This window comes from Streptomyces sp. NPDC085932 (genome assembly GCF_044540525.1).
GTDB classification, from domain to species: Bacteria; Actinomycetota; Actinomycetes; order Streptomycetales; family Streptomycetaceae; genus Streptomyces; species Streptomyces levis.
This window is the reverse complement of sequence record NZ_JBITSJ010000006.1, coordinates 74,344-302,326: the sequence shown is the minus strand read 5'-3', so window position 1 is coordinate 302,326 and position 227,983 is coordinate 74,344. Positions and strand designations below refer to the sequence as shown.

Below are 227,983 nucleotides of genomic sequence, written 5' to 3'. Positions count from 1 at the left end.
GCCCACCACCGCGGTCCGTCCGCCGCTCCGGCACCGGAACGGCCCGCCTACACCGAGCCGGCCTGGCGCTCCGAAGCCCCCGCCCCCTACACCGTCAGCGCCGCCACCGACTCCACGCCGCGCACCCTCACCTCACCGGACGGGGCCACCGTGCGCGAGGTGCACGACGTGCCGCACGACGGCGCCTCGTTCTTCCACGCCCTGCTCGCCGTCGCGGCGGACCGGGGCCGGCTGGCCCACCTGCTCGGGACCGACCTCGCCGACCGGTTCACCGCCGCCCCCGGCAACCCCACGATCACCGCCGAAGCCGTCGGCGCCGCACGCGACCGCCTCGCCTGGGCACTGGGCGAGGACAGCAATCAGGACCTGCTCGACTCGCTCGCCCTGGACGCCGCCGACACCTTCTCCCAGGACGAGATCGACGCGGCGGGAATCCATTTCACCCCCGCCCAGCAGGCCGAGTTCGACGCCTTCGGGCGTCTCCCGCAGACCTTCTGGCCCACTCCCGGCCAGCGCGTCGCCCTGGCCGCCCTCGCCCTGTCCCGCCCGTTCGCGAGCGAACCACGCCAGGACACCGGAGCCCACCCGACGGACGGCGAGCAGACCCCGCCCGCCCGCCGCGCCGGTGACCACGGCGGCGCCGACCTGCTGCCCGCCCTCGCCGCCCGCGTCCTGGGCACACCCCTCACCGTCGTCACCGGCGAAGGGCGCAGCCAGCTCTTCCTCCCGCACGGCGCAGACCCGGCCACCGTACGAGCGGCCACCGACCCCGTCCTCTTCGCCGCCGGCGACTTCTTCCACGCCGCCCTGCCCCCGGGCACACCGCCCCCGGTCACCACCCCACTGCCGACCCTCGTCCTCACCACTCCCCTTACGGACAACCCGGCCCCGCGCCCCACCCCGCACCGCAGCCACGCCACACCGCCGTGGATGCCGCCGGCCCAGACCTCCGGCCCGCGCTACCGCCTCGACCGCGACGGCGTCCTCACCGCACCCGACGGCGCCACCTACACCCAGGGCCCGCACACCGGCCGTGGCAACGGCTTCTTCGGCGCGCTCTCCACCGCCCTGCGCCAAGCCGCCGAGCAGCCCGGGCTGCACCGCCGCGAGGCCGCACGCCTGCGCACCCGGGCCGGCGTCACGCCCACCCAGCTGATGCGCCTCAACGGCTTGCCCGGCGACCCTGCCGAACGCGCCACGCTCTTCACGCCCCCGCCCCTGCGGACCAGGCCCGGTGCCCCCGCACCGAGCCCCGAGGCCCTCGAAGGGCACCTGCGCCGTCACCTGTCCGAAGCGCCGTGGAGTCCCGAGGCCGACCGTGCGCTGGCACGCTGGGCCGCCGCCGCGACCGGCACCACCGTCACCCTGATCGAGGAGAACGGCACCGCCCACACCTACGCCGGTCCGTCCTCCGACAGCCCCCACTTGCGGCTGCGACGCCGCGGCGGCGACATCGTCCCCCTCGTGCCACGCACCCCGGCGCCCGTGCCGACAACTCAGCAGGAGGAGGAAGAGGCGAGCGACCTGAGCACGCTGTCCGGCGCCGAGACGGCCACACCGTCCACAGCAACGGAGCCGGTGCTGCGACCTTTCAAGCTGGGCCGGTTCGAGTTCACCAACCTCAACCAGACCGACCGCTACCTCGACAAGGCCGTCCGCATCGCCGAACTCCTCGACGAGCACACCACGATCAGGAACTACATCGGCGACCGCACCGTCCGCATCACCTTGCACGTGCGGACGACAGAGACCCCCGCCGACGTCATCGACCGCGGCGACAACGGCGTCGACATCAACCTGGCGAGCTACTACTTCGAAAAGTACGACACCGGCTACATCATGGGCATGCTCGCCCACGAGATCGGCCTGCACCCCCTGGCCTCCCGGGACGCGAACATCGCCGAGCAGGAAGAGGCCTACCAGGGCATGCCCCTGACCGTGCCGGGCCTCACCGACCTCAACCCACCCCGCGTGATGAACAGCGCCTCGGCGGGCCAACGCGACCACATCATGGCCGCCTACCCGCCCACTATCCGCCACCGCCTCTACCGCAACATCATCATCGAAATGGCCCACGTCCTCGCCCAACGCGCCCGCGTCGGCGTACCCGGAGCCAAGAACCAAGACGTCACCGACCTGTTCGACACCTACCTGATGGACCTCGCCTCCATCGCCGTCACCAGCGACTACCGGCTCAACGCCGTCAAGGAACCCAACTACACCGCCCGCGTCTACAACGCCTACAAAGACCAACTACGCGACGCCCTCGGCGACAACACCACACTCAAAAACCTCCTCCCGTCCAACAAGACACTCTTCGGCGTCGCCCGCAACTTCACCCAACTCGCCACCGCCATCGCCACCAACAACCGCGGCGACAGCATCCAACAACCCACCCCACCGACCCCCGCCACCACCACAACCGACGAGGCACGCCCCCGACTACCGCAAACCGGGATCGGGACCGGGACCGAAAGCGGTACGCCGAAGGCCACACCGTCGCCGTCACGGGGGTCGCACGACCCTCGTCCCCGCTTCGTCGTCCGCTCGGGTTTCGACGCACGCCGCTTCACCCACGCCGGTCGCCCCGTCACCGACCTCACCGTCCGCGTCGCCCTGCGCGGCACCCACGACCAGGCGACCCACGTCTTCCAGCAACTACGTGACGGCGTGGAGGAGTTCCTCAACACCCCCGCCTACCAGCTGCCCAACGGCGACCGCCTGCACGTGACCGTCGAACACGTCGACCCCAGCGACGCCAACGCCGAACCCCCACACCTGACCGTCGACCTCACCGGCCGAGACAAGGCCATGGACCAGGTCACCTGGTGGACCGACGCAGCCCCCGTACAACTCGTACACGAACTCACCCACCAACTCGGCCTGCGCGACGAATACCGCGACACCGACACCCCCCACCGCCCCCACATCCTGGGCAGCCTCCTCGGCGACCTCAACGAAGCCCCCGAAGACCCCTCCCTCGCACCCGCCGGCCTACGCGACCGCCACCTGGCCCTCCTCGCAGCCCTCATCGGCGACGTCCCCCAAACGCCCAGCGACGACAAGACCGACCAGAGCTGGAGCGCCGCACGGAACACCGCCATTTGTGAACCCCGCGAGTCCGTATGGGTCGACCCCGTCTCCCTGCCGCAGACCGTCGACAGCACGGCGGTCACGGGTGTCCCGGTCCACATGCCGCAGAGCACGGACACCGCGCCCGACACATCCACCGCGGCCCCGATGCCCTTCAAGCTGGGCCGGTTCGAGTTCACCAACCTCAACCAGACGGACCGCTACCTCGACAAGGCGGTACGGATCGCCGAACTCCTCGACGAGCACACCACCATCAAGAACTACATCGGCGACCGCAACGTCCGCATCACCCTGCACATGCGGACGACAGAGACCCCCGCCGACGTCATCGACCGCGGCGACAACGGCATCGACATCAACCTCGCCAGCTACTACTTCGAGAAATACGACACCGGCTACATCATGGGCATGCTCGCCCACGAAATCGGCCTGCACCCCCTGGCCTCCGGCAACACCAGGATCGCCGAGGAGGAAGACCTCTACCGCGGCATGCCCCTGCTGGTCCCCGGCCTGGAAACCCTCAAGAACCCCCGCTTCATGAACACCGAGGGCGCCGGCCAGGAAGACCACATCATGGCCGCCTTCCCCCACACCATCCGCCACGGCATCTACCGCGACATCGTGGCCGAAATGGCCGAGGTGCTCGAACGCCGCGCAAGGGTGGGCGTGCCCGGAGCGAAGAACCAGGACGTCACGGATCTGATCGACACCTATCTGATGGACCTGGCCTCCATCGCGGTGACGAACGACCACCGTGCCAAGGCGATCCTCGACCCCAGCTATACGGCGAGGGTCTACAACGCCTACAAGACGCAGTTCGCCGAGCGTCTCTCCCCGGACAGTCCCGTGCGCGCGCTGCTGCCCGGCGACAAGGGACGCTTCGGCGTCCTCGGCGACTTCGCCCAACTCGCCACCAGCGTCGGCACCAACAACCACGGCGACAGCATCCAACAACGCACCCCTGCGGCACCGACCGCCACAGGTTCGGCGCAACCCCGGCTGCCCCAGAGTGCGACCGACGTCCGCCCGCGGATGCCGCAGAGCAGCGCCCCGCCCCCCGCCACCGCGCAGCCGGAGCTGCGTCCGTTCAAGCTGGGCCGGTTCGAGTTCACCAACCTCAACCAGACGGACCGCTACCTCGACAAGGCAGTCCGCATCGCCGAACTCCTCGACGAGCACACCACGATCAGGAACTACATCGGCGACCGCACGGTCCGCATCACCTTGCACGTGCGGACGACGGAGACCCCGGCGGACGTCATCGACCGCGGCGACAACGGCGTCGACATCAACCTGGCGAGCTATTACTTCGAGAAGTACGACACCGGCTACATCATGGGCATGCTCGCCCACGAGATCGGCCTCCACCCCCTGGCCTCCCGGGACGCGAACATCGCGGAACAGGAAGAGGCCTACCAGGGCATGCCCCTGACCGTGCCGGGCCTCACCGACCTCAACCCACCCCGCGTCATGAACACCGCCTCGGCAGGCCAACGCGACCACATCATGGCCGCCTACCCGCCCACCATCCGCCACCGCCTCTACCGCAACATCATCATCGAAATGGCCCACGTCCTCGCCCAACGCGCCCGCGTCGGCGTACCCGGAGCCAAGAACCAAGACGTCACGGATCTGATCGACACCTATTTGATGGACCTCGCCTCCATCGCGGTGACGAACGACCACCGCGCCAAGGCGATCCTCGACCCCAGCTATACGGCGAGGGTCTACAACGCCTACAAGGAGCAATTCGCCGCGCAACTGCCGGCAGACAGCCCCGTGCGTGCCCTGCTGCCCGGCGACAAGGGACGCTTCGGCGTCCTCGGCGACTTCGCCCAGCTCGCCCGCAGCGTCGGCGCCAACAACCGCGGCGACAGCATCCAGCAGCCCACCTCGGCCACCCCTTCGGCACCGACCACCAGCACGCCCGGCGAAGCGCGCCCCCGGCTGCCCCAGAGTACGACCGACGTCCGCCCGCGGATGCAGCAGAGCAGCGCCCCGCCGCCCGCCACCGCAGGTCCGGTGTTGCGTCCGTTCAAGCTGGGCCGGTTCGAGTTCACCAACCTCAACCAGACCGACCGCTACCTCGACAAGGCCGTCCGCATCGCCGAACTCCTCGACGAGCACACCACCATCAAGAACTACATCGGCGACCGCAACGTCCGCATCACCCTGCACATGCGGACGACAGAGACCCCCGCCGACGTCATCGACCGCGGCGACAACGGCATCGACATCAACCTCGCCAGCTACTACTTCGAGAAATACGACACCGGCTACATCATGGGCATGCTCGCCCACGAAATCGGCCTGCACCCCCTGGCCTCCGGCAACACCAGGATCGCCGAGGAGGAGGACCTCTACCGCGGCATGCCCCTGCTGGTCCCCGGCCTGGAAACCCTCAAGAACCCCCGCTTCATGAACACCGAGGGCGCCGGCCAGGAAGACCACATCATGGCCGCCTTCCCCCACACCATCCGCCACGGCATCTACCGCGACATCGTGGCCGAAATGGCCCACGTCCTCGCCCGACGCGCACACGCCGGCGCACCCGGGGCCAAGAGCCAAGACGTCACGGATCTGATCGACACCTACCTGATGGACCTCGCCTCCATCGCCGTCACCAACGACCACCGCGCCAAGGCGATCCTCGACCCCAGCTACACGGCGAAGGCCTACAACGCCTACAAGGAGCAATTCGCTGCACAGTTGCCGGCCGACAGTCCCGTGCGCGCGCTGCTGCCCGGCGACAAGGGACGCTTCGGCGTCCTCGGCGACTTCGCCCAACTCGCCACCAGCGTCGGCACCAACAACCACGGCGACAGCATCCAGCAGCCCAGCCCGGCCACCCCTCCGGCACCGACCACCAGCGACGCGGCACAACCCCGGCTCCCTGGGAGCGACAGCGGCACGACGACGGTCTCACCGGAGCCGGCGGTGTCGCCGTCACGGGGGTCGCGCGACCCTCGTCCCCGCTTCGTCGTCCGCTCGGGTTTCGACGCACGCCGCTTCACGCACGCCGGTCGCCCCGTCACCGACCTCACCGTCCGCGTCGCGCTGCGCGGCACCCACGACCAGGCGACCCACGTCTTCCAGCAACTACGTGACGGCGTGGAGGAGTTCCTCAACACCCCCGCCTACCAGCTGCCCAACGGCGACCGCCTGCACGTGACCGTCGAACACGTCGACCCCAGCGACGCCAACGCCGAACCCCCACACCTGACCGTCGACCTCACCGGCCGAGACAAGGCCATGGACCAGGTCACCTGGTGGACCGACGCAGCCCCCGTACAACTCGTACACGAACTCACCCACCAACTCGGCCTGCGCGACGAATACCGCGACACCGACACCCCCCACCGCCCCCACATCCTGGGCAGCCTCCTCGGCAACCTCAACGAAGCCCCCGAAGACCCCTCCCTCGCACCCGCCGGCCTACGCGACCGCCACCTCGCCCTCCTCGCAGCCCTCATCGGCGACGTCCCCCAAACGCCCAACCACGACAAGACCCACCAGAGCTGGAGCGCCGCACGAAACACCGCCATCCGTGAACCCCGCGAGTCCGTATGGGTCGACCCCGTCTCCCTGCCGCAGACCGTCGACAGCACGGCGATCACGGGTGTCCCGGTCCACATGCCGCAGAGCACGGACACCGAGCCCGACACATCCACCGCGGCCCCGATGCCCTTCAAGCTGGGCCGGTTCGAGTTCACCAACCTCAACCAGACGGACCGCTACCTCGACAAGGCGGTACGGATCGCCGAACTCCTCGACGAGCACGCCACGATCAGGAACTACATCGGCGACCGCACGGTCCGCATCACCTTGCGCCTACGCACCACGGAGACCCCCGCCGACGTCATCGACCGCGGCCACAACGGCGTCGACATCAACCTCGCCAGCTACTACTTCGAAAAGTACGACACCGGCTACATCATGGGCATGCTCGCCCACGAAATCGGCCTGCACCCCCTGGCCTCCCGGGACGCGAACATCGCGGAACAGGAAGAGGCCTACCAGGGCATGCCCCTGACCGTGCCGGGCCTCACCGACCTCAACCCACCCCGCGTGATGAACAGCGCCTCGGCGGGCCAACGCGACCACATCATGGCCGCCTACCCGCCCACCATCCGCCACCGCCTCTACCGCAACATCATCATCGAAATGGCCCACGTCCTCGCCCAACGCGCCCGCGTCGGCGTACCCGGAGCCAAGAACCAAGACGTGACCGACCTGTTCGACACGTACCTGATGGACCTCGCCTCCATCGCCGTCACCAGCGACTACCGGCTCAACGCCGTCAAGGAACCCAACTACACCGCCCGCGTCTACAACACCTACAAAGACCAACTACGCGACACACTCGGCGACAACACCACACTCAAAAACCTCCTCCCGTCCAACAAGACACTCTTCGGCGTCGCCCGCAACTTCACCCAACTCGCCACCGCCATCGCCACCAACAACCGCGGCGACAGCATCCAACAACCCACCCCACCGACCCCCGCCACCACCACAACCGACGAGGCACGCCCCCGACTACCGCAAACCGGGATCGGGACCGACAGCACAGCGGCCACGGCTGTCGCGCCTCGCATGCCGCAGTCGAGCAACACCACGCCGACGGCGGCGGAGCCGGTCCTCGCCCCGTTCAAGTCGGGGAACTCCGAGTTCACCAACCTCAAGCACACCAACGAGAAGTACCGCGACAAGGCGATCCGCATCATCGAACTGCTGCGCAGGCACGACACGATCCGTGACTACGTGGGCGATCGGACCGTCCGTATCACCTTGCACGTGCGGACGACGGAGACCCCGGCGGACGTCGTCGACCGCGGCGATGACGGCGTGGACATCAATCTCGCCAGCTACTACTTCGAGAAGTACGACACCGGCTACATCATGGGCATGCTCGCCCACGAGATCGGCCTCCACCCCCTCGCGAGCCGGAACACGAAGATCCCCGAGGAGGAGGACCTCTACCGCGGTATGCCCCTGCTGGTCCCCGGCCTGGACACCCTCAAGGAACCCCGCTTCATGAACACCGAGGGTGCCGGACAGGAAGACCACATCATGGCCGCCTTCCCGCACACCATCCGCCACGGCATCTACCGGGACATCGTCCTGACCATGGCCGGCGTCCTCGCCGAGGACGCCCGCAACGGTGAGGAGGGCGCCAAGGCCAAGGACGTCACCGACCTCGTCGACACCTACCTGATGGACCTGGCCACCATCGCGGTGACCAACGACCGTCGCAAGGACGCGGCCTGGGAACCCCGTTACACGGCCCGGGTGTACAACGCGTACAAGGAGCAGTTCGCCGCGCTGCTGCCGGCCGACAGCCCGGTCCGTGGCCTGCTGCCGGCGAACAAGAGCTGGTACAACGTCACCAACAACTTCCTCGGCCTCGGAGCCAGCTTCGCCTTCAACAACCAGGGCGACAGCATCCAGACCGCCCCGCCGCGACAAGTCGGTGACTCCGGCGAGGCCCGCCCCCGCCTCGCTCCCGCGAGTGACGCCCCGGCGCCGTCGCACGGCTCACCCGGCGCTTCGCACCCTGCCAGGGCACGGGACCGGCGTCCGCGGTTCGTCGTCCGTTCGGGCTTCGACGCACGCCGGTTCACCTACGATGGCGAACCCGTCACCGACCTGACGGTCCGCGTGGCCCTGCGCGGCACGGACGATGAGGCCGCCCGCGTCTTCGCGGCGCTCCAGGCGGGTGTGCAGGAGTTCCTGAACGCTCCAGGGCACCTCCTCCCCGGCGGCGACCGTCTCCACGTCACCGTCGAGCGCGTCGGCCCCGCCGCGGCCGGATCCGACGCCACCGGCAAGGCTCCGCACCTGACCGTGGACCTGGTCGGCCGGGACCGGCCCATGGACCAGACGACCTGGTGGGCGGACGCGGACCCCGTCCACCTGGTGCACGAACTCACCCACCAGCTCGGCCTGCGCGACGAGTACCGCGACGGCGACGCCCCGCACCGCCCCCATGTCCTCGGCAGTCTGCTGGGCGACCTGAACGAGGCGCCCGAGGACTCCTTCCTGGCGCCCGCCGGCCTGCGCGGCCGTCATCTGCACCTGCTGCAGGCATTGATCGGCGAGGTGGAGCCCCGGCCCGGCCACGGCGAGCAGGACGCGGAGCTCACCTGGGCGGAGGCCCGCGGAGGGACCACCCCGGTCCCGCGCTCCGCCGTCTGGGTCGACCCCGTCTCCCTGCCCACCGCGGACAACGCCGCGGAAGACGCCACGGAAGACCCCACGAACGGCACCCCGGGCACGGAGGTGCCCGCCCGGATGCCGCAGAGCGCCGGCCCCGCGCCCGCTGCCTCACAGCCGGCCTTCACTCCCTTCCGGTCGGGGAACTACGAGTTCACCAACCTCAAGCACACCGAGGAGAGGTACCGCGACAAGGCCGTCCGGGTCATCGAGTTGCTCCAGGAGCACCCGACCATCCGGGCCTACGTCGGTTCCCGGCCCGTCCGCATCACCCTCCACGTCCGCACGACCGAGACTCCCGCCGACGTGCGTGACCTGGGTGACCAGGGCGTGCAGATCAACCTGGCCAGCTACTACTTCGAGAAGTACGACACCGGCTACCTCATGGGCATGCTCGCCCACGAGATCGGCCTGCACCCCCTCGCCTCCCGCAACGGCAACATCCCCGACGAGGAGTCGATGTTCCAGGACATCCCGTTGCCCGTGCCGGGTCTGGCGGATCTGGCCACGCCCCGCACGATGAGCACCCGGGGCGCCGGGCAGGCCGACCACATCATGGCCGCCTTCCCCAGCAGCACACGGCACGGTATCTACCGGAACATCGTCGTGGAGATGGCCGAGACCCTCGCCCGGCAGGCGCAGGCGGGAGAGGAGGGCGCGAAGGCTTCGGACGTCACCGACCTGTTCGACTGCTACCTCATGGACCTGGCGTCCATCGCGATCACCAACGACTACCGGATGAACGCCGCGAAGGAACCCAACTACACGGCTCGCGTGTACAACGCCTACAAGGAGATGCTGGAGGCCCGCCTCGGCGACAAGCCCGCTCTGAAGGCCCTGCTGCCGACGGACAAGAGCCTCTTCGGCGTGATCAACGACTTCCGGCGCATCGGCACCTACATCGCCCTCAACAACCGCGGGGACAGCATCCAGCGGACCGATCCGAACTGAGCCAGGTGAAGGTGTCCCGTCGACGGGAGACAATGCCGACCATGACGAGCATGACGACTTGAAGAGCACCTGCCGGACGGGCGCACTGGCGCAAGGTCGGGAGCTGGGAAACGGTCTGCGACGGCGACCGCCGGTTCTGTGCCACCTGCCGTGCGCCCGTCCGCTCGTACCAGTACCGCTTCCATCCGCGCGAGTCCCCGATGTTCGAGCGGTGCGTCGGGCTCGCCTGGTGTTCGGGATGCCGCATCTACTCCGGGAACATGGTGCATGTCCCGCGGACGCGGGTTCTCGTGGACGCACTGGCTTCCCTTCCCCGTGAGGAACGGGAGCGGCTGGGCCGTTCCGAGACACGGCTGATCGAGTTCCTGGACCGTCAGGCCCGCAACCGAGGAGCTCGCACACCGCACCAGATCATGTACATGAACATTGTGCACGTGGGTGTACTGGGCTCCGTCTCTGTGTCAGGCTCCCTGCTCGAAGGCGTCCTGTGTGTGATCGGGAGGTTCGCGAGATGGAAGGCACCGAGTCCGGCAACACCCCCGGAATCAGCAGACGTGCGTTGCTCGGCAGTGCCACGGCCGTGGTCGCCGGCACCGTCGCGGGAGGCGGGCCCGCGTCCGCCGCTCCCGGCGCACCCGGGCATGTACCCGAGCTGTGGCACGAGTTCACGCGCGATCCGTACCGGCACCCGCAGATCCCGTTCGTCGGACGGGCGGGCTTCGGCGGCGGATCGCCGCGGCTGCCCCGCCGCCCGGTCGTCGCCGACGTCCGCGACTTCGGCGCCGTCGCGGACGGCCGCACGGACTGCGCCCCGGCCATCAACCGCGCCATCGCCGCCGCCGGACGGGCCGGTGGCGGCACGGTCGTCATCCCGCCCGGCACCTTCCGCATCGACGACCTGATCCGCCTCGGCCATTCCCACGTCGTCCTGCGTGGCGCCGGCAGCGGGCGCACGACGCTCCACGCCACGAAGAACCTCACCGAACTCATCGGCCCGTACGGCTCCCGCTACGGCGGCGACAAGTCCTCCTGGTCCTGGGCGGGCGGGCTCATCTGGCTGGCCCCCGAGGCCCGCTTCGCTTCCCTGACTTCCGCGATCAGGGCGCAGGCGTGGCCGTTCGAGGGCTGGACCGGGAACCGCCGGGACGAGTGGCGCGCGCTCACCGCCGTGGAACCCGCGCGCAGGGGCGACTGGACGGTGACGGTGGCCGACCCGGCCGCTCTGCGCCCCGGCGCGCTGGTGCTGCTCCGCCTCTCCGACGACCCCGGGCACACCCTGCTGAAGCACATGGCGGGCGACGGTCCCGGCCCCGATGCCTACACGTGGAGCGACAAGAGCAAGCTGCTGTCGTACGTCCCCTACGAGTGGCCCGTTCGGGTCACCCGGGTCAGGGGGCGGCGCGTGACCCTGGAGCGTCCCCTCCCGCTCGACGTGCGCCCCGAGTGGGAACCGCGGCTGACCACGCACGTCCCGGAGTTGACGGGCGCGGGTGTCGAGGGGCTGACCCTGGAGGTGGTGGAGACCCCGCAGCGGCCCCATCTGCTCGACCTGGGGTACAACGGCGTCGTGCTGCAGTGCGCCTACGACTGCTGGGTGGACGATGTGACGGTCCGGCACACCGACAACGGCTTCGGTCTGGTCGCCGCGTCCGCCTGCACCCTGCGCCGCACCCGTGTCACGGGGCGGGGCGCCCACCACCCGTACTTCTGCCGCGAGGGCTCGCACGACAACCTCATCGAGGACTTCACCGTCGAGGACCGCACCGCACCTGCTCCCGCCGGGACCCAACTGCACGGCATCAACGTCGAGGGTCTGTCCTCCTACAACGTCTGGTCGCGCGGGGACATGCGGATGGGGACGTTCGACAGCCACCGCGGCATGCCCTTCGCCAACGTCCGCACCGACATCACGGTGCACAACAACGGCCGCCACGGCGGGGACGCCAGCGCCGGTCCCCTCTTCGGCGCCCGGTTCACCCACTGGAACATCCGCGTCACCAACGGGCGCGCGGGTCTGATGAAGATCGACGGCCTGGCCCCGTTCTCCGCGACCGTCGGCATCAACGAGGTCCGGGAGTTCGACCAGGTCGATGTGCCCGACTTCGCCGGTGACCTGCGCAGTCGTCTGGAGCTGTACGGCACGACCGACGTGGTGCGTCCGCGCAACCTGTACGAGGCTCAGCGCGACCTGCGCCCTCGCCGGTGAGCACCGTGCCCTGATCGGCCCGCGGATGCGTGAAGGCGGGTGGGAGGGCCGGGCCCGGAAGGGCCCGGCCCCTGGCATCAGGCTGTGTTCAGCGTCCACTTCTGGTTCGCCCCGCCGGTGCACGTCCAGATCTGGGCGGGTGTGCCGTCAGCGGAGTTGTTGCCCGTGATGTCCAGGCACTTGTCCGCTCCCGAGTTGACGACGTCGTGGGTGGCGGAGTTGTACGACCACTGCTGCGCCGAGGTGCCGTTGCAGGTGTAGAGCTGCACCCTGGCCCCGTCGGCCGTCGAGCCCCCATTGACGTCGAGGCACTTGCCGAGGGCGCGGACCGTCCCGTCCGTGCCGACCGTCCAGCGCTGGGCCGTCGAGCCGTTGCACCCGTACAGCTGCACCGCCGTGCCGTCGGCGGTACTGCCGCCGGCGACGTCCAGGCACTTCCCGGCCAGGCCGACCAGGCTGCCCGTGCCGCCGCCCGGGTTGCCCGACGGCGTACCGGACCAGGTGAACGTGGCGGTCGTGCGGGCGGGCAGCGTGTAGTGGAACGACTGGCCGCCCCAGTCGACGCGGACGGAGCGGGCCGAGGCGCTGCCGTTGTGGGCGATCAGGGCCTTGGAGCCGTCCGGGTTGCGCCAGGCGACGTTGGGCACGGTGGTGGAGGCGGTGGAGGCGATGCGGTACGCGCCGGGCCTGACGAACTTGGTCAGGTGGCCGGTGGTGTAGTACTCGACGGTGTAGTCCACCTGCCCGGCGCGCGGGCCGCCCTCCTGGACGGTGATCAGACCGGTGCAGGTGCCGCAACCGCCGTTGTGCGGGCCCATGTTCTGGTTCAGGGCCAGGCTCCACTTGACCAGGCTGCCGCTCCAGTTGCGGGCGTAGTTGACGATGTCCGCCAGGTCCTCGTTGTGCTGGTTGCCGATCCAGGTGCCGCCGGAGTGCTCGGTGCTGAACTGCCGTACGTTCGGGTACTGGTCGTGCACCTGGCTGCCCACGGCCGGGTCCCCGGCGTAGCCGTGCCAGGCGATCCCGCCGAAGAGGGGGTCGTTGCGCACGCCGGCGTCGGCCAGGATGGGGGCCCCGATGGTGGGGTAGTCCCCGTAGTTCCAGTCGTGCACGAGGACCTTGGTGTCGATGCCGGCCGCGCGGAAGGCCGGGTACACGTGGTTCTTCGTGAACTCGATCAGCCCGGAGGCGTTCCAGCTCATGCCCGGGTAGTTCATGGCGGTGGGGTTGCTCGCCTGGCAGCAGTTCGGCTCGTTCTGCACCGAGAGGTAGTCGATGTCGACACCGGCCGCCTGGTAGCTCTGGATGTACTTCACCAGGTACTGGGCGTACATGGGGTAGTACTCCCACTTCAGCCAGCCCATCTGGTCCATGCGGCCGTTGTCCTTCATCCAGCCCGGCGCGCTCCACGGCACGCCCTTGACGCGCAGCGCGGGGTTGAGCTGCTTGGCCTGGACGGTCAGCAGACGGACGTTGGTGTCGTAGCCGTTGGCGCCGAAGTCGTTGAGGTCGCAGCACGTGTCGTCGAGGGAGACGTGGCCGGGCCGGGACAGGTCCGAGGCTCCGATGGGGTTGCGGACAAAGGAGAGGCCGATGCCGTCCGTGGGGGAGAACAGGCGGCGCATCACGGTGTCGCGGGTCGAGGCGCTGATCGCGCCACCGCGCAGCAGGTGGGCGGTGGTGTCCGTGATGGAGGCGCCACCGCCTTCGAACTGCTGGTAGGTGGTGGACTCGTTGACGTTGATCGTCTGGTCGGCGCTGCCGCCCGAGGAGCCGAAGGTCACGGGGGTCTGCTGCGCGAGTCCGCGGGTGACGTTGCGGCCCGCCGAGTCCGACGTCGTGGTGAGCCAGACGTCGACGCGCTCCCCCGCCGCCGCAGCCGGTGAGGTCAGGCCGGGGCCGGTGATCAGTGCCAGCGCCAGGAGCAGGACGGCTGTGGCGGCGCCGGGCCGTCGCCGGGCCGGGGGTGTTCCGCGCAGGAGCGGGAGTCTGAGGAGCCGGGTCATGACGGACCTCTCTGTGGGGGGTGCTCACCTTCACGCCTTGAAGGCGCGGGCGAGGGACGAGTCCAGCGATCGACTTCGCCCAAGTGCCTTAACTTAAGGCCTGATTAAACTGACGCGACATGAACCCGTCAATAAAACGCACCAAAGAACGGGTCAGAAGCCGACCGTGGACTGACGGACGACGACCGAGGTGGGCAGCGCGACGGACGAACCGGACAACCCCTCCCCCGTCAGCTGCGCGAGGAGCATCCGCGCGGCCGTCTCCCCCATCTTCCGCATGGGCTGATGGACCGTCGTGAGGGCAGGGTGCGTCAGGCCGGCCATCGGGATGTCGTCGAAGCCGATCACGGCCACGTCCTCCGGTACGCGCAGACCGGCCGCGCGCAGGGCGGCCAGCGCGCCGATGGCAGCCAGGTCGTTGTGGGCGAAGACGGCGTCGAACGTGCGGCCTTCGCCGAGCAGCCGGCGCACGGCCGCTCCGCCGCCGGCCTCGGTGAAGTCGCTCTCGACCACGAGCGCGGGATCCAGCGGGTGGCCGTCTTCGGCGTACACACCGCCGAAGCCGTCGAGTCGGTCACGGACACAACCGAAGCGCAGCGGCCCCGCGACGACGAGCGGCCGGTGCCGCTCCAGGGACAGCAGATGACGCGCGGCCGCGGCGCCTCCCTCGCGATTCGCCGCGGTGACGTGCGGGAATTCGGGATGCCGGCCGCGATCGTCGATCAGCACGACGGGAAGTCCCTTGCGGTGCAGCGCCGCCAGCATGGCGAGGGTGTCCTCGGGCTCCACGGCGACCAGACCGTCGAAGGCGCGGGCGGAGACCTGGCTGGTGAACCGTGCGACCGAGTCGGTGCCTCGATTGCAGGTGAAGAGCAGCAGCCCGAACCCGGCCTCCTCCACGGTGTCGACGACTCCCTGCAGCACCTCCCCCATCCAGGGCCAGGTCAGCGAGGGCACGAGCATGCCGACCGTACGGCTGCTCCCGCGGGCCAGGCCCACCGCGCCCGAGCTGGGCACGTAGCCCAGCCGCTCGATGACCTCACGGACATGGGCGCGCGTGGCGTGGTCCACCTCGCCGCGGGTGTTGAGGACGCGCGAGACGGTCGTCTTGCTCACGCCCGCGATCCGAGCCACGTCCGCGATGGTGACCCGCATGGCATCCCTTCCCCGGCGGCCGGTTCCGACGGCAACACCCTATGCGGCGTGGACGAATGGGGCCCTGCGCTCAGCCCGACGCGCGCCACCCTCGGCGCGAGGGCGCCACAGGGTCCCGGCGTCAACCGTTGAAGGGGTCCGGGCTTCGGTATGTACCGATCACTACGAGAAGTATTGACGCCGACATGACAGTGCCGTTCACTCTCGCCAAGCCCGGAACCGGTTCCGGAACCGATTCCGGGAGACAGCCCCCACCACTTCCCCAGGAGGAGTGCTGTGCCGACCCCTTCCCCCCGTCCGCCCACGGGCCGTCAGCGCAGGCGACGTGCCTGGCCGACCGCGCTGGCGGCACTGGCCCTGTTACTCGCCACGCTGTACAGCGGCGCCGGTGCGCCCCGGACGGATGCGAGCTCCACCGAGTTCGACGCCGCGCCGCAAGCCGCTCAGGTGATCCGCGTGGCGGAGTTCCTCGCCGAGTGCCCCTACAGCCACCGGCTCCCCGACGATCCGATCGTCTTCCCCGGCCTGCCCGGGGCCTCCCACATGCACAGCTTCTTCGGCAGCCGGGTGACCAACGCGCACACCGACGTCACCGACCTGCTCGGCTCGTCCTCGACCTGCGCTCCGGCAGTGGACACGTCCTCGTACTGGGTGCCCACGCTCTACCGCGACGGCCAGCCCGTGGAACCCACCGGCACGACCTTCTACTACCTGGGCGAGGGGGTGCGCGACGACGTCATCCAGCGCATCCGCCCGTTCCCGCAGGGCCTGCGCATCGTGGCCGGCAACGCCAAGTCGACCGGCGTCAACGACCCGACGTCGATCGCCCGTTGGTCCTGCCTGCACCATGGGGAGGTCAACCCCTCCAAGGACTTCGTGACCTGCCCGGCCGGATCGATGCTGGAGTCCTACCTGGACTTCCCGCAGTGCTGGGACGGCAGGAACCTGGACTCCGCGGACCACAAGAGCCACATGTCCTACCCGGTCAACGGCGCCTGCCCGGCCAGCCATCCGGTGCCGGTGCCGAAACTCCGCCAGGTCCTGCGCTACCCCGTCTCGGGGAGCACCCAGGGGCTGCGACTGGCTTCCGGGCCCGGCTACACGATGCACGGTGACTTCTTCAACGCCTGGCCCGAGAACGAACTCGCCCGCCGGGTCACCACCTGCATCAACGCCATCGTCAAGTGCGGCGCGGACGGCAACCCTTCCTGATCCGGCCGATGACCCACCGACCACCCCGGCACGGCGAGCGAACCGAGGAGCAGCGATGACCGACCCCTCGCGCGGCGGTACGAGGAAGATCGCCGTCGCTGCTCTGCTCTGCGCGCTGGCCGTGTCGGGGTGCGCCACCTCGCCTCCTTCCGCCCACCCGGCCGAGCCGCGCCGCCCGGTCGGCGCGGCCTCACCCGGCACACCGAACGCCACGGAGGTCGGCTGGATCCAGCTGACGATCGCGATGGACGACCAGGCCCGACGGATCCTGGAGCTGGCACCCCAGCGGAGCGGCAGTGCACGCATGAAGGACTGGGCGGCAGAGACCGCGGCACGGCACCGCGCCCGACTGGCCGTCCTGCGCACCCTGCTGGCCGGCAAGGGCATACCCGACGACAACCCGCATGAAGGGCATGACATGCCCGGCATGGTCGACGCCCAGGAGATGCGGGCTTTGCAGCACGCCCGGGGGCCGCGCTTCGACCGCCTGCTGCGGTCCGCGCTGATCGAACACCTCGACCAGTCGCGGCAACTGGCGGCCGCCGTGCGGAAGACCGACGCCGGCGCCGACGTGAAGGAGGTCGCCCTCGCCACGGACACGTCCGCAGCAAAGGCCCGCCGGCAACTGCCCCCCGCCTGAGGTGACGACGCTCCACTCGGGCCGGCCGGTGTGTCAGTTGCCGGGGAACGTGACCCCGGTCAGCTCCTCGGAGAGGGCCCAGAGACGCCGCTGTGTGGCGAGGTCGTACGACGCGGCGCTCGACCTGACGACGGTGGGGTACCCCTTGCTCTGCTGGAATCCGCGAGGGCCGTAGTACTGCCCGCCCTGGGCGGCGGGGTCGGTGGCCGCCCGCAGGACGGGCAGGGCTCCCATGGCGGGCGATTGCAGGAGCAGCGGGCGGATCATGGCGAACGCCGCCCGGGTGAGCGCGGACGAGTGCGCCATGGCGCTCTTGGACCCGCCGGTGTCGGCACCGCCGGGATGGGCGGCGAGGGCGAGAGGACCGGCTGCGGGAAGTCTGCGCTGGAGTTCGTAGGTGAACATCAGGTTGGCGAGCTTGGAGTGCCCGTAGGCAGCGGTCCGGTTGTACGGGCGTCTGCTCCAGTCGAGGTCGTCGAGGTCCATCGGGCCGCCCATCCGGTGGCCGGCGCTGCTGACGGTGACGATGCGGGAGTCGGCCGTCGCGGGGACGAGGTCGAGCAGGAGCCCGGTCAGGGCGAAGTGCCCCAGGTGATTGGTGGCGAACTGGAGCTCGAACCCGTCCGGGGTCCTGCTGTACGGGGTGTACATCACGCCCGCGTTGTTGATCAGCAGGTCGATGCGGCTCCAGGTGTTGCGCACGTCCTCCGCGGCGCTGCGGACGGAGGCCAGTGAGGACAGGTCGAGGCGCTGCACGTGCAGGTCCGCCCCCGGGACGGCGGCCCCGATCTCCTCGGCGGCGCGCTTGCCCCTGTCCGCGTCGCGTACGGCGAGGACGACGGTCGCACCGCGGCTTGCGAGTGCTTTGGCGGTCTCGAAGCCGATGCCCGTGTTGGCGCCGGTGACGAGGGCGGTGCGGCCTTGCTGGTCGGGGATGTCCTGGGCCGTCCAGCGCGTGGTCGTCGACTGGGTCATGGGTGCTCCGTGTGTTCAGAGGAGGGCCGGGGGGCCGGGGCCTGAGGTGTGAGCTGCGTTGCGGTCGGACCGGACCGCTCGCTGGTTAATCTCATTCACCATCTGGTTAATAGTGTTAACCTTGGAGGTGTGACAGTCAAACGACGCCCCACCGGCACCCATCACGGAGATCTGCGCAACGCGCTGGAACAGGCCGCACTCGCCCTGGTCCGGGAGCGGGGTCCGCACGGCTTCACCCTCGCCGAGGCGTGCCGGCGAGCCGGGGTGAGCGTGTCCGCGCCGTACAAGCACTTCGCCGACCGCGACGCGCTGCTCGCGTCACTGGCCCTGAAGGGCTACCAGGAGCAGCGGCGCCGCTACCGTGCCGCTCTCTCCTCCAGCACCGACCCGGTGGAGCAGCTGGCCGCGTTCGCCACCGCCTACGTGCGCTTCGCGGCCGAAGAGCGCGCGCTCTTCGACATCACCTTCCTCGCCGGGCTCGACACCGAGCGCCACCCCGAGCTGGCCGCGGCGGGGACCGCCCTCCACGACGATCTGATGCCGGTCACCAGGCTCGTCGCCGACGATCCCGACGACGCCTTCGACCTGCTGGTCCAAATCGCCGCAGCGGCCCACGGACTGGCCCTGTTCCAGCAGCGGGGCATGCTCCCCGCCCCTTGGAGCACCCCGCGGTCCGTCGCCGACCAGGCCGCGCGGGCGGCACGCGCGATCGCCGGCCGGCACGCCCGCCCGAGGCCGGCCTGAGCCGCTGTCGCGAGGACGGCCGCGCGGTCCACCGCTCGGGAACGTGTGGACGCGCCGCCCCTGACCCGCCCGCTAGGCGGCCAGCGTCTTGTCCTTCGCCGAGGCGCCCGCCCGGTCGGCCCGGTACTGCTCCAGCAGTGCGTCGGCTGCCGCCAGTGCCTGCTCCGCCGTACGGGATCCGGTCATCACACAGAGCGTGTACGTGGCGTCTTCCAGCGCCCGGCTGGTGCGGCCGGTGGGACGCACATCGTGCTCGATGCGAGCAGAAGCGAATCGGGACAGCGCGGCCCGCAGCTGCCCTTCAGCCGGAACGATCATGGTGACGCCTCTCCCCTCAGAGCCCTTCCCCCCGGCGACTGAGCGCACAACGAGGACCTGGCTGCACTGCGGTCATGTGACACCTCGGCTGCCCCCGGGCACCCCGAGCCACTTTCTTGTAACCCGCATCCGGCCGTTCATGCCGGACAAGCCGCGCCGTGTCCTTCGCCCCTCACCGAGGTCACTGCGGCGGGGCGCCCAAGGGGTGGGCGGCCAGGGCACGGGCCGTGCCGTACAAGTTCGCCGCCATGGCCCGGCCGGTCCTGTGGGCCCAGTCGTGTCCCCGCTGATCGTCGAGGTAGTCCGGCCCGGGGCCGGGACCGAGGTGCCAGTACGTCCACGACTGTCCCGGGATCGTGTAGCCGATGTCGCACAGGGCGCCGTTGATCTCACTGATCACGTGGTGCGCGCCGTCCTCGTTCCCGGTGACGACGACGCCCGCGACGCGGTTGTAGGCGACGGGACGCCCGTCGTCGTCCGTCTCGGAGAGCATCGCGTCCATCCGTTCCAGCACGCGCTGGGCCACGGACGACGGCCGGCCCAGCCAGGTCGGAGACGCGATGATCAGGATCTGCGCCTGCAACAGCCTGGCGTGGACGGCGGGCCAGTCGTCGCCCTCGGCCACCGCTTCGCTGACGACGCCCGGGTGCACGTCGAGATCGACGGCGCGCAGGTGCTCCACCTCCACACCGCCGTGCTCCGCCAGCCACTCACCGACCACCTGGGCGAGGGCCGCGGTGTTGGACGGCTCAGGGGACTTCTTGAGGGTGCAGTTGATCACCAATGCCTTCATGGGAAAGGCCTACCCCGCTGTGCTCCGACCGCCGTGACGTGCACCCGCTCAGACGATCCTGGCGCCCTATTGCGGCGACCCGGTCAGCCGGTGGAACCCCACGTGCTCTGCGTCAGGCCGACCGGGTTGCCGGCCGGGACGATTCCGGAGTCCAGGACCCGCCGGGCGAGCGGTTCGAGCAGGCGGGCGAGACGGGTGGTGCCGTCGGCGCCCAGCGTCCGCCACGGCACGGCCGCCGCGGCGTCCGTGTCCGCCTCCATCGCCTCGTGCGCGGCCGCTCCGGCTCCGGTGAGGCGCCCCTCCTCGTCGACCCAGCCGCGCCCGCGCAACTCCGCCCGCGCCGCACGCCATTGCCCGACGTCCCACTGACGGATGTGCCGCTGGAACTCCGCGTCGGTCTCCCCCGTCGCGCTCTTGAGGACCAGCGCCTCGACCGGCCCCAGACGGCGGCCCACCAGCACGGCGACATGCCCGTCGCCGCGGTGCTCCCGCAAGGTGGTCAGGGCCTGCCACAGCCTGACGTGGGGCTGGGCCGGGCGCGGCAGGGCCTGGTTGGCCGCGCCGAGCACCCGGCCGGCGGTGTCCGCGGCCTGGGCGGCCTCCCAGGCGAGGTCGGCGGCCTCGGCCAGTTCGGCCGAGGCGATGACGTCGGCACCGAAGAGGCCGGTCATCGCGGCGTCCACGGCCCGCTCGCGCGCCTCGATCACCTGCTGCGGGGAAGCGAGAGCCCAGGCGTCCGGCAGCGCCCTCGCCACCCGGTCGGGGTGGAAGACGTAGAAGCAGCCGGCGACGACGGAGGCGGGGGCCGGGCCGAGGGGCGCCGCACGTTGGGCGAAGTAGCCCATCCAGTAGCCCCGCAGCCCCAGACCGTCGAGGGCCTCGCGCACCTCGGCGCTGAAATACACCAGTTGGTGGACCGGTTCGAACCTCTCCCACATCACCCGTGCGACGCTGTCGCTCATCTCCGGCCCTCCCGGCTCGTCCTGCTCCGCTGCGGCGAACACCACGAGGCAGCATCCATCATGACAGCGGTCATAACAACCCTCGGGTCAACCGCGACGACGGGATCGGACCAGGGAGGCGGCCGGGCGTCGGGGAGGCGGCCGGGCGTCGGGGAGGCGGCCGGGCGTCGGGGAGGCGGCCGGGCGTCGGGGGCTCAGCCGTTCAGGATGCCGCCGACCTCGGTGACGGGCACCGTGTCCGCCGCTCGCGGAACCGTCACACGGACCGGCTCACGGATGTCCGACAGGCCCATGGTCAGCGTCGAGCGCGTACCGGACACTTCACCTGCGTGCGTCTGCACCGGCCACCCCCTGCTGTCGATCCAGGCGTCGGCGAAGACCGGGAGATCGCTGCCCAGGGCGTCACGGCCCTGGTCCGTCTTCGTGCGCACGTCCGGCACCATGCGCAGGGTGAAGGTGCGGTGGTCGAGGATGCCACGATGGCGCACGGCCCGCACCCCCGGACGTTCTCCTCGCCCTCCCGGGACACCTCACGCATCGCGGCGACCTGCTCCAGGAGGTGCTCGGGGTGGTTGAGCGGGAAGTCGAAGCCGCCGGTGACGGTCAGCCCCTAGCCTTCCCCTCGCCCTCCAGCTCGATGTCCTGGCGGAACGCGGCGCGACCCTTGCGGAGCGCTGCGACGGTGCCGTGTCCAGCGGGGACGGACGAACCAGACGGGAGGCCAGTCGGAGCTCGGCGTGCTCAGGCCGCGCACGGGCCACTCGCCGGAACGGCCGGTGTCATCGTGGCGCCGTCCGCCCTGCCGGGCGGCTCCGTCGCTCCACGAAGTGGGATCACGCACCGTCCCGGCCCGACCGGGAACCGCGGTAGGCGGCGCGGCGGGTCGCGGCCAGGGCAGTGCCCGGGACGAACGCACGCACGCTGTGGTGATAGATGTCGAAGTCCAGGGTGTCCTCCTGCCCGACCGGCAGGACGGTCGTCACCGTCAGAACCCCGAACCGCCGCCAGGCCCGCTCGCCGGTCTCGGCGCACAGGTCGTAGACGAGCGGCCCGTCGGCCAGCGCGGCGGCCATGCTCCGCGGGTCACCGGGTACCGGCGCCTGCCGGGTCCGGCGAGGAAACGCCGCCAGCAGACAGGACCGGCCGGCCACCCGGTACGGCAGCAGGCTGGAGTACGGGCCGCGCAGCGCGTCGGCGCGGGGAAGCGGAACGTGCCGACCGGCCCGGCCGCGGCCACTGCTGGTCATGAGCAGGTCGAGGGTGCGGTCCGGGCCGTCGACGTCCGGTACCCGCACGGCCAGGCCCAGCCCGTCGGGCAGCCGCCGGGGCAGACCGCCGGCACGCGAGAGGCGGACCGTGGCGTCGAGCCGGCGGGGCGTGTCCAGCCACGGCACGTCCCACGATCCGCCGCCGTCGTCCACCACCTCCAGTTCCCCGCCGCAGGTCAGCCCCTGCGGGTGCAGGGCCGGAGCCCGGCGCAGCCGGGCCAGTGCACGGAAGCCTGCCTCGACCAGCGCGACCGGCCGGGAGGGAGGCGACGGCTGCGTGGCGGCCGTACGGACGGTGTCGCCGGACACGTCGGGCGTGGTCACGATCCCGGCCCCCCGCTCTCGCGCTCGTCTGCTTCAACCCCTACCTCGGCCTCGGCATCACCGTCAGAGAAGGTGCTGGGAGTGCCCTGGCGGCCCTTGGGGGAAAGGTGCTCCTCGGAACTCGTGGGCACGCGGTGCAGCAACCCGTCCTCCGCCTCGCCGTACTGGCCGGTCCGCTCCAGCGGCGGCGAGTAGGCGTGGATGGTGACCGTGGGGCCTGCATCCGGCTCGCGGCGCATGCGGTGGATGAACGTCTCGTCGAAGCGGAAACCCTCGCCCGCCGGCACCCGGGTCCCCACCGGCCGTTCCCCGAGCCGCAGATGCTCGTGCCGGATCGCTCCGCGCGCCACGTGCACGGCGCCGGCCGAGCGGTCGTGGTCGTGGTAGCCGGTGTCGTGGTCGTCCGCCATCCACTCCAGGACCCAGACGCCCAGATGCTCGTCGAGGAAGAGCTCGGCGTAGCCGCGGCCGTCGGTGCGGTGTTCCAGCAGATCGGTCCACAGCCCCTCCGCACCGGCAACGGCCGCGGCGAGCTCCTGAAGCTCCCCACCGGTGAGCGTCCGCTCGGGCGGGACGAAGGGCAGCGGCGCGCTCATCGGCCGCGCCTTCCGAACCTCGGGCCGCCGCCGGCGGAGGGGGCGGGGGCGCGACGCAGCCAGACCGCGATCCACCCCGCCTCCATCGCGGCGTCCAGGAGGTAGGTCGGCCGGAGCCGTCCCTTGGGAACGTAGACCAGGTCGACGGCCAGCAGTGTGGCAGCGGTGACCAGACCGGTGCGGCGGGCGTGTTTCGGGCCCTCGGGGTCCGCGACGGCGGCCAGCTGCATCAGGCCGGCACCCGCCAGGAGGCCGCCCGTCGTCTTCTGCAACCAGTCGTCGGCCTTCGGCCCGAAGACCCATTCGAAGCTGCGCAGGTGCAGCAGCGGCCACAGCCCGCCCACGAGATTGAACGCACCGTGCGCGACGGCCGTCGTGGCCGCGGGCACGGGAGGAGAGTTCCTGCCCACGGGCACCTCCCTTCATGGAGTCGCCCGAGTACCCTCGACCGCCGTCTCCATCCCGTCGGCATCGCCGTCGCCGCGGCTGCGGTGGCCCTCAGCCGTCGTCCCGCCCGGCCTGGCCCGTCCGCCTGGTTCGCCGTGTCGCGGTGAGGGCGCCCAGCACCATGCCCGCCGCCACGATCGCCAGTCCGCGCAGCCACACCTGGGCCTCGATCTGTGTGGCGAGCACGACGCACGAGGCGATGCCCAGCACCGGCAGGGCGGTCGGGGCCCGGAAGTGGTCGGTCTCGCCCTGGTCCCGGCGCAGTACCAGCACCGCCGTGTTGACCATGAGGAAGACGACCAGCAGAAGCAGGACCAGGGTGGACGCCAGGGTCGCGACGCTGCCGGTGAGTGCGAGGAACATCGCCAGCAGCGTGGTGACCGCGATCGCGGCCCACGGCGTACGGCGGCCCGGCAGCACCTTGGTCAGCGCGGCGGGCAGCAGCCCGTCCTTCGCCATGCCGTAGGCCAGGCGGGAGGACATGATGCCGGTGAGCAGGGCGCCGTTGGCCACGGCGACGAGCGCGATGGCGCTGAACAGCCGGGGCGGTACGCCGCCCGCCGCCTCGACGACCTCCAGCAGGGGTCCGCTCGATCCGGCCAGCCGCTCGGTCGGGACAGCGGCGGAGGCGGCCAGGCCCACCAGCACGTACACGGCCCCGGCGGTGGCGAGGGCGCCGAACAGGGCGCGTGGGTAGGAGCGCCGCGGGTCGCGGGTCTCCTCGGCGACGTTCACCGAGGTCTCGAACCCGACGAAGGAGTAGTACGCCAGGACGGAGCCGCTCAGCACGGCCGCGGCCGCGCCCTTCTCCGGCGTGCCCAGTTGCGTGAGGCGCCCTGCGTCGCCGTCGCCGCGCAGCAGCAGCCATGCGCCGAGGACGACGATGACGGCCAGTCCGCCCACCTCGACGACGGTGGCGACGACGTTGGCGCGGGTCGACTCCTTGATGCCTCGCGCGTTGACCAGGGCGAGCAGGGCCAGGAACAGCACGGCCACGAGCCCCACGGGCAGGGTCACGAAGGCCGACAGGTAGTCGCCTCCGAAGCCGCGGGCGAGCGCGGCGACGGAGACGATGCCCGCGGCCAGCATGCAGAAGCCCGCGACGAAGCCGGCGAAGGGACCGAAGGCGCGTGTCGCGTAGTGGCTGGCCCCGCCCGCCCGCGGATACTTCGTCGCCAGCTCGGCGTAGGAGGCCGCGGTCAGCAGCGCCAGCAGCAGCGCGACGATCAGCGGCACCCACACCGCTCCGCCGGCGTCGGCCGCGACCTGCCCGACCAGGACGTACACCCCGGCGCCGAGTACGTCTCCCAAAATGAAGAAGTACAGCAGCGGGGTCGTCAGCGCACGCTTGAGCGCCGTCCCCTCCGGTGCCCCTCGCCCCGCCCCGGCCTCCGCCACCGCTCTGTTTCCGCTGTTTCTCGCCATACCGCCTCGTGTCCCCCGTACCGGAGGATGCACGCTCGGCCATCGCCCCGGCCCACTCGGCGGAGCTCCGGGCTCACGGACAGCTGGACGCGGTCTGGATCATGATCCCGGTCACCGTGAAGTTCGAGTTGAAGATCGCGGTCGTGTTGGGGTTGACGCACAGGGCCCCTGTCTGGCCCGTCGGGTTGTAGGTGTAGCGGAGGTAGACCCGGTCGTCGTTGCGCGTGTTGTGGACGTAGTCGGCGCCTCGGCTGTTCGGCCCGAGGTTCTGGTAGCTGCTGGTGACGTCCTGGTAGGCGGCCGTGGGCGCGCCGTTGTTCCACTGGGTGACGGTCGGATAGAAGCAGACACGGGGGTAGCCGCAGCCGTTGTAGCTGTCCGCGGCGGCGCCGGGCGCGGTGGCGATCGCGGCGGCGGCCAGGGCGGCCGAGGCCATGCCCAGGGCGGCGACTCTTCTGGAGGTATGCATGGCCGCGATGCTTCCGGGGGAACGGCGGTGCCAGTAGTGCCCTTCCGGGCAGGCCGCGACGGTCGCCCGGGGCCAGGTCCGGTATGGCCGATTCCGCCGCCGCCTCTCCCCGGTCCCCCGTGGAGTCGCGTCGTCCGTGCCCCAGCCGCGTCGTCCGTGCTCTCGAACGTCCAGCGGCCACGGCGTCCCCGCTCCTCCCTCGAATGTCCGGAACGCCGACGGCCCGTGCGGCGCACGGGGAGACAGTGACACCGCATGGACAGAAGCGACGTGCCTGTGTGGCCGGTTCCGGCGGGAGAGCCGTGACCTTCACGGCCGGTATAGACCCTTCCATGATCACGAGCTAGGCTCTGCCGCGCACCGCCCGAGAGCGCTCTCAAGCACTGCTGTTCCTCCCCCACCCTGCTGGAACAACGAAGGGTCATTCCCTTGAGACGCATCACACTCCTGCGCACCGGACTGTCCGCCGCCCTCCTGCTCGGCACCTGGGCGACCGCCGGCGCCCTGCCGGCCTCCGCCGCCGACGCTCCCGCCGCCTCGCCGCAGGCACCGGCCTCCCCCGAACTCCTGGCGGCGATGCAGCGCGACCTGGGGCTCACCCGGGACCAGGCGGAGACCCGCCTGGCCGCGGAGAAGACCGCGACTGCCGTCGAGCCCAAGGCACGCGGCGCCGCCGGGTCGGCGTACGCCGGCTCCTGGTTCGACGCCGAGCGCGGCCGGCTCACCGTCGCCGTCACGAGCGCCGCACGCGCCGAGGCCGTGCGCGCGACCGGCGCGAGCGTGCGCGTCGTGCGCCACAGCGCGGCGCAGCTGGACGCGGCGAAGAAGCGCCTCGACTCGCTCTCCGCGCCCGACGGCGTCGGCAGCTGGCACGTGGACGCGAAAGCCAACACCGTCGTCGTGAACGTCGTCGCCGCGCAGCGGGACGACAACGATGTCCGGGCCTTCCTCGCCCGAGCCCGTGAGGCCGGACCGGTGACGGTGCGGCAGACCCCGGCCGCACCGCGCACGTTCGCCGCCGGCACCGTGGGCGGCGACCCCTACTACACGGGCAACGTCCGCTGCTCCATAGGCTTCTCCGTGCACGGCGGCTTCGTCACCGCCGGGCACTGCGGCTCGCCCGGTTCGGCCGTCTACGGCTGGGACCGGTCCTACGTCGGCAACTTCCAGGGCTCGTCCTTCCCGGACAACGACTACGCCTGGGTGAACGTCGGCAGCGGCTGGTGGACCGTACCGGTCGTGCTCGGCTGGGGCACCGTCCCGGACCAGCTCGTGCGCGGCTCGGCCGAGGCCCCCGTCGGTGCCTCCGTCTGCCGCTCCGGCTCCACCACGCGCTGGCACTGCGGCACCGTGCTGGCGAAGAACGAGACGGTGAACTACAGCCAGGGCGCCGTCCACCAGATGACCAAGACGAGCGTCTGCGCCGAACCCGGTGACTCCGGCGGCTCCTTCATCAGCGGCGACCAGGCGCAGGGCGTCACCTCCGGCGGCTGGGGCAACTGCAGCACCGGGGGCCAGACCTGGCACCAGCCCGTCAACGAGATCCTCAACCGCTACGGGCTGAGGCTGCACACCGCCTGACCACGCGGCAACACCACCGAGCGGACCTCGTCCACGCCTGAGCCGACGGGGTCCGCTCCCCTTCCGTCCGGGCGCCGCCCAGCAGGCCGAACACGTGCGCTACCTTTGCCTCTCCTTGACCGCGATCACTCACGATCCCTCACACCACGGAGTCGGCAATCCCATGAGCGACATCGTCAACGGACTCGGACGGGCCACCGCTTACGGCGGCCTGGGTCTGGTCCTGCTCGTCCTCGGCATCGTCCTGGTCGACGTACTGACGCCCGGAAAGCTCGGCCGACAGATCTGGGAACAGCGCAACCGCAACGCCGCGATGGTGCTCAGCTCCGCGCTGCTCGGCATCGGGGGCATCGTGTTCACGTCCATCTGGACGACGTACGAGGACTTCGGCAAGGGGCTGGTCTCGACCGCGGCGTTCGGCCTGCTCGGTCTGGTGATGATGGCCGTGGCGTTCCTGGTGGTGGACCTGATCACGCCGGGCCGTCTGGGCGCGACGCTGGTCGAGACGGAACCCCACCCCGCGGTGTGGGTCACCGCCTCCTGCAACCTCGCCGTCTCCGCCATCGTCTCGGCGTCCATCGCCTGAAGGCGGTTCGCGTGCAGGGCCGTCGGAGCCCCGACGGCCTACTCGCCTTGCTCCCTGAGCCAACCGGCCAGGCCGTGGGCCGTGTTGTCGGGGGAGTCGAATCGCGGCATGTCGTCCGCGACGGTCTCCGCGCCGCGGCGGAACATGGCCTGTTCGTACTCGGTGAGCGCCGTCTCGGTGTCGTCCGGGTACGCGGCCAGGGCCTGGCCGAGTTCGGCGCCGTCGAACATCGCCAGGTTGGCGCCCTCGCCGTTGGGAGCCGCGAGGTGGGCGGCGTCGCCGAGCAGGGTGACTCCCGGTACGCGGTCCCAGCGGTGTCCGGCGGGCAGTGCGTGGAGGGACCTCAGAACCGGTGCCACATCGCTTTGGGTGATCAGCGCGGTGAGTTCCGGCGCCCAGCCGTCGAACTCCCGGGCGATGCGTGCGGTGGCCGTGGCGGTGTCGGAGAAGTCGATCGCGGAGAACCACTCCCGCGGCTCGGCCAGTCCCACGTAGGCGTGCAGCGTGTCGTCCTTCTCCCGGTGGGCGAAGATCTCCCTGCCCGGCGACGGGACGATCAGCATGCCGCCGCCGACCGCTCGGGCGGCGGCCCGGTGCCGGGAGTCGGCGTCGAAGAGGCAGGTCTCGACGACCGACTTGCCGATGTACCCGGGTGTGGCGGCGGACAGCAGCGGCCGGACCCGGGACCAGGCACCGTCCGCGCCGACGAGCAGGCCGGTGACGACCGTGCCGCCGTCGGCGAACGTCATCTCGTGGCGTCCTTCGCCGAGGGCGCGGATGCCGGTGACCTTGTGCCCCCATCGCACGGTCCCGGCCGGGAGTGAGTCGAGCAGGACCCGTCGGAGGTCGCCGCGCTGCACTTCGGGGCGTCCGCCGGTGCCGTCGTCGGCCTGGTCGAGCAGGACGGTCCCGTCCCGGTCGAGCACGCGGAGCGCCTGGCGGCCCTCCAGGACGATCGCGCGGAACTCGTCCGTCAGTCCGGCCGCCTTGAGCGCGAGCTGCCCGCTGTGTTCGTGGATGTCGAGCAGTCCGCCCTGCGCGCGGGCCGAGGGAGAGGACTCGGCCTCGTAGACCGTGACCGGGATGTGGTGGAGGTGCAGGACGCGGGCGAGGGTGAGTCCGCCGAGTCCGGCACCGATGATCGTGACGTGGGTGTGCATGGTGGCTCCTCGGGGCTGGGGCCGTCCGGTGAGGTCCGGCCGTCGTGTCCCCGAAGGTGTCAGCACCTGCCGACAAGCAACCGACATCCGTCCGACAGGTCCCGCCGGAGTGCCGACAGCCCCCGACAGAGCGCCGACAACGACGGCCACCGGCCCCCGGTCCGAGGGGACCGGGGCCCGGTGGAGCCGGGGTACGGCGTCAGCAGGAGCGGACGGACCGGACGGGGCTCCCGTGGCTGCGCGTGCCGCTCTGGGCCGGATCGCTCAAGGGCTCAGTGGACGACGGGTGACCCCGCGCGCGAGGTCGCCAGGGCCTGCCATTGGCTGGGGGTCATGCCGTAGGCCTGCCGGAAGGTGCGGCTGAAGTGGGCCGGGCTGCTGAATCCCCAGTGGTTCGCGACCGCCGCCACGGTGACGCCGCGGCTCCGGTCCCGGCTCAGTTCGCGCCTGCACGAGTCCAGCCTGCGCTGCCGCACCCACCGGCCCACCGTCGTGCCGTCGTTCTGGAAGAGCTTGTGCAGATAGCGGACCGAGATGTGGTGGGCGCGCGCGATCGATCCCGGCGACAGGTCCGGCTCCGTCAGCCGCCGGTCGATGTAGGCCCGGATCCGGGACAGCATCTCGTGGCCGGCCCGTTCCGCGCGGGACACCTCCTGTGCGCTCTCCGCCTCCAGGAGTTCCATGACGAGGACGGCGACGAGATCCAGGGCGCTGCGGGTGAGCCGGTCGCCGATCAGCGCCCTCGGGGACCGCGCCTCGGCGGCGAGCGCGGAGAGGAAGTCCGACACCAGCGCGCCCGGGTGTCCGCGGCCCGGCACCGTCGCCCCCAGGACCCGGTCCAGGTCCGACGACGGCACTCCGAGGTGACGGCGGGCTATGCGGAAGACCGTCATCCGGCAGTCGTCGTCGAACTGCGGGACGTCACGCGGGGCCGGATCACAGAAGACGAGGTCCTTCGGCTCCAGGACGACCTTGTCGCCCTCCCGGGTGGTGACCGCCGACGTCCGGACGATCATTCCCAGGTGGAGGAACTCCTCGTGCCCCTCGTCCGGTACGGCGGGGACGATCGAGATGCCCCCGTACGGCAGGGTCGGCAGGTTCATCAGGGCTTCTCCACAGCGGCACGGACGGTGGGACGCCCCCAGCCTGGCAAGCGCTTCCTCGGCGGGCATCAGTAAGTTGACGGTCCCTTTTCCGCGGCGCGAGGGCGGGCGGCTCCCTCCCCTCGTCCCGGGCGCGGAAGCCCGGCTCAGGACCGGCCGGCCAGAGCGTCCGCGAGGAAGTGCCCGCCCTGCCGGAGCGCGGCCTGCGTGGGCGGGCTGTTGCGCAAGGGGGCCAGGGACACGAAGTCGTGCACGGTGCCCAGGTAGCGCACGGCGGTCACCGGTACGCCCGCCTCGTACAGCAGGCGGGCGTACTGCTCGCCCTCGTCCCGTACGACGTCCGCCTCCGCCGACACGACGAGGGCGGGCGGCAGCCCGGCGAGGTCCTCGGGGGTGGCCCGCAGCGGCGCGGCCGTCGGCTCGGCCAGCTCGCGTTCGTCGTCGGTGTACTGCCGCCAGTACCACTCGACGGCCGGCCGGGTCAGGAGGTAGCCGAACTCGAACTGCTCCGCCGACGCGCTGTCACAGTCGGGGTCGGTCAGCGGGTAGTAGAGCAGCTGCGCGCGGATGCGCGGGCCGCCGCGCTGTTTGGCCAGCATGGTGAGCGCCGTGGCGAGGGTCGCCCCGGCGCAGTCCCCGGCCACCGCCAGTCTGCGGACGTCCAGGTCCAGTTCGCCCGCCTGCCCGGTCAGCCAGGTCAGCACCGCGTACGACTCCTCCAGCGCGACCGGGTAGCGGGCTTCCGGTGTGCGGGTGTACTCGGGCACCACGAACACGGCGCCGCTGAGGGTGGCGAGCTCACGGATCATCGGGGCGTGGGTGCGGGCGTCGCCGAGCATCCACCGGCCGCCGTGCAGGTACACGACCACGGGCAGGGGCCCGGCGGTCCGCGCCGGCCGGAACAGCCAGAACCCGACGAGACCGGAGGGGCCCACGGGCGCCACGGCGAACTCGGCGTCCACGGCGAAGTCGTCGAGAGCCAGGCCCTGCATCTCCAGCAGTGCCTGGCGCCCGTCGGACGGGCCGAGCTGGTGCAGGTACGGCGGCGCGGCCGAGGCGTCGACGAGCCGCTGGACGAGCGGGTCGAGGACGACGGCGGGGGGCTCGTGCCCGCCGTCGTCCGCGGGGGGTTCGGGGTTCACACGGCTCCCTGCGCGGTCACGGGTGGTCGCTCCATGGCCTCACGCCGAGGGGCCACGGCGTGCGCCGCATCGTCGTGCGAGGCCGCGGCGTGCGAGGTCGCGCCGCGGAAGTGCCGCCACCCTACTGCTCCCCGTGGCGGTCTCACAGGTCCTCGAACAGGGCGCGGAGCTGGTTGCGGCTGCTGACGCCCAGCTTCGGATACACGTTGTAGAGGTGGGAGCTGACCGTGCGGGGAGACAGCAACAGCTGCTCGGCTATCTCCCGGTTGCGCAGCCCTCGCGCCGCGAGCCGGACGATCTCCCGCTGCTGCGCGGTCAGTTCGGCCAGCGGGTCGGCCCGGTCCCGGGCCGGGGCGGAGGCGGTGGTGACGCCGCTGGCCCGCAGCTCCACCCGAGCCTCGTCCGCGAGGCCGGCCGCGCCGAGCCGGGTGAACGACTCCAGCGCCGGGACGAGGAGCGCGCGGGCGTCCAGCGGGCGTCGTCTTCGGCGCAGCCACTGCGCGTAGTGCAGCCTGGCCTGCGCCCGGGCCGGGGGCCACTGGTCGCCCACGGGGTTCACCGTGGCCAGCCGGAAGTGGTGCTCGGTGTCCTTGGGCGGACCGGTCAGCGCGGCGGCGTGGTGCAGCAGGAGGGTCATGCGCGTCGTGGGCCGGGGCCCCACGGCGGCGCGCACGGCCGTGACGACGGGCGCGGCCTCGCGCTCCCGGCCGGTCCGCTGGGCGGCCGCGGCGAGGTCCGCGATCGAGCGGGGGGACAGGAAGTAGTGCAGCGGGGTGCCGTCCTCGGCGTAGAGCGACCGGAAGTGCCGGAAGGCGCCGTCGAAGTCACCGGCCGCCGCGGCGGCGGTGCCCGCGGCGCGCAGAAGGCGGGCGTGGGTGGCGCGGTTCTCCTCCAGGCCGACGGCCGTCCAGGCGGAGTCGGCCGGACTGCCGGCGTTCTCACCGCGCAGGGCCCGCAGCGTCGTCCGCAGGGCCTCGACGTCGCTCTGCAGGTGCGCCCACTTGTGCACGGCCGCCAACGCGGCGGACCTGTCGAGGTGTTCGTCGGCCTCCGCCCACCGGCCGGTGTCGATCAGCGCCGCGCCCACCGCCGCGAGGGAGGGCGCGGCCGAGCCCATGGCGCCGAAGGCGCTGAGCATGGCGTATCCCTGCCGGTGCGCCTCGACGCACAGGTCGGACTCGTCGGCGTACCAGGCGACTCCGCCCAGCCCCAGCAGCCGTGTCATCTCGGCGATGTCGGCGGCCGGCTCGCGCACGGCCGGTTCCTGCCGGATGCGCCGCAACAACTCGGGGGCCCGGGTGGGGTCGGCGCCCGCCAGGGAGGCGGCCCGCACCGCGTCGGAGCTGTCGCTGGTCGCCAGCTCGGCGTAGGGCGTTTCGTGGTCGCCCGTCCGCGTGCCTTCCAGCGCGGCCGTGACCGGGTCCCTGATCTCGGGCAGGCCCGACTGGTAGCCGATCGCCGCGAGGATGCTGGTCAGTGCGACCACGGTCATGCCGTTCGCGGGCGGATCGGGCTCCAGCGCCCTCCTCACCACCCGGAACGCCTGGCGCTGGTGCCCGAACAGGGACAGCCCCATGCCGGCGCCGCAGGCCGCCATGCCCAGCAGGTCGCGGTCCTCGGTGAGGGCGGTGATCTGGTCGTACAGCTCGGACACCCACAGGGGGTCGCCGACGTTCTGGGCGGCCCGGAGGGCCTTGGTGTACCGGCGCGCCCGGTCGGCGGGCGCCGGACTGCACTCGGCGGCGCGTTGCAGTGCCTGGCCCGCGGCGTAGAAGCCGCCGCGCCGCTCGGCGAGTTCGGCGGTGTCCTCCAGGGCCGTCGCCACGGACTCGTCCTGGCCGACGCACGCCGCCGCCAGGTGCCAGGCGCGGCGGGCCGGGTCGGCGGTGAGGGCGGCCGCCAGGTCCCGGTGCGCCTGTTGCCGTACGTGGGCCGGTGCCGCGTGATAGGCGCCCGTGCGGACCAACGGGTGCCGGAAGTGCACCTGTCCGTCCATGACGGCCACGAGGCCGATCTCCTCGGCCGGGGCCCACGCCGACAGTGCGGAGCCGGCACCGGCGGCCGTCATGACGGTGGCGAGGTCCTCGCCCTGCGAGGCCGCGGCGTACAGGATCAGCCGCTGTGCCGTCTCCGGCAGGGCGCGCAGCCGGGCGGCGTACAGCTCCTGGATGCGCTCGGTGCGCGGCAGACCGCCGCCGGGCAGCACGCCCGCGCCGCCCGTTCCGGCGGCGCGGCACAGTTCGATGATGGCCAGCGGGTTCCCGCCGGCCTGTCGCAGCAGTTCGATGCGGATCCGGCCGGTGGGCGCGTGCGGCTGGGCGTCCATCAGCTCGGCGGCGGCCTGTTCGGTCAGCGGCCCCAGCAGCACGGCGGGCAGGTCCGCCGGCAGTCCGGCGGGAGCGGTGCATCCGCGTGCGGTCATCAGGACGGTCACGTCGTGCGCGGTCAGGCGGCGCATCACGAAAGCGAGCACGTCGAGGGAGTCGCGGTCCATGTGCTGGACGTCGTCGAGGGTCAGCAGCACGCGGTGCCGGCCCGAGACGCCGCCCAGCAGGGTCAGCACGGCCGTGCGCAGCAGCATGGAGTCGGGCGGGCCCTCGTCGACGGCGATGCCGAACGCCGTCTCCAGCGCCGTGCGCAGGTGGCCGGGGAGCGCGGCCGTATCGCCGAGGACGGGGAGCAGCAACTGGTGCAGGGACGCGAAGGAGTGCCTTGACTCGGCCTCGATGCCCTGGGACGCCAGGACGAGCACGCCGCTGTCCCGTGCGTGATCGGCGGCGGCCGCCAGCAGCCGCGACTTGCCCGTGCCCGCTTCGCCGAGCAGAAGCAGGATCCGCTGCTCGGTGCCTCGCGCGTCGACGAGGTCGAGGACGTGGGCGATTTCGGCCTGCCGGCCCAGGAGCGCGGGGCCGGGAACGGGCCGAGGCGGGGTGCTGCTGCCGCGTCCCGTCACGGGACCCGCCGGTCCGGCCGACGGCTCCGTGTCCGTTCCCGCCGGGACGTCCGCGACGTCCACCGTGCCACGCGCCGCTGCACCCGGCGCCTCCCCCCGTTTGCCACTTCTCTCAACCACCTCCCCATCATCGTCACAACCCACCGCCCGCGCATCACACGGACCGGCTGATGGGCCGCGGCCCTCGTGTGCTATGAAGCGCTCGTTTCGCGTCGCCACGGGTTCCTCCCCTCAGGCACGCCGCAGACCGGAACGGCCGGCCGTCGATGGTGAGGCTGTTGACGCGTCCTGGGGCGTCGTACGGGGGTTGAGCGCCCGTGCGCCCCGTCGGCGCCCTCCCCCGACGGGACCGGGCGGCGCACGGTCGCATCCATGGGGGACGCCGAGGAAGCGTGCGCGGGTCGCGGGGACGGCACGGACTGCCCGAACGGGGAGGTGCTCGACGTGGCGGCGGACGGTCCCCGGTGCGAGGAGTGCCGGCATCACTGGGAACTGGACGAGACGGAGCCGGGGCGCAGGGCGGTGCAGGACGAGGAGCCGACGCGGCCGCTGGCTTCTCCGGACGAGGCCGACCACGACGGCGCGGCCCGGGAAGGGCTCCTTCGAGGACTCATGGCGTCGGAGGCGGGGTGGCGGAACGGAGCGGACCGGCCCCCGCTCGGTGCGTGACGCTCAGGGCGGCGGTGAGGCTGTCCGCGAGGGCGGTGTCGTCGTCGTGGGTGCCGGCCCACGCGAGGTGGCCGTCGGGGCGGACGAGGGCGGCACGCACACCGGCCCAGTCCTTCGGCGACCGGTCCGGCGTGCAGGTGCGCGCGTACAGTCCGGGGCGGGCGAGCGCGCCGAGGCGTCCGCCGGGCGTGAAGTCCAGCAGCAGGTGCCTGTCGACGCGCAGCAGGGCGAACAGGCTGGTACCGCCCAGGGCGAGGTCGGGGGCGCGGGTCCCGACGAGCGGATGTGCGTGAGGGTCGTCCGGCGGGTAGTGGACGGCAAGTGAGCTGACCTGGGCGGCCAGGCGATCGTTGAGGTCGGGCGACGTGGTGATCAGGCGGGCGAGCAGGCCGCGCAGGCTCAGGCCCTCCGGGGTGAAGGCGGTCATCAGGGCGACCTGGGCGCGGCTGGTCTCGGTGAGGTCGGCGCCTACCGGGTGGCGTTCGGCGTGGTAGGTGTCCAACAGGGTTTCAGGGGCGCGTCCGTTGAGGGTGGCGGCGAGCTTCCAGCCCAGGTTGGCGGCGTCCTGGATGCCGACGTTCATGCCGACGCCGCCGGCGGGGAAGTGCTGGTGCGCCGCGTCGCCGGCGAGGAGGACGCGGCCCTGGCGGTACCGCGTGGCCAGGCGGGTGGCGTTGCCGTAGCGGGAGAGCCAGAGCGGGTCGCGCATGCCGAAGTCGGTGCCGGCCAGGGTGATGACGTTCTCGCGCAGTTCCTCCCATGTCGGCTCGCCGGGCCAGGTGGAGGTCAGGTCGCGGGGGGCGATGCCGACCAGGCGGTGGAAGCCGCCGGGCAGGGGCACGGCCATGAGGGCGCCCTCCGGGGCGAAACGGCTGTAGCCGGGGGCGGGGGGCCGGTCGAGACGGACGTCGGCGAGCCAGCCGAACACGGTGGAAGGGGTGCCGGGGAAATCGATGCCGGCCGCGGTGCGGACGGTACTGCGGGTGCCGTCGCATCCGACCAGGTAGGCCGCCCGGAGGGTGCGGGGTCCGTGCGGGCCGGTGAGGTGCACGGCGACGTGGCCGGCTCCTTCGGTGAAGCCGGTGACCGTCCGTCCGCGCAGGATGTCCGCGCCCAGGTCGCGAGCCTGCTGCTCCAGCAGCGCCTCGGTGCGTTCCTGGGGCAGCGCCAGTGTGTGCGGGAACGGGCTCGGCAGACGGCGGAAGTCCAGCCGCGACTCCAGTGCTCCGAAATGCCCTCCGGGCAGCGGTATGCCCTCCCGGACGAACGGCTCGTGGACGCCACGGGAGGCGAACGTCTCGATCGTGCGCGGGTGCACGGTCAGGGCGCGGGACCGCGTGTCGCGTTCGGTGCGGGCCTCGACGACGGCGACGGCGATGCCGGCGCGGCGCAGTTCACCTGCCAGCCAGAGGCCGGCCGGTCCCGCACCGGCGACGACGACCTGGTGGTCCATGGGCTTCCCCTCTCCTCATCCTTGGTCAGCGACCAAGAGCGAGTCGCAGTAAACTAGGTCAGTGACCAAGAAGCAAGCCGAGGAAGAAGCCGAAGGCCGGCTCGGCCGCGCGGCCGTGATCGAAGCAGCACTCCAGGTCCTGGAGGAGCGTGGCCTGGACGGGTTGTCGACCCGGGCGGTGGCCGATCGTCTGGGCGTCCGCATGAACACCGTCCTGTGGCATGTGAAGACCAAGGCACGGATGCTGGAGCTGATGGCCGACGCCGTCCTGGCCGGCATCCGCTACGACGACCTGCCCGCGGAACCGGGCTCGCGCGCACGGGAGTTGGCCGGGCGCTACCGGCGGGCACTGCTCGCCCACCGCGACGGTGCCGCCCTGGTGACCGGCACCCATCCCGCCGAACCCCACACGCTCCGCTTCGCCGACCGCCTGGTCGACGCCCTCCTCCGGTGCGGGGCGGACGAGCAACGAGCGGCGTGGACGGCGTGGACGATCAGCTACTTCACCCTGGGCCTCACCCAGGAGGAACAGTCGGCTCCCGCACCGGGCGACGAGCGCCTCGCCCGGGCCGTGACCGCCGGCACGCATCCGGCGCTGTTCAGCTCCTTGACCCACCTGGGGCCGGAGTCCTTCGAGGAACGCTTCGCCTTCGGACTCGACGCGATCCTGTCCCGCGCACCCCGGTAGCGGCGCCGACTGCCGCGTTCGCCGCCTACTTGGCGTGCGCCGCCTTCTTGCCCGCCTGCTTCCTCCGTGCCTCACCCGGCGGCTGGGCGGGGGCCTTCGCCCTGCCCTTGCCCGCCACCTCGGCCTTGGCCTTGCCCTCCGGCCGCGCCGGCCCGGGGGAAGCGGAGTCGGGACGGCCGACGGGCTCGGCGCGGGTCGGGGCGGCGGTGTCGCCGGGCTGCCGGGTGGGCTCCGAAGCGCCGCGCGGGGGCCGGGCCTGCGACTGGGAGGGCGTGCGCCCGTCGCGAGCCGGGGTGTCCTGCGAGGGCGTGGCGGAGTCGGCCGGATCAGGGGCGGTCGGGGCCGTGTCCGGTGCGGCTCCGTCCGCGGTGTCGTGGCGTGAGGAGCCGCCGGTGGCCAGGACGCCGGCGGCGACGAGCGCGGCCAGTGCGGCTGCCGCCCCCTGCACGCGGAGGCGGCCCCGCAAGGGGGCGACGCGGGACGCCTGCCGCGGAACGGCCGGCGAGGTGCTCGGCACCCAGGGCACCACCCCCCGGGCGGGCGAGGCGCTCCGGTGTGTGGAGTCGGTGCGGCCGGAGGCGGCAGGGGGCACGACGCTGAGCACCGGCCGGGTGCCGGACGCGGCGGGGACCGCCGTGTCCGTGCCGGCGAGCCGGGTCAGAGCCTGGACGCAGTCGTGCGCCATGGGGCGGTCGTGTTCGTCCAGACCGGTCATGTCGCGCAGGAGGGCGGCGAAGCCGTCGGGCAGGAAGTCCGGGAGGGCCGGCGGGCGGTGCAGCCGCGCGATGGCCGACTCCAGCGGGCCGCCCTCGTACTCGAGTCGGCCGGTGACGCTTTCGAGGAGGACCAGGCCGAGGGCGTAGATGTCCGCGGGCCGGCCCACGGGACGGCCCAGCACCTGCTCGGGAGAGAGATAGGCCGCCGTGCCGGTGAGGGTGCCGGTGGCGGTGCGGGTGGTCGCGTCCAGCAGCCGGGAGATGCCGAAGTCCGTCAGATGGGGGTGACCGGAGGCGTCCAGGATGATGTTGGACGGTTTGACGTCCCGGTGGACGATCCCCGCCTCGTGGGCGTGCGCCAGGGCATCGGCCAGGGCCGCGCCGAGCGCGGCCGCGGCTTCCCACGACAGAGGGGCCTCGGCGAGGCGGGACTTCAGGGTGGGTCCGTCGATCAGCTGCATGACCAGGAAGGCGTCGCCACCGTGGTGTCCGGCGTCGAACGCGGTCACCAGTCCCGGGTGCTGCAGGCGGGCCAGGATGACCGTCTCGCTGCGGAAGGCGTCCTCCGTGTCGAAACCGGTGCCGGCGCGGAAGACCTTCACCGCGACCGGCCGCCGCAACCGCAGGTCGAGGCCGCGGTACACGTCGGCCGCGCCTCCGGAACCGATGAGCGCGTCCAGCCGGTAGCGGCCCGCCAGAATCCGGGCGCAGCCCCTGAAGGCCCGGACGTCCCCCACCTCGCGCAGTCCCACCTCGAACTCCCCACTCCGCACACTCGCACCGCTCGTCCGCCCGCCGACGACGGGCCGCCGCACGCAGGTACCCACCCAGCCGCTCCTTGCACCCCCGGAGAGTGGCGCGTGCACATGACAGCCATCCCCGCCTCTTGCCCAGCATGCTGAACGTGCGCTACTCCTTTGAATAGTTAGGAACGTTTCCTTCCTTCCAGGGAGAAGCGGTCGGCTCCCTGTGCCGCGACCGCGCGATCCCCCCACCTCGATGGAGTGAGTCTGACCATGAGTTGGCTACGCTCGTCCCCTCCCGCCCTGCGCCGCGCCGGCACGGCGGGCGCCGTGACCCTGGCACTGGCCCTGGCCGCCGCCCTTCCGGCCACGGCCGCCGCCCCGCACGACACGGCGACCACCCCCGCGCCCCGGGCCGCCACCGTGCACGAAGCGGAGTCCGCCACCGTCTCGCGCGGGGCGGTGGAGTCCAACCACGCCGGCTTCACCGGCGGGGGCTTCGTTAACTACGAGAACGTGCAGGGCAGTTACGTGCAGTGGAGCGTCAACGCACCACAGGCCGGCCCCGCCGCACTCACCCTGCGCTTCGCCAACGGCACCACCACCGACCGCCCCCTCGACATCATGGTGAACGGCGCGGTGGTCTCGGCAGGCAGGGCCTTCCAGGGCACGGGCGCGTGGACCACCTGGCGCACCACCACGCTCACCGTGAACCTCAAAGCCGGGGCGAACACCATCAGGGCGACCGCGACCACCTCCGGCGGCGGACCGAACGTCGACCACATCTCCCTGGACACCTCCGGCGGCCAGGTCGGCGACACGCCCGCCGCCGTCAACGGGCAGCTGCGGGTGTGCGGAACCAAGCTGTGCAACCAGTACGGCAAGGCGGTGCAGCTGCGGGGCATGAGCAGCCACGGCACCCAGTGGTACAGCCAGTGCCTGAGCAGCGGATCGCTCGACGCCCTGGCCAAGGACTGGAACGCCGATGTCCTGCGCGTGTCCACCTACGTGCAGGAGGGCGGTTACGAGACGGACCCCCGGCGCTTCACCGATCTGGTGCACAGCCTGATCGAGCAGGCCACCGCGCGCGGCCTCTACGTCATCGTCGACTGGCACCAGCTCACCCCGGGCGACCCCCACCACAACCTGTCCCGCGCCAGGACCTTCTTCACCGAGATCGCACAGCGCCACGGGAACAAGACCAACCTGCTGTACGAGATCGCCAACGAGCCCAACGGTGTGAGCTGGTCGCGGATCAAGTCCTACGCGGAGCAGCTGATCCCCGTCATCCGGCAGCAGGACCCGGAGACCCCGGTCCTGGTCGGCACCCGCGCCTGGTCCTCGCTCGGCGTCTCCGACGGCAGCAACGAGAACGAGATCACCGCGAGCCCCGTGAACGCCACCAACATCGCGTACACGTTCCACTTCTACGCGTCCTCGCACCGCGACGAGTACCTCGCCACCCTGTCGCGCGCCGCCGACAAACTGCCCGTGTTCGTCACCGAGTTCGGCACGCAGAACTCCGCCGGTGAAGGTGCGAACGACTTCACCATGGCCAAGCGCTACCTCGACCTGATGGCGGCGAAGAAGATCAGCTGGGTCAACTGGAACTTCTCCGACGACGAGCGCTCCGGCGCCGTGTTCAAGCCCGGCACGTGCAACGCCAACGGTCCATGGACCGGCACGGCTCAGCTGAAGCAGGCCGGAGTGTGGATCAGGGACCAGATCCGCACCCCCGACGACTTCCCGACCAGCTGACCCTTCTCCACCCGGCCCCGCCCGTCGCGCCAGGACGGGCGGGGCGCACGGTCGCCGTCGTCGCCGACAGCCCGGGCAGGGGCTGTCGGCTTCGCCGCGCGAAGCCCCGGTGAGGGGCTGTCGGCTTCGCCGCGCAGAGGCCCGGCCAGGTCAGGGGCTGTCGCCCCGCCAGTCCAGGTGGCGGTCGTCCGCCGTCCGGAGCGCGTATCGCGCGCGGCCGCCCGGGCCGTGGGCCCCTATCTCCGTACGCAGGGCCACTCCCTCGCGCAGCTCTCGCTCGGGCCGGTCCGTGACGTCCAGCAGCAGTCCGTCCAGCGGGCCGCCGACCAGTTCTGCGTAGACACGGTCCGGCCGGGGCCCGGCATCGTCGTGGTCGGCGCCGTACACCCGGCCCCGCATGATCTCCGCCCAGTCCATGCCCGTCAGCATCGCACCCACCACTGACAACGCCACCTCCGCCGAAGATCCGCATACCGCTTCTTACTGGGGGGTAGGCTCAGCCGGGACCCTTGTTATACATTCCGTCTAACAAGGACGTGCGCGGCGACGCCACCGCACGCCGCCCCTTGGCCCCGTCACGCCCGGCGGCACACCCCGGCCCCCGCGCGCGGACGGAGGATCCCTCCGGCTGCGGGACGCTGCCGGAACCCCGCGATCGCATGCGCCACGACGGAGACGGTCCGTCACTCGAGACTGAGGAGTTGGGAGCATGGCAAGCAGCACCGCCCGGCCGCGAGTCGAGCACGGCACTCAGGCCGGTGAAGTCGCCGGCCGGCTGCTCGATTCGGCCGCGACACTCTCCTACGACCCCATGACGGAAGTCGACTGGGAGACACCGCTGGACAAGGACTTCCACGGCGCCAGCCCGGAATGGAGCACCCTGTACGGGACCTCGTACTGGAACGAGCTCAGCGAAGCCCAGCGCAAGGAGCTGACCCGGCAGGAAGCCGCCTCCGTGGCCAGCACCGGCATCTGGTTCGAGATGATCCTGCAGCAGCTGATCCTCCGGGACGTCTACGCCAAGGACCCGACCGACGAGACCGTCCAGTGGGCCCTCACCGAGATCGCGGACGAGTGCCGGCACTCGATCATGTTCGCCCGCGGCGCCAGGAAGCTCCAGGCGCCGGCCTACCGCCCTCCCCGCGTGGCGATCGAACTGGGCCGCGCCTTCAAGACCTTGGCGTTCGGGGAGGCCGCGTACGCGGCGATCCTCGTCGCCGAGGAGGTCCTCGACGTCATGCAGCGCGACTGGATGCGGGACGAGCGGGTCGTGCCGTTCGTCAGGACCATCAACAACATCCATGTGGTCGAGGAGTCCCGCCACATGAAGTTCGCCCGCGAGGAGACGCGGCGGCACGTGGCGAAGGCGGGGCCGGTCCGCCGGCACATCCACGCGTTCGTCATCGCCGTCGCCGCGTACGTCATCGTGACGAGCATGGTGAACAAGTCCGTGTACGCCAACGCCGGACTGGACGCCGAGCGGGCCATCGCCGAGGCCCGCGCCAACGAACACCACAAGGCCATGATGCGCTCCAGCTGCGCCGGCCTGATGGAGTTCCTGGCCTCAGCCGGGCTGCTGACCAAACCGGCCCTGGCGTTCTACCAGCGTGCCCACCTGATCTGACCGGCCCGCCGGCAGCGCTGTTCGAACAGAGCGGACCCCATGACCTACGCCATCACCCAGACCTGTTGTGCCGACGCCACCTGTGTCGCCGTCTGCCCGGTCAACTGCATCCACCCGACACCCCAGGAACGGGCCTTCGGCAGCACCGAGATGCTCCACGTCGACCCCCGGGCCTGCATCGACTGCGGCGCCTGCGCGGACGCCTGCCCGGTGGACGCCGTCGTCCCCGTGGATCGGCTCACGGGCCCGCAGAAGGTGTACGCCGAGATCAACGCCGCCTATTTCGCCGGCACCCCGGCGCCCGAACCCGCCGAGGACAGCCCGATCTTCCACGCCTGGGACCGGCCGACGTTCGACCGGGCGCTGCCCGCGGACTTCCGCCCCTTGCGCGTCGCCGTCGTCGGCACCGGACCGGCCGGGATGTACACCGCCCAGGACCTGCTTCTGCACACCAACGCCGAGGTCACGCTGATCGACCGGCTGCCGGTGACGGGCGGCCTCGTGCGGTACGGCGTCGCTCCCGACCACCCCACGACCAAGAAGATCGGCGACACCTTCGCCCGCTTCCACACCCACCCCCGGGTACGGATGCTGCTGGGGCTGGAGGTCGGCGCACACGTGTCGGCGCGGGAACTCGCCGAGCACCACGACGCCGTGGTGTACGCGGTGGGGGCATCGGGCGACCGGCGGCTGGGCGTCCCCGGGGAGGACCTGGCGGGCAGCGTGTCCGCCACGACGTTCGTGGCCTGGTACAACGCCCATCCCGACGTGGCGCCCGACGCGGTCGACCTGTCCGCCGAACGCGTCGTCGTGGTGGGCAACGGCAATGTCGCCCTCGACGTGGCCCGCATCCTGGTCACCGACCCGGAGCGGCTGGCCGGCACCGACATCGCCGACCACGCGCTGCGCGCCCTGCGCGGCTCCGCCGTCCGCGAGGTCGTGCTCCTGGGCCGCCGCGGCCCGGAGGACGCCGCCTGCACCCGGCCCGAACTGCTCGCGCTGACCGGCCTGCCCGGGGTGGACCTGGTCGTCGACGACCACGACCCGCGCGTCGGCGGTGCCGTCGACGCCGCCGGGCCGCACGAACTCGCCGCCGTGCTGCGGCACGCGCGGCGCGAGAAGGTGGACTGGTCACAGCCGCCCGGCGCGGGCCGCCGTATCGTCCTGCGCTTCCACTCCGCACCCACGGAGATCGTCGGCGGCGACGACGCGAGGGTGCGGGCCGTGCGCGTGACCGGCGCCGGCGGTGACGCGTTGCTGCCCACCGCCACGGTGTTGCGTGCCATCGGCTACCGGGGCGCGCCGGTGCCCGGACTGCCGTTCGACGAGGCGACCGGAACGGTTCCCCACGACAAGGGACGGGTGGCCGGGCTGCCGGGCGTCTATGTCGTGGGCTGGATCAAGCGGGGGTCGTCGGGAGGCATCGGCGCCAACCGGGTGTGTGCCGCCGAGACCGTGACCAGTCTGCTCGCCGACGCCGTCCAGGACGTCCTGCCCGCGCCCGCCCACCCGGCGAAGGCCTTCGGGCGCCTGGCCCGGCGTCGCGCGCCCCGGCTGGTGGCCGCCCGCGGCATGGCGGCCATCGACCGGGCCGAGCGCCTGCGCGGCGGCCGCGACGGCAGACCGCGCGCCAAGCTCGCGACCGTCGCGGACCTGGTCATGGCTTCGCGGGGCCGATCAGTGCGCTGAAACCGTGGACGCCGCACCGCTGCCCGCCTTCCGGCGGCGCCGCGGTGCGATGCGGCACCGACTCCGTGTCGCAGTGCGGCGCCGACCCGCATCGTGGTGCGGCTCCGGCCCGCGTCGGTCGGCGTGCCCGTCCGGCGTGCCCCGGCAGACGGGGCGAAGCGTCTGGCCGGCAGCGGGCCGGCGGCCCGGGCGGGCCCGCCCCGGCCGTCGGGGCGGCGCGGGCCGGGGTGTCGCTCCGGGGCCCCTGTGGGGCGGGCGCCGGGGCGCGTCGTGGGGCGGCGGCCCGTGTGGGTGGGCGGGACCGGCCCGGCTTCACTCGGTCGCTTCTCCTCGGCGGCGGGCCCGCGCCCGTTCACCTGCCCTCGTCGCCTTGGCCATGAGCCGGTCCCTCCCCGCCGACAGCAGGAGGGCCAGGGGCGTGATCAGCAGGCCGATCAGGAGCGCAGGGCCCCAGTCCATGCCGTCTCTTCGATAGCGCATGATCAGGACGGCACAGACGTAGGTCAGCATGACGATCAGGGCGTTCTTCAAGGGTTTGGACAGTGTCATGAGCCCTCAAGTGCCCCGGGTATCCCGGGGACATGGCGGAACCCCGCGTCTCACTTCTCCCTGGTCGTCACGCCGGGCGGACCGCGCCCCTGATCGCCGACTGGCCGGCGAAGAACACCGACTCCTCACGGATGAGCGCGCCGGGGCCCGGGGCGTGGATCATCATGCCGTCGCCGCTCCAGATGCCGACATGGCCGAGATCGTCGTGGAAGAAGACGAGGTCTCCGGCCCGGACCTCGGCGAGCGGGACCTGTGTTCCGGCTCCCCACTGGGCCTCGACGCTGCGGGGCAGCGTGACACCGGCGGCCTTCCACGCGGCCTGGGCGAGCCCGGGGGCGTCGTACGACCCCGGCCCGACCGCGCCCCAGACGCAGGGCCGGCCGATCTGCGCGCGGGCGAAGGCGAGCACGCGCTCGGCCTGGGTGCGGTGACCGGGCTCCGGCGCCGGCCAGGATCCGGCCGGCACCGTGGGGGCGGCAGGGACCGGCGCGACGGCCGGCGCGGTGAGCACCGTCGGAGCCGGAGCGTCGAGGACCGCCGCGGAGACGTCCGGCAGACCGGCAGCGTACGTCGCGGTGAGCACGTCGGCCGGGGAACCGGTGGTGAGATACGCGGAGGGAGCCTCCGGCAGCGCCGTGGCGTACGGCGAGGTCGCGCCGGTCGCGGGCGTGTCCGCGTACAACGCCGCCCCGTTCACAGGGAAATCAGCCAGGTAAGCAGCCGGGGCGAGGTCCGGGGCGGTGGGCAGCGCCCCGGCGGACTGCCCGCCGGGGAACGCGGCGGGCAGTGCATCGGTCTCCGGGGCGGACGCCGGTGCGGGCTCGTACACCGGCCACGCCGCCGCGTCGTCCCGGCTCGGCACCGGCTGTGCGCCGACGCTCCACTCGCCCTCGTCCCGCCGGGTCTCCCCGAGGACAGCCGATGAGACGCGCTGCTCGGGGAGTTGAGGGAGGGAGCCGGTGGTCGGCGCCGGTGCCACCCCGCCGGACAGCTCAGGCAGGACGCCGGTGGGCGCCTTGGGCGCTTCGAGGGCGAGGGGTTCCGGACGCGCTTCCACCGGGCGTGCGGGACGCGCCGGTTGGGGCGCACGGTCGGGACGCGCCGGCGGCCTCCTGTCCGGCTGCGACACCGGGACGGTGGGGCCCAGCTTGGCGCGGGCGGCGTCGAACCACTGCCGGGCCATGGTTCCGAGCGCCGGTTCGGCGTCCTCCTGGGACCGGTCGCGGGCGGTGCCCCGCTGGCGCGGGATCGCCGCGGCGCGGGTCGCGTTGAAGGTGCCCGTGTCGCTCTCGGCCCGGTCGTAGAGGCTGTCGACATAGCGCCTGACCTCGTCGGGGCTCGGCGGTTCCATGTCGGCCAACTCGGGGCGCGACGTTCGTTCCGACGCCATGGGCCAGCGCGCTCCTTCCGTCCGGGAGTGCACGCAACCGTCTGCCTGATGGCGGAAGTCGTGCACGCGCTGCCCAACTTAGCCAACTTGTGAGCCTTCCGTGAAGATCGAAGCCCGAAACGCCCGATATGATGCTGTGACCTTCGCCCCTCGCCCCGACGTCACCCGCCCGGGTTCGCCCGGCTCGCGCACCGTGACCGGGGCGGATCTGCTGAGTCCATGAGCCACAGCGGTGACGAGGAGCTCTCCGCCCGCGAGCGCGACGAACTGGACGACCTGCGACAGCGGGTCAACGCCCTGGAGAGCGGCGGGCCTTCGCGGGCTGCCCGGCATCACCCGTTGCGTTCGCTCGGCTCGGTCCTGCTCATCCTCCTCGCGGCGCTGCTGTCCCTGCTGTCCGTCGTCGCGGTGTGGGCGAACAGCGTCGTGCAGGACACGGACCGCTACGTCGACACCGTCGGGCCGCTGGCGAGCGATCCCGATGTGCAGAAGGCGGTCACCAACCGGGTCACCACCGCCGTGCTGGCCCAGATCGACGTGGACGCCCTGGTCAAGGAGCTCACGGACGCGGCGGCACAGGAAGGTGTGCCGCCCCGGGTCGCCCAGCTGCTGGGCGACCTCGACGGCCCGATCGAGAACGGACTCAAGCAACTGGTCCGAGACACGGTGGAACGGGTGGTCACCAGCAGCGCCTTCGAGACCGTCTGGGTGGACGCCAACCGCAGGGCGCACGCGGCACTGGACAAGGCCCTCACAGGCCGGTCCGACGGCGCGGTCAAGCTGGAGAACAACCAGGTCGTCGTCGACCTCGGACCGATCGTCGCCGACGTCAAGCAGCGGTTGGCCGATGCCGGTCTGTCGGCCGCCGAGAAGATCCCGGACGTACAGACCGGCTTCGTGGTCTTCGCCTCCGAGGACGTCGGCGACATCAAGACCTACGTGCGTGTCCTGCAGATCCTCGGTGGCTGGCTGCCCGTCATCGCGCTGCTGGTCGCCGCCGTGGGGGTCTTCGTGGCCTTCAACCGCCGCCACGCGCTGATCGGGGCCGCGCTGGCCGTCTTCGTCGCCATGCTGGTGCTGGGGATCGGCCTCACCGTCGCCCGCGACGTCTACCTCGACCACCTGCCCCCGGGTGCCTCCCAAGCGGCCGCGGGCTCGGTCTACGACGCGCTGGTCAAGTTCCTGCGCGCCGGGGTCCGTGCGCTCGCCGCGGTCGCCCTGTTCACCGCCGCCGGTGCGTTCCTCTCCGGGCCGTCGCGGATCGCGGTCCTCACGCGCACGGGCTGCCGCAGGGGCATCGGGGGTCTGCGCGAGGTGGCGACGTCGGCAGGGCTCCGTCTCGGCGGGGCCGGGCGGTTCGTCCACCGCTTCAAGCGCTGGATCGGGGCGGCCATCCTGGTGATCGCCGCCGTCGTCCTGTTCACATGGAGTTACCCGACCACGGCGGTCGTGGTGTGGACCGCCCTGATCACCCTGGTGGGCTTCGCGATCCGCGAATTCCTGGACGCGCCCGCGGCACCGCCCGCCGACTCACCGACGCGAGCCGCCGCGCACTGATCCCCGCCGTCCGGAAACGGCGCGCGTTTCCACGTCCAGCCCGCGTCGGCCCCCCCTCCCGCCGGGCCACGACCCGCTCTTCGTCGTCCGCGGGGACGGCCGGCTGGAGCCCGCCACCGAGGGCGGGCCGGTCGCCGGAGCGCGGCACGACGCCCTGGTGCTGCTGGGCCCCGCACCGGCCGCCGCACGGGGCGCCGGGAGTCAGGCCAGCCCGTAGATGCTCCGGCCGGTCAGCCACAGGCCGATGACGATGCTGCCCACGACGATCGCCCGTTCCGCGTGGTCCTGCATCCAGGTGCGCAGCCGGAGCAGCCGGGCGCGGGCCACCGCGGGTCTGAGCACGACGTACAGCTCGGCGGCGAGCAGGGTGCCGCTGGCGAGCAGGCAGAACGAGAGCAGGACCAGCCAGGTGGCGGCGTGCGAGGTGTCGGCCTCCACCACGGTGGTGGCTCCGGCGGCGACGAGGCCCCACGGCTGGAGGAGCACGGCCAGTCCGGCCGCCGCCCCGGCCGAGCCGCGATCCACGCGGGAGGTGAGGGAGGAGGACCCCTCAGGTTGCGGCGGCAGGGCAGCCGCGGGCCCGTGTGCGGGCGCGGGCGCCGGTGACCGGCGCACCCGGGTGAGGGGCCGGCCGCGCGGCCGGCCGCGGCCGGACCGCCGGCGGCGGTGGATGCCGTAGGCGACGAGCGAGACGCCGATGAGGAGTCCGGCCACCAGGTTGAACGTGGACGGGGGCGACCTCGGCTCCGGCGGCCGGCCTCCGGTGAGCAGCAGGACCAGAGCGATCACCGTCACGAAGCAGGTCAGCCACCCGAGCATGAAGGCCAGCCCTTTGCGGGCACCCCGGTCGGACGCCACCACCAGGACGAACGCCATGACCGGCAACGGATCGAGCGTGATGGCGAGCGCGATGAGCAGCAGGTCCACGACCATGGCCTGATCCCGTCGGGCACACGTACGGGTCGAGCCTATGCAGGGCGCCGGGACGCCGCATCCGCGCGCCGGCACCCGGGCCGGGTGGGGTGCGGCGGGGTGCCGTGTGCCGCTCGGTCGCGCACTCTGGAGTCGGGAAGGAGCAGACCGATGAACATTTCGGCAGGCGCGCCGCCGGCCCCGGCGACCCGGACCCCATGCCCAGGCCCCGCATCCGCCGGCGGCTGAGGCCCTCCGGCGAGAGCAGGGGCGAGGGAACGCAGGAGGGGCGGCGTCCGTCCCCCGGGGCGGGGCCCGCGGGCCGTGCGTCGCGCCGGGCCACCGCCGCGTTCCGCGCCTCCTGGTGGCGTGGGCGCATCGCGCGTGCGGCCGCCCGGCTGCGGGCCCTCCACGCCCGCCTCGAGACCCGCTTCCCGGTGATCACCGCCCTGGTGGACCGCCTGGTGTCGGTCAACGTCTTCGACTCCGCCACCCGCATCGCGGCGCAGTGCTTCCTCACGGCCGTTCCGCTGCTTCTCCTGGTCGGGGCGTACGCGCCGACGGCGCTGCGGAAGCAGATCACCGAGTCGGTGAGTGACGCCTTCGGCCTGACCGGGCAGGCGAAGACCGAGTTGCACGCGGCGTTCCAGCCGCCTCCCGAGGACCTGAAGCAGGCCACCGGTGTGATCGGCGGGCTGATGGTGATCCTTTCGGCCACCGCGGTGAGCCGCGCCGTGCAGCGGCTGTGCCGACGGGCGTGGCAGCTGCCGCGCTCCGGGCTCTCGGTGGCCCCGTGGCGGTGGCTGGCCTGGATCGTCCTGTGGCTCGGTGCGCTGGTCGCGCAGGGATTGCTGGGCGGCGTGCTGGGGGTGGCGCTGGGTTTCGTGGTGACGCTGCTCATCGAGACGGCCCTGTGGTGGTGGACCCAGCACCTCCTGCTGGGCGGCGTCATCCGCTGGGCGCCCCTGCTGCCCGGGGCCGTGATCACCGCGGCCGCGGTCAGCGGCCTGTCGGTCACCGCGCACTTCTACATGCCCCGGGCGCTCAACCGGGCCCTGGACGCCTACGGTTCGGCCGGCTCGGTCTTCGTGCTGCTGTCCTGGCTCATCGTCATCTGCGTGGCCGTCGCCCTCGGGCTGAGCGTGGGCGCGGTGCTGTCCCAGGAAACCGCCCTGCGCCACCGTCTCGGCAGTGCGGCACCTCAGGCCGGTTCCGTGGATTCCGGCTGATCCGTGAGTGCCCCCGGCCCCGGGAGGCGCCCGGAGGCGGCCGGACCTCCACCCCGCCCATTTTGACAGGGCCTTGACATATCGGGTGAGGGCCCGCAGCATGCAAAACACAAGCTGCGTTCCGCAATTCACGTCGTGTGCAGCGCAATTCGCGCACAGCGTCAGTGATCACCCGCGGCAGCCCGACAGCCCCGTCGTCGCGCCCCGCGCCAGCACCCGGCAAGCGCGGCCGGCGCGCCTTGCCTGACACCCCTCACCGTCAGGAAGGACGACCCCCCCATGCTCTCGCGCCCTCGCGCGGGGCTGAGAAGCCTCACCGCGCTCGCGCTCGTCCTGGCCGGTGCCGTCACGGCGGCTCCCCCGGCCACCCCCGCCCCCGCCGCCCCGGCGGCGCTGCCGCCCGCCGACTACCAGCAGGTCCAACTCGCCGGCGGCGCGGCCGAGACGGGCGAGCCCATGTCCCTCGCCGTACTGCCGGACCGCTCGGTCCTGCACACCGCCCGCGACGGCACGATCCGCCTCACGGACGCCGCCGGCAACACCAAGCAGGCCGGAAAGCTGGACGTCTACACGCACGACGAGGAGGGGCTGCAGGGCATCGCCGCCGACCCGGCCTTCGCCACCAACCGGTACGTGTACGTCTACTACTCGCCGAGGCTGAACACCCCGGCGGGCGACGCCCCCACGACCGGCACGGCCGCGGACTTCGCGCCCTGGAAGGGTCACCTCAACCTCTCCCGGTTCACGCTGCGCACCGACGGCACCCTGGACACGGCCGGTGAGAAGGTGCTCCTGGAAGTGCCCAACGACCGCGGCCAGTGCTGCCACGTCGGCGGCGACCTCGACTTCGACGCGGCCGGGAACCTCTATCTGAGCACCGGAGACGACACCAACCCGTTCGACTCGTCCGGCTACACGCCCATCGACGAACGCACCGGCCGCAACCCCCAGTTCGACGCCCAGCGCAGCTCCGGCAACACCAACGACCTGCGGGGCAAGGTGCTCCGGATCAAGCCCACGGCCGCCGGGGGTTACACCATCCCCTCGGGCAACCTGTTCGCACCGGGCACGGCGGGCACCCGGCCCGAGATCTACGCGATGGGCTTCCGCAACCCGTTCCGGATGTCCGTCGACCGGCCCACCGGCACCGTCTGCCTGGGCGACTACGGGCCCGACGCGGGCGGCACCGACCCCAACCGGGGACCGGGCGGCCAGGTCGAGTTCAACCGCATCACCTCGCCCGGCAACTACGGCTGGCCGTACTGCACCGGCACCAACACGCCGGCCGAGACGTACAACGAGTACACCTTCCCCAACGGCCCGACGGGCGCCAAGTACGCCTGTGCGGCCGGCCCCGCCAACAACTCCTTCCGCAACACCGGCCAGGCCCAGCTGCCCCCGGCGAGGCCGAGCTGGATCAAGTACGGACTGGACGGCTCGCCGCCCGAGTTCGGCGGCGGCTCGGAGTCCCCGATGGGCGGCGAGGTGTACCGCTTCGATCCCGCCTCGACCTCGACGGTCAAGTTCCCGCAGTCCCTCGACGGCCGCTTCTTCGCCGCCGAGTACGGCCGCCGGTGGATCAAGGCCGTCGAAGTGCGGGGCGACGGCTCCTACGGCGCCATCGAGGACGTCCCCTGGACCGGCACGCAGGTGATGGACACGGACTTCGGCCCCGACGGGGCGCTGTACGTCCTGGACTACGGCACCGGCAGCAACAACTCGGGCCTGTACCGCATCGAGTACATCGCGGGCAGCGACCGCAACCCCGTCGCCCGGGCCTCCGCGGACCGCACCTCCGGCACGCTGCCGCTGACCGTGCGGTTCTCCTCCCAGGGCAGCGCCGACCCCGAGGGCGGGACGCTGACGTACTCCTGGAACTTCGGCGACGGCACCACCTCCACGCAGGCGAACCCCAGCCACACGTACACCGCGGCGGGCACCTACCGCCCCACCCTCACCGTCCGGGACCCGGCAGGTCTCACCGGCACCGCGAGCCTGGTGGTCACCGCCGGGAACACCGCACCTACGGTCGACCTGCAACAGCCCCTGCACGGACAGCCGTTCGCCTTCGGAGACACCGTGCCGTTCCGGGTGCGGGTCAGCGACCCCGAGGACGGCTCGGTCGACTGCTCCAAGGTGAAGGTCACCTACCTCCTCGGCCATGACAGCCACACCCACGCCATCACCTCCACCAACGGCTGCGAGGGCACCCTCACCGTCCCCGCCGACGGCGAGCACGACAGCGCCGCCAACCTCTACGGGGTCTTCGACGCCGAGTACACCGACACCGGCGGCCTGACCACGCACTCGGTGCGCACCCTGCAACCCCGGCACCGGCAGGGCGAGCACTTCGGCGCCCAGTCCGGCGTCCAGATCGCCGAGCACGCCACCGCCGAGGGCGGCCGCACGGTCGGCTTCACCGACGACGGCGACTGGATCTCGTTCCAGCCGTACGTCCTGGCGGGCGCCACCAGGTTCACCGCGCGCGTGGCCTCCGGCGGCGCGGGCGGCACCCTCCAGGTACGGGCCGGTTCCGCCACGGGCACCCTGCTCGGGTCCGCCACCGTGCCGGTGACCGGCGGCTGGGACACCTTCACCGACGTCACCGCCGCCCTCTCCGGAGCACCCGCCGGCACCACCGAGCTGTTCCTGGTCTTCCGCGGCCCGACCGGGCAGGGCAACCTCTTCGACGTCGACGCCTTCACCCTCGGCACCGGCTCCACCACGACCACCCCGTGGGAGGCGGAGTCGTACAGCTCCGCCTCGGGTGTCCAGTCCGCGGCCCACGGCTCGGCGAGCGGGGGCCTGACCCTGGGGTACATCGACAACGGCGACTGGGCGGGCTACGCGTCCGTGTCCACCGCCGGAGCGGCCTCCGTCTCCGCGCGGGTCTCCTCGGCCGGGGCCGGCGGCACCCTCCAGTTCCGCTCCGGCTCGCAGACCGGGCCGCTGCTGGGCTCCGTGACCGTGCCGGGGACCGGCGGCTGGGACACCTTCACGACCGTCGGCACCACCCTCGACGGCACGGGGTCGGGGCCGCTGTTCCTCACCTTCACCGGCGGCTCAGGCTCCCTGTTCGACGTCGACACCTTCACCCTCACCCGATCCGCCGCCACGGCGCGCAAGGGGCGATGACCATGACCATCCTGATGCGGCGACTGCGCCACGCCACCGCGGCTCTGGCCCTGGGCCTGCTCGGCGCCCTGATCTCACCGGCCGGCGCGGCGCACGCGGCCTCCTTCGAGGTCCTGGTGTTCTCGAAGACGGCCGGTTTCCGGCACGACGCCATCCCGGCCGGCATCGACGCCCTGCGGGCCCTCGGCGGGCAGCACGACTTCACCGTCACCGCCACCGAGGACGCCGGAGCGTTCACCCCGTCCAACCTGGCGACCTACGAGGCCGTGGTGTTCCTGAACACCACCGGCGACGTGCTCGACTCCACGCAGCAGAGCGCGTTCCAGTCGTACGTCGACTCCGGCGGCGGCTACGTCGGCGTGCACGCGGCGGCCGACACCGAGTACGACTGGCCCTACTACGGGCAGCTCGTCGGCGCGTGGTTCCAGAGCCACCCCGCGATCCAGCAGGCCACCCTGCGCACCGAGGACCGCACCCACCCGGCCACCGCCCACCTGGGCGCGACCTGGACCCGCACCGACGAGTGGTACAACTACGGCGCCAATCCCCGCCCTCGCGTACGGGTGCTGCAGACCCTGGACGAAACCACCTACAGCGGCGGCTCGATGGGCGCCGACCATCCCATCACCTGGTGCCACGCCCAGGGTTCGGGCCGGTCCTTCTACACCGGGCTGGGCCACACGGCCGCGTCCTACGCCGACCCGGCCTTCCGCTCGCTGCTGCTGGGCGGCGTCCGCTACGCCGCCGGGCAGGCGGCCGCCGACTGCTCGGCCCCGGCCGGCGACGGACAGGTCGAGGCCGAGTCGTACAGCTCCGGCTCCGGGGTGCAGGCGGCGGAGCACGGCCCGGCCAGCGGCGGGCGGACGCTGGGGTACATCGACCACGGCGACTGGGCGGGCTACTCCCACGTGACCACCGCCGGAGCGAGGACCTTCACGGCGAAGGTGTCCTCGGCAGGGGCGGGCGGGACCATCGAGATCCGGTCCGGCTCGGCCGGCGGCACCCTGCTCGGCACGGTGACCGTGCCGGTCACCGGGGGCTGGGAGACCTTCACGACCGTCACGACGACCCTGACCGCCTCGGCCTCGGGCCCGCTCTTCCTGCGCTTCACCGGCGCCGCCGGCGCCCTGTTCGACGTCGACACCTTCACCCTCGGCACCCGGCCCACCGCCGGGCCGCTCTCCGACGGCGTCCACCTCTTCTACTACCCCTGGTACGGCAGTCCGGCCGTCAACGGAAGCTGGCGGCACTGGCAGCAGGGCGGGCACACGCCCCCGGACGGCGTCGGCGCCGACTTCTACCCGGCCCTCGGACCGTACGACTCCGGCGACTTCGACGGGGCCGTCGCCCAGCACATGGAGTGGGTCGCCCGCTCCGGTGCCGGCGTGATCGTCTACAGCTGGTGGGGCCGGGGAAGCTACGAGGACCGGCTCGCGCGGGGTGTGCTCGACGCGGCCCGGGAGCAGGGCATCGAGGTGGCCTGGCACCTGGAGCCGTACGCGGGCCGCACCGGGGCGTCGACGGCCGCCGACATCGCGTACCTCACCAGCACCTACGGCAGCCATCCGGCGTTCCACCGCGCGGCCGATCGCGGAGGCAAGGGCGTGTTCTACGTCTTCCAGAGCCTTGACATCGCCGACTGGACGGCACTGGACCAGGTCACCGGCACGAGCATCGTCCTCGCCCAGACCACGGACACCACCAGGATCGCGCACTTCTCCGGCATGTACACCTATGACGGCATCGCGGGCGCCACGGCGCCCGGCTGGAAGCAGGCCGGTGACCACGCGCGCGCCCACGGTCTGGTCTGGGCCCCGTCCGTCGCGCCCGGCTACGTCGACGACCGGGCGGTGCCGGGCAACTCCACCCCGACCGTGGAACGCGCCGACGGCGCCGCATACGACCGGCAGTGGTCCAACGCTCTCGATCCGGCGGTCGGCGGGTCGCCGACCTGGGTGTCGGTGACCTCCTTCAACGAGTGGCACGAAGGGAGTTCCATCGAACCGGCCGACTCCACCCCGCCCGCCGGACACGGCTACCGGACGTACGACGGGGCCTACGGGCGGACGGGAGAGGCGGCGCAGACCGCGTACCTGGACCGCACCGCGTACTGGGTCGGCCGTTTCGAGGAACTCACCGCCGGCCGGAGCCGATGACCGGCCGGGACAGGTCCGCGCGATTGGACTGGACCAGAGTCTTGACGGGACCTCGGCTCATCTCTTAAATCACGGTGTGAAGTAACTCCGGTGTGCAGTATCCCTGTTACCCCCCACCGCCGTTCGGCAGCCGCGCCCCGCGCCGGGGCCGAACGGCAGAACAGGACACGACGCATGACCATGACACCCCTGCCCGGACCGGCTGTGCGCGGTGCGCTCGGCGCGGCGGTCGCCGCCGCCCTCCTCGCCGGTCCGCACGCCTTCCCGGCGAGCGCCGCGACAGCGGCCGTCGGCACCATCACCGGACTCGGCGGCGCGTGCGTGGACGTGGCGGGCGCCGCCACGGCCAACGGAACCGCCGTACAGCTCTACGCCTGCAACGGCAGCGCCGCCCAGCAGTGGGACGTCCGCGCCGACGGCACGATCCGGGCGCTCGGCAAGTGCCTGGACGTGGCCTCCGCGGGCACGGCGAACGGCACCCGCGTCCAGCTGTGGGACTGCAACGGCAGCGCCGCCCAGCAATGGACCGTCACCGCCGCCCGGGACATCGTCAACCCGCAGGCCGACAAGTGCCTGGACGCGACCGGCAACAGCTCCGCCGACGGGACCCCGCTGCAGATCTGGACGTGCACCGGCGCCGCCAACCAGAAGTGGACCGCGCCCGGGGGCGGCACCCCGCAACCGGGGCCGGGTGCCATGGCGGTCGCACCGTACCTCTACAACGGCTGGGGCAGTCCGCCGAACCCCACGACGGTGATGAACGCGACCGGCGTCAAGTGGTTCACCCTCGCCTTCGTGCTCAGCAACGGGTACTGCAACCCGCAGTGGGACGGCAACCGTCCGCTGACCGGCGGGGTCGACCAGCAGACGATCAACACCGTGCGCGGCGCGGGCGGCGATGTCATCCCGTCCTTCGGCGGCTGGAGCGGCAACAAGCTGGAGAGCTCCTGCGGCAGCGCCGGCGAACTGGCCGCCGCCTACCAGAAGGTCGTCAACGCCTACGGCCTGAAGGCGATCGACATCGACATCGAGGCGGCGGCGTACGACAGTCCGGCCGTGCAGCAGCGCACGGTCGACGCCCTCAAGACCGTCAAGGCGAACAACCCCGGTCTCAAGGTGTACGTCACCTTCGGCACCGGCCAGAACGGGCCGGACACCAGCCTGATCAACCGGGCCGCCGCGGCCGGGCTCACCGTGGACAGCTGGACCATCATGCCGTTCAACTTCGGCGGCGCCGGGCAGAACATGGGCCAGCTCACCGTCCGGGCGGCCGAGGGCCTGAAGACCGCGGTGAAGAACGCCTACGGCTACACCGACGACCAGGCCTACCGGCACACCGGCATCTCCTCGATGAACGGCATCACCGACAACAACGAGACGGTGACCGTCGCCGACTTCCGCACGATCCTCGCCTACGCCCAGCAGCGGCACCTGGCGCGGCTGACCTTCTGGTCGGTCAACCGGGACCGGCCGTGCACCGGCGGCGGTGCCGACACCTGCTCGGGCGTCTCCCAGCAGCCCTGGGACTTCACGCGCGTCCTCGCCCAGTACGGCGGCTGACCGCACCTCCCTCTCCCCCACCCCCGTCTCCGGCCGCTTCCGCGGCAGGGAGGAGCAGTCATGCCCCGACCCCTCAGGCGCCTCGCGACGCGGCTCCTGACGCTGCTGGCGCTCGTGGCGGCACTCGCCGTACCGGCCCACACCGCGTCCGCCGCGCCCCGGGCCGCCACCCCCTTCAAGGTCATCGCCTTCTACAACGGCACCTGGGACGCCGCCCACATCGACTTCGTCAAGGAGGCCAACGCCTGGTTCCCCCGGACGGCGGCGGAGAACGGCTTCACGTACCGGGCCACCACCGACTGGAACCTGCTCGCGAACGGCGGGGTGAACGACTACCAGGTCGTCCTCTTCCTCGACGACGCGCCGCAGACCGCCGCCCAGCGGGCGGGCTTCGAACGGTACATGCGCGCCGGAGGTGCCTGGATGGGCTTCCACGTCTCGGCGTTCACCACGAACGCCGGGGGCTGGCCCTGGTACTACAACACCTTCCTCGGCAGCGGGAACTTCCGCTCGAACACCTGGGGTCCGACGACGGCGGTCCTGCGCACCGAGGATCGCACCCACCCCTCCACCACCGGGCTCCCGGCGACGTTCACCTCGGCGGTCAGCGAGTGGTACAGCTGGTCCAACGACCTGCGGGCGAACCCGGACATCAAGATCCTGGCGTCCGTGGATCCCAGCAGCTTCCCGCTCGGCACGGACCCGAACCAGTCCTGGTACAGCGGCTATTACCCGATCCTGTGGACCAACACGCAGTACAGGATGCTGTACGCGAACGTCGGTCACAACGCCATGAACTACGAGACCGGCACCCGGCTGTCCTCCACGTTCGCCAGCCCCGCGCAGAACCGCTTCCTCATCGACGGGCTCAAGTGGCTCGGCGGCGCGGGGAACGACCCCGCGCCCACCGACCCGATCTCCGGCACGACGTGGTACTCACTGTCGAACGACGCGGCCGGGGCCTGTGTCGACGCGCGGGCGGCGGGCACGGCCGACGGGACGGCGATCCAGCAGTACACCTGCAACGGCACGCTCGCCCAGCAGTTCCAGTTCACGCCCACCGACGGCGGGTACACGCGCATCGCGAACCGCGGCGATCCGCAGCAGGTCATCGACGTCACCGGCGTGTCCACCGCCGACGACGCGCCCCTGCAGCTGTGGAGGTACGGCGGAGGCGGCAACCAGCAGTGGCTGCCCGTACGCGAGGCCGGCGGCGGCTACCACTTCGTCGCCCGGCACAGCGGCAAGTGCCTCAGCACCAGGGCCGGGTCCGCCGACGGCACGCAACTCGTCCAGCGCCCCTGCGACGACTCCCCCGCCCAGAGCTTCCGGCTGTCCGCCCGTCCGTGACGAGAGGTTCGACCGCGACGGTGCGGCGGGCCGCACCGTCGCTCGTCACTCCTTCGTCCCGATCGCGTCCACCGGACGGACCCGGAGCAGCAGCCGGGTGGGCAGCATCGCGCCCGCCACCGTCAGCAGGGCCGTGGAACCGACGATCGTGAGCCAGCCCTGCAACGGCACCGTCGGCCAGGGCGCGCCGGTCAGCGCCAGAGCGATCAGGACCAGCGGCGGAACCGCCAGCAGGGTGCCCAGGCCCACGCCGGCCGCGACCACCGTGACGCTCTCGCGCCGCATCATGGCGAGCACCTGGGAACGGCTGCTTCCGGTCAGTCTCAGCAACGCGAACTCGCGGCGGCGGCTCGCGGTGTTCATCGCCTGGGTGTTGACGACGGTGAGCGCGGTGTAGGCGATGATCACGCCGACCACCACGTAGTTCACCCATGCCGTCGCGCGCTGTTCCTCGACCTGGGCATCGGCCGCCAGCGCTCCGGTCAGGGTGGTGCCCGGGTAGGTCCGTGCCAGAGCGGTCAGCTCGCGCGCGGTGTCGCCTGCGGCGCCGGGGGCGGTCCGGACCAGCACCGACTGGTCGACCGCGGCGGTGGTGTGGGCGAGGAGCAGGTCGTGGTCGAAGGTGAGGTCGGCGAAGCCGAGTCCCCTGCCGTACACGGCGATGACCTCGCCGGTGAAGGGCGTGCCGTCCCCGAGGTGCAGCCGGGCCCGGTCGCCCACGTCGAGCCCCAGCCACGAGGCGGCCGTGGTGCTGAGGGCCACCGTGTCCGGTGCCAGGGCCGTGAGGTCCCCTTCGTGTGCGTCCAGGTCGACGGTGGCGGACAGGGCCGACGGCTGAAGGCCCTGTGCGGTCAGGGAGACGGTCTCCTGCGTGCCGAGGAGCGAGCCGACACCGATGGCCTTGGAGCGGACCACGCCGGTGGCGGCCGTGACGCCCGGCAGTTCGGCGGCCCGGTGCGCGAGGTCGGGTGACATGCCGGCGGGAGCGGTGAGCACGTGATCGGCGATCGTGCCGGAGCGGATCTCGTCGGCGGACCGGTCCAGTTGGGTGGTCTGGGTGAACACGACCGTCGCGGCGAAGGACACGGCCAGGACCAGGGGGGTGATCGCGGCAGCCGTCCGGGTCGCGCGGGCCCGGGAGTTGAGCGCCGCGAGCCATCCGGTGGCCCCGGTCCGGTCCAGCAGCGGGGCGAGGAGCGCCGTGGCGGCGCGGGCGATCAGCGGGCCGAGGACCGCGGCCGCGATGACCAGCAGCAGCACGAGGGAGTTGGCCAGACCCACCAGGGTGAGGAAGTCGGTGCGGTGGCCGAGGCCCAGGCCCAGCACGGAGACGGCCAGGGCGAGCAGGACGCCGCCGGTGATCAGCCGGCCCCGGCCGAGCCGCGTGGGTTCGGCGGCGGCCTCGCGCAGCGCCTGCGTGGGGTGCACGCGTGCCGCCCGGCGGGCCGCGACGAAGGCCGCGATCACCGCGGTCAGGACGGTGGCGGCGACGGCCGCCAGGAACGGGAGCGGGCCGACGACCGGCCGGAAGTCCGGAGGTACCAGGCCGCGTCCGGCGAACTGCCCGCTCAGCCAGTGGACGACACCCACGCCGAGGGGGCAGCCGAGCACCCCCGCGACCAGGCCGGCCACCGCGGACTCGGCGGTGATCATGCGGTACAGCTGCCCCGGGGTGGTGCCGATCGCGCGCAGCAGGGCCAGTTCGCGGTGGCGGTGGCGGACGGCGAGGGAGGTCGTGGCGCACAGCACGAACACCGCAACGAGCAGGACGTTTCCGCCGATGGCCGTGGACAGTTGCACGAGGTTGGCCGCGCCGACCGCGATGTCGGTGAACTCCGCCTCGCCGCGTGCGTCGCCGGTGTACACGGCCGCGTGATGCCGGGTCAGCACCCGTTCCAGGGCAGGTGCCACCTTCGACGGCGGGGTGCCGGGCTCGGTGAACACGCCGAACGCGTCGGCGGTCGCCCCGAAGCGGGGCGCCAGCCGCTGCATCGCGGCGGCGGAGGCGTAGAGCACCGACTGCCGGGGAGTGCGGTGCCGGTCGAGGGCCACCAGCCCGCTCACCTCGAAGGTGAGCGGGGTGGACGAGGTCATGAGCCGTACGCTGTCGCCGGTGCGCAGGCCGGCCCGGGCGGCGAGACGGGTGTCCAGGACGACCTGACGGGTGCCCTGGGGGGCGCGTCCCTCGGTGAGGCGGAATCCGCCGAGGACCCGGCTGGACCAGGTGTGCGCCTGCGGCACGGCCCCGTTGGCACCGGTGACGGTCCGGTCCCCGTGGAGCAGCCGGACGCTGACGCGCCGGTCGGGCACCACGGAGGCGACGCCGTCGACCGCGGCGAGGTCACGGGCCAGGGAGGCGTCGAGCCGAGGCCGTTCCAGCAGCGGCTGGGAGCTGCGGTCGTCGGTTCCGTCGGGGGACTTCACGTCGAGGTCGACGGACTGCCGGCCGGCGACGATCAGTGGGGCCCGCTCGTACCGTTCGGGCGGCAGGGCGGAGCGCAGGCCGGATTCCAGGAGTACGCCGCAGGCGCTGACGACGGCCGCGCCGAGCAGGAGGGCGATGAAGGTGGCGGCGAAGGCCCCGCCGCGGGCGCGCAGGGTGGCCAGGGCGATACGCAGCATCAGCGGGTCCCGCGCAGCTCGGTCATGACGCTCGTGACCTCGGCGGCGGACGGCGACTCCACACGGCGGACCAGACGCCCGCCGGCGAGGAAGAGCACCTGGTCGGTGCGCTGGGCGGCGGCCGGGTCGTGGGTGACCATGACGACGGTCTGGTGCAGGTCGGTCACCGCCCGCCGCAGCAGGGCGAGGATGCCGTCGGCCGTGTCCGGGTCGAGCGCGCCGGTCGGTTCGTCCGCGAAGATCACTTCGGGGCGGGTGATGAGGGCGCGGGCGATGGCGACCCGCTGCTGCTGTCCGCCGGACAGTTGCGAGGGGCGCCGGTCGAGCAGCCCCGCGCATCCGACCGCGGCTGTGACGCCCTGGACCGAGTCGTGGTCGGTCCCGGCTCCGGCCAGCCGCAGCGGCAGGGTGATGTTCTGCTCCACGGTCAGCGACGGCAGCAGGTTGAAGGCCTGGAAGACGAAGCCGATGCGGGTCCGGCGGAATCGGGTGAGCCGCTTCTCGTCCAGCTCGCCGAGCACCTGGCCGCCCAGCTGGACGGTTCCGGAGGTCGGCCGGTCGAGTCCGGCGGCGCAGTGCAGGAAGGTGCTCTTCCCGGAGCCGGACGGGCCCATGACGGCGGTGAAGCCCCCGGCCGCGATGGACGTGCTGACGTCGTCGAGTGCGGCGACCGCGGCCGGACCGCGGCCGTACCGCTTGGTCACCCGGGTCAGCCGTACGGCGGTGCGCGACGGGTCGATGCCGATGGGGGCGCCGGGAGGGCTGTTCCGGCTGCGTGCTCCGAGCATGGGACACCTCGAGGTCGTTCGCGGATGGTGTCCCTCCAGTCCACCGGCGTCCGCGCCCCGGAACCTCCCTCCCCACGTCGAATCACGCCCTCCGCCGGGCGGAGGAGAGGGCCGGCGCCTTCGCCCCTGCGGACGAGGAGGCCCGGAGTCCGAGGGCACGGTCGGCGGCGGGTCTCCTCCTTACGGAGGGGGCCGGGAGGAGGAAGGCCGGCCGCATGATTCCGACTCCGGAGGGGCGGGGCGCCCGAGCAGGGCGCTTACCGTGGGTGCCATGAGAGAACCGGGGTCCCTCGCAGGCCGCCAGGTGCCTGCCGCGGTGACGGACGTGACGCTGGCCGTCCTGACGGCGGCGGCGTGCCTGGCGCTGCCGGCGGCGATCCCGCCGGACGGCGCCGCGCTGCGGGATCCGGACCGCTGGTGGTTCGCCCTGGTGGCGCTGTCCACGCTCCCTCTGGCCGTGCACCGCAGAGTGCCCTTGGCCGCCCTGCTGGTGATGGCGGCCGCCTCCGGGACGCTGCAGCACCTGTCCTACATTCCCCAGCTCGCCGGACCGGACGGCACGTCGATCGGCCCCACCTACCTGGCCGTGGCCACCGCCGTGTTCCTGACGGCCGTGCGCGGCACCCCGCGGGTGACGACCTTCGTCGCGGCCGTGTTCATTCCGCTGAGCGCGCTGACGGAGGCGTTCCTCGCCCCGGCGGGGCACCGGCTCGCCGCGCTGCTGACCGACGCGGTGCTCCTGCTGGCGGCGTGGGCACTGGGCCGCCTGACCCGGGCCCGCACCGCCGTCCGGGACGAGGCCATGCAGCGCGCCGCGGCCCTGGAACGCGAGCAGGCCGCCAACGCCCGGGCCGCCGTCATGGAGGAACGGGCGCGCATCGCCCGGGAGCTGCACGACATCGTGGCCCACAACGTGAGCCTCATGGTCGTGCAGACCATCGCGGCCGACCGGGTCCAGGACCGGTCGCCCGACAAGGCCCACGAACTGCACGCGGCCGTCGAGCAGACCGGCCGCGACACCGTCACCGAACTGCGCCGGCTGCTGGGTGTGCTGCGCACCGACGAGGAGGCGGAGGGCACGCCCTCGAAGGAGCCGCCCCAGCCGACCGTCGACGCGCTGCCCTCCCTCGTCGACGCCGTACGGGCCACGGGGCTGGACGTCGACTACGAGGTGTCGGGGCACCCGGTCCCGCTGCCCGCGGGATACCACCTGACGGTGTACCGCGTCGTGCAGGAGGCGCTCACCAACACCGTCAAGCACGCCGGCGCGACCCGCACCCGGGTGCGTCTGCTGTGGGAGGAGGAGCCGGGGCGGTTGCACGTCCGCGTCTGTGACGACGGGCCGGGCGACGCCGCCAGGGCCGCCGCACCGGCCCCCGTGCCCGCGGACGGTGCCGGGCATGGTCTGCTGGGCATGCGGGAGCGCATCGCCGCGACGGGCGGCACCCTGCACACGGGCCCCCGGCCGGGCGGTGGCTACTGCGTCCACGCCGTCCTGGACCTGCCCGAGGACGACGGCATCGCGAACGACGGAGGAACGGCTCACCATGCGGCCCATCAGCGTCCTGCTGGCTGACGACCAGCCGATGATCCGGACCGGTTTCCGGTACATCCTGGAGGCGGAACCCGACATCCGGGTCGTCGGTGAGGCCGCCGACGGCCGGGAGGCCGTCGAGGAGACCCGGCGGCTGTCGCCGGACGTCGTCCTCATGGACATCCGCATGCCGCGGATGGACGGGGTCGAGGCGACCCGTCTGATCGCCGAGAGCGGGCTGCCCGGGCGGGTCATCATCCTGACCACGTTCGATCTCGACCAGCACGTGGTCGACGCCCTGCGGGCCGGGGCGAGCAGCTTCCTCGTCAAGGACGGTCCCGCCGATTCCCTGGTCGCGGCCATCCGAACGGTGGCCGCCGGCGAGGCCGTGCTGGCGCCGCGGGTCACCCGGCGCCTGCTGGAGCGTTTCGCCGGGATGCCGTCGGAGGCCGCTCCGCCCGTCCCGCCGCGGCTGGACGTGCTCACCGGCCGTGAGGTGGACGTGCTGCGGACCCTGGCGCGCGGTCTGTCCAACGCGGAGATCGCCGCCGAACTGGGGATCGGCGAGACGACGGTGAAGACGCACATCGCCCACATCCTCGACAAGTTCCAGCTGCGCGACCGGGTGCAGGCGGTGATCCTCGCCTATGACTCGGGACTGGTCACCCCGCGCCCGGTCCGGCCCGAACCCTCCTGACTCCTGGTACCGGGCAACGCCGGGCCCGGTCTTCGCCTCTCACCCTGTGGACCGCCGCGCGCCGCGGCGTGCCCCGACTCAAGAGAAAGGGAGGGTGCCTTGTCCACCCTTGCAGTGTTGGTGGTCGTCCTCGTCGGACTGACGACCATGGCGACCGTGGAGAGCCGGGCCCGTCGGCTGGAGCGGCGGATGTCCCGTCTGGAACACCGGCTCGGCCTCCTCTTGGAGCACCACGGCGTTCCGGACGACGATCCCGCCCTGGCGGAGGTGGCGGCCCTGGTGCGTGCCGGGCAGGACATCCCTGCGATCAAGAAGTACCGCGAGGTCACCGGTGCCGGCCTGCTGGAGGCCAAGCAGGCGGTGGACCGCCTGCGGGGGTGAGAGCCGGGGCGCGCGCCGCTCGGCCACCTCGCGCCCGGAGGCTGCCCGCCGGTGCGGCGGGCAGCCCCGGACCCGCGGGGTGCCGGGCCGGCCGGGTCAGCCGGCGGGGACCGTGTCCTCGAAGGTGGTGCCGGCGGCGCGGTACGCGTTGAGCTTCGCGGTGACCTGGGCCGGGGTCAGCACCTGGTCCTTGACGTGCAGGACGTAGTCGACCTGCTCGTCGTAGGCGCGCGGCGTGGTGCTGGTCTGGCCCGCGAGGTCGATCAGCCACTGGTTGAAGTTGATCGACATGGGGCGCTCGGGCAGATAGGTGGCGTCGTGGGTGCCGAAGAGCTGTCCGTCGACGTAGTACTTGATGGTGCTGTTGTCGATGGTGAGCACCAGGTCGTGCCAGCCCGCGTGACTCTGCCGGGACTCGGTGTGCTGGTTGACCGCCTGCCACGGGTCGGGGTTGTAGGTCTCCCAGGACGTCGTGTAGAGGATGTTGGCGGGCTCGCCCCAGCCGCCGTTGGGCAGGTACTCGAAGTCGTACTCGGCGTAGTCGTCGGCCATCGGGGCCTTGAGGTCGTTGATGGTGAAGAAGGTCTGGACGAGGCGGTCGCCGTCCGGTCCGGAGACGGGGGCGTCGGAGAACCTGACGCGGGCGGCGTAGGTGCCGTTCTTGAACTTCATGGCCTTGGTGAGGACTTCGGTGTGCTTGGTGGACTCGGGCGTGCCGGCGGTGGAGGTCCGCAGGTTCATCACGGAGTTGCCGCCGGAGGCCGCGAAGGTCACGTTCTCGGGGGCCCAGGTGGCGCCGGGCACCCCGGGGCCGCCGGAGTTGGACCGTACGCTCCAGCCGTTCGCGGAGATTCTCGGGTCGCTGGAGCCGGTGTAGTTGAAGTCGTCGAAGAGGCTCTGTCCGCCGGCCGGGGGGTCCGTGGGCGGGTCGGTGGGCGGGTCGGTCGGGTCGTTGCCCTCGGGGGCCGTGCCCCACACCGTGCTGCCGGAGACCTGGGCGGTGACCTTCGGCCAGTCGGCGTACGTGGTGCGGGAGGCGCTGAAGGAGTAGTCGTCGCTCTGCCTGAGCGTCTGCCAGTCGGCGCGGTGGAAGCGCAGTTGCATGTCGCCGGTGTCGGCGCCGGGGGCGAGGCTGCCGGCTCCCGCGGTGAAGCCGATGTCGAGGTAGCGGTCGGCGGTGGCCGTGGGGTGGGCGAGGGTGCCGAAGGTGCCGGTGATGTGGGCGCAGCCCTTGACCGCCCAGGAGCAGGCGAAGCGGTAGGCGGCCCCGGCCGAGTCGGCCTTGAAGTAGTAGCGCACCTTGACCGCGGAGAGCTGGAGGGGGGCGTTTCCGGTGTTCTTGACCTTGAGCCAGGGTTCGGACTGGTCCGCCGTGGCGGAGCCGGCGCTGGTGCGGTACTGGACGGTGACGGATTCGCCCGCGGCAGTGGCCGTGCCGGTCAGGGCGGCGAGGCCGGTGGTTCCGGTGGCCATGGCGACGGCGGCGGCTGCGGCGACGCGCCATCTGCGGGGAGCGGTGGGCCGATGCATGGTCGTTCCCTTCCGGGTGGGGTGTGGTGGTCCCGCCGCCCAGGTGGGACCGGGCGGGCGGGGTGGTGCCGTGCTGTGGTGCGGTTCAGGGGTGGCGGCTGACCTGCAGCGCGTCGAGCCGTGCGCTGTGTCCGGCCATGCGGGAACTGAAGTCCTCCCAGGTGCTGGGGCCGCTCCAGGCGCCGTCGGCGAGCGCGCACAGGCGGGGGAACGTCAGGTATTCGATGCGGGCCGGTGTCGCGGCGTACTCGGTCCACAGGTGGGCCTGGGTGCCCAGCACCCGGGCGGCCGCCTCCGGAGTCGCCGTCTCCGGCACGGGGTCGTGGCGGTGGACGTCCCGCAGTCCCACGACGCCGCCGGGCTGCCCGGGCGGCTCACCGGGGCCTGCGCTCCGCGGGTAGTCGAGATAGGTGGCGCGGTGGTGGGAGTTGATCACGTCGTGGCCGCGGCGGGCCGCCGCCAGGGCGTGGGCGGGGTCGCGCCAGGCCATCACCGTGAATCCGCCGGGCAGTTCGGTGCCGGTCTCCGCCCAGGCGACGGGGCGCCGTCCGTGCCGAGTGAGGAAGGCACCGACGCGGTCGAGGAACCATCCGTGCAGGGCCGCGGGACCGGCCAGACCCGCGCCGTGGGCCCGGTCCCTCGCCGCGGGGCTCTGTTCCCACTCGGTGGTGGGACATTCGTCGCCGCCGACGTGGACGTAGGGCGAGGGGAAGACGTCCATGACCTCTTCCAGCACGGTCCGGCAGAAGTCGAAGACCTCCTCGTGCACGCCGAGGGTGGTGTCGCACACCCCCCAGCGCGTCCAGACGTCCAGGGTGCGGTCCGGCCGGTTGCCCAGGTGCGGGTAGGCGGCGACCGCGGCCCGGGCGTGGCCGGGCATCTCGATCTCGGGCAGCACGGTGATGCCGCGTGCCGCCGCGTGGTCGACGAGCCGGGCGAGTTCGGCCCGGGTGTAGGTGCCGCCGTGGGGTGTGCCGTCGTAGCGGTCGCCGCCCGGCCCGATGAGGGACTGACTGCGGTGGCCGCCGATCTCGGTCAGCTTGGGGTAGGCCAGGACGGGCATCCGCCAGCCCTGGTCGTCGGTCAGGTGCAGATGAAAGACGTTGATCTTGTGCAGGGCGAGCAGGTCGACGTAGCGCAACAGGTACGACAAGGGCTGGAAGTGGCGGGCCACGTCCAGCATGGCCCCCCGCCAGGGTCTGCGGGGGACGTCGGTGAGGTCGGCGCAGGGCAACGTCCAGGGCACGCCGTGCTGGGGTGAGGCGGCCAGGGCCGGCACGGGCAGCAGCTGGCGGATGGTCTGCACGCCCCGCAGGAGTCCGGTGAGGGTGCGGGCGCGCAGCAGCAGGGAGTGCGGTCCGATGGTCAGGCCGTATCCCTCGTCGCCCAGTCCCGTCAGGGCGGAGTCCAGGGCGAGGACGACCGGCCCGTCGGCGGCGGGGCGCAGGGGCAGCCCGGTGGCGGGGGCGAGGAGGGTGCGCAGGAGGTCGGCGGCGGGTTCGGCGCCACCGGTGACGCGCAGACAGGTGTCGGCGTCGAGGGTGAAGTGGCCTGCTTTGAAACGGACTTTGGCCGGGCGGGGCACGAGCGGTGTCCGCGGGGGCGAGGTCACGGCTGTCTCCGGGAGGGGTCGCGTGGGGGTGGAAGGCGCGTCCGGGTCGGGGCGCTGGAGGGCTCAGCCCTTGACGGCGCCGGCTGCGAAGCCGGAGGTCACATGGCGTTGCAGCAGGAGGAAGACGGCCAGGGCGGGGAGCGCGAAGAGGGTCGAGGCCGCCATGGTGGCGCCCCAGTCGGTGCCGAAGACGTTCTGGAAGGAGGACAGCCAGACCGGCAGGGTGCGGCTGTCCTGCTGCTTGATGATCAGGAAGTTGGCGTAGGCGAATTCGTTCCAGGCGGTGATGTAGCCGAACAGGGAGGTGGCCATCAGACCGGGGGCGAGCAAGGGGAAGGTGATGTGGCGGAAGGCGTGCCGGCGGGTGCAGCCGTCGACCTGGGCCGCCTCCTCCAGTTCGGGCGGGATGGCGGCGATGAAGCCGCGCAGCACCACGATGGTGAACGGCAGCGTCATCATGAAGTAGACGAGCGTCAGGGTGGGCAGCCGGTCCAGCATGCCGGTGTCGCGGGAGATGATGTACACGGGGATGATCAGCGCTTCCCAGGGTGCCATCTGGGCGATGAACACCAGCAGCATGAACTGCCGCCGGCCGCGCCAGCGCATACGGGCCACGGCGAACGAGGCGCCGAGCGCGACGACCAGGGCCAGCAGGACGGCGGTCAGGGTCACCAGGATGCTGTTGCGCCAGAACAGGGCGAACCCGTCCGCGTCGACGGCGGTGCGGAAGTGCTCCAGCGTCCAGGTGCGGGGCAGGAGCCGGGGAGTGTCCGACTGGATGTCCCGGTTGGGTTTGAACGCCGTGGTGATCATCCAGTAGACGGGGAAGAGGCAGAGGACGACGGTCAGGGCGGCGGCCGAGTTCAACAGGAGGCGTCGGCGCGGCAAGGAACGTGGCCGGCGAACGGGCCTCCCGGACCTGACCGGGTGCGCAGGCTTCGAGGGTTTCGCGGAACTCACGGCGCTCACAGGGCTTCGCCCTCCTGACGGAACATCTGGCGGAAGTACAGGACGAGCACGGTGGCCATCAGCAGGACGGTGACCATCGACGCCGCGGAGCCGAGGTCGTAGCGCTGGTTCGACAGGGCGGTCTGGACGGCGTAGACGGGCAGGATGGTCGTGGCGTCTCCCGGTCCGCCGTTGGTCATGACCCAGATCTGCACGAACGCCTTGAAGGTCCAGATGACCTCCAGGGAGAGGACCAGCATGAAGATCGGGCGGATCATGGGGAGGGTGATGGCGCGGAAGATGCGACCGGCCGACGCGCCGTCGAGGCGGGCCGACTCGTACAGCTCCGCGGGGACGGTCGTCAGGGCCGAGTAGAGGGTGATGGCCGCGAACGGCACCGACTGCCAGACGATCAGCAGCACGAGGATCGTGAAGGCGGCGGGGCCGTGGGCGAACCAGGGGTAGCGCTCGAAGGAGCCGAAGCCGAGCTGCCCGAGCGTCCAGTTGACGATGCCGAACTCCGAGTGGAACAGCCACTGGAAGACGGTGGTGGCGGCGATGACGGGCATCGCCCAGGCCAGGACGAGGGCGCTGAGCACGGCTGTGCGCCACAGGCGTCCCAGTCGCTCGATGAGCAGGGCGACCAGGGTCGCGAGCAGCATGATCAGCACGACGTTCACCGCCATGAAGACGAAGGTGCGGCGTACGACCTGCCAGAAGCGCTCGTCCGTCAGCAGCGTCTCGTAGTTGCGCAGCCCCACGAACCGCGCGTCGCCCCGGATGAGTTGGCGGAGCTGGAAGTCCTGGAGCGAGATCAGCACCGCGCGGGCCAGGGGGTACAGCAGGAGGTACAGCATGCCCAGGACCGTGGGGGCGGCCAGCAGGTAGGGCCAGAGGCCCGCGCGGCCGCCGCGGCGCGCGGCGCCGCGTCCGGGCGATGCGGCGGACGGTGAAGGAGGGCGGGGCCGGGCGGGTGGCGCGCTGGACTCGCGGATGACCGACACGGTGCCGTTCTCCTCGGATGTGTCGTCGCTCGGGGCGGGTGGCGGGTGGCGGGTGGCGGGTGGCGGGTGGCGGGAGCCTTGCGGCCGGGGGTGTCGTGGCGGGGCAAGTGCCTTGGCGGGGCACGTGCCCTGGCCGGGCGGGAGTCTTGTGGCCGGGGGGCCGTGCCGGGCAAGTGCCCTGGCGGGGCACGTGCCTTGGCCGGGCGGGAGCCTTGTGGCCGGGGGATGTCGTGACGGGGCAGGTGTGCCCTGGCCGGGCGGGAGATGGCGACTCTGCCCTGCCGCGGCGAGGCAGGTGCCTTGTGGCCGGGGGTGCCGCGGCGAGGCGGGTGCCCTGGCCGGGTGGCTGTCGTGGCGGGCCGGCCGGACGGCGCGCTGTCCGGGCAGGGGGTCAGGAGCCGTTCATCGCGGTGGTGATCGCCGCGGAGGCCTCGGCCGCCTCCGCTCGCGCGTCGGCGCCGGTGAGGACCGCGGTCATGTAGTCCTTGATGGGGTTCTTCGCCTCGATGGCCGCCCAGCCGGGGGTGTTGGGCGTCGCCCTCCCGACGGCGGCGCCCGCCGCCATGGCCGAGGCGCCGGGGTCGGAGGCGACCGCGTCGGCGAGAGTGGTCTTGTTCGGCACGTAGCTCATGGCCGCGGCGAGTTTGCGCTGCCAGGCGTCACCGGTGAGTTCCTTGACGAAGGTGAAGGCGGCGTCCTGTTTGCCCGAGGCCGCCGGGATGACGAGGTCGGAACCGCCGATGAACACCGAGCCGGGGCGGTCGGCGGTCTTGCCCGGGATGGGGAAGAAGCCGAGCTTGCCCTTGAGTTCGGGGTTGTTCTCGGTGACCACGTTGGCCCCGCCGGGCGTGGAGATGATCTGCGCCACCTGCCCCTCGGCCATGACCTCCGCCTGCGGGGGCTCGGCCTCGTCGGAGTCCTTGGGGCCCTTGCCGAGGGACTGGAGCCGCTGGTAGAAGTCCATGCCGCGCAGCGCCTGCGGGGTGTCGAGCGCGCCCTTCCAGGTCGTGCCGGACCGGGTGGCCAGGTCGCCGCCCTCGTCCCAGATGAACCCGGCCAGGGCGTACCACATCTGTCCCGGCAGGTAGATGCCCTGTGTGCCGCCGGAGTCGAGCTTCTCCGTGGCGGTGATCCACTGCTCGCGCGTCCTGATCGAGGCGGCGTCCACGCCGGCCTTCTCGAACAGGTCGGTGCGGTAGATCACGACGCGGTTGGCGGCGTAGTACGGGATGCCGTACTGCCTGCCCTCGAACGCTCCGGGCTCGGCCAGTCCCTTGAGCCAGTCCTCGCCGCCGAGTTCGCCGATCCTGTCGCTGAGGTCGAGCAGGCCGCCGCTCTGCGCGTACTGGGCGACCTGGGTGTTGCCGGTCTCGATGACGTCCGGGGCGTCGTTGCTGGCGAGGGCGGCCGTGACCTTCTCACCGATGCCGTCCCACTCCTGGATCTGAACCTTCACGTCGATGTCCGGGTGAGCCGCCTCGAAGCCCGCGACGAACTCCTTCTGGAACTCGGCCGAGACGCTGTCGCGCATCAGCCAGACGTCGATGGCCGTGGCGTCGCCGGCGGAGTCACCGGACGAACCCGAGCCGTCGCCGCAGGCGCTGACGCCGGAGGCGATCACCAGTGCGGACAGTCCTGCAAGCATGCGGAGCTTCACGGTTCACCTCTGGAGGGAAGGCGCCACGGCACCTGTCCAGTTGGCCAACTGGTCAGGTGACCTCTCGTTGGTCGATGAAAATGGCATAGACCAATAGAGGCGTCAATCCCCCTTGCGGCACCGACTTTTCGGCGCGCATCCCCAGCGCGGAAAGCGGAAGCACCCCCGCCTCACTTGACCAGTGGACGCCGAGTGGTAAACAGTCCCCACAACGGATCGAGCACCACGGGCGTACGGCGGGGCGGGAGCGGTCGGGCATGAACGCGGGCGAGTCTGGGTCGGTACTCAAGCGGGAGCGGGTGCGTGACCACATCCTTCAGCTCATCGAGTCACTGCACCCGGGCGACGCGATTCCCTCCGAACGGTCGCTGTGCGCCACGCTGGAGGTCTCCCGCCCGACCCTGCGCGCGGCCGTGGACGAACTGGTGGCGGCGGGGCTCCTGGTGCGCGAGCACGGGCGCGGCATGTTCGTGGCCCCCGAGAAGATCACCCAGGAACTCGTCTCCGACTCCCACGGCATGATCCTGCCGCAGGCGTCCGGCACCTGGTCGAGCCGCCTGCTGGAGTTCGCCACCATCACGGCGGGCGCCCGGGTGGGCCGCAAACTGCGTCTGTCCCCCGCCGCCGACATCGTCTACGCGGCCCGCCTGCGCCTGGTCGACGGTGCCCCGATGGCCATCGAGCACCTGCACATCCCGGCGGAACTGGTCCCCCGGCTCACCGCCCGGGAGCTGGAAACGGGCGACCTGTACGAGCATTTGCGCGAGCGGCACCGGGTGCGGGTCAGCGAGGCGACGCAGACGATCGAGCCCACGGTCGTCAGCCAGGCCGAGGCCCGGCTCCTGGGCGTGCCGGAGCTGTCCCCCGCGCTCCTCTTCGAGCGCCACACCAGCGACACCCACGGCCGGCCCGTGGAGTACGTCCACTCGATCTACCGGGGCGACCGCTACCGGATCGTCTCCCGACTGAGCCTGGACGCGCCGCCGGCCTCACCGTCCACGCCCCGCGCGGAGGTCACGCCGGGGTGGCACCCGGTGTGATCGCGGGCGGGGTAACCGGGCTCTCAAGGCCCTGAGCTGCAGGGCTTGTTGATGGTGTGAAACCCGGAGGAGTGACCTCCGACGCAGCGGGTTGACGGTGATAGCATTCCGCCGTCTGCGACCTTGATCCACTTTTGCTCAGGGCCCTGAACCCCGAACGCGCTGAACTCCCCCCGTGTGCAGTGCGCTGGACGGGTTGCGGATTCTTGCGAGGCGTACCCCCGACGTCCGCATGTAACGCGCCGGGAAAGGTTTCCATGACTCAAGACGTGCTTCTTTGGTGCCTGGTTGCGATAGCGGTGACAGCCGTCGCCGCCGTCGTGGCACTCGTGCTCCGCAGCAGAGGCGTGACGAGGAGGAAGAAGGAGTCCGAGGCCGAGCTTCAGGCGCGGCTGCAGTACAGCCAGAACGAACTGGGTCGCTACCAGGCGGAACTGGCCAGGATCAGGAACGAGCAGGACGGGGTCATCCGCGAAGCGGAGCAGGCCGCCGAGGAGAACATCAAGGCGGTCCTCAAGGGTGCCGCACGCTTCCTGCAGAGCCTCGCTGCCGAGCAGACGACGCTGCTGGACGGGGTCCAGCGCGAGTACGGCGGCCACCCGGTCCTGACCGACCTGATGGACATCACGCACGCCAACGCCCAGATGGCCCGCAAGGCACAGGGCATCGCCGTCATGTGTGGCGCGCCGCTGGGCCGCCGCAACCAGCCGGCCAGCGTCTACGACGTCGTCCGCAGCGCGCAGAGCCAGATCCGCAACTTCCAGCGCGTGGAGATCATGCAGCCGAGCGGCATCGCGCTGAAGGCCTCCGCCGTCGCGCCGGTCGCCCTCGCCGTCGCCGAACTGCTCGACAACGCTGCCAGCTTCTCCCAGGCGGACGCCCCGATCGAGGTGACGTTCCGTCAGGTCCAGCAGAACCTGTGCATCATCATCGACGACGCCGGCGTCGGCATGAGCGACGAGGACCGGCAGCGGGCGAGCGCGCTGCTGTCCGGCGACGACGCCCCCCGGCTGTCCCAGCTGGGCACCCAGCCGAAGTTCGGCTTCCCGGTGATCGGCCTGATCGCCCGCCAGTACGGCTTCAAGGTGGACGTCACCGGTGTCTCCCGGTACGGCGGCGTACGGGCCGTCGTCCTGCTGCCCGAGGAGCTGTGGACCATGGAGGAGACGCCCGCGGCCCCGGAGACGGCGCCCGTGAGCAGCATCCGGCCCGTGCAGGGCCGCAACCCGGAGCGCACGGCCAACGGCCTGCCCAAGCGCGGGACCCGCATCGCGTCCGTCGGTGACACCTCCACGACGGACCAGCCGGCCCGACGCGCGGTGCGGCGCCGGGGTGCCGGCAGCCTGGGCGCTCTGCAGCGTGGCACCCAGACCGGGCGCGACGTGGCCTCCCTCGACACCCCCATGTCCGAAGGGTCCGACAACGCATGAGTACGACCGACCTGTCGTGGATGGTCCAGGACATCGTGACCAACGTGCCCAAGGCACGGCACGCCGTGGTGCTGTCGGCGGACGGCATACCGCGCGGTTCCACCGACGGCCTGACCCGCAACGACGTGGGAACCGTCTCCGCGGCCATGGCCGGGATGCAGTCCCTGAGCCGGGCCACCGCCCACTTCGCCGGCTCGTCGCCGGAGCGGGAGTGGATCCAGACCGTCATCGAGTTCCAGCACGGCTGGGTGTTCCTGATCGGGGCCGGGCAGGGGGCCTACCTGGCCGCCGCCGCTGAGCCCGACGTGGACATGGAGCAGCTGTCGTTCCGCATGAACCGGCTGGTCGCCCGACTGGGCAACAACCTCACGGCCCCGCCGCGGGTGATCCCCGCCGACGCGGACCGGGCCGGGGAGGACCCGCAGGCACAGCGTGCCGAGACGGGCAGGTCCGTCGCCGTCCTCGACCAGCTGGACCGGGCGGTGGCCTCGGTGCCGGGCGCCCTGCACGCGCTGCTGCTCGGCGCGGACGGTCTGCCGCGCGGCGCCAGCGCGGGGGTCGACAGGGATCTCGCGGACACGATCTCGGCGGCCATGACCGGCATCCACGCCTACAGCCGGGCGACCGCGCCCTTCGCGGGCGGTGAGCTGGACGACGAGTGGAGCCAGACGGTCATCGAGTTCCAGCACGGCTGGGTCTTCCTGATCGCCGCCGGTGAGGGCGCCTTTCTCGCGGCGGCCGCCGAACACGACTGCGACATCGAGGAGTTCGCCGCACGTCTGAGTGATGCGATGCCCGCGTCGCCGGGCGTGCCGGGAGAAAGGGCCAGCGATGCATGACGACCCGTCCGACGAGCTCGAACTGACGGCCCCGTTAGTCCCGTTCTTCGTCATGGCGAAGGGGCGCGTACTCCCGCGGGACAGCGAGTACGAGCACACCACCATGATCACCGCCCAGGACTCGGCGCTGGCCACGGTGCGCACCCTGGCTCCGGAGGCCCGCGCGGTCATCGACCTGCTCGCGAACGGATACCTCTCGGTCGCCGAGGTCGCCGCCCACACCCAGCTGCCCCTGGGCATCGTGCGCATCCTGCTCGCGCAGATGGCCGACGACGACCTGATCCATGTGCGCAATCCGGTGCCACATGCCGAACGCCATGACCCCGCCCTGCTCACCGCCGTGCTCCATGGCCTGGAGCGCATACGAACCGGAGCGTAAGTCCGTGTATCTGGATCCCAAGGTCTCCCGCTCCGTCAAGGTCCTGGTCGTGGGCCACTTCGCGGTGGGCAAGACCACGTACATCGGAAGCGTCTCCGAGATCGAGCCGCTGCAGACCGAGGAGGAGATCACCGAGGCCAGCGTGGGCTTCGACGACCTCTCCGAGACGCCCGACAAGACCACGACCACCGTGGCGATGGACTTCGGGCGTCTGACCCTGAGCGACGACCTGGTCCTCTACATCTTCGGAACTCCCGGGCAGGAACGCTTCAAGCAGATGTGGGAGGGCCTGTCGAGGGGAGCGCTGGGTGCGCTCGTCCTGGTCGACCCGGAGCGGCTGGAGGAGACCTTCCCCATCCTGGACCTGGTCGAGGCCTTCGGCCTGCCCTACGTCGTCGGCGTGAACACCTTCGACGGCAGGACCCAGTTCCCCCTGTCCGAGGTGTGCGAGGCCCTCAACCTCTCCGACGAGACACCGGTCATCGACTGCGACGTCCGCGACCAGGACTCCTCGATGGAGGCCCTCATCACGCTCGTGAAGCACCTCTTGTCCTCACTCGGCTAGGAGCCACCACCATGCAACAGCCCCTGGAGACATCCGGTGTACCTGCCGAATGCCCCGCGCACGGCAACATCCCGCTGTACGGCCCCGAGTTCGGCTCCGACCCCGAGCGCACCTACGACAAGCTGCGTTCGATGGGACACAGCGCCCCCGTGGACATCGCGCCGGGCGTCCAGGTCGAACTCGTGACCAGCTATGACGCGAGCCTGTACATCCTGCAGAACCCGCAGCTGTTCGTGCGCGACTCCCGTCGCTGGAACGCGCTGAACGAGGGGCGGGTCCCGGAGGACAGCCCGGCCCTGCCCATGATGGGCTATCGCCCCAACGCCCTGTTCAGTGACGGCGCGGCGCACGCCCGGCTGCGGCAGGCGGTCACGGAGAGCCTCGCCACCGTCGACCAGAGCCGGCTCATCAGGCTGACCCAGCAGTCGGCCGACTACCTGATCAGCCGTTTCAGCTCCGAACCCCTCGGCCAGGCCGAGCTGATGGCCGCGTACGCCCAGCCGCTGCCCCTGCTCGTCTTCGGCGACCTGTTCGGCTGCCCGCCCGAGATCGGCGACCGCGTCATCGCCGGGATCACCGGCATCTTCCAGGGCACCCCGGGCGCCGACGAGATCCTGGGCGGCGCGCTCGGCGAACTGATCGCCCTCAAGCGGCGCCAGCCCGGCGAGGACCTGACCACCCGGCTGATGGTGCATTCGGCCCGGCTGAGCGACGAGGAGGTGCTGCACCAGCTGGTGACCCTGCTCTCCGGCGGTACGGCTCCCCTGACGGCCGCGATCGGCACCAGCGCCGCGCTGTACCTCAGCGAGGACTGGCCGACCGGCCTGCCGGTCGAGGACGCGGTGGTGAAGACGCTGTGGAACTACGCCCCGATCGCCAACTACGCGGGGCACTACCCCACGCAGGACGTGGAGTTGGGAGACCGCACGCTGCGGGCGGGCGACCCGGTGCTGATCTCCTTCGCGGCGGCCAACAACGATCCCAAGCTCACCGCGCACCGTGAACAGCTCAGCCCCAAGGCCCATCTCGCGTTCGGCGCCGGTCCGCACGCGTGCCCGGCCAAGGACCCGGCGTTCATGATCGCTTCCACGGCCGTGGAGTCCCTGCTCAACCGGCTGCCCGACGTGGAGATGCGGGTCCCGTTCGGCGAACTGGCGTGGGTCGCGGCGCCGTGGAGCCGCTCGCTGGTCACCGTGCCCATCCGGTTCACCCCGCGGACGGTGGCGCAGCCGGTCACTTCGCGTCAGGCGCCGTCGTCGTCCGTCCAGGCGGCTGCTGCGCACACCGGTGTTCCTCAGCCACCCGCCGCCCACCGGGCCGCCCACGCCGCGCCGCGGCCGAAGGGCGGGCTCTTCAGCCGCTTCCGGGCCTGGATGAACGGCGAGTGACGCAAGGAACCAAGTGACGCAAGTAACCATATGAAACTACAGAGTTACTGTATGACTCAACTATCACTCGGGTACGGATAGCGGCTGGCAGAAAGGAGCCGCTACCGTGGGAAGTGTCACGACTCCGTCTACGGACCGTCGGGCCACCATCTCCCTGTTCTCCCGTCTCAGGACGGCTGAGGGACAGGCCGACCCCTTCCCCTTCTACGCAGAGCTCAGGGCGCGTGGCGCTGTCAGCCCCGCGCCCTGGGGTGGTTTTCTCGTCACCGGCTACAGCACGTGTGAACAGGTGCTGCGCAACGGCGTCTGGCTCGAACCGGACGCCCGGTGGCGGGAGCAGCAGGGCGCACGCACCCGCTGGAGCGCCCCTTCGTCCCGGGAGATCAGCCGTACGCTGCCGGCCCTCAACCCCCCGGAGCACACGCGTGTGCGCCGGTCGGCCGGCGGCTTCGACCGCAGCACCATCGACCGGATCGGCCTGCGGGTGTCCGGCGTCGTCGACCGGCTGCTGGACACCCTGCACGAGCGGCTGCGCTCGGGCGAGGCCGACTTCTCGGAGCTGGTGAGCGAGGAGCTGCCCGTCGCGACCGTCGGCGACTGGCTCGGTCTGCCCAGCGCCGACTGGCCCCGGCTGCGCGAACTGACCCACGAGCAGGTCTTCACCCAGGAGCTGCTCCCCAACGCCAGCCAGCTCGCCCGCTCCGACGCCGCCATGGCCGAACTGCGGGCATACTTCCTGGACTTGGTACGAGCCCGGCGCAGACGCCCCGGCGACGACCCCGTCTCCCGGTGGATCGCCACCTGGGACGAACTCGAACCGGATCAGGACAAGGCCGACGAAGCCGTCTACTTCCTCGCCCTGTTCGTCCTGCTGGCGGCCCTGGAGACCACCGCGACGCTGCTGACGTCCATGACGCTCCGGCTCGTCGAGGACCCCGGCCGCTGGGACCGGCTCGTCCGGCAGCCGGACCTCGTGCCCGCGTTCGTCGAGGAGTCCCTGCGCTACGACCCGCCCACGCACGTCATCAGCCGGGTCGCCGCGCAGGACACGCTGCTGGCGGACACCGAGGTCGCCGCCGGCGAGATGGTCCACCTCATGGTGGGCGCCGCCCACCGTGATCCTGCCCGGTTTCCGGACCCCGACACCTTCGACATGCTCCGCAACCCCTCCCACCTGGCCTTCAGCTTCGGCATCCACTACTGCCTCGGAGCGCCCCTGGCCCGGCTGGAAGCACAGACCCTGCTTCGCCACATGATCACCCGCCTGCCGAGGCTCACCCTGGTCCGCCGCCCCGCGGCGGCACCCCGGGTGGCGTTCCGGCGCCTGCTGAACCTGGATGTAGCACTCGCATGAACCCCCTGCGCACCCCCGCCACCGTGTCCGCCCCCGCCCCCGCCTCCACCGACGCCGCGGTCCCCTTCGGAACGGTGCCGCCGCCCGCTCCCCTGCTGCTCGACAGGAACGGCCCCGTCCTCCATGTCGGGCTCAACCCCACCGCTCAGGACGACGTGCTGAGCACGGCGGTCCTGGACGCGCTGATCAACGTCCTCGACGACCTCCACGACCAGCCCGACGTCCGTGTCCTGGTGCTCTCCTCCCTGGGCGACGACTTCTGCCTGGGGGCCGACAGACGGGAGTACCAGGACGCCCTGGACGCCGACCCCACCGGCAGCACGCTGGTGCGCATCGCGGACAAGGCCCATCGCCTGTGCCAGGCAGTGGAGAACACCCATGCCGTCACCATCGCCCGGCTGCACGGCAAGGTCGTGGGCGCGGGGCTGGCACTGGCCGCCTACTGCGACCTGCGCGCCGGGGCGGACACCTGCCGGTTCCGCATGCCCGAGGTCGGCCTCGGTCTCGCCCCCGCCTGGGGCGGCGCCATGGGCCGGCTGATAGCGGAAGCGGGTGCCGCCCGGATCCGCGAACTCATGCTGACCTGCGAGACCTTCGACGCCACCACCGCCCACCGCCTCGGCCTGCTGCACAAGGTCGCCCCGCTCGACACCCTGGACGAGGCCGTCGCCGCCTGGACCAAGCCCCTCACCCGCCGCTCCCCACAGGCCCTGCTGCTGACCAAACGCATGCTCACCGGCTACGCCAAGGCCGCCCGCACGGCCGACACCGCCCTGCTGGACTCCCACCTGCTGGCCGCCCAGCTCTCCGGGCCCCGCTAGCGGGCACCCGGCATTCGGGCCCGGCGTGCCACGCCGGGCCCGAGGTACCGGTCCGCCGGATCCTGGGAGTGACAGGGCCACCCTGGGCCCTCGTACCGGCGGCGGTCCCCGGCGAGGATGGGGTGATGCACCACCTCGTGACACTCGGAGAGTTCCTCAGGGCCGCCCGGGCACGCCTCGAACCCGCCGACGCCGGATTCCCGGCCACGGCGCGACGGCGCGTCGCGGGGCTGCGGCGTGAGGAACTCGCCCAACTGGCCGGAGTGAGCGTCGACTACTACACGCGCCTGGAACAGGGCCGCAGCCGCAGCGCGTCGCGTGCCGTCCTGGACTCCCTGGCCTCGGCGCTCCGCCTGGACGATGCCGAACGAGTCCACCTGTTCGACCTCGCGGCCCGGCCGGAGCGGGTGCACCGCCCGTCCTCCCCGCGTCGACAGCGTGTCGCCCCCGTCGTGGAGCAGGTGCTGGCCCGGCTCGACGCCGCGTACTGCCCGGCGTTCGTGCTGGGCCGGCGCACGGACGTACTCGCCGGCAACCGCCTGGCGACGGCGCTGACCACGGACTTCGCGGCGCTGCCGGAGCACGAGCGCAACCAGGCCCGGTTCGTCTTCCTCGACCCCTACGCGCGGGAGCTGTACGCCGACTGGGAGGGCGTGGCGGCGGACACCGCGGCGATGCTCCGGATGGACGCCGGTCGGCACGGCGCCGACCCGGAGCTGAGTGAGCTGGTCGGGGACCTGTCCCGGCAGAGCCCGGTCTTCCGCCGCCTGTGGGCGGATCAGCGGGTGACCGAGCGCACCGAGGGGACCAAGACGTACCACCACCCGGTCGTCGGAGAGCTCACGGTCACCTACCAGGCGCTGTCGGTGGCGGGCGAGGAGGACCAGACCCTGTTCGTCTACACGGCTCCCGACGGCACGGCGGACGACACCGCACTGCGACTGCTGGCGACCTGGGCCCCGTCCCCGGCCTCCCCCGACTGAGGGGCGCTCACCGTACGACGGAGGTCACACGGCTACGGCGACCAGCACGCTGCCTGCTGCCGAGGCGACCCCCGAACGCCTCCTCCCGCCGTCCGGAGGCCGCCGGTCAGCCGCTCGTGAACCGCCAGGCACCGTGCTCCACCCGGTAGACGGCGAAGCCTGACTCCGTGCGCAGGTGGCGGGCACCTTCCGGTGCCCTCACCGCGCCGGGGTCCGCCACGGGCACGTGGACCTCCGCGACGGCGCCCACCGGGACCCGCACATCCATCCGGAAGACCGTCCCCTGCTGCGACCAGGCCACACCGGCGGTACCCCGTACGGTGCGGATCGAGGTCCGCGCCCGGTCGACACCGGTCCGGGCGTCGGGCCGCACCGTGAACGTGGCGTAGCCGGCGTCGCCCGGGCGCAGTCCCGCCACGTTCTCGTACAGCCACTGGGCCACGGTGCCCTGGAAGTAGTGGTCGCGGGAGCGGGAGTCGAGCGGCCACATCTCCCACATGGTGTCCGCGCCGTTCTCGTGCCAGTAGCCCCAGCCCGGGTAGGTGCGCTGGGTCGCGATCGCGTGCGCCAGGTCCGGCCGGCCCTCCTGGCACAGCACGCGCAGCAGCACGCTGGTCCCCAGCGCCCCGGTGTTGAGGTGGTTGCCGCGGGCCTCGACGTCCCGCACCAGGCTGGCGAAGACCGAGGCGCGGGCGTGATCCGGGACGAGGCCGAAGGCCAGGGGGATCGCGTTGCTGGTCTGCCGGTATCCCGGATCCTTGGCCGTGCGGTAGTGGCCCTCCGGTCCCAGGAACTCCGCGTTGAGTGCGTCCTTGAGCTTCCCGGCGGCCTGCCGGTAGCGCGTCACCACGTCGTCGAAGCCGAGGACCTCGCCCATCTCGGCCGTGTCCAGCAGCGCCCGGTGGAGGTAGGCGGTGGCGGTCAGCCGGGTGTCCTCGGGCGGGTTGCCGCCGTAGCCGGGCGGCAGGTAGTCGCCCAGGGCCGTGACGGCGAGACCGTCACGCAGCCGGGACAGTTCCCAGTCGAGGTAGCGGGTGAGCGTCTTCCAGTACTCGCGCGCCGCCCGCTCGTCGCCGTACACCCGGTACAGCTCCCGGATCACGAACGGGTACACGGTCGTCCACTCCGGTGAGGGACCCAGTTCGCCGTAGCCCCAGCCGCCGCTCGGCACGATGACGGGGAGCTGGCCGTCGTCCGTCTGGCTGTCGGCGAGGTCCCCCAGCCACTTGGCGAGCATGCGGTGCATGTCGAAGGCGTAGGTCATCACGGGGGTGCCGAGCTGGGCGTCGCCGGTCCAGCCGTTCTTCTCGTACATGGGGGTGTCGGTGGGGATGCCGTGCATGTTGTTCAGCACGGTCCGCCGCATGGCCTGGTCGAGCCACTCGTAGAAGGGTTCCGAGCAGGCGAAGGAGCTGACCTCCTCCAGCGGGGTGTGGATCAGCCGCCCCGTGATCTGCCGCGGCTCGGGGGCGGTGGGCAGGCCGCTGATCTGGACGTAGCGGAAGCCCTTGTACGAGAAGGAGGGCTCCCAGCTCTCCTCCGGGCGGCCGGCGCAGATGTACTCGTCGCGCTGGAAGCGCCCGGGCACGTGGGAGGTCTCGGCCGAGACGGTTCCGTCGGCCTTCAGCTTCTCTCCGTAGGTCAGTTGCAGGCGGGTGCCCGCGGGGAGGTCCGCCACGGTGATCCGGACCCAGCCCGCCATGGTCCGGCCCATGTCCACCAGGTGCACACCGTCGGCCGGTCGGCTGATCTTCTCGGGCCGGAAGGAGTCGATGACCTCGATTGCGTCGTGGGGCTGTGCGCGCAGGCGCCCCTTCGGCCCGCTCTGGATCCGGGCCGGCCGCCAGGAGGAGTCGTCGAAGCCGGGCCGGGTCCAGTCACCCGGTTCGCGTCGGGCGTCGTAGGTCTCCCCGGCGTAGAGGGAGTTGGAGAGAGTGGGCCCCTCGGTGATGCGCCACCGGTCGTCGGTGACGAGTGCGGTGCGGCTCCCGTCGGGATGGTCGACTTCCAGCCGGGCGATGAGACGCGGCTCGGAGTGCCAGGGCGTGCGGTGCCAGTTCCAGACGTTCGGGGTCGTCATGCCGAAGAACCCGCGGCCCAGCGTGACACCGATGGCGTTGCCGCCCCGGCGCAGCAGGTCGGTGACGTCGTGGACGGCGTACAGCGCGGTCTCGTCGTAGTCGGTGAATCCGGGGTCGAGGACCTGCCGCCCCACGCGCCGGCCGTTGATCTCCGCCTCGTAGTAGGCGAGGCCACTGATGTAGAGGCGGGCCCGGCTGATCGGGCGCGGCACGTCGAACTCCCTGCGCAGCAGGGGTGCGGGCAGCTCGGGCAGGCTGACGCTCACACCGGTGCCCCAGGGGCCCTGGCCGTAGGGGGCGAGCGCCACCGCGGGAGACCAGGAGGAGTCGTCGAAGCCGGCTTCCTGCCAGTGCTGCTGCTCCGTGTCCGTGGTGCGCCACTCCGCGTCGCTGCGGAGTTCATGGGTGCGTCCCGACGAGGTCCGCACGTGCAGGCGGACCAGGAGGCCCGCGGGGTTGACCGAGGCACCGGCGCGATTCGTGGCCGCGACGGCGAGCACCACGCCGGTGCCGGTGCCCATGCCGTCCTTCACCAGCTCGGTGACGTCGGCCGTGCGCCCGGTGCGCCAGCCGTCCTGCTGCTGAGGGGCTTCGAGAGCCCGGCGGCCGTTGAGGTGGAGCGTGAAGTCGTCGTCGGCGGTCGCGACGAGCGTCGCCTCGACGACGTCGGTGCCGTCGGGCATGTCCAGCCGGCCCCGGAACCACCGGGTGCCCTCGGGGGCGTCCTGGGTGCTCGCTCCGGGGGCCCAGATCCACGTCGATCCCGTGAAGTCGAGAGACGCCGGGGTGTCCGCGCCGATCCAGCGGGCGCCCCACTCCTCGGGTGACAACGTTGTCTCGAACCAGCGGGGTTCGCTCCAGGCCGAGGGCCGGTCCTGCTCGTCCCAGACTCTGACCCGCCAGCCGTACCGGGTGCGCGGCTCCAGGGCCGGACCGCCGTAGGGGACGCCTCCGGCCCCGTCCGCGCCCCGCACCTTCCCCGAGTCCCAGACGAGGGACCCGCTCCCCCACCCCTGCCCTTCGGCCTTCACCTGCACGCGGTAGGCGGTCTGTCCGGCGCCGTGACCTGCGGACGTGGATTCCCAGGCGAGCCGGGGGCGGGCGACGTCGGTTCCGAGGAGGTTCGGCTTGTGTTCCACCGTCGTACGGGTGACGCGAAGGCCGGTGGCACCTTCGCCGGTGCGGGGCGGGCCCGCCGGGGGCGCCGCGGAGGACGTCCCGGCGGACAGGGCGGACAGGCCCGCTCCCACGGTTCCCGCGGTGGCGCTCAGGAAGGCCCTGCGGTTCCAACTTCCGGGCATGTCGACTCCCTTGTCGCTGCGGCTGGATGAGGACAGACGGATTGAAACGATTCAATCGCCTGCCTTGAATCCTATGGGCGGGTCACGCCCGGCTACAAGGTGTCTGCAGAAGGGCCGTGGGAGGGCCTGCGGGATCGGCGACGCCCTGCCCCCTTCGGCGGCGCGACACTCGGCGGCGCGGTGCGCGGCCCCGCGGTCGGGGCCGGGCGTCGGCCACGTTTCAGTTCGCCGGGTCCGGGGCGAGGTCGATCGTGGCCGTGACGCGCTTGCCCACCGGTTCGCGGTGGACCTCCAGGCTCCGGCAGACCGCCCTGACGATCTCCAGTCCGTGCTGGCCGACGCGGACGGGGTCGGCGCCCCGGACCACCGGCAGGTGCGGTTCGGTGTCCCACACGGTCACCGAGACGGCACCGTCGTGGGCCTCCAGCGTGAGCAACGACGGCCCCGGAGCGTACTTGCGGGTGTTGGTCACCAGCTCGCTCACCACCAGTTGCACGATGTTCAGCGCTCGCTCGGGCACCGGCACCCCGTGCTCCGCCTGCAGATCCCGCAGGAACAGCCCTGCGTGATCGCGAGCTCGCGCGATCGCCTCCGTGCCCTCGAACGCGGCCGTCCGCACCATCGACACCTCCGACAGCGCCCGGCCCTCATCGTCAGCAGCCTGCTTCATAAGCCGCCCCGCACCTACGTCCTTCGTCTCGCGCCAGTCCGATTACCTTACGAATTCCATCACAGGCGCGGTCCATGCCCTCCCGGGCGGGCGTAAGCACCGGGGCTGAGGTTCCCGCACAGGGGGCACTCGGGAAAGGAATGCGGGACAGGCGTGTCCCGCGATCAGCGAGGAGGCAAGGGCGTGGCAGAGCCGGAGCGGGCCGAGAGCGTCGGCCCATGGTCCCCCGAGGTGGTCGACTCCGCGCTGCCGGCGGCGCTGGCCGCCATCGGGGCGGGGGCGTACGTCGTGGACGACAAGGGGTGCATCCTTGCGGTCAATGCCCGGGCCGAACAGCTCCTGGGCCGGCCCGCCCGGGGCCTGGTCGGCCAGGACGCGCACGACCTGCTGCATCGCGACGCCCGCGGCCACACCCTGCCGACCAGCCGGTGCAGCATGCGGCAGGCGTTCCACGCCCGGCGCACGGAGCAGGCAGGCGGGGAGTGGTTCGCCAGGGGCGACGGCTCTCTGCTGCCCGTGTCGTGGCTGATCACCCCCTTCGACACCGGTCACCCCGAGCCCGCCACGCTCGTCGTCTTCCACAGCGACCAGCAGGCCCGGGACACCGGTCCCCTGCCGGAGCCGGCGGCCGAGCCGCTGACCGAGCTGGAGCGTCTGGCCCTGCTGGCGGAGACGACGACGCGGCTCACCTCGACCCTGGACGTCGACGAGACGCTGCGCCGGCTCGTGGCGCTGGTCCTGCCGCGGCTGGCGGACTGGGCGGTCGTCGATCTGATCACCGAGCGTGACGAGGTCTGGCGCAGCGTCGTGGTGCACGCCGACGGCGGGGCACTGGTGTCGCACCCGGAGCTCCAGGGGCCGATGCCCCCGGTGCCCGAAGAGTCCCCGATGCCGCTGTCCAGAGCGTTGCGCGGGGTGGCGTCCACCCTCGCGGGACCCAGGACGTACCAGCGGGAACCGGACTCCGGCATCGCGGTCGAGCAGCGGCGTCTGTTCAAGGCGACCGGCATCCACTCCGCGGCCATCGTGCCCATCCGGAGCACCCGCGAGGTCCTCGGGGCCCTGACGCTCGGCCGCGCCGACAAGGAGGGCGACTACACGGATGCGGACCTCCCGCTGATCGAGGACATCGCCCGCAGGGCCGCGCTCGCCCTGGACAACGCCCGGCTCTACCAGCGGCAGCGCAAGGTCGCCGAGACCATGCAGAACCACCTGCTGCCCCAGTTGCCGCGCCTGCCCGGGCTGAAGATGGTCGCCCGCTACCTGCCCGCGCCCGACGCCTCGCAGGTCGGGGGCGACTGGTACGACGCCTTCCGTCTGCCGGACGGGGCCACCGCGCTGGCCGTCGGCGACGTCGTCGGTCACGACCTGGAGGCGGCGGCCGGCATGGCGCAGGTGCGCAACATGCTCCGCGCCTACGCCTGGTCCCACCAGGAACCCCCCAGCCGGATCGTCGACCGGCTCGACGAGGCGGTGACGCACATCACCAGCGTGCCCATGGCCACGATGATCTTCGCGCGCCTCGAAGCGAAGGAGAGCGGTCACTGGGAGCTGTGCTGGACCAATGCCGGGCACCCGCCGCCCCTGCTGATCAGCCGCGACGGCCTCACCCGCTACCTCCAGGACGGCCACGGCATCCTGCTGGGCACGGGAGCCGGCAAGGCCCGCCCCGACGCCACCACCGTGCTGCCGCCCGGGTCGACGCTCCTGCTGTACACCGACGGGCTCATCGAGGCGATCGGGCATTCCCTGGACGAGGGGCTGGAGCGGCTGCGCCAGCACGCGGCCGCGCTCGTCCATCGCCCGATGGCCTCCTTCACCGACGAACTCCTGCGCCGCGTCCGCCCCACCGAGAACGACGACGACGTCGCCCTGCTCGTGCTGCGGACACCGGCCGAGCGCGGGGCGCAGTAGGGACCGGTCCGCCGATCCCCTCTCCTGACGGCGAGCCCGAAGACGAGCCCCCCCGGCGAGCTCGTCCGGAGCCCGCCAGGAGCCCGTCCGGCGAGCTCGCCCGGAGCCCGTCCGGCGAGCCCGACGGCGACGGCAGACCCGGAATGCATCACCTCCCGTCGTAGTTGACACGTCAACCGGAGCAGGAGATAGTTGAACCGTCAACCATATGGAGAGGGCGCATCATGACAGACCTCGTACTCGGCCTCGACACCTTCGGCGACGTTCCGCAGGACGCCGGCGTACCCCTCTCGCACGCGGCCGCCGTCCGGCAGGTCGTGGAGGAGGCCGTGATCGCCGACGAGCTGGGCGTCGACGTCATCGCCGTCGGCGAGCACCACCGTCCGGAGTACTCGATCTCCGCCCCGGAGACCGTCCTGGCGGGCATCGCCGCCCGCACCTCGCGGATCAAGCTCGCCTCCGGTGTGACGGTGCTCAGCTCGGACGATCCCGTGCGGGTCTTCCAGCGGTTCGCCACGGTGGACGCGATCTCGAACGGCCGCGCCCAGGTGATCCTCGGCCGCGGCTCGTTCACCGAGTCCTTCCCGCTGTTCGGCTACGACCTGAGCGACTACGACGTCCTCTTCGAGGAGAAGCTCGACCTGTTCGTCAAGCTGCTCGACGAGAAGCCCGTCACCTGGAGCGGCACCACCCGTGCCGCCCTGGAGAACGCCGACGTCTTCCCCAAGACCGAGTCCGGCCGACTGGACACCTGGGTCGGCGTCGGCGGCTCCCCCCAGTCGGTGGTGCGCACCGCACGGCACGGGCTGCCCCTCATGCTCGCGATCATCGGCGGCTCCCCCGCGCGCTTCGGCCCCTACATCGAGCTCTACCAGCGGGCCGCCGAGAAGTTCGGCACCGTCGCGCACCCCGTCGGCATGCACTCCCCCGGGTTCGTGGCCGACACCGACGAGGAGGCCAGGGAAGTGTTCTACCCGTCGTACAAGGTGATGCGGGACCGTATCGGCGCAGAACGCGGGTGGCCCCCGCTGCGCCGGGAGGAGTTCGACGCCGAGGTCGAGCACGGCTCGCTGTACATCGGCTCTCCGGAGACCGTCGCGCGGAAGATCGCGGGCGCGGTGCAGACGCTCGGCGTCGGGCGCTTCGACATGATCTACACCTTCGGGGCCCAGCCGGTCGCCGCCCGTACACGGGCCGTCGAACTGTTCGGCGCGAAGGTGGCGCCCATGGTCCGCGACATCCTGGCGGGCTGAGCCATGACCACCATCGGCATCCTGGGCGCCGGCAAGGTCGGGACCGTGCTCGCCAGGCTCGCCCTCGCCGCGGGCCATGACGTGCTGGTCGCCGGTTCCGGCGACCCGGAGAAGATCGCACTCGTCGTCGAGATCGTCACGCCCGGCGCGGTCGCGGTGACCGCGGCCGAGGCCGCGCGGCGCGCCGACGTCGTCGTGCTGGCCCTGCCGCTCGGCAAGCACCGGTCCCTGCCCGTCGAGGCACTGCGCGGCAAGCTCGTGGTCGACGCCATGAACTACTGGTGGGAGGTGGACGGCGTCCGCGAGGACCTGACCGACCCGCGCACCTCCTCCAGCGAGATCGTGCAGGCGTTCCTGCCGCAGTCCCGTGTCGTGAAGGCGTTCAACCACATGGGCTACCACGATCTGGAGGAGGGCGCCCGCCCGGCGGGCGCCCCGGGCCGCAAGGCGATCGCGATCGCCGGGGACGGCGAGGACGACGTCGCCGCGGTCGCGGCGCTCGTGGACGCCCTCGGCTTCGACCCGGTCGTCGCCGGGCCGCTGGCGGAAGGCGTGCGCATGCAGCCCGGCACCGAGCTCTTCGGCGCCAACACCGACGCCGCCGGGATCCGCGCGATGCTCGACCGGTTCCCCGACACCGACGCCGGGCGGCTCGTCGCCGAGGTCCGCGACGCCGTCGGGTGAGCGCCCGCGCCGTCGGGTGAGCGCCCGCGCCGTCGGGTGAACGCCCGCGCCGTCGGCCGGCGCGGGGCCGTCGGGTGAGCGGCGGCGCGTCGGACGGGCGGCGGCGCGTGATGGGCGGCGTGTAACGGTCCGGTGGAGCCCGCCTTCGCGAGAGCGGAGGCGGGCCTCGTCGCTTGTCGGTGACCCTGGTCCGGGGGTCCGGGCGGCTCGTGTCGCCCGGGGCCGGGTCAGCCGGCCGGGGTCTGTCCGGCCTTGTCGACGACGTCGACGTCGAGCAACGCCACCTCGTCGGAGCCGAGGTACCGCAGGTCCTTCTCGCCGAAGACCCAGACGTCCCGGTCGTCCCCGTCGCCGAAGGACAGGCCGATCCCCGCCCGGCCCGCCGCGTCCTCGGCGTCGCGCACCACGGTCACGCCCGGGATCCTGGCGGCGGCGCGGTACAGGGCCGCGTCCACCTCGGGCAGCAGCGTGGCGTCCTGCAGCATGGACCCGATCATCTCCAGGGCGGCCTCCTCGTGCGTGGGCCCCTGACCCTGTGTCGCGCTCCAGACGTGGTCGTACAACCGGTCCGTGTCGGTGGGGAGTTCCTCCAGCTCACGGTAGGTGGTGCGGTTCGGATCGGCTTCCAGCGTCATGTCCTCGGTGCGTTCCCCGGAGGGGCCGGACAGCACCGTGATGCGGGCCAGTCCGTCGCGTGTGCCGTCGACGGCGTGCCAGTCGGAGCGCCGGAAGGTGTCCAGGCCCTCGTCCAGGATCTGCCGAGTGCCCTGGGTCAGGGTGTAGACGTACTGGTCGTCCCGCACGCGAGGGGCCTTCCGCGCGGCGGCGACCGTGGCGATGCGGTCGAGCAGCCGGACGGCTTCCGGATCGGTGGACGGTCGCCCGGCTCCGCCGTCGCCCACGGTGAGCACCGCCGCGACGACGACGGCGGCCGTGGCGACGGGCACGGCGATCGCGGCGAACCGCCGGAACGGCCGTGACGGGGAAGGATCTTCGGCGGGGCGAGCGCTCCGCGAGGGCGCTTCCAGGGTGATCTCTCGCATGAGGTGTGCCTCCAACTGGGTCAGGCGGTCGCTCGGCAGGACCGGGTCACCCGGGCTCGGCAACAGCCGTGCCAGCTCTTCGCGTTCGGCGGGGTTCATCGGTATCTCTCCTGTGTCGACCGGGCCGTTGCGGCGCGGTCACTGCGTACCTGTCCGCGGGGACGAGGGCGTCTCGTTTTTTCTTCTCCCACCTGTCCTCCGGGAGGCCGGGCGGCACGGCGCGCGAGTTCGCTCTCGGCCAGGCGCCGCAACCGCTGCCGGGCACGGGAGAGCCGGGACCGCACGGTGCTGACCGGAACACCGAGCGCCACCGCGGCGTCGGCGTAACTCAGACCGGACCAGACGCACAGGGCGAAGACCTCCCGTTCTCGGGGGCGCAGTTGCTCCAGGGCCGCCCGGGCGGCCGCGAGGCGCTCGGTGTCCTCCATGCGGCCGACCAGCGCGTCGGCGAAGTCGGGCTCCGTGTCGGCCACGGAGCGGCGGTCGGGCAGGCGCTCGAGTGCGGCTCTGTGCCGGCGGGCGGCGCGGCGCGTGTTGCGCAGCACGTTGGTGGAGATGCCGAACAGCCAGGCGCGCAGACCGTCGCCGACGTCGTCCTCCTGGCCGGTGCGTGCGGCGAACGCGGCGTCGTCCAGCAGTCTCGACCGCAGCCGCCAGGCCTCCAGGAAGGTCAACGAGACCACGTCGTCGGCCGTGCCCGGGTCACCGAGCCAGCGGGCGGCGTGGCCGTGCACGGCCTGCGCGTGCTCCCGGAAGAGCAGCGCGAAGGCCTGTGCGTCACCGGCCCGTATGCGGGCGCGCAGAGAAAGGTCCACGCTCGGTCCTGTCCGCTCGGCGCGGGCGGTCTCAGTGACGTGGGTCACGCCCGGGAGGCCGGGGCGAGGACGGGCCGCCCGCCCCCGCACGCACCCCTTCGGGAAGCGGTTCCAGGATCCGGCCGAGCAGGTGCGGCGGCGCCGCGGTGATGCCGGCCTGTTCCATGGCCCGCCAGTAGGCGAGGGCCGTGGGACCGTCCACCAGGCCCCGCACCAGCGGCACGTCCGCACCGGAGGCGTGCAGCAGCGACTCCGTCCGGCAGGAGGCCAGGGTGCCGGGCAGCCCGTGCTGGGCCACCGCCTCGGCGGTCGCGACGAGGCCGGGCAGCCCTTCGGCCAGGGTGCGGCGGGTGGTGCCCACCGTGAGCAGGCCCCCGCCCAGGACCAGGACGTCCGCGTCCTCCCGCATGCGGGCGAGGGCCCGGCCGGTGTCGAAGCAGTGCGGGAAGCTGTCGTCCACGACGACGGTGCCGGGGCGCAGCCGGTCGATGTCGATCAGGGCGTTGTGTCCGCTGACGGCCGCGACGATCAGGCCGGCGTCGTGGACCGCGTCGGGCAGGCCGGGGTCCGAGACGTGGACGGCGACGTCGTCGGCGAGGCCGCGTTCCCGTAGCGTCCGCGCCAGGTTCCGCAGGCGCGGGCCGCTGCCGGGCACGTCGCACAGTACGAGACGGGCCGGGGGCCGCTCGGCCAGGCTGAGCAGCAACTCCAGTGAGGAGGCGCCGATGGAGCCGAGTCCGACCACGGCCAGGTCGGTGCCGGCCAGGTCCCGGCCGGTGCCCGACAGCGCGGCGTGCACCGTGCGCACCACGGAGACGACCGTGGCCGCGTGTCCGGTGGTGATCGCCGCGGGTGCGCGGGAGGCGCGCAGCACGTCGAAGCCGTAGCCGGTGAGTGAGGGGATCATGCCGGCCAGGGAGACGCTGCGGGCCCCCAGTGCCGAGGCCGTGGCTACCGCGCGGGCGGTTTGTGCGGCCAGGGCGCCTTCCCCGGCCAGTTCGTCGGCGAACAGCGGGAGGGCGACGAACCCGGACCGGCCCTGTGGGGTGGCGGTCGTCTCCAGCAGCCGGGGAGCGCCGTCCGGGAACAGCAGACGGCGGATCTCCTCGCGTGCCGTCCTGGTCTCCGGCAGGCCCGCGAGCCGCGCCAGCTGGGCGGGCGCGGGCAGGTAGCCGACGAGCGCGGCGTCCAGGTCGTCCTGTACGGCGGGACGCGTGGACCGCCGTACCGGCCGCACGGCACGGGAGACGAGCCGGTGGCGCAGCCCGTCGGCGAAGGCGGCGAGCGCGGGCTCGTCGAACGCCGCCGCCGCACCGCGCACGGTGATCCGAAGCCGGTCCCCGTCCGGCCGCGCCGCGAGGAAGACGTCGGTACCGGCGGCGGGCGGCGTGAAGTCGCTGTCCTCCTCCTCGTCCCGGCGCACGGCCAGGAGGTCGTCGCCGCGCGGGCCCAGGGAGCCGAAGTCGAGGAGGGTGAAGAAGAACTGCGAGGTCAGCGGCAAACCGGCGGCGTCCCGCGGGACGATGTCCTCGTGGATGCGGGCGGCGATCGTCTCGTCCACGACCCTGCGCACGCGCTGCGGGAAGTCGTCGCCGGGCAGGGCCTGTGCGCCGGGCCCGAAGGGGCGGACGGCGACGGCGGTGGCGAACGGCCCGAAGACCCGGTGGATGTCGGGCAGCGGGTGGTCGCGGCCGGACACGGCCAGCCCGATGACCAGGTCCTCCTGGCCGGTCAGGGCGGCGAGCGCCTGGTGGTAGGCGGTGAGCAGCGGCGCGTACAAGGTGGCGCCCGCCTCGGCGGCGATCTTGCGCAGCGCGCCCACGACGGTGGGGTCCAGGACGAAGCTCCGGGACAGGAAGGCGCGCGGGCCGGACGAGAGAGGCTGCTGCTGACCCCCGCTGCCGACCGGGTTCCGCAGGTCCGGCTTGGAGTAGGGCGCGCACAGGTCGGAACGGCGCCGCCGCGCGCCGTCCTCCTCCGGCCGCTGGTGCGCGGACCCCCCATCGAGGCGTTCCGCGTGCTCACGGAACGTGCCGCGCAGCTCGGGCAGTCGGGGTGCCGCACCGCGGTTCAGGGAGTCGTGGACGGTGGTCAGTTCCTCCAGGAGCAGGGCGGCGCTGTAGCCGTCGCCGATGAGGTGATGGGCGTGCACGACGAGCACGTGTTCCTGAGGGGTGAGGCTGAGCACGCTCAGACGCAGCAGGGGCCAGGCCCACGGCTCGAAGCGGCGGCGCCGCTCGTCCCCGATCCGCCGCGCCAGATCCTGTGGTCCGGACACGGTCGCGAAGGTGACCGGCAGACGCAGCGACGGGGGCAGTTCCTGCTGCACCGGCGGCCTCTCCCCGGCGGGGAAGACCGTGCGCAGCATGGGGTGCCGGGCCACGAGGATGTCGACGGCCCGCTGGAAACGCTCCCGGTCGAGCGGGCCGGTCAGCCGCAGCCGGGTCAGCCAGGACGCCCCGCTGCCGGGCGCGAGGGCCTCGGCGAGCAGGAAGCCGCGCTGGCCGGGGGTGACGGGGTAGGCGCCCGGGAACGCCGGGGGTGCCGGGGATGCCGGGGCGAGGTCCCCGGGGGTCAGCGCCGCGTCGTCGGCCCGGGCCGGTGGGGCCTCCTCCCCCGACACCTCCCCACCGGCGGCCTCGGCAGAGACGGCTCGGGCACCGCAGGGCTCGGTATCGACGGCTCGGGCACCGACGGCCCTGGCGTTGGCGGCCTCGGCACCGACGGCCCTGGCATCGGCGGCCTCGGCACCGACGGCCCTGGCATCGGCGGCCTCGGCACCGACCGCATGGGCGTCGACGGCCTCGGCAAGCGCGGCCAGGGTGCGGTGCCGGTAGACGGCCGTGGGCCGGGGCAGCGGGCCGGGGTGCCGACGGGCGAGCAGGTCGAAGACCTGGAGGGCCAGCAGGGAGTCGCCTCCGAGTGCGAAGAAGTCGTCGTGGCGTCCGACCTGGTCGACGCCGAGCACCTCGCACCAGACACGGCCGAGCGACTCCTCCGTGGCACTGCTCCTCTCCGGCAGCGTGCTCCGCGTGCGCGCCGTGTCCGCGGCCGGTGGCCCGACCCTCGCCAGCAGTGCCCGCCGGTCGGTCTTGCCGGTGCCGGTCAGCGGCAGGGAGTCCAGTACGGTGATCCGGGCTGGCACCATGTAGGGCGGCAGGGATTCCCCCAGATACCGCCGCAGCGCTACCGCGTCCACACCGTCCCGCGCCTTCGGTGCCGTGAGCGCGACGAAGGCCAACAGCCGTCCCTCATCGGCCAGTACGGCGGCCTGCGCCACGTCCGGACGGGCCCGCAGGGCGGCCTCGACCTCTCCGGGTTCGACGCGATGCCCTCGTATCTTGACCTGGTCGTCGATCCGGCCGACGAACCGCAGCGCGCCGTCGGGCAGCACTTCCACCCGGTCGCCGCTGCGGTACCAGCGGCGGCCGTCCCGCCGCACGAAGGCGGCCCGGGTCAGCTCCGGTTCGCCCAGGTAACCGGCGGACAGTCCGACGCCGCCGATCAGCAGTTCGCCGGTGCTGCCCGGACCGGCCTGTTCACCGCCGGGGCCGACGACGAGCAGCTCCGTCCCGGCGACGGCACGGCCGATGGGCAGCGCCGTGACCTCGTCGGCGGGGCGTTCGGCGACGACGTGGTAGGTGGCGTTGACGGTCGTCTCGGTCGGCCCGTAGAGGTTCACGATCCGCTGCTCCGGGCCGAACAGGTCGAACCAGCGGCGCACCCAGTCCGCCCAGAGCACCTCCCCGCCGACATGTACCAGGCGCAGCGCGGAGAGGTCCGGCAGTCGCTCACCGCGCCGGAGGCGGTGCTCCGCGGCGGCCAGCAGCCGCTCCCACAGCGACGGCACGGAGCTCCACACGGTGATCCGTGCCCGTGCCACGTGGTCCAGCAGCAGTTCCGGGTCGCGCACCAGGTCGCGGTCCGCGGTCACCACGGTGGCGCCGGTCAGCAGCGGGGCGAGCAGTTGGCGTACGGAGGCGTCGAAGCACGGGGAGGACGTGTTCGCGAGCCGGTCGCCAGGGCCGTAGGCGAAGGTGGTGACGGCCCAGTCGAGGTAGTTCTCCATCGCGCGGAAGGTGATGGGCACGGCCTTGGGACGGCCCGTGGAACCGGAGGTGAAGATGACGTAGGCCGTCGCGTCGAGGTCCGCGGCGGCGCCGTCGGGAAGCTCCTCCGTGGATGCGGAAGGCAGTGGTGCGGAGACCGGTTCGGTACCGGTGGCGGACTCCGTGTCGATGGTCACGGGTACGGCTGTCGCGGCGGTGAGCGCCTGTGCGGCCGGTCGCGTGCGGTCGTCGTGCACGACCACGCGGACCCCGCAGCGGGCCGTCTGCTCCGCCAGCCGGGCCGCCGGATGCTCCGCGTCCAGCGGCACCCAACCGGCGCCCGTCCGCAGGATGCCGACGACGGCGATCACCGTGCCGGGTCCCGGGGAGGTGACCATGCCCACCAAGTCTCCCCGCCGCACGCCCTGTTCGCGCAACCGCAGGGCGAGGTCGCGGGTCGCCGCGTCCAGGTCCCGGTAGGTCAGGGTCAGCCGGCCGTCGTCGACGGCGACCGCGTCGGGACGGGTAAGGAACCGGTCCAGCAGCCGGCCGACGACGGTCGCCCGGGATTCCGCGCCGGATATGGGCGCAGGGAAGCCGTTCCACGCGTCCGGGGAACCGGCGGTTCCGTCGAGGGCGCGCAGCTCCCGTTCGAAGTCGGTCGCGTGCCGGGTCTTCGTGGCTGTGGTGAAGAGGCCCTCGGGGGCGTTCCAGGACAGCCGCAGCAGAGGCCCGTCCTCCCAGACGAGCAGGCTCAGCCGGGTGGCGGCCGAGCCGGTGCCCGCGGCGGTCGGCCGTACGTCGACCGGGCAGTCCGCGTCCAGGGTGGCCGGGAAGCGCGCGAAGCTGAAGCTCGCCGGGCTCACCGCGCGCGGCCCCGAGGCGTCACCCGGCAGGATCCGTGCAAGGTCGAGACTGCTGACGGTGGCGTGCCGCTCGCTCTCCAGCCACGCCAGGCGGACTCGCTCGGCGAGGCGGGGCAGCGGCTCGTCCGGGTCCGTGTCGAGCAACAGCGGCAGGGTGTCGGCGAGGGGGCCGACCAGCCGGTCGAGCCCCGGCAGCCGGGCGTCCCGGCCGGCGCGGGCGACGTTGATCGCGACGGCCCGCTGCCCGCTCCACCGGGCCAGGCAGCGGGCGTAGGCGGCGAGCAGGAGATGGAAGAGGGAGACGTTCCACGCGGAGGCGCGTGCGCGCAGCATGGCGACGAGTTCCTCGTCCAGGGCGCGGTTCACGGCGACGAGGGGGCCGGGGCCCGCCTCGGGGTCGGGACGGCCGTCGTAGGGCAGGGACAGGGGGGTGTGGTCCGCCAGCCGGGCCGTCCAGTGGGCGAGGTCGTCGGCACGGACGGCGGGTCGGCGCGCCTCGGTGGCGTAGGAGGCGAAGTCCGCGGCGGGGGGCAGCGGGGCCGGAGTGCGGCCCAGGGCGAGGTCGGTGTAGAGCGTCCAGAGTTCCGTGCCGAGCGTGTTGAGGCTGTGGCCGTCGGCGGCCACGTGGTGCACGGTGAGGATCAGATGGGCCACCTCGGCGTCCTCGGTCACCAGCAGGGCCCGTACGGGGGGTTCGGCGGTGAGGTTCAGGGGCCGGTTGGCGAGTTCCGTCTCCAGCTCCCGGAGCGCCGCTCCGCCCTCCGGGCACGACCGGGTCTCGAACCACACCTCGGGGTCCGGCATCACGATCTGGTGCGGTGCCCCGCCGTCGTGCCCGACGCGCATCCGGAGCATGCCGTGCCGCTCGGCCAGCGTGGTGAGGGCGCGGCGCAGCAGGGCAGGGTCGAGGGGTCCCCGGACGGTGTGCCGCACCCAACCGCGAGCCGGGGTCCGCGGATACAGCACGCTGCTGGTGTGCAGGGCCAGTTGGACGGCTGTCAGCGGGAACGGCACGCCTTCCGTGGCGGTGGCCGCCGGGACGGGTGCGTCGTCGCGTGGTGCCGCTGTGGGCCTGCCGCCGTCCTCGGCGGGCTGGGCGTCGAGGTGGGCGGTGAGTTCGCGCACCGTGCGGTACTCGAAGAACAGCGTGGCCGGAAGGTCCCGGCCCAGCGCGTGTTCCAGCCGTCGGACCAGGTCGACCGCTGCGAGCGAGTCGAGGCCGAGCGAGAGGAAGGCCTGGTCCTGGTCCACGGCGTCCGGGGACAGGTGCAGGGCCTCGGCCAGGAGGGCGCGTACCAGGTCGCGGGTGCCGGACGTGTCACCCGGGGCGGTAGGCGCGGTGCCTGCGATGGGCGCGGAGGGCATGTTGGGCGCGTTGGGCGCGTTGGGGGCACGGTGGGACTCGGCAGGGCACGCCGGTGTGTACGGCCCCGACGTGGGGGTGGTGTCCCGTTCGGACCCGCCCGCGTCCGTGAGGTCGGCGATGACCAGCTGGGCCGCTTCGACGGCACAGGCCGCGCGCAGCGCGCGCAACGCCTCGGTCGGGGCCAGCGGCTTCCCGACGCCTCGCGAGGGCGTGCCGTCCCCGAGCGCGACGGCGAGCCCGGTCCGGGCGACGGGGCCCAGATTGACGGTCAACCAGCGTCGTCCAGCCGCGCGTTCGGCCGCGGCGAAGGCGTCGAGGAAGGCGTTGGCCGCCGCGTAGTCGCCGAGCGCGCCGGCGGCGCCGGGGAGCACGGAGGCCACCGAGGAGAACGCCACGCACAGCCCGGGGCGGTGCCCGTGACGGTCCAGGGCCCGTGCCAGCAGCCGGGTGCCGTGCACCTTGGCGGCCAGCGAACGGTCCGTGTCCTGCGGACCGGTTCCGCGCAACGACCCCGGCAGCACGACGCCTGCCGCGTGGAAGACGACATCCGGAGCGGGAGTGTCCGCGAAGAGAGCGTCGAGCTGCCGCTCGTCCACCGTGTCGGCCTGCCGGTAGCAGGCGTCGGCCCCGAGCTCGGCGAGTTCGGTGAGCAGCTCGGCGGGGGGCTGCGGGGAGCGGCCGGTGAGGACGAGCGTGGGACGGCCACGTCCGGCGAGGTCCCTGGCGAGTGCCGCACCCAGGCCGCCCGCGCCGCCGGTGATGAGGTACACCCCGTCGGCGGGCAGCGGGCCGCTGGTGTCCGGTGCGGCGATGGGTGGCAGGGGCGCGACGCCCCGCAGCAACCGGGTGCCGCGCCGCCAGGCGGTCACGGAGGTGCCGTCGCTTTCCATGTCCCGCACCTCGGCGAGGACGGCGTCCAGCTGTTGCTCCCTGGTGTCCTGGGAGGACAGGTCCGCGCAGACCAGCCGAGTGCCCTCGGTCTCCTGCGGGAAGGCCAGCGCGAGCCCGGTGAGCAGGGTCTGCTCGGGGCGCGGCCGGGCCTCGCCGTCGGTGCCGGTGCCGTGGGCGTCCTCGGTGAGCACCAGCAGGCGCCGCGCCGCGGCACGGTCGAACTGCCGCACGGTGTCCCGGAATCGGGCTGCGGCGGCCGGTCCGTCGAGGTCCCCTTCGGGCCGTCGCGACAGGTGCACGACGGTGTGGGCGGAGGTCGTGCCCGCGTGCGCCATCGGCACGCCGCGCTCGCCCAGCCAGGTGGACAACTCCCGCACGGCATCGGCGTCGGGCCCGGTGACCAGCGTGACCGGAGCGCCCCCGGCGGGCGGAGTGAGAGGGACGGCTCCGGCGAGCGGGCTGGTGGGGGCCGGTGTCCATGTGACGCGGTGCAGCAGTCGGGTGGCGGGAGGGCCGGGCCGGTAGGTGCGTCGCTGGAAGGGGTACGTGGGCAGCGGCACACGGCGTCCCGTCGGCGCCAGCGCGGCGTGGTCGACGGCGACGCCGCGCGTCCACAACCGGGCGACGGTGCGCAGCAGTTCGCCGCGCCCGCTGCCACGCTCACCCGCCTCCTCGCGGTGTCCGGCGGGCAGGGCGGAGAGCACCGAGACGAGGGCGCCGGACCGGTCAGCGGTGGCGGTGCGCAGGGCGGACGGCAGGTCGGTGCCGGGCCCGATCTCGACGAAGGTGTCGTACCCGTCCTCCGCGAGCCGCCGGGCCGCCGCCCCGAACCGGACGGGGCGCAGCAGGTGTTCGCGCCAGTGGGCCGCGTCCGGGGCGGACTCCCAGTCGGCCGTCAGGGTGCTCAGCAGGGGTATGCGGCCGGTTCCGGGCGACAGCGCCCGCGCGGCGTCGTGCACCGCTCGGGCGGCCGGCTCCATCAGCGGTGAGTGGAAGCCGTGCGAGACCTTGAGCCTGCGCGCGGTGACGCCCCGGGCGGTGAGTGCCGCGACGGCGTCCTGCACCGCCGGCACGGTGCCGGACAGCACCACGCGGCCGGGGGCGTTGCGGGCGGCGACGGCCAGGGCACCGTCCGCGGCGGCGACCAGCCTCTCCACGGCGTCGTCCGCGCCGAGCACGGCGGCCATCGCGCCAGGCTCGGTCAGCTCGGCGATCGCCCGGCCACGCGCGGCGGCGAAGCGCACCGTGTCGGACAGCGACAGCAGGCCGGCGGCGCAGGCAGCGGCCAGTTCGCCGACGCTGTGGCCGGCGACCGCGTCCGGTACGACGCCCCAGGCACCCAACTGGCGGGCCAGCGCCACGCCGTAGGCGACCAGAACGGGCTGGGTGATCTCGGTACGGGCCAGTTCGGCCGGGTCCACGCCGGGATCGGTGCACCAGTCGACGAGGGGACGGCCCCGCACCGGGCCGAGCGCGGTGGACGCCTCGTCGAGGGTGTCCCGGAACACCGGCGCCGTGGCGTACAGCCCCGCCGCCATGCCCGGACGCTGAGCGCCCTGCCCGGGGAAGAGGAAGGCGAGGCGGGGGCGGGTGCGGACGGTTCCGGTGAAGACGTCCGTGTCCGCGGGCGATCCGCTCCCGGCCACGGACGCGTTCACCGCATGATCGCCGGCCGGGGCCTGCTTGCGGGCTGAGGCAGTGGCCTGGCCGGGAGCGGGGTCCGGAGCCTGAGCCTGGGCGGGAGCCGGATCCGGAGCCGGAGCCTGGGCGAGAGCAGGGTCCGGAGCCTGAGCCTGGGCGGGAGCCAGATCCGGAGCCGGAGCCTGGGCGAGAGCAGGGTCCGGAGCCGGAGCCGGGGCCGGGGCCGGGGCGAGAGCAGGATCCGGGGCCTGAGCCTGGGCGAGAGCAGGATCCGGGGCCTGAGCCTGGGCGAGAGCAGGATCCGGGGCCTGAGCCTGGGCGAGAGCAGGATCCGGGGCCGGAGCCTGCGTAGCGGCCCCGGCGACGGCGGCCAGTCGTGCGCGCACGTCGCCGTCCTCGTCGCAGACGAGGGCAAGCCGGTGCCGGTCGTCGTCCCGGGACGTCGCAGCCGTCAGGCACAGGTCGGCCGTGGCGATCCCGGGGTGGGCGTCCAGGTGGGCCGACAGGTCGTGCACGAGGGCGAGCAGCGCCGGCCGGGTGGCGGCGGAGAGCGCCAGCACATGGGGGCCGTCGTCCGGCCGGGGCCCGCGCCGGGGACTGCCGGTGGCCTGCTGGAGGACGGCGTGCGCGTTGGTGCCGCCGAAGCCGAAGGCGTTGATGCCCGCGACCAGCGGGCCCGGCGAGGGCGGTGCGGGCCAGGCCACGAGCCGGTCGGGCACCCGGAACCCGGATGCGGCGACGAGCGCGGCGGGCGGGTCGGCGTGCAGCGAGGGCGGCACCTGGCCGTGGCGCAGCGCCAGTACGACCTTGACCAGACCGGGCAGCGCGGCGGCGTTCAGCAGGTGGCCGATGTTGCTCTTGGCTGAGCCCAGCAGTCGGATGCGTCCGCCCGGCAGCGGCGGGAAGGCGTGGGCGAGCGACTTGAGTTCGACGGGGTCGCCGAGGGCGGTGCCGGTGCCGTGCGCCTCGACGTACGTCACCTCGGCCGGGTCGACGCCGGCCGCCGTGTGGGCGGCGGTGATGACCTCGCGCTGGCGGACGGGGTTGGGTGCCATGAGGCTGAGCGAGGTGCCGTCGTTGTTGACGGCGGTGCCGCGCACCAGGGCGAGCAGGTCGTCTCCGGCACGCCGGGCGTCCTCCTCCCGCCGCAGGACGAGCACCGCGCCGCCCTCGCCGGGCACGAACCCGTCGGCGCCCGCGGCGAACGCCCGGCTGCGCCCGGTCGGCGACAGGGCCCGGGCGGCGTGCAGCATCCGGTGCGCGGTGGGAGTGAGATGCAGGTTGACGCCGCCGACCAGGGCGATGTCGCACTCGCCCGCGGTGAGACTGCGACGGGCCAGGTGCAGGGCGACCAGGGCGGAGGAACAGGCGGTGTCCACGGCCAGGGCGGGTCCGTCGAGGTCGAAGTACTGGGCGACGCGGGCGGCGAGGAGGTTGGGGAGGTTCCCGGTGAGCGCCGAGGGCGGCAGGTCCGTGCCGTCGCCTGCGGCTGCCCGGTCCAGCAGTTCCCGGTAGCCGCTGTCCCCCGTCGTCGTGAAGACGCCGATGCGGTGGGCGCGGCGGCGCGGTCCTGCGTATCCGGCGCGCTCCAGGGCCTCGTGCGCCAGCTCCAGGAGAAGGCGGGCCTGTGGGTCGAGGGTGCGGGCCTCCCCCTCGGACATGCCGAAGCGGTCGGCGTCGAAGGCCGTCGGGTCCTTGAGGAAGGCACCCCAACGGGCCGCCGGCACCCGGTCACCGTCCCAGCGGTGCGGCGGCACGGGGGTGACGAGGTCCCGCCCCTCGGCGAGCAGCCGCCAGTAGGCCTCGGGCGTGTCCGCACCGGGGAACCGGCAGGCCAGACCGACGACGGCGAGAGCCTCGCGCCCCAGCCGTTCCGGCTCGCGGATCCTCCGCTCCGGGTGGTCGGAGGGATACGCGCTGGGCGCAGCGTACGGGTCGCCCTGTTCGATGGCCTCCGCGCCGCTGTCCGCCGGTCGTGCGGGTCGGGTCAGGAGGTGGTCGACGAGTCCGGCCACCGTGTCGGTCCCGGCACGCAGCGCCGCCGTCTCCAGGGGCGCGCCGAAGGCATCCTCCAGCGCGGCCAGTACCTCCATGGCCTTCAACGACGTGCCGCCCAGCGCTCGGAACGAGGCGTGGGGGTCGATGCGCGAGCCGTCCGTCCCCAGCACCTCGGCCCACACCTCGCGCACCACCTGCTCGGTGGCCGCCCGCGACCGCGGCACGCCGGCTCCGCCCGGAGCGCGCCGTCCGGCGGGAGGGGCCGGAGCGGGGCCACGACGGCGTACGACGACCCGCGTGTAGCGGCCTGCCTCGAACCGGTCGCGCAGCACGTGGCGGCGCACCTTGCCGCTGGTGGTGCGCGGGAACTGGCCGGGCGGCAGGGCGACGACCCGCACGTCGTCGTGGAAGAGCGCTTCCCCCACCCGGGCGGCGACCCGTTCCAGCACCTCGTCGGCCGTGCGCGGCGGGCGGGACCAGGAGACGAAGACCACGACGCGCTCGCCGCCGGTGTCCGGGTCGGTGGACCCGACGACCGCGGCCGTGCCGGGGGGCAGCCCGGGCGTGGCCGCGGCGACGTCCTCCAGGTCGGCGGCGTGGTGCTTCAGACCGTTCAGGAACAGCACGTCCTTGTGCCGGCCGGTGACGCACAGCCGTCCGTCCCGGAGGAAGCCCATGTCCCCGGTGCGCAGCCAGCCCTCGGCGGTGAAGGCGGCGGCGGTGGCGTCGGGCAGAGCCCGGTAGCCGCGTGCTGTCTGGGGACCGCGCACCTGGATGTGCCCGACGCGGCGGTCGCCGAGCTCACGCCCGGAGTCGTCGACGATCCGGACGGCACACCCGGGCACGGGGTGGCCCAAATCCATCAGTTCGACGGCCGCGCCCTCGGCGTCCGGGGAGTCCTGGACGTCCACCGCGCGTCCCCGTCCTAGCGCGGCCCGGTCCAGCGCCCGTGGTTCGGCGGTCTCGCCCGGGGGCGGGAACGTCACGGCGAGCGTGGCCTCGGCCAGGCCGTACACCGGCTGGAGGGCGTGCGGCGCCAGTCCGGCGGGCCGGGTGCGGCGGGCGAAGGCGCGCCAGACGGACGCGGAGATGGGTTCGGCGCCCACGACGACCCGGCGGACCGCGGTGAGGTCGAAGCGGGCCATGTCCTCGTCGGACAGGCGCCGCGTCACGAGCGCGAGCGCGAAGTTGGCGGCCGACAGGTGCGTCGCCCGGTGGGCGGTGGCCGTCTCGAACCAGATCGCGGGCCGCCGCGCGAACGTCAGGGGCCCGATCTTGACCTGCTTGGCACGGGCGGCGAGGGGCGCGAGGTGCGTGCCGATCAGGCCCATGTCGTGGAAGTAGGGCATCCAGCTCACCACGACGTCGTCGGGACCGAGGTCGGACACGGCCAGGATCTGACGCAGGTTGGCGGTGACCGCGGCATGGGTCAGTTCGACGCCCTTCGGCGCACCGGTGCTGCCCGAGGAGAACTGCACGAAGGCCAGACCGTCGGGCGCGCATGCGCTGGGCCCGCCCAGGTCGTCGCCGTGACGCACCTCCTCCAGCCGCAGCACGGCCGCTCCGGTGGGCAGGTCCCGCAGCATGCCCTCGCCTGCTGTGTCCACGAACAGCGGTGGCCGGTCCAGGTGTTCCCAGACGGGCATGACCCGGCGGACGTCCGCGGCGAGCGGCACGGGGACCAGGTCCGCGCCGATCAGGCCCCAGAACATGACCTGGAAGTCCTCGCTGCGGTCGGCGATCAGCGGTACGCAGGTGCCGGGCCGGACGCCGGCGGCACGCAGCCCTCCGGCGACCCGCCGGGCGGCGGTCAGCAAGTCCCGGTAGGTCACCTCGACTTCGCTGCCGTCGCCGCGCACATGCGCGGTCACCTGCTCGGGCCGCTCACCGGCAGCGTCCCGCAGGACCTTCCACAGGGTGTCGTCGCTCATGGTCCGTTCTCGAGGTCGGGCCCCGGCACGGGCGGTCCGTCCGTACGGCGTCGTGAGGGAAGCCGTGAGGCAGTGCCTGGGGCGTTCCGCGGCACGCATCGCCGGGACGCCGCAGGCCCGTGCCGGACGGTGGTGCGGAGGCCGCCGTGTGCCGACTCGCCGGCCGCCCTCACCCTACGGGATCGGTGCGGGCCACTCACGGCGGCTCTTCGCCCTGGTCACCGGGTCCTTCCGGCATGCGGCGCCCGGTGCCGCCCCCGGACTCGGTGCACCGGGCGGACGGTCCTCCGTGCCTGCGGAGGGTCGGCGGCCCCGCTCAGCTGTCCCTGGCCCGGTCCCGTGCGCCGAGGGACCCCAGCAGGGCGAGGGCGTCGGCGGACGGCGAGCCGGGCTCGGCCTGGAGGACCACGAGTTGCTGCCCCGGCGCACTGCGGACGGCGAACGCCTCGTGCCGCAACTCCATGACCCCCACCGCGGAGTGGTGCACCTGCTTCACCTCGTACGGCGGGACGCGGATGTGGTCGCGTGCCCACAGTGAGCGGAACTCAGCGCTGCGGATGGACAGTTCGCCGACGAGCCGCAGGATCCGGGGGTCGTCCGGTGTGTTTGCTGCCGCCTGCCGCAAGTCGGCCACCGCCCGGTACGCGGCACGGTCGGTGTCGCGGTAGAACGTCCTGGCCACCGGATCCAGGAACAGCATGCGCAGCACGTTGTCGCACTGGCCGAAGTCCGCGTACAGCGCCTCGGCCAAGGGGTTCGTGGCCAGCATGTCCTGGGCGTGCCCGATGACGAAGGCAGGTGTGCCCGTCCAGCTGTCGATCAGCTCCCGCAGGTGGGGGGCGACGCGTTCCACCCGTGCCGGAGACGTGGTCCGGCGGCCGGCCGGCCGGGCCAGGCCGTGCAGACGGCGGGTGTCCTGTTCGCCGAGGCGCAGCGCACGTGCCACCGCGTCCAGGACCCGGCGCGAGGGACGGGCCTCCCGCCCCTGTTCGAGCCGCACGTAGTAGCTCGTGCTGACGCCCGCCAGCGCGGCCACCTCGTCCCGCCGGAGACCGGGCACTCTGCGACGGCCGTGGCTGCTGAGCCCCACGTCCGCGGGGGTGAGGCGTTCCCGGCGGGAGCGGAGAAACGGGCCCAGCCCTGTGCTTGTGGCCGGGTCCGTGTCCGGGTCCGTGTCGGGGTGCGGGTTGTCCATATGTCGAGGCTAGGGCGGACGGGCCGCGTGAGGACCGGTCCAGAGGGGGTGCATCGCACCCAGGATCGTCCCTCTCCCCACCTCCTCGGCGGCCGAAACGCGTCTAGCCTTGTCGGCATGAGCAATGGGACGCCCCTGGGTGATTTCCTCAGAGCCCGTCGAGAGGCCCTGAAGCCGCACGACGTCGGTCTGCCCGAGCACGGGCGGAGGAGGGTGCCCGGGCTGCGCAGGGAGGAAGTCGCGCTCCTGGCCGGAGTCAGCTCCGACTACTACGTCAGGCTGGAGCAGGGACGCGAGAGCAGCCCGTCCCCGCAGGTCGTCGAAGCGGTGGCGCAGGCGTTGCGACTGGACGCGGAGGCCACCGACCATCTGAACCGGCTGTGCCTGGCCGCCTCCCGGCGTCCGCGCGACCGGGGAAGCCGGGGCGGCCAGGGTGGCCAGGATCAGGTCAGCCGACAGTTGCTGGAGCTGATGGACGGCTGGGAGCACACTCCGGCGTTCGTCCTCGGACCCGCCCTCGACGTCCTGGCGGGGAACTCCCTGGCCTCGGCCCTGCACCGGGGGTTCGAGCGGTTCGACAACCTCGCGCGCATGGTCTTCGTCGACCCCGCGGGCCGCGCCTTCTACCAGGAGTGGGAACGCGCGGCGCACTCCTGCGTCGCCGAGCTGAGGGCCGCCTACGGCCACGATCCGACGGCGGAGCGGATCAACGCCGTGGTCGGCGAACTGTGCGACGCCAGTGCGGAGTTCGCGGCGCTCTGGCGGTTGCACGAGGTCAAGGGCAAGTCGCAGGAGGGCAAGCACCTCAGGCACCCCGAGGTGGGCGACCTGCACATCAGGTTCGCGGCGTTCACCGTCAACGGCGCTCCGCATCAGCAGCTGGTCGTCTACCAGGCCGAACCGGCGAGCCCGACGGCGGCCGCCTTCGAGGCGCTGCGGGCCATGGCCACGCCTCCGGTACCTGCTCGGACGTCCCCGGCCCTCGATTCGGGCACAGGCGACCAGTGACCGTCGCATGACGAGCCGGCCGGTCCCCGCCCGTCCTGGGTGGTGACCGGCCGGCTCGTCAGCTCGTCAGTGGCAGAGCAGCGCCTGCCCTTCCCGGGCGCCGGGCCGGATCAGTCCACGACCCGGCTGGTCGGCCGGTAGTTCCACGGCTCGTACTCGGGGTGCCGGGCGGCCCACCCGGCTATGAAGGGGCACACCGCGAGGAACTTGGTGTCCGCGTCCCTGGCCATGTCCAGCGCCGCCCTGGCCAGCGCCGACCCCACGCCACGTCCCTCGTAGGCGGGCTCGACCTCGGTGTGGACGAAGGCGATCACCTGCTTGGCCGGGATGTACTCGGCGATCCCCGCGAGCTTCCCGTCCACGTGGGCCTCGATGCGCTTGTTGTCGTCGTCCCGGACGATGGTGACGTCGGACTTGGCACCCGCCATGGATGTCTCCGTTCCTGGGCGGCCCCTGCCCCGTGATCGAGGGCGGGTGACCGGCTGCCTTCGTGCTCGGCGATGCCCGGGGCGCGCCTCGGCGATGGTCGCCTTCGGCGGTCGGCCGCCCCGGTCGGCGCGGGTGAGCGTGGACGGCCATTGTCCCTCACCCGCGGTCCGCCGAGCGTAGGTGCACGTCTCCCGCGCGACAGCCTGTCGACAGCCGGTCGGCGACAGGCGACCTCCTCCGAGGCGCGGCCGGCGGACCGGTCGGCGGACCGGCCGGACCCGGCTCATGTCTCCCGGGACGCCCCCGGAGTGTCGCCTTCGCGGTACAGCACGAGGTGCTCGTGGTAGAGCACTCCGTCCCGAACGTCGCCGGTGGCGGTGAAACCGGTGTCGTCGACGTAGTCGATGTGGTCGCCGGTGACGGTATAGCGGCCGGTGTAGGCGCTCTTGCGACTGCCCCGGGCCTCGTCGTAGCGGCCGTCGGGGAGCAGTTCCTGCCGGATGTGGCCGTCGGCGGTGACCCACATGCCTACGAAGGGGTGAGGTGTGTCGGTGTTCATGCCTCCACGCTCCTGCTCGGGCGGCAGGCCGGCCAGGCCGGGGCGTTCCTGGGAGTCGCACACCCAGGACAAGTGCGGCCTTCATGCCATGACGGCGGCCGCCCAGACTCGAATCCGCAAGCGGAAGTCCCCACCCGGGGAAGCAACAGGAAAGGCATGTCCCATGGCTATCTGGTTCGTGACCGGCGCCTCTCGCGGAATCGGTGCGGAGATCGCTCGTGCCGCACTGTCCGCCGGGAACAAGGTGGTGGTCGCCGTGCGTGATCCGGAGCGGGTGCCCGACGATCTGAGGCCGTCCGGCAACGTGTTCCCCGTGGCGTTGGACGTCACCGACAACGACAGCATTCCCGGCGCGGTCCAGGCGGCGGTCGACCGATTCGGCGGGATCGACGTCCTGGTGAACAACGCCGGCCGCGGCCTGCTCGGCGCTCTGGAGGAGATCTCGGACGCCGAGGCGCGTTCCTTGTTCGACCTGAACGTGTTCGGCCTCGTCAACGTCACTCGCGCGGTCCTGCCCGTCATGCGCGGGCAGGGCCACGGCAAGCTGGTGCACATCGGCTCCCGGTCGGGCTTCGAGGGCGAACCGGGTGTCAGCCTGTACTCGGCGTCCAAGTTCGCCGTCGCGGGCATCAGCGAGGCCCTGTCGGCCGAGATGGCCCCGTTCGGCATCCAGTCCATGGTGGTCGAACCCGGTGTGTTCCGCACGGACTTCCTCGACGCCAGCTCCCTGTCGGTGGCCGCCGACCGCATCGCGGACTACGACGGCACCCCGGCGCACGTGACGCTCGACTGGATCGACCAGGCCAACCACGCCCAGCTCGGCGACCCCGTCAAGGGCGCGGCCCTCATCGTCGAGGTCACCTCCGGCCGGCGGCTGCCCACTCACCTCTACCTGGGCCGTGACACCCTCGAACGCCTTGAGGTCAAGATCCGGCAGATCCGCGACGACCTGGAGCCCTGGCGCGAGAAGTCCGCGGCCACGGCCCACGACGACGCCGCCTGACCGGCGAGGCCGGCACGCCCACGGCAGGCCCCGGGCCGGACGGGCGGAACCCCGATTCCTTGCCGCCGGCCCGGGACCGCCCCCCTCCTCACACCAACTCGCACGAATTCGAGGTTTCCTCATGTCCGCACTGCTCACCGGAACTCCCCTGGCCGGCCGCGTCGCCGTCGTCTCCGGCGCCTCCAGCGGCATGGGCGCGGTGACCGCCGAACGTCTCGCCCAACTGGGCGCCTCCGTGGCGGTTCTGGCCCGCCGCAAGGACCGTCTCGACGCCCTCGTGCAGGACATCGAGGCCGCCGGCGGCAGCGCGCTCGCCCTGGCAGTAGACGTCACCGACCGCGAGGCCGTCCAGGCGGCCGCCCAGCAGGTCGCCGACCGCCTCGGCCGGGCCGACCTGGTCTTCAACAACGCCGGCGTCCAGCTCATCTCCGGCATCGAGGAGCTCAAGGTCGACGAGTGGCAGCGTCAGATCGACCTCAACATCACCGGTCTGATGAACGTCATCGCCGCCTTCCTGCCCCACCTCACCGCGGCCGCCGCCGACGGAAGGCCCGCCGACCTCGTCAACACCTCCTCCATCGCCGCCACCCGCATCCTGGAGAAGTTCTCCGTCTACTCGGGCACCAAGGCCTACATCAGCCACCTCACGCGGCTGCTCCGCGTCGAACTGGGTCCCCGGATGGTCCGCGTCGCCACCATCGAACCCGGCATGGTCGACACCGAACTGCCCGACCATGTCATCGATCCCGACGCCTCGGAGCTGATGGCCGGTCTCCTCCACGACATCGACGTCCTCCAGGGCGCCGACATCGCCGAGACCGTCGCCTTCATGGCCGCCGTCCCCCGCCACGTCAACCTCACGGAGATCACCGTCCTGCCCACCGCCCAGGCCGTCTAGCACCGTCACCCGGCCGTCAACTCGGTGAGCCCGTACGGCCTCAGGCCGTGCTCCTGCCGATGTCGTCGCGTCGTTTCCCGCGCCGTGCCGCCGGTTGTCCCCTGACAACTCGCGCCGTGCGTGCGGCGGAGGAGGCAACATGGCGGGAACAATCCGCCTCGCCCATCCGTACCATGCCTACACCAAGGCGTCTTGCGGCCCGGGCGACAGGTGTCACCCGCCGTGCGCCTCCCACGCCGAGGAAAGGAAAGCACCATGCCCGAGACGACAACTGCCACCACGGAACTGGCATCGCAGTACATCGCACAGGTGTCCGGCGATCTGGAAGCCAACGTCAAGGAGCAGGAACGCATCAGTGCGGAGATCGCCTCGCTGCAGGAGCAGCTCGCGTCCTTGCAGCACGACCACGGTGTCCTGCTGAGCATGCAGCAGGCCCTCGGCATCTCGCAGGCGGCGGCAGCGTCAGCCGCCGCCGAGGCCACGAGTGCCACGGTGCCCGCGCCGCGAGGCAAGAAGGACGGCACGGCGGCCGGCGGAAAGCAGAAGGCAGGCAGGTCCACGGCGACGTCGGCGAAGAAGACGGCGAGGAAGCCCGCGGCCAAGAAGACGGCCACCACCAGGACAGCCGCCGGCAGGACGGCCCCTGCCAAGACAGCGACCGCAAAGACGGCCCCTGCCAAGGCGGCGACCGCAAAGACAACCACCACCAAGACAGCGACCGCCAAGACAGGGGCCGCCAAGACGGCCGAGCCCACGCTCGTCGAGCTCATCCGGCGCCATCTCGGCGAGCAGAAGGAACCGCGCTCCGCCGCGGAGGTCTCCACCGCGCTCGGCCAGGCCCACCCCGAGCGCGACATCTCCGCGAAGGTCGTCCGTCTCACGCTCGAAGGTCTCGTCGCCAAGAGCCAGGCCGAGCGCTCCAAGCAGGGCAGGTCCGTCTTCTACTCCGCGCCCGCCGGCAAGGCGGCGGCCACACCCGCCCCCGAGGCACAGGCCGACGCCACGGACGACTGACGGAGCAGGGGCTGCCCGGCCCCTGCCCTCGGGCCGGTCAGCGCCGGCGACCCCGCGCGGCCCAGCCGCTGCCGACCCCCGCCACGTGCAGGGCGAGCAGCCCGAGACCGATCAGCATGACGTTGGTCGAGGTGAAGACGTCGTTCGTGGAGATCTCCGCCGCGTTGATGAGGAAGGCGAGGAAGAACAGGACCGCCGCGATGATGCCCAGCACGGTGTGCCTCCTTGGGTGGGGTGGTGTCTGCCGTGGATTGCTGTCTCGCGTATGCCCCCGGCGGTTCCCCTCACGCCCGGCCAGGCCTGCCGGGACGCGGTGGTGATGTGTGCCCCGTACAGTTGGTGCGGGGTCCCTCGTCCCCGCCGCACCTCTCCGTACAGGAGCATCCATGCACCACCCGTCCGGCGCCCCGGACGACGACTCCGACGCACTGTTCGGGCTCGACGCCCTCGGTCCCGAGCCTGCGGAGACCGGGCAGCGTCCCTCCTTCCGCACCTCCGCGGCGGCCCGCCGGCTGCTGCCCGTGCGGGAGATCTACGCCGAGCCCGCGGCTGCCGCCTCCCCGCGCGGCAGGCAGATCAGCGCCCGGTTCCCGGACGCGCGGATGACCACGGTGGACTCCCACTGGCGCATTCCCGGGCTGCACGGCAACGAGGGCAACGTGGACCGCTGGGTGCGCGTCAAGGGCGAGACCCTGGTCCTGGGCGAGAAGAAGACCCTCACCACGCGGCCCAACGGCCGCTCGGCCGACTGGATCGCTCCCGGCGCCTCCAACGGCTGCGCCATGGCCTGCGCCTACTGCTACGTGCCGCGGCGCAAGGGGTACGCCAATCCCATCACCGTCTTCACCAACATCGACCGGATCGTCGCCCACGTGGGCCGGCACGTGGCGCGTCAGGGACGCAAGCCCGAGCCGAACCAGTGCGACCCCGAGGTGTGGGTGTACGACATCGGCGAGAACGGCGACTGCTCGGTCGACGCGCTGATCTGCGACAACACCGCGGATCTGGTGAACGCCTTCCGCCAGTGGCCGACGGCCAAGGCGTCCTTCGCCACCAAGTTCGTCAATCCCGACCTGCTGGCCCTGGACCCGAGGGGCCGCACCCGTGTCCGGTTCTCGGTGATGCCCGGGGACGACGCCCGGCTGCTCGACGTGCGCACCTCGCCCGTGGCCGAGCGGATCGGCGCGGCGGCGGACTTCCTGGACGCGGGGTACGAGGTGCACTTCAACCTCTCCCCGGTGGTCCTGCGCCCCGGCTGGCAGGACGCCTGGACGGAGCTGCTCACGCACCTCGACGACGTCCTGCCCCGGCGGGTGAAGGAGCAGGCGGCCGCAGAGGTGATCATGCTCACCCACAACCAGGACCTGCACGAGGTCAATCTCGGCTGGCACCCCCGGGCCGAGGACGTCCTGTGGCGGCCGGAACTCCAGCAGGCCAAGCGCTCCGAGAACGGCGCCCTGAACGTCCGCTACCGCAACCAGGTCAAGGCCGAGGCCGTACAGACCCTGCGCACCCTGATCGACCACCACGCACCGTGGTTGCGGGTCCGCTACGCCTTCTGAGCGGCGGAAGGCCTGCGAGACAACATGCGGCTGCGGCGACAGGCCCGGCGGGCACCCATGTGCGATCACCGCTCCACCATGGGACGGCCCCCGTCCCTCATGGCCATCGGTCCCCGACGCCGCGACCGGCCGCGCGCCGTCGCTCCACAGGACCAGACCTGTGGCACATGGTGACGGTGTGGACAGCGTCGCCGTCGCGGCGCCACACTCGGCTCGATCCCCTCGCGGGGGAACGGGACGGAGGGCGGAGGCGCGATGCTGCGACGTACGGTCCGAGTGCTTCTTTCGGTTGTCATGGCCATGGCTGCGGCCACGGGTGGAGTGCTGGCCACGGCCGGCCCGGCCCAGGCCGACGAGTGCTACACCTGGAACCGCACCCTGTCCGAGGGCATGTCCGGCTCCGACGTGACGGAGTTGCAGATCCGGGTGGCCGGACATGTCACCTCCGGTGAGATCCTCACCGTCGACGGGGCGTTCGGCGCGCGGACCAAGGCCGCGGTGGCCAAGTTCCAGCAGGCGTACGGGCTCGCGGCGGACGGTGTCGCCGGTCCCGCGACGTTCAGCAAGATCTACGCGCTCCAGGACCCCGACTGCACGCCGATCCACTTCAGCTACGCCGAGCTGAACAAGTGCAACTCCACCTGGTCCGGCGGCGCGGTCAGTGCGGCGACGGCCAAGTCGAACGCCCTGCGCACCATGTGGAAGCTGGAGGCCATGCGGCGCGCACTGGGTGACACCCCGCTCGTCGTGACCAGCGGATTCCGTTCGTACTCCTGCAACAGCGCGGTCGGCGGCGCCTCGAACAGCCGGCACCTGTACGGGGACGCCGCCGATCTGGTCGGCAATCCCACGCTCTGCCGGCTCGCCCAGCAGGCCCGCACGCACGGATTCGGCGGGATCTTCGGCCCGGGCTACCCCGGCCACGACGACCACACCCACGTCGACGGACGCACCAGCCGCTCCTGGTCCGCGCCCACGTGCGGCATCTGACCGACGGCTCCCCGGCACCGCCGCTCTCCCTCGCTCCGCCCTCACCGAGTAGGAGTGCCCTGATGTCGTCCCGTCCCCTTCGGCGCGCCCGCGCCGCGACGGCCCTGCTGGCGCTGCTCGCCGGCGTGGGCCTGGGCGTGCCCGGGCCCGCCGCGGCGGATTCCGCGTCCGGGAACCGGCGGACCGTCGCCTACCACGGCTACCGCCTCCAGGTGCCCGCCGACTGGAAGGTGGTCGACCTGGCCGAGCACCCGCGTGCCTGTCCGCGTCTCGACACACCGGCCGTGTACCTCGGCGAGCCCGGCGACCGGAACGACTGCCCGGCCCGGGTCGTCGGCCGTACGGCGGGCATCGTCGTCGAGCCGATCACCGCACGCTCCGCCGGCCGGGCGACGGAGGTGACCGCGCGGGCGCCGCGCGGGAAGGCCACCGCTCCGGCGGCGTCCACGGACGGCACCCTGCGGCTCGCCGTCGAGGACGCCGGGGTCCTCGTCACCGCCGCCCACACGCCGGGGACCGAGCGCCTCGTGCGCGACGTGCTCGCCTCGGCCGAACTGACGCCGGATGCCCGGCGCACCGCGCTCCCCCGCACCGCACGGCACACGCTCCCCCGCACCGCACGGCACACGGCGTCCGCCGCCCCGGTCGCCGCCGGGCCGCAACCGGGCACCTACCTGGGCAAGGGCTTCGACGCCTGCACGGCGCCCTCCCAGGCCGCCATGGACGCCTGGCGGTCCGGTTCGCCGTACGGCGCGGTGGGCGTCTACATCAGCGGTTCCTTCCGCGGCTGCGCCCAGCCGAACCTGACCGCGAGCTGGGTGGCCGAGCAGACGGGCAAGGGCTGGCGCCTGATCCCCATCGACGTCGGCCGCCAAGCTCCGTGCACCGGTTACTCGTTGAGGATGTCCGCCGACCCGGCCACGGCCAGGGCCCAGGGCGCCACCGCGGCCGCCGACGCCATCACCGCCGCGTCGAACCTCGGCATTCCGGCGGGCAGCGCGCTCTACAGCGACATCGAGGCGTACACCTCGACCGCCTCCTGCAAGGCCGCCGTCCTGTCCTACCTGTCCGGCTGGACCGAGCGGCTGCACAGCGGCGGTTACCTGTCCGGGTTCTACTCCAGCGCCGCCTCCGGTATCAGGGACGCGGCCGAGGAGTACGGCAACAGCGCCTACACCCGGGTCGACCACATCTTCTACGCCTGGTGGAACGGCGCGGCCGACACCGACACCGGCCCGTACGTGCCGTCCACCCACTGGTCCGGCCACCAGCGCATCCACCAGTACGCGGGCGAGGTCACCGAGTCCTACGGCGGCCACACGATCACCATCGACCGCGACTACCTCGACGTGGCCACCGGTACCTCCCCGCAGCCCGGTTGCGCCACGGTGAACCTCGACTTCACCGCCTACGGCACCGTCCGGAGCGGGTCGACCGGCCCCCTGGTCATGGCAGCCCAGTGCCTGCTGCGGGCCGCCGGCCACGACCCGGGCACCCCGGACGGGATCTTCGGCCCGGGCACCACCACCGCCGCCAGGAACTTCCAGTCCGGTGCGGGGCTGGCGGCGGACGGCGTGATCGGCGCCAGGACGTGGACCGCGCTGCTGTCGCGCGGGACCACGCCGACCCTGCGGGAGGGTGCGACGGGCGAGGCCGTCACCCGGCTGCAACGCGCGCTGACCGCCGCACTCGGCCGCACGGTGAGCATCGACGGTGTCTTCGGCCCCGGCACCACGCAGGCCGTGCGCGACTACCAGTCCACGCGGGGGCTGGTGAACGACGGCGTCGCCGGCTCCGCCACCTGGGGCGCCCTCCAGTCAGGAAGGTGAGAAAGGCATCATGAGACAACTCGGCCGTGTCATCGCGCTGTTCGCGGCGGTGGCCGCCCTCCTCCTCGGAGCGGGCCTGCCCGCGCAGGCCTTTCCGCAGGCCGCGTTCCCCCTCACGAGCAACGGCAACCGGGGCACCGACGTCATCGCCCTGCAGCACCTGCTCGCCGCACACGGCCGTCCGGTGACCGTCGACGGCGTCTTCGGTTCCGGCACCCACAGTGCCGTCGTGGCGTTCCAGCAGGCCGAGGGGCTGACCGCCGACGGCGTCGTCGGCCCCGCCACCTGGGGCGCGCTCGCCGTCACCGTACGGCAGGGCGACGACGGCCCCGCGGTGCGGGCCGTCCAGACGCTGCTCAACGCGAAGCGGTCGGCCGGGCTGTCGGCGGACGGGGCGTTCGGGCCCGCCACGCAGACGGCGGTCCGCGCCTTCCAGTCACACGCCGGGCTCGGCGCTGACGGCGTCGTCGGGCCGGCCACCTGGAAGAACCTGCTGTGGCACTACGAGAACATCGACTTCGGCCCGGGCACGATGTGCGCGCAGAGCCCTGACGGCAACGCGAACGCGCACTGGGCGACGGCGGGTGCCGTCGCCCAGCTCGAAGCGGCCGCCGCCGCCTTCGCGGGCACCGGGAACGGCCCCCTGCCGGTCGGCGACGCGAGCTTCGAGCACGGCGGGGACATCCCCGGCCACGCCAGCCACGAGGTCGGGCTGGACATCGACGTGTGGCCGGTGCGCACCGACTCGGCGCAGTGCACCGCGGGCCGCATCACCTGGCAGTCGGCGACGTACGACCGCGCGGCCACCCGCCGCCTCGTCCAGGAGATCCGCGCGAAGGCCCCCGGCCACATCGAGCTGATCTACTTCAACGACCCTCAGCTGATCTCGGAAGGCTTGACGACGAGCTACCCCAACCACGACAACCACCTGCACATCCGCTACCGGTGAGCGGGCGGGCCAGGGGGTCGTACGGCCCCCTGGCTCCCACCTGGACCGTGTGCGCCGGCCGGCCTCAGCGGCCCTCCTGCTCCAGCCGTTCCCGGGCCTGGGTCGCGAGGACCGCGGCCTGGATGCGACGCTCGACACCGAGCTTGGCCAGCAGCCGGGAGATGTGGTTCTTCACCGTCTTCTCGGCGAGGTAGAGCCGCCGGCCGATCTGGCGGTTGGTGAGGCCCTCCCCGATGAGGGCCAGGATCTCCCGCTCCCGCTCGGTGAGACCAGGCAGCGCGTCGGGCTCCGGCTCCGGCTCCTGCGTCTGGCGCAGCCGGGCCATGAGCCTGGCCGTGGCACTCGGGTCGAGCAGGGACTGCCCGGCGGCCACCGTGCGGACCGCGGACACCAGGTCGGAGCCCTGGATCTGCTTGAGCACGTACCCGGACGCACCGGCCATGATCGAGTCCAGCAGGGCCTCCTCGTCGTCGAAGGAGGTCAGCATCAGACAGGCCAGGTCCGGCATCCGGGAACGCAGCTCCCGACACACGGACACGCCGTCGCCGTCGGGCAGCCGGACGTCGAGCACCGCGACGTGCGGGCGCAGGGCGGGCACCCGCACGAGGGCCTGCTCGGCAGTGGCGGCCTCGCCGACGACGGCGATGTCCGGTTCGTCGTCGAGCAGGTCGTGCACCCCGCGTCGTACCACCTCGTGGTCGTCCAGCAGGAAGACCCGGATCGGGTGGTCGGGGCCGGGCTTCTCGCCGTCCGCCATCACATGCTCCTCGTCCCGCGCTGTCGCATCCCGCACCGGGCCCCGCCCGCCGGGCGGCTTCCGATCCCTCCTACCGCAGATCCTGCGCGATGCGGGGCCGGAGGACCAGGGCCGATCGGCCCTGGTCGCCCTCACACCGCGCATCCGCAACGAGTACCCGGCCACAGCGTGTCCCACCGGCAGGGGCGGACGCGGCAGCCGGGGCTGCCGCGGACGCGCCACGAGCGGTTACGTTGAGGTCATCGGCGTGGACCACCGGGCTCGGAGGGGCGCATGGCAGGCAAGAAGACGGCGAAGGTGCCGCGCGCGGCGTACGAGCGGGAGCTGCTGCGGCTGCAGACGGAGCTGGTGAAGCTCCAGGAGTGGGTGCGCGCGGAGGGAGCCCGGCTCGTCGTGGTCTTCGAGGGCCGGGACGCCGCCGGCAAGGGCGGCACCATCAAGCGGGTCACCGAACACCTCAACCCGCGGGTCGCCCGCATCGCGGCCCTGCCCAAGCCGACCGAGCGCGAGCGGACCCAGTGGTACTTCCAGCGGTACGTGGAGCAGCTGCCGGCCGCCGGTGAGATCGTGCTGTTCGACCGGTCCTGGTACAACCGGGCCGGTGTGGAGCATGTGATGGGCTTCTGCACACAGGAGGAGTACCAGCTCTTCCTGCGCCAGTGCCCGATCTTCGAGCGGATGCTGGTGGAGGACGGGATCCTGCTGCGCAAGTACTGGTTCTCGGTGAGCGACGGTGAGCAGCAGGAGCGTTTCCGGCGCCGGCTGGAGGATCCCCTCAGGCGCTGGAAGCTGTCCCCGATGGACCTGGAGTCGCTCAGGCGCTGGGAGGCGTACTCGCGGGCGAAGGACGAGACGATGGTGCACACCGACATCTCCGAGGCGCCGTGGTACGTCGTGGAGAGCGACGACAAGCGCCGGGCGAGACTGAACATGATCGCCCACTTGCTCGGCTCGGTGCCGTACCACGACGTGCCGCCGCCGGTGCTGGAGCTGCCGGAGCGGCCCGAGTCGACCGGCTACCAGCGCCCGCCGCGCGACCTGCAGACCTACGTCCCCGACCACGCGGCGAGCCTTTGAGCCGGCGTCCGTCGAACACCCGGGCCTTTTTCAGGCGCCGTGGTCCTGGCGGGGGACGACCGCGACCGGCGCGACGGCGTGGTGCAGCACGGTGTGCGTGGCAGCCGTGAGCGAGGAACAGGGCCGACAGGAGCCCCTCCCCCGGCGCCGTACGACCCGCACGTCCCCGCAGGCGACTCCGTCTTCGCCGCCCTGCGCGTCGGCGCCCGGGGCTACCTGCTCAAGGAGGCGGACGGCACCGGCGTCCACCGGGCCCTGCTCGGTGTTGCCCGCGGCGAGGCGGTCTTCGGGCCCCGGATCGCCCAGCGTGTGCTGTCCCACTGGGCCGCGCCGCCGCCCGCCGTGAGAACCGCCCTGCCCTTTCCGCATCTCACCGACCGCGAACGCGAGACGCTCGACCTGATCTCCCGGGGCCTGGACAACGCGTCCATCGCGCGTCGCCTGAACCTCTCCGAGAAGACCGTCCGCAACCGCGTCGGCGACGTCCTGGCGAAACTCCACGCCCGCTCGCGTACCGAGGCGGCGGCGCTCGCGCGGGACGCGGGGCCGGGGCATCCCCGCCCCTCCGGGCAGGAGCGGACGCGGCTCAACGGGCCAGCAGGTCCCGGATCGTCGCCGTGATCTCGTCCGGCGCCTCCTCGGCCATGAAGTGCCCGGCCCGGGTCAGCCGGTGGTCCAGGTCCGGCGCCCAGGCCCGCCACACGCCGGCGGCGTCGTAGCCCAGGCGCGCGCCCCAGTCCTGCTGGACGACCGTCACGGGCATGGCCAGTTGCGAGCCGGCGTCCAGGTCCGCCTGGTCGTGGGTGACGTCGATGCCCGCCGAGGCCCGGTAGTCGGCGACGATCGACGGCACGGCGGCGGCGCTCGCCCGCAGGTACGCGGACCGGATCTGCGGCGGCAGGGCGGCCGGGTCGCCGGCCCAGGCGTCGAGGAACGAGCCGAAGAACGCGTCCGCGCTGTTGGCGATCATCGTCTCGGGCAGGCCGGGCGGCTGCGCCATCAGGAAGAGGTGGTAGCCGACCGCCGCCGGGACGCCGTGCAGCACGTTCCACATGTCGAGTGTCGGCACGATGTCGAGGATGCCCAGGTGCGTGATGGTCTCCGGGTGGTCCAGTCCGGCCCGGAAGGCGACCAGCGCCCCCCGGTCGTGCCCGACGAGGGCGAAGTGGTCGTGGCCGAGGGCGGCCGCCAGCTTCACGATGTCGGCGGCCATGGTGCGCTTGGCGTAGACCTCGGGACCGGTGGCCGCCGGCTTGTCGCTGGCGCCGTAGCCGCGCAGGTCGGGGCAGATCACGGTGTGCCCGGTGGCGAGCCGCTCGGCGACGTGCCGCCACATCAGGTGGGTCTGGGGGAAGCCGTGCAGCAGCACGACCGGGCTGCCGCTGCCGCCGACGGCGGCGGCCAGCTCCACACCGTCCGCGCCGGGCAGGCGGACGTGGTCGAAACCGGGAAACGTGAGCGTCATGGGAAGCCGTCCTTCTGGCAGGGAGTGACGGGATCAGCCTGGGCGACGCCGATCAGCAGCCGATCAGTGCGGCTGGGCGGGCCCCGCTGCGGGCACGGAGGATGGGGGCATGCGAATCGACGTGCTCGGTGCCGTACGGGCCTTCCACGACGACGGCCGTCCGGTGGGCCTGGGCGGGCCCCGTCACCGCGAGGTGCTCGCCCGGCTCGTCGCCGCCGAGGGGCGGATGGTCCCGACCGACACCCTCGTCGCCGACCTGTGGACCGATCCGCCGGCGCGAGCCGTGGGCGCCGTGCGTACGTTCGTCGCCGCGCTGCGCCGTGCCCTCGAACCCGACCGGCCGCCCCGCGTCCCGCCGCACGTCCTGGTCACCGAGGGTCCCGGTTACGTGCTGCGCCTGCCGCGTGAGGACGTGGACGCGCATCGCTTCCAGGACACCCTGGCCCGCGCGCGGCGCGACCCCGGCGCCGTCACGGAACTCGGCACGGTGCTCGCGGCCTGGCGGGGACCCGCCTACGCCGATGTGACCGGCTCCGCGTGGGCGGAACGCGAGCGGACCCGCTTGGAGGAGCTCAGGCTGGAGGGGGTGGAACTGCACGCCCGCATCCTCCTCGATGCCGGGGAAGGGGCCGGCCTCGTCCCCGAACTGAGGACCCACGTCGCCGAGCACCCCTGGCGGGAGCCGGCCTGGGGACTGCTCGCCCGCGCCCTGCACCGGGCGGGCCGCCGGGCCGACGCGCTGGCCACCCTCCGCCGCGCCCGCGCCATGCTCGTCGGCCAGCTCGGGCTCGACCCCGGTGCCGAACTCCGGAACCTGGAGACCGACCTCCTCAACGGCACCGTGCCCGGCGCGGCGGCCACCACCTCATGGACCGGCTCCGGGGTCCGGCTCGGTCCGCGCACCACCGTGGACCTGGCACGCACCCTCGCGCTGGCCGGTGGCGACGCGCTGGTCCACTCGCGACGCGACCGCCTCGCCGCCGTCGAGGCGGCGGAACGCACAAGCGACCTCTTCCTGACCGCCCGGGTCATCGGCGCCTACGACGTGCCGGCCCTCTGGAGCCGGGCCGACGACCCCGAGCAGTCCCGTGCGGTCGTCGCGGCCGCCGAGCGCACGCTGAGCGCGCTCGGCCCCGGCTGCCCCGCCGACCTGGCCGCCCGGCTCCTGGCCACGGTCGCCGTCGAGAGCCGCAGCGCCGATCTGTCCGGCCCCGAGCTCACACACGCGTGGCAGGCGGCCCGGCAGGCGGAGGCGCTGGCCCGGGACCTGGCCGATCCCGCCCTGCTGGCGTTCGCTCTGAACGGCGTGTTCCTGCAGTCCTTCGCCCGCCCCGGCCTCGCTGCGCGCCGGGACCGGATCGGCGCCGAGATCCTCGACCTGGCCACCCGTCACGAACTGCCGAACTTCGCGGTGCTGGGCCGGCTCGTGCGCCTGCAGTCCGCCTCGGCGCTGGGCGATCTCGACGCCGCGGCCGCGCACGCCGAGGCCGCCGAACGGCTCGCCGCCCACACGGAGGCACCGCTCGTCCCCGTCCTCACCGGATGGTTCCGGGCCCGGGTCGCGGCCGCGCGCAGCACCGAACCGGGCGGTCCGGCCGCCGCCGCCGCGGCAGCCCACTACCGCGCCGCCGAGGACACCCTCAGGACTGCCGGCATGCCGGGGCTGCACCGCGGCCTGTTCCCGCTCGCTCTCCTGGGCCTGCGTCTGCTGCACGACCGGCCCGCGCCCACCGATCCCCGCCTCGACTGGGGCCCGTACCGGCTCTGGGCGCGCCCGCTGGTGCTGCTCGCCCAGGGCGGGGAGGAGCAGGCCCGTGCGGCCCTCGCCGCGGTGCCCAAGCCCCCGCGCGACCACATGCAGGAGGCCCTGTGGTGCCTGACCGCCCGTGCCGCCGTACGCCTCGGCGAGCGCGGTGTCGCCGCGCGCGCCGCTGCCGCCCTGCGCGGCGCCCGCACCGAACACGCGGGCGCCACCTGCGGCATGCTCACCCTGGGCCCGGTGACGCGGTACCTGGCCGAGGCGGAGGCGTGCGTCGAGGCGGGATGAGCGAAAGCGATCGGTTCACCCGCCTGCCCGGCATCGTCCCCGGCCGGAGGGACGTCACCGCGCGTGGGACACGGCGCTCAGCACGGCTCCGTGGACGGCACGGGCCAGGCGGGAACCCCACCGGGAGCGCGGACCCATGAAGGCGTGGACCTCCCGGCCGGAGCCCGTGCGCGCGGCGACGCACACGGCGTCGGTGGGTGTGCCGGAGCAGTCGTAGCCTGCCTCCAGCAGCGCTTGGACCTTGGCTTCCGTGGCGGTGGCGACCGCGTTGACCAGGGCCGCGTCGGTCAGCGCCACGGGCAGCGCGACGATGATGTTGACGGTGCCGGGCCGTACGGGAGCGACCGTGCCCCCGGCGGGAGAGGCGGCCCAGCCCCGCACGCCGAGCCCCGCGGTGACGACGGCCTCCACACCGCCGTCGCACGAGAGGCCGTACGCCCGGACGTCGGCGGCCGTCATCAGTCCCACGCCCGTCCCCCGTGCGCCGGCGTCCCGGGCCAGGTCGGCGAGGTGCCGCTCCGGGTCGGTACGCCGGTATCCGTGCGACACCTGCGCGTTGAGGACCCACTCGCGCGGCCCGATCCCACCGCCGAGCACGGCGCTGCCGATCATGCGCCAGTCGCCCCCCGCCCGCCACAGCAGACCGTGCAAGCGCTCGCCGTCCTCGACCCGGGTGAGGTGCTGCACGCGAAGCAGCCCGGGGACGGCGGGGTGGGGCGAGGGAAGGACGGTGGTCACCGGACGGGAACTCCTTGCGCGGCGGGGCCGGATGATCCTATGTCCCACCGTCACGGCCCGGGCACCGGGACCGCTTCACCGGCGTCAGCGTTCGCTCACCGGCACCCGCCACACCAGCGTCGTACCTCCGTCCTCCGGGCAGGTCCACTCGAGCTCGCCGCCCAACTGCCGGGCCCGTTCCGCCATGTTGGCCAGGCCGCTGCGGCGGCCCTCGGCCGGGATGCCCACACCGTTGTCGGAGACCTCCAGCCGGACCCGGCGGCCGTCGGTCGCGAGGACGACCTCGGCGCGGCCGGCCCGCGCGTGCCGGGCGACGTTGGTCAGGGCTTCCGAGAGGACCGCCATGAGGTGGTCGGCGGTCTCCTTCGGTACCTGCGTGTCGAGCAGACCTTCCATCCGCAGACCGGGCGCGAAGCCCAGCACGGGTGCCGCCTCCCCGACCGCGCGTACCGCGCGGGCCCGCAGGCCGGTGCCCGCGGCGCTCTCACGCGAGCGCAGCCCGAAGATCGTCGACCTGATGATCTTGATGGTTTCGTCCAGGTCGTCGACCGCCCGCGCCACCCGCTCCGAGGCCTCGGGGTGCTCGATGAATCGGCCCGCGCTCTGCAGCGTCATGCCGGTCGCGAACAGCCGCTGGATCGCCAGGTCGTGCAGGTCACGGGCGATGCGGTCACGGTCCTCCAGAAGCGCGATCTGCTCGGCCGTCTGGCGGCGCTCGGCGAGCTCCATGGCGACCGCGGCCTGGGCGGCGAACGCCTTGAGGGGTTCCGTCTCCCGCTCGAAGAACACGGTCTGGCCGGCCTGGCGCACCAGCAGTACGACGCCGCGCACCCCCTCGCCGCTGCCGATCGGAGCGGCCACGGCGGGACCGAGACCGGTGAAGCGCGGCGGGTCCGGCGAGATCCGCTCGTCCTGGGAGACATCGGAGCTGGTGACCGTCGCGGCCTCGGCGAGCGCCCGGCCGATGAGACTCTTCCCGACCGGCAGCACCAGGCCGCGGTGGGCATCCGCGTCCTCCCCGAGGGCCAGTTCCACCGTGAGCGAGGACGTGTCCTCCATGGGCACGGCCACCACCGCGAGTGCGGCGCCGGTGATCTCCATGGCCCGCTCCGCGATCAGCCGGAGGACGCCGTCGCGTTCGCTGCCCGACATGATGGCGTGGGTGATCTCCGCGCTCGCCTGCAGCCAGCGCTCGCGCCGCCGGGACTCCTCGTACAGGCGGGCGTTGTCGATCGCGACGCCCGCAGCGACGGCGAGGGTGGAGAGCACCGACTCGTCGTCCTCGTCGAAGTGCGCGCCGCCCCGCTTCTCGGTCAGGTACAGATTGCCGAAGACCTGGTCGCGCACGCGGATCGGGACGCCGAGGAAGGTGTTCATCGGCGGGTGGTTGGGCGGGAAACCGTACGAGGCGCTGTGCTCGGAGATCTTCACCAGCCGCAGGGGCTCGGGGTGCCGGATCAGCTCGCCCAGGATGCCGTGGCCCTCCGGATAGTTGCCGATGCGGGTGATCTGCTCCTCGGTGAGGCCGACGGTGAGGAAGTCCGACAGCCGTCTGCCGTCGGGCCCGATCACTCCGAGCGCCGCGTACTGGGCGTCGACGAGGACCGCCGCGGCCTGCACGATGCTGTACAGCGCCTGTTCGAGGTCAAGCTCGCGGCCGACCGACAGCACCGCCTCCAGCAGGCTGTGGACCCGGTCGCGGGTGCCCCGGGCCGCGTCGAGGCGTGCCTGCAGCTCCTCAAGCAACTCGTCCAGGCGCAGTTGCGGGAGCCGCACCCGAGCCTCCCGGGCTTCCCGCGCCTCCGCGGAGCTCTCCACGCCCTGTCCTCCTGGTCCGTCCCACCGTGCCACGGGCCGAGCGTCCCGCTCCTCCCACCGTATCGGGGCGCGCATTCCTCGTCGGTCGGCTCGGTGGACGTCTGCCGGATCTCGACAAACATGAGGCCCCTCCGGGTTCGGGTGTCGGGCGGGAGCGGGGACCGGCCGCACGTGTCCCACCGTCATGGCCCAGGCACCGGGACCGGCGCACCGGCCCCCACAGGGCCGATCGGTCCCTGCCGCGGTCCCCGGGCGTCCCGCTCGTCCGGGTCACGTCGTCCGCGACGGCCCTGAGGGCCGGTGGTGCGTGCTGGTCCGTCCAGGGGAACCCGGTGCCCGGACCCGCGCGGCTGTCGCGGAGGGACCATCGGCCCGGGCCGTGGCCTGGTAGGCCCCTCTCCATCGAGGCATTTCCGGCCGAGGCTCGTCGGCACAGTACGCCGAGGGTTCGAAGGTCCGTGTCGGCGGACCGCAGCAAGGGAGCGCGCAGTGAGTGATCCGGTGGTCGTCGTGGGGGTGGACGGGTCCGCGTCGAGTCTCGACGCGGTCGACGTGGCGGCGCGCGAGGCGCTGCTGCGCGGGGCTTCCCTGCGGCTGGTGCACGCCTTCGGTCACCCGTCGGGGCACCTGCCCGGTGCGGCACCGTGGAATCCGGCCGGTCACAGCCTCGAACCGATGCTGCGAGGAGAACTGGCCCGGGCGGAGGAGCGAGCACGCACGGTCGCGCCGGGCCTCGACGTCACGCGTTCCGTGGTGGCCGGCGACGCGGTTCGCGTGCTGGAGATCGAGTCGCGTGCCGCGGCGCTGACGGTGGTGGGCCACCGCGGCCTGAGCGGCATCCCGGAGTTGCTGGTGGGTTCCACGGCGGTACACCTGGCCGTTCACGGTCACGGCCCGCTGATGGTGGTGCGCGGCCGGCCGGACCCGTCCGGGCCGGTGCTGCTGGCCGTGGACGGATCCCCGGCCGGGGAGGCAGCGGTCGACTTCGCCTTCGCCGAGGCCGCGTTGCGGCAGGCGCCGCTCGTGGCGCTGCACGTGTGGAACACCTGGAGCGAGCGCGCCTACGAGGGTCCCGGGGATCCGCTCAACGCGGTCGTGGCGGACGCCGAGCGGCTCCGCGAGGCCGAGCAGCACCTCCTGGACCGGACGGTGGCCCGCCGGGAGGCCACCCATCCACAGGTCGTGGTCGAGCGGCGTCTGGTGCGCTCCCGGATCCGCCCCGCGCTCCTCGATGCCGCCAGGGAGGCTCAGCTGGTGGTCGCCGGAACCAGGGGCCGAGGGGGTTTCACCGGTCTGCTGCTCGGCTCGGTCGGCCAGGCGCTGCTCCACCACGCGGAATGCCCGGTCGCCGTCGTCCGCGTCCAGGGATGAACGCGCCTCGCGGCCGGCGTCGCGACTGACCGCACGTCGCGACCGGCCGCGCACGACCCTTCACGTGAGCCATGCGGCGGCCTCGCGGCTGCGGGGCCGTGTCGCGCCCATGCCCTCGATGTCGTGCTCGGCGGCGTCCAGCAGCCGCTGGGCGAGGTCCCTCATGGCCCTGCCCGCGGCCAGTTCCTCGCCGATCTCCGGCACGTTCGCATCGGCCGGGTGGCAGTGCGCCGTCCCACGCCCGGTGATCGCGGTGTCGCCTGTGTCCAGCACGGCGTGTGCCTCGGTCGTTCCCTCGTCGTCCTCGAAAACCCGGAGTCGGACGTTCCATTCCAGGGTGTGCGTCATGGGGTCCCTCCTTGCTCCGTGACTCCAGCTTCGTACCGGACGGAGGCGGCCGCCAAGGCTCGCTCGCCGCTCGCCGCTCGCCGCTCGCTTCTCGCCGCACGCAGGCGACCGCGCCGGAGCGGCCACGCCGTGGAACAGTGGGAGGAGCGGAACACGCGCCCCGCGCGTGCGGGCCGGACGAAGGGGCCAGGATGCGTCTCCCAGTGCTGGCGGGCATCGACGGTTCGGCGCGCGCGACGAGCGCGGCGCACTGGGCGGCGCGGGAGGCCGTGCTGCGTGGTGTCGCGCTGCGGCTGTTGCACGCGTTGCCGCAGTTTCCCGGAGCCTCCGTTCCCGGCCCGGCCCTGGAGCGGCTGCGCGCGCTGGGGGCCGAGGTGCTGCGGCGGGCGGTCGCGGACCTCACCGAACGCCACCCGGGTCTCGAAGTGGAGGCCCGGCAGGCGGGTGAGGCCCCGGCCGACGCCCTGCTCGGCGCGGCCCGGGACGCCGGCCTGATCGTCGTGGGCGCCCGCGGTGCGGGCGGCTTCGAGGGGCTGGCGGTCGGGTCCGTCGCCCTGCGGACGGCGGCGGCCGCGCCGTGCCCCGTCGTGCTCGTCCCGGGCCACCCCGGCACCTTCGCCGAGCGAACGCCCGCGGTCCGCGGCACGGGCCAGGTCGTGCTGGGCTTCGACGCTCACCGTCCGGCCGGTGAGGCGGCGGGCTTCGCGTTCCCGGCCGCCGAGGCGCGCGCCGCGCGTCTGCGCGTGGTGCAGGCCTGGGCCCTGCCGGCCGAGTCCGTCTCGCCCCGCAGCCTCGTGGTGACCGAGGAGGACCGCGCCACCTGGGAGGACCAGGAGGTCCTCGGTCTCTCCGACGCCCTGCGCCCGTGGCGGGAGAAGTACCCGCGCGTGGCGGTCGCCACCGATCTGATGCTGCTCCCTCCCGCGGAGGCGCTGGTGAACGCCTCCCGGAGCGCGGACCTGCTCGTCGTGGGGCGCCGCACCGAGACGCGGACGGCCGAAGGCCGCCTCGGCCCGGTCACTCACGCCGTGCTGCACCACGCCCGCTGCCCGGTCGCCGTCGTACCGTACGCCGCGTGACGGTTCAGCCGTAGAACACCCCGAACTCGTCGTAGAGCGGCGCCGCCACCACCTTGTTCTCGGCCGTGGCCTCCGCGAGGGGGACCCGGACGATGTCCGTGCCGCGCAGGGCCACCATGCAGCCGAAGTCCCCTTGCCGGACGGCGTCGATGGCGTGCAGCCCGAAGCGGGTGGCCAGCCACCGGTCGAAGGGGCTCGGGGTGCCGCCGCGCTGGATGTGGCCGAGGACGGTGGTGCGGGCGTCCTTCTCGGTGCGGGCCGAGATCTCCTGGGCCAGCCATTCGCCGATGCCGGACAGCCGCACATGGCCGTACTCGTCCAGCGACCGGTCCTTCACCACCAGCTGTCCCTCCTTGGGGACGGCCCCTTCGGCCACGACGACGATGGGCGCGTAGTTGATCTCGAAGCGGCGCCTCACCTGCTCGCAGACCTCGTCGATGTCGAACGGCCGCTCCGGGATGAGGATGACGTTGGCGCCACCCGCGACGCCGGCGTGCAGCGCGATCCAGCCCGAGTGCCGCCCCATGACCTCCACGACGAGGGCGCGCATGTGTGATTCGGCGGTGGTGTGGAGGCGGTCGATGGCCTCCGTGGCGATCCCGACGGCGGTGTCGAAGCCGAAGGTGAAGTCGGTGCCCGAGACGTCGTTGTCGATGGTCTTCGGCACGCCGACCAGGTTGATCCCCTGCCGGCTGAGCTCCGTGGCCGCGCCGAGCGTGTCCTCCCCGCCGATCACGACGAGCGCGTCCACGTCGTTCGCGGCGAGGGTCTCCCGCACCCGCTCCAGCCCGTTCTCGTGCTTGAACGGGTTCGTGCGCGACGAGCCGAGGATGGTCCCGCCCCGCGGGAGGATGCCCCGCACGCTGGAGATGTCCAGGGGGACGACGTCGTTCTTGAGGAGGCCGAGCCAGCCGTCCCGCACTCCGACGAACTCGAAGGAGTACTCCTGCACGCCCTTGCGGACGGCGCTGCGGATCACGGCGTTGAGGCCCGGACAGTCACCGCCGCCGGTCAGCACTCCGACCTTCATGGGTCCTCTCCCATCCGCTGCGCACCCGTCCGGTCGCGGCCCTCGTCACGAGCGGGGACCGCTGCGGGGCCCATGAACCGCCGGGCCTTCCACCAGCGTCCCTCGCTTCCGCGGGCGATGGCCACTCGACGGACGCCGACCGGCGGGCGCGACGCCGGGACAGGTGCGCCGGTGGGCGGGGCGCTGCGCCGGTGGGCGGGTGGGTCGGGGGCGCAGGTCCCGGTCCGGGGCCGTATGGCCCCATATCGATGCCCGAGCGGCCCGTGGTGTCCCCGCCCCCGTGCGGCGCAGGCTGACATCAGGGGACCGCATCGGTACGCGGAGGACATCATGCACATCAGTCCGCACATCGTCAGCGACGTCATGACCCCCACCGTCGTGGCGGTGGGCCGTGACGCCTCGTTCAGGGACATCGTCAAGATCATGCAGCAGTGGAAGGTCAGTGCCGTTCCCGTGCTGGAGGGCGAGGGCCGGGTGATCGGTGTCGTGTCCGAGGCGGATCTGCTGCTCAAGGAGGAGTTCCGGGACAGCGACCCCGACCGGTTCACCCAGATGCGTCGCCTGTCCGACCTGGCCAAGGCCGGCGGTCTGACCGCCGCCGACCTGATGAGCGCCCCGGCCGTCACCGTCCGTCCCGACGCCACGCTCGCGCACGCCGCCCGCGTCATGGCCCGGCGCAAGGTCAAGCGGCTGCCGGTCGTCAGCGACGAGGGGCTCCTGGAAGGCGTGGTCAGCCGGGCCGATCTGCTCAAGATCTTCCTGCGGGACGACGACGAGATCGCCGCGGAGGTCCGCAAGGAGATCCTGGCCCCTCTCTTCCCGGCCGCGCCGGAAACGGTCCGGGTTGAGGTCAGCGACGGCGTCGTCACCCTCGCCGGGCGGGTCGGCGACACGTCCCTGGTACCCATCGTCGCCCGCCTGGTGCGTTCCGTCGAAGGCGTCGTCGACGTCGACATGGCCCTGTCCGGCGGGCCCCGGGTGAAGAACCCCGGGTGAGACCCCCGGGCGAGTCCCCTTCCTCCCGCACACCGCACACACCGCGCCCACGGCACCGCGGAACGGTCGCCACCGGGACGCCCGATGGTCACAGTCGGGCCCCGGTACGGTCCCGTGAGGGCCGGAGGAGCTCATTCCGTGCTGCAGTCGGTGCATGGCCTCACCGACCACGGACAGCCGGGACCTCCCCCCGGACCACCCGGTCCGCGAACGCCCTTCCCGTCTGGTCGACATCGTGGTCGCCGTCCTGCTTCTCGTGGCGGACGCGGTCATCGTCGTCGTCGCCACGCTGCTGTTCGTCATGGTCGGCCTGGGCACCGCGCGGTCGCCGCACTCCGGGGCCACCGCCCACCACTCCCGCGACGTTCCCGTCCCGATCTGGTTCGTCGTCTGGGGCCTGCCGGCCGTGGCAGCGGCCGGCGCCGTCGTACACGCCCGCCTCAGGATGCCGGTCACCGCCGTCGTCCAGAGCCTGTTCACGCTCGCGTGCACCTTCCTGGCCGTGATCTGGACGCGCATGCTGCTGTCGTGACGCACTGTCCGCTCGCCGATACCGGGGGCTCACTGATCCGAACAGGGCCGGACAGGGAACAGAGAGCCGTAACGGACACGGTCCTTGACGGAACATCAGCCCGCTCGCCCGAACCGGCGAGTCCTCAGGGCCTGCGGACGGGGGCCGCGCCGACCCAGGCGTGGTACGCCTCAAGGTCGACGTTGCTGCCGCACACGATGGTGACCACATGCCGGCCGGCGAAACGGTCGCGGTTCTCGAGGATCGCCGCGATGCCCAGCGCGGCCGACGGTTCGACGACGAGACCGGCGCGGTCGAGAAGCATGCGCATGCCGGCGACGATCGACGCCTCTTCGACCAGGACGGCGTCGTCGGCGACCAGCAGCAGGTCGTCCAGGACGGCCGGGATGGGACACCGGCCGGCGACGCCGTCGGCGATGGTGACGGCAGAGTCGGTGGTGACGACGCGTCGCCCGCGCCACGAGTGGGTCATCGCCGGTGCGCCCGAGGGCTGGACGCAGATCACCTCGACGTGGGGCGCCAGCTCCTTGAGCACATGGCCCACGCCGGTGGCCAGTGCGCCGCCGCCGAGCGCGATCAGGACGGCGTCGAACGACGGGGCCGCCTCGGCCAGTTCCAGCCCGATGGTCGCCGCGCCCTCGCAGGTCTCCACGTCCAGGCTGTCTTCCAGCAGCCGGATGCCGCTTGCGCGGGCGAGCGCCGCCGCCCGCTCACGGGCCGACTCGTGGTCGCCGTCCACCAGTTCCAGCGTGGCGCCCAGTGCGCGGATGCGATCGAGCTTGGCCGCGGTCGCGAAGCGGGACGCCACGACGGTGACGTCGAGTCCCCGGCCGCGGGCGGACCAGGCCAGCGCCTGACCCAGATTGCCCGCACTGGCGCACACCACGGCTCGCCGGCCGTCCTCGGCGAGCAGACGCGTGACGAGTTCGGTGCCACGGCCTTTGAAACTGCGGACGGGGTTGGCCGTTTCGAGCTTGATGCTCACCGCGCATCCGAGGCCTGGCTCCAGCGCATCGCAGCGGTACAGCGGAGTGCCGAGGAAGACGGGGTCGATCATCCGGGCGGCCGCCCGGATCCGGGCGGTGTCGAGGCGTGTGCGCCGCATGGCGGAGAGCCTAACGCCGCCCCCACACGTGGGCGGCTCCCGCTCCTGCGTACAGGAGGGGAGCCGCCCAGGTGTGTCCGTCAGGTCTGCGCCCGCGCTCGGTCAGGCGTGACGGTGGGTGCGCCGGTTGCCGGTGACGAGACGGTAGAGGGCCAGCAGGATCATGGAGCCGACGATCGCGGCGATCCAGGTGGAGAGTTCGAAGAACCCGTCGATGGAGTCCACGCCGAAGATGACCTTGCCCAGCCAGCCGCCGAGCAGACCGCCGGCGATGCCGATGAGCATGGTGATGATGATGCCGCCGGGGTCCTTGCCCGGCATCAGAGCCTTGGCGATGACGCCCGCGAGCAGCCCGATGATGATCCAAGCAATGATGCCCATGATGCCTCTCCACTTCGCCGTATAAAGACTGTGTTAGGTCATCGGGTGCACAGTTTCGGCCCGAACAAACGTCTCCCTCCGGTAAAGCTCCGTCCACGGCGGCACCAAGATCGATTGTCAGTGGCGGGTGAGAGGGTGGAACCATCGCCGGAACGAGGGGGAGTCGTGACGACCGCAACCCAGAACTACATCAACCACGTTGCTCTTGTGCTGGACGCCAGCTCGTCCATGTCGCATCTGAGCGGCAAGGTGGTCGAGGTCGCCGATCAGCAGATCGCCTATCTCGCGCGCCGTTCGAGGGAGCTGGATCAGGAAACGCGCGTCACGGTGTACGTCTTCGCCGACAAGGTGGAGTGCGTGATCTACGACAAGGACGTGCTGCGCATGCCGTCCCTGAAGCAGCTGTACCGGCCCGGTGGGATGACGGCCCTGCTGGCGGCCGCGCTGAAGTCGCAGAGTGAACTGGCCCAGACGGCCCAGCTGTACGGCGACCACAGCTTCCTGACGTTCGTGCTGACCGACGGACAGGAGAACGCGAGCCATCGGTGCCCGGACGCCCCGTCCCGGGATCCGCGGGAACTGGTCCGTGCCGTGGCCCGGATGATGGAGACGCAGCAGGACAACTGGACGCTCGCGGTCCTGGTGCCGGACCAGATGGGCAAGCGGGAGGCCATGCAGTGCGGCTTCCCCAAGGACAACATCGCGATATGGGACGCCACCAGCACCCAGGGGCTCGAAGAGGCCGGCCAGGTCATCCGGCAGGCCACCGAGAACTTCATGGTGGGCCGCACGCAGGGTATCCGGGGTTCCCGGGCGGTCTTCTCCACCGGCGCCGACGCGGTGAACCAGGACACCATCAAGGCGGCCGGGCTCACGCCGATCGATCCGTCGACGTACCAGCTGATCCCGGTGGCCCGCGACGCGGCGATCCGGGAGTGGGTCACCGAGTGCGGGCACACCTACCGCACGGGTGCGGCGTTCTACCAGCTGAGCAAGTCCGAGAAGATCCAGGCGCAGAAGCAGATAGCGGTGCTGGAGAAGAAGACGGACCGCGTGTACACGGGCCCCTCGGCCCGGACCCTGCTGGGTCTGCCGAACACGGAAGTGCGCGTCAAGCCGGACCACAACGACGACTTCACCATCTTCGTGCAGAGCACCAGCGTCAACCGCAAGCTGGTGTCCAACACCCGCCTGCTGCTGATGCTCTGACAAGTCGTCAGAACAGCTGTCCTCTCAGGTGCGAGGGTCCGCGGCGGCATCGCCCGCCGCCGCGAGACCGAGTTCGCAGGCGCCGAGAGGAGTGAAGAAGCGTTCGACGTCGGCGTCCGTCACCTCGGCAAGGTCGTTCGGCGACCAGCGGGGCCTGCGGTCCTTGTCGACGACCTGGGCACGGATCCCCTCGACCAGGTCGGGTGTGCCGAGAGCCGCGCAGGAGACGCGGTACTCCTGATCCAGGACGCGCTCCAGCGGGCCGAGTTCCCGGGCCCGGCGCAGGGAGGCGAGGGTGACCTTCAGGGCCGTAGGAGATTTGGCGTGCAGGGTCTCCGCTGCCTCCTTGGCCGCGGGGTCGCCGTGTGCGAGCAGCCGGCGCACGATCTCTTCCACGGTGTCGGCGGCGTAGCAGGCGTCGATCCAGTCCCGCTGGTCGTGCAGCGTCCCCCGCGGCGCTGTCCGCTCGACGCGGGCCAGCGCCTCGCTCACGGGCAGTTCGGCCAGGGAGTCGAGGAAGGGGCGCAGGGCCGCCGACGGCACATGGTGGTCGGCGAGCCCGCACAGCAGCGCGTCGGCGGCATCGGCTCGGCTTCCGGTCAGGGCGAGGTGGGTGCCCAGCTCGCCGGGGGCCCGGGCGAGCAGATAGGTGCCGCCCACGTCCGGCACGAACCCGATACCGGTCTCGGGCATGGCGACCTGGGACCGCTCGGTGACGACACGGACGCCGCCGTGGGCCGAGACGCCGACCCCGCCGCCCATCACGATGCCGTCCATGACGGCGAGGTACGGCTTGGGGTAGCGGGCGATCCGCGCATTGAGGCGGTACTCGTCGCGCCAGAACGCCCGGGTGGCGGACCCGTCGCCGTGGCGGGCGTCGTCGTGGATGGCCCGGATGTCGCCGCCGGCACACAGGCCTCGCTCCCCCGCGCCGGTGAGAACGACGGTCTCCACGGCCGGGTCGGCCTCCCACGCGGTGAGCGCCTCGTCGATGCGGCGGACCATCGTGTGCGTGAGGGCGTTGAGGGCGCGAGGCCGGTTGAGCGTGATGTGGGCGGCGCGTCCCGCTGTGTGGAAGAGGACGGGTTCCTCGGCTCCGCTCATCGGGGCCCCTCCGTCGACTCGTGGGCCGGGACGGCGCGCATGTGCAGCTCCCCTTCGGGTTCCGGTGGGCGAGGGTGCCGGACGTCCCTGGCACCCTCGGCCGACGACGAATCGTCTCGCCGCCACCGTACCTTCGGTGCCTGATGCCGGGTCCGGACGGGTCGGCGGGGTGGCGAGGCCGCGGCAGCCGCCTCGCGGAGCGGGGCTGGTGGGGCCTGCCCCACCGGCAAGCCGGTGGCACGCCCCACAGACCGGTCGCTCCCCGTGCCGTTAGCGTCCTGGTCCAGGGGCGCCGGGCCCTCTCGGCGTGCGCACCGGGCGGCGCCGTCTCCCCGATCAAGGGTTTCGCATGCGCAGCCTCGTACATCCACCCCGTGTCACCGCCGCACCCGGGCGGCGGATCGGCGTTCTGACCGCGGTGGCCGTGATGCTCCTGGCCGCCTTCTTCCTGGTGCCCCACGCACTGACCCATGAAGGCGTCCACGTCGGCAACGTCGGACGGAGCTTCCGCCAGGGCATGGCCGTGTACTGGGACTCCGGCAGCCGGGACCTCCCCCGGCAGCTGGACACCACGGTCGGCTTCTGGTTCCGCTTCCACCTCGTGAAAGCCGGTGTCTCCGCGCTCCTCCTCGCCACGGCCGTGCTCCTCGGCGCCGTCCTGTGGCGGTCGTCGCGGCAGCGGGCCGACCGGCCCGGCCGGATGGGCATCGTGCTGCCCGGGGTGCTCGTCGGGCTGCTCGGGCCCTTCGCCCTCGTCGGACTGGTGGCCAATGTGCAGGGCGCGGCGGCACCCTTCGCGTCGCTGTTGCCCCTCCTCACCAGCGGCGGTGGTGACGGCGATGTCGCCGCCGACCTGCCCGGGATCCGCCGGCAGGTCGCCGACTTCCCCACCGGCCGGCACTCCCCCGCCCTCACCATGATGGTCAGGGACTTCGCCCTGTACCACGCGGTCCTGGCGGCTTTGGCCACCGTGGTCGCGCTCGCACTGACCGGTGTCTGTGTCGTCCTGTGGCGGCGGCACCGGGTCACGCACGAGGTCCGTTCGAGGCGTGCGCTGAAGCTCGCTGTCGCCGCCACGGCGTCGGTGGCGGGCATCGCCCTGGTCGTCGCCGTCGCGAACGTGACCAGTGCCGCACACCCGGCCGAGGCACTCGCCGCTCTGCTCGACGGGGGATGGTAGGGCGCTCCGCGTCCGGCCCCCTCGGGCCCCCGTGGGGGAGCCCGGGAGGGCCGGGTCGGTCACGGCAGGATCTCGACGTACCCGTCGCTGCCGTGGACGCGGATGCGCTGACCGTCGCGGATCAGGCGGGTCGCCCCGTCCACGCCGACGACCGCGGGCAGGCCGTACTCCCGGGCGATCACCGCACCGTGGGTCATGAGGCCGCCCACCTCCGTGACCAGACCGGCGATGCCGACGAACAGGGGCGACCAGCTGGGGTCCGTGTAGGCCGTGACCAGGATGTCGCCGGCCTCCAGGTCGGCCTGCGCCATGTCCAGGACGACGCGGGCCCTGCCCTCGACGGTCCCGGCCGAGACCGCCAGCCCGACCAGGGCACCGGCCGGCACGTCCTCACGGCGGTACGCCCCGTTGAGGGCCTCGCCGTCGGAGGTGAGCACCCGGGGCGGGGTGAGCGTCCGGTAGGTCCGGAACGCGTCCTTGCGCTGCCGGATGATCCCGGCGTCCACCCGTCCCGAGCGCACCGCGTCGTGGAACTCCTGGAACGTGAGGTGGAAGACGTCCTCCCGCTCGGCGAGCACGCCGGCCCGTACGAGCCGGTCGGCCTCCTCCATGAGGGCCTGCTTGTAGACGAAGTAGCGGCTGATGATGCCGTACTTGGGGTACTCCCGGTATCCGATGAAGGTGCGGACCCGGTCGATCATCCGCTTGGTCTCGTCCGCTTTCCGGTCGCCGTCGGGCAGGGCCCGCAGGCGTGCCAGGACGTCCTGTTCCTTCCTCAGCGCCTCCTGCCGCCCCTGCTCGAAGCGCCGCCGGGCGGCGCCGGGCCGGAAGTTCCTGACGTTGTCGAGGATCGCCGGCACGAGCGTGGCGGGGCTTTCGCGCCAGCGGGGCCGGGTGATGTCGATCTCGCCGGCGCAGCGCATGCCGTAGCGGTCGAGGTAGGTCTCGATCGCGTCGCGTGCTTCGCCGCCACCCGGCAGTTTCGCCAGTTCGTCCAGGAAGTCGTCGTTCTCGACACCCTGGAGGAAGGCGACGACCTGGGGGTGCGGGCGGATGACGTCGGCGACGTCGAGGAGTTCGAGTCCCATCTGCGACGTGATGTTGCCGGGGGCGGAGAGCGTGAGCGTGTCGGCCGCGTTCTTCTCGCCCAGCCACTCCTCAAGCTGGTCGTTGAGCCACCACGTGGCCTCCATCCCGGCCATGATCACCTGCATGCTGAGGGGATCGGCGAGGACCCGCTTGTGCTCCTCGAAGGCTTCGAGGAGGAATGCGAACAGCGCCGGTCCGCTCTTCGTCCGGATCTCGCGTTTCAGGGCGGCGACGGACGCCCGGCTGCGCTCGATCAGTTCGGTGACGACGGCCGGATCGGTCTCGATCGGGGCGGCGGCGCCTCCGGGAGGCGGTCCACCGGGTCCGGTGTCCGGGAGGGACGGGACGAAGTCGCCCCGTTCCAGGAGGGTCTCCAGCGCGTCCCTGACCAGTGGGTCGCCCCGGCCCATGATCTCCAGCAGGGCGGCGCGGCTCGCGGGTGCGGCCAGGCGCCGGGTGACGTCGACGAACAGCCTGCCGCCCGCCTCGTGCATCGGTGCCATGGCTGTCAGCCGCCACATGGACAGCCCCAGGGGTTTCATGGCGTCGGTCATCATCTGCTGGTGCCCGACGGAGACGTAGACGTGGTTCTCCCGGTCGTCGGTCTCGGGGACGGGGAACAGGGTCGTGATGGGCCGGCTCTGCACGATCCGGAAGTCGTCGTCGACCAGGCACCACTCGATGTCCTGGGGGTGGCCGAAGTGTGCCTCGATCCGCCGTCCGAGCCGTACGAGCCGCACGGCCTGCGCGTCGGTCAGGGCCGGCTGCTCCTGGCGCGGCGCGTCGATCCGCACCTGGTGCGTGCCGCCGCCCGGCAAGGCGTGCACGGCGCACTGTTTGGCCGCGATGGTCCTGGCCACGACCTCGCCGTCGCGCACCGTGAAGGTGTCCGGGTTCACCAGACCGGAGACCAGGGCCTCGCCGAGGCCGAACCCGGCGTCCACGGTGGCGACCTTCCGGTTGCCCGTGACGGGGTCGGCCGTGAACAGGATGCCGGACGCCTGTGGGAAGACCATCCGCTGCACGACGACGGCCATGTGGACCGTGCGGTGATCGATGCCGTTGCGCCGCCGGTAGGTCACGGCCCGCTCGGTGAACAGCGAGGCCCAGCACCGGCTGATGTGCCTGAGGACCGACGCGGTTCCCATGACGTTGAGGTAGGTGTCCTGCTGTCCGGCGAACGAGGCCGTCGGCAGGTCCTCCGCCGTCGCGCTGGAGCGCACGGCCCAGGCGGTGTCCTCGCCGAGTCGGGCGATCGCGCCGGTGACCGACGCCGCGATGTCGTCCGGGAGGGCGGTCTCCTCGACGGTGCGGCGGATCCGCGCGCTGAGCGTGCGGATCGTCTCCGAGTCGTCCGGGTCCACGTGCGACAGCCGGTCGAGTGCCTCGTCGAGCGAGGGCACACCGGCCTTGGTCCGCCGGAAGGCGTCCGTCGTCAGACAGAAGCCCTCCGGCACACGGACGCCCTCGATCCGTGACAGCGCCCCCAGGTGCGCGCCCTTGCCGCCCGCGACCTCGACCTGCGTCCGGTCGATCTCCCGCAGGTCCAGCACGTACCGCTCGGTCATGGCCGCACCTCCGTGGCAGCCGTGGTCCGACGCGACAACAACTCACGCATGCAATGCCCCGTTTCCGCAGGTCCTGGTCTCGGCCGACGATTCTGCGCCGTCCCCCGGGCCTTGCCGCAAGCCCCCCGGTGCGCTATACCTTGAGACAGGCAAGGAGATCTCTCTCCTTGCCTTCGCTGTTTTCCGCCGCCGGAAGGCTCGCTTCGCCGCCGGAGGCCTCGTTTTCGCCGCCAGAGGGCTCGTTTTCGCCGTCGGCATCAACCACTGAGCGTCGTCGGGCGGGCCGCGCTCTCCACAGGTTCTCTCGGTGTGGCCGGGCGCAGGACACCTGCCGCCGCCGCGGTGGTGGCGCAGAACAGGGTGAGCAGCAGGAAAGTGTGGTTCAGGGCCATGAGATGGGTGAGCCAGCCGATGACGGCGGGCCCTGCGAGCATGCCGATGTAGCCGAGCCCGGCGACGCGGGAGACGTTGGTGCCCGCCGCTGAGGGGTCGGTGTGGCCGGCGGCGCTGAACAGTTGCGGGATGCAGCCGGACAGGCCCAGCCCGAACAGCGCCCAGCCGGTCAGCGCCACCCAGATCCAGGGCGCGAGGGCCACGGCCGTGATGCCGACGGCGGCCAGAGCGGCGCCGTGGCGCAGGACGGCGACGGGCCCGAAGCGCGCGGACATCCGGTCGGCCAGGAGCCGGCCCGCGGTCATGGTGGCCGCGTAGGTGCCGTAGGCGAAGGCGGCGGTGCTCTCCGGGGCGCCCAGGACGTCCTCGAGGTGCAGGACACTCCAGTCGTTGGCGGCGCCTTCGCACAGCATGACCAGCAGGGCCAGGACGGCGAGGAGCCAGATCCGGCGGGGAACGGCGCGTTTGCCCACCGGGCTGTCGCCCACTGCCCCGACAGCGGGGGCCGTCGGCCCGGCGGGCAGGAGACCGCGGGCCGCCGCCAGGGCGACGACGACGCCGATACCCGCGGCGGTGCCCAGCGTCGTGGCCGGTTCCCAGCCGATGTCGACGGCCCCGGCACCCGCAAGCGCGGCCAGGACACCGCCGACGGAGAACGTGGCGTGGAACGCCGACATGACGGGCCGTTCGTACGCCTTCTCCACCTGCACGGCATGCGCGTTCATGCTGACGTCCAGGGTGCCGTTGCCGAAGCCGAAGAGCAGCAGGGCGGCTCCGAGGGCCCACGGTTCCCGGGCGAGGCCGGGCAGCACCAGGGTCGCGGCGCACAGCACCCCGGCCAGGGGAACGACGGTGCGTGTGCCGAGCCGGTCGGACAGCCGCCCGCCCACCTGCATGCCGGCGAAGGCCCCGGCTCCCAGCAGCACGAGGAAGCCGCCGAGGGCCGCGTGGCTGATGCCCACGCGGCCCTCGATGGCCGGGATCTGCACCACCCACATGCCCAGCAGGGTGCCGTTGAGGACGAAATAGACGAATGTCGCAACGCGGGCCACCCGCAGCACTCTTTCCATGCGGAACACCATAACGAACAGACCTGATGTTTGAAACATCGCTCTGCGCACAGATTCTCTGTTCACTCCGGGTGGTGTTGAATCGCCGTATGAGCACCGCGGAACGTCACCGACTGATCGCCCAGGCCGTCCAGGAGGCGGGGACGGCCACCGTGGCCGAGCTCGCCGCGCTGACCGGTGCCTCGGACATGACCGTCCGCCGCGATCTGGACCACCTGGCGGCGCAAGGCGTCCTCGAACGGTTCCGGGGCGGCGCGCGCACCCTGCTCCTGCGCGGCGAGGAACCTCCGTTCGCGCTGCGCGCCCACGAAGCCATGGAGGCCAAGCGCCGGATCGCCGCGGAGGTGGCCTCGCTTGTCAGCGACGGCGAGACCGTTCTGCTCGACAGTGGTACGACCTGCCTGGAGGTCGCCCGGTTGCTGCGCGGACGGCAGGTCACGGTGATGCCCCTGTCCCTTCAGGCGATCGGCCTCCTCGGTGACGCCCCCGAGCCGACCCGGCTCCTGGTGCCCGGTGGCCGGCCCCGTGCCGGCGAGGGTGCCCTGACCGGTCCCCTGACCCTCGCCTCCCTGTCGGCGCTGCGTTTCGACACCGCCGTCCTGGGCTGCTGCGGCCTGACCGCCGACGACGGCATGACCGCCTACGACCTCGACGAAGCGGCGGTGAAGAAGGCGGCCGTCACCTCGGCGCGCCGCATCGTCGCCGCCGCCGACGGCACCAAACTCGGCCGCACGACCCAGGCCTACGTCGGACCTTCGACGCTGGTGCACGTCCTCGTCACCGACTCGGGCGCGCCCACCGACGAGACCGCGGCCCTCGAAGGCCTCGGCGTCACCGTCAAGCGCGTCTGAAGCCGACGGAGACGGCGCGGAGCGATCAGGCCGGCCAACCTCCCCGCGCGGCGGTCGACTTGGCGAACTCGGCGAAGGTGCGCGGCGGGCGCCCCAGGGCGCGCTGCACACCGTCGGAGACGTACGCGTCCCTGCCCTCGCGCAACGGCTCGATGACGTCCGCGAAGGCCCGGGCGTCCGCGTCCGGCCACCCCTGCCGCAGGAGTTCCGCGACGTACGCCTCGACCGGGAGCGGTACGTAACGGACGGCACGGCCGGTGGCCTCGGAGATCGTGGCGACGGCCTCTGCCATCGTCACCGCCCGGGGGCCCGACACCTCATAGGTCTCGCCCGCGTGCCGGCCGTCGGTGAGCGCGGCGACCACCACCGCGGCGATGTCCTCGGCGTCGACGAAGCTCGCGGCCCCGTCACCCGCGGGCAGCCGCAGCTCACCGGAGCGGACGGCTTCGGCGAAGAAGCCCTCGCTGAAGTTCTGCGCGAACCAGCCGGGCCTGCTGATCGTCCACTCCACCCCGCTCTCCCGCACGGCCGCCTCGCTGTCGCGGATCCCTTCCAGGACGCCGCCGCCGTCCTTGACGTAGTGCGGATCGTCGATGCCGCGCCCCGAGGCGAGCACGATCCGCCGCACCCCGTGCCGCACGGCACGTTCGACGAACGAGCGCACCAGCTTCGTGCCGTCCAGCTGGACGACGTAGACGGCCCGCACCCCCTCCAGGGCGGCGTCCCAGGTGCGGCGGTCCCTCCAGTCGAAGACGCACGGGCCGTTGCGGGAGGCCGCGCGCACCGGCAGCCCCGCGTCCCGCAGTCGCGCGACCACACGGCGGCCGGACTTGCCGGTCGCCCCCGTGACAAGAATCGGATGCTCAGACATGACCCTCAGTCAAGCGGGCCGCATCGAGACGATCCATGCCTGATGAGCTCTCCTCGATGTCCGTGCGTCTAGATTGGGGGGCATGGACGCCGTGTCGCAGATGCTGGGTGAAGTCCGGTCGCGCGGCGCCGTGTTCCGGCAGACGATCATGGAGCCGCCCTGGGCCCTGCGCATGGCGACGGGCGCTCCCCTGACACTGGCCGTGATGCTGCGCGGCCGGGCCTGGATCGTTCCCGACGGGCACGAGCCGGTTCCCGTCGGGGTCGGGGACATCGCTGTCGTCCGCGGCGACGTGCCCTACACGGTGGCGGACGATCCCGCGAGCACCCCTTCGGCGGTGGTGACGCGCGCCGACTACTGCCCCGGCGCCGAGGGCGCAGAAGGGGCCTCCGGGCCCGCCCGGACGTGCGGAACACCGGAGGACGGGGCCCCGGTGCTCCTCAGCGGGGCGTTCGAAAGACGCGGGGAACTCAGCGAACGGCTGGTGCGGTCCCTGCCTCCCGTGCTGGTCGTGCCCGGCGGGGACAGCCCTTACGGATCAGTGGAGTCGGTGGCCGCGGAGATCACCCGGGAGCGGCCGGGACAACAGCTCGTCCTGGACCGGCTGCTGGATCTGATGCTGGTCTCCGCGCTGCGCGGCTGGTTCGACGATCCGGGTGCCGATGCCCCGGCCTGGTGCCGCGCGCTGGACGAACCGGTCGTCGGCGCGGCACTGCGGTCGCTGCACGCCGCGCCCGCCCGTCCCTGGACGGTCGCGGACCTGGCCGCCGAGGTGGGGGTGTCGCGGGCCGCACTGGCCCGGCGGTTCACCGCGCTGGTCGGCGAACCGCCCATGGCCTACCTCGCCGGCTGGCGCATCGCCCTGGCCGCGGACCTGTTGCGGCGGACCGACCACACGGTGGGCACGATCGCCAGGAAGGTGGGCTACGCCAACGCCTTCGCGCTGAGCGTGGCGTTCAAGAGACTGCGCGGCACGCGGCCCAGCGACTACCGCGCCGCCCGTGCCCGGTTCGCGGATCCGCCGACGGAACCGGGATCCGAGACGCCTCGGTCCCGTGTCCGTCCCGCATCGAACCGACGCTGACGCGCTCGACCGGCCTCGCCGGTGGGGTGTTCCGGGCGTACGCGGGTGCCAGGCATACGCGGGGTGTCGGGCCGGTGGGTGGCGGCGATCCGTGACGGACGCGGCCCCAGGGCGGGACAGTGTCACGGCCGACCGTCCCGGGCCTGTGCCAGAGCGTCCGCGGTGACATCGGGATGGGGATGGGGGAACGCGTGTGCGCCCGGTGCCCGCAGCAAGCGGCCGTCTCCCGCCCGGCCGGCCAGGTGGCCGGCCCAGTCCCCCGGGCACAACGCGTCCCTCTCCCCCGCCACGACCGTGACCGGGCAGGCCACGGAGGGCAGGACGTCCTCCGGGGCGTCGGCCTGGGCCGACCGGACGCAGTTGAGCAGGCGTCGCGGACCGGCCTCGAGGTAGGAGGGCAGCACCGTCGGGACGACGTCCGGGGCCTCGTGGACCACCGTGCGGGCGAGCGCGCCGAGGAGCGGGCGCATCCGCCGCAGGCGGGGTGGGAAGGTCGGCGAGAGCAGGACGAGGGACCGGACCCGCTCGGGGGCCCGTACGGCCGCGTGCAGCGCCACCTGGGCGCCGGTGGAGTGCCCGGCGAGCACCACCGGCGTCCGCGGCACGACGGCCAGCCACCGTGCCACCGTGTCCGCCAGCGGCCCGAGCGTCTCGGGGCAGGCCGGGCCGCCGGGATCGCGGAAGCCCGGCACGTCCAGCAGCCGTGCCGGGCCCGTCCGGGCACAGTGTTCGAGCGTCCGCAGCAGGTACCCCGGCGCTCCCAGGCCCGGCACCAGCACGATCGGAGTGCCCCGCTCGTCCCGTCGCGGCGTCCCCACGCTGCGCACCACGGCCCCGCCGATCCGGTCGTGGCCGAGGTACAGGTGACGGGTCCGCTGCGGCATGACCGGCGGGTACCCGGCCCCACGCGTCTCATGGACCCCCGGCGGCTCCGTCGGCCCCGGCGGCTCCCTCGGTCGCGGTGGGCGGGCCGGGCGGGGTGACGGCGGCCCGGGCCAGCGCCACCGTCCGCTCGGGCGTGCCGTCGATCGAGACGACCGCCCCCGCTTCGTCCTTCCCCAGCGGTTCGAGGTCGGCGAACTGGGTGCGCAGCAGGTCGGGCGGCATGAAGTGGCCCCGCCTGGCGGAGATGCGCGCGGCGATCAGCTCGGGCGTGCCGTCGAGGTGCAGGAAGAACACGCGCGGTGCGGCGGAGGAGAGCCGGTCGCGGTAGCGCCGCTTGAGCGCCGAGCAGGTCACCACGCCCCCGCTGTCCGCGTGAGCGGTGAGCCAGCGTGCGATCTCCTCCAGCCAGGGGCGGCGGTCCTCGTCGTCCAGGGGGTGGCGGGCACGCATCTTCGCCACGTTGGCTTCGGGGTGGAAGTCGTCGCCCTCGGCGTAGGGCACACCCAGGCTTCGGGCCAGCAGGCGGCCCACCGTGGTCTTCCCCGAACCGGACACGCCCATGACCACGACCAGCGGTGCGGAGCTGTGAGACATCCAGAACCTTCCCTTCGGGTTCTCTTCGCCGTCGGCTAGAACTCGATGACCACCTTGACGTCGTCCGGTCGCGGCGTGAACGCCTCCGTCGCGCGTTCCAGCGGCACCCGCCGGGTGATCAGACGTTCCAGCCACGACAGGTCGGCACGGGCCAGGTCGTCGGCGGCCTGCCGGTAGTGACGCAGATTGGCGTTGACCGAGCCGACCACCGCGTCGTTCTGCAGCACGATCTCCCGGTTGAGGGCGCCCGCGTCCACGGTCGTCCTGCGCCCGGCGGGCGACACCCCGGTCAGACACACCACTCCATAGGCGGCGGTGCCGGTCAGCGCGGCGAGCACGGGCTCGTTCGCGCCGGTCGCCTCGATGACGACGTCCGGGCGGACGGCGCTGACGACCTGCTCGGCGTCCTCGGCGTGGTAGGTGGCGCCCAGGTCCCGTACCAGGCCGGGTTTCGGGCCGTCCGTCACCCGGTCGACGACGTGCACGTCCAGTCCCCGCTGCGCACCGAGGAGGGCGGCCAGCAGGCCGATGGGTCCCGCCCCGGTCACCAGGACGCGCCGCGGCTCGAACCACGAGCGGCCACCGACCCGTTCGATCTGCTCCCAAGCCTTGGCCACCACGGTGGTGGGCTCCAGGAGCACCCCGGCGCGCTCCAGGTGCGGCTCCAGCCGCACCGCGTAGTCGGCCTCCACGCTCCACGCCTCGGCGCCGTAGCCGTCGAGTTCCTTGATGCCGCGCTCGGTGTAGCGGCCGTTGCGGCACATGTCGAACTCGCCGCGGGCGCATGCCCCGCACGGTTCGGGGTCCGGGCGGCGCACCACCCCGGCGACCAGGTCGCCGGCCGAGAAGCCGCTCGCGGGCGGCGCCTGCCGCACCCGTCCGAGCGACTCGTGCCCGAGGACCAGCCGGTCGCGGCCGGGCGGGGAGGTCCCGTACTCGCCCCGGACGATCTCCTTGTCCGTTCCGCACACGCCCATCGCCAGGCCGTCCACCAGCAGCTCGCCGGCGGCCGGGGCGGGGTCGGGCACCTCCCGCACCGCTGTGGAGTCCTTGGTGCCGGGCCGTACCGTCACCGCACGCATCGCTCACCTCGTCCCTCGCTCGGTCGGCGCGGAACTCGTTCGCGCCGCTGTCCGACCGTCTGTCCCGTCACGAGGGTTTCAGCACCGAGCGGCCCACTTCGGTGGACGCGGCCGGGCGGACTCACATCGCGGCGGGATTCAGGCGACGGGCTGCAGACGTACGCAGCACCGGCCGGGGGCCGGGGCGAGATGGGCCTCGAGTCCGCTGTCGCCGAGGGTGGCGAGCATCCCCCGCAGCAGGTGCAGGTTCATCCCGCACACCGTCTCGGTGTGCTCGCGGGCCAGTGCGTGGAAGGGGCAGTTGCCCAGCACGATCGCGTCGCCCTCGCGGCGCGGCTCGAAACCGTGGCGCTCCAGCAGGTCCGTCACGCCCGCCGCCTCCTCGGCGCCCAGCTGCCCGCCCAGTTCCGTCGCCTTGCGGTGCAGCACGCCGCGGACCGGTTCGCCCGTGGCGTCGGCCACCTCCACGGCGCGGGCGAGCAGCCGTCCGGCCAGTTCGTAGTGCCGCTCGGGCAGGCTGACGCTGACCTCGCGCTCCGAGCGCCGGTACAGCTTGGCGGGCCGGCCGGCTCCCGGTCCGGTGCGTCCGCTGCGCCGCTCGTACACCACCTCCAGCAGCCCTTCGGCCGCCAGCCGGTCCAGGTGAAAGGCCGCCGTCTGGCGGGCCAGCCCGAGGGCCTGGGCGGCGTCGTCCCGGCCGACCGGCCCGGGCCGGCGCACGACGTGCTCGTACAGCCGCCGGCGTGTCGGCTCGTCCAGGGCCGCGACGGCGGAGACGTCACCTGCGGGTGCCGTGCCGGTGGCGGGTGCTTCTTTCGAGTGCTCCACGAACACCAGTGTAAAACCCACGGCCATTGACTAAAGAGACGGAGCGCGCTTCTATCGATAGTGAAAGTTGTCGATAGAAGGAGGGCGTCATGTCGTCCACCAGCACCACGTCCGTCGCACCCCGGCGCGGCCTGACGGCCGACCCCGCCCACCAGGCGTTCTGGCTCCTGCGCGCCGGATTCACCGTGGCCCCCGTCCTGTTCGGGCTGGACAAGTTCGCCAACCTGCTCGTGGACTGGCCGGTCTACCTCGCCCCCTGGCTCGACGACCTGGTCCCGGGCAGCGCCCAGGCCGCCATGTACGCGGTGGGGGTCGTCGAGATCCTCGCGGGCGTCGTCGTCGCCGTGGCCCCTCGATTCGGCGGCTGGCTCGTGGCCGGCTGGCTGGCCGGCATCATCGTCAACCTGCTGAGCGTCCCCGGGTACCACGACATCGCCCTGCGCGACTTCGGACTGCTGCTCGGCGCCGTGGCGCTGGCCCGGCTCGCGGCGCGGTACCCCGGCGCGGGGCGGTCCAGCTGACGCCGGCCGCGCCGACACACCAGGGCGGGTGGCCGGACCGCCGCGACCACCCGCCCAGGGGGGACGCCGCCTCCTCCGGCGGCACCTCACGCCCTGCGGCGCTCGCCTCCCCTGCCGCCGTCCCGCCGGGGGCCTCCGTTCCGTACCCTGACGGCATGCGCATGCGCCCCACCCTGAGCTGGACACCTGACGAGGACCTGCCGCCGGGCACCACCGACCTGGAGCCGGTCGCCGAAGCGCTGGGTGCCGGCGGTGTGCTCGTGCTCAGCGGAGCGGGCCTCTCCACCGAATCGGGCATCCCCGACTACCGGGGCGAGGGCGGGAGCCTGAGCCGGCACACGCCGATGACCTACCAGGACTTCGTCGCCGGCGCGCAGGCCAGACGCCGCTACTGGGCGCGCAGCCACCTCGGCTGGCGTACCTTCGGCCGGGCCCGTCCCAACGCCGGGCACCGGGCCGTGGCCGCGTTCGGGCGCCACGGGCTGCTCTCGGGTGTCATCACCCAGAACGTGGACGGCCTGCACCAGGCCGCCGGCAGCGAGGACGTCGTGGAACTCCACGGCGCCCTGGACCGGGTCGTCTGCCTCTCCTGCGGCGCCCGCAGCCCGCGCCGCGAGCTCGCGCGGAGACTGGAGGAGGCCAACCCCGGGTTCGAGCCCGTGGCCGCCGGCATCAACCCCGACGGCGACGCCGACCTCACGGACGAACAGGTCGGCGGTTTCCGGGTGGTGCCCTGCGCCGTCTGCGGCGGTGTGCTCAAGCCCGACGTGGTGTTCTTCGGCGAGACCGTTCCGCCGCAGCGTGTCGAGCACTGCCGCGAACTGGTCCGCGGGGCGAACGCGTTGCTGGTCCTGGGGTCCTCGCTCACGGTGATGTCCGGGCTCCGCTTCGTCCGTCAGGCCGCCCAGGCCGGAAAGCCGGTGCTGATCGTCAACCGGGACCCGACCCGGGGCGACCAGCACGCCCTCACCCGGGTGTCGCTCCCCCTGGGCGCAGCCCTGACGACCGTCGCGGAGCGGCTGGGCATCGCCGTCGGCCGCCAGGCGGCGCCGCGGCCGTGACCCCGGCGGCGCCTGCCGCGCTGATCGCCCCCGCTCACACGGCCCGCACCAGCATCCAGACGGCCATGGCGAGGAAGAGCACCCCGACCACGCGCTGCATGGCGTACCCCTTCTCCGTCGGTTCGGTCGCCTCGGGGTTCTTCACCCAGCCGCGCTGGAGCCGGCTGTTCAGCCGCCAGAGCAGCTGAGGGCGTATCACCTGGACCAGGCCCATGACCAGGAAGAAGCAGAGGATCGGGACGAGGGCGGGACTGGAACCGCCGTCCCCGGAAGCTGCCTGCACCATCGACTCGTAGGACATGGACACCGGATGTCCGCATATCCCCGCCGGAAACGGCGATCGCACGGAAGGCGGGCAACTCGCGTCCCACAGTGAACGCACAGCCACTCTCCCTCCTCTTGCAGGGCGAAAGCCCGCAACTGAGAGGAACGTGCTGTGCGTTCACGTACACGTATACGTCCGCGCCTGTACCCGGCCGGGTCGGTGGTGCTGGCCCTGGCCGCCGCCGGATCCGTGCTGGCCGGTCCGGCCGGCCCCGCGTTCGCCGTCGACACGGCGGGCCGCGCCGACCTACGGGCGGACGTGAACCGCGACGGGCGCGTCGACGTCGCCGGTGGCAGCGACAAGAAGGGTGAGGACGGCTGGTCTGTCGAGCGCGGGGCCCTCTATCTGCCAAACATCGACGACGACACCAAGCGGTGCCCGGTCACCGGCCCCGGCGGCAGCCCGCTGTCCCACGCCAAGCTGGCCGCGTGCCACGACGGTTCGGACACGAAGGTCAACGGCACCGAGGACGCCGCCGACCTCGCCCGGGTCCGCTCCGTGCCCCTGCCGGACCTTCCCGCGGACGCCAAGGGCACGTTGAAGATCACCACGGGAGGCGACCACGCGCATCTCTTCCTCCAGCGGGCCGGGAAGTGGGTGCTGGTGACGGCCCGGACCCGGCTGACCGCGGCCGAGTTGCGCGCCGGGGCCGAGTTCGGTGTCGAGGCCACCGACGTCGTCCGGGACAGAGCCAAGTGGGACGGCCGCGCGGTGGTCCGGCTGACGGTGACGTCCGGCGGGAAGTCCACCTCGGACGCGGTGACCCTGCGCGTCGCCCCTCTGCTGACGCACCATCACCTGCAGAACACCCAGCAGGTGATGGTGACCGAGGTCCAGGGTGAGGGCCCCTACAGCCGACTTCAGCAGAAGTTCGTCGCCGAACTCGCCAAGGAGGTCGAGAAGGCCGGCGTCACCACGCCGCTGGTCAAGTTCACGAAGTACGCGGACCCCTGGGCCCAGGACTTCGTCGAACCGGCCTACGTCAGCATGACCGGACCGGGCGGCCGGCGGCACGTGATGCGCGTGATGCTGCGTTCCGCCCAGCCGGACCGGGACGCGGGCCGCGAACTGTTCGAGAAGGTGCGGGGCCGGGACATCGGTGTCGTGCAGGTGACCGACCGGGCGGAGCCCGACGACTGGTCGCTCAACTCCATGGGGAACCTGGAGACCATCCCGCCCTACACGCACAACGGCCGTTCCTACCCGGCCGGGCGGATCATCATGGGCGAGCGCAAGGACAGTGGGGCACGGCCGTCGAAGGTGATGCGGACGATGCTCGCGTCGCAGGGCATGCAGGACCCGCTGCTGCTGGACACCTCCTGGCTGGGTGTGGGGCACGTCGACGAGTTCGTGCAGTTCCTGCCCGCCGACACGCCGCGCGGCTGGCGTCTCGGCGTCGCCGACCCGGAGGCGGGGCTGCGGCTGCTGCGCGAGGCCCAGCGCGACGGTCACGGCAAGACCAAGATGTTCTCCGTTCCCGGCCGCAGCGACAGCCCCGCACCCAAGGAGACCATCGACCAGGCGCTCGCCTCCCGTCACCTGGTGGCCGACAACCAGATGGCGGCGCGACGCATCGCGGCCAACCTGGAGGTCCTCAAGCGCGAGACGGGGGTGACCGACGGCGAGATCGTGCGGGTGCCGGCGCTGTACACGCGGGACTCGGAGGCCTTCACGGCCGAGGGCCGGGAGGTCCCCGTACCCCGGCTGACGCGCATGGGCGCCGGCTCCGACGTGGTGGACAGCCTCGGGGACTTCGGCCAGCAGAAGTGGCTCGCGGAGAACCCGGCCGCCCCGCGGGCGGCGGCGGAGACGGTGACGACCAGCGCGTACGTTCCCGGGGCGGTCAACGGTGTGCTCCTCGCGCGCGACCGCTACCTCGCCCCGCGCCAGTGGGGTCCCGTCATCGGCGGCAAGGACATCTTCACGGAGGCCGTCACGGCCGCCTACCAGCGGGTCGGCATGAAGGTGTCGTACATCGACGACTGGTACACGTACCACCTCGGGATGGGTGAGGTGCACTGCGGCACCAACACCCTGCGCGACGCCTCGGCCGCCTGGTGGCAGGGCCCGGGGGCGAACCGCAACGGGGCCTAGCCGACCGGCGGTTCGCACCACGGGAGGGCCGGATCCGTCGTCGGGAGCACCGCGGCGGATCCGGCCACGGTGGTGCCGGCTCCACCACGTCTTCGGTGCCCAGCCCCACTGACCCGCGCGGCCGTTCCTGGAAACGTCCGAGGTGCCCGACCCGACGACGGAGGAGCGCCGATGAACAGGAAGATCGCGTCGAAGCTGCGCAAGGCACTGATGGCCGTGACGGCGGCGGGCCTGGTGGGCGCCACCGTGACCGACGCGGCGGTGGCGCGCCCGCCGTCGCCGTCGCCCCTGCAGAGGAGCATCGACGCGCTGGTGAGCGAGGAGAAGTACCCGGCCGTGATGGCCTGGGTGAACAAGGACGGCCGGACGACGTCCTTGGTGGCCGGGTCCGCCCGGCTCGGCGAGCGGGTGCCGGTCCCGCGTGACGGCTATGTGCGGGCGGGCAGCAACACGAAGACCTTCACCGCCGTGGTCGTGCTGCAACTGGTCGCCGAGGGCAGGGTCCGCCTGGACGAGCCCGTCGAGACGTACCTGCCCGGGCTGGTGCGCGGCCGGGGCATCGACGGCCACCGCGTCACCGTCCGGCACCTCCTTCAGCACACCAGCGGACTGCCCAGCTACACCGACCACTTGGGGCTGGAGAACTTCGAGAAGATCCAGCACAGGTTCTTCCACCCCCACGACCTCCTCGCCACCGCCCTGGCCCACCCGGCGGAGTTCGCCCCCGGCACCCGGTGGAAGTACAGCAACACCAACTACCTGCTGGCCGGGCTGCTGATCGAGCGCGTCACCGGCCGCCCGGTGCAGGAGCAGATAACCGAACGCGTCATCAGGAAGGCCGGGTTGCGCCACACCTACTGGCCGCAGCCGGGCGACCGGACCCTGCGCCGGCCCCACGCGCACGGCTACGCCCTGAGCGACCCGCGCAGCCGCAGGGTCATCGACGTGACCGAGATGGACCCCTCGTGGGGCGGGGCCGCCGGCCAGCTGATCTCGACGCCCGGCGATCTGGCGGAGTTCGCGCGTGTCCTGATCGCGGGCAGGCTGCTGCCGGCCCGGGAACTCGCCGAGATGCGCAAGACGGTCGACGCCCCGCTGCTCCCCGGCTGGCGGTACGGGCTCGGCGTGTTCAGCGTCCCGCTGAGCTGCGGGGGCGTCTACTGGGGGCACGGCGGCGACATCGACGGGTACGAGACCCGTGGGGGCGCCACGGACGACGGCCGTTCCGTCGGACTCGCGGTGACCGCGCTGCCCGGTACCTTCGGCGACGCCACGAAGGGTGCCCTGGCGGTGATGAAGTCCGTGGACACCGCGTTCTGCGGCTGATCTCAGCGGCGTTGCCGGGGCGCGTGGACGGCGAGGACGGCGACGTCGTCGTCCACGCCGGGCCCGAGCGCGGCGAGGAGGTCACGGATGGCCGCGACGGTGTGGCGCGCGCTGGTGGGGGCCAGCGCCCGGACGAAGCCGAGGAGCGCCTCGTCGCCGTAGCGGCCGTCGCCACTGGCGGCGGTGTGTGCCTCGGTCAGGCCGTCGGTGTGCAGGAGCAGGGTGTCACCGGGCGCGAGGCGGAAGCTGGTGGTGGCGATGTCGGCGTCGGGGAGGACGCCGATCAGCTGGCCGCCGGGAGTGGGCAGGTGGTCGGCGGTGCCGTCGGCGCGGAGCAGCAGGGCGGGCGGGTGGCCACCACTGGCCAGCGTGATGCGGAAGCCGCTCCCCTCGGTGTCGGGGGTGAGCAGGCCGAAGACGACGGTGCAGAACCGGGGGTCGTCGGCGCTGGAGTACTCGTGGTGCAGGACGGTGTTGAGGTTGCTCAGCACGGCGGCCGGGTCGGGGTCGTACACGGCTGCGGCGCGCAGGGTGTAGCGGGCCAGGGAGGTCACGGCGGCGGCGAGGGCGCCTTTGCCGCAGACGTCGCCCAGGAACAGGCCCCAGGCGCCCGCGGCCAGCGGGAAGAGGTCGTAGAAGTCGCCGCCGACCTCGTCGGCCGAGGCGATGTGGTAGTAGGCGGCCACGTCCAGGCCCGGCACGTTCTCCAGGGCCGGTGGCAGCAGCGTCGCCTGCAGGGTGGCGGCGAGCTGTTGGAGGCGTTCGCGTTCGCGTTCGGACTCCTGGCGGGCGCGCAGCAGCTCCTCCTCGTAGGAGCGGCGGTCGCGGGCGTCGAAGACGGTGGTGCGGATCAGCAGGGGCCGACCGTCACCGCCCCTCTTGAGGGTCGAGGTGACCAGCACCGGCAGGCGGCCGCCCTCGGCCGTCCTCAGCTCCAGCGCGATGCCGCTGATCTCGCCCTGCATGCGCAGCAGCGGCGCGAAGTGCGTCTCGTGGTACAGCCTGCCGCCGGCCGTGAGGAGGTCGGCGAAGGTCCTGCGGCCGACCAGGTCGGCGCGCCGGTGGCCGAGCCAGTCCAGCAGGGTGGCGTTGGCCTTGACGATCCTTCCGTCCAGCAGGGTGGACAGGAAGCCGCACGGCGCGTGCTCGTACAGGTCCTCGGCGCTGTCCTCCAGCAGGTCGGAGCAGACCCGGTCGTCGCGCCCGGAGTCCGGGCCGTCGCCGGTCCCGCGCGTCATGGAAGCGCTCCGGAGAAGGAGAGGGCGGTGACCGCCTCGATGGGCGCCACCGGTCCCGGATCCGGCTCGCGGCAGAGGTCCAGCACGTCCTCCACGGTAACCGTCCCGGCCGCGGGACCGCTTCCCGATCGGCGGCGGGTCGGATCCCGGCCGCTGCCCGCAGCGGTCAGGACGCGGCCGTCGTGGCCGTCGTGGCTGTTACGAGGCCGCGGCGTCGTCCACCGTGGCGCGCAACTCCAGGAGGCCGTCGACCCCGGTGATCTCGCAGAGCCGCCGCACCTGGGGGGACGGGTCGACCACACGGAGGGTGACCGTCCGGTGGGTGAGGATCAGCAGGTTCAGGAACGTGGAGTCCGCGAAGGTGACGCCCGAGGCGTCCAGGATCACCTTCGGGTGCGTGCGGGCCGCGGTCTCCAGCGCGTCGGCCAGGGGCGTGACCGAGTCCATGTCGTAGGCGCCGCGCGCGACGACGACCCAGGCCCCCCGCCATCCGTACTGCGCCACCTCGGCCTCGCGCGAGGCGGGCCCGGCGGACTGCCGGGGAAGGGACACTCCACTGCTGCCACTCATGAGTGCCGGTGCGGCGGCTTCGTCCCAGGGCATGCCGGGCTCCTCCCTGCGGCTCTCCCTCACGGGAGTACGTCATCCATTGCCGGAAAAGTATGTCATGTATCTGCGTTCCTGCAACGCCCTCCCTTAAAATGCCGAGCATGGTTGGAGTGCCCGAATCACACACCGGATGGACGTTCATCACCAGCCACGCGCGTGTCCTGGCGGCCATCGCCGACAACCCGAACGTCCGCATCCGCGACATCGCCGCCCGCTGCCGGCTCACCGAGCGCGCCGTGTCGCGGATCATCTCCGATCTGGAGCAGGCCGGGTACCTCTCGCACACCCGCGAAGGGCGCACGAACACCTACCGGGTCGAGCCCGACAAGGTGCTGCGGCACCCGGCCGAGGCCGGCCTCCCGGTGGCGTCCCTGCTCTCTCTGCTGGTGCAGGACGAGTCCGAGCGCTCCAGGCAGCCGGTCGCACCCTGACGGCCGAGGGGTGAGCGATCACGTCAGGGAGCAGCTGTTCGCCAGGGTCGCCGGGTCGGTGCCGGTGGGCCGGGGGACCGTGCGGGAGGCCGGTGGGCGGTGCCCCGAGGCGAGCCAGTCCTCCAGGGCCGTGAAGGCCGACCGGTGGCACGGGGTGAGCGGGCGCAGGCGGCCCGGGTGGGTGTCGGCCAGGGCGTCGGTGTGGGTGCCGTCCTCGATGCGGTAGTAGCGGTGCAGCGGGCCGCGGCCCGCCTCGCGCACCATGCGGGCGTAGACGTCGGAGTCCCGGCTGATCGGCAGCAGGACGTCCAGGGTTCCGTGCAGGGTGATCAGCGGCTTGCCGATCCGCCCGGTCAGCCCGATCCTCGCCACGGCCGCCGCGACCTCGCGGGGCCGGGAGGCGTAGTCGTAGTCGGCGTCACAGGCCGGTGTGCCCGGCGCGCAGAAGGGTGTGCCCGCCTCGGCCGGTCCGTCGAACGAGGGGTCCAGTTCCTCGCGGTAGATGCGCTGGGTCAGGTCCCAGTAGACCTGGTGGTGGTACGGCCACAGGAACTCCGACCCGGCCGGGAAGCCGGCGGCGTGCAGGGCGGCGCGCGCCGTTTCGGCCTGTGCTCCCCCGGCGGCGTAGGCGGGGTAGTGGCGCAGCGCCGCGGGCAGGAAGTCCAGCAGGGTGGGGCCGCCGGAGCGCCAGAGGGTGCCCTCCCAGTCCACTCCCCCGTCGTACAGCTCGGGGTGGTTCTCCAACTGCCAGCGCACCAGGTATCCGCCGTTGGACATGCCGGTCACCAGCGTGCGGGCCGGCGGGCGGTGGTAGTGCCGGGAGACCGTGGCACGGGCGGCCCGGGTGAGCTGGGTGAGCCGGTGGTTCCATTCGGCGATGGCGTCCGCGGGCCTGCGTCCGTCCCGGTGGAAGGCGAGGCCGGTGTTGCCCTTGTCGGTGGCCGCGTAGGCGTAGCCGCGGGAGAGCACCCAGTCGGCGATGGCCCGGTCGTTGGCGTACTGCTCGCGGTTGCCGGGGGTACCCGCGACCACCAGGCCGCCGTTCCACCGGTCGGGCAGGCGGATGACGAACTGGGCGTCGTGCCGCCAGCCGTGGTTGGTGTTGGTGGTGGAGGTGTCGGGGAAGTAGCCGTCGATCTGGACTCCGGGAACCCCGCTGGGGACGGCCAGGTCCTTCGGCGTCAGGCCGGCCCAGTCGGCCGGGTCGGTGTGCCCCGAGGCGACCGTGCCGGCTGTGGTCAACTCCGCGAGGCAGGCGCTTCGTTGGTGCTCGGCTCCCGGGACGCGCACGGTCGCGCGGTGGGCGCAGGCTTCCGGCGCCGCCGTGGCGGGCGCGGGCGTGAGGGTGAGGGCGGTCAGCGCCAGGGCTGCCGCCGGCCACCGTCGTCGCCGGGAGCGTGATAGAGGGCGGATCGAAAGACGCATGCGGGTGCCTCCGCGGTCGCGGTCTGCGGACAGGGACGCGCGGGAGGTTATGACGGTGACGCCCCACGACCTATGGGGCCGGCGACCACCTTCGACCGCCTCACCATGGGTGCTCGCGCCACGGCCATAGGGCCGACCCCTGGGTGGTCTCCGGCCCTATGGCCCTGCCCTACACGACCCGTCAGCGACCGGGCCATATAGCGCCGTCACACAGGTCCACGCCACACATGGCGGTCCGGCCCATGTCGACCTGGACGAGCGCGCCCCGATGATGCACGGCACGCCGGTCCCCCGGGCCCACCCGGGGGCCGGCGACGCGAAGTTCCCCCCACCAGGAGGCAGGCACTCGTCATGGGACAGTCGCACACCGCGTTCCGCCGGACCAGAGGCCGCCGCGCCAGCGGAGGCACAGGCACACGCACAAGCCGCTGGATCACTGCCGCCGCCGGGGTCATCGCCCTGACCGGCGCCCTGATCGCCTCAGGCCCCCAGGCAGCCGCCGCGGACACCCGATCAGTCGCCGCCGGCCCGCGGGCGACCGCCGAGAGCCCGAAGGCAGTCGCCGCCGGCCCCCGGGCTGCCGCCGCGGCCCCGACGGCAGCCGCCGCGAGTCTCACCCAGGTCACCGGCTTCGGCACCAACCCGGGCAACCTGTCGATGTACACCTACGTGCCCGACGGACTGCCAGCCGGGGCCCCGCTCGTGCTCGCCCTGCACGGCTGCACCCAGAGCGCCCAGGACTACTACGCGCACTCCGGCTGGCCGAAGCTCGCCGACCAGTACGGCTTCGCGCTGGTCTTCCCGCAGACGAGCGGCGCCAACAACGCCAACTCCTGCTTCAACTGGTTCGAGCCGGGCGACAGCGCGCGCGGACAGGGCGAGGCTCTCTCGCTCCGGCAGATGGTCGACAAGGCCCTGGCGCTGTACGGCGGTGACTCCCGGCGGGTCCACATCACCGGCCTGTCCGCGGGCGGCGCCATGACCGCGAACATGCTCGCCGCCTACCCCGACGTGTTCGCGGGCGGGGCCATCGCCTCCGGGCTGCCCGCACGCTGTGCGAGCAGTGTGTCGGCGGCCTACACGTGCATGTACAGCCCGCCGGACAAGACCCCCGCGCAGTGGGGGGACCTGGTGCGTTCCGCCGCTCCCGCCGGTACGGGCTCCTGGCCGCGCGTCGCCATCTGGCAGGGGACCGCCGACACCACCGTCGTGCCCGCCAACGCCGGTGAGCTGCGCGACCAGTGGACGAACGTGTGGGGCCTCGGCCAGACCCCTGCCCGCACCGAGAGCCTCGGCGCGGGCACCTCGCTCAGCGTCTACGAGGACCCCTCGGGCCGTCCCGCCGTCGAGGTCTACACGGTCTCCGGGATGGGGCACGGACTCCCGGTCGATCCAGGCAGCGGCCCCGCGCAGTGCGGCAGCGCCGGAACGTACTACCTCGACACCGTCTGCTCCAGCTACCACACCGCCCGGTTCTGGGGGCTGTACGGGGACGAGGGCACCGGCGCCCTGCCCGCCCCGGCGGGCCTGACCGTCACCCGGACCACCGACACCGCCGTCTCGCTGAGCTGGCAGGCGGTCGACGGCGCCGCCTCGTACGTCGTCCACCGGGACGGTACGAGGGTCGGCACCGCGGCCTCGGCCTCCTTCACCGACAGCGGCCTGGCCACGGGTACGACGTACCGCTACAGCGTGGCGGCCGTGGACGCGGCGGGTGCGGTGGGCCGTGTCTCCTCCGTGGTGGCCGCGACCACCACCGGGTTCACGCCCACCTGCCACACGGCCAGCAACTACGACCACACCGTGGCCGGGCGGGCCTACCAGAGCGGCGGCAACACCTTCGCGACGGGTTCCGGCCAGGCCATGGGGTTGTGGAACACGTTCACCCGCCACACCCTCAAGCAGACCGCGCCCGGCTACTACGTGGTGGACGACACCGGCTGCCCGGCCTGAGCCGCGCGGCGTCGTCCACCGGTGGGGAGCGGTGCGCGTCAGTCCAGGATCAGTTCCGCGCGGGCCGACGGGGCCCGCGCGGCGAGGGCGCCGCCGAAGTTGCCCTCGACCTCGGCCTTCTCCGCCGCGTTCGGATACGGGTTCGTGCACGCGGTGCCCGCGCTGGAGCCGGACATCAGGCTGGAGCACGGCCCGGGCTTGCGGTCGGGCAGGCCCAGGATGTGGCCGAGTTCGTGGGACGAGATCCGGATCGTGTCGTACCCCTGGTCGACGGCCTGGCGCCCGATGTAGACGGTGCCGTTGCCCAGGGTGGTGGGCAGGGCGCGCGGCCAGCCGTTGTCCGCCAGGACCCGTATGTTCGCGCGCTGTCCGGAGGCGACGGGTCGCAGTTCGACCGAGTCGACACTCGCGTTCCAGATCGCCGCGCCCCGGTCGACGGCGGCCTTGAACTCCGCGGCGCCGGCGGCGTCGTAGGTGAGGACCCGGGCGGCGAGGGGTGCGGCGGCCGGGCCGGGGGAAGCGGCCGCGGCCGTGCCGCCCGTCAGGGAGAGGGTGACCAGACAGGCGGCGGCCAGGCCGCCTGTCAGCGTGCGCACGTGCATGATCGACCTCCTTGTGGGGGAAGGGCAGTCGTGCTCATGACATCCACCGGGCTCCCTGCCCAGCGGCGGGTGCGCTGAATCCGTCAATCCACGCGCTCCCTGCGGGGCAAGAACAAGCGGGAGAGGGTCAGTTCACGAGCCCTCGGAGGCGGCGGCGCAGGGCGGCGGTCAGTCTGACCGGTGCCACGCGCAGCACCAGGGCACCGTGCGCACCGCGCGGGAGGGGCTTGGCGTAGTAGGGACGGCCGAGTCGGGAGGCGTTGAACCAGCGTGTTCCGGTGAGTCCCGTCGTGTGGGGGACGGGAACGGGGCCGTTCGAGTCGTCCCTGCCGGGCGTCGCACCCGTCCGGAGGGTCAACGTCCAGCGTCCGGGGGGCAGTTCCCGGACCGGGAGCCGGGCGGTGAAGCCGGTGTGGCCGTCGGCCGACGTACACCGCACGGGTGTCTCCCGGGCCAGACCGGTGTCGTCCTCGGCTCGCAGCGTCATGGCCTCGGGGTGGCGGGCGGCGTCGGCGGTCACGCGTCCCCCGACGACGAGCGTGCCCGGGGCGGACGGGTCCCAGGCGACCTGGGTGACGTGGCAGGGCGGTTCGGCTGGCGTGGGCCGGATCTCCACGGAGAGGTTGCCGTGGGGGGTGAAGAAGGGCCGCGCGGTGGTGGGGCCCCGTCCGGAACGGGAAGCGGTCCGCAGCTCTCGCGGGGGCGGGTCCGTCCGGCCTCCGTCGTCGTCCGTCCGGGTCTGGCGGAGTCTGACGGTTCTGCCGACTCCTTCGCACCGCACCTCCAGGTGCAGGTCCCAGATGCCGTCGCCGAGCGGGGCGCCCGCGTCCACGGCGTCGAGGTCCAGGACGGCGCCGAAGGCGGCGGCCGGTTCCGGGCTCTCGCCGGTGCGGGCGTCGGGCCGGTGCGGGACGGCACCGACGACCACGGGCAGGCGGAGGTCGGGGTGCGGCACGCCGCGTGGGCGCAGGATCAGCCGCGTGCCGGGCTCCAGCGGGCCGAGGGAGTCGATGCGGGCGTGGCCGGACAGGCGGAGCCGGCCGCCGTCGCCCGTCCACGCCGCTTCGGTCAGGTCGTGGTGGACCGGCAGCCGGTCGGTGACGTCGAAACAGGCGTCCGGTACCGCCTTCGCGGGATCCCGGAAGAAGGGGTGGAGCCAGTAGACGCGCCCCTTGTCGACGAGGTGGCCGCGCGTCTCGTCCTCCGTGGCGTGCCGCGCCACGGTCATGAGGTCCTCGTACCGGTCGGCGCGCAGGAGGTGGACGATCAGCCGGTCCGGCGGTGCGATCTGCTGGAACACGCCGTCGGTCACATGGCGCAGGGCCCACTCCCGGAACTGCGGGTAGAAGCGCTCCCGCGCCTCCCGGTCGTCCTCCCGGGGCAGCAGGGCGCGCAGGGGTCCGCACAGTTCCCACTCGACGTGCCGGCGCATGATCCGGTCCCGGCGGGGGCCCGGTTCCACGTAGCGCGCGACCGTCTCGAAGCACAGCCGGGTGCCGTCCATGCGGTGGACGAGTCCGGCGGCGGTGCGGGTGAGGTTGTTGCCGTTCCGGCGGTTGCGTGAGTAGTAGCAGTCGTAGTCGGCGACCACGGAGATGCCGTCGGCGTTGAGGTAGGCCGCGGCGGTGAACGGCTTGTCCTCGCAGTTGCGGTACGGCGGGAAGCGCAGCCCCAACCGCTCGATGAGGGAGCGCCGGAACAGCTTCCAGCAGCCCAGGGTGCGGTAGGCGAGGGAGGAGAAGACGTCGGTCCGGGGCTGGTTGTGCGAGAAGACGGCCGTCGGTACGGCCCGTCCGTCCACGGACACCATCTTGCCGAGGACGACGTCGGTGCGGTTCTCGTCCGCCGTCGCGACCATCCGGCGCAGGGCGTCGGGGCCCAGGTAGTCGTCGGAGTCGAGGAAGAAGACGTAGTCGCCGGTGGCCAGATCGAGGCCGGTGTTGCGGGGGCCTCCGGCGCCTCCGCTGTTGGACTGGTGGATGACGCGCAGGCGGGAACAGGTGCGGGCGAGCCGATCCAGCTCCTGCCCGGTGCCGTCGGTGGAGCCGTCGTCGATCGCGATGATCTCGATCTGCTCCGGGCCGAGCGTCTGCTCCATGGCGGAGGTGACGCACTTGGTCAGCTCCGGCATGGAGTTGTACGCGGGGATGATCACGCTGACGCGTGGCGGGGTGGTACGGAGCATGATCACTCCCGGGCCGGTGGTGTCCGGTGGCGCGGGCCGTCGGCTGCCGGCCGCTCACCGAGTCTCCGGCGGGGCGGCGTGGGGCCGCGCGGCGTGAGGGGGACGGGTTACGCCGCCGGGGTCACGAACCACCGGTTCGGGCCTGCCGGGCGCCGTGCCGCCGGTGTCAGTCGCCCTCGGGTGGGACGGGCGTGGCCTGGTGGTAGTACATCCGCCAGCCCCCGTCGCCCTGCCTGCGCCACAGTGAGCTCCGGCGCGCCCGCCGGCCGTCGAGCACGGTCTCGTACGTGAGGTGCACCAGCCCGGGTGCCAGGGCCACGCCCGTGATGTCCGACGGCCGGTACCGGGGGCCTTCCTCGGAGCTGCCCGCCATGTCGGGCAGCGCGGCGAGCAGGTGCTCACGGGTCCAGCGCCGGCCGGAGGCACCCACCTCGACGAACTCGGGGTCCAGCAGGTCCGCCGCCAGAGATCGCGCCGCCCTCACGTGGGGATCGATGAGGCGCAGCTCGGCCTCGATCGCCTGACTCACTTCGTCCGTCGCGCTGTCCATGCGCCTATCGTCGCCGGTTCCACCTGTCCCGCCGCAACCGGGTTCGACGACCTCCCGGCCCCGTCACCGGGGAGTCGCGGCCCCCGTCCACGGCTCCCCGGTGCGCTCGGCCCACTCACGGGCCGCTTCGGGGCGGCCGGTGAGCAGCAGGAGCAGGGCCCCGACGGGCCCGCGGATCTCCGGGCCGGCCCCGCGCGTCCAGTCGATGTCGGTGGCCACGAGCCGGGCCTTCGGCAGCGGCCACGGACGGGGCGGGAAGCGCATGGTCCACACCCGGTCGGCGGCGTCACGGGCCGCCGCGGGGGGCATGGCGCGCGTCCGGCCCAGGGCGAGGGCGATGTCCTGGCCGTGGACGAGCAGGTCGAGGAGCGGCTCGTGGGGCGAGGTGGTGGGCGCCAGGCGCCGGGAACCGACGATCGAGCGGAGGTTGGCGACGATCTCGGCGGCGGGCAGCGCGGCCTCGCGCACCGCCGAATCGCGGATCATCCGGTTCCAGTTCCCGCGGGCCCGGACCATCTCCCGTACGACCTGCCCGTACGTGAAGCGTGCCGCGATGGTGAGGTGCGCGGCCACGTCCCGCACCCGCCAGTCCCCGCACCGGGTGGGCGTCTCCCACTCCTCGGGGCTCAGGCCCTCCAGCAGGTCGGCCAGGCTCGTGCGCTCCTGGTCGACGATCCGCCAGAGCTCGTCGGTGTCCAGCACTGCGCCCACGGTGATCACCCACCCAAGTGGTAAGATTCTCTGACCAAAGTAGTCAGACACTCTTACCACTGTCAAGGAAAGCGGGAGGGGAACCCACGATGACGCGGGAAGTGAGCCGGCGATGGTGACGGAGAGCGAGCTCAACACCGGGGTGCTCCTGTTCCTGCCGTACCGGGCGCTGGAGAACCGCGTCTTCGCCGCGCTCGCCGAGGCCGGTTTCGACGACTTCACACCCGCCCAGGCCCGGGTCATGCAGCGCATCGGCCCGCACGGCACACGCCTGACCGAACTGGCCGAGCAGGCCCAGATCACCAAGCAGACCGCGGGTTTCCTCGTCGACCAGCTGGAGAAGTCCGGTTACGTCACCCGGGTGCCCGACCCGACCGACAGGCGGGCGCGCCTGGTGTGCGGCGCGGAGAAGGCCCGGGCGGCCAAGGAGGTCGCCGACGCCGTGGTCGCGGAGGTGGAAAAGGAGTGGGAGGAGCACCTCGGGAAGCGGCGGATGAGACAGCTGCGCGAGGCGCTGACCCTGCTGCGGGAGATCACGGACCCCTGGGCGTAGCGGTGCGCCCGCGGCCCTCCGCGGCGCGTCCTGTCAAGCGCTGTGGAGGACCCGGAAGCGGTCCGGTCGTGCCGGATCTCGGTCCACGACCTGCACGGGCGGCCACGCCCACTGCCACACGCCGATGCCGGGGGCGCGGGAGAAGGTGATCGGCCCGCGGGTGCCGTCGACGGCGACGTGTGGCCAGGCCTCGGCGACGCGCACCCGGTCCGGGCCGTGGGAGCGCAGCACCTCGGCGAGGACGGCGACCGTGTCGTAGCCCTCGTGGGCGACGAAGGAGGGCGGGTCGGGCAGCCGTCGGCGCAAGGAGGCCTCGACGCGCCCGCCGAGGGGGGTGAGGTGCTCGGGCAGGTAGCGCAGGAACGGGATCGCGGTGCCGTCGGGGCCCAGCAGCGCCCGCCAGGAGGCGAGTTCCGGTTGTCCGGCCGGGGCACCGAGCAGGACGTCCGCCAGGCGCCGGTCCCCGCGGACGGCTCGGACGAGGGGCACCGCGGGCTCCGGGAACCCGGTCAGCAGCAGGAGCGCCGTCGCACGGTGGTCGGCGAGCGCGTCGCACAGGGCCGCGGGGGTGAGCGCGCGGGCGTCGAGTTCGAGCACGGTGCCGCCGTGCGCCGCGAGGTGGTCGCGCAGGATCCGGGTCCCCGCCGCCCAGTAGGCGCTCGGTTCGGCCGCCACGGCGATGCTGCCGTGACCGGCGCCGAGGAGGAAGTCGGCATAGACGCGCCAGCCGTACGACTGCGCCGGGGGGAGGCGCGCCACCCACGGCGTCGGTTCCTCGGTGAGGGCGTCGAGCACCGCCGACGAGCAGAGGAACGGCAGGCCGAGCGCGTCCGCCTCGGTGGCGGCGGCGCGGGCGACGACGCTGTGGTACTCCCCCGCCAGGGCGACGACGCCCGCGCCGGCCAGTTCCGCCACGGCCTCGGTGGCGCGCCGCGGATCGGCCGCGGTGTCCCGGACCAGCAACTCCAGGGGCCGTCCGCCGATGCCGCCGGCGGCATTGGCGTCGGCGACGGCCAGTTCGAGTCCGGCGAGCAGGTGCCGGCCCGCCTCGACCCAGCCGGGGCGGCTCAGGGGAGCGAGGGCGCCGAGGCGGACGGCCGGCCCGTGGGGTGTGTTCATGCGTCGGCGTCTCCCTCGCGTCGGCAGCGGACGAGGCCTGCCCCGCCGCATCGCTCGCCGCCGGGTGCGGCGCCTCGAACAATATGATCTCAATTGCCGTGGCGTTCAGTTGACCCCGGGGCGCGTCCTAGCATGCGAGCCCTCCGGCGCGAGGGACGCGCCCGGAGGAACAGGAGAGCGCCCCATGAGACGACTCGGTGTGATCGTCGCCGCCGCCCTTGCCGTGCCGGCCCTGTCCACGCCCGCCGCCGCTGCCGCGGAGCCGGCCCCGGCGGCCTGTCCGGCCGCCGTGGCGGAGATCGCGGACTGTTACACCGGGCGGAGCGCGGACGGCGCCTACTACGCGATCGCCGTTCCCGAGCAGTGGAACGGCTCCCTGGTGATGCACGCGCACGGCGGGCCGGACCTGGGCGCGGAATCCGACCCCGAGCGCAGCGTCGACGACCTCGGCCGCTGGTCGGTCATGGTCGAGCAGGGGTACGCCTGGGCCGGTTCCTCCTACCGCCGCGGCGGTTACGGGACCAGGATGGCCGCGGCCGACACCGAGAGTCTGCGCCGGCTCTTCGTCGAGGAGTTCGGCGAGCCCGGGCGGACCTACCTGCACGGCCAGTCGTGGGGCGGGAACGTCGCCGCGAAGACCGTCGAGGTGTACGGCGCGAAGAAGCACGGTCCCTACGACGGCCTGCTGCTCACCAACGGCGTCCTGGGCGGGGGGTCACGCGGCTACGACTACCGGGTGGACCTGCGCGCGGTCTACCAGTACTACTGCCGCAACCACCCCCGGCCGTCCGAGGAGCAGTACCCGGTGTGGCAGGGCCTGCGCGCGGGTTCGACGATGACGACGACCGGGTTGCGCGCCCGGCTCCAGGAGTGCACCGGGTTCGCCTCGCCGCCCGGGGAGCGCAGCGCGCTGCAGCAGCGCAACCTCGACGACATCCTCGGCGTCACCGGGATCCCCGAGCGGACCCTGGAATCGCATCTGCGGTTCGCCACATTCACCTTCCGCGACATCGTGCACAACCGGCTGGGCGGACGGAATCCCTTCTCGAACAAGGGAGTCGTCTACTCCGGCTCCCACGACGACGCCGCCCTCAACGCCGGTGTCGAGCGCTTCTCCGCGGACCCCACCGCGGTGCGCGACCTCTCCTGGGACAGCGACCTCACCGGCCGGGTCTCGATCCCCGTCCTCACCCTCCACGCGATCGACGACCCGACGGCGTTCGTCGAGCACGAGGCCGCCTACCGGGCCACCCTGCGCGGTGCCCACCGCGACCGGTACCTCGTGCAGACCTTCACCGACGAGCACGAGCACAGCGGGCTGAGCGCCGCCGAGTACGCCACCTCCGTCGCGGCGCTGGACAGCTGGGTCCGCACCGGGAAGAAGCCGACCCCGGCCTCGATCGCCGCGTCCTGCCCCGGGTTCGACGCCGCCTACGGCACGGGCTGCTTCTACGAGCCGTCCTTCACGCCCGAGCCGTACGCCACCCGGGTGGAGCCCCGTCCCGGCGGGCTGCACTGGCCCGCGCTGACGGCCCGCCAGGAGAAGGAGTGGAGCCGGCTGCCCTCGGTGGGCATCGCGCCCTGAGGAGGCCGGGGCGCTACACCGGGGGCGCGCCGAGGCCTCTCACGCGGCGGACACGCGCAGGTCGAGGAGCTGTCGGGTGTGCCGGGGCACGTGGTCCTCGGCGAGGCCGCCGACGAGACCCGCCAGGGGAACCGGCTGGTCCAGCAGCAGCGTGTCACCGGACACCAGCAGCGCCGGCACCAGGACCGAGGCCTCGGCGTCGCCGAGCCGGCCGGCGATGTCGCACAGCACGGCGGCCTGGTCACGGACGTGCGCGACGAGGGCCGTCCGGTCTCGGTGTCCGGCGATGATCCGGTCCAGGTTCCAGGGGTCGAGGCAGACGCGGTTGTCGAAGGTGGGGCGGGCCCCGGCGGCGACGCTCAGGGCGGTCGCCGCGACCGAGGCGTCGACGCTGAGGAGGTGTGCCAGGATCCGGTCGGCGTTCCAGCCCCCGTCGGCCGCCTCCCCGAGGTCGGGGCGGGCGGCCGCTTCGAGCAGGGTGCGGTAGGCGTCGCGCAGGGGTGCCGTGTCCATGGTGTGCTGCCCTTCCGGTCGGGGTGCGCGTCAGCCGGACCCACCGGGGTGCGCCTCGGTCGGGGGCGGGTCCTCGCCGGCCGGGCCCGGGGCCGTGCGCGCCTCCCGTTCCGCGGCTTCCGCGACGTGTTTGATGCGGGCCAGACGCCGGTCCCATTCGCTCGCGAGTGAGGCCATCCAGCGGGCCGTGGTGTCCAGCGCCGCGGGGCGCACCGCGTACCGCACCTCCCGGCCGACCCGGCCGCCGGTGACGAGCCCGGCGGCGTCCAGGACGGCGAGGTGCTTGACCACCGCCTGCCGCGAGACGGGGAGGTGTTCGGCCAGCGTCGTGGCGGTGCCCTCGCCCCGGGCGGCGAGGAGGTCGAGCAGTTGACGCCGGGTCGGGTCGGCGAGCGCGTTGATGACGCTGTCGACGACCTCCGGGGCGCCGGGGTGTTCCTCCGTCACGCGGCGGGCCGTTCGGCGCGCGTCCGGAGCGCTTCGAGCTCCAGGGGCCAGCCCTCGGTGTGGTCCTCCAGGTTGCGGCGGCGCAGTTCCTCGGACCCGGCCAGCGCCTCGAAGCCGCTCTCGACGACGCGCAGCCGCGTCCCCTCGCCCTCCTCGGTCAGCGTGAACTCGACGAGGGTGCTGTTGTTCTCGCGCAGTTCCTCGCCGGGGAAGGCGCTGGTCCAGCGGTAGGAGAGATACGTCGGCGGCCGGACCTTCTCCACGCGGATCGGGAAGTCGCCGTGTTCGGGGTGCTTCACCACCATCGACTCGCCCTCCCGCGCCACGGTGCCGGGCAGGCTCGCCTTGTCGGCGACCCAGAACCCGGGCTGGGCCACCAGGGTCCACACCCGGTCCAGGGGTGCCGCGATCAGGGTTTCGCGTTCGATCCGGTCCTCGCTCATGAGGGGCTCCTTCGTCGTGTTCCGTCTTCCGCAACCTCACAGTTGCACATCGCGGCTCATTGTGCAACCCGCAGGTTGCGCCTCAGGAGTCCGGCGGCATCTCCCGGACCGTAGGGGGTACTTCGCTCGCATGGTCCTTCATCCACAGGAGTGTTCTCCGGCGTACCGGGAGGCCGGATGACGGCCGCGGACAAGGCGGCGCGGATGGTCGCCGAGGCCGCGGCGGACGCGCCCGCCGCGCAGGTGCCGCGCCGGGTGTGCGAGGCGGTGTCCGAAGGGCTCGGCATGGACGGCGCCACCCTCGCGCTGCTCACCGACACCCCCTCCCGGCAACTGCTCGCCGCGACGGACGAGACCGCTCTCACGCTGGAGGACATCCAGTTCACGCTGCTGGAGGGGCCCTGCATCAGCGCCGCCCGGACCGGGGAGCCCGTGGCGGTGCACGATCTGCGCCACGAGCTCACGCCGTGGCCGCTGTTCGGGGCGACCCTGCGCGAGAAACTGCCCGGGGTCGTGTCCGTGTACGCCCTGCCCCTCTTCTTCGGCGACTACGTCCTGGGCACGGTCGACCTGCTGGCGCTGCGGCCCCACGCGCTCGGCGCGGAGGCGCTCGACCAGGCGTCCCGCGTGGCCGACGCCGTCACGGCCGCGCTCATGACGACCCGCGAGATGCTCCTCACCGGGTCGCGGGCGCCCGTCTGGGAACCGCGGGACCTCGTCCGCGCGCACTGGTTCGACACCGCGCGTGCCGTCGCCGCGCTCGCTGAGCGGCGGGGGATCGGCCGGGAGGACGCGCTGGCGCTGATGCGCGCCGAGGCCTTCCGCACGGGCAAGCCGCTGACGGACATCACCACGGACATCCTGCGCGACCCGCCCAGGCGGCCCTAGCCGGTGCCCGCCGCCGGGGCGGACCGTGGCGCGGTGGCACGCTCCCCCGTCACAGGACGTCCGCGGCCCCCCGTAAAGGACGTCCGCGCTCCCCCGTCACAGGACGTCGTAGGTCAGGTGCGTCGCCGTCGTCGTCGGGACCACGCTGCGTTGCACCAGGGCGCGGGGCGCTCCGCCGGTGAACAGGGGCGTCCCGGCGCCCAGCACCACGGGGGCCAGGTGCAGGGCCAGCGTGTCGACCAGGCCGGCCCGCAGGGCCGAGGCGATGGTCGCGCCGCCGCCCATCAGGACGACGTCGAGGTCCTTGCCGCCGCGCGCGGAAGCCGCCTCGGCGCGCTCGCGGGCGGCGGCGACGGCGTCGGCCACGCCGCTGGTGACGAACGTCCAGTCGAGGCCGGTCAGCCGCACGGAGGCGGGCGGCGCGCTCGTCACGACGACGAACGCCGGTTTGCCGACCTCGCCCGCGCCGTAGCCGGTGGTGTCGTCCCAGCCGTGCGGCCCGTCGACCACGTCGAACAGCCGGCGTCCGAGGACCACGGCGCCGGAGCGGGCCGTGGCCTCACGCAGGACCCGCCGGTCGTCGGGGTCGTCGGAGAACGCCCAGGTGTGCAGGGCCTCGCCGCCGGTGCCCAGGCCGTTGGCAGGGCCGGGGTCGGGGCCGGTGACGAAACCGTCGAGCGAGACCGAGATGTCGGCGATGATGCGTGTCATACCAGGGCAGACCCGATCCGCCGCCCGGACTCATCGCCCGGACCGCAGCGCCTGGTGGAAGCCCGTGCTGACGGCGGTGAGGCCACCGTCGACGACCAGGGTGGTGCCGGTGATCCAGGCGGCGTCCGGCGAGGCGAGGAAGGCGACGGCCGCCGCGATGTCCTCCGGTTCGCCGACCCAGCCGAGCGGGTACAGCCCGCGCACCGCCTCCAGATCCTCGTCGCGGCCCTCCCAGGCGCTGGTGCGCACGGTGCCCGGCGCGACCAGGTTGACGCGGACGCCCCGGGCGGCGGCGTGACCGGCGAGGGTTCGGGTGAGGGAGCCCAGGCCGGCCTTGGCGGCGCTGTAGGCGTGGTTGCCGAAGTCCTGGAGGCCGTTGACCGAGCCGACGGAGACGATCGCGCCGCGGCCGGAGGCGGCCAGGTGCGGCAGGGCCGCGCGGCAGCAGCGGTAGGCGCCGGTCAGCGTGACGTCCAGGTCGCGGGCCCAGGACTCGTCCGGTTCGTCCTCGAAGAGGGGCGCGTCGGGCGAGCAGTGTGCGGCGCAGTTGACCAGCACGTCGAGGGAGCCGAAGGTGTCCACGGCGTGGGCGACGGCGGCCTCGACCGCCTCCCGGCCGGCCACGTCGCACGCGGTCCCCTCGGCGGTCAGGCCCTCCTCGCGCAGTGCCCGTGCGGTCCGCGTCGCCGCCTCCGGGTCCCGGTCGGCCACCAGGACCCGTGCTCCCTCCCGTGCCAGCCGCCGCGCGGTGGCGGCGCCGATGCCGCGGGCCCCACCGGTGACCAGTACCCCGTACCCCTCGAAACGCCTGGTGTCCGTCATGCGCCGACCGTACAAGCCCGGGCGCGGTGTACGGGCCCCGGATCGGACGACGGTGGGCCCGAAGCGGCGTGATGGCAGCCGGACCGGAACGGCGGCCCGGGCACCCACGCGCTTGCGTGCGCAGCCTGCTGTGCATCGCGAGGGCGGGGTACTCGACCGGGCCGTCACCTCAAGGGCGGCGAGCGGAGGCTTCGGATGACGGTCGACCTGTTCGGTTTTCTCGGTGTGGTGCTGGTGGCCTATGTGGTGCCCGGCCCCGACTTCCTCGTGGTCGTCAGATCGGCGGCCGCGGACCCGGCGAAGGGCAGGGCGGCGGCCCTGGGCGCGCAGACCGGGCTGTGTGTGCACATGCTGGCCGCCGTGGCCGGGCTCTCGGTGGTCGCCGCCCGTTCGCCGCTGGTGTTCGACGGGATCCGGCTGCTGGGCGCGGCCTATCTGGTCTTCCTGGGCGTACGGGCCGTGCTGACGGCCCGCCGGGCAGCCCGGGAGCGCTCCCGCACGCCCGGGCCCACGCCGCCGGAGGCCGCTCCCGCAGACGGGTCCGGCCCCGGACGCCTGCGGGAGGCCTTCTCGCAGGGGTTCTTCACCAACGTGCTCAATCCCAAGGCGGCGCTGTTCTTCCTGAGCGTGCTGCCGCAGTTCGTCGACGGCGGCGGTTCCGTGGCCCGCCAGATCTTCCTGCTGGGCGTGCTGGACGTCCTGATCGGGGTCGGGTACTGGTTCGCCCTCGTGGTCGTCGCCGCGCGCCTGCGTGCCCTGCTGGCCCGGCCGGCGGTCCGGCACCGCTGGGAGCTGGGCACCGGCTGGCTGTTCATCGCCATCGGCGTCTCGGTGGCCGCCGCCTGACCCGGGCGGTAATCCGGGCGGCGCGGGGTAAAGGGAGGTCCATCAGATCCCGTTGGAAGGAGCCGAGGATGACCGATGACGCCTACCTGTTCCTGCTGGACGACCCGTCCGTGCCGCTCGGGGTGGCCCCCACCGCCGTCGGTGACCTCGCGTGCATGGAGACGCCCGCGGTCCGCGCCTGGCTGGACGCCCACGGCAGCACGCCGACCTCCCCGCAGCTGCGGCTGCTGCCGCCGGAGGAGACGGCGGCCGTGCCCGAGGACGCCGAGCGGCTGCCCGTGCCGCTGAGCGACGAGGAGTTGAGCCGGGTGCGGCACGGGATGGCGCCGGAGTCGCTCGCCGGGATCGAGGAGGAGCTGCTGGCCTACCGCGACTGCGCGGACGGCCGGGACGGTCTGATCGGACGGGCGCTGGCCGCCGGTGTGCCGCCGCACCGCGTCGTCGAGCTGACCGGGGTGGATCCGGCGACGGTGACCGCGGCCGCCGCCCGCTGAAGGCCGTGGCCCCGGCGAGCGGCCCTCGTCCGTCGTCCCCTCACCTGCCCGGCCCGGGATCCGGCTGGACGGCTGAGGTGATGCCGGCGCGGGCCGCTTCCAGCTGGGCGGCGAACGCGATGCCCAGGAAGAGGGCGACGGCGGTCAGATTCGCCCACAGCAGCAGGGCGATGAACGCGGTGAGCGGCCCGTACACGGCGCCGAAGGCCCCGCTCTCCTCGACGTAGAGCGCGAGCAGCCAGGTGGCCGACACCCACAGCAGCAGGTGGACGGCCGAGCCGAAGGCCAGCCAGGTGTAGCCGGGCTGGACGCGGCGGGGCGACCAGCGGAAGATCACGGCGGAGGCGATCCAGGCGAGCGCGAGTCCCACGGGGATGTCGAGCACGCCCCACCAGGGCAGGCCGCCCTCCTTCCAGCCGGCGGTGTCCGCCACGGCGTCGCCCACGGCCTCGCCGGCGACGAGCACGACGAAGCCGAGCACCAGGGGCAGCCCGGCGGCGAGGGCGAGCAGGATGGCCCGGCCGTACTTGCGCGGGAAGGGCCGGTCGCGCTCGATGCCGTAGATGCGGTTGGCGCCGCGTTCGATCTGGCCCATGGCCGAGGCGAGGTTCAGCAGCGCGAAGCCCAGGCCGAGCCAGAGGGCCAGGGTGCTCCAGACGTCGCCGTGAGCGGTGCGCCGGGTCCCGTCGAAGGCGTCCTGGACGATCTCGGCGCTGGCGCCCGGCACGATCCGGCCGAGGGTGAGCTCGACGACCCGTCCCACGCCCTCGGTGTGCACGGACGTGGCCAGTCCGACGAGCGCCACCGTGCAGGGGACCAGTCCGAGCACCACCTGGAAGGCGAGGGCCCGCGCGTTGGTGAACCCGTCGGCGTAACGGAACCGGGCGAAGGAGTCGGTCAGCAGCCGCAGTCCCCCGTAGTGGCGCAGTGCGGTGAACGCCTCGTCGCCGGAGAGCTCCTCCCCGATCATGTCCCGGGTCTGGGGGACGTGGACGGCTGTACCCATGGCGTGGACGCTCCCTTGTCGAACGGCTGCTCCCAGTCCGGTTGCCCCGTGAGCCTTCCCGTGCGACCTCGGAGTCTGCACGACTTCGCGGACCGGTCCCCCGTACGCGTCCCGCCGGTCGCCGACGGCGTACGGCCCCGCCCGGCGGGGAAACCGCCGAACGGGGCCGGTCGCGGGTGGCGGGTCAGCCGCGGGTGAACACCTCGTCGCGCGTGGGGCCGGTGGAGCACAGCTTCTTCTCGTCGGCCGTCATGGGGCGGGACTTGACGACGACCGCGTTGTGCTTGCCGTCGGTACCGTTCGGGGCGGGACCGGTGATCACGTCGGGTACGAACCAGTAGTAGTGGTCCCACTTCCGGTCGTCGTAGTGGGTCTGCCAGGTGCCGGTGATCTGCTGCATGACCTGGGACCGGGAGATCCAGCCCACCTCTCCCGGCTTCACCGTGACCGTGAAGGAACTGGTCTCCGTGCGCGAGCTCTGCCAGGTGTAGTTGTACGTGGCGGTCACGCCGGCGCTGATGATGCCCTCGATGCCTCCGCCGACGGTGACCGAGCCGCCCACCGAGTGGGAGGACCCCACGGTGTCCGCCCATGACATCGACTGGGAGGCGGGCGAGTCGGTGCAGTTGTAGAGCAGGTCGGAGACCTGCCGGGGCTCGCCCAGGTAGGCCGTGCCGAGCTGCGGGGAGTTGAAGGTGCACTTGCCTTCGCCGGAGGCGCAGTCGGCCAGGATCTGCTGTGCGGTGGGCTGTTCCCCGGCCGCCGCGGGCACAGCCGCGGCCATGATCATGCCGAGTGCGGCCGCCGTCAGTGCCGGTGTCCGGCCGGCGTACCGCCAGGTGCGGTGGGTCTTCATGGGTCTCTCTCGTCCCTCGGTGCGTGGGGGGAACGGTGACCGCTGCGCCCGTGGTGCTTGAGGGGCAGCGGTCACCGTCTGTTGCGGAAGAGACTCACGTAAAGACCGACCCACCTGTACCAAGGAACGGCAAAGTTGAATTTGATGTTCAGAACTGATGAATCATCAACTTGCCGTGCCGGGCGTCAGTTGAGGGGGTCGAGGGTGAGGTACGCCTGGCGCGGGTTGCCGTCGTGGACGAGGGACTCGTGGTGGCCCACGTCGTCGAAGGCGAAGGCGTACGCCTTGCCGTCGGCCATCTGGGCGTGGATCTTGCGGGCGTAGTGGTTGGTGACGTTGTCCTGGTAGAAGGCGCCCGCGCCGGTGTCCGGCTGGTTGGGGTTGGTCAGGAGTGTGGAGCGGTTGAAGCCGGCGCACAGGGTGCGGGAGATCGGGCCGCGCACCTGGTCGTTGGGCGCGTCGAGCAGCCGATGGCAGCCGAAGACGGAGGACGCGTCCGGCTTCTGGAAGCTGGTGACGACGGCGCCGGCGCTGTTGGTGAAGTGCATGACGCCACCGGAGACCCGGCCGTAGTACTTGGTGCCCGGCTGGTCGGCGAACGGCGTGACGGTCAGGGTCGAGGTGGCGTACTTCTGCCAGACACGGTTGATGTAGTCGTCCATGACGTTGGCGGGCAGCGCGCCGGTCTCCAGTCCGTACAGCGGCGACAGGGCGCGCAGGACCGTGCCGTCGGAGCGGGTCTGGATCAGGTTGGCCCAGCCTCCGGGCTGTCCCCGCAGGGCGTTGAAGAAGCCGTTGTAGCCACCGGGCTTGAGCCGGCCGGTGGTCGCGGTGCTGCCGTCGGCCCGCTGCACCCCGACCGCGTACGGCACGGAGAACATGTCGACCTGCGTGCTGTTGATCCACAGCCCGGAGTCGTTGAGCGTGTACTCCGACCAGTTGAACAGGATGTTGCGGTTGGGGTCGGTCGGGTTCTGCACGGCGGGCTGGACCAGGCCCCCGGTGGTGAGCTTGAAGACCAGCTTCTGCCCGTAGGAGAAGTACACCCGGCCGGAGAACTTGGGGAGGCGGATGGTGGTCGACTGCCCTGCCGCGGGGCCGGGGATGGAGGCGTCGGGGGCGGGCGTCGGGGGGTTGCCGCCCGCGGGCCAGGGATGGAAGGTGCCGTTGGCGTCGGCCCAGCCCTGGCGTCCGGTCGCCAGGTCCGTGCCGAGGTTGTAGATGTACACCTGCTCGCCGCGGGCCGAGTTGTTGGTGATCTTGAAGGGGATGGTCGCGGGGACCGCCGCCTGGGCCGGCGTGGCGGTTCCGGTCGCGAGCAGGGAGCCGGTGAGGGCCGCGGCCAGGGCGAGACCCATGGCTCTGACCCGGTGTCCGAGTGTCCGTAGCACGCTCTGTCTCCTTCGACGAGTGGGGCGTTCAGGGAGTTTGAGAGCGCTCTCAGAGTCACGCTTTGGTCCGGACCTGTCAATGAGTTCGACAGGGTGGCGTCACCCCGTCGCAACGCCCGAGGGCGGCGCGCTGCGACGGGGAGGCGGGGCGGGCGGGTCAGTCGCCCGGCGCCCGGCCGGTCTCCTCGCGCAGGAGGGTCACGTAGTCGCGGGTCCAGCCCTCGATCGTGGCGCGGTCCCACAGGTCGGCCGAGTACTCCACGAATCCCCGGAGCTGGTCCCCGGCCGGGACGAGACCGAAGGTGAGTTCCGTGCGGGCGGCGGCCGGAGCGAGGTCCTCCACCGCCGTGGTCAGACCGGGCAGTTCGACCTCCGCGTCCAGGGAACTCTGGTAGGCGAAGCCGACGTCCAGCCGGTCCGGCACCTCGGTGCCCGTGTGCTCCCGCAGGGCGGGAGCGAGCCGGCGCACCGGCAGGGCGTGGTCCATGCACTCCACTGCCGTACGGGCGATCCGGTCCGTCAGCGCGGTGAAGGAACCGGCGGCGCCGTCCCGCACGGGCAGGGCGAACCCGGTGATCGTGCAGGCCAGCAGGGACTCGAACGCGCGGCGCTCACGGTTGGCGTAGGAGATGTTGAACACCACGTCGTCCTGGCCGGACTTGCGCGCGAGCAGCCGGCCCAGGGCCGCCGCCGTGACCACGAACGGTGTCGTGCCCCGCTGCCTCGCCAGTCGTTCGACGGCGGCCCGTACCTCCGCCGGGACGGTGAAGGGCACGGCTCCGCCCCGCCCGCTCGGGGTGTCGGGCCTGGGCCGGTCCAGGGGCAGGCCGACGGTGAACGGCACGCCGTCGAGTGCGCGCAGCCAGAACCGCACCTTGCGCTCTTCGGCCGCCGGGTCGTCGGCCTGTTCCCGCTGCCAGTACGCGTAGGACGCGGGCTGGCACTCCACGGCCGGGAGGGTGTCGGGCTCACCCTGCCGGGCGGCGCCGTAGAGGGCGGCGAGTTCCCTCAGCAGCAGGCTGACGGACCAGCCGTCGCACGCGGAGTGGTGCAGCACGAGGAGCAGGACCCAGGTGTCGTCACCGGTGCGCAGCAGACGCAGGACCATCGGCGTGTCGCGGGTGGGATCGACGGGGGTCTCGGTGACCTCCGCGCTCGCCCGTTCGAGGGCGGCCCGGCGTTCGCCGGCGGGCCGTGCGGTGAGATCCTCCAGCGGCAGGTCCACGGGGCCCGGCCGCAGGACCTGCTGCTCCCAGCCGTCCGCGACCGGGGTCAGGCGGGTGCGCAGTCCCTCGTGGCGCTCGACCAGCCGGGTCAGGGCGGTGCGCAGCGCCGGTACGTCCAGGGTGCCCGTGAGTGTGATCCGCAGGGCGACGTTGAACACCTGGGGCAGGCGGTGCCCGGCGTGCACCGTGGCGAAGCGCGCCTGCTGCAGGGTGGCGGGGGCCCGGCGCTCGACCGTGCCGGGGAGCTCGTCGCCGGATGCGGGGGCCGCGTCCGGCGTCGTCGCCCCGGTCGCCTCGGTGAGGTGGGCCGTCATGGCCCGCAGGGTGGGCTCCTGGTAGAAGCTCAGCATCGGGTACTCGGTGCCGAACTCCTCGCGGACCTGGTTGACCAGGCGCATCGCCGTGATCGAGTGTCCGCCGAGGTCGAAGAAGGACGCGTCCGCCGCGAGGGCGTCGGCGTCGATACCGAACTCGGCCGCCCAGAGCGCGCGGACGCGACGTTCGACGTCCGTGGGACGGGCGGCCGGCGATGCGCCGTCGGTGACGGGACGTGGCCCGGGGACCGCGGCCGTCGAGACGAGGTCGGGTGCCGGCAGCGCGGAGCGGTCCAGCTTGCCGTTGCCGGTCACCGGCAGTGCGGGCAGGATCCGCCAGGCCCGCGGCACCAGGTACTCCGGCAGGCGGGCCGCCAGTTCCCCGGCCAGCGCGTCGGCGCACACCTGCCGGTCGTCGGCCGCCGCGCCGACGGGGCCCGCGGGGACGGCGTAGGCGGCGAGAGAGGCCTCGCCGCGGTCGTCGCGGCGGGCCAGCACGGCCGCCTCCCGCACCGCGTCCAGGGAGTTGAGGACGCGGGCGACCTCCTCGGGCTCGACCCGGAACCCGCGGATCTTCACCTGGTCGTCGGCCCGGCCGAGGAACTCCAGCGTCCCCTCGGGGGTCCAGCGGACCAGGTCGCCGGTGCGGTAGCGCCGCGCGTCCGGGCCGCCGTCAGGGTCCGGGGCGAAGCGCCCGGCCGTCAGCTCGGGGCGGTGCAGATAGCCGAGGGCGACACCGGGGCCGCCGACGTGCAACTCCCCCACGGTGCCGACCGGCACCGGGTGGCCGGAGGGGTCGAGCACGCTCACGGTCACGTTGTCGACGGGGCGTCCGATGGGGATCGGCCGGCCGGGCTCCGGTCCCGGCGGGGCGACCGTCGCCGTGGTGCACAGGACGGTGGTCTCGGTGGGCCCGTACACGTTGACCGTCTCGTACGACGCCTCGGGGCGCGGCCGCGTGCGCAGGACGTCGCCGCCGAGCAGCAGATGACGCAGCGGAGGCTGCTCGTGCGCGGGCAGGCGCAGGAGTTGCTCGCCGAGGGCGGTGGGGAGGATGGAGAAGGTGACGCCCTGCTCGGCGTACCAGCGGGCCAGGGCGAGGGGGTCGCGGCGCAGGTCGTCGCCGGCCAGCGTGACCGAGGCGCCTCCGGTGAGCGCCGGCCAGATCTCCAGCAGGGAGGCGTCGAAGCTCTGGCTGCACACGGCGGCGCTGCGGTCGGCCGGGGTGAGCGCGAATCGCCGGTGCTGCCAGGCGCACAGGTCGACGACGCCGCGGTGCGGCACCACGACGCCCTTGGGGGTGCCGGTGCTGCCGGAGGTGTAGAGGACGCAGCACGCGGAGGCCGGGCCGGTGGCGGGCGCGGGCCCCGGCGTCCGGCGGGGGGTCGCGTCGGGCGACAGGACGGTCACTCCCCCGGGCAGTGCCAGGGCGGCGGCCTCCTCCGGCGTGGACACCACGACCCGGGCCCGGCACTCGGCGATGACCTGCTCGGCCCGGACCCGGCCCATCGACGGATCGAGCGGCACGTAGGCGCGGCCCGCCTTCAGTACGGCGAGCATGGCGACGACGAGGTCGGCGGAGCGCGGCAGCCACAACACCACCGTCTGCTCCGCGCCCGGCTCCTGGCGCGGCGGGTGCTCCTCGCCCGGGGGCGACTGCCCGTCCAGGGCTTGCTGCTCGCCAGGGATCGGGTGCTCGTCCAGGGTTCGCTGCTCGCCGAGGGCCGACTGCTCGCCGAGCACTTGCTGCTTGCCCGGGGGCGACTGCTCGTCCCGGGACAGCTGTTCGCGGAGGGCGGCGGCCAGGCGTTCGGCTTGTTCGTCCAGCTCGCGGTAGGTCAGTCGGCGGTCGCCGCTGACGACCGCGATGCCGTCCGGCACGGCGGCGGCGCGGCGGGCCACCAGGTCGTGGACGGTGGTCTCGGCGGGCGGGCGGACCGGGCCGCGTGTCCAGGACCGCGGTACGGGCTCGCCCTCGGCCGCGGTCTCCACCGCGTCCGCCGCGAGCCGCGACAGCGGCGCATCGGGCGTGTCGGCCGCCGCCGCAAGGAGGTCCCGGAACGTCGTGAAGAACCGGTCGACGGTGTGCCGGTCGAACAGGTCGGTGTTGTACTCCAGATGGCAGCGGATGCCGTCGGGCTGGTCGGTGAAGTAGACGGTGAGGTCCGTCAGGGCCTTGTCGGGTCCGGCGTCCAGCGGTGTGGCCTCGATGCCGGGCAGGTCGAAACGGAACGGCTCGGCACGCTGGAACTCGGCGAACGCCTGGAACACCGGCGTCCGGTCGACCGCCCGCGCCGGGGCCAGCTCACGCACCACCCGCTCGAAGGGCACCCGTGCGTGGTCGTACGCGTCGAGGGCGACCGAGCGCACCTGGTCGAGCAGGGTCGCGAACGCGGGGTCGCCGGACACGTCCAGGCGCAGGGCGAGCGTGTTGACGAAGAAGCCGAGCACGTCCTCGGCCCGCTCGGGGCGGTCCGAGAACGGGGTGCCCACGACGATGTCGGTCTGGCCGGTGACCCGGTGCAGCATCGCCGTGTACCCGGCGAGCAGAGTCATGAAGAGGGTGCTGCGCCGGGACCGGCTCAGCTCGCGCAGCCGGTGGGAGAGGTCCGGGTCGAGGGTGTGGAAGACGGCCCGGCCGTGGGAGGTCATGGTGGCGGGGCGCGGCCGGTCGGTGGGCAGCGCCAGGACGGGCAGCTCGCCGCCGAGGGTGCGGCGCCAGTACGCGAGGTCCTCCTCGCTCTCCGGGCCGTGCGCGGACGCGGCCAGTTCCCGGGCGTGGTCGGCGTAGCTCCACGTGAGGGCCGGGAGATCGGGGGGCGTTCCGTCGCGCTCGGCCCGGTAGAGGGCGGACAGGTCGCGGGCGAGGACGGTGGCCGAGGCGGCGTCGATCACGATGTGGTGCAGGGACAGGACGAGGACGTGCTCCGCCTCGGCCGTCCTGACCAGCCGGGTCACGAACAGCGGCCCGTCGGCGAGGTCGAAGAGGCGGCCGCTCTCGGCCGACAGGACGTCCCGCAGGGTCGCGTCGGGCGCGCGGGTGGCGTCCACCACCTCGAAGTCGGGCTCCACATCGGCCCGTACGACCTGCCGGGGCTCTCCTCCCCGTTCCTCGAAGACCGTGCGCAGGCCCTCGTGGCGGGCCACGAGAGCGCGCAGGGCCGCGCGCAGGGCGGGCACGTCGAGGGGGCCGTCGAGGCGGATCGCCTTGACCTCGTTGTAGGCGGTGCGTCCGGGCAGCAGGCGCTCCAGGAACCAGATGCGTTCCTGCCCGGGTGACAACGGAGCGTCGGCGGGGGCCACGGCCCGGACGGCCGCGGGAGCCGGAGGCGGCGAGCCGGCCGTGTCCCCGTGGCCGTGGACTCGGCGGCCGTGGTGCCGGCGCAGCGCGTCCAGGTGCGGCAGTCCGGCGCGCAGCCGGTCCGCGTCGACCCCGAAGTCGACCAGCGCGACGATCTCGTCGGCGCCGGCGGCCGTGACCGCGTCCACCACCGGCCGGACGCTGTCCGCCGTGCCGATCAGGGCCCGTTGGTCGCAGTAGCGCCCGTAGGCCCGGCGGAAGACCGCCTCCAGGTCGTCCTCGCTCAGCGCGGCGAGGTCGATGGTGTGGCCGAGGCTGTTGGTGACGCCGCTGAACACGGACAGGGACGCCCGCATGTAGCGGGACAGCGGCTCGTACGCCTCGGTACGGGCGGTGTCGTGGTCGCCGGCGAGGTAGGTGTGCAGCAGTACGGCCACCCGGCCGGTGTCCGGGTCCAGGCCGTGCCGGGCGCGGGTGCGCCGGAAGCGGGCGATGTTGTCGGCGAGTTGCTCCACCGTCTGGGTCATCAGGTTGGTGACGATGCCCAGGTCGTGGCGGGCGGCGAGCTCGAAGGAGGCGGGGTTGCCGACGACCGCGGTGTACAGGGGCGGGGCGTCCTGCACCGGCCGCGGGAAGAGCCGCACCTCGGTCTCGCCGTCCCCGCCGGTCCGGCGCAGGGTCTTGCCGCGCCAGAACTCCCTCACCTGGTCGAGCTGTTCGTACATCAGCTCCTTGTGCCGGCCGAACCGGTCGGGGAAGAAGACGAAGTCGTTGGCGCTCCAGCCGCTCGCGACGCCGATGCCGACGCGTCCGCCGGAGAGGTTGTCGACCATCGACCACTCCTCGGCGACCCGGATCGGGTCGTGGAGCGGCAGGACGACGGAACCCGCGTTGAGGCGGATCCGTTCGGTCTCACGGGACAGCGCGGCGGCGAGCACGGCCGGGTTGGGGAAGAGACCGCCGAAGGAGTGGAAGTGGCGCTCGGGCATCCACAGCGCGTGGAAGCCCTGCCGGTCGGCGAACCGGGCGATTTCCATGAGGAGTTCGTACCGACCGTCGCGCGGCGCCGGGGTGTCCTGCGGGTAGTCGCCGAAGAAGTAGACGCTGAAGTCGGGCGTGCGGGAAGGGGTTTCGCGCGCCGGGGCCGGGACCGGAGCCGGGGCCGGGACCGGAGCCGGGGCCGGGACCGGAGCCGGGGCTGCGGCCGGAGCCGCGCCGGTCTTCACGGCGGCGGCGTTCCAGGCCATGGAGGCCACGGGAGCGAGGTCCGCCGCGGGCGGGGCGGAGGATGTCACCGGGGGTGGTGCCGGGGAAGTCGCCGGAGGTGCCTGCGAGGGGGCCGCTGCGCGGGTCGGCGCGGGGGCGGCGACCGGGGCCGGCCTGGGGGCGACGGCCTTGCCGCCCGGGAAGAACCCCGCCGACCGCAGTTCGCGCAGCGACTCCCGTACGGCGTCCGCCACGAACTCGATGTCGCCGTCCGAGTGGGCGGTGGACAGGAAGAAGTTGCGCCATTCCCACACGTGCACGCCGCGCAGCATCAGGTGGTGGTAGAGCAGCTCCATGTCGGCGCGGTGCTCGAAGCGGAACTGCGAGCCGAAGTGACTCATCCGCAGCGGGTACTCCTCGGCCTCGAAGAAGCCGTTGAGCGTCGCGGCCAGTTCGGCGGTGCGCGCGTTCAGCCGCTCCTGGAGGCGGGGGCTGTGCTCCTTGAGATGGGCGAGGACGGCACGGGCCGCGACCATCGACACCGGGTGCTGGATGTACGTACCGCCGAAGAAGGTCGTGTCGGCGGGCGGGTAGCTGTCGTCGCCGTAGGACCAGTGGCCGCCGTCGACACCGTCCATGATGTCGGCCCGGCCCGCGATGGCGCCGATGGGGAAGCCACCGCCGAGGAGCTTGCCGTAGGTCGCGAGGTCGGGTGTGACGCCGTAGAGCTCCTGGGCGCCGCGCGGGGCGGGGCGGAAGCCGGTCAGCATCTCGTCGAAGAGCAGGACGATGCCGTGGCGGCGGGTGAGGTCGCGCAGCTTGCGGACGAACTCGACGGGCTGCAGCGACGGGTGCCTGCTCTGCACCGGCTCCACGACGACCGCGGCGATGTCGCCGGCGTGACGGGCGATCGTGTCCAGGGCGGTGTCGCTGCCGTAGTCGAGGACCAGCAGGTCGGAGACGGCACTCTGCGGGATGCCCCGGGAGACGGGGACGGTGAGCTGCCCGGTGCCGGTGCCGGTGCCCGAGGCACGGCCCAGGACGTTGTCGGCGTGGCCGTGGTACGCGCCGAGGAAGGTGACGATCTTGTCGCGGCCGGTGGCGGCGCGGGCCAGGCGGATGGCGGCCGAGTTCGCCTCGGTGCCGGAGTTGGCGAAGGCCACGCGCTCCAGGCCGGTGAGTTCGGCGAGCAGTTCCGCCGCCTCGCCGGTCTCGACGTTGCGCGGGCCGAGCTGGATGCCGCGCGAGAGGTGCTCCCGGACGGCCTCGGTGACGAAGTCCGGCTCGTGGCCGAAGAGGAGGACTCCGAAGCCCATCGTGATGTCGACGTACTCGTTGCCGTCGACGTCCTCCAGGCGTGCCCCGCTCGCCCGGCGGCCGGCGATGGGGTAGAGCATCTCCTTCGTGGCGCTGCGGAAGCCGACGACGGCACGGCTGTCCGCCAGGACGCGGCGGTAGCGCTGGGCGATCCGCTTGGAGGTCGGCGTCCTGGCGGTGTAGCGGCGCACGAGGTCGGCGAGGTGCTCCTGCTGGGAGTGGGGCGAGGCGTCCCGCACCATGCCGGAGGTCCGCGTGACCGACACGCGGGGGCCGTGGACGCGCGGTGTCTCCGGGGCGGGGGCGTCGGTCGTGCCCATCTGCTCACTGATGCGCCGGGAGAGTTCCGCCATCGCCGCCAGGTCCCGGTCCAGCGCGGCGGACACGCCGTTCAGGCCGCCGCTCACTTCGCCACCGTGCCGTTGTGGCCGTTGACGCCCTGGACGCCGCTGAGCCGGTCCGTCGCCGCCGCGGTCTGGAGCGCGAGGAGCTGGGAGAGCTGGGACATCATCTGCAACTGGATCCGGGACATCTCCTGGATCTTGTGCGCCAGGTCCTCCAGTTCCTGCCGGGTGGCGTACAGGGGAGCCACCGGCGCCACGGGCACCACCTGCTCGGCAGCCGGCGGAGTCGTCGGAGCCACCGGCGGCGTGTACGCCGGAGTCGTCGGAGCCGCGGGCGGCGTGTACGCGGCAGCCGCCGGTGCCGCGGGCGGCGCCGGCTCGGGGGCGGGCCCGCTGTGCGGCACCGCATCGGAAGCCGCAGCGGCCGGCTCCGGTGCCGGCCGCTCCCCCACGGCCCCCACAGGCGTCGTCTCCCCGGTCTCCGGCATGCGCGCGGCGATGAACTGCGCGAGCCGCCGCGGGGTCCCCGTCTCCTCGAAGAGCTGCCGCATCGTCACCTTGACCCGGTGCTGCTGCTCCAGCTCCCGCAGCACGCTGATCATCTGCAGCGAATCGGCGCCGAGGTCGAAGAAGTTCGCGTCGCTGTCGATCGCCGACGGATCCCCGCCCAGGTGCCGGGCGGTCGCCTCGACGATGCTGTGCAGTACCCGCGCGACCGCTGCCTCTTGCTGAACCACGTCGGCTCCCCTTCTCACTGCTCTCGCTGTTCTCGCTGCTGTCGTGCCGAGGACCGTCGGCCGCGGCCCGGTCCAGTGGTCCTGGTGCTGGAACCGGTATCCGGGCAGCGGGACGCGCCGGCCCCCGCTGCCGGCCAGGAGCGTCTCCCAGCCGAGGTCCGCTCCGGCGCAGTGCAGTGCCGCGGCCGCGCCCCACAGGGTGCCGAGGGCACTGCCCCTCCTCAGGGACGGCACCGCCGGGACATCGGGCAGCGCGCGGCGGGCCAGGCCGCTGAGGGTGGTGTGCGGACCGATCTCCAGCAGCAGGCCGGGCCGCTCGGCGCCGAGGGCGCGCAACGCCAGGTCGTAGCGGACCGGTTCGCGGGTGTGCCGCAGCAGGTGGTCCGGGTCCGGGACCCAGCCGGGCGGGCGCGTCGTACCGTCCAGCGCGCTGACGAGCGGGATCCGTACCGGGCGGAGCTCGACGTCGTCGAGGACCTTCCGGAACTCCTCCAGCACGGGTTCCATCAGGACGGTGTGGAAGGCGCGGGTCACCGGCAGCCGCCGCCCCGGTGTGCCGCGCTCCTCCAGCAGGGCGCAGGCCCGCTCGACGGCCGCGACGGGCCCGGCGAGCACCTGGGCACGGTCCCCGTTGCTGACGGCCGGTTCCAGTCCGGGGACCTCGGCGGCCAGCGCGAGGGCGGCGGCCCGGTCGAGCGGCGCGGCCACCATGGCCCCCGGCGCGCAGCGCTGCCGCATCAGCCGGCCACGGGCGGTGGTCAGGCGCAGTCCGTCCGCCGCCGACAGGGCCCCGGCCGCGTACAGCGCGGCGTACTCCCCGACGCTGTGCCCGGTCACGGCGTACGGTGCGACGCCCGTGTCGTGCCACAGCCGGACCAGGGCGCACTGGAGGGCGAACAGTGCGGGCTGGACGAGGTCCGTGTCCCCGGCGGGGTCTTCCCCCGTCCCGCCGGGTGAGGACTCGTCGGTGAGCGCGGCGAGCAGCGAGTCGCCCGTGAGGTCGCGGTGGTGGCGTTCGCAGGCGTCGAGGACCTCGCGCACGGCGGGGAAACGCGCGTAGAGAGCGGCCGCCATGCCGGGGTAGTGGCTGCCCTGACCGGTGAACTGGAACGCCACGCGCAAGGTTCCCTCGGCCGGTGCCGTGCCCGAGGTGACGTTCGCCGGGGCGGTGCCGGCGAGCCAGGCGTCGAGGGCGTCGGCGAGGCCGTGCGGGGTGGTGCCGCGGGCCGCGAGCCGGTGGCGGCCGTGGGCGCGTCCCACGGCGGCGGTGGTGACGAGGTCCGCCGGGTGCGGTGCGGGTGGGCGGCGCAACCGGTCGCGGAAGGCCCGGGCGTTGTCGGCGAGGGCCTGCGGGGTGCTTCCGGAGACGAGCAGGACGTCCGGGGGCGGGACCGCGACGGTCCGGGGCGCCGGTTCGGGGGCCTGTTCGAGGATCAGGTGGACGTTGGTGCCGCCGACGCCCAGTGAGGTGAGGCCGGCGCGGCGCGGCACGTCACCGGCGGGCCAGGGCCGGGCGGTGCCGGGGATGTAGAACGGGCTGCCGTCCAGGTCGAGCCGGGGGTTGGGCCGGGTGAAGTTCGCCATGGGCGGGATCACGCCGTGCCGCAGCACCAGCAGGGCCTTGACCAGGCCGGCGAGTCCGGAGGCGGCGTCCAGGTGGCCGATGTTGGCCTTGACCGAGCCGAGGGCGCAGTAGCCGGTGCGGTCGGTGTCCTCGCGGTAGGCGCCGGCCGCGCCGTCGAACTCGATCGGGTCGCCCTTGAGGGTGCCGGTGCCGTGGGTCTCCAGGTAGCCGATGGTGTCGGCGCCGACGCCGGCGCGTCGCAGGGCCTGCCGGACGGCGGTGCGCTGCCCGTCGGCGCTGGGGGCGGCGTAGGCGGTCTTTCCGGCGCCGTCGTTGGCGATGCCCCAGCCGAGGACGACGCCGTGCACGGTGTCGCCGTCGGCGACGGCCCGGGTCAGCCGTTTCAGGACGACCGCCAGCACGCCCGTGCCGCCCACGGTGCCGTCGGCGCCCGCGTCGAAGGCCCTGAGGCGGCCGGACCGGGACAGGATCGAGCCCTTGACGTAGCGATAGCCCAGGACCTGCGGGACGTGGACGGCGGCGGCGCCGACGAGGGCGACGTCGCAGTCGTCCATGAGCAGCGCCTGTGCGGCCGCCTGCACACCGACCAGGGAACTGGAGCAGCCCGTCTGGATGTTGACGGCGGGGCCGGTCAGGCCGAGGCGGTAGGCGACGCGGGTGGCGGTGAAGTCGGCGTAGTTGCCGACGATCGTCTGCATGCCGGTGACCCAGTCGGACGGGGGCCGGCTGGGCAGGACGTTGTTCAGGAGGTAGTTCTGCAGGGTGTACAGGTGGTAGCCGGTGCTGGCGTAGACGCCGATCCGGGTGCCGTCGCGTTCCTGCGGGTAGCCGGCGTCCTCCAGGGCGTGCTGGGCGCATTCCAGGAACAGGCGGTGCTGGGGGTCCGTGATCCGGGCCTCGTGCGGGCTCATCGCGAAGTGCCGGGCGTCGAACCCCGCGAGGTCGTCCAGGATCCCGGAGGCCCCGACGAAGTCCTCGGCCCCGTACTCCTCGGCCGGCACTCCCGCGGCGGCCAGTTCCTCGTCGGTGAAGCGGGTGATGCAGTCGGTGCCGTCGCGGACGATCCGCCAGAGGTCCTCGGGCGTGTCGGCGCCGGGCAGCCGGAAGGCCATGCCGATGACGGCCATGCGCGGGTCGGGAGGGGTGGTGGTCATCGGCCGTGTCCTTCCGTCACCGCGGACCGGTCGGGCCCGGCGGGGCCGTCCGGGCCGTCCGCCCGCGGAGCCGGGGTGCGTCTGCGCCGCAGGGTCAGCAGCAGGAGCAGGGCGGCGCACAGGACGATCGCGAGGCCGTGGAAGGCGGCCACCACCGCCAGCGGCGAGAAACGTTCCAGCAGGGCGCCGCTGACGAGCATGCCCAGGCCGAAACCGGTGTTCTCGGCCGAGGCGGAGAGCCCGAAGAGACGGCCCCGCTGCTCGTCGGGGGCGCTCTGCAGCCGTGACACGTACACGGTCTCGGTGAACCCGTCGGCGGCGCCGGCGACGAGCGCGGCGATGACCGCGGGCACGGTCGGCAGACCGCTGAAGACCACGATGAACCCGGCCGACATGACGATGGCGCCGAGTGCGAACGCCCGCTCCCCGGGGGTCCGCCCGGCCTTGCGGGTGACCCGCCCGATCACCTGCTGGGCGACGATGTTGCCGATGGCCCAGGTCGCCCAGAACTGGCTGATGAACGTGGCCGGATGGTCGGGGTCGAGGCTGCTGGAGTAGAGGGGCAGGGCCACGTTGTGGGACGACGAGCCCAGCCCGTCGACGGCCCGCACGGCGATCATCGCCATGAGCAGCGGGGCCGTCCCCAGCAGCACCCGGACCGTCCAGCGCGCGGGTCCGGATCCCGCCGCCCGGGGGCCGCCGTCCGCCGGGTCGTCGGCCGCGCGGGTGCGGACCGGGAGCAGGAACAGCACGGTCGCGGAGACCAGGAACGTCGCCGCGTCCAGGGCGAAGGCGGCGGAGTAGCCGAGCTGCGCCACCACCAGGCCCGAGGAGGCGAAGCCGGCGATCATGGCGAGCGAACGGCCCGTCACCAGCAGCCCGTTGGCCCGGACCCGGTGCTCCGCTCCGACGATCTCGGGGATGCTGCTGCGCAGGGCGACCTGGGAGAGCGTGGAGCAGCCGCCCGTCACCACGGCCAGGACGTAGAGCAGTGCGGGGCGCACGCCGTCGGGGGCGAGCAGCAGGCTCAGCAGGGCCACGGCCTGGCACAGATCGGCGCCGACCATCAGGCGTTTGCGGTCGTGGACCGAGACGAGCCGCCCGCTGATCCAGCCCGAGACGACGCTGGTCGCCAGGCGTACGGCCATGAAGAGGCCCGCGGCGAGCGCGCTGCCGGTGGCGTCGTAGACGAAGACGTTCAGCGCCACCATGTTCAGGTAACTGCCGTACGCCGAGATGCCGTTGCCCAGGACGAGCAGACGGAAGTACTTCATGCACCTTCCCCTGGTCTGCATGAAGGGTGTGACCATCGCGGGTCCGGGACCGGACCGCCCCCCATTGATCCGTCACCCAAGCAGAATCGGTCAGACGTGTTCAAGGCGCGACGGTGGCACAGACAACTTCCGGTCGCGTTTTGGCGATTTCGAAGCGCTCCCGCAGGAGACGGGATGCCGATCTTGGGAAGACGATGGAAACGATCTTCCATCGATCCCTCAGGGGGGCACACCGTGACCGCACCCACGCGTCCGCTGCCGCCGGTGAACCGCCGGCGCCGCTTCGACCTCCGCTCGACCGCGCTGTTCTTCGTGTTCCTCGCCGTGGTCCTGTGCGTCCTCGGCCTCTCGGCGCGCATGGTCGCGGACGCCGTCGAACGGCGGCCCGCCTGGATGTTCGTCCTGGCCGTGCTGGGTGTCGCGGGATGCGTGGGGCTGCGGCGGCGGATACACGTGGCGAGAGCGGCGCGCCGGGCGGCGGCGGCGCTGGACCGGGCCGCGCGGGAGGCCGCCGACGAACTCGACACCCTGCAACCGCGTCCCGGCCGCCCGGCGGTCGAGGTCGTCACCGACCACGGGGCGTTGCCGGCCGCGGAGTTCGAGACCGTCGCCGGCCACGGCGCCACGGTCCCCGTCGAGTTCGAGACCGTCATCGACTACGACGGTCTGACGCCCGAGGAGTTCGAGGAGGCCGTCGCCGCCCTCTGCGAATGCGACGGCTGCTCCGCCGTCGAGGTCGTGGGCGGCGCCGGGGACCTGGGCGCCGACGTCCTGGCCCTCACCCCCGACGGGCGGCGGATCGTCATCCAGTGCAAGTACTACGACGTCTCCCACCGCGTCGGCTCCCAGGACCTGCAGCGCTTCGGAGGCACCTGCTTCACCGTCCACGAGGCCGACGTCGCCGCGCTGGTCACCACGAGCGACTTCACCGCTCCGGCGCTGGAGTACGCCGAGCAGTGCGGCATCGTGTGCGTGGACGGGGAGGCCCTGCGGGCCTGGACGGACGGCACCGGCCCCAGCCCCTGGGACACCGCCCCGGGCGGCCGGACGGCGGGGTGGGACCTGGCCGGCGCCGGATCGTGAGCCGCTGCCCGCCGGTGACCGGCCCCTGGTGTGGCGGTCCTCAGATCACGCAGCCCTCGATGCCGGGCACGCCGTCGATCCAGTTGGTGGTGTTCTCGACGTAGTAGCTGGACACGATTCCGTACTGGCTCCAGCCGCGCGGCTGGACCATCAGCCAGTACGGGTTGCCGCCGACCGACTGGCCCGGGACCTGGCAGTAGACCATCACTTCGTCCCAGGAATTGAGCTGGCCGATGATCGACGGGCAGTTCGTGGTGCTCGGTGCGTGAATGCAGTCGCCGTCGATGCTACGGACGTTGACCCCGTTCGCCCACACGCCGTACCAGCCGCGACCGTGCCCGTCGGCGGCGGCGCTCTGTGCGGTGGTGACCACGAGGGCGAGTGCTCCAGCGGCGGCGAGTGCCGCGGTCGTCTTGCGCATGGCCGTCCTTTCGATGCCGTGCCGGGTGGCTCGCGGGAGGAGTCCCGCCCCTGGCGCCCCGCACTCTAGGCAAGCGGGCAAGGCCCTGGTCCCTGACAGATGTCAGGGACCAGGGCCTTCACTCCGCGGGCGGCACCGTGCCGTTCAGGGTGCGGTGCCCCCGGCCCGCTGGCAGCGGGCGCAGTAGCGGGCCTGCGGCACGATCATCAGCCGCTCCCGGTCGAGGGCGCGCCGGCACCGGCCGCAGGCGCCGTACACCCCCGCGTCCATGCGGGCGAGGGCCGCTTCGACGTCGGCGAGGACCATCCGGGCCGACGCGGCGAGCTTGACGTCGACCTCCCGCTGCGCGGAGGCCCGCTGCCTGCGCCGGTCCTCGGCGCGGGAGGCGCCCGGACCGGCGAGCCGGCGCAACTGCTCCCGGCGGAACAGCCGTTGCTCGCGCAGGTTCTCGCGCAGGACGGCGAGGTCCTCGGCCGACAGGTGCGGCGCACCCGGCGGCGTTCCGGCGCCGCGGCCGACGGTCTGCTGGTTCACCACGTCACCCCTTCTTCCTGAGCAGGGCGTAGGAGATCGCAACGGGAGGACGGTCACACCGCGCGGCGCTGGCAGGCGACGCAGTGGCGGGTGTACGGGAGGATCTCCAGCCGTTCCGCGGGGATGGGCCTGCGGCAGCCCAGGCAGGTGCCGTAGGTCCCCCGCTCGACGCGCCCGAAGGCCTCGTCGATCTCCTTGAGGACCCGCCGCATCGCGTTCTTCTGCTCGGACAGCAGGTAGTCGTCCGGGGCCGGTCCGCTCTCGTCGAGGGCCTGCAGCTGCGCCAGCCGGGAGGCGCGGGCGTGCTGCAGACGCTGACGGGTTTCGTGCGGGTCGGGCTCGGCCCGGGGAACCTCCAGGGTCATGATCGGTCCTCTTCTCGGCTGCTCGGCAGCAGTCCGGCTGGGTGGTCTCGGCGCTTCCCACCCTGGTCCCTTCCACAGCGAAGTCCCATCGGGCGCGGGCCCCATTCCCGCCGGGACGGGTGACCCACACGGTCCCTCGTGGGTAGGGCGCGCCCCGGGGAAATGGGGGTCGGACCCCATCGACGCCGGGCCGGTGACCGGGGCAGGCTGGCGGAGAACCACCCGGGCGGCCGGGGCCTCTCGCCCGAGGCACCCGGCACCGCCGAGCACGTCAGCAGAGGAGTCGCAGGTCCGGTGTCGCTGTTCTGGCGGATCTTCGCCCTCAACGCCCTGGTGCTCGGCGCGGCCACGGCGCTGCTGCTGTGGGCTCCGGTGACGGTGTCCGTGCCGATCCTGCTCACCGAGGCCGTCATCCTGGTGGGCGGTCTCGCCGTGATGCTGGTCGCCAACGCGGCCCTGCTGAGGCTCGGCCTGGCGCCCCTGGTGCGGCTCAGGAGGCTGATGACCACAGTTGATCTGCTCCGCCCGGGCCAGCGCCTGCCCGTGGCCGGGGGTGGCGAGGTCCCGGAGGTGATCCGGACCTTCAACGCGATGCTGGAGCGGCTGGAGCAGGAGCGGGCCACCAGCAGCGCCCGGGCCCTGCTGGCGCAGGAGGCCGAGCGCCGCCGCATCGCGCAGGAGCTGCACGACGAGGTCGGGCAGAGCATGACCGCGATCCTGCTGGGCCTCAAGCGCAGCGCGGACGAGGCTCCCCCGCGGCTGCGCGAGGAGTTGCACGAGGTGCAGGAGATCACCCGGCAGTCCCTCGACGAGGTCCGGCGGCTGGTGCGCCGGCTGCGCCCCGGGGTGCTGGACGATCTGGGCCTGGTCAGCGCGATCACCTCGCTCACCGAGGACTTCGCCACCCACACCCGGATGCAGGTCACCCGCCGCTTCGACACCGACCTCCCCGAGCTGGCGCCGGAGACCGAACTGGTCCTCTACCGCGTCGCCCAGGAGTCGCTGACCAACGCCGCACGGCACGCGGACGCCGAACGCGTCACCGTTGCCCTGCGGCACGTCGCCGACCGCGTGGTGCTGACCGTCACCGACGACGGCCGCGGCATCGAGGCCCCCCGCGAGGGCGCCGGCATGCGCGGGATGCGCGAGCGTGCCCTGCTCATCGGCGGCAGCCTCGACATCACCCCGGCGCCACGCGCCGGCACCAGCGTCCAGCTCACCGCGCCCGTTCCCAGGAAGCAGCTCTGACGATGCCCGACACGATCACGCCCGCCGAGACGCGGACCGGCACGATCCGCATCCTGCTCGCCGACGACCACGCCCTGGTCCGGCGCGGTGTGCGGCTCATCCTCCAGCAGGAACCGGACCTGAAGGTGGTCGCGGAGGCCGGTGACGGCGCCGAGGCCGTCGAACTGGCCCGGACGCACGAGGTCGACCTGGCCGTGCTCGACATCGCCATGCCCCGCCTGACCGGCCTGCAGGCCGCCCGCGAGCTGGCCGCCCGCAAGCCGGGCCTGCGGATCCTGATGCTGACCATGCACGACAACGAGCAGTACTTCTTCCAGGCCCTCAAGGCCGGGGCCTGCGGATACGTGCTGAAGTCGGTCGCCGACCGGGACCTGGTCGCCGCGTGCCGGGCGGCGGTCCGGGACGAGCCCTTCCTGTACCCGGGCGCAGTCACCGCGCTGATCCGCAACTACCTGGACCGGGCCCGCCACGGCGAGGAGACCCCCGACCAGGTGCTCACCCCCCGCGAGGAGGAGGTCCTGAAGCTGGTGGCCGAGGGGCACTCGTCCAAGGAGATCGCCGACCTGCTGTTCATCAGCGTCAAGACCGTCCAGCGGCACCGTGCCAATCTGCTGCAGAAGCTCGGCCTGCGCGACCGCCTGGAGCTCACGCGCTACGCCATCCGCGCCGGGCTGATCGAACCCTAGGGGGTGGACCTCACCTCCCGGCGGCGCGCCCGGGCCTGTCTCGCCGCGGTGCTGGCGGCCGTCGTCCTGGCACTGCTGTCCACACTCACCACCGGCCCCCGGCCCGACGTGGCGTACGGCCCGGCACCCGGCCCGGCGTACGGCCCGACGACCGGTCAGACGTACGGCGAGGCGCACAGCGAGGCGGCGGTGGCCGCCGGGCACCGGGACGCGGTGACCGCGGGCCGGGACCGGGACACCGGGCCGCGAGTCGACGCCGGGTGTGACACGGACTGCGTGGTCCGGGCGGCGGTCCGTCACGAGTCGCAGGGCGAACACCCCTCCCCGCGCTCCCACCCGGCCGCGTACGCGCAGCGGACGGCCGTCCCACCCGTGGGCGCCGGGGCGCGGCCGCGCGCACCGGCCCCTCCCCGCGCCGCCTCCCCACCGCTCCTCTCCCCCGGCCCGGAACGGGCACCCCCGCGTCGTCCGGCATCCGACGCTCCCTTCCCTTCTCCCTGACAGCACCCGGTCGCACCCTGCGTGCCCGGGTGCGCCCGCCGGAGGCTTGTCGTGACCCGTTCCGCCCGGGTGAGGGCCCTGTTCGCCCTCGCCCTGCTCGCCCTGTCGTCGTACGTCGCCGTCACCGTGCCGGTCCGCCTGGGACTGGATCTGCGCGGCGGTACGCAGATCGTGCTCGAGACCCGCTCCACCCCCGCCGCCGAGGCCGACCGCGAGGCCACCGACCGCACCCTGGAGGTGCTGCGCGGCCGGATCGACGCGCTGGGCATCGCCGAACCCACCCTCGTCCGCTCCGGCGAGAACCGGATCATCGCCGAACTGCCCGGCGTGCAGGACCCGCGCGAGGCGGCCGATGTGCTGGGCCGCACCGCGCAGCTCACCTTCCACCCGGTGCCCGCGGCCGGGGACGGCACGGCCCGCACGCTGCCCGACGAGTCCGGCGCGCCGCTGCGCCTCGGGCCCGCCGCCCTGACGGGCGAGCACGTCGAGGAGGCCGCCGCCCGCTTCGACGACCGGGGCGGTGCGGGATGGCACGTCACCGTCGACTTCGAGGGGGCCGGCCGCGACCGCTGGGCCCGCCTGACCGGCGAGGCCGCCTGCCGGCCGGCGGGAGACCCGTCCCGGCGGATCGCGATCGTCCTCGACGACAAGGTGATCTCCTCCCCCCAGGTCGACCCGTCCGTCGCCTGCGGCAGCGGCATCCGTGACGGCGCCACCCGGATCACCGGCTCCTTCGGCCCGGAGGAAGCACGTGAACTGTCCCTGCTCATCAACGGCGGGGCCCTGCCCGTGCCCGTCGAGACCGTCGAGCAGCGCACCGTCGGCCCCACCCTCGGCGCCGAGGCCATCACCGCGAGCGCCTGGGCCGCCGCCATCGGCACGGCCCTGACCGCGCTCTACGTCATCGTCGTCTACCGGCTGATGGGCCTGCTCGCCGTACTCGCCCTGGCCTGCTACGGCCTGGTCTCCTACGCCGCCCTGGCCGCGCTCGGCGCCGCCCTCACCCTGCCCGGCCTGGCCGGTTTCGTGCTGGCGATCGGGATGGCCGTGGACGCGAACGTGCTGGTCTTCGAACGGGCCCGCGAGGAGTACACGGCCCGTCGGCGCCCCAGTGCCCGCTCGGCGCTCACCGCCGGGTTCCGCAACGCCTTCAGCGCGATCGCCGACTCCAACATCACCACGCTGATCGCGGCGGCGCTGCTGTTCTTCCTGGCCTCCGGTCCCGTGCGGGGCTTCGGGGTGACCCTCGGCATCGGGGTGCTCGCCTCCATGTTCAGCGCCCTGGTGATCACCCGGGTGCTCGCCGAGTTCGCCGCGAGCCGTCCCCGGGTCCGCCGGTCGCCGCAGCTCACCGGCATCGCGACCACGGGTGCCGTCCGCGAGCGTCTGACCCGGCGCGACCCGCAGCTGCTGCGGCGCCCGCGCCGGTGGCTGGCCGTCGGCGCCACCGTGCTGGTCCTGGCCGGAGCGGGCATGGTCGTGCGCGGGGTCGGCCTCGGCGTGGAGTTCACCGGGGGCCGCCTCATCGAGTACGCGACGTCCTCCCCCGTCGACGCCGACCGGGTCAGGACCGCTCTGGACGAGGCCGGGTTCCCCCGGGCCGTCGTACAGACCTCCGACGCCACGGGACTGACCGTGCGGACCGATCCGATGAGCAACGCGCAGGAGGCGCAGGTCACCTCGGCCGTGCGGGAGCTGGCCGGCGGGGCGGAGAAGGTTCGCGACGAACTCGTCGGCCCCAGCCTCGGCGAGGAACTGCGCCGCAACGCCCTGGTCGCCCTCGCCGTCGCCCTGGGCGCCCAGATGCTGTACCTGGCGGCCCGGTTCCGCTGGGTGTTCGGCACCGCAGCGGTCGCCGCCCTGGCCCATGACGTGGTGATCCTCGTCGGTGTCTTCGCCTGGCTGGGCAAGCCCCTGGACGGGGTGTTCCTGGCGGCCTTGCTCACGGTCGTCGGCTACTCCGTCAACGACTCCGTGATCCTCTTCGACCGCGTCAGGGAACTGGCCGGGCGCCACCCGGAGAAACCCTGGCCCGACGTGGTGAATCCGGCCGTCCTGCAGACCCTGCCCCGCACGGTGAACACCGGCATGGGCGCCGCGCTGGTCCTGACCGCCCTGGCCGTGCTCGGCGGGTCCTCCCTCACCGACTTCGCCCTGGCGCTGCTCATCGGCATCGCCGTCGGCACGTACTCGTCGGTGTTCACAGCCGCCCCGCTCGCGGTCCTGCTCGGGCGGCGTCGTCCACGCTCCGGCTGAGCGGGGGCGGGTACCCGGGCATAGCAGGGTCGGTGAACGAGAGGAGGTCCCTGGATGGTCGGGCCTTTTCCCCCGGAGCCGTGGCGGCTGCGGGGCGACATGTTCGTGGCGCTGTGGCGGGTGCCCCGGCCGGATGTGCCCGGCGGGCGGCTGCCCACCGGGGTCCGTCCGCTGCGGCTGGGCGGGTCCTGCCTCATGGTCACGTTCTGGGTGGACTACCGGCCGGGCGGGACGCTGGCGTACCGGGAACTGCTGGTGGCCCTCGCGGTGCGGGACCGGCGCGGACCTGCGGCGTGTGCGGTCGGGGCCTGGGTGGACGACGAACGCTCCCTGGCCGGAGGCCGGGCGCTGTGGGGCATCCCCAAGGAGCTCGGCTCCTTCGCCTTCGGCCCCGCGCCCCTGCCGTCGTCGCGTTCCGGGCGGGCCGCAGTGCGCACCCGCATGGTCGTGGAGCGCGGCGGGCGAGGTCTCGATCCGGTGGTGACGGGGCTGCACCGGGACCTGCTGTCCTTGCCGGGGCGCCTGCCGGTGCGCGGCCGGCTGCTGCAACCGCATCCGGTGCACGGGCGGTGCGACGTGCCGCTGAGGCTGTCGGGGCGCGTCCGGCTGGGGCGGGCGCGTGTGCAGGCCGAGCCCGGTGGACCGCTCTCCTTTCTCGACGGCCGGAGAGCGGTCCTGGCGGCCTCGATCCGCGGATTCCGCATGACCGTGGGCGAGGAGGGTGACAGTCCTGTCCAATAAGGCCGGTTTGCGGTGCCGCGTGACCGGACCTACGGCACCGGCCGTTCCAGCGCCGCCAGGACCGGTGCCACGCCGTCCTCCTCGGCCAGCCGCCGGGACAGCTCCCGGGCGCGGGAGCGGTGACGGGGGTCGCCCGTGGCGCGGCGCAGGGCGGAGGCGAGGGCGCCGGCGGTGAGGTGCCGCAGCGGGACCGCGCACGGCGCGGTGCCCAGGGCCACCAGACGCGCCGCCCAGAAACCGCCGTCGAACTGCACGGGCACCGGCACGGTGGGTACGCCGGCGCGCAGGACGGCCGCCGTCGTGCCGGCGCCCGCGTGGTGCACCACCGCGGCCGTGCGGGGGAACAGCAGGGCGTGCGGCACGTCCCCGACGGTGAGCACGTCGTCGGTCCGCGCGGCGAGACCGGCCCAGCCCCGCTGGATCACCCCGCGCAGCCCCGCCGCGCGCAGGGCGCGCACGATCTCGGCACTGACCCGCTCGGGGTGGGGCACCGTGGCGCTGCCCAGCCCGATGAACACCGGTGCCGGCCCCGCGGCGAGGAACTCCTCCAGTTCCGGGGGCAGTCGGCGGGTGTCGTGCGGCCACCAGTACCCGGCCACGTCCAGTCCGGGCCGCCAGTCGCGGGGGCGGGGCACCACGAGTTCGCTGAACCCGTGCAGCACGGGCCAGTGGGCCCGCTCGTGGGCCCGGCGGAGCGCGGCCGAGTCGCGCAGGCGCATGCCGTGCCCGGTGCGCAGCCGGTCCACGGCCCGGGCCTGGACCCGGTCGACGGCGGCGGTGACGGCGCGTCCGCCCAGGCGGTTGGCCACGATGCCGAGTGAGCGCCCGCCCAGCATGGGGGCGCCGAACTCCCGTGTCGGGTGCTGGGGTTGCAGAAACAGGCCGAGGCTCGGCAGCCGGAGTCCGTCGGCGATGGCCGCGCCCAGGGGGGCCACCGCACCCGCGGCCAGGACGACGTCGGCGCCCCGGGCCGCCTCGACGAGGGCGTCGGTCATCTCCTCCGCCGCCGACCGGGCCATCGACGCCGCGCGCAGCAGCTTGCCGAGCCCGGTACTGCTGGCGTGCAGACCGCGACCGCGCGCGGAGTGCGACAGGGCGTGCGGATCGACCGGGGTGGGGTGGAACCGCACCCCCGAACCGTCGGTCAGGGGAGCGAAACGGGCGTGGGTGGCGAGCGTGACGTCGTGACCGCCCCGCACCAGCCCCGCGCCGAGCCCGGTGTACGGGGCGACGTCGCCGCGCGACCCCGCCGTCATGATCACCACTCGCATGGTCCCAGTCTGGACCGCCGATCCGGACGACACGCGGTCTCCGCCGGTACGGGGGCGAAAATCGCCGGTGCAGGTGACGGCCCGCACGCTCCGCTCACTCCGGGCCGGACGGGCCGGTGCCGAGAGCGGTGAGCAGGCCGGTGGCGGCCTCACGCAGGCGGTGAGAGGGGTCGCCGGTGAGGGCGGTCAGCCGGTCCCGGGCGTGCTCGGCGCCCGGTGGCCACGATCCGTCGGCGTCCACCCGGCGCCGCAGTCCGAGCACGGCTTCGTACCGGACCGGCTCGTACGGGTCGTCCAGGCTCCGCAGGAAGCGCCGCACGTCCTGCCGGACGTGCTCGTCGGCCGCCTCGTCCCCGTCGAGGAGCGACAGCGCGGCGGCCCGGACGTCACCGGAGTCGGTGGTGTCCGCCAGGCGCCGCACGGCGGGGAGCGCCTGGGTGAGGCCCCGGAGCGCGTTGCGGGTGCGCCAGACATGCCGGGTGTCGGTCTCCAGGTGGCTCGTGAGCACCCGGGCCACCACATGGCGCTCCCACCAGCGCAGGCCGTTCTCGACGACGTGCTCCAGTCCGTCCAGGACGCCGGCGCGCAGGTCGTCGTCCGCGTCGTCCAGGAGCGGCAGCAGCAGCCACACGGCGTCCCACCGGCCGCCGGCCCCGATCGCCGTGGCGCAGGCGGCCCGGGTGCGGGCGGGGACCGTCCGGTCGGCCAGGGCGGTGCGCAGACGGGTGGCGGCCTCGTCCGTGCCCACAGCGCCCAGCATCCGCGCGGCCGGTGGCCCGGCGACCGGATCACGCAGCCACCCCACCGCCGTGTCGGTCAGGCCCCCGTCGGTCCGGTCGCCCAGGTCGCGCAGCAGGACGGCGGCGACCTCGGGGTCCCGCTCGGTCCGCAGGGCTGCCGTCAACGCCTCCTTCGCCTGCGGTCGTTCCACGTCGGACAAGCGCCGGGCGGCCTGGACGCGCACCTGCGGGAACGGATGGCGCAGGCCGTCGAGCAGCGCGTCGAGGAGCGGCTCGATGCACTGCCGCGGCAGCTCCTCCAGCGCCCGGGCGCGGGCGGCGCCCGCGCCCTCGCGGGCCGTACGGATCACCTCCGCGCGCACGTCCTCGTCGCCCCTGCAGACGTACAGCAGAGTCCGGGCCCGTCCCCACACGGCGGAATCCGGGTCGCCGAGCAGAGCGGCGAGGGCCCTGGCGTCCCCCGGGACGCCCAGGGCCGCCAGTCCCTCCAGGGCGACGATCCGCACGTGGCGGTCCGGGTCGGACAGCCGCCGGGCGAGGGCTTCGACGACCGGCGGGCCGTCGAGGCCGAGCCGGGTCGCGGCCACGCAGGCCCTGCTCCGCACGCGCGGATCGGCGTCGCCCATGAGGGGCGGCAGGACCTCGCGGCCGGCCTCCGCGATGCCGAGCCGGCCCAGGGCCCTGGCGGCGGCCGCGCGCACGCGGGGTTCGGGGTCGGCGGCCGCCCCGGTGAGGACGGGGACGTGTTCCGCCCCGCCCCGCCTCCCCAGGCCCGTCAGCGCCGCGACGCGCCGCTCGGGCTCCGGCGCCGCCGACTCCCGCAGGAAGAAAGCGATCTGATGGTCCGCCCCCATGGACACCTCCCTCCCAGGAAGACCACCGAGCCGGGCGAAGGTTGCCCTTCCGGCCGGCGAACCACGCGTCGCGCCGCGCCGGTTGGGCAGGGAGTGGGGTACAGGTTCCCTCGCGTGACCGGAGGTACGGATGGACATCGGCATAGGCCTTCCCAACACGGTTCCCGGCACCGAAGGCCGGGTGCTCGTGGAGTGGGCGCGGCGGGCCGAGGAGGCGGGGTTCAGCACGCTCGGCACGATCGGGCGGCTGGTCTACCCGGGCTACGAGGAGTTGGTCGCGCTGAGTGCGGCCGTGGCCGTGACCAGCAGGATCCGGCTGACGACGAGTGTGCTGCTGGGGCCGCTGTACACGAACGCGGCACTGCTGGCGAAGCAGGCGGCCTCCGTCGACCGGCTGTCCGGGGGACGGTTCGTGCTCGGCGTGGGGCTGGGCGGGCGCGACGACGACTTCGCGGCGAGCGGTCTGCGGACCGCGGGCCGGGGGCGCCGGCTGGAGGAGCAGCTGGCGGAGCTGAAGCGTGTCTGGGCGGGCGAGGAGCGGGGGTTCGCCGGTGCGATCGGGCCCGAGCCGGTGCGCGAGGGAGGTCCCGAGCTCATTCTGGGCGGTGCGACCGAGGCGAGTTTCCGGCGGGTGGCCCGGCTGGGCGACGGCTGGATCATGGGCGGCGGCACGCCGGACACGTTCGCCCGCGCCGCGGCCGGCGTCGACACCGCGTGGCAGGAGGCGGGACGTACGGGCACGCCCCGCAAGCTGGCGCTGGCCTACTTCGCGCTGGGCCCGGACGCGCGGGCCCACGCCGACGGCTATCTCGGCGACTATTACGGCTTCCTCGGCGAGGCCGCGGCGCAGGTCGCGGCCGGGGCGGCGGTGACCGCGGAGATGGCCGCGTCCTACGCCGAGGCGTTCGCCGAAGCCGGCTGCGACGAGCTGATCTTCGTGCCGGCGGCGTCGGATCCGCGGCAGGTCGAGTGGCTCGCCGAGGCGACGCGCTGAGCCGCCGGCCGCTTCAGGACGCGTCCTAGGCGAGCGGGGCGATCCCCGCCTGCCCGGCCCGGAGTTCGGACCGGACGAGTTCCAGGAGGCGCCCGGTCCAGTTGCGGCCCCGGCCGCCGTTGTCGCCCCAGTGGCCGGAGTCGTCGTCGTAGACGAGGGTCGCGTCGGCCGTGTCCAGCAGGACGCGGGCGAGATGCGGGTGCTGGGTGTACTTGGCCCGCAGCAGGGCGGTCATGACGGCGGTCCGGGCCTCTTCCCACCCCTCGCGCCGGGGTGCGCCGACCGCCGTGTTGCGTGCGGCGAACGCCGTGTCCGCGTCCCGGGCGGCGGCCCGGGCCGCGGGGTCCGCGGTGGACAGGGCCCAGTACGCATGGGCCACCGAGGGGTAGGTGTCGCCGTCGACCCGGACGGGCGCGGGGTAGTCGTTGCGCAGCGCCTGCTTGCCCGGGTTGTCCGAAGGCTTGAACGGATAGCTCTGGGGGAGGTGGATCGCGGGGGCCATCGGGGCCGCAGGCCCGTCGGCCGGGACGCGTGCGGGGCGTTCGGCCAGCCATCTGGCCCGGTCCTCGAAGTAGGCGACCGCCTCGTCGTACTCGTCCTGGTCCACGGTCGCGCCGGGCGGCGACGCGAGCTCTCCGCCGGGCCCGGTCACCAGCAGGAGGAGCGGCTCGTCCTTGCGGTCCATGTCGCCGAGCGCGTAATGCCGTTGGGTCTCGGGGATAGCGTAGTAGGCGGCGCGGGCGGCGGCCCGGTTCTCCTCGGTCCGCTCGGCGAGGAACACGTCGACGGCGGCGAGGCAGCGGTCCGTGGAGTCCGGCCGGCCGTTGAGCTGGTCGATGGTGTCACGGATTTCGGCCAGCAGCAGCTCGGGGGTGTGCCAGGAGTGGGGCTCGCTGAACTTCCACACGGCCAGGTCGTGGGCGGAGACCCGGGCGCCGTCCGGGAGTTCGGTGGCGACCCAGCCGCTGCGCAGCTTCCGCTCGAACTCCTCCAGGGTGACCAGGCCCCAGCAGTCGATCAGCCCGTCCGCGTAGATGAACAGGTCGGTGAGGTAGTAGTCGCCGTTGCGGATGAAGGCGTGACGCCAGGTTCCGGGGATGCGGACGCCGTCCGCCGTGCGGGAGGTGATGCGGTTGCCGATCATTCAGGCCATTGTGTCCGCACCGGCGATCACCGCAAGGGAATTGTCGCCACGGGACTGTGCACACCCGCAGAGCCGGGTCCTCCGTCACGGCTCGGCGGAGGACCCGGCTCCCGGTGGGTGCGGTGGCTCAGGAGGACTGGGCGCTCTGGTACAGGTTCTGCGCGTCGGCCCCGAAGTACGGGCCGTACATGGCGTTGGGCAGGAAGTTGTACTTGAAGCTGTTCACCGACGACTGCAGGCCGGTGCCGGTCGCCTCGCTGAACTGGGTGAACCACGGGCCGCCGCTGGAGCCGCCGGTCATGTTGCAGGTCAGGCCGTGGTCGCCGGAGAGCAGGAAGTCGCGGAAGGTGGTGCCGCTGCAGTAGATGAACTTCTCGCCGTCGTAGGGAGCGGCGGCCGGGAAGCCGAAGGAGTACATGGCCTTGTTGTAGCCGGTGTTGAAGGCCAGGCCCTGGCCGCCGACGACGTCGGTCAGACGCTGCCCGTCGAGCGGGGCGACGACGGCCGCGCCGATGTCGTAGTTGATGTCCTCACTGGCCGTCCACTGCGGCGTGGCCAGGGTCCTGGCCGCCGCCCAGGTGCCGTACGGGCGCTGCCCGTCGTGGTAGCCGGGCACGAACACCCAGTTGGTGTGCCAGGCGCCCTGCATTTTCACGCAGTGGCCGGCGGTCAGCACCGTGCTCTTGTTGGCGCTGGTGACGGCGTTGCCGGAGCAGGAGGCGGTGCGTCCCTGGTAGGTGAAGAAGACCCGTCCCGCCGTCCTGGTCACCGCTCCCCCGCCGGACCAGGGTCCGCCGCCGTGCGGGAAGGCGAGGGGCCCGACGGCGGAGGCGGGTGCGCTGGGTGCGACGACAGCGGCCTCGCCCTTGCGCGGCGCCGCGGTCCGCACCTGGGAGCGGTCGACGGTCAGGACGTCGAGCGGGGTGGCCGCGCGCATCCGTTCCGGGGTCCAGAAGGCCAGGGCGCGTTGCTGCGCCGAGGGGGCCGCCACGCCGGGTTCGGGGGCGGCGCCGGCCGGTGCGGCGCTGACGCCGGTCGCGAGGAGCGCGGCGACACCGGCGAGTGCGCCGAGGACGCTGCGGCGCACGAAGGCGGCGCCGGACGGGCGAAGGCTACGGGGTCTGCCTATCACGCGGTCTCCTTCTGCTGTGGGGGCCGGGCGGCGGGAGCCGTCGCCCGGTCAGGCAGGGGTGTCACTGCGGACAGTCAGAGGGCAGCGTGCCACCGGAAGACCGAGATGGACAGGTGCATGTCAGAACGATGGCCGAAACGGCACGCACGCTCCGCGTGGAGCGCACACCGGAACAGGGCGTCCGCCCGCACGCGGCGGGCACGCACGGGGGCATGAAGGAACCCGGCCTCCGGGCGGAGACCGGGTTACCGGTGGAGCCGTGGGGTCAGAGGGCGGGGCCGGTGCCACCGCCCGGCTGGATGCGGCCGCGCCAGCCGCCGGACTCACCGCCGCGCTCCTCGATGTACTGCTTGAAGCGCTTCATGTCGCCCTTCACCCGGCGGTCGATGGTGCCCATCATGTCCGCGGCCTTCTCGGCCATCCCGCTGGGCTCGACCTCCATCACGAGCTCCACCCGCGTGTGGGTGTCGTCCACGCGCTCGAAGCGCACGGAGCCGCGCTGGTTGACGTCTCCGCTGGTCGTGCGCCAGGTGACGCGCTCGTCGGGCAGCTGGTCGACGATCTCCGTGTCGAACTCGCGCCGTACGCCGCCGACCTTCGTCGTCCAGTGGTTGTGGCGGTCGTCGACCTGCCTGACCTCCTCGACGCCCTCCATGAAGTTCGGGAACTCCTCGAACTGCGTCCACTGGTTGTAGGCGGTGTGCAGCGGGACGTCGACTTCCACGGTTTCCTTGACGGTGCTCATCTGTATGCCTCCGTTTTTCACTGATCGACTGCGGGAGGCCCATCGGCCCACACCCGGATCCGGGCTCGTGGCGGTCGAGTACCCGGGATGCCGCGCTTGCCACCTCGCGGATGATCGGCGGCCTCCCGGAAACCGGCCACACCAGGCGGTCGAACACGGATACGATCCCGGCGTGCGCCTTCCCCGATCGGCCCCGGGCTGGACCATCGCCGTCTTCGGCGTGCTCGCCGCCGCCCTCGGGGCGGTGGGCCTGGTCTCGCCGGCCGTCCAGCTGTCCCTGCTCGGCCTCGGCGCGCCGGACGAGCGCGCGGCCGGGGACTTCACACCCGCGTTCCTGACGGCGTCGTCCATGGCCGCCCTGAACATGGGTGTGTACTACGTGCTGGCGGCCCTGGCCGACTGGCGGGCCTTCTTCCGCTGGACCGTGCCGTTCCGGCTGCTGACCTGCACGGTCTTCATCGTCGCCGCGATCGGCGGCAGGGCACCGGACGTCTTCGTCGGGGTCGGGGTGTGGGAAGGGCTGGGAGCGGCGGCGACGGCCGTGGCGTTGCGGTACGACCGCCGTCAGGCGGCGGGCGGGGCGGTCCCGGCCGTGTCCGAGCGGAGGCCGTGACCCGAGGAGGCTCGGCCGGATCACGCGGTGGGTGTCGGTCGCCATGCCCCAGGACGCCAGGGACGCGACGTTTCACCCACCGGCCCCGGCCCGGTGGGATCCGCCGGCTTCAGAACCGGTTCTGCTGCTGCGGCTGCCCGTACGGCTGCCCGCCCTGGCCGCCCGCGTTCTGGGCCTGCAACTGCTCCGCCTGCTCCTTGGTCACCTTCTGTTCGGCACCGCAGAACGTGCACTGCGTCAGGTACTTCGTGGAGACGGGGAACAGGGGCACGAAGAACAGGGTGAACTTCGTGACGCGCTTGCGGAGCGTGTGCGCGGCGGGATTGCCGCACTGGCCGCACACCAGCGTCAGTATCGCCAGCTGGTACAGGTAGCCCTTGGTGCCAAAGATGATCACGTGTCGGTCCTCCCGGGTCGGATCTTCATCCAGTGTCCTGTATCTCGGGTCGGTGCGGTGTGCGGGCCCCTCGTTCGTGTGGAGCGCCCGGCGGGCTGTGGTCCAAGCGGGTGACAGCGGGCCGGGAGCCCCGGGGTACGCCGGTACGGTGCCGCGGTGACCTCGATCTCAGCCGAAACGCAGCCCGTGCCGACCGACGACCTGGGCTCCCTCGTCGTCCAGTCCTGGCGGGGCACCACCCCTGAAGGTGTCGACGTCCCCTACCTCCTGGCCTGCCCCCTCGGGGACGGCGCGAACGGTCCCGAGGCGACGGCGAAGGCCATCGAGCAGCTGCTGGAGAGCGCCGGGCTGCCCCTGGGCGAGGGGCTCGTCGACGCGACGCAGCGGCCCAGCATGCCGGTGAGCCTGCTCGTCGTGCCCGGGTCGGCCGTCCTGACCGTGCAGCACCTCAAGTCGCAGTTCGTCCCGCCGCAGACCTGGCTGGAGGCGGTGGCCGGGCTCGGCTTCTCCTACCTGATCTTCACCACGCGCCCGTGGCCGGAGGGCGCCGAGCCCGGTGACGTGGAGACGCTGGCCGCCTTCACCTCCGACGAGGAGGTCCTCACCTCGGCGGTGCACGTGGTGCTGCCCGCCCGCAGCCTGCGCGGCTGAACCCCCGCGGCCCGGGCCACCGTCGCGTGGCCCGGGCCGCGGCGTGCCGGCGGTCAGGCCGACAGGGCCGCCAGCACCACGCTCTTGGCCTCGTCCTGGACCCGGCGCAGGTGGTCGGGGCCGAGGAACGACTCGGCGTAGATCTTGTAGACGTCCTCGGTGCCGGACGGGCGGGCGGCGAACCAGGCGTTGTCCGTCGTGACCTTGATGCCGCCGATGGGGGCGCCGTTGCCGGGGGCCTCGGTGAGCACCGCGGTGACCGCGTCCCCGGCCAGGGTGTCCGCGCTGACCTGAGCCGGGGAGAGTTTGGCGAGCAGGGCCTTCTCCTCGCGGGTCGCCGGGGCGTCGATGCGCGCGTACGCCGGCTCGCCGAAGCGGGCGGTGAGGCTCGCGTAGTGCTCCGAGGGGGTCTTGCCGGTGACGGCGGTGATCTCGGAGGCGAGCAGCGCGAGCAGGATGCCGTCCTTGTCGGTGGTCCACACGGAGCCGTCGCGGCGCAGGAAGGACGCCCCGGCCGACTCCTCGCCGCCGAAGCCGATGGTGCCCCCGACGAGCCCGTCGACGAACCACTTGAACCCGACGGGCACCTCGACCAGTTCGCGGCCGAGGTCGGCGGCCACCCGGTCGATCATGGCGGAGGACACCAGCGTCTTGCCGACGCCGGTGGCGGCCGGCCAGTTCTCGCGGTGGGCGTACAGGTAGGAGATGGCGACCGCGAGGTAGTGGTTGGGGTTCATCAGGCCCGCGTCCGGGGTGACGATGCCGTGCCGGTCGGCGTCGGCGTCGTTGCCCGTGGCGATCCGGAACCGCTCGCGCTGCTCGATCAGGGACGCCATGGCGTACGGCGACGAGCAGTCCATGCGGATCTTGCCGTCCCAGTCCAGCGTCATGAAGCGCCACGTGGGGTCGGTGTGCGGGTTGACGACGGTGAGGTCGAGGCCGTGCTGCTCGGCGATGCGGCCCCAGTAGGCGACCGAGGCCCCGCCGAGCGGGTCGGCTCCGATGCGCACACCGGCCGAGCGGATCGCGTCCAGGTCGAGGACGGCGGGCAGATCGGCGACGTAGGTGCCGAGGAAGTCGTAGCGGCTCGTGGTGGCGGCGGCGAGGGCTCGGGCGTGGGAGACGCGGCGTACGTCCTTCAGGCCGCCCCGGATGATCTCGTTCGCCCGGTCCTGGATCCAGGAGGTCGCGTCGGAGGCGGCGGGACCGCCGCTGGGCGGGTTGTACTTGAAGCCGCCGTCGGCGGGCGGGTTGTGGGAGGGGGTGACCACGACGCCGTCCGCGAGGCCGGTGGTGCGGCCGCGGTTGTGGGTGAGGATGGCGTGCGAGACGGCCGGGGTGGGCGTGTAGCCGTCCGCGGCGTCGATCAGCACCGTCACCTCGTTGGCGGCGAACACCTCCAGGGCCGTGACCCGCGCCGGCTCGGACAGGGCGTGGGTGTCGGCGCCCAGGAACAGGGGGCCGTCGATGCCCTGCTCCGCGCGGTACTCGCAGATGGCCTGGCTGGTCGCGGCGATGTGGTCGTCGTTGAACGCGCTCGCCAGCGACGATCCGCGGTGTCCGGAGGTTCCGAATGCGACGCGCTGCCCCGGGTCGTCGAGGTCGGGGTGGAGCGCGTAGTACGCGGTCACCAGCCGAGCGACGTCGACGAGATCCTCGGGTCCGGCCGGACTGCCCGCTCGCTCGTGCTGCATGGGCCCGCTCCTCCACATGGGTCGATCCTTCGTGTGCGCACCCATCCTTCCCCGTCAGGGCGGTGGCGCGCACCAGGGGCACCCCGGTGACGGCCGGATGTGCGCCATGCCACGTGCGGGGCGGACGCGCCCGCACACGAGAGGGCGGCGCTACGGATCACCGGGACGCCCGGTGACACGCCGCGCCGCCTGCTCCCTCGGGGCCGGCACGCCACGCGTGCCGGCCGGGGTCAGATCCGCCCGCCGGTGAGCCGGGTGAGCGGCCCGTGCGCGCCGCGTTCCGCACGGCGGCCCACGGCGTACGAGGCGGCGCTCAGCGCGGTCAGGCCGGCACCGACGCCCGCGGCGACGAGCTTGCGGTGGGCGATGACCGTCCAGGCCGTCTTCGCGGTGGCGGCGACGTGGCCGGAGGCCGTGGCGACCGCCTGGCGGCTCGCCTCGACGCCCTTGGCCGCGGTCTGCGCGGCCGTCCTGGCCGTCTGTGCGGACCGCTCCGCGCCCGACTTGGCGGCCGACGCCGCGTCACCGGCCTTGCCGGCCGCGCCCTTGGCGGCCTGGGACGCGGGGGCGGTCGCCTTGTCCGCCGCGCCGCGCACCTTGGACTGCGTGGCCCGGCCGGTCGACTGCTTCTGATTCGTGCGCTTGTTCTCTTCAGTCATGTGACACCGCTTTGCCTCGGACTCCCGCGCCAAACACGTTCGGTCGCGCACCGACCGGGCGGCTCGTGCCTGAGCACCCGGTCCAGGGGGTAGGCGAGCTACAGACACCCATCACGTCGATCACGAAGGACGGTGCGTCATGGCCGGAGTGCTCAACCGCATCAAGGAGTTCGCTCGCAGCCCGCAGGGACGGCGGGCCGTGGAACAGGCCAGGCGGGCGGCGGCCGACCCCCGCAAGCGGGCCCAGGCACAGCGTCTGCTCGGCAAGCTGCGCGGCCGCCGCCACTGACCGGCGGGCGTTGCGTCCCGTTACCCAACTCCTCGTGCCGGTAGGTGTGTTCGTGCCCCACTTGGGCACCTGGGTCGCATCAGACACCGGAGAGGAGATGGTTCGATGGGCAGCGCAGGCAACGGCAGGAGGCTGTGTGCCTTAGGAGTCGCCGGCGTGCTGGCGGGGACCGTGCTGGTCGGCTGCGGCGACGAGGGCGACCCGAAGGAGGCGGCGGACGCCTCCTCGGCGAAGGCGAGCCCGGGGGCCGAGGAGCAGGGCACGCGCGCGGTGCGCTCGGCCTACGACAGGACGGCCGAGGAGGACACCGCGAAGGTCGCCCTGCGGGTGCAGACCTCGGCCGAGGGCCGCTCGGAGACCGCGAACGGCCAGGGCGTCGTCGACCTTGAGGACGGCGACAGCGTCATGACGCTCACGGCGCAGGGGCAGCGCATCGAGCAGCGTGTGATCGACCAGGTGCTGTACCAGAAGCTGCCGAAGGGGCAGGCTCCGGGCGGCAAGCCCTGGATCCGGATCGACCTGGGCAAGGTCGCCGGGCAGCAGGGCGCGGGCGGGCAGGGGATGAACGACCCCGCGCAGTCCGCGGCGTACGCCAAGGCGATCACCGACAAGGACGTGACGAAGAAGGGCACGGCGACGATCGGCGGCGTGCGCACCACGCAGTACCGCGTCAACGTCGACGTCGCCGAGCTGCCCAACGGCCGGACCCTGCGCAAGCAGGTCGGGCCCACCCTGCCGATGGACGTGTGGCTGGACGACGAGGGCCGGCTGCGCCGGCAGCAGCTGGACATGACCGTCAAGGCCCCGTCGCAGTCGGCGGAACGGCCCTCCGGCGCCGCCTCGTCCGCGCCGGGGAAGGTCACGGTGCGCACGGTCATGGACTTCACCGACTTCGGCACGGAGGTCGAGGCGGAAGAGCCGCCGGCCGGGCAGGTCACCGACATGACCGGCAAGGCCCTCGAACAGGGCAAGCGGCAGAGCTGACCCGGCTCAGCGCACGTCGCGGCCGCGGAGGCGCCGTACGAGGTCGTCCGCGGCCGCCGGCCAGTCCGGCCGGTCGAAGGTGAAGCCCGCTTCGAGGAGGCGGCCGGGGACGACACGGCGGCTCTTGAGCAGCAGTTCGGTGTCCGAGCGCAGGACGAAGGCTCCGGCCTCGGCCATCCGGCGCGTCGCCGGCAGACCCACCGGGACGCCCCACGCGGCGCGCAGGTCCCGCATGAAGGCGCGCTGCGGCAGGGGCCCGGGGGCGGCGAGGTTGACCGGCCCGGCGATGTCGTCGCGGGCCACGAGGAATTCGACCGCCCGGACGAAGTCCCGGTCGTGGATCCAGGAGACGTACTGCCCGCCCCCGGCGACCGGGCCGCCGAGGCCGAGGCGGGCCATCCGCAGCAGCACGTCGAAGACGCCGCCGCGGTCGGGGCTCATCACCATGGCGGCGCGCAGGGCCACCTTGCGGGTGTGCGGGGTGGCCGCCTCCTCCTGGGCGCGCTCCCAGGCCTTGGCGATGTCGACGCTGTAGGACCAGTAGTCCGGGACGCCGGGTTCGCTCCCGCCGATCAGGCCGGTGGCCTCGTCGTTCGGGGCGTCGAAGCGGTGGGCGTAGACGGTCGCGGTGCTCATCTGCAGCCAGACCCGGGGTGGCTTCGCGGCGGATGCGATCGCCTCGCCCACGGCCCGGGTGGAGTCCACGCGCGAGTCCATCATCAGGCGGAGGTTCTCGGGCGTGTACCGGCAGTTCACGCTCCGCCCGGCCAGGTTGACCACGACGTCACTGCCGTCGATCTCCTCGGCCCAGGGGCCCGGGTTCGTGCCGTCCCAGTACACCTCTCCCTCACGGGCGGGGCGCCGGCTCAGCACCACGACCTCGTGTCCGGCCGCGCTCAGCGCGCGCCTGAGAACCGTTCCGACCTGTCCGGTCCCACCGGGCATCACGAACTTCACGCAGGCCTCCCCCATCGAGTGTGGGAACGACTCTAGCCCATATTTGAACGCGTTCAAATCATCGCGGGTGCGGGGCCCGGTCCGCGCGGATGTGCCGTTCGGGCAAGATGGGGCCATGAGCGTAGTCAAGATCAACGTGCTGACCGTGCCCGCCGAACAGCGGGAGACGCTGGAGAAGCGCTTCGCCTCCCGCGCGCACGCCGTGGAGAGCTCCGACGGCTTCGAGTGGTTCGAGCTGCTCCGCCCGGTGGAGGGCACCGACACCTACCTCGTCTACACGCGCTGGCGTGACGAGGAGTCGTTCCAGGCCTGGATGGAGGGGCCGATGAAGGCCGCGCACCAGGGCGGCGGCGAGGGCGGCGAGCGGCCCAGGCCCGCGGCGAGCGGCTCGACCCTGTGGTCCTTCGAGGTCGTGCAGCAGGCCGGGCCGAAGAGCGTCTAGTCCTGCCGGCGACCGGCGGGAGGTCCCCCGTACCGGCGGTGCGGGGGCCTTCGCGTGCGGGGCGGTGCCGGTGTTCAGCCCTGCCGCGAGCGGCTGGGGGCGGCCGTACGGCCGACCGCGGCCGCCAGCTTGCGCAGCCGGCGCCAGTCCAGCCGCGGGGGCGCCTCGGGAACCCCGGGCCGGTCGCGGGGTACCCGGACCCGCAGGGCGCGCCGGGCGATACGGCAGTGGACGGGAGCCGGCAGGGTGAGCGCCTCACCGTCGAGGCCGACCTCCAGCTGCGGCTCGTCGGCCTGCACGACGACACGCTGGGCGGTGAGCACCGTGAGCCCCTCGGGCCGCGGCGAGAGCAGCAGTTCGGCGGCTTCGACGGCGCTGTCGACGCGGACGGCGAGCACGCCCAGCCGCCCGGAGTTCAGCCGCTCGCGACGGCCGAAGCCGAACGGGTCGTCCATGCGATACGCGTTGTTGCTGACCAGGACGGCCTGCGGGTCGGCGATGGCGGTGCCGTCGGCGACGGCCGTCAGCCGCGGCCCGCTCTGCCGGGTGAGCAGTTCGGGCAGCCGCTCCAGCGCCGCGCCCACCTTGTCCTCGCGGTAGCCGGGGCTCTGGACGACGGCGCCGTAGACACCGAACGAGGCGTTGTTGACGAACGGCCGGTCGGCGGCGAAGCCGAGGTCCACGCGGAGTTCGACGCCGTCCGTGAGGGCGTCGAGGGAGGCGGCCGGGTCGTCGCGGTCCAGACCCAGGTCCATGGCGAAGTGGTTGCGGGTGCCGGCCGCGATGACGAGGAACGGCAGGCCGTGCTCGGCCGCGACGGCGGCGACCAGCGCCTGAGTGCCGTCCCCGCCCGCCACCCCGAGCAGATCGGCCCCGTCGGCCACGGCGGCCCGGGCGAGGGCGGTGACGTCCTGGTGCTGGTCGGGGTCGAGCAGCACGACCCGGGCGCCCAGCGCCTCGCCCTTCTCCTTCAGCTGGAACTTGCCGACCTTGCCGCCGCCGGAACGCGGGTTGAGCAGCAGGAAGGGGCGCCGCGGCGGCGGGGTGCGGTACTCCTTGACCCGAACCGGCCGCAGGCCCGTGCTGCGCAGCGCGTAACGGCCGCTCCAGACCGCCGCGCACCACAGCAGCAGCGACAGGAAGACCACCCAGAGCAGGTTGGCGGTGGCGAAGAGGGTGATGAGGGCGACGGGGGCGACCAGGGCCAGTGTGGCGGCGGCCATGCGGACCGCTCCACGCCGGGACAGCACCCACCACAGGGCGGCCGCGGTCAGCGCCAGGCCCGCCAGCGTGGCCACGAGCAGCAGCAGTCCCCGCAGGCCGCCGGAGACGAGAGGCAGCAGCACCGCCGACGCGGCCGCGGCCAGCGCCCCCCTGGCGGCCCATCGCTGACGGCGGTGGTGCCGTTCGCTCATCGCCGAACTCATCTCGCTCCTCCGCTCGAACCGGCCCGGGCGGGCCTTCGGGACCACGTCCGGCCGTGGACATGGTGCCCGCCGACGGCTCGGCCCGGCCACTGCCGTCCTGATGGCTCCCCCGCCGACGAGCACGTCAGACGCCAAGATCCTCCGGGGCGGAGCCATCGGTAGCGTACGCGGCTCGCGCGGCGCTGCGGCGCGCACCGGGGCACGCCGGTCCCCGTCCCCGCCTCACCGCGTGTCCCACCCTCTTGACCCAGTCAGTTTCATTACGCAACTCTGCTGGCACAGCCCTTGTCGACGAGGAGGCCGACACGCGATGGAGTGGACGGGCGCACGGTACGCGGACCGACCGACGGTCGAGGTGACGACGCGGGTCGCCGCGGCGCCGGAACGGGTGTGGCCGCTGGTGTCGGACGTGACACGGATGCCGGAGTTCAGCGAGGAGTTGCAGTCGGCGCACTGGGTCGGCGGAGCCCCCGGGCCCGTCGTCGGCGCCCGGTTCGTCGGCCGGAACCGGCACGACGCCCTGGGCGAGTGGGAGACGACCTGCACGGTCCTCTCGTGCGACCCCGGGCGGGAGTTCTCCTGGGCCGTCGGGGATCCGGCGGAGCCCAGCGCCGTCTGGCGCTTCGCGCTGGAGCCCGGGGACGGCGGGACCACGCTGTCGCACTGGATGCGGATGGGGCCGGGGCGCTCGGGCCTCTCCTTCGCGATCGACGCCATGCCGGAGAAGGAGCAGAAGATCGTGTTCGTGAGGTTGCGGGAGTTCGAGCGCGGCATGACCGCCACGCTGGAGCGCATCAGGCAGCAGGTGGAGGCGTGATGCGGACGGCGACGACCGTCGAGGCGGCGGCTGTCGGCTCCTGGTCCCGGCAGGCCGACTTCGTCGTCGAGGCCGAGAGGCTCGGGCTCGACGTGTGCTGGGTGGCCGAGGCGTGGGGGTCCGACGCCCCGTCCGTACTGGGGTTCTACGCGGCCCGTACCGAGCGGATGCTGCTCGGCTCCGCGGTCATGCAGGTCGGGACGCGCACGCCGGTGGCGCTCGCCCAGACGGCGATCACGCTGTCCAACCTGTCCGGCGGCCGCTTCCTGCTGGGGCTCGGCCCGTCCGGGCCGCAGGTGATGGAGGGCCTGCACGGCGTGCCGTTCGCCCGCCCCCTGGCGCGGGTGCGCGAGACGGTGGACATCGTGCGGCAGGCGATCGCGGGGGAAAAAGTCTCCTACGCGGGAACGGAGTTCACGATCCCGCTGCCGGGCGGGGACGCGGTGCCGATGCGGCTGTCGGTGCGCGCCGAACACCCCGTCCCGGTGTATCTGGCCGCGCTGTCGCCCGCCATGCTGCGGCTGACCGGCCGGGTCGCCGACGGCTGGCTCGGCACCAGCTTCGTCCCGGAGGGCGCGGCGGACGCCTACTTCGCTCCGCTGGACGAGGGCCTGGCCGCCGCGGGCCGCGGGCGCGCCGGTTTCGACGTCTGCCAGGGCGCCGAGGTCGCGTTCGCCCCGGACGAGGAGGCGCTGGGCGCCATGGTCGCGGACCGGAAGAAGGAACTGGCCTTCAGCCTCGGCGGGATGGGGTCGGCGTCGACGAACTTCTACAACCGCGCCTACAGCCGGCAGGGCTGGGCCGAGGCCGCGGCGGAGGTGCGGGAGCGCTGGCAGGCGGGTGACCGGGACGGCGCGGCCGCCCGGGTCACCGACGAGATGGTGCTGGCGACGACCCTCATCGGCACGGAGGAGATGGTGCGCGCGCGACTGCGCGTCTGGCGGGACGCCGGGGTGGACACCGTGCGCCTGTACCCGGCCGGGGACAGCCTCGACGAACGGCTCGCCACCCTCGGCAGGGCGATCGAGCTGGTGCGCGAGACCGGTGACGGCGTGTAGGGCGAGGAGGCCGGCCATCTCCTCCAGCGCCTTCGAGGCGCCGTGACGGCAGCGCTTTCCGTTGCATTCCCGCTGCAAACGACCGAGTGGGGCGAAAAGGCTCACCGGGGGTTGACTGGCAAGGGATGCGCTCGGCCTACTGGAAGGCGCAGCCGGCCCTGACGGGGGGTCTGATGGTGCGGCGACGAGGGGCAGCGCTGGTGGGGCTTCTGGCCTGCCTGCTGATGCTGCATCTGCTCGCGCCGGGCCCGGCCGGCGCCGGGCCCGCGTCCGTCACCGGCGCGGCGGCGGACGTCGTGGAGCCGGGCGCTGCTTCGGGTGACGCCGCCGAGCGGGCCGAGGAGCCGTGTCCGTGCGAGGACGAGCCGTCGGCCCGGCGCCTCGCGGCGCGGACGCCGCGGGCCGCGGGAGCGGCCGGAGCGAGTGCCGTGGTGGCCGGAGCACCCCGGACGGCACGGGGCGGGCCGCCGGCGGCTGCCGGACGGTGCCCTGCGCCGGATGGAGCGGTCCCCCACCCGGTGGAGCTGCGGGCGTTCCGCTGCTGAGCACGGCAGTACCGAGCAAGGCCTGCGCCGTGCGGCCTGCGTACTGCCTGGTGCCCTGACGCGGTGTGGTGCGGGTCTTCGTGTGTCCCCATGCGATGACTCAGGAGGCGGAGTTGCCCGGAAAGCGCGTTCTCGTTCTGAGGCCGGACGAACTGAGCCCGGACGATCTGAAGATGTGGCGGGAGATCCGGACGGAGTCCGGAGCACCGGCGAATCCCTTTCTCGACCCGGCGTTCACCACGGCCGTGGGACGGGTGCGGCCGGGGACGAGAGTGGCGGTGCTGCAGCACGACGGCTCACCGGTCGGGTACTTCCCGTTCGAGAGGGGCCCGCTGGGGCGGGGCCGGGCCGTCGGGCTCGGGGTGTCGGACAGTCAGGGGGCCGTGCTCCGGCCGGGGATCCGCCTGGACGCACGGCGGCTGTTACGGGCCTGCGGGCTGTCGTCCTGGGAGTTCGACAACCTCGAAGCCGGTCAGGAGGCCTTCGCGGCGCACGCCGCCGAGGAACTCGCCTCACCCGTCGTCGACATCGGCGAGGGCTTCACGCGGTACACGGAGCGGCTGCGGGCGAAGTCGGCGGGTTTCCTCAGACAGACCCTGGCCAAGGAGCGCAGGCTGGCCCGGCAGGTCGGCGAGGTGCGGTTCGTGTACGACGCCCGGGACCCCGCGGCCCTGCGGGCGCTCATGGAGTGGAAGTCGGCGCAGTACCGCCGCACCGGCCGGCGGGACCGGTTCGCGCAGGAGTGGATCACCCGGCTGGTGGGTCTGCTCGGCGAGAGCGAGGAGCCGGAGTGCCGTGGCGTGCTGTCCGTGCTGTACGCCGGGGGCCGGCCCGTCGCCGCGCACTTCGGTCCGCGCTCGCGCACGGTGCTGTCCTGGTGGTTCCCGGCGTACGACCGTGCCTGCGCCAAGTACTCCCCCGGGCTGGTGCTGCAGTTGCGGATGCTGCGGGCCGCGGCGGCCGACGGGATCGAGACGGTCGACCTGGGCAGCGGCCCGGCCCGCTACAAGGAGTCGCTGAAGACCCGCGATCTCAGGGTGTACGAGGGGGCGGTGGTCCGGCCGGTGCCGGGCGGGGCCGCCCACTGGCTGGCCCGCGAGCCCGCCCGCGCCGCCCGCCGCTTCGTGCGCAACCGCCCCCTCCTGGCGGGCGCGGCCTCCCGGGCCCTGGAGGAAGTGGGCCGCCTGCGCGACCGCTGAGCCCGCGGGGCGGTGGTGGGCCGGCGCAGGGGTGCGCCCGGCTCCGGGGAGCCGGGCGCGTCGTGGTGTCAGCGGGTCGCCGTCCAGCTGTGGGCGACGTCCACGATGACGCGGTCGTCCAGGCGCAGGACGCGGAACGGCAGCCGGGCGCGGACGCCGAGGCCGATCTGGGTGTCGCCCTCGAAGCTGCCGGCGAACCGGGCGTCCCGGAACGTGCGGTAGCCGGTCAGGTCGACGCCCGGCAGCGGGCGCGCCACCCGGCCGGGATACGTCGGGGCGCCCGTCTCCGGGTCGTAGGACGGCGCGGCCACACGGACCTCCAGGACCGCGCCCCCGGCCACCGGGATGTGACGGCCGGAGCCGTCCTGGTGGAGGCGGTCGACGTACTGGACGGTGTAGCCGACGCCGCTGCCCGCGCCGGGCACGTCGACGACCATCCGGTCGAAGCAGGCGTGCCGGCCGGTCCGGATGTTCGTCAGCGGTGCCTGCGTGGCGCCGCTGCCGGTCTTGGCGAGGCTTCCCCAGCCGGTCGGACACGCCGTGACCTGGGTCGCGGCGCGCTGTCCCCCGGCCGGTGCGGCAGCGGCCGGGACCGCCGCCACCCCCGCCACGGCGCCCACGACCGCGAGCGTCGCCCATGCTCTTCTGATGCGTTTTCCTGCCATTGCCGCCCCCGAGGCTGCGTGCGGGTGATGACGGGTGAGACGGCCGGCTCGGCCGAAAGGTTGCACTTGCCGCGCCGGAGCGCCGACCATGGCACATCCTGGTGGGGAGCGATTGGTGGCCGGTGCGTCCGTACCGGGAGGACGCGACATGGATGAGGCGACCGCCGTACCGGACGGGCCCGGGTCACCCCGCGGCCGGAATCAGGACGGCGGGGATGCCGGCCGGGGCCGGACCGGGGACACGGGCTGGATCGAGGACGCCCTGACGACCCCGCTGGTCGAGGCCGTCCGGGACCTCGACGGCTACGGCGGGCTGGTCTACCTGCGCTCTCCCGACCGGCGCTCCCTGGTGCTCGCGATGGTCACCGGCGTGCCCAGGTCGCTGCTGAGGAGCTGGTGGCGGGTGCCGGTGGGGGGTGCCCTGCCCATGGCGGAGACCTACCGGCGCGACGAGACCGTGTGGCTGCCCGACGAGCGCGCGACCATGGTGCGCTTCCCGCACTTCACCGCCGGGCTGCCCTACTCGTTCGGCTCCGCCCACCAGCCCGTGCGGGCCCGTGGCGAGGCCGTGGGGGTCCTGGTCGTGCTGCGCTCGGCCGCCCGGGCCCCGATGGACGCGGAGGCGGTGGACCGCGCCCTGCGCCCCGCCCAGGAGCAGCTGGCGCAGCGCCTCGGCCGCCTCACCGCCGCGGTCGAGTACGACGACGAACCCGTCAGCGTGCGGCTGCCCACGCCCGCCGTCCACCCGATCCGGGTCGGGCTCCTCGACTGGGACCTGGACACCGACCGGTGCACGGCGGACGACGACGCCCTCGCCCTGCTCGGCATCGACCGGACCGGCTTCGGTGGCACCCTCACGGCCATCGAGGCCCGGGTCAGCCCGGACGACCTGCACGAACTGCGGGCGAGCCGGAGCGACGCGCTCGTCCACGGGCGGGTGCGGTCCCGGCACTTCCGGGTGCTGCACGAGTCCGCCGCGGACGGGGAGATCGGCTACCGGCCCGTCGAGCTGTGGGGTCATCTCGTACGGGGGGCCGACGGCGCCGGGCGGATGCTGGTCTGCGCCCTCGTCGACGCGGTCGTCGGGCTCACCGCGGCGGAGGCCGCCGAGCGGCTGCCCGACGCGCTCTTCTCCCTGGACCAGGACGGCCGGCTGACCTATCTCAACCGGCGCAGCGAGGAGCTGCTGGGGTGCGGCCGGGAGGAACTGCTGGGCCGTTACCCGTGGGAGGTGATCACCTGGCTGAGGGATCCCGCGTACGAGGACCGCTACCGGGCGGCGATGCTGTCGCAGGAGCAGGTGTCCTTCCTCGTCCGGCATCCGGGCGGGGCCCGCCTGAGCTTCGTGCTGTACCCGGACGTGCACGGGCTGACCGGCCGCGTGTATCCGGCCGGACCGCCGCCCGGGGACGAGCCGGTGCGCGAGGACGGCTCCGTCCTCGGTGCCCTGCCGGACGGCGCCGCGGTGGCGCCGCCGCCCGCCCCGGTGGCCGAGGCGCGGGCCGGGGCGCTGTACCACGTCGTGCAGATGGCGAGCGTGCTCACCGAGGCGGTCACCGTGCGGGACGTGTGCCGGGCCGTGTCGGAGCAGTTGCTGCCCGCGTTCGGCGTGCGGGAGCTGGCCCTGTACACCGTCCGCGAGGGCCGGATGTACCTGCTGTGGGAATCCGGCTACCCCGAGGGCTTCCTCGCCCCGTTCGAGGGCATCACCCTCGACACGCAACTGCCGGGCGTCCACGCGCTCACCACGCGGCTGCCCCTGTTCTTCGAGTCGCCCGAGGACCTCTCCGGGGCCTACCCGGGCATCGCCCTGGACCGGATGAGCGCCTGGTCGTTCCTGCCGCTGATCGCCTCCGGCCACCCCGTCGGCTCCTGCATCCTCGGCTGGGGCACCCCGCACCGCTTCACGGCCGACGAGCGGTCGGCCCTCACCGCGCTCAGCGGGCTGGTCGCGCAGGCCCTGGAGCGGGCGCGGCTGTACGACTCGGAGTCCGCCGTCGCCCGTGGCCTCCAGGAGGGTCTGCTGCCCCACCGGCTGCCCGCGGTGGAGGGGCTGCGCACCACCGGCCGGTACCTCCCCGGCACGCAGGGCATGGCCATCGGCGGCGACTGGTACGACGTGATCACGACGGGGCGCGGTGTGGCCCTGGTCATCGGGGACGTCGAGGGTCACAGCGTCGGGGCCGCCGCGGTGATGGGCCAGTTGCGCAGTGCCGTGCACGCCTTCGCGGCGAGCGGGCGCCCGCCGCAGGAGGTCATCACGCACACCAACCGGCTGCTCACCGAGCTGGAGGCGGACGCCTTCGCCACCTGCTGCTACATCGAACTGGACCCGCGCACCGGACGGGCCCTCGCCGTGCGGGCGGGCCATCCGCCGCCGCTGCTGCGCCGCCCCGACGGGCGGGCCGAGACGCTGGACCTCGCGGGCGGCGTGATGCTGGGCGTGCAGCCCGACTCGGACTACCCCGTCACCGAGCTCACGCTGGATCCGGGCAGTGTCCTGGTGCTCTACACCGACGGCCTCGTGGAGCGGCCGGGGAGCGACATCGAGACGGGGATCGACCGGGTGCGCGGCTGCCTGGCCGACACGCCGGTGGACTCGGTGGAGCACCTCGCCGACCGGCTGGTGGGCACGGCCCGGCGGGCCCGGGAGCGGCCGGACGACGTGGCGCTGCTGCTGACGGCCTACCGCTGACGGCCGCGTCCGTCGTCGCGCGCCGGGGCCCGGCGGCCGGGGACGGACGCGGCCGGTGGCGGGGAGTACGGTGGGCGGGACGGCGAACGAGGCGGTGGTGGGCGGTGGACTGGCAGCGGTACGCCGAGCACATGGCCATGCTCGCCCGTGATCTGCTGGCGCAGGATTCGGTGCAGGCGACCCTGGACGAGATCGCCGCGTCGGCGGTGAAGCTGGTCGAGGGGTGTGACGCGGCGGGCATCCTGACGGTGTCCAAGGGCCGGGCCGTGACGCTGGCCGTCTGCGGCGACATGGTCGAGGAGTCCGACCGGCTGCAGGGCGAACTGGGCGAGGGCCCGTGCTTCGACGCCGCCCGTCGGGTGGACGGCGAGCGGCTGTTCCGCATCGCCGACATGACCGTGCCGCAGCCGTCCTGGCCGAAGTTCGGCCGGGCGGCCCGCGACCTCGGCATCGGCAGCATGACCGGTGTGCTGCTCTACACCGACCGGCACGACTTCGGCGCGCTGAACCTCTACTCCCGTCGCCCGGGGGCCTTCGGCCGGGACATCGAGACCGCGGGCTGGCTGCTCGCCTCGCACGCCGCCGTGGCGCTGTCCACGGCCAGGACCGTCGACCAGCTCGAACACGCCCTGGAGACCCGGCATGCCATCGGGGAGGCCATGGGCATCCTCATGGAGCGCCACCGGCTGAGCGAGGACGAGGCGTTCGGCGTGCTGCGGCGCCTGTCGCAGGAGCACAACGTGAAGCTGCGGGACGTGGCGCGGCGCGTGCAGGCGGACCCCTCCGCTCAGGGCTGACCGCCCGGGCCGTCCTCGGCGCGCAGCAGCAGCACGGTGATGTCGTCGGTGTGCCGGCCGGTGGGGGCGGTGTGCCGGACGAGCCGGTCGACGAGCCGCTCCAGGTCGCGGCCGTCGGCGCCGTCCAGGTGCCGGGCGAGGTCGGCCGTCAGCCGTCCGGCGTCCGTCCCCGGGAGCTCGACCAGGCCGTCGGTGTAGAGGGCGAGGGTGGTGCCGGGCAGCAGGGGCACGGTGGTGACCGGGTAGCGGCTGTCGGTGGCGATGCCCAGCAGGGGACCCGGTTCGATCTCCAGGATGCCGCCCGGGCGTCCGGTGTGGCGCAGCAGCGGCGGGACGTGCCCGGCGCTGGCGAAGGACGCCTCGTGGCGGGCGAGGTCGAGATGGACGTAGAGGCAGGAGACGAGCAGCTCGGAGTCGAGGTCGGCCAGCAGCCGGTTGGTGCGGGCGAGGACCTCGCCGGGGGCGGCGCCGGCGGTGGCGTGGGCGTGGACGGCGATGCGCACCTGGCCCATCAGGGCGGCCGCGGCGACGCTGTGGCCCTCCACGTCGCCGATGACGGCGGCCGCGGTCGTGTCGTCCAGCCGCAGCAGGTCGAAGAAGTCACCGCCGACCTCGGTGCCGTGACCGGCCGGCATGTAGCGGGCGGCGACGTCCAGGCCGGGCAGACGGGGCAGGGCCCGGGGCAGCAGGGCGCGCTGCAGTTCACCGACGAGGCGGTGCTTGGCGTCGTACAGGCGGGCGCGGTCGAGGGCCTGGGCGATCAGGCCGGACAGCGAGGTGAGGACGGCGCGTTCGTCGGCGGTGAAGGGGTGCGGGTGGTCGTAGGACAGGATGCAGCAGCCCACCGGGCGGCCGGAGATGATCAGCGGCAGGAACGCCCAGGCCTGTTTGCCGCTGATCCGGGGTGCCCTGGGGTAGCTGGCGGTCATCTCGGCCGGGTGGGCGAAGAAGGCGGGGGTGCCGCTGGCGATGACCTGCCCGGCGGGGGTGAGGTCGGTGTCCAGGGACAGGGCGTCGAGCCGTTCGATGACGTCGTCGGGGTAGCCGTGGTGGCCGGTGATCTTCAGCCGGCCGGCCTCCGCCGAGGACAGCACGAGTCCCTGGGCGCCGAAGGCGGGCAGGATCTGATGGGCGATCAGGGAGACGAGATCGCGTACGGTGACCGTCTCGGTGAGCGCGGCGGCCAGGTGCACCAGCTGGTACAGGCGCCCCGTCGGCGCCGCCCGCGCGGGGCGTGCGGCGGCGGGCGCCGGCGGGTCCTCGGCTCCCTCCCCGCCCGGGACGACGCGGACGCTGATGCCGCTGGCGTCCGGGTAGAGCTGGAAGGTGAGGTGCTGGTCCGGCGGGCGGAGCGCGGAGAAGGACACGGGGGCACGGCTGACGACGGCGGTGCGGTACTGGTCCTCGTAGGCGGGGTCGTCCAGCCAGGGCAGGGACTGCCAGGGGCGGGTGCCGAGCAGCCGGTCGGCGCTGCGGCCGAGCAGGCGCGCCGCGGAGGCTGTGGCGAAGACGATCCGGCCCTCCAGGTCGAGGGCGAGAGCGCCCTCCGGGAGGCGTTCGAGGTAGTCGGCGGCGGCCAGGCGCGTCTGCCCCGGGTGGTGCACGGCCTCCACGGGGACGGCGTGTGGCTGGTCGGGCAGGACGGGGGGCCGGGTGGCGTCGTCCAGCAGGCGGGCCATGCGCCGGGCGATGGAGGTGATGTGGTCGCGTTCGCGGGGGGTGAGCGGGCGGGGGCGCATCGCGGGCCACATCAGCACCAGGCCGCCCCAGGGGCGCCGGACGCCGGTCAGGGGGACGGCGGTGAGGGCGAACGGGTAGGGCAGGACGGCGGCGGCCCGCGGGTAGCGGCGGGCCATCTCGTCCTGGCCGGCGATCCGGACCAGCCGGTCGTCGCGGATGGCGTCGGCGACGGGCACCGGTGCGGTCAGGGGCAGCCGCTGCCAGGGGGCGCTGAACTCCACCGGCAGGCCGCACAGCGCCACCAGGCGCAGCACGGGTTCCGCGTCCTCGATCAGGTACAGCCCGCCGGTCGAGGCACCGGTGCCGCGCACGGTGTCGGCCAGGGCCGCTCCCAGGGCGTCCTCCAGCGGCCCACCGCCCGCAGGTGGCTCGTTGCTCCCGGACATTGGCTGCCTCCCGCTCTTACCCGGACGCTACGCCTCACGGCGCCCGGAGGCATGTCGTCCGGTGGTCCGGGGAGCGGAGGCGGGCCGAACGGCCCCGGCGGCGGGGTCGCCCTGGCAGAATCGGGGCCTCGACGACGACCGGGAGGACGGCCTTGCGGACACTGACTTCCCGCGACCCCCTGGCCGTCGCCGTCACCGGGGCGATCCGGGCCGGGGACCTGCCCGCGCTGCGGCGGCTGCTCGCCGAGCACCCTGGGCTGGCCGGCGCACGCATCGCCGAGCGGGGCGAGGACGGCGCGGGCACGCGCACTCTGCTGCACATCGCGACCGACTGGCCCGGCCACCTGCCCCGCGGCCCCGAGGTGGTGGCCGTGCTGGTCGCCGCGGGGGCCGATCCGAACGCCCGCTTCGGCGGAGCACACGAGGAGACCCCGCTGCACTGGGCCGCGAGCAACGACGACGTGCCCGTCCTGGACGCGCTGCTGGCCGCCGGGGCCGACATCCAGGCTCCCGGGGCGGTGATCGCCGGCGGCACCCCGCTCGCCGACGCGCGCGCGTTCGGGCAGTGGCGTGCTGCCCTGCGGCTGGTCGAACACGGTGCCCGCACCACCCTCCAGGACGCCGCGACGCTCGGCCTGCTCGACCGCGTCCGGGCGTACGTGGAGGGCGACGAGCCGCCGTCACCCGCGGACGTCACCAGCGCGTTCTGGGGCGCCTGCCACGGCGGGCACCTGCCCACCGCGCAGTACCTCCTCGCCCACGGCGCCGACCCCCACTGGCGGGGCTACGACGGCCTGACCCCGCTGGACGTCGCCCGCGGCCAGGGCGCCGAGGACGTGGTGCGGTGGCTGCGCGGGCTGGAGGCGGCCGACGGGGCGGAGGGGTCCGCCCCGGGACGCCCTCCGACTCACAGGCAGTAGCGGACCAGCCACTCGTCCTGGTTGTACGCCGTGCGCGCCGGGTCCGGGAGGCCGGCCGGGCGCTCCTCGACCATGTCCTCCACGCGCACCGGCTCCGGGAGCGTCCCGAAGCGGGCCCGGCGCGCCGCCGCCTCCGGCTCGCTCCCCTGCTGCGACGTCGCCTCGTCCATGGCGATTTCCCCTCTCCGCTGGTCTGCCGACCGATCGGCCCTCGCTGGGCACAGAGTTGACGTGTGGGACGCGCTCTTGGTTCCCGCGGGCCGCCCCGATCCGGGACGTCGCCACCGCTCAGCCGTAGAAGTTGCGCTGCCAGCGGTGCCCGGCGAGGACCGCCAGCCGGTCGTCGTCCAGCAGGCGTCCGTCGCTCACGGCCGTGTTGCGCTCGACGTTGCGGACGCTGCGCATGCCGGGGATCACGGTCGAGACGGCGGGGGCGCTCAGGACGAAGCGCAGCGCCGTCTCGGCCATGTCGTCGGCCTCGACGCCGAGGTCGGCCCGGATCGCGGCGACCCGACGCTCGACCTCGGCGGGCCGGTCGTCGCGGAAGTAACGGTTGCGGAAGTCGCCCTCCGGGAACGTCGAGCCGGCCGTGATCCGCCCGGTCAGGCCTCCCTCGTCGAGGGCGACGCGCACGATGACGCCCACGCCGTGCTCCACGCACGCGGGGAACAGCCGCTCGGCCGGGGCCTGGTCGAAGATGTTGTAGATGACCTGGACGGTGTCGACCGTGCCGCTGCGCACCAGCCGGAGGGCGTTGTCGGGCTGGTGGTCGTTGATCGAGACCCCGAAGAGCCGGATCTTGCCCTCGCGCTTCAGCTCCTCGACCGTCTCCAGCCAGTCGCCGCGGCCGACCCAGTCGTCGCTCCACACGTGGAACTGCACGACGTCGAAGTGGTCGAGTCCGCTCGCGCGCAGGCTGGTCTCCAGGCTGTCGCGGATGTGGTCGCCGGGGAACGTCTCGGCCGGGTCGAGCCCGTCGGGCGCGGGCCACAGCCGGTTCAGGGGCGGCACCTTCGTCGCGACGAGGATCTCGTCGCCGGCCCGTTCCCGGACCACCCGGCCCACGATGCGCTCGCTCTCGCCATAGCCGCGCGCGGTGTCGATGAAGTTCACCCCGAGGTCCAGGGCCCGGTGCAGGGCGCGTACGGACTCGTCCTCGGTGGAGCCGATCCACGCGGACTCGCCGATGCCCCAGGCGCCGTAGCCGATCTCCGACACGGACAGTCCGCTGCGTCCCAGTTCCCGATAGCGCACGGTGCACCTCCACGGCACGTGGTTCTGCGGCGGCCGCTGCCGCCGGCTGCGCCGACCCTAGGCGATCATCCGCCCGGGGGCCCCGCGGTTTTCGCGGACGGCGCCGCTCGTTCCACCGTACGAACTTTCGCCTCCCGGCTTCTCCCGCGCCCCTTCGAGTGATAGGAAACCTTCCTGTCACTTCAGCACGGCCAGCTCTCCCGACCCCCCACCCTTGCTTGGAGGCCCCGTGAGCCATCCGACCGCCCCACCGGCGCGCCGCACCGTCCTGACGCTGTTCGGCGCGGCCCTCGCCACCACCGCTCTGCCGCACTCCGCGCACGCCGCGGCGGACGTCCGCGCGGCCGGGCTCGACGATCCGGTGAAGAAGGACATCGCCATGCAGCTCGTGTCGAGCGCGGAGAACTCCTCACTCGACTGGAAGGCGCAGTACCCGTACATCGAGGACATCGGCGACGGCCGCGGCTACACCGCCGGCATCATCGGATTCTGCTCCGGCACCGGCGACATGCTCGACCTCGTCGAGCTCTACACCGACCGCTCCCCCGGCAACGTCCTCGCGCCGTACCTGCCGGCGCTGCGCCGGGTGAACGGCTCCGACTCCCACGAAGGACTCGACCCCGGCTTCCCCGGTGCCTGGCGCGCGGCCGCCCGCGACAGCGTCTTCCGCACGGCGCAGGACGACGAGCGCGACCGGGTGTACTTCGGCCCGGCGGTCCGCCAGGGCAAGGCGGACGGGCTGCGCGTGCTGGGCCAGTTCGCGTACTACGACGCCATCGTCATGCACGGCGACGGCACCGACCCGCTCAGCTTCCGCAACATCCGCCGGCGAGCGCTGCGTTCGGCGATGCCGCCCGCGCAGGGCGGCGACGAGGTGACGTACCTCGACGCCTTCCTGGACGCGCGCGTGTGGGCCATGCGGCAGGAGGAGGCGCACAGCGACACGAGCCGGGTCGACACGGCCCAGCGGGTCTTCCTGCGCCGGGGCAACCTGGACCTCGACCCGCCGCTGGACTGGAAGGTCTACGGCGACAGCTACCACATCGGCTGAGCGCGGGGGCGCACCGCTGAGCCCGCCGGGCGGCCGGGAGACGAGGGTCCCACGCATCGGTCCCACGCACCGGTCCGGCACATCCGCCCTTCACGACGGCTTCTCGGATTGGTCCGGCAAAAGGGCAGGGAAGTGGACCTCCTCCCGGGCCGCCCGGCTGCCTAGCGTCGCCCGCATGAACGCCGCCACCACGCGCGGAGCCCTGCTCGCCGCGCTCGCCTGTGTCCTCGTCGGAGGGTCCTTCACCGCCAACAGCGTCCTGGGCGCCTACCCCTACGCGGGCGGCCAGTTCCTGCGCTACGGGCTGGCCTGCCTGCTGCTGTTCCCGCTCTCCGGGCGGGGCGTGCTCGCCCGGCTGCGGGCGTTGACGTCCCGTCAGTGGGCCCGTCTCGTCCTGCTCGCGGCGGTGGGCATGGTGGGCTTCAACCTGGCCGTGCTCGCCGCCGAGCGCACCGCGGAACCTGCCGTTCCCGGGGTGTTCGTGGGCTGCGCCCCCGTGGTGGTGGCCGTGCTCGTGCCGCTCCTGGACGGGCGCAGGCCGCAACGCGCCGTGGTCCACGGGGCGTTGCTCGTGGCGGCCGGCGCCTGCGTCGTGCAGGGCTGGGGACGCACGGACGGCGCGGGCCTCGCGTTCTCGGTGTGCGCGCTGGCCGGCGAGGTCGGTTTCGCCGTCCTCGCCGTCCCCGTGCTGCGGCCCCTCGGGCCCCGGCTGCTGGCCGCGGTCGTCTGCGCGGTCGCCGCCCTGGAGTCGGCGGCGGCCGGCCTCCTGGCCGACGGCACCGGGTGGCTGCGGCGTCCGGACGCGGTCGAGGCGGGCGCGCTGCTGTGGCAGGCGGTGGTCGTCACGGTGGTCGGGTTCGTGTGCTGGTACATGGGCATGCAGCGGATCGGCGCGGAGCGCGCCACGCTGTTCTCCGGTCTCATCCCGGTCGCCGCGGCCTGTACCGCCCCCCCCTCGTGGGCACGGGCTCCTACGGCATCGCCCAGGGCGCGGGCAGTGCGCTGGTCGGGTTCGGGGTGGCCCTGGGGTCCGGGGCGCTGAAGCCGCCGGGCCGGTCTGCGACAGCGCTCGGGGGCCGGCCCGGGGAGTTCGCCCGGCAGCCACCTTTCGGGGGAACGGCCGCACGCGGGGGCGTGGAGTCCGGGGCGGAGTGAACCCGGGCGCATCTAATGAGCGGGATCGAACGTCTCAGCCGACACGGGAGGCCGCTCCATGCCGCACCCCCGCAGTGGTGAACGGGACAGCAGGGCCGCGCGCCCTGGTCCGCTGCGGCGGCTGGGCGAGTGGTGCGCGCGCCACTTCGTGGTCGTCATCATCGCCTGGCTGGTCGCCCTGGTGGCGCTGCAGGTCCTCAGCCGGACCCTCGGCGGCGAGTACTCCGACAACTTCTCACTGCCCCAGGCGCAGTCCCAGAAGGGACTGGACGTGCTCGAGCAGCACGATCCCGAGGCCGGCGGCTACAGCAGCCAGATCGTGCTGCACGACGACGGGCAGCCCCTGACCGCGCTGAGCTCGCAGGTCTCCACGACGGTCGCCGACCTGGAGAAGCTGCCGCACGTCCTGTCGGCCCAGAACCCGCTCTCCGCGCAGGGCTCCTCCTCGGGGCAGTCGCAGCAGAACGTCGGGCCGCTGTCCGACGACCGGAAGACGGCCTACATCACCGTCCGGTTCGACGTGCAGCCCTCGACGCTCGGCGACTCCTACCTGAACGGGGTGGACGACGCCGTGCGGCCGCTGCGGTCGGCCGGAGCGGAGGTGGAGTACGGCGGACCGCTCGGCGAGCTCGCCCGGCCGGCCGCGGACGACCGGGTGAGCGAGCTGATCGGGTTCGCGGTGGCCGTCATCGTGCTGCTGGTCGGCTTCGGCAGCGTGATCGCCGCCTGCGTCCCGCTGCTCACCGCGCTCATCAGCGTCGTCGGCGGCCTGGCCGTCCTCGGGCTGCTGGCCGCCGCGTTCACCTTCGCGACCGTCTCCCCCACCCTGGCCACGATGATCGGGCTCGGTGTCGGGATCGACTACGCCCTGTTCATGATCACCCGGCACCGGCAGCACCTCATGGACGGCGCCGACCCGGTGCGGGCCGCCGGGCAGGCCGCCGCCACCAGCGGCCACGCGGTCCTCGTCTCCGGCTGCACGGTGATCATCGCGCTGGCCGGTCTGTCGACGTCCGGGGTCTCCTTCATCGGCCTGCTCGGACTGGCCGCCGCCGTCACCGTCGTCTCCGCCGTCGTGGGTGCGCTCACGCTGGTCCCGGCCCTGCTCGGACTCATCGGCCGGCGCATCGACCGCTACCACGTGCGCCGTCCCGTGGCCGAGACGGAGGCCGGGGCGGGCGGGACACCACAGGGCACCTGGCACCGGTACGCGCAGCGGGTGGAGCGCAGGCCGGTCTGGTTCCTGTCGGCGGGGGTGGCGGTGGTCGTGGTGCTCGCGATCCCGGTGCTGTCGATCCAGCTCGGCCACATCGGCGACGGCGCCGATCCGACGTCCTTCACCGACCGGCGGGCCTACGACCTGATGACGGACGCCTTCGGGCCCGGTTCCAACGGCCCGCTCACCGTCGTCATCGACCAGAGCGGCGTACCGGACTCGCAGCGTTCCGCCCTGACCTCCAGCGCACAGCAGACGCTCGACAAGGTCGAGGGTGCCGCCGTCGTCACCCCGCTGACCTCCACCCAGGACGGTGACGTCCTGATCGGCACGGTGTACTCGTCCCAGTCGCCGCAGAGCGCCACGACCACGGACCTGGCCAACCGGCTGGTCGACGACACCCTTCCCGACGCCGTCCGGGGCACGGACGCCAAGGGCTACGTCACGGGCACGACGGCGGCTCAGGTCGACTTCCGCGACATCGTCGCCTCCCGGCTGCCCCTCATCATCGCCGTCGTGGTGGCCCTGGCGTTCCTGATCATCCTGGCCGTGTTCCGCGGCCTGCTCGTCGCGGTGAAGGCGGCGGTCCTGAACGTCCTGTCGATCGCCGCCTCGTACGGGGTGGTGGTCGCCGTGTTCCAGTGGGGCTGGGGCGGTCCCGCGCTCGGCGTCAACGGCACCGTCCCCATCGAGAGTTACGTGCCGATGATGATGTTCGCGATCGTCTTCGGCCTCAGCATGGACTACGAGATCTTCCTGCTGTCCCGCGTGCACGAGGCGTGGCGGCGCACGGGGGACGCCAAGGCCTCGGTCGCGCACGCGCTGGAGATCACGGCCCGGGTCATCACCTGCGCCGCCCTGATCATGGTGAGCGTGTTCGCGGCGTTCATCGTCAGCGACAACATCGTGGTCAAGATGCTCGGGCTGGGGCTGGCCGTCAGCGTCCTCATCGACGCGACGGTGGTGCGCCTGCTCATGGTGCCGGCGGTGATGACCCTGCTCGGGCGGCACGCCTGGTGGACCCCGCGGTGGCTGGACCGCGTGCTGCCGCACATCGACGCCGAGGGCGAGGCGACGCCGGCAGCGGGCCGGCCGGCGTCGTAGGCGCGGAGGTCAGCGCAGCACCAGGTGGACCAGGGCGAGGGTGCCCACGGACACGATGAGGGTGCGCAGCACGGCCGGGCTGAAACGGCGTCCGACCCGCGCTCCGATCAGGCCGCCCAGGGCGGAGCCCGCGGCGATGAGCACGACAGCCGTCCAGTCGAAGTCCGCGAAGAAGAGGAACACCACGGCGGCGACGGTGCTGACCACCGCTGCCAGCACGTTCTTGACGGCGTTGAGCCGCTGGAGCGTGTCGTCGAGGAGCATGCCCATCAGCGAGACGTAGATGATGCCCTGGGCCGCGGAGAAGTAGCCGCCGTAGACGCTGGCCAGGGTCAGGCCGGTGAACAGCAGCGGGCCGCCGTCGCGGCGGGTGCGGCTCCCGGACGCGCGACGACGACGCAATCGCCGGGCGATCAGGGGCTGGCAGGCGACCAGGACCAGGGCGAGCCCCACCAGGACCGGCACGATCCGCTCGAACGCCGCGGCGGGCAGGGTCAGCAGCAGGACGGCGCCCGTGAGACCGCCGAGCACGGCGCCGAGGCCGAGCAGGAGGGCGCGCCGGCCCTGACCGCGGAGTTCCTCGCGGTAGCCGATGATCGCGCTGATGGATCCGGGGACCAGGCCGAGCCCGTTGGACACGGTGGCGGTGACCGGGGGCAGTCCGGTGGCGAGCAGGACGGGGAAGGTGATCAGCGTGCCGGAGCCGACGACGGCGTTGACGGCTCCCGCACCCGTGCCGGCCGCCAGCACGGCCACCATCTCCCACGGGGTCACGTGGCCGCTCCGCCGTGGGTGCGCTCCCGGGTGACGATGAGGTTCATGGGGTCACGCTAGAGCGTGCGCCGTTCGGTGATCGCCGAAGGGTGGCGGACGCGGACCGTCGGCGGGGACCGGCCGCTGCGCGTCCGGCCGGCCAGGACGCGGAACGGCGGCGGGCCCCCTGGTCGGAGGTCCCGCCGCCGTTCGCCGGTCAGGCCGGAGCGTCGCGGTCGGTCAGCTGCGCCTCACGCGGCGCAGGACCACGAAGCCGGAGAGGACCAGGACCGCACCCGCCGCGGCGGGCCAGAGCTGGGCGCCGGTGTCGGCGAGGCCGCCCTGGCCGACCGCCTGCGACTCGGGCTGGGACGGCGCGGACGGCGTCGGGGCGGCGCTGGTGGCCGTACCGACGGCCTGCGACTCGCCGAGACCGTCCGCGTCCTGACCGCCCTTGTCGCCCGTGCCGCCGCCGGACGAGGGCGTCGCGAGCACCTCCGGTGCGGTGGCGCCGGGGGCCTTGGAGCCGTCGCCGGGCTTCGGCTCGGCGGTCGGCTTCTCGGCGGCCGGAGGCTCGGAGGCCTCGCCCTTGCCGTCGTCGCCCTTGCCGTCCTCACCGTTGCCGCCGTCGCCCTTGCCGTCGTCGCCGCCCGCGTCACCGGGCTTGCCGCCGGCGTTCCCGTCCTGCGGCGCCTCCGGAGTCTGCGAGGGCTGCTCACCCTGGCCGGGCTGCTCGCCCTGGCCCGGGTCCTCACCCTGGCCCGGGTCCTCGCCCTGGCCCGGGTCTTCACCCTGCCCCGGCTCCTCGCCCGCACCGGCGCCGCACGTGCGGCCCTCGTTGATGCAGTCGACCATCTTCTTCATCAGGTTCTCGTCGAAGACGTTGATGAAGTCGCCGTGGTCCGTCACCGGCTTGTGCAGCTGCTCCGGGAAGGAGTCGACCGCGAACAGGGGTGTCGTACGGCCGCCGTCCTGGAGGCTCGGCGCGTCGACGTCGTAGACGATGCGCTGCACCAGCTGCGGGATGGCACGGAAGCCGGACGGGCACGCGCCGGCGGCGTCCGCGAACGCCACGTGGGTGCGGTGGTTGGCGCTGTCGATGTTGCGGCCGTCCCAGCAGCTCTGGAACTTGAAGGTGCGCACCACGTCACTGCCCTGCGGGCACAGCGGGTACTTGTCCTTCAGCTGCCGGTCCTCGAAACCGGTGCAGCTCCAGGAGGCGTTGGCGTTGGCCGGGCCGTTCACGAACGCCTTGGCGTCGCCGGTGATGATGCGCAGCAGCCGCGGCATGGCCGTGACCTTGTCGCGCGGGCTGCCCACGAAGTTCAGGGTGACCTGCTTCGGCGTGACGATCTCGCCGGCGTTGCCCTCGATGCCACCGCCCGGCTTCTGGGCGTCCTGCTCCTGCGTGCCGTTCTGCAGGCGCAGGACCGGCCAGTAGTAGGAGGACTTGTCACCCTGGTCGACGCAGCTGGTCTCGGCGTTCGCGAGGTCCTGGTCGCTGGCGAAGGCGTCGTTGGCCTGGTTGCCCACGTAGTCGTGGAAGTGGTGGGCGCCGTTGCTCACACCCGGGGCGACGATGACGTTGTCCGAGTTGAACAGGCCGTTCTCGTTCACACCGCAGCTCGTCGCGAACGAACCGCGGGAGGCGTTCCCCTCCGGGCGGGGGGTGTTGACGTTCGGCTGGACGTTCTTGATGTCCACGAAGTCGGCGGCGACGGGGCCGTTGCCCGCCTGTCCCCCGTTCGCGCCCTGACCCTGGCCCTGCTCCTGGTCGTTCTGCTGTCCCTCGCCCTGGTCCTGGCCGGACTCCTCGCCGCCGCCGTCCTGGCCCTCGCCCTCGGCCGGCGGCTGGTTGCCGGACTCGCGCAGGGTGCAGGCCGCGAGGGCGTCGAGCCCTTCGGGCCGGTCGCCCACGCGGTCGATGGCGATCCCGATGCGCTCCAGGGTCGCGGCCCGCTTGTCCTTCAGCGGGTTCACGATCGCGCTCTCGGCGAAGCCGGAGTCCTGCTGGATCTGCTGGGCGGAAGCGCTCAGCCGCTGGTACGCCTGGGCGATCTGCTCGTCCAGCAGGGCGAGTTCCTTGTCGACCTCCGCCCTGGCCTGCTCGGGGACCGAGGTCAGCTTGGTGCCCACGTCCGGGCAGTCGATCGTCGCGCCTCCGGCCGGGGCTCCCGCGCCGGACCGCGTCTCGGCGGCCTCACCGTCCCAACCGCCGTCCGTGGCCGAGGCGTAGACGTTCGCGGCCATCAGGCCGCCTCCGCCCAGGATCAGCGCGAACGCGGCGAAGGTCGCGCGTCGTTTGCCTGTAGGGCGTCTTCGCGAATTGCGTGCCAAGGGTGCTCTCCTGCGCTTGTGGCGTGCCGGGCATGAAAATCCCCTCGCCCCATACGTACGGGAGCACTGGTGTGTTCAGGCGTGCCGAGAATTCTCGGGGAACTCTCATGAGCCCGGCAAACCTTCGGGCCCCGCCGGACCCACGCGCCGGCGGGGAAGCGCAGGTCAGCGGAGGTCGACGTGACCGCACAGGAAGCAGCTCCGGTCCATGAGGCCGGTCAGAGCCGGTCGAGTTCCTTCGTGCTGCGCCCCAGGAAGGTGGCCGAACCGGGCTCGGGGACGTCCAGTTCGTGGAACCCCATGCGGTCGTAGAAGGCCCTGGCCCGGGTGTTGGCCGTGGCCATGGCCAGGTGCACGGCCGGTACGCCCCTGTCCTGCAGTGCCGCGAGGAAGGTCCGCATGAGCCGGCGCCCGTGGCCGCGGCCCTGCCAGGCGGGCAGCAGGTCGATGTGGAGGTGCGCGGGGTAGGCCGCCAGTTCCGGCACGACCATCCGCTCCGGGTGGTGCAGCAGGTGGGCGATCTCCTCGTCCGGGGTGCGCGGCCGCCCGGACGGCTCCGGGTGGCGCTCGGCGACGAGAGGCAGCCAGGTGACGCGGAAGGCCTCGGCGAAGCGCCCGGTGTCGGCGGTGCCGACGATGTACCCGACGGCCTGCCCCCGCCCGTCGTCCAGCACGAAGGCCAGCTCCGGCTCCAGATGGACGTAGGGAGCCGCGAAGGTGGCCGGGAAGATGTCCGGGTCCGTGTAGTGGGGGCGGCTGTCCCCGCCGTTGTGCGCGGTGCGGACGCAGATGTCGGCCAGGGCCGGGCGGTCCTCGGGACGGTAGGGACGGATGATCGGAGAGGTGGTCATGGCGGCATCGTGCCCGCCGTGGGAGCGCTCCCTCAACCCCGTGCGCGGTGTGGTCGTTGCGCCGGACTCCCGCCTTGACCACCGTGGATCAGCGGAGCGGGGCCGCACTCCCCCTACCGGGGGCCGAGGAGGACACGCAGGCGGGGACGGTCACCTTCTCCGAGCGGGGCCGTCGCCGGCGCCTACCGCGGGGACCTGCCCCCCGGGATCGGAAGGCTCGCCCTGCCCCGCGCGAGGCCGGCCCCGCGACGCTGCAGCGGGTCGCGCTGCGCTCCGGGAGGGGCTGCCGGGCCTGCACGGGGGCGGCCTGACAGCCGTGCGGGTGCTGTCGGAGGACCTGCGGCGGCACGGGCCGGCCCTGCGGGACGAGGCCGCCCGGTGACTGCACCGGTGCGCTCGGCTTAAGGCCCCGGTCCGGGGTTACCCGGCTCGCATGGTGAAACTGCACATACCCGGACGAAAAGACCACGCGGCGACCGATGCCCCGCCATCGGAGGCCCCCCGCCCAGGCCCCGAGGCAGAACGCCGGGAAGCGCCCGGCCCCGATGCGGAACGCCGGGAGGTGCCCGCCTCCGATGCCGAGCAGCCGGGGCCCGGCCCCGCAGCGGAACGCCGGGAGTCGCCCGCTCCCGCCGCCGAGGAGCCCGGGCCCGGGCCCGAGGTGGAACGCGCGGCACCGGACTCGCCCACCGAGCTGCCCAAGACCTCCTGGGGTGCGGTGCTCAAGGGCAGCCTGCGCGAGTTCAAGGACGACGAGCTGACCGACCGCGCGGCGGCGCTGACCTACTACGGGGTGCTGGCGCTGTTCCCGGCGCTGCTGGTGCTCGTGTCGATGCTGGGCCTGACCGGCAGGTCGACCACCGACAAGGTGATCGACAACATCCAGCAGCTCGCTCCCGGCTCGGCGCGCGACATCATCACCCGGGCCGTGGAACAGCTGCAGGGCAACGCCGGCGTCGGCTCGCTGATGGCGATCGTCGGCATCGTCCTCGCGATCTGGTCGGCCTCCGGCTACGTGGCGGCCTTCATCCGCTCCGCCAACGCCGTCTACGACATGCCCGAGGGCCGGCCGGTGTGGAAGTTGCTGCCGGTGCGGGTGGGCGTGACCGTCGTGCTGATGGTGCTGGCCGTGATCAGCGCGCTGATCGTGGTCTTCACCGGCGGGCTGGCCCGTCAGGCGGGCACGGCCCTGGGCATCGGCGACACCGCGCTGACCGTGTGGTCCATCGCGAAGTGGCCGGTCCTGGTCATTCTGGTGACGACCATGATCGCCATCCTCTACTGGGCGACCCCGAACGCCAAGGTGAAGGGCTTCCGCTGGATCACGCCGGGCAGCCTGCTGGCCCTGGGCATCTGGCTGATCGCGTCCGCCGGCTTCGCCCTCTACGTGGCCAACTTCGCCTCGTACAACAAGACCTACGGGACGATGGCCGGTGTCATCGTCTTCCTCATCTGGCTGTGGATCACCAATCTGGCGATCCTGCTGGGGCTGGAGTTCGACGCGGAGACGGTACGGCAGCGGGCGATCGCCGGTGGTCATCCGCCGGAGACCGAGCCGTACACCCAGCCGCGCGACACCCGGAAGTGGGACGAGCAGGACCGGCGACGGCTGGACGAGACCTGAGCCCTCCGGGCCCGGCGGCAGAGCCCCGGGCCGCCCGCTCAGCCCATGAGTCCGGCGGCGACCGTCGCGCCCAGCTCCCAGCAGCGCTCGGTGTCGGTCTTGTCCGGCTCGCCGGTCACGGTGACGCCCTCGGCGGCGCGGCGCCAGCCGAGGCCCGTGGTGACCGACTCGATCCCGCGGACCGCTCCGGTCACGTCGTTGCCGCCGTGCACCCAGTAGCCGAACGGGCGCCCGCGCGTCGCGTCCAGGCACGGGTAGTAGACCTGGTCGAAGAAGTGCTTGAGGGCGCCGGACATGTAGCCGAGGTTCGCGGGGGTGCCCAGCAGGTAGCCGTCGGCGGCGAGGACGTCGGAGGCCGTGGCCGACAGCGCGGGCACGCGGACGACCCGGACGTCCTCGATCTCGGGGTCCGTCGCCCCGGAGAGGACCGCTTCGAACATCGCCTGGCAGTTGGGCGAGGGCGTGTGATGGACGATCAGCAAGGTGGCCACGCCTCCCGACCCTGCCGTGCCGCCCCCGTCACCGCAAGCCGCAGCACCTGTCGGCGCTGCCGACGGCACCGGCCCCGTCAGGCAGACCGAGGCCCCCGTCACCGAGCGCGTGCGCGGTGACGGGGGCCGGTGCCGGTGATCCGGAGGTCAGCCGTTCCTGCGGCGGCGCATCAGCAGGACGGCGACGACCAGGGCCCCGGCGCCCGCCAGCAGGGCGGTCCGGTGGTCACGCACCTGCTGCGGAGCCTTGTCCTGCCAGACCTGCTCCGCCTGTGCGGCCTTCTCCTTCGCGCCCTGAGCCGCGGCGGCGCCCTTCTGCTTCACCGGCTCGGGCAGCTTCTCCTCGACCGTGTGCGCCACGTGCGACGCCTTGGCCATGGCCTGCCCGCGCCAGGCCTGGGCCTTGTGCCCGGCCTGTTCCTTGACGGCCACGGCCTTCTCGCGGGCGCGGGCCTTCACGTCGGCGCGGTCCGCGAGCTCTTGGACGGTGTCGCCCAGTTCGTGGCGGGTGCGCTCGACCTGCTCGCGCAGTTCCTCGGGGCTGCCGGCGGTCGGCTCGTCGTGCGGGGGCTGGGTCATCGCTGTGCACTCTCCTTGATCTCGGCCACGTCGGCCTTGACGCTGTCGATGGTCCGCTGCGGGGTGGGCGGGGAGGCCTGGCGCACCTGCTTGCGGCCGGCCATCGCCGTCACACCGGTGGCGACGGCGAGGACGGCCGTGACGATCAGGGCCGCCGCCCACACCGGAAGCGGTACCGCCAGGGCGGCGATCACCGTGGCCACCAGGGCCTGCAGGGTGACGAAACCCAGCACGCCGGCCCCGCCGAAGAGGCCTCCGCCCTTTCCGAAGCGTTTGCCCTTCTCGGTCATCTCCGCCTGGGCGAGGCGCATTTCGCCCCGCACCAGCTCGGTGAGCTGTGTCGTCGCGCGCTGCACCAGCTCGCTCACGGGCTCGTCCCCGGCCGTCGGCGCGGAGTTCGGGCGCGTGGCGGCGGATGCCGCGCGGTCCGTGTCCGACATGGCGATCACCTCCCGGTCCGTTGTCCCGGGCCGGGTACCCCGGACGAGGCGAAAAGGACACCCGGCCGGAGAAGTCGTGCCGAGCAGGAGTGACCGGCGCGGAATCCGGTACTCGACGGTCGCTCTCCGTACGAGAAAGGGAGGTACCGCCTTGTCGCAGGTAGAGGAATCCATCGAGGTCCGCGTCCCGGTCCACACGGCCTACAACCAGTGGACGCAGTTCGAGACGTTCCCGGAGTTCATGGACGGCGTGGAGCGCATCGAGCAGCGCACCGACACCCTGACGCACTGGGTGACGAAGGTCGGCGGCCAGGAGCGGGAGTTCGACGCGGAGATCACCGAGCAGATCCCGGACGAGCGCGTCGCCTGGACCACCGTGAACGGTGAGGCCAAGCAGGCCGGTGTGGTGACGTTCCACCGCATCCAGGACGACACGACCAAGGTCATGCTGCAGATGGACTTCGATCCCAGCGGCGTGGCCGAGACGGTGGGCGACAAGCTCGGGTTCGTCAAGCGACAGGTCTCCGGCGACCTGCGGCGCTTCAAGGAGTTCATGGAGTCGCGCGGGTCCGAGACGGGCGCCTGGCGCGGCGAGGTCTGACCGGTCCGGCGCACACGCGAGGCGGGGGGCCCCCCCCCCGGGGGGGGGGGCCCCCCCCCCCCCCCCGCCCGGGGGGGGGGGCCCCCCCCGCGGGGGGGGGGGGGCGGGGGGGGGGCGGGGCGGGGAGGCCCCCCCCGCGCGCCGGCCG

At 73.0% G+C, this 227,983-nt stretch carries 183 protein-coding genes and 1 pseudogene (1 of these 184 cut by a window edge); 87 read left to right on the top strand and 97 right to left on the bottom strand.

Annotation, left to right across the window (positions count from 1 at the left end; all coding sequences use genetic code 11):
* Positions 1–10,260 carry the 3' portion of a hypothetical protein gene (locus ACIGAQ_RS28600; protein ID WP_399787713.1) on the top strand. It extends 11,268 nt beyond the left edge of the window, so the window shows 10,260 of its 21,528 coding nt (coding positions 11,269–21,528); the start codon falls outside the window, past its left edge; its stop codon occupies positions 10,258–10,260.
* 511 nt (positions 10,261–10,771) lie between these two features.
* A complete protein-coding gene (locus tag ACIGAQ_RS28595; protein ID WP_399787710.1) occupies positions 10,772–12,466 on the top strand; it encodes a glycosyl hydrolase family 28-related protein in 1,695 nt (564 codons plus the stop codon).
* Positions 12,467–12,543: 77 nt separating this feature from the next.
* Here the strand turns inward: ACIGAQ_RS28595 and ACIGAQ_RS28590 are convergent, their stop codons facing one another.
* Positions 12,544–14,472, bottom strand: a complete 1,929-nt coding sequence (locus ACIGAQ_RS28590; RefSeq protein WP_399787707.1) for a lectin — start codon at positions 14,470–14,472, stop codon at positions 12,544–12,546.
* Positions 14,473–14,625: 153 nt separating this feature from the next.
* Positions 14,626–15,627, bottom strand: coding sequence for a LacI family DNA-binding transcriptional regulator (locus ACIGAQ_RS28585; RefSeq protein ID WP_399787704.1), 1,002 nt, complete (start codon positions 15,625–15,627; stop codon positions 14,626–14,628).
* Between the two features lie 276 nt (positions 15,628–15,903).
* Here ACIGAQ_RS28585 and ACIGAQ_RS28580 point away from each other — a divergent pair, with 276 nt between their 5' ends.
* Positions 15,904–16,839, top strand: a complete 936-nt coding sequence (locus tag ACIGAQ_RS28580; RefSeq protein ID WP_399787701.1) for a DUF1996 domain-containing protein — start codon at positions 15,904–15,906, stop codon at positions 16,837–16,839.
* A 55-nt stretch (positions 16,840–16,894) separates the two neighbouring features.
* On the top strand, positions 16,895–17,479 hold the full coding sequence (locus ACIGAQ_RS28575) for a DUF305 domain-containing protein (protein WP_399787698.1): 585 nt from the start codon (positions 16,895–16,897) through the stop codon (positions 17,477–17,479).
* A 33-nt stretch (positions 17,480–17,512) separates the two neighbouring features.
* On the opposite strand, the gene ACIGAQ_RS28570 is transcribed toward ACIGAQ_RS28575, so the two are convergent.
* The gene (locus ACIGAQ_RS28570; protein ID WP_399787695.1) at positions 17,513–18,454 is read right to left on the bottom strand and encodes an oxidoreductase; all 942 of its coding nucleotides are present in this window, start codon (positions 18,452–18,454) and stop codon (positions 17,513–17,515) included.
* A gap of 129 nt (positions 18,455–18,583) precedes the next feature.
* Here ACIGAQ_RS28570 and ACIGAQ_RS28565 point away from each other — a divergent pair, with 129 nt between their 5' ends.
* Complete coding sequence (locus ACIGAQ_RS28565) at positions 18,584–19,198, top strand: TetR/AcrR family transcriptional regulator (RefSeq protein ID WP_362280290.1); 615 nt, start codon at positions 18,584–18,586, stop codon at positions 19,196–19,198.
* Positions 19,199–19,270: 72 nt separating this feature from the next.
* On the opposite strand, the gene ACIGAQ_RS28560 is transcribed toward ACIGAQ_RS28565, so the two are convergent.
* From ACIGAQ_RS28560 to ACIGAQ_RS28520, 9 genes are all read right to left on the bottom strand, one after another.
* Positions 19,271–19,516 (bottom strand): DUF5133 domain-containing protein, encoded by a 246-nt coding sequence (locus ACIGAQ_RS28560; protein WP_311678500.1) that lies wholly within the window; start codon positions 19,514–19,516, stop codon positions 19,271–19,273.
* 181 nt (positions 19,517–19,697) lie between these two features.
* On the bottom strand, positions 19,698–20,309 hold the full coding sequence (locus tag ACIGAQ_RS28555; RefSeq protein ID WP_311678501.1) for a flavodoxin family protein: 612 nt from the start codon (positions 20,307–20,309) through the stop codon (positions 19,698–19,700).
* 83 nt (positions 20,310–20,392) lie between these two features.
* Positions 20,393–21,271, bottom strand: a complete 879-nt coding sequence (locus ACIGAQ_RS28550) for a hypothetical protein (protein WP_399787690.1) — start codon at positions 21,269–21,271, stop codon at positions 20,393–20,395.
* Positions 21,272–21,465: 194 nt separating this feature from the next.
* The gene (locus tag ACIGAQ_RS28545; RefSeq protein ID WP_399787687.1) at positions 21,466–21,759 is read right to left on the bottom strand and encodes a hypothetical protein; all 294 of its coding nucleotides are present in this window, start codon (positions 21,757–21,759) and stop codon (positions 21,466–21,468) included.
* A 345-nt stretch (positions 21,760–22,104) separates the two neighbouring features.
* On the bottom strand, positions 22,105–22,863 hold the full coding sequence (locus ACIGAQ_RS28540; protein ID WP_399787684.1) for a phosphodiesterase: 759 nt from the start codon (positions 22,861–22,863) through the stop codon (positions 22,105–22,107).
* Complete coding sequence (locus ACIGAQ_RS28535; RefSeq protein WP_399787681.1) at positions 22,860–23,459, bottom strand: cysteine dioxygenase; 600 nt, start codon at positions 23,457–23,459, stop codon at positions 22,860–22,862. Before ACIGAQ_RS28535 ends, ACIGAQ_RS28540 begins: the two co-directional genes overlap by 4 nt.
* Positions 23,456–23,869, bottom strand: coding sequence for a hypothetical protein (locus ACIGAQ_RS28530; RefSeq protein WP_362280269.1), 414 nt, complete (start codon positions 23,867–23,869; stop codon positions 23,456–23,458). The genes ACIGAQ_RS28535 and ACIGAQ_RS28530 overlap by 4 nt, the downstream gene beginning before the upstream one ends.
* Positions 23,870–23,957: 88 nt before the next feature.
* Complete coding sequence (locus tag ACIGAQ_RS28525; RefSeq protein WP_399787678.1) at positions 23,958–25,331, bottom strand: APC family permease; 1,374 nt, start codon at positions 25,329–25,331, stop codon at positions 23,958–23,960.
* A 73-nt stretch (positions 25,332–25,404) separates the two neighbouring features.
* Positions 25,405–25,800 (bottom strand): hypothetical protein, encoded by a 396-nt coding sequence (locus tag ACIGAQ_RS28520; protein ID WP_399787675.1) that lies wholly within the window; start codon positions 25,798–25,800, stop codon positions 25,405–25,407.
* Positions 25,801–26,229: 429 nt separating this feature from the next.
* Here ACIGAQ_RS28520 and ACIGAQ_RS28515 point away from each other — a divergent pair, with 429 nt between their 5' ends.
* Both ACIGAQ_RS28515 and ACIGAQ_RS28510 read left to right on the top strand, forming a co-directional pair.
* The gene (locus ACIGAQ_RS28515; protein WP_399787672.1) at positions 26,230–27,381 is read left to right on the top strand and encodes a S1 family peptidase; all 1,152 of its coding nucleotides are present in this window, start codon (positions 26,230–26,232) and stop codon (positions 27,379–27,381) included.
* 163 nt (positions 27,382–27,544) lie between these two features.
* Positions 27,545–27,967, top strand: a complete 423-nt coding sequence (locus ACIGAQ_RS28510; RefSeq protein WP_338785076.1) for a DUF350 domain-containing protein — start codon at positions 27,545–27,547, stop codon at positions 27,965–27,967.
* A gap of 38 nt (positions 27,968–28,005) precedes the next feature.
* On the opposite strand, the gene ACIGAQ_RS28505 is transcribed toward ACIGAQ_RS28510, so the two are convergent.
* The 5 genes from ACIGAQ_RS28505 to ACIGAQ_RS28485 all read right to left on the bottom strand — a co-directional run bounded on the left by ACIGAQ_RS28505 (position 28,006) and on the right by ACIGAQ_RS28485 (position 36,447).
* Positions 28,006–29,127, bottom strand: coding sequence for an FAD-dependent oxidoreductase (locus tag ACIGAQ_RS28505; protein ID WP_399787669.1), 1,122 nt, complete (start codon positions 29,125–29,127; stop codon positions 28,006–28,008).
* 272 nt (positions 29,128–29,399) lie between these two features.
* Positions 29,400–30,299, bottom strand: a complete 900-nt coding sequence (locus tag ACIGAQ_RS28500) for a helix-turn-helix domain-containing protein (protein WP_399787666.1) — start codon at positions 30,297–30,299, stop codon at positions 29,400–29,402.
* Positions 30,300–30,376: 77 nt separating this feature from the next.
* Positions 30,377–31,372 carry an alpha/beta hydrolase gene (locus ACIGAQ_RS28495; protein WP_399787663.1) on the bottom strand — a complete coding sequence of 332 codons (996 nt, stop codon included), beginning with the start codon at positions 31,370–31,372 and terminating at the stop codon, positions 30,377–30,379.
* 142 nt (positions 31,373–31,514) lie between these two features.
* Positions 31,515–34,325 (bottom strand): ATP-binding protein, encoded by a 2,811-nt coding sequence (locus tag ACIGAQ_RS28490; protein WP_399787660.1) that lies wholly within the window; start codon positions 34,323–34,325, stop codon positions 31,515–31,517.
* Between the two features lie 610 nt (positions 34,326–34,935).
* Positions 34,936–36,447 carry an FAD-dependent monooxygenase gene (locus ACIGAQ_RS28485; RefSeq protein ID WP_399787657.1) on the bottom strand — a complete coding sequence of 504 codons (1,512 nt, stop codon included), beginning with the start codon at positions 36,445–36,447 and terminating at the stop codon, positions 34,936–34,938.
* A 61-nt stretch (positions 36,448–36,508) separates the two neighbouring features.
* On the opposite strand from ACIGAQ_RS28485, the gene ACIGAQ_RS28480 reads away from it, so the two are divergent.
* Positions 36,509–37,135: a TetR/AcrR family transcriptional regulator C-terminal domain-containing protein gene (locus ACIGAQ_RS28480; RefSeq protein WP_311678525.1), complete on the top strand. Its 627-nt coding sequence runs from the start codon at positions 36,509–36,511 to the stop codon at positions 37,133–37,135.
* 25 nt (positions 37,136–37,160) lie between these two features.
* Here ACIGAQ_RS28480 and ACIGAQ_RS28475 read toward each other — a convergent pair whose 3' ends face one another.
* Complete coding sequence (locus tag ACIGAQ_RS28475) at positions 37,161–38,678, bottom strand: protein kinase (protein WP_399787653.1); 1,518 nt, start codon at positions 38,676–38,678, stop codon at positions 37,161–37,163.
* 189 nt (positions 38,679–38,867) lie between these two features.
* Between ACIGAQ_RS28475 and ACIGAQ_RS28470 the strand changes: the two genes are divergently transcribed.
* A complete protein-coding gene (locus tag ACIGAQ_RS28470) occupies positions 38,868–40,352 on the top strand; it encodes a cellulase family glycosylhydrolase (protein WP_399787650.1) in 1,485 nt (494 codons plus the stop codon).
* A 150-nt stretch (positions 40,353–40,502) separates the two neighbouring features.
* Here ACIGAQ_RS28470 and ACIGAQ_RS28465 read toward each other — a convergent pair whose 3' ends face one another.
* On the bottom strand, positions 40,503–40,769 hold the full coding sequence (locus tag ACIGAQ_RS28465; RefSeq protein WP_311679266.1) for a hypothetical protein: 267 nt from the start codon (positions 40,767–40,769) through the stop codon (positions 40,503–40,505).
* Positions 40,770–41,061: 292 nt separating this feature from the next.
* Here ACIGAQ_RS28465 and ACIGAQ_RS28460 point away from each other — a divergent pair, with 292 nt between their 5' ends.
* Entirely contained in the window at positions 41,062–41,976 is a 915-nt protein-coding gene (locus ACIGAQ_RS28460) for a diiron oxygenase (RefSeq protein WP_399787647.1), read from the top strand.
* Between the two features lie 39 nt (positions 41,977–42,015).
* Positions 42,016–43,665 carry an FAD-dependent oxidoreductase gene (locus ACIGAQ_RS28455; protein ID WP_399787644.1) on the top strand — a complete coding sequence of 550 codons (1,650 nt, stop codon included), beginning with the start codon at positions 42,016–42,018 and terminating at the stop codon, positions 43,663–43,665.
* Between the two features lie 312 nt (positions 43,666–43,977).
* Here ACIGAQ_RS28455 and ACIGAQ_RS28450 read toward each other — a convergent pair whose 3' ends face one another.
* The gene (locus ACIGAQ_RS28450) at positions 43,978–44,214 is read right to left on the bottom strand and encodes a hypothetical protein (protein ID WP_399787641.1); all 237 of its coding nucleotides are present in this window, start codon (positions 44,212–44,214) and stop codon (positions 43,978–43,980) included.
* A gap of 67 nt (positions 44,215–44,281) precedes the next feature.
* Positions 44,282–45,604: an NlpC/P60 family protein gene (locus ACIGAQ_RS28445; RefSeq protein ID WP_399787638.1), complete on the bottom strand. Its 1,323-nt coding sequence runs from the start codon at positions 45,602–45,604 to the stop codon at positions 44,282–44,284.
* A gap of 219 nt (positions 45,605–45,823) precedes the next feature.
* On the opposite strand from ACIGAQ_RS28445, the gene ACIGAQ_RS28440 reads away from it, so the two are divergent.
* Positions 45,824–47,161: a hypothetical protein gene (locus ACIGAQ_RS28440; RefSeq protein WP_399787635.1), complete on the top strand. Its 1,338-nt coding sequence runs from the start codon at positions 45,824–45,826 to the stop codon at positions 47,159–47,161.
* A 201-nt stretch (positions 47,162–47,362) separates the two neighbouring features.
* On the opposite strand, the gene ACIGAQ_RS28435 is transcribed toward ACIGAQ_RS28440, so the two are convergent.
* Positions 47,363–48,094, bottom strand: coding sequence for a GAP family protein (locus ACIGAQ_RS28435; protein ID WP_399787632.1), 732 nt, complete (start codon positions 48,092–48,094; stop codon positions 47,363–47,365).
* Between the two features lie 197 nt (positions 48,095–48,291).
* Here ACIGAQ_RS28435 and ACIGAQ_RS28430 point away from each other — a divergent pair, with 197 nt between their 5' ends.
* The 5 genes from ACIGAQ_RS28430 (at position 48,292) to ACIGAQ_RS28410 (ending at position 57,503) form a co-directional block, all read left to right on the top strand.
* Positions 48,292–49,302 carry a YhjD/YihY/BrkB family envelope integrity protein gene (locus ACIGAQ_RS28430; RefSeq protein ID WP_399787629.1) on the top strand — a complete coding sequence of 337 codons (1,011 nt, stop codon included), beginning with the start codon at positions 48,292–48,294 and terminating at the stop codon, positions 49,300–49,302.
* Between the two features lie 279 nt (positions 49,303–49,581).
* Positions 49,582–52,437: a carbohydrate-binding protein gene (locus tag ACIGAQ_RS28425; protein ID WP_399787626.1), complete on the top strand. Its 2,856-nt coding sequence runs from the start codon at positions 49,582–49,584 to the stop codon at positions 52,435–52,437.
* A complete protein-coding gene (locus tag ACIGAQ_RS28420; RefSeq protein WP_399787623.1) occupies positions 52,434–54,593 on the top strand; it encodes a ThuA domain-containing protein in 2,160 nt (719 codons plus the stop codon). The genes ACIGAQ_RS28425 and ACIGAQ_RS28420 overlap by 4 nt, the downstream gene beginning before the upstream one ends.
* 174 nt (positions 54,594–54,767) lie before the next feature.
* Complete coding sequence (locus ACIGAQ_RS28415) at positions 54,768–56,153, top strand: ricin-type beta-trefoil lectin domain protein (protein WP_311678546.1); 1,386 nt, start codon at positions 54,768–54,770, stop codon at positions 56,151–56,153.
* Between the two features lie 60 nt (positions 56,154–56,213).
* On the top strand, positions 56,214–57,503 hold the full coding sequence (locus ACIGAQ_RS28410) for a ThuA domain-containing protein (RefSeq protein WP_399787620.1): 1,290 nt from the start codon (positions 56,214–56,216) through the stop codon (positions 57,501–57,503).
* Between the two features lie 45 nt (positions 57,504–57,548).
* Here ACIGAQ_RS28410 and ACIGAQ_RS28405 read toward each other — a convergent pair whose 3' ends face one another.
* Positions 57,549–60,125 carry an FtsX-like permease family protein gene (locus ACIGAQ_RS28405; RefSeq protein WP_399787617.1) on the bottom strand — a complete coding sequence of 859 codons (2,577 nt, stop codon included), beginning with the start codon at positions 60,123–60,125 and terminating at the stop codon, positions 57,549–57,551.
* Positions 60,125–60,913, bottom strand: coding sequence for an ABC transporter ATP-binding protein (locus ACIGAQ_RS28400; RefSeq protein WP_399787614.1), 789 nt, complete (start codon positions 60,911–60,913; stop codon positions 60,125–60,127). Before ACIGAQ_RS28400 ends, ACIGAQ_RS28405 begins: the two co-directional genes overlap by 1 nt.
* A gap of 271 nt (positions 60,914–61,184) precedes the next feature.
* Between ACIGAQ_RS28400 and ACIGAQ_RS28395 the strand changes: the two genes are divergently transcribed.
* From ACIGAQ_RS28395 to ACIGAQ_RS28385, 3 genes are all read left to right on the top strand, one after another.
* On the top strand, positions 61,185–62,489 hold the full coding sequence (locus tag ACIGAQ_RS28395; protein ID WP_399787611.1) for a sensor histidine kinase: 1,305 nt from the start codon (positions 61,185–61,187) through the stop codon (positions 62,487–62,489).
* The gene (locus tag ACIGAQ_RS28390) at positions 62,461–63,144 is read left to right on the top strand and encodes a response regulator (RefSeq protein WP_399787608.1); all 684 of its coding nucleotides are present in this window, start codon (positions 62,461–62,463) and stop codon (positions 63,142–63,144) included. Before ACIGAQ_RS28395 ends, ACIGAQ_RS28390 begins: the two co-directional genes overlap by 29 nt.
* A gap of 99 nt (positions 63,145–63,243) precedes the next feature.
* Entirely contained in the window at positions 63,244–63,525 is a 282-nt protein-coding gene (locus tag ACIGAQ_RS28385; RefSeq protein WP_311678554.1) for a hypothetical protein, read from the top strand.
* Between the two features lie 96 nt (positions 63,526–63,621).
* Here ACIGAQ_RS28385 and ACIGAQ_RS28380 read toward each other — a convergent pair whose 3' ends face one another.
* The 5 genes from ACIGAQ_RS28380 to ACIGAQ_RS28360 all read right to left on the bottom strand — a co-directional run bounded on the left by ACIGAQ_RS28380 (position 63,622) and on the right by ACIGAQ_RS28360 (position 70,264).
* Positions 63,622–65,055 (bottom strand): cellulose binding domain-containing protein, encoded by a 1,434-nt coding sequence (locus ACIGAQ_RS28380; protein ID WP_399787605.1) that lies wholly within the window; start codon positions 65,053–65,055, stop codon positions 63,622–63,624.
* An 85-nt stretch (positions 65,056–65,140) separates the two neighbouring features.
* The gene (locus ACIGAQ_RS28375; RefSeq protein WP_399787602.1) at positions 65,141–66,667 is read right to left on the bottom strand and encodes a beta-N-acetylhexosaminidase; all 1,527 of its coding nucleotides are present in this window, start codon (positions 66,665–66,667) and stop codon (positions 65,141–65,143) included.
* 63 nt (positions 66,668–66,730) lie between these two features.
* A complete protein-coding gene (locus ACIGAQ_RS28370) occupies positions 66,731–67,534 on the bottom strand; it encodes a carbohydrate ABC transporter permease (RefSeq protein WP_399787599.1) in 804 nt (267 codons plus the stop codon).
* Positions 67,535–67,632: 98 nt separating this feature from the next.
* Positions 67,633–68,619, bottom strand: coding sequence for a carbohydrate ABC transporter permease (locus ACIGAQ_RS28365; RefSeq protein ID WP_399787596.1), 987 nt, complete (start codon positions 68,617–68,619; stop codon positions 67,633–67,635).
* Between the two features lie 391 nt (positions 68,620–69,010).
* On the bottom strand, positions 69,011–70,264 hold the full coding sequence (locus ACIGAQ_RS28360; RefSeq protein WP_399787593.1) for an extracellular solute-binding protein: 1,254 nt from the start codon (positions 70,262–70,264) through the stop codon (positions 69,011–69,013).
* 269 nt (positions 70,265–70,533) lie between these two features.
* Between ACIGAQ_RS28360 and ACIGAQ_RS28355 the strand changes: the two genes are divergently transcribed.
* From ACIGAQ_RS28355 to ACIGAQ_RS28315, 9 genes are all read left to right on the top strand, one after another.
* Complete coding sequence (locus ACIGAQ_RS28355) at positions 70,534–71,316, top strand: GntR family transcriptional regulator (protein ID WP_362280191.1); 783 nt, start codon at positions 70,534–70,536, stop codon at positions 71,314–71,316.
* Positions 71,317–71,573: 257 nt separating this feature from the next.
* Positions 71,574–72,746: an ATP-binding protein gene (locus ACIGAQ_RS28350; protein WP_311678561.1), complete on the top strand. Its 1,173-nt coding sequence runs from the start codon at positions 71,574–71,576 to the stop codon at positions 72,744–72,746.
* A gap of 20 nt (positions 72,747–72,766) precedes the next feature.
* Entirely contained in the window at positions 72,767–73,585 is an 819-nt protein-coding gene (locus tag ACIGAQ_RS28345; RefSeq protein ID WP_399788435.1) for a roadblock/LC7 domain-containing protein, read from the top strand.
* A complete protein-coding gene (locus ACIGAQ_RS28340; protein ID WP_094053997.1) occupies positions 73,578–73,964 on the top strand; it encodes a DUF742 domain-containing protein in 387 nt (128 codons plus the stop codon). The genes ACIGAQ_RS28345 and ACIGAQ_RS28340 overlap by 8 nt, the downstream gene beginning before the upstream one ends.
* A gap of 4 nt (positions 73,965–73,968) precedes the next feature.
* Complete coding sequence (locus ACIGAQ_RS28335; protein WP_311678564.1) at positions 73,969–74,529, top strand: ATP/GTP-binding protein; 561 nt, start codon at positions 73,969–73,971, stop codon at positions 74,527–74,529.
* An 11-nt stretch (positions 74,530–74,540) separates the two neighbouring features.
* Positions 74,541–75,917, top strand: a complete 1,377-nt coding sequence (locus tag ACIGAQ_RS28330; RefSeq protein WP_311678566.1) for a cytochrome P450 — start codon at positions 74,541–74,543, stop codon at positions 75,915–75,917.
* Between the two features lie 106 nt (positions 75,918–76,023).
* A complete protein-coding gene (locus ACIGAQ_RS28325) occupies positions 76,024–77,271 on the top strand; it encodes a cytochrome P450 (protein ID WP_362280180.1) in 1,248 nt (415 codons plus the stop codon).
* Positions 77,268–78,092, top strand: coding sequence for an enoyl-CoA hydratase/isomerase family protein (locus ACIGAQ_RS28320; protein ID WP_362280177.1), 825 nt, complete (start codon positions 77,268–77,270; stop codon positions 78,090–78,092). The genes ACIGAQ_RS28325 and ACIGAQ_RS28320 overlap by 4 nt, the downstream gene beginning before the upstream one ends.
* A 125-nt stretch (positions 78,093–78,217) precedes the next feature.
* Positions 78,218–79,075, top strand: coding sequence for a helix-turn-helix transcriptional regulator (locus tag ACIGAQ_RS28315; RefSeq protein ID WP_399787585.1), 858 nt, complete (start codon positions 78,218–78,220; stop codon positions 79,073–79,075).
* A 106-nt stretch (positions 79,076–79,181) separates the two neighbouring features.
* Here ACIGAQ_RS28315 and ACIGAQ_RS28310 read toward each other — a convergent pair whose 3' ends face one another.
* Together ACIGAQ_RS28310 and ACIGAQ_RS28305 are read right to left on the bottom strand one after the other, a co-directional pair.
* Positions 79,182–82,457, bottom strand: coding sequence for a family 78 glycoside hydrolase catalytic domain (locus tag ACIGAQ_RS28310; protein WP_399787583.1), 3,276 nt, complete (start codon positions 82,455–82,457; stop codon positions 79,182–79,184).
* 220 nt (positions 82,458–82,677) lie between these two features.
* Positions 82,678–83,127, bottom strand: a complete 450-nt coding sequence (locus tag ACIGAQ_RS28305; RefSeq protein WP_399787580.1) for an ATP-binding protein — start codon at positions 83,125–83,127, stop codon at positions 82,678–82,680.
* A 183-nt stretch (positions 83,128–83,310) separates the two neighbouring features.
* On the opposite strand from ACIGAQ_RS28305, the gene ACIGAQ_RS28300 reads away from it, so the two are divergent.
* The 3 genes from ACIGAQ_RS28300 to ACIGAQ_RS28290 all read left to right on the top strand — a co-directional run bounded on the left by ACIGAQ_RS28300 (position 83,311) and on the right by ACIGAQ_RS28290 (position 86,978).
* Positions 83,311–85,041: a SpoIIE family protein phosphatase gene (locus ACIGAQ_RS28300; RefSeq protein ID WP_399787577.1), complete on the top strand. Its 1,731-nt coding sequence runs from the start codon at positions 83,311–83,313 to the stop codon at positions 85,039–85,041.
* Between the two features lie 224 nt (positions 85,042–85,265).
* The gene (locus ACIGAQ_RS28295) at positions 85,266–86,294 is read left to right on the top strand and encodes an LLM class flavin-dependent oxidoreductase (protein ID WP_362280165.1); all 1,029 of its coding nucleotides are present in this window, start codon (positions 85,266–85,268) and stop codon (positions 86,292–86,294) included.
* A gap of 3 nt (positions 86,295–86,297) precedes the next feature.
* Positions 86,298–86,978 (top strand): NAD(P)-binding domain-containing protein, encoded by a 681-nt coding sequence (locus ACIGAQ_RS28290; RefSeq protein ID WP_311678577.1) that lies wholly within the window; start codon positions 86,298–86,300, stop codon positions 86,976–86,978.
* A 227-nt stretch (positions 86,979–87,205) separates the two neighbouring features.
* Here ACIGAQ_RS28290 and ACIGAQ_RS28285 read toward each other — a convergent pair whose 3' ends face one another.
* From ACIGAQ_RS28285 to ACIGAQ_RS28270, 4 genes are all read right to left on the bottom strand, one after another.
* Positions 87,206–88,120, bottom strand: a complete 915-nt coding sequence (locus ACIGAQ_RS28285; protein WP_399787573.1) for a CU044_5270 family protein — start codon at positions 88,118–88,120, stop codon at positions 87,206–87,208.
* On the bottom strand, positions 88,117–88,836 hold the full coding sequence (locus ACIGAQ_RS28280) for an RNA polymerase sigma factor (RefSeq protein ID WP_399787570.1): 720 nt from the start codon (positions 88,834–88,836) through the stop codon (positions 88,117–88,119). Before ACIGAQ_RS28280 ends, ACIGAQ_RS28285 begins: the two co-directional genes overlap by 4 nt.
* Positions 88,837–88,867: 31 nt before the next feature.
* The gene (locus ACIGAQ_RS28275; RefSeq protein ID WP_399787567.1) at positions 88,868–101,578 is read right to left on the bottom strand and encodes an amino acid adenylation domain-containing protein; all 12,711 of its coding nucleotides are present in this window, start codon (positions 101,576–101,578) and stop codon (positions 88,868–88,870) included.
* A 316-nt stretch (positions 101,579–101,894) separates the two neighbouring features.
* Positions 101,895–102,773 (bottom strand): helix-turn-helix transcriptional regulator, encoded by an 879-nt coding sequence (locus ACIGAQ_RS28270; RefSeq protein WP_399787564.1) that lies wholly within the window; start codon positions 102,771–102,773, stop codon positions 101,895–101,897.
* Here ACIGAQ_RS28270 and ACIGAQ_RS28265 point away from each other — a divergent pair.
* Both ACIGAQ_RS28265 and ACIGAQ_RS28260 read left to right on the top strand, forming a co-directional pair.
* Positions 102,774–103,133 (top strand): annotated as a pseudogene (locus ACIGAQ_RS28265) (helix-turn-helix domain-containing protein); the annotation flags it as partial. It abuts the gene before it with no gap.
* Between the two features lie 111 nt (positions 103,134–103,244).
* A complete protein-coding gene (locus tag ACIGAQ_RS28260) occupies positions 103,245–103,781 on the top strand; it encodes a transcriptional regulator (protein WP_399788433.1) in 537 nt (178 codons plus the stop codon).
* Positions 103,782–103,891: 110 nt separating this feature from the next.
* On the opposite strand, the gene ACIGAQ_RS28255 is transcribed toward ACIGAQ_RS28260, so the two are convergent.
* Both ACIGAQ_RS28255 and ACIGAQ_RS28250 read right to left on the bottom strand, forming a co-directional pair.
* Positions 103,892–104,209: a GNAT family N-acetyltransferase gene (locus ACIGAQ_RS28255; protein ID WP_311678588.1), complete on the bottom strand. Its 318-nt coding sequence runs from the start codon at positions 104,207–104,209 to the stop codon at positions 103,892–103,894.
* Positions 104,210–104,493: 284 nt separating this feature from the next.
* Positions 104,494–104,769: an Atu4866 domain-containing protein gene (locus tag ACIGAQ_RS28250; protein WP_362280146.1), complete on the bottom strand. Its 276-nt coding sequence runs from the start codon at positions 104,767–104,769 to the stop codon at positions 104,494–104,496.
* Positions 104,770–104,932: 163 nt separating this feature from the next.
* Here ACIGAQ_RS28250 and ACIGAQ_RS28245 point away from each other — a divergent pair, with 163 nt between their 5' ends.
* The 3 genes from ACIGAQ_RS28245 (at position 104,933) to ACIGAQ_RS28235 (ending at position 107,684) form a co-directional block, all read left to right on the top strand.
* Positions 104,933–105,772, top strand: coding sequence for an SDR family NAD(P)-dependent oxidoreductase (locus ACIGAQ_RS28245; protein ID WP_311678591.1), 840 nt, complete (start codon positions 104,933–104,935; stop codon positions 105,770–105,772).
* Positions 105,773–105,893: 121 nt separating this feature from the next.
* The gene (locus ACIGAQ_RS28240) at positions 105,894–106,670 is read left to right on the top strand and encodes an SDR family oxidoreductase (protein ID WP_399787559.1); all 777 of its coding nucleotides are present in this window, start codon (positions 105,894–105,896) and stop codon (positions 106,668–106,670) included.
* 255 nt (positions 106,671–106,925) lie between these two features.
* Positions 106,926–107,684: a hypothetical protein gene (locus tag ACIGAQ_RS28235; protein ID WP_399787556.1), complete on the top strand. Its 759-nt coding sequence runs from the start codon at positions 106,926–106,928 to the stop codon at positions 107,682–107,684.
* A gap of 37 nt (positions 107,685–107,721) precedes the next feature.
* Here the strand turns inward: ACIGAQ_RS28235 and ACIGAQ_RS28230 are convergent, their stop codons facing one another.
* Complete coding sequence (locus ACIGAQ_RS28230; RefSeq protein ID WP_311678598.1) at positions 107,722–107,898, bottom strand: hypothetical protein; 177 nt, start codon at positions 107,896–107,898, stop codon at positions 107,722–107,724.
* 172 nt (positions 107,899–108,070) lie between these two features.
* Between ACIGAQ_RS28230 and ACIGAQ_RS28225 the strand changes: the two genes are divergently transcribed.
* From ACIGAQ_RS28225 to ACIGAQ_RS28210, 4 genes are all read left to right on the top strand, one after another.
* A complete protein-coding gene (locus tag ACIGAQ_RS28225; protein ID WP_399787553.1) occupies positions 108,071–109,246 on the top strand; it encodes a spore photoproduct lyase family protein in 1,176 nt (391 codons plus the stop codon).
* 255 nt (positions 109,247–109,501) lie between these two features.
* Positions 109,502–110,236, top strand: coding sequence for a D-Ala-D-Ala carboxypeptidase family metallohydrolase (locus ACIGAQ_RS28220; protein WP_399787550.1), 735 nt, complete (start codon positions 109,502–109,504; stop codon positions 110,234–110,236).
* Positions 110,237–110,298: 62 nt separating this feature from the next.
* Positions 110,299–112,065: a glycoside hydrolase domain-containing protein gene (locus ACIGAQ_RS28215; protein WP_399787547.1), complete on the top strand. Its 1,767-nt coding sequence runs from the start codon at positions 110,299–110,301 to the stop codon at positions 112,063–112,065.
* A 10-nt stretch (positions 112,066–112,075) separates the two neighbouring features.
* A complete protein-coding gene (locus tag ACIGAQ_RS28210; RefSeq protein ID WP_399787544.1) occupies positions 112,076–113,014 on the top strand; it encodes a penicillin-insensitive murein endopeptidase in 939 nt (312 codons plus the stop codon).
* Between the two features lie 64 nt (positions 113,015–113,078).
* Here ACIGAQ_RS28210 and ACIGAQ_RS28205 read toward each other — a convergent pair whose 3' ends face one another.
* Positions 113,079–113,771 carry a response regulator transcription factor gene (locus ACIGAQ_RS28205; protein WP_362280122.1) on the bottom strand — a complete coding sequence of 231 codons (693 nt, stop codon included), beginning with the start codon at positions 113,769–113,771 and terminating at the stop codon, positions 113,079–113,081.
* A gap of 273 nt (positions 113,772–114,044) precedes the next feature.
* On the opposite strand from ACIGAQ_RS28205, the gene ppk2 reads away from it, so the two are divergent.
* Both ppk2 and ACIGAQ_RS28195 read left to right on the top strand, forming a co-directional pair.
* A complete protein-coding gene (ppk2, locus tag ACIGAQ_RS28200; RefSeq protein ID WP_399787541.1) occupies positions 114,045–114,848 on the top strand; it encodes a polyphosphate kinase 2 in 804 nt (267 codons plus the stop codon).
* 39 nt (positions 114,849–114,887) lie between these two features.
* Positions 114,888–115,469 carry a LuxR C-terminal-related transcriptional regulator gene (locus ACIGAQ_RS28195; protein WP_399787538.1) on the top strand — a complete coding sequence of 194 codons (582 nt, stop codon included), beginning with the start codon at positions 114,888–114,890 and terminating at the stop codon, positions 115,467–115,469.
* On the opposite strand, the gene ACIGAQ_RS28190 is transcribed toward ACIGAQ_RS28195, so the two are convergent.
* The gene (locus ACIGAQ_RS28190) at positions 115,435–116,313 is read right to left on the bottom strand and encodes an alpha/beta fold hydrolase (RefSeq protein WP_399787535.1); all 879 of its coding nucleotides are present in this window, start codon (positions 116,311–116,313) and stop codon (positions 115,435–115,437) included. The two genes, ACIGAQ_RS28195 and ACIGAQ_RS28190, sit on opposite strands and share 35 nt — an antisense overlap.
* Positions 116,314–116,422: 109 nt before the next feature.
* Here ACIGAQ_RS28190 and ACIGAQ_RS28185 point away from each other — a divergent pair, with 109 nt between their 5' ends.
* Complete coding sequence (locus ACIGAQ_RS28185) at positions 116,423–118,360, top strand: BTAD domain-containing putative transcriptional regulator (protein ID WP_399787532.1); 1,938 nt, start codon at positions 116,423–116,425, stop codon at positions 118,358–118,360.
* Between the two features lie 54 nt (positions 118,361–118,414).
* Here the strand turns inward: ACIGAQ_RS28185 and ACIGAQ_RS28180 are convergent, their stop codons facing one another.
* Together ACIGAQ_RS28180 and ACIGAQ_RS28175 are read right to left on the bottom strand one after the other, a co-directional pair.
* Positions 118,415–119,098, bottom strand: a complete 684-nt coding sequence (locus tag ACIGAQ_RS28180) for an adenosylcobinamide amidohydrolase (protein WP_311678611.1) — start codon at positions 119,096–119,098, stop codon at positions 118,415–118,417.
* Between the two features lie 84 nt (positions 119,099–119,182).
* Positions 119,183–120,916: a GAF domain-containing protein gene (locus ACIGAQ_RS28175; RefSeq protein ID WP_399787528.1), complete on the bottom strand. Its 1,734-nt coding sequence runs from the start codon at positions 120,914–120,916 to the stop codon at positions 119,183–119,185.
* 489 nt (positions 120,917–121,405) lie between these two features.
* Here ACIGAQ_RS28175 and ACIGAQ_RS28170 point away from each other — a divergent pair, with 489 nt between their 5' ends.
* The gene (locus ACIGAQ_RS28170) at positions 121,406–122,287 is read left to right on the top strand and encodes a universal stress protein (protein ID WP_399787525.1); all 882 of its coding nucleotides are present in this window, start codon (positions 121,406–121,408) and stop codon (positions 122,285–122,287) included.
* Positions 122,288–122,347: 60 nt separating this feature from the next.
* Here the strand turns inward: ACIGAQ_RS28170 and ACIGAQ_RS28165 are convergent, their stop codons facing one another.
* A complete protein-coding gene (locus tag ACIGAQ_RS28165; protein WP_311678617.1) occupies positions 122,348–122,635 on the bottom strand; it encodes a DUF1876 domain-containing protein in 288 nt (95 codons plus the stop codon).
* Positions 122,636–122,826: 191 nt separating this feature from the next.
* Between ACIGAQ_RS28165 and ACIGAQ_RS28160 the strand changes: the two genes are divergently transcribed.
* The gene (locus ACIGAQ_RS28160; protein WP_399787522.1) at positions 122,827–123,714 is read left to right on the top strand and encodes a universal stress protein; all 888 of its coding nucleotides are present in this window, start codon (positions 122,827–122,829) and stop codon (positions 123,712–123,714) included.
* 4 nt (positions 123,715–123,718) lie between these two features.
* On the opposite strand, the gene ACIGAQ_RS28155 is transcribed toward ACIGAQ_RS28160, so the two are convergent.
* Positions 123,719–124,744, bottom strand: coding sequence for a 6-phosphofructokinase (locus ACIGAQ_RS28155; protein WP_362280097.1), 1,026 nt, complete (start codon positions 124,742–124,744; stop codon positions 123,719–123,721).
* Positions 124,745–125,074: 330 nt separating this feature from the next.
* On the opposite strand from ACIGAQ_RS28155, the gene ACIGAQ_RS28150 reads away from it, so the two are divergent.
* Complete coding sequence (locus ACIGAQ_RS28150) at positions 125,075–125,740, top strand: CBS domain-containing protein (RefSeq protein WP_399787519.1); 666 nt, start codon at positions 125,075–125,077, stop codon at positions 125,738–125,740.
* Between the two features lie 154 nt (positions 125,741–125,894).
* Positions 125,895–126,272 carry a hypothetical protein gene (locus ACIGAQ_RS28145; RefSeq protein WP_399787516.1) on the top strand — a complete coding sequence of 126 codons (378 nt, stop codon included), beginning with the start codon at positions 125,895–125,897 and terminating at the stop codon, positions 126,270–126,272.
* Positions 126,273–126,396: 124 nt separating this feature from the next.
* On the opposite strand, the gene ACIGAQ_RS28140 is transcribed toward ACIGAQ_RS28145, so the two are convergent.
* Positions 126,397–127,377: a pyridoxal-phosphate dependent enzyme gene (locus ACIGAQ_RS28140; protein WP_311678626.1), complete on the bottom strand. Its 981-nt coding sequence runs from the start codon at positions 127,375–127,377 to the stop codon at positions 126,397–126,399.
* A 102-nt stretch (positions 127,378–127,479) separates the two neighbouring features.
* Positions 127,480–127,758, bottom strand: a complete 279-nt coding sequence (locus ACIGAQ_RS28135) for a GlsB/YeaQ/YmgE family stress response membrane protein (protein WP_362280087.1) — start codon at positions 127,756–127,758, stop codon at positions 127,480–127,482.
* A 228-nt stretch (positions 127,759–127,986) separates the two neighbouring features.
* On the opposite strand from ACIGAQ_RS28135, the gene ACIGAQ_RS28130 reads away from it, so the two are divergent.
* Complete coding sequence (locus ACIGAQ_RS28130; RefSeq protein WP_311679271.1) at positions 127,987–128,967, top strand: VWA domain-containing protein; 981 nt, start codon at positions 127,987–127,989, stop codon at positions 128,965–128,967.
* A 24-nt stretch (positions 128,968–128,991) separates the two neighbouring features.
* Here the strand turns inward: ACIGAQ_RS28130 and ACIGAQ_RS28125 are convergent, their stop codons facing one another.
* A complete protein-coding gene (locus tag ACIGAQ_RS28125) occupies positions 128,992–130,071 on the bottom strand; it encodes an enoyl-CoA hydratase/isomerase family protein (RefSeq protein WP_311678628.1) in 1,080 nt (359 codons plus the stop codon).
* A gap of 349 nt (positions 130,072–130,420) precedes the next feature.
* Between ACIGAQ_RS28125 and ACIGAQ_RS28120 the strand changes: the two genes are divergently transcribed.
* Positions 130,421–131,251 (top strand): tat (twin-arginine translocation) pathway signal sequence, encoded by an 831-nt coding sequence (locus ACIGAQ_RS28120; RefSeq protein ID WP_399787511.1) that lies wholly within the window; start codon positions 130,421–130,423, stop codon positions 131,249–131,251.
* Positions 131,252–131,310: 59 nt separating this feature from the next.
* Here ACIGAQ_RS28120 and rph read toward each other — a convergent pair whose 3' ends face one another.
* On the bottom strand, positions 131,311–133,908 hold the full coding sequence (gene rph / locus ACIGAQ_RS28115; RefSeq protein ID WP_399787508.1) for a rifamycin-inactivating phosphotransferase: 2,598 nt from the start codon (positions 133,906–133,908) through the stop codon (positions 131,311–131,313).
* Between the two features lie 257 nt (positions 133,909–134,165).
* Complete coding sequence (locus ACIGAQ_RS28110; RefSeq protein WP_399787506.1) at positions 134,166–135,371, bottom strand: MFS transporter; 1,206 nt, start codon at positions 135,369–135,371, stop codon at positions 134,166–134,168.
* Between the two features lie 89 nt (positions 135,372–135,460).
* Between ACIGAQ_RS28110 and ACIGAQ_RS28105 the strand changes: the two genes are divergently transcribed.
* Positions 135,461–136,222 (top strand): DeoR/GlpR family DNA-binding transcription regulator, encoded by a 762-nt coding sequence (locus tag ACIGAQ_RS28105; protein WP_399787502.1) that lies wholly within the window; start codon positions 135,461–135,463, stop codon positions 136,220–136,222.
* A gap of 25 nt (positions 136,223–136,247) precedes the next feature.
* On the opposite strand, the gene ACIGAQ_RS28100 is transcribed toward ACIGAQ_RS28105, so the two are convergent.
* Positions 136,248–137,093: an NAD(P)H-binding protein gene (locus tag ACIGAQ_RS28100; RefSeq protein ID WP_399787499.1), complete on the bottom strand. Its 846-nt coding sequence runs from the start codon at positions 137,091–137,093 to the stop codon at positions 136,248–136,250.
* Between the two features lie 82 nt (positions 137,094–137,175).
* Here ACIGAQ_RS28100 and ACIGAQ_RS28095 point away from each other — a divergent pair, with 82 nt between their 5' ends.
* Positions 137,176–138,177: an AraC family transcriptional regulator gene (locus ACIGAQ_RS28095; RefSeq protein WP_399787496.1), complete on the top strand. Its 1,002-nt coding sequence runs from the start codon at positions 137,176–137,178 to the stop codon at positions 138,175–138,177.
* A gap of 122 nt (positions 138,178–138,299) precedes the next feature.
* On the opposite strand, the gene ACIGAQ_RS28090 is transcribed toward ACIGAQ_RS28095, so the two are convergent.
* From ACIGAQ_RS28090 to ACIGAQ_RS28075, 4 genes are all read right to left on the bottom strand, one after another.
* Positions 138,300–139,061 carry an alpha/beta fold hydrolase gene (locus ACIGAQ_RS28090; protein ID WP_399787494.1) on the bottom strand — a complete coding sequence of 254 codons (762 nt, stop codon included), beginning with the start codon at positions 139,059–139,061 and terminating at the stop codon, positions 138,300–138,302.
* 28 nt (positions 139,062–139,089) lie between these two features.
* Positions 139,090–139,656, bottom strand: coding sequence for a gluconokinase (locus ACIGAQ_RS28085; protein WP_399787491.1), 567 nt, complete (start codon positions 139,654–139,656; stop codon positions 139,090–139,092).
* 35 nt (positions 139,657–139,691) lie between these two features.
* Positions 139,692–140,738: a glucose 1-dehydrogenase gene (locus tag ACIGAQ_RS28080; protein ID WP_399787488.1), complete on the bottom strand. Its 1,047-nt coding sequence runs from the start codon at positions 140,736–140,738 to the stop codon at positions 139,692–139,694.
* A gap of 138 nt (positions 140,739–140,876) precedes the next feature.
* Positions 140,877–141,572 carry a helix-turn-helix transcriptional regulator gene (locus ACIGAQ_RS28075; protein WP_399788429.1) on the bottom strand — a complete coding sequence of 232 codons (696 nt, stop codon included), beginning with the start codon at positions 141,570–141,572 and terminating at the stop codon, positions 140,877–140,879.
* A gap of 83 nt (positions 141,573–141,655) precedes the next feature.
* Between ACIGAQ_RS28075 and ACIGAQ_RS28070 the strand changes: the two genes are divergently transcribed.
* Complete coding sequence (locus ACIGAQ_RS28070; protein ID WP_399787485.1) at positions 141,656–142,087, top strand: hypothetical protein; 432 nt, start codon at positions 141,656–141,658, stop codon at positions 142,085–142,087.
* Positions 142,088–142,242: 155 nt separating this feature from the next.
* The gene (locus tag ACIGAQ_RS28065; RefSeq protein ID WP_399787482.1) at positions 142,243–143,148 is read left to right on the top strand and encodes an NAD-dependent protein deacetylase; all 906 of its coding nucleotides are present in this window, start codon (positions 142,243–142,245) and stop codon (positions 143,146–143,148) included.
* 34 nt (positions 143,149–143,182) lie between these two features.
* On the opposite strand, the gene ACIGAQ_RS28060 is transcribed toward ACIGAQ_RS28065, so the two are convergent.
* Complete coding sequence (locus ACIGAQ_RS28060; protein ID WP_311678643.1) at positions 143,183–143,449, bottom strand: DUF6199 family natural product biosynthesis protein; 267 nt, start codon at positions 143,447–143,449, stop codon at positions 143,183–143,185.
* 135 nt (positions 143,450–143,584) lie between these two features.
* Here ACIGAQ_RS28060 and ACIGAQ_RS28055 point away from each other — a divergent pair, with 135 nt between their 5' ends.
* Both ACIGAQ_RS28055 and ACIGAQ_RS28050 read left to right on the top strand, forming a co-directional pair.
* Positions 143,585–145,567, top strand: a complete 1,983-nt coding sequence (locus tag ACIGAQ_RS28055; RefSeq protein WP_399787478.1) for a protein-arginine deiminase domain-containing protein — start codon at positions 143,585–143,587, stop codon at positions 145,565–145,567.
* 171 nt (positions 145,568–145,738) lie between these two features.
* On the top strand, positions 145,739–146,893 hold the full coding sequence (locus ACIGAQ_RS28050) for a serine hydrolase domain-containing protein (protein ID WP_311678646.1): 1,155 nt from the start codon (positions 145,739–145,741) through the stop codon (positions 146,891–146,893).
* Between the two features lie 2 nt (positions 146,894–146,895).
* Here the strand turns inward: ACIGAQ_RS28050 and ACIGAQ_RS28045 are convergent, their stop codons facing one another.
* Complete coding sequence (locus tag ACIGAQ_RS28045) at positions 146,896–148,131, bottom strand: PP2C family protein-serine/threonine phosphatase (protein ID WP_399787475.1); 1,236 nt, start codon at positions 148,129–148,131, stop codon at positions 146,896–146,898.
* A gap of 198 nt (positions 148,132–148,329) precedes the next feature.
* Positions 148,330–148,734: an STAS domain-containing protein gene (locus ACIGAQ_RS28040; protein WP_399787472.1), complete on the bottom strand. Its 405-nt coding sequence runs from the start codon at positions 148,732–148,734 to the stop codon at positions 148,330–148,332.
* A gap of 107 nt (positions 148,735–148,841) precedes the next feature.
* Here ACIGAQ_RS28040 and ACIGAQ_RS28035 point away from each other — a divergent pair, with 107 nt between their 5' ends.
* Entirely contained in the window at positions 148,842–149,171 is a 330-nt protein-coding gene (locus ACIGAQ_RS28035; RefSeq protein WP_399787469.1) for a helix-turn-helix transcriptional regulator, read from the top strand.
* A gap of 18 nt (positions 149,172–149,189) precedes the next feature.
* Here ACIGAQ_RS28035 and ACIGAQ_RS28030 read toward each other — a convergent pair whose 3' ends face one another.
* Positions 149,190–150,596, bottom strand: coding sequence for a tannase/feruloyl esterase family alpha/beta hydrolase (locus ACIGAQ_RS28030; protein WP_399787466.1), 1,407 nt, complete (start codon positions 150,594–150,596; stop codon positions 149,190–149,192).
* A gap of 351 nt (positions 150,597–150,947) precedes the next feature.
* On the opposite strand from ACIGAQ_RS28030, the gene ACIGAQ_RS28025 reads away from it, so the two are divergent.
* Entirely contained in the window at positions 150,948–152,549 is a 1,602-nt protein-coding gene (locus tag ACIGAQ_RS28025) for a PHB depolymerase family esterase (RefSeq protein WP_399787463.1), read from the top strand.
* A 38-nt stretch (positions 152,550–152,587) separates the two neighbouring features.
* Here ACIGAQ_RS28025 and ACIGAQ_RS28020 read toward each other — a convergent pair whose 3' ends face one another.
* The 4 genes from ACIGAQ_RS28020 to ACIGAQ_RS28005 all read right to left on the bottom strand — a co-directional run bounded on the left by ACIGAQ_RS28020 (position 152,588) and on the right by ACIGAQ_RS28005 (position 156,606).
* Complete coding sequence (locus ACIGAQ_RS28020) at positions 152,588–153,151, bottom strand: snapalysin family zinc-dependent metalloprotease (RefSeq protein WP_311678654.1); 564 nt, start codon at positions 153,149–153,151, stop codon at positions 152,588–152,590.
* 127 nt (positions 153,152–153,278) lie between these two features.
* Positions 153,279–155,336 carry a glycosyltransferase gene (locus tag ACIGAQ_RS28015; protein ID WP_399787459.1) on the bottom strand — a complete coding sequence of 686 codons (2,058 nt, stop codon included), beginning with the start codon at positions 155,334–155,336 and terminating at the stop codon, positions 153,279–153,281.
* 166 nt (positions 155,337–155,502) lie between these two features.
* Entirely contained in the window at positions 155,503–155,886 is a 384-nt protein-coding gene (locus ACIGAQ_RS28010; RefSeq protein ID WP_311678658.1) for a DUF4440 domain-containing protein, read from the bottom strand.
* Positions 155,887–155,949: 63 nt separating this feature from the next.
* Positions 155,950–156,606 (bottom strand): maleylpyruvate isomerase family mycothiol-dependent enzyme, encoded by a 657-nt coding sequence (locus tag ACIGAQ_RS28005; RefSeq protein WP_399787455.1) that lies wholly within the window; start codon positions 156,604–156,606, stop codon positions 155,950–155,952.
* Between the two features lie 103 nt (positions 156,607–156,709).
* On the opposite strand from ACIGAQ_RS28005, the gene ACIGAQ_RS28000 reads away from it, so the two are divergent.
* Positions 156,710–157,150, top strand: coding sequence for a MarR family transcriptional regulator (locus tag ACIGAQ_RS28000; protein ID WP_311678662.1), 441 nt, complete (start codon positions 156,710–156,712; stop codon positions 157,148–157,150).
* A gap of 33 nt (positions 157,151–157,183) precedes the next feature.
* Here ACIGAQ_RS28000 and ACIGAQ_RS27995 read toward each other — a convergent pair whose 3' ends face one another.
* Positions 157,184–158,269, bottom strand: a complete 1,086-nt coding sequence (locus ACIGAQ_RS27995; RefSeq protein WP_399787452.1) for an ABC transporter substrate-binding protein — start codon at positions 158,267–158,269, stop codon at positions 157,184–157,186.
* Positions 158,270–158,453: 184 nt separating this feature from the next.
* Here ACIGAQ_RS27995 and ACIGAQ_RS27990 point away from each other — a divergent pair, with 184 nt between their 5' ends.
* The gene (locus ACIGAQ_RS27990) at positions 158,454–159,854 is read left to right on the top strand and encodes a hypothetical protein (protein WP_311678666.1); all 1,401 of its coding nucleotides are present in this window, start codon (positions 158,454–158,456) and stop codon (positions 159,852–159,854) included.
* Positions 159,855–159,893: 39 nt separating this feature from the next.
* Here the strand turns inward: ACIGAQ_RS27990 and ACIGAQ_RS27985 are convergent, their stop codons facing one another.
* The 3 genes from ACIGAQ_RS27985 to ACIGAQ_RS27975 are packed head-to-tail and all read right to left on the bottom strand — an operon-like array spanning position 159,894 to position 161,257.
* On the bottom strand, positions 159,894–160,367 hold the full coding sequence (locus tag ACIGAQ_RS27985; RefSeq protein WP_311678667.1) for a hypothetical protein: 474 nt from the start codon (positions 160,365–160,367) through the stop codon (positions 159,894–159,896).
* Between the two features lie 30 nt (positions 160,368–160,397).
* Positions 160,398–160,814 carry an ArsR/SmtB family transcription factor gene (locus ACIGAQ_RS27980; protein ID WP_399787448.1) on the bottom strand — a complete coding sequence of 139 codons (417 nt, stop codon included), beginning with the start codon at positions 160,812–160,814 and terminating at the stop codon, positions 160,398–160,400.
* Positions 160,811–161,257 carry an SRPBCC domain-containing protein gene (locus tag ACIGAQ_RS27975; protein WP_399787445.1) on the bottom strand — a complete coding sequence of 149 codons (447 nt, stop codon included), beginning with the start codon at positions 161,255–161,257 and terminating at the stop codon, positions 160,811–160,813. Before ACIGAQ_RS27975 ends, ACIGAQ_RS27980 begins: the two co-directional genes overlap by 4 nt.
* Before the next feature lie 177 nt (positions 161,258–161,434).
* Between ACIGAQ_RS27975 and ACIGAQ_RS27970 the strand changes: the two genes are divergently transcribed.
* Complete coding sequence (locus tag ACIGAQ_RS27970) at positions 161,435–162,145, top strand: GAF and ANTAR domain-containing protein (RefSeq protein ID WP_399787442.1); 711 nt, start codon at positions 161,435–161,437, stop codon at positions 162,143–162,145.
* A gap of 96 nt (positions 162,146–162,241) precedes the next feature.
* Here ACIGAQ_RS27970 and ACIGAQ_RS27965 read toward each other — a convergent pair whose 3' ends face one another.
* Complete coding sequence (locus ACIGAQ_RS27965; RefSeq protein ID WP_399787440.1) at positions 162,242–162,856, bottom strand: dihydrofolate reductase family protein; 615 nt, start codon at positions 162,854–162,856, stop codon at positions 162,242–162,244.
* A gap of 30 nt (positions 162,857–162,886) precedes the next feature.
* Positions 162,887–163,678, bottom strand: coding sequence for an SDR family NAD(P)-dependent oxidoreductase (locus ACIGAQ_RS27960; protein WP_399787437.1), 792 nt, complete (start codon positions 163,676–163,678; stop codon positions 162,887–162,889).
* Positions 163,679–163,873: 195 nt separating this feature from the next.
* Here ACIGAQ_RS27960 and ACIGAQ_RS27955 point away from each other — a divergent pair, with 195 nt between their 5' ends.
* Both ACIGAQ_RS27955 and ACIGAQ_RS27950 read left to right on the top strand, forming a co-directional pair.
* Positions 163,874–164,524, top strand: a complete 651-nt coding sequence (locus ACIGAQ_RS27955; RefSeq protein WP_399787434.1) for a LysE family translocator — start codon at positions 163,874–163,876, stop codon at positions 164,522–164,524.
* A gap of 68 nt (positions 164,525–164,592) precedes the next feature.
* Positions 164,593–165,018, top strand: a complete 426-nt coding sequence (locus ACIGAQ_RS27950) for a DUF6003 family protein (RefSeq protein WP_311678675.1) — start codon at positions 164,593–164,595, stop codon at positions 165,016–165,018.
* A gap of 40 nt (positions 165,019–165,058) precedes the next feature.
* On the opposite strand, the gene ACIGAQ_RS27945 is transcribed toward ACIGAQ_RS27950, so the two are convergent.
* From ACIGAQ_RS27945 to ACIGAQ_RS27920, 6 genes are all read right to left on the bottom strand, one after another.
* Positions 165,059–166,024 carry a YihY/virulence factor BrkB family protein gene (locus ACIGAQ_RS27945; RefSeq protein ID WP_311678676.1) on the bottom strand — a complete coding sequence of 322 codons (966 nt, stop codon included), beginning with the start codon at positions 166,022–166,024 and terminating at the stop codon, positions 165,059–165,061.
* Between the two features lie 184 nt (positions 166,025–166,208).
* Entirely contained in the window at positions 166,209–166,880 is a 672-nt protein-coding gene (locus ACIGAQ_RS27940; protein WP_399787429.1) for a hypothetical protein, read from the bottom strand.
* A gap of 185 nt (positions 166,881–167,065) precedes the next feature.
* Positions 167,066–168,238: a glycoside hydrolase family 64 protein gene (locus ACIGAQ_RS27935; protein ID WP_399788425.1), complete on the bottom strand. Its 1,173-nt coding sequence runs from the start codon at positions 168,236–168,238 to the stop codon at positions 167,066–167,068.
* Positions 168,239–168,428: 190 nt separating this feature from the next.
* Complete coding sequence (locus ACIGAQ_RS27930) at positions 168,429–175,988, bottom strand: MupA/Atu3671 family FMN-dependent luciferase-like monooxygenase (protein WP_399788422.1); 7,560 nt, start codon at positions 175,986–175,988, stop codon at positions 168,429–168,431.
* A 50-nt stretch (positions 175,989–176,038) separates the two neighbouring features.
* The gene (locus tag ACIGAQ_RS27925; RefSeq protein ID WP_399787426.1) at positions 176,039–179,455 is read right to left on the bottom strand and encodes a type I polyketide synthase; all 3,417 of its coding nucleotides are present in this window, start codon (positions 179,453–179,455) and stop codon (positions 176,039–176,041) included.
* A complete protein-coding gene (locus ACIGAQ_RS27920) occupies positions 179,452–180,729 on the bottom strand; it encodes an MFS transporter (RefSeq protein ID WP_399787423.1) in 1,278 nt (425 codons plus the stop codon). The genes ACIGAQ_RS27925 and ACIGAQ_RS27920 overlap by 4 nt, the downstream gene beginning before the upstream one ends.
* Before the next feature lie 234 nt (positions 180,730–180,963).
* On the opposite strand from ACIGAQ_RS27920, the gene ACIGAQ_RS27915 reads away from it, so the two are divergent.
* Positions 180,964–181,812 carry a restriction endonuclease gene (locus ACIGAQ_RS27915; protein ID WP_399787420.1) on the top strand — a complete coding sequence of 283 codons (849 nt, stop codon included), beginning with the start codon at positions 180,964–180,966 and terminating at the stop codon, positions 181,810–181,812.
* 40 nt (positions 181,813–181,852) lie between these two features.
* Here the strand turns inward: ACIGAQ_RS27915 and ACIGAQ_RS27910 are convergent, their stop codons facing one another.
* The 3 genes from ACIGAQ_RS27910 to ACIGAQ_RS27900 all read right to left on the bottom strand — a co-directional run bounded on the left by ACIGAQ_RS27910 (position 181,853) and on the right by ACIGAQ_RS27900 (position 183,132).
* A complete protein-coding gene (locus ACIGAQ_RS27910) occupies positions 181,853–182,233 on the bottom strand; it encodes a hypothetical protein (protein WP_311678686.1) in 381 nt (126 codons plus the stop codon).
* Between the two features lie 144 nt (positions 182,234–182,377).
* Positions 182,378–182,770: a TraR/DksA family transcriptional regulator gene (locus ACIGAQ_RS27905; protein WP_399787417.1), complete on the bottom strand. Its 393-nt coding sequence runs from the start codon at positions 182,768–182,770 to the stop codon at positions 182,378–182,380.
* Positions 182,771–182,820: 50 nt separating this feature from the next.
* Positions 182,821–183,132: a TraR/DksA family transcriptional regulator gene (locus ACIGAQ_RS27900; RefSeq protein ID WP_399787414.1), complete on the bottom strand. Its 312-nt coding sequence runs from the start codon at positions 183,130–183,132 to the stop codon at positions 182,821–182,823.
* Positions 183,133–183,426: 294 nt separating this feature from the next.
* Here ACIGAQ_RS27900 and ACIGAQ_RS27895 point away from each other — a divergent pair, with 294 nt between their 5' ends.
* From ACIGAQ_RS27895 to ACIGAQ_RS27875, 5 genes are read left to right on the top strand one after another with little or no spacing between them, the layout of a single operon-like run.
* Positions 183,427–184,380, top strand: coding sequence for a sensor histidine kinase (locus ACIGAQ_RS27895; protein ID WP_311678690.1), 954 nt, complete (start codon positions 183,427–183,429; stop codon positions 184,378–184,380).
* A 2-nt stretch (positions 184,381–184,382) separates the two neighbouring features.
* The gene (locus ACIGAQ_RS27890) at positions 184,383–185,066 is read left to right on the top strand and encodes a response regulator transcription factor (RefSeq protein WP_094054081.1); all 684 of its coding nucleotides are present in this window, start codon (positions 184,383–184,385) and stop codon (positions 185,064–185,066) included.
* A 3-nt stretch (positions 185,067–185,069) separates the two neighbouring features.
* Positions 185,070–185,567: a hypothetical protein gene (locus ACIGAQ_RS27885; RefSeq protein ID WP_399787410.1), complete on the top strand. Its 498-nt coding sequence runs from the start codon at positions 185,070–185,072 to the stop codon at positions 185,565–185,567.
* A 51-nt stretch (positions 185,568–185,618) separates the two neighbouring features.
* The gene (gene secD / locus ACIGAQ_RS27880; RefSeq protein WP_399787407.1) at positions 185,619–187,823 is read left to right on the top strand and encodes a protein translocase subunit SecD; all 2,205 of its coding nucleotides are present in this window, start codon (positions 185,619–185,621) and stop codon (positions 187,821–187,823) included.
* A 54-nt stretch (positions 187,824–187,877) separates the two neighbouring features.
* Positions 187,878–188,564 (top strand): acetoacetate decarboxylase family protein, encoded by a 687-nt coding sequence (locus tag ACIGAQ_RS27875; protein WP_399787405.1) that lies wholly within the window; start codon positions 187,878–187,880, stop codon positions 188,562–188,564.
* A gap of 29 nt (positions 188,565–188,593) precedes the next feature.
* Here the strand turns inward: ACIGAQ_RS27875 and ACIGAQ_RS27870 are convergent, their stop codons facing one another.
* Both ACIGAQ_RS27870 and ACIGAQ_RS27865 read right to left on the bottom strand, forming a co-directional pair.
* Positions 188,594–189,835, bottom strand: a complete 1,242-nt coding sequence (locus tag ACIGAQ_RS27870) for a glycosyltransferase (RefSeq protein WP_399787402.1) — start codon at positions 189,833–189,835, stop codon at positions 188,594–188,596.
* Between the two features lie 94 nt (positions 189,836–189,929).
* The gene (locus ACIGAQ_RS27865) at positions 189,930–191,429 is read right to left on the bottom strand and encodes a HEAT repeat domain-containing protein (RefSeq protein ID WP_399787399.1); all 1,500 of its coding nucleotides are present in this window, start codon (positions 191,427–191,429) and stop codon (positions 189,930–189,932) included.
* A gap of 130 nt (positions 191,430–191,559) precedes the next feature.
* Between ACIGAQ_RS27865 and ACIGAQ_RS27860 the strand changes: the two genes are divergently transcribed.
* Positions 191,560–192,423, top strand: coding sequence for an LLM class flavin-dependent oxidoreductase (locus ACIGAQ_RS27860; RefSeq protein WP_399787396.1), 864 nt, complete (start codon positions 191,560–191,562; stop codon positions 192,421–192,423).
* Between the two features lie 25 nt (positions 192,424–192,448).
* Here ACIGAQ_RS27860 and ACIGAQ_RS27855 read toward each other — a convergent pair whose 3' ends face one another.
* The 3 genes from ACIGAQ_RS27855 to ACIGAQ_RS27845 all read right to left on the bottom strand — a co-directional run bounded on the left by ACIGAQ_RS27855 (position 192,449) and on the right by ACIGAQ_RS27845 (position 195,444).
* Positions 192,449–193,567: an NADAR family protein gene (locus ACIGAQ_RS27855; RefSeq protein ID WP_399787393.1), complete on the bottom strand. Its 1,119-nt coding sequence runs from the start codon at positions 193,565–193,567 to the stop codon at positions 192,449–192,451.
* 127 nt (positions 193,568–193,694) lie between these two features.
* Positions 193,695–194,699 carry a trypsin-like serine peptidase gene (locus ACIGAQ_RS27850; protein ID WP_399787390.1) on the bottom strand — a complete coding sequence of 335 codons (1,005 nt, stop codon included), beginning with the start codon at positions 194,697–194,699 and terminating at the stop codon, positions 193,695–193,697.
* 265 nt (positions 194,700–194,964) lie between these two features.
* Positions 194,965–195,444: an SRPBCC family protein gene (locus ACIGAQ_RS27845; protein WP_311678702.1), complete on the bottom strand. Its 480-nt coding sequence runs from the start codon at positions 195,442–195,444 to the stop codon at positions 194,965–194,967.
* Between the two features lie 172 nt (positions 195,445–195,616).
* Between ACIGAQ_RS27845 and ACIGAQ_RS27840 the strand changes: the two genes are divergently transcribed.
* Positions 195,617–196,057 (top strand): hypothetical protein, encoded by a 441-nt coding sequence (locus tag ACIGAQ_RS27840; RefSeq protein ID WP_399787387.1) that lies wholly within the window; start codon positions 195,617–195,619, stop codon positions 196,055–196,057.
* Positions 196,058–196,166: 109 nt separating this feature from the next.
* Here the strand turns inward: ACIGAQ_RS27840 and ACIGAQ_RS27835 are convergent, their stop codons facing one another.
* Positions 196,167–196,454, bottom strand: coding sequence for a zinc-ribbon domain-containing protein (locus ACIGAQ_RS27835; RefSeq protein ID WP_311678706.1), 288 nt, complete (start codon positions 196,452–196,454; stop codon positions 196,167–196,169).
* A gap of 156 nt (positions 196,455–196,610) precedes the next feature.
* On the opposite strand from ACIGAQ_RS27835, the gene ACIGAQ_RS27830 reads away from it, so the two are divergent.
* Positions 196,611–197,105, top strand: coding sequence for a DUF5949 family protein (locus ACIGAQ_RS27830; protein ID WP_311678707.1), 495 nt, complete (start codon positions 196,611–196,613; stop codon positions 197,103–197,105).
* Positions 197,106–197,158: 53 nt separating this feature from the next.
* Here ACIGAQ_RS27830 and pgm read toward each other — a convergent pair whose 3' ends face one another.
* A complete protein-coding gene (pgm, locus tag ACIGAQ_RS27825; RefSeq protein WP_399787383.1) occupies positions 197,159–198,799 on the bottom strand; it encodes a phosphoglucomutase (alpha-D-glucose-1,6-bisphosphate-dependent) in 1,641 nt (546 codons plus the stop codon).
* Positions 198,800–199,029: 230 nt separating this feature from the next.
* Positions 199,030–199,458, bottom strand: coding sequence for a hypothetical protein (locus ACIGAQ_RS27820; RefSeq protein ID WP_311678709.1), 429 nt, complete (start codon positions 199,456–199,458; stop codon positions 199,030–199,032).
* A gap of 139 nt (positions 199,459–199,597) precedes the next feature.
* Here ACIGAQ_RS27820 and ACIGAQ_RS27815 point away from each other — a divergent pair, with 139 nt between their 5' ends.
* Both ACIGAQ_RS27815 and ACIGAQ_RS27810 read left to right on the top strand, forming a co-directional pair.
* Positions 199,598–199,747 carry a hypothetical protein gene (locus ACIGAQ_RS27815; RefSeq protein ID WP_179272443.1) on the top strand — a complete coding sequence of 50 codons (150 nt, stop codon included), beginning with the start codon at positions 199,598–199,600 and terminating at the stop codon, positions 199,745–199,747.
* A 105-nt stretch (positions 199,748–199,852) separates the two neighbouring features.
* On the top strand, positions 199,853–200,731 hold the full coding sequence (locus tag ACIGAQ_RS27810) for a hypothetical protein (protein ID WP_399787380.1): 879 nt from the start codon (positions 199,853–199,855) through the stop codon (positions 200,729–200,731).
* 6 nt (positions 200,732–200,737) lie between these two features.
* On the opposite strand, the gene ACIGAQ_RS27805 is transcribed toward ACIGAQ_RS27810, so the two are convergent.
* Positions 200,738–201,688 (bottom strand): epimerase, encoded by a 951-nt coding sequence (locus tag ACIGAQ_RS27805; protein WP_399787377.1) that lies wholly within the window; start codon positions 201,686–201,688, stop codon positions 200,738–200,740.
* A gap of 115 nt (positions 201,689–201,803) precedes the next feature.
* Here ACIGAQ_RS27805 and ACIGAQ_RS27800 point away from each other — a divergent pair, with 115 nt between their 5' ends.
* Positions 201,804–202,130: an antibiotic biosynthesis monooxygenase gene (locus ACIGAQ_RS27800; RefSeq protein WP_311678715.1), complete on the top strand. Its 327-nt coding sequence runs from the start codon at positions 201,804–201,806 to the stop codon at positions 202,128–202,130.
* Positions 202,131–202,204: 74 nt separating this feature from the next.
* Here ACIGAQ_RS27800 and ACIGAQ_RS27795 read toward each other — a convergent pair whose 3' ends face one another.
* Complete coding sequence (locus ACIGAQ_RS27795; RefSeq protein WP_399787373.1) at positions 202,205–203,557, bottom strand: diacylglycerol/lipid kinase family protein; 1,353 nt, start codon at positions 203,555–203,557, stop codon at positions 202,205–202,207.
* A 310-nt stretch (positions 203,558–203,867) separates the two neighbouring features.
* Here ACIGAQ_RS27795 and ACIGAQ_RS27790 point away from each other — a divergent pair, with 310 nt between their 5' ends.
* The 4 genes from ACIGAQ_RS27790 (at position 203,868) to ACIGAQ_RS27775 (ending at position 207,176) form a co-directional block, all read left to right on the top strand.
* Complete coding sequence (locus ACIGAQ_RS27790; RefSeq protein ID WP_399787370.1) at positions 203,868–204,374, top strand: SRPBCC family protein; 507 nt, start codon at positions 203,868–203,870, stop codon at positions 204,372–204,374.
* Positions 204,374–205,432, top strand: a complete 1,059-nt coding sequence (locus ACIGAQ_RS27785; RefSeq protein ID WP_311678718.1) for an LLM class flavin-dependent oxidoreductase — start codon at positions 204,374–204,376, stop codon at positions 205,430–205,432. Before ACIGAQ_RS27790 ends, ACIGAQ_RS27785 begins: the two co-directional genes overlap by 1 nt.
* Before the next feature lie 125 nt (positions 205,433–205,557).
* Complete coding sequence (locus ACIGAQ_RS27780; protein ID WP_399787367.1) at positions 205,558–205,977, top strand: hypothetical protein; 420 nt, start codon at positions 205,558–205,560, stop codon at positions 205,975–205,977.
* A gap of 95 nt (positions 205,978–206,072) precedes the next feature.
* Complete coding sequence (locus ACIGAQ_RS27775) at positions 206,073–207,176, top strand: GNAT family N-acetyltransferase (protein WP_399787365.1); 1,104 nt, start codon at positions 206,073–206,075, stop codon at positions 207,174–207,176.
* Between the two features lie 68 nt (positions 207,177–207,244).
* Here the strand turns inward: ACIGAQ_RS27775 and ACIGAQ_RS27770 are convergent, their stop codons facing one another.
* Positions 207,245–207,841 carry a hypothetical protein gene (locus ACIGAQ_RS27770; protein WP_399787363.1) on the bottom strand — a complete coding sequence of 199 codons (597 nt, stop codon included), beginning with the start codon at positions 207,839–207,841 and terminating at the stop codon, positions 207,245–207,247.
* 148 nt (positions 207,842–207,989) lie between these two features.
* On the opposite strand from ACIGAQ_RS27770, the gene ACIGAQ_RS27765 reads away from it, so the two are divergent.
* Together ACIGAQ_RS27765 and ACIGAQ_RS27760 are read left to right on the top strand one after the other, a co-directional pair.
* Positions 207,990–210,536: a SpoIIE family protein phosphatase gene (locus ACIGAQ_RS27765; protein ID WP_399787360.1), complete on the top strand. Its 2,547-nt coding sequence runs from the start codon at positions 207,990–207,992 to the stop codon at positions 210,534–210,536.
* 104 nt (positions 210,537–210,640) lie between these two features.
* Positions 210,641–211,333 carry a GAF and ANTAR domain-containing protein gene (locus ACIGAQ_RS27760; RefSeq protein ID WP_311678726.1) on the top strand — a complete coding sequence of 231 codons (693 nt, stop codon included), beginning with the start codon at positions 210,641–210,643 and terminating at the stop codon, positions 211,331–211,333.
* Here ACIGAQ_RS27760 and ACIGAQ_RS27755 read toward each other — a convergent pair.
* A complete protein-coding gene (locus ACIGAQ_RS27755; protein ID WP_399787357.1) occupies positions 211,324–213,459 on the bottom strand; it encodes a SpoIIE family protein phosphatase in 2,136 nt (711 codons plus the stop codon). The genes ACIGAQ_RS27760 and ACIGAQ_RS27755 overlap by 10 nt on opposite strands.
* Before the next feature lie 152 nt (positions 213,460–213,611).
* Between ACIGAQ_RS27755 and ACIGAQ_RS27750 the strand changes: the two genes are divergently transcribed.
* Positions 213,612–214,379 (top strand): ankyrin repeat domain-containing protein, encoded by a 768-nt coding sequence (locus tag ACIGAQ_RS27750; RefSeq protein WP_399787354.1) that lies wholly within the window; start codon positions 213,612–213,614, stop codon positions 214,377–214,379.
* Here ACIGAQ_RS27750 and ACIGAQ_RS27745 read toward each other — a convergent pair.
* Positions 214,367–214,549, bottom strand: coding sequence for a hypothetical protein (locus tag ACIGAQ_RS27745; protein ID WP_311678730.1), 183 nt, complete (start codon positions 214,547–214,549; stop codon positions 214,367–214,369). The two genes, ACIGAQ_RS27750 and ACIGAQ_RS27745, sit on opposite strands and share 13 nt — an antisense overlap.
* A gap of 118 nt (positions 214,550–214,667) precedes the next feature.
* On the bottom strand, positions 214,668–215,633 hold the full coding sequence (locus tag ACIGAQ_RS27740) for an aldo/keto reductase (protein ID WP_399787351.1): 966 nt from the start codon (positions 215,631–215,633) through the stop codon (positions 214,668–214,670).
* 229 nt (positions 215,634–215,862) lie between these two features.
* Between ACIGAQ_RS27740 and ACIGAQ_RS27735 the strand changes: the two genes are divergently transcribed.
* The 3 genes from ACIGAQ_RS27735 to ACIGAQ_RS27725 all read left to right on the top strand — a co-directional run bounded on the left by ACIGAQ_RS27735 (position 215,863) and on the right by ACIGAQ_RS27725 (position 220,159).
* A complete protein-coding gene (locus tag ACIGAQ_RS27735) occupies positions 215,863–216,684 on the top strand; it encodes a chitosanase (RefSeq protein WP_399787348.1) in 822 nt (273 codons plus the stop codon).
* A 175-nt stretch (positions 216,685–216,859) separates the two neighbouring features.
* Positions 216,860–217,726, top strand: coding sequence for an EamA family transporter (locus tag ACIGAQ_RS27730; protein ID WP_399787345.1), 867 nt, complete (start codon positions 216,860–216,862; stop codon positions 217,724–217,726).
* Between the two features lie 171 nt (positions 217,727–217,897).
* Positions 217,898–220,159: an MMPL family transporter gene (locus ACIGAQ_RS27725; protein ID WP_399787343.1), complete on the top strand. Its 2,262-nt coding sequence runs from the start codon at positions 217,898–217,900 to the stop codon at positions 220,157–220,159.
* 9 nt (positions 220,160–220,168) lie between these two features.
* Here ACIGAQ_RS27725 and ACIGAQ_RS27720 read toward each other — a convergent pair whose 3' ends face one another.
* From ACIGAQ_RS27720 to ACIGAQ_RS27710, 3 genes are all read right to left on the bottom strand, one after another.
* A complete protein-coding gene (locus tag ACIGAQ_RS27720) occupies positions 220,169–220,933 on the bottom strand; it encodes a sulfite exporter TauE/SafE family protein (protein ID WP_399787340.1) in 765 nt (254 codons plus the stop codon).
* A 219-nt stretch (positions 220,934–221,152) separates the two neighbouring features.
* Positions 221,153–223,162, bottom strand: a complete 2,010-nt coding sequence (locus ACIGAQ_RS27715) for a DUF1996 domain-containing protein (protein ID WP_399788419.1) — start codon at positions 223,160–223,162, stop codon at positions 221,153–221,155.
* A gap of 305 nt (positions 223,163–223,467) precedes the next feature.
* Positions 223,468–224,100, bottom strand: coding sequence for a GNAT family N-acetyltransferase (locus ACIGAQ_RS27710; protein ID WP_399787337.1), 633 nt, complete (start codon positions 224,098–224,100; stop codon positions 223,468–223,470).
* A gap of 433 nt (positions 224,101–224,533) precedes the next feature.
* On the opposite strand from ACIGAQ_RS27710, the gene ACIGAQ_RS27705 reads away from it, so the two are divergent.
* The gene (locus ACIGAQ_RS27705) at positions 224,534–225,724 is read left to right on the top strand and encodes a YhjD/YihY/BrkB family envelope integrity protein (protein ID WP_399787334.1); all 1,191 of its coding nucleotides are present in this window, start codon (positions 224,534–224,536) and stop codon (positions 225,722–225,724) included.
* 38 nt (positions 225,725–225,762) lie between these two features.
* Here ACIGAQ_RS27705 and ACIGAQ_RS27700 read toward each other — a convergent pair whose 3' ends face one another.
* The 3 genes from ACIGAQ_RS27700 to ACIGAQ_RS27690 all read right to left on the bottom strand — a co-directional run bounded on the left by ACIGAQ_RS27700 (position 225,763) and on the right by ACIGAQ_RS27690 (position 227,234).
* The gene (locus ACIGAQ_RS27700) at positions 225,763–226,215 is read right to left on the bottom strand and encodes a flavodoxin family protein (protein WP_399787331.1); all 453 of its coding nucleotides are present in this window, start codon (positions 226,213–226,215) and stop codon (positions 225,763–225,765) included.
* Positions 226,216–226,362: 147 nt separating this feature from the next.
* Positions 226,363–226,794: a DUF3618 domain-containing protein gene (locus ACIGAQ_RS27695; RefSeq protein WP_311678741.1), complete on the bottom strand. Its 432-nt coding sequence runs from the start codon at positions 226,792–226,794 to the stop codon at positions 226,363–226,365.
* Positions 226,791–227,234 (bottom strand): phage holin family protein, encoded by a 444-nt coding sequence (locus ACIGAQ_RS27690; protein WP_399787328.1) that lies wholly within the window; start codon positions 227,232–227,234, stop codon positions 226,791–226,793. Before ACIGAQ_RS27690 ends, ACIGAQ_RS27695 begins: the two co-directional genes overlap by 4 nt.
* Positions 227,235–227,385: 151 nt before the next feature.
* On the opposite strand from ACIGAQ_RS27690, the gene ACIGAQ_RS27685 reads away from it, so the two are divergent.
* Complete coding sequence (locus tag ACIGAQ_RS27685; protein ID WP_311678745.1) at positions 227,386–227,835, top strand: SRPBCC family protein; 450 nt, start codon at positions 227,386–227,388, stop codon at positions 227,833–227,835.
* Positions 227,836–227,983 lie beyond the last annotated feature (148 nt).

Excerpts from the sequence above, each read along its gene's own strand:
- ACIGAQ_RS28595 (WP_399787710.1), top strand. The coding sequence starts at position 10,772 with ATGGAAGGCACCGAGTCCGGCAACACCCCCGGAATCAGCAGACGTGCG.
- ACIGAQ_RS28590 (WP_399787707.1), bottom strand. The coding sequence starts at position 14,472 with ATGACCCGGCTCCTCAGACTCCCGCTCCTGCGCGGAACACCCCCGGCC.
- ACIGAQ_RS28585 (WP_399787704.1), bottom strand. The coding sequence starts at position 15,627 with ATGCGGGTCACCATCGCGGACGTGGCTCGGATCGCGGGCGTGAGCAAG.
- ACIGAQ_RS28575 (WP_399787698.1), top strand. The coding sequence starts at position 16,895 with ATGACCGACCCCTCGCGCGGCGGTACGAGGAAGATCGCCGTCGCTGCT.
- ACIGAQ_RS28570 (WP_399787695.1), bottom strand. The coding sequence starts at position 18,454 with ATGACCCAGTCGACGACCACGCGCTGGACGGCCCAGGACATCCCCGAC.
- ACIGAQ_RS28560 (WP_311678500.1), bottom strand. The coding sequence starts at position 19,516 with ATGATCGTTCCGGCTGAAGGGCAGCTGCGGGCCGCGCTGTCCCGATTC.
- ACIGAQ_RS28555 (WP_311678501.1), bottom strand. The coding sequence starts at position 20,309 with ATGAAGGCATTGGTGATCAACTGCACCCTCAAGAAGTCCCCTGAGCCG.
- ACIGAQ_RS28550 (WP_399787690.1), bottom strand. The coding sequence starts at position 21,271 with ATGAGCGACAGCGTCGCACGGGTGATGTGGGAGAGGTTCGAACCGGTC.
- ACIGAQ_RS28535 (WP_399787681.1), bottom strand. The coding sequence starts at position 23,459 with ATGAGCGCGCCGCTGCCCTTCGTCCCGCCCGAGCGGACGCTCACCGGT.
- ACIGAQ_RS28525 (WP_399787678.1), bottom strand. The coding sequence starts at position 25,331 with ATGGCGAGAAACAGCGGAAACAGAGCGGTGGCGGAGGCCGGGGCGGGG.
- ACIGAQ_RS28520 (WP_399787675.1), bottom strand. The coding sequence starts at position 25,800 with ATGCATACCTCCAGAAGAGTCGCCGCCCTGGGCATGGCCTCGGCCGCC.
- ACIGAQ_RS28510 (WP_338785076.1), top strand. The coding sequence starts at position 27,545 with ATGAGCGACATCGTCAACGGACTCGGACGGGCCACCGCTTACGGCGGC.
- ACIGAQ_RS28505 (WP_399787669.1), bottom strand. The coding sequence starts at position 29,127 with ATGCACACCCACGTCACGATCATCGGTGCCGGACTCGGCGGACTCACC.
- ACIGAQ_RS28500 (WP_399787666.1), bottom strand. The coding sequence starts at position 30,299 with ATGCCCGCCGAGGAAGCGCTTGCCAGGCTGGGGGCGTCCCACCGTCCG.
- ACIGAQ_RS28485 (WP_399787657.1), bottom strand. The coding sequence starts at position 36,447 with ATGGACCACCAGGTCGTCGTCGCCGGTGCGGGACCGGCCGGCCTCTGG.
- ACIGAQ_RS28470 (WP_399787650.1), top strand. The coding sequence starts at position 38,868 with ATGAGTTGGCTACGCTCGTCCCCTCCCGCCCTGCGCCGCGCCGGCACG.
- ACIGAQ_RS28465 (WP_311679266.1), bottom strand. The coding sequence starts at position 40,769 with ATGGACTGGGCGGAGATCATGCGGGGCCGGGTGTACGGCGCCGACCAC.
- ACIGAQ_RS28460 (WP_399787647.1), top strand. The coding sequence starts at position 41,062 with ATGGCAAGCAGCACCGCCCGGCCGCGAGTCGAGCACGGCACTCAGGCC.
- ACIGAQ_RS28455 (WP_399787644.1), top strand. The coding sequence starts at position 42,016 with ATGACCTACGCCATCACCCAGACCTGTTGTGCCGACGCCACCTGTGTC.
- ACIGAQ_RS28450 (WP_399787641.1), bottom strand. The coding sequence starts at position 44,214 with ATGACACTGTCCAAACCCTTGAAGAACGCCCTGATCGTCATGCTGACC.
- ACIGAQ_RS28445 (WP_399787638.1), bottom strand. The coding sequence starts at position 45,604 with ATGGCGTCGGAACGAACGTCGCGCCCCGAGTTGGCCGACATGGAACCG.
- ACIGAQ_RS28440 (WP_399787635.1), top strand. The coding sequence starts at position 45,824 with ATGAGCCACAGCGGTGACGAGGAGCTCTCCGCCCGCGAGCGCGACGAA.
- ACIGAQ_RS28435 (WP_399787632.1), bottom strand. The coding sequence starts at position 48,094 with ATGGTCGTGGACCTGCTGCTCATCGCGCTCGCCATCACGCTCGATCCG.
- ACIGAQ_RS28430 (WP_399787629.1), top strand. The coding sequence starts at position 48,292 with ATGCCCAGGCCCCGCATCCGCCGGCGGCTGAGGCCCTCCGGCGAGAGC.
- ACIGAQ_RS28425 (WP_399787626.1), top strand. The coding sequence starts at position 49,582 with ATGCTCTCGCGCCCTCGCGCGGGGCTGAGAAGCCTCACCGCGCTCGCG.
- ACIGAQ_RS28420 (WP_399787623.1), top strand. The coding sequence starts at position 52,434 with ATGACCATGACCATCCTGATGCGGCGACTGCGCCACGCCACCGCGGCT.
- ACIGAQ_RS28415 (WP_311678546.1), top strand. The coding sequence starts at position 54,768 with ATGACCATGACACCCCTGCCCGGACCGGCTGTGCGCGGTGCGCTCGGC.
- ACIGAQ_RS28410 (WP_399787620.1), top strand. The coding sequence starts at position 56,214 with ATGCCCCGACCCCTCAGGCGCCTCGCGACGCGGCTCCTGACGCTGCTG.
- ACIGAQ_RS28405 (WP_399787617.1), bottom strand. The coding sequence starts at position 60,125 with ATGCTGCGTATCGCCCTGGCCACCCTGCGCGCCCGCGGCGGGGCCTTC.
- ACIGAQ_RS28400 (WP_399787614.1), bottom strand. The coding sequence starts at position 60,913 with ATGCTCGGAGCACGCAGCCGGAACAGCCCTCCCGGCGCCCCCATCGGC.
- ACIGAQ_RS28395 (WP_399787611.1), top strand. The coding sequence starts at position 61,185 with ATGAGAGAACCGGGGTCCCTCGCAGGCCGCCAGGTGCCTGCCGCGGTG.
- ACIGAQ_RS28390 (WP_399787608.1), top strand. The coding sequence starts at position 62,461 with ATGCGGCCCATCAGCGTCCTGCTGGCTGACGACCAGCCGATGATCCGG.
- ACIGAQ_RS28380 (WP_399787605.1), bottom strand. The coding sequence starts at position 65,055 with ATGCATCGGCCCACCGCTCCCCGCAGATGGCGCGTCGCCGCAGCCGCC.
- ACIGAQ_RS28360 (WP_399787593.1), bottom strand. The coding sequence starts at position 70,264 with ATGCTTGCAGGACTGTCCGCACTGGTGATCGCCTCCGGCGTCAGCGCC.
- ACIGAQ_RS28355 (WP_362280191.1), top strand. The coding sequence starts at position 70,534 with ATGAACGCGGGCGAGTCTGGGTCGGTACTCAAGCGGGAGCGGGTGCGT.
- ACIGAQ_RS28350 (WP_311678561.1), top strand. The coding sequence starts at position 71,574 with ATGACTCAAGACGTGCTTCTTTGGTGCCTGGTTGCGATAGCGGTGACA.
- ACIGAQ_RS28345 (WP_399788435.1), top strand. The coding sequence starts at position 72,767 with ATGGTCCAGGACATCGTGACCAACGTGCCCAAGGCACGGCACGCCGTG.
- ACIGAQ_RS28340 (WP_094053997.1), top strand. The coding sequence starts at position 73,578 with ATGCATGACGACCCGTCCGACGAGCTCGAACTGACGGCCCCGTTAGTC.
- ACIGAQ_RS28330 (WP_311678566.1), top strand. The coding sequence starts at position 74,541 with ATGCAACAGCCCCTGGAGACATCCGGTGTACCTGCCGAATGCCCCGCG.
- ACIGAQ_RS28320 (WP_362280177.1), top strand. The coding sequence starts at position 77,268 with ATGAACCCCCTGCGCACCCCCGCCACCGTGTCCGCCCCCGCCCCCGCC.
- ACIGAQ_RS28315 (WP_399787585.1), top strand. The coding sequence starts at position 78,218 with ATGCACCACCTCGTGACACTCGGAGAGTTCCTCAGGGCCGCCCGGGCA.
- ACIGAQ_RS28310 (WP_399787583.1), bottom strand. The coding sequence starts at position 82,457 with ATGCCCGGAAGTTGGAACCGCAGGGCCTTCCTGAGCGCCACCGCGGGA.
- ACIGAQ_RS28305 (WP_399787580.1), bottom strand. The coding sequence starts at position 83,127 with ATGAAGCAGGCTGCTGACGATGAGGGCCGGGCGCTGTCGGAGGTGTCG.
- ACIGAQ_RS28295 (WP_362280165.1), top strand. The coding sequence starts at position 85,266 with ATGACAGACCTCGTACTCGGCCTCGACACCTTCGGCGACGTTCCGCAG.
- ACIGAQ_RS28290 (WP_311678577.1), top strand. The coding sequence starts at position 86,298 with ATGACCACCATCGGCATCCTGGGCGCCGGCAAGGTCGGGACCGTGCTC.
- ACIGAQ_RS28285 (WP_399787573.1), bottom strand. The coding sequence starts at position 88,120 with ATGAACCCCGCCGAACGCGAAGAGCTGGCACGGCTGTTGCCGAGCCCG.
- ACIGAQ_RS28275 (WP_399787567.1), bottom strand. The coding sequence starts at position 101,578 with ATGAGCGACGACACCCTGTGGAAGGTCCTGCGGGACGCTGCCGGTGAG.
- ACIGAQ_RS28270 (WP_399787564.1), bottom strand. The coding sequence starts at position 102,773 with ATGGACAACCCGCACCCCGACACGGACCCGGACACGGACCCGGCCACA.
- ACIGAQ_RS28260 (WP_399788433.1), top strand. The coding sequence starts at position 103,245 with ATGGACGGCTGGGAGCACACTCCGGCGTTCGTCCTCGGACCCGCCCTC.
- ACIGAQ_RS28255 (WP_311678588.1), bottom strand. The coding sequence starts at position 104,209 with ATGGCGGGTGCCAAGTCCGACGTCACCATCGTCCGGGACGACGACAAC.
- ACIGAQ_RS28250 (WP_362280146.1), bottom strand. The coding sequence starts at position 104,769 with ATGAACACCGACACACCTCACCCCTTCGTAGGCATGTGGGTCACCGCC.
- ACIGAQ_RS28245 (WP_311678591.1), top strand. The coding sequence starts at position 104,933 with ATGGCTATCTGGTTCGTGACCGGCGCCTCTCGCGGAATCGGTGCGGAG.
- ACIGAQ_RS28240 (WP_399787559.1), top strand. The coding sequence starts at position 105,894 with ATGTCCGCACTGCTCACCGGAACTCCCCTGGCCGGCCGCGTCGCCGTC.
- ACIGAQ_RS28235 (WP_399787556.1), top strand. The coding sequence starts at position 106,926 with ATGCCCGAGACGACAACTGCCACCACGGAACTGGCATCGCAGTACATC.
- ACIGAQ_RS28225 (WP_399787553.1), top strand. The coding sequence starts at position 108,071 with ATGCACCACCCGTCCGGCGCCCCGGACGACGACTCCGACGCACTGTTC.
- ACIGAQ_RS28220 (WP_399787550.1), top strand. The coding sequence starts at position 109,502 with ATGCTGCGACGTACGGTCCGAGTGCTTCTTTCGGTTGTCATGGCCATG.
- ACIGAQ_RS28215 (WP_399787547.1), top strand. The coding sequence starts at position 110,299 with ATGTCGTCCCGTCCCCTTCGGCGCGCCCGCGCCGCGACGGCCCTGCTG.
- ACIGAQ_RS28210 (WP_399787544.1), top strand. The coding sequence starts at position 112,076 with ATGAGACAACTCGGCCGTGTCATCGCGCTGTTCGCGGCGGTGGCCGCC.
- ACIGAQ_RS28205 (WP_362280122.1), bottom strand. The coding sequence starts at position 113,771 with ATGGCGGACGGCGAGAAGCCCGGCCCCGACCACCCGATCCGGGTCTTC.
- ppk2 (WP_399787541.1), top strand. The coding sequence starts at position 114,045 with ATGGCAGGCAAGAAGACGGCGAAGGTGCCGCGCGCGGCGTACGAGCGG.
- ACIGAQ_RS28190 (WP_399787535.1), bottom strand. The coding sequence starts at position 116,313 with ATGACGCTCACGTTTCCCGGTTTCGACCACGTCCGCCTGCCCGGCGCG.
- ACIGAQ_RS28185 (WP_399787532.1), top strand. The coding sequence starts at position 116,423 with ATGCGAATCGACGTGCTCGGTGCCGTACGGGCCTTCCACGACGACGGC.
- ACIGAQ_RS28165 (WP_311678617.1), bottom strand. The coding sequence starts at position 122,635 with ATGACGCACACCCTGGAATGGAACGTCCGACTCCGGGTTTTCGAGGAC.
- ACIGAQ_RS28160 (WP_399787522.1), top strand. The coding sequence starts at position 122,827 with ATGCGTCTCCCAGTGCTGGCGGGCATCGACGGTTCGGCGCGCGCGACG.
- ACIGAQ_RS28155 (WP_362280097.1), bottom strand. The coding sequence starts at position 124,744 with ATGAAGGTCGGAGTGCTGACCGGCGGCGGTGACTGTCCGGGCCTCAAC.
- ACIGAQ_RS28150 (WP_399787519.1), top strand. The coding sequence starts at position 125,075 with ATGCACATCAGTCCGCACATCGTCAGCGACGTCATGACCCCCACCGTC.
- ACIGAQ_RS28145 (WP_399787516.1), top strand. The coding sequence starts at position 125,895 with ATGGCCTCACCGACCACGGACAGCCGGGACCTCCCCCCGGACCACCCG.
- ACIGAQ_RS28140 (WP_311678626.1), bottom strand. The coding sequence starts at position 127,377 with ATGCGGCGCACACGCCTCGACACCGCCCGGATCCGGGCGGCCGCCCGG.
- ACIGAQ_RS28135 (WP_362280087.1), bottom strand. The coding sequence starts at position 127,758 with ATGGGCATCATTGCTTGGATCATCATCGGGCTGCTCGCGGGCGTCATC.
- ACIGAQ_RS28130 (WP_311679271.1), top strand. The coding sequence starts at position 127,987 with ATGTCGCATCTGAGCGGCAAGGTGGTCGAGGTCGCCGATCAGCAGATC.
- ACIGAQ_RS28125 (WP_311678628.1), bottom strand. The coding sequence starts at position 130,071 with ATGAGCGGAGCCGAGGAACCCGTCCTCTTCCACACAGCGGGACGCGCC.
- ACIGAQ_RS28120 (WP_399787511.1), top strand. The coding sequence starts at position 130,421 with ATGCGCAGCCTCGTACATCCACCCCGTGTCACCGCCGCACCCGGGCGG.
- rph (WP_399787508.1), bottom strand. The coding sequence starts at position 133,908 with ATGACCGAGCGGTACGTGCTGGACCTGCGGGAGATCGACCGGACGCAG.
- ACIGAQ_RS28110 (WP_399787506.1), bottom strand. The coding sequence starts at position 135,371 with ATGGAAAGAGTGCTGCGGGTGGCCCGCGTTGCGACATTCGTCTATTTC.
- ACIGAQ_RS28105 (WP_399787502.1), top strand. The coding sequence starts at position 135,461 with ATGAGCACCGCGGAACGTCACCGACTGATCGCCCAGGCCGTCCAGGAG.
- ACIGAQ_RS28100 (WP_399787499.1), bottom strand. The coding sequence starts at position 137,093 with ATGTCTGAGCATCCGATTCTTGTCACGGGGGCGACCGGCAAGTCCGGC.
- ACIGAQ_RS28095 (WP_399787496.1), top strand. The coding sequence starts at position 137,176 with ATGGACGCCGTGTCGCAGATGCTGGGTGAAGTCCGGTCGCGCGGCGCC.
- ACIGAQ_RS28090 (WP_399787494.1), bottom strand. The coding sequence starts at position 139,061 with ATGCCGCAGCGGACCCGTCACCTGTACCTCGGCCACGACCGGATCGGC.
- ACIGAQ_RS28085 (WP_399787491.1), bottom strand. The coding sequence starts at position 139,656 with ATGTCTCACAGCTCCGCACCGCTGGTCGTGGTCATGGGCGTGTCCGGT.
- ACIGAQ_RS28080 (WP_399787488.1), bottom strand. The coding sequence starts at position 140,738 with ATGCGTGCGGTGACGGTACGGCCCGGCACCAAGGACTCCACAGCGGTG.
- ACIGAQ_RS28070 (WP_399787485.1), top strand. The coding sequence starts at position 141,656 with ATGTCGTCCACCAGCACCACGTCCGTCGCACCCCGGCGCGGCCTGACG.
- ACIGAQ_RS28065 (WP_399787482.1), top strand. The coding sequence starts at position 142,243 with ATGCGCATGCGCCCCACCCTGAGCTGGACACCTGACGAGGACCTGCCG.
- ACIGAQ_RS28060 (WP_311678643.1), bottom strand. The coding sequence starts at position 143,449 with ATGTCCTACGAGTCGATGGTGCAGGCAGCTTCCGGGGACGGCGGTTCC.
- ACIGAQ_RS28050 (WP_311678646.1), top strand. The coding sequence starts at position 145,739 with ATGAACAGGAAGATCGCGTCGAAGCTGCGCAAGGCACTGATGGCCGTG.
- ACIGAQ_RS28045 (WP_399787475.1), bottom strand. The coding sequence starts at position 148,131 with ATGACGCGCGGGACCGGCGACGGCCCGGACTCCGGGCGCGACGACCGG.
- ACIGAQ_RS28040 (WP_399787472.1), bottom strand. The coding sequence starts at position 148,734 with ATGCCCTGGGACGAAGCCGCCGCACCGGCACTCATGAGTGGCAGCAGT.
- ACIGAQ_RS28035 (WP_399787469.1), top strand. The coding sequence starts at position 148,842 with ATGGTTGGAGTGCCCGAATCACACACCGGATGGACGTTCATCACCAGC.
- ACIGAQ_RS28030 (WP_399787466.1), bottom strand. The coding sequence starts at position 150,596 with ATGCGTCTTTCGATCCGCCCTCTATCACGCTCCCGGCGACGACGGTGG.
- ACIGAQ_RS28025 (WP_399787463.1), top strand. The coding sequence starts at position 150,948 with ATGGGACAGTCGCACACCGCGTTCCGCCGGACCAGAGGCCGCCGCGCC.
- ACIGAQ_RS28020 (WP_311678654.1), bottom strand. The coding sequence starts at position 153,151 with ATGCACGTGCGCACGCTGACAGGCGGCCTGGCCGCCGCCTGTCTGGTC.
- ACIGAQ_RS28015 (WP_399787459.1), bottom strand. The coding sequence starts at position 155,336 with ATGCTCCGTACCACCCCGCCACGCGTCAGCGTGATCATCCCCGCGTAC.
- ACIGAQ_RS28010 (WP_311678658.1), bottom strand. The coding sequence starts at position 155,886 with ATGGACAGCGCGACGGACGAAGTGAGTCAGGCGATCGAGGCCGAGCTG.
- ACIGAQ_RS28000 (WP_311678662.1), top strand. The coding sequence starts at position 156,710 with ATGGTGACGGAGAGCGAGCTCAACACCGGGGTGCTCCTGTTCCTGCCG.
- ACIGAQ_RS27995 (WP_399787452.1), bottom strand. The coding sequence starts at position 158,269 with ATGAACACACCCCACGGGCCGGCCGTCCGCCTCGGCGCCCTCGCTCCC.
- ACIGAQ_RS27990 (WP_311678666.1), top strand. The coding sequence starts at position 158,454 with ATGAGACGACTCGGTGTGATCGTCGCCGCCGCCCTTGCCGTGCCGGCC.
- ACIGAQ_RS27985 (WP_311678667.1), bottom strand. The coding sequence starts at position 160,367 with ATGGACACGGCACCCCTGCGCGACGCCTACCGCACCCTGCTCGAAGCG.
- ACIGAQ_RS27975 (WP_399787445.1), bottom strand. The coding sequence starts at position 161,257 with ATGAGCGAGGACCGGATCGAACGCGAAACCCTGATCGCGGCACCCCTG.
- ACIGAQ_RS27970 (WP_399787442.1), top strand. The coding sequence starts at position 161,435 with ATGACGGCCGCGGACAAGGCGGCGCGGATGGTCGCCGAGGCCGCGGCG.
- ACIGAQ_RS27965 (WP_399787440.1), bottom strand. The coding sequence starts at position 162,856 with ATGACACGCATCATCGCCGACATCTCGGTCTCGCTCGACGGTTTCGTC.
- ACIGAQ_RS27960 (WP_399787437.1), bottom strand. The coding sequence starts at position 163,678 with ATGACGGACACCAGGCGTTTCGAGGGGTACGGGGTACTGGTCACCGGT.
- ACIGAQ_RS27955 (WP_399787434.1), top strand. The coding sequence starts at position 163,874 with ATGACGGTCGACCTGTTCGGTTTTCTCGGTGTGGTGCTGGTGGCCTAT.
- ACIGAQ_RS27950 (WP_311678675.1), top strand. The coding sequence starts at position 164,593 with ATGACCGATGACGCCTACCTGTTCCTGCTGGACGACCCGTCCGTGCCG.
- ACIGAQ_RS27945 (WP_311678676.1), bottom strand. The coding sequence starts at position 166,024 with ATGGGTACAGCCGTCCACGTCCCCCAGACCCGGGACATGATCGGGGAG.
- ACIGAQ_RS27940 (WP_399787429.1), bottom strand. The coding sequence starts at position 166,880 with ATGAAGACCCACCGCACCTGGCGGTACGCCGGCCGGACACCGGCACTG.
- ACIGAQ_RS27935 (WP_399788425.1), bottom strand. The coding sequence starts at position 168,238 with ATGGGTCTCGCCCTGGCCGCGGCCCTCACCGGCTCCCTGCTCGCGACC.
- ACIGAQ_RS27930 (WP_399788422.1), bottom strand. The coding sequence starts at position 175,988 with ATGGCGGAACTCTCCCGGCGCATCAGTGAGCAGATGGGCACGACCGAC.
- ACIGAQ_RS27925 (WP_399787426.1), bottom strand. The coding sequence starts at position 179,455 with ATGACCACCACCCCTCCCGACCCGCGCATGGCCGTCATCGGCATGGCC.
- ACIGAQ_RS27920 (WP_399787423.1), bottom strand. The coding sequence starts at position 180,729 with ATGAAGTACTTCCGTCTGCTCGTCCTGGGCAACGGCATCTCGGCGTAC.
- ACIGAQ_RS27910 (WP_311678686.1), bottom strand. The coding sequence starts at position 182,233 with ATGCGCAAGACGACCGCGGCACTCGCCGCCGCTGGAGCACTCGCCCTC.
- ACIGAQ_RS27900 (WP_399787414.1), bottom strand. The coding sequence starts at position 183,132 with ATGACCCTGGAGGTTCCCCGGGCCGAGCCCGACCCGCACGAAACCCGT.
- ACIGAQ_RS27890 (WP_094054081.1), top strand. The coding sequence starts at position 184,383 with ATGCCCGACACGATCACGCCCGCCGAGACGCGGACCGGCACGATCCGC.
- ACIGAQ_RS27875 (WP_399787405.1), top strand. The coding sequence starts at position 187,878 with ATGGTCGGGCCTTTTCCCCCGGAGCCGTGGCGGCTGCGGGGCGACATG.
- ACIGAQ_RS27870 (WP_399787402.1), bottom strand. The coding sequence starts at position 189,835 with ATGCGAGTGGTGATCATGACGGCGGGGTCGCGCGGCGACGTCGCCCCG.
- ACIGAQ_RS27865 (WP_399787399.1), bottom strand. The coding sequence starts at position 191,429 with ATGGGGGCGGACCATCAGATCGCTTTCTTCCTGCGGGAGTCGGCGGCG.
- ACIGAQ_RS27860 (WP_399787396.1), top strand. The coding sequence starts at position 191,560 with ATGGACATCGGCATAGGCCTTCCCAACACGGTTCCCGGCACCGAAGGC.
- ACIGAQ_RS27855 (WP_399787393.1), bottom strand. The coding sequence starts at position 193,567 with ATGATCGGCAACCGCATCACCTCCCGCACGGCGGACGGCGTCCGCATC.
- ACIGAQ_RS27845 (WP_311678702.1), bottom strand. The coding sequence starts at position 195,444 with ATGAGCACCGTCAAGGAAACCGTGGAAGTCGACGTCCCGCTGCACACC.
- pgm (WP_399787383.1), bottom strand. The coding sequence starts at position 198,799 with ATGCAGCACGAGCGAGCGGGCAGTCCGGCCGGACCCGAGGATCTCGTC.
- ACIGAQ_RS27820 (WP_311678709.1), bottom strand. The coding sequence starts at position 199,458 with ATGACTGAAGAGAACAAGCGCACGAATCAGAAGCAGTCGACCGGCCGG.
- ACIGAQ_RS27815 (WP_179272443.1), top strand. The coding sequence starts at position 199,598 with ATGGCCGGAGTGCTCAACCGCATCAAGGAGTTCGCTCGCAGCCCGCAG.
- ACIGAQ_RS27810 (WP_399787380.1), top strand. The coding sequence starts at position 199,853 with ATGGGCAGCGCAGGCAACGGCAGGAGGCTGTGTGCCTTAGGAGTCGCC.
- ACIGAQ_RS27800 (WP_311678715.1), top strand. The coding sequence starts at position 201,804 with ATGAGCGTAGTCAAGATCAACGTGCTGACCGTGCCCGCCGAACAGCGG.
- ACIGAQ_RS27795 (WP_399787373.1), bottom strand. The coding sequence starts at position 203,557 with ATGAGTTCGGCGATGAGCGAACGGCACCACCGCCGTCAGCGATGGGCC.
- ACIGAQ_RS27790 (WP_399787370.1), top strand. The coding sequence starts at position 203,868 with ATGGAGTGGACGGGCGCACGGTACGCGGACCGACCGACGGTCGAGGTG.
- ACIGAQ_RS27785 (WP_311678718.1), top strand. The coding sequence starts at position 204,374 with ATGCGGACGGCGACGACCGTCGAGGCGGCGGCTGTCGGCTCCTGGTCC.
- ACIGAQ_RS27780 (WP_399787367.1), top strand. The coding sequence starts at position 205,558 with ATGCGCTCGGCCTACTGGAAGGCGCAGCCGGCCCTGACGGGGGGTCTG.
- ACIGAQ_RS27775 (WP_399787365.1), top strand. The coding sequence starts at position 206,073 with ATGACTCAGGAGGCGGAGTTGCCCGGAAAGCGCGTTCTCGTTCTGAGG.
- ACIGAQ_RS27770 (WP_399787363.1), bottom strand. The coding sequence starts at position 207,841 with ATGGCAGGAAAACGCATCAGAAGAGCATGGGCGACGCTCGCGGTCGTG.
- ACIGAQ_RS27765 (WP_399787360.1), top strand. The coding sequence starts at position 207,990 with ATGGATGAGGCGACCGCCGTACCGGACGGGCCCGGGTCACCCCGCGGC.
- ACIGAQ_RS27755 (WP_399787357.1), bottom strand. The coding sequence starts at position 213,459 with ATGTCCGGGAGCAACGAGCCACCTGCGGGCGGTGGGCCGCTGGAGGAC.
- ACIGAQ_RS27745 (WP_311678730.1), bottom strand. The coding sequence starts at position 214,549 with ATGGACGAGGCGACGTCGCAGCAGGGGAGCGAGCCGGAGGCGGCGGCG.
- ACIGAQ_RS27730 (WP_399787345.1), top strand. The coding sequence starts at position 216,860 with ATGAACGCCGCCACCACGCGCGGAGCCCTGCTCGCCGCGCTCGCCTGT.
- ACIGAQ_RS27725 (WP_399787343.1), top strand. The coding sequence starts at position 217,898 with ATGCCGCACCCCCGCAGTGGTGAACGGGACAGCAGGGCCGCGCGCCCT.
- ACIGAQ_RS27715 (WP_399788419.1), bottom strand. The coding sequence starts at position 223,162 with ATGGCCGCGAACGTCTACGCCTCGGCCACGGACGGCGGTTGGGACGGT.
- ACIGAQ_RS27710 (WP_399787337.1), bottom strand. The coding sequence starts at position 224,100 with ATGACCACCTCTCCGATCATCCGTCCCTACCGTCCCGAGGACCGCCCG.
- ACIGAQ_RS27705 (WP_399787334.1), top strand. The coding sequence starts at position 224,534 with ATGGTGAAACTGCACATACCCGGACGAAAAGACCACGCGGCGACCGAT.
- ACIGAQ_RS27695 (WP_311678741.1), bottom strand. The coding sequence starts at position 226,794 with ATGACCCAGCCCCCGCACGACGAGCCGACCGCCGGCAGCCCCGAGGAA.
- ACIGAQ_RS27690 (WP_399787328.1), bottom strand. The coding sequence starts at position 227,234 with ATGTCGGACACGGACCGCGCGGCATCCGCCGCCACGCGCCCGAACTCC.